This window comes from Bradyrhizobium sp. LMTR 3, from assembly GCF_001693485.1.
Classification (GTDB): domain Bacteria; phylum Pseudomonadota; class Alphaproteobacteria; order Rhizobiales; family Xanthobacteraceae; genus Bradyrhizobium.
In genome coordinates, this window is sequence record NZ_MAXC01000023.1 from 55,961 (window position 1) to 284,839 (window position 228,879).

A 228,879-nucleotide genomic window follows, 5' to 3' on the forward strand; every position below is an offset into this window, starting at 1 on the left:
CGGCCTCGGCAAGCGCGCGCTCGGCCGCGGGCGTCAGCTTCTTGCGTTCCGCAACCGGCGCGGGGGATGAAGAATTGTCGGTCATTGCAACTCTCCCATAGCACGGGATGAGCGCACAGATCACATCACAATCGGGAAATTGTCTGTGGCGATTCTTACATTTGGCATATTCGCATGCCAAATGAGCGTTTCATTTCATTGGCATGAGCCGAAACCTTTCCGCCTTCCGAGACATTCCTGCTTCATGCCCCCTTCACGATTCGCAGTACCTTCAGAAGTGCCCGGCCTTGCGGCGCGGCGGATTGCGGCTGATATTCTCGACGGCGTGCTCCACAAGCATCGCACCCTCGACGACCAGCTCGACGGCGCAGGCGCCCATCCCGGACTGAAGGCGCTCGCCGATCGCGATCGCGCGTTGATGCGGCGGCTGGTGGCGACGATCCTGCGGCGGCTCGGCACACTCGGCCATTTGCTGTCGCGCCTGCTCGATCGCGGCATTCCGACGGATGCGCCGCGGGCACAGAGCGCACTCCTGATCGGCGCTGCGCAGATTCTCTGGATGGACGTGCCTGATCACGCCGCCGTCGATCTTTCGGTGCGGCTGGTGCAATCGGACCGACGTGCCGCAAAGTATGCCGGCCTCGTCAACGCCGTGCTACGCCGTTGCGCTCGCGAGGGACAGCCGCTGATCGAGGAAGTCAAGTCGCAGACGCTTGATGTTCCGCCGTGGCTGTTGACGCGCTGGATCGGCGCCTATGGCGAGACCACCGCGCGCGAGATGGCGCGCGCCATCGGCCACGAGCCGTCCCTCGACATCACCGTGAAGACGGACGCGGCGCAATGGGCGAGCCGCCTGCATGGCGAAACCTTGCCGACCGGAACGGTGCGCACGCTGCTGCAGGGTTCGGTGACCATGCTGCCCGGTTTCTCCGAGGGACAGTGGTGGGTGCAGGACGCCGCCGCCGCGCTGCCGGCGCGGTTGTTCGGCGATGTCGCCGGCAAGAGTATCGTCGACCTCTGCGCCGCGCCCGGCGGCAAGACCGCGCAGCTCGCGCACGCCGGCGCGCGCGTCACCGCGGTCGATCGCTCGCCGGCGCGCATGGCGCGGCTGCGCGACAATTTAGCCCGGCTTTCGCTACAGGCCGATGACGTGGTGACCGATGCGGCCGAGTGGCAAGGCAACGGCAATGGCGGTTACGACGGCGTGCTGGTGGATGCGCCCTGCACCTCCACCGGCACCATCCGCCGTCACCCCGATGTCGCCTGGCTGCGTCAGGAAGCCGACATTGCGGCGCTGTCCGCGCTACAGAAACGGTTGCTGCAAAAGGCGGTCGCCCTGCTCAAGCCGGGCGGAATGCTGGTCTATTGCACCTGTTCGCTGGAGCCCGAGGAAGGCGAACAGGCGGTGGCGTCCCTGCTCGCTACCGAATCGGGCATGCGCCGTGTCCCGGTCGAGGTGGACGAGGTCGCGGGCCTCAGCGAAATCGTGACCGCAAACGGCGATTTGCGCACCCTTCCCTGCCATTTGCCCCATGACGACCCCCGGCTCGGCGGGCTGGATGGATTTTACGCGGCGCGGCTGGTTAAAACCTGATTTTAGACCTGAATCAGCCTGCCTTCGGGTGATTCGTCCGTTTTCAAGATGGTGTCTTACCGGCGTTTCCGGATTAAAAGGATTCGCCAGAATACCCCTCCCTCTCCTTAAGCCAAGGCACGGCGTGTCGGTCGCTCAACGCAGACGCATCTCGACGCTTATCATGAGCCGCTCGGCGCGCACCGTGATCGCACGCGCGACCGGCGCCTCCGTGGCGGTATCGCGGCTGTGGCCGGGCCGCGCCGACCGGCTGATCATCGCCCCGCACGATCTGCGCACCGCGGACGCCACCCGCGCCGCGGAAATCTATGCCGGCCGCTTCGTGTTCGCCGGCAAAATCGTCACCTGCCATGGCCGCTCGATCTTCGATCTCGAGCCGCCGTCGGAAGATTGGGAAGTAGCCCTGCTCGGCTTCGGCTGGCTGCGCCACCTGCGCGCCGCCGACACCGCGCTGACCCGCGCCAATGCCCGCTCGCTGGTCGACGACTGGATATCGAATCCGGCGCGCAAGCGGCCGCTCGAACGCCGCCCTGACGTGCTGGCCCGCCGCGTGATCTCGCTGTTGTCGCAGGCGCCGCTGGTGCTCGGCGACACCGACGGAAAATTCTATCGCAAATATCTGCGCGGGCTCACTCGAGAAATCCGCTATCTGCGCTACACGATGCTCGACATCGCCGATGGTGTGCCGCGGCTGCAGGTCCTGATCGCGCTGTGCTACGCCTCGCTGTGCCTGGCCAATCAGGCGCGACACATCCGCTCCGCCACGCGACGGCTTTCCGACGAATTGCAGCGCCAGATCCAGCCCGACGGCGGGCATATTTCGCGCAACCCCGGCGCGCTGGTCGAACTGCTCAGCGACCTCCTGCCCCTGCGTCAGACCTTTGCCGCCCGCAACATCGCGCCGCCGCCCGCGCTGTTGAATGCGATCGACCGCATGATGCCGATGTTGCGCTTCTTCCGTCATGGCGACGGCAGCTTCGCGCTGTTCAACGGCATGAGCAACGCACCCTCGGACCTGGTGGCGACGCTGCTCGCCTATGACGACACGCACGGCGTGCCGATGGCGAACATGCCGCATACCGGTTTCCAGCGCCTCGACGCCGGCACGACGACCGTCATCATCGACACCGGCCCGCCGCCGCCGCCGAATGTCAGCCAGGAAGCGCACGCCGGCTGTCTCTCGTTCGAACTGTCTTCGGGGCCGAGCCGGATCGTGGTCAATTGCGGGATGCCCTCGACCGGCCGGGACAATTGGCGCACCTTTGCACGCAGCACCGCGGCGCATTCGACCCTGACCTATCACGAGGCGTCCTCGTGCCAGTTCGTCGAATTGTCGGCGATGAAGCGCCTGCTGCAGGGCGCGCCGGTCGTCAGCGGTCCGGCCAACGTGGAAAGCTATCGCGAGGCGGTGGCCGACGGCGATCTCCTGACCACCTCGCATGACGGCTATCTCGCACGCTTCGGCGTCGTGCATCGCCGGGTGCTGATGATCTCCCATGACGGCGCAAGGCTCGACGGCGAGGACACGGTGTCGCCGGCGCCGGGGACGCGCATCAAGGGCGCGGAGACCGATTTTGCGCTACGGTTTCATCTTCATCCCGCGGTGAAGGCCAGCCGCCTCAGCGATGCGCGCGGCGTCATGCTGGTATTGCCCAACCGCGACGTCTGGACCTTCGAGGCGCTCGACGACAAGGTCGATCTCGAGGACAGCGTATTTCTGGCCGGCAATGACGGCCCGCGCCGCACCGCCCAGATCGTGATCCGCCAGGATTCCCGCCACGCCTCCTCGATCCGCTGGAGCTTTGTCCGCTCGAGCACGTCGGCGGGCGCCACCAACGCCCGGCGCACTGCGCGGCGCGAGCCGGAATTGCCGCTCTAAAGTCTTCTACAGAGATAGCAACCTGCCCCCATTGTGAACCCCGCCAAAAGCTGCTAACCAGCCCGCGCTCGCGCGACTGGCGACTTTGGATGGAGCACCATCGGGAAGCGCGAGAGTAATCGCCGCGCGCCTGGGCATAAGCATCCCCTAACAAAGGACCTTGCCCATGACCGATACGACCCGCCGCGTGACCCGCGCTCTATTGTCCGTTTCCGACAAGACCAGCCTGATCGAATTTGCCAAGGCGCTTGCTGACCATGGCGTCGAACTCGTCTCCACCGGCGGCACGGCGAAGGCAATCGCCGCCGCGGGGCTGAAGGTCAAGGACGTCTCCGAACTCACCGGCTTCCCCGAAATGATGGACGGCCGGGTCAAGACGCTGCATCCGAAGGTGCATGGCGGCCTGCTCGCGATCCGCGACAACAAGGAGCACGCCGACGCCATGAAGGCGCACGGCATCGCGCCGATCGATCTGCTCGTCGTCAACCTCTACCCGTTCGAGGCGACCGTCGACAAAGGCGCTGGCTATGAAGACTGCATCGAGAATATCGATATCGGCGGGCCCGCGATGATCCGGGCGGCCGCCAAGAACCACGACGATGTCGCCGTTGTCGTCGAGGCGCAGGACTATCAGGCCGTGCTCGACGAACTCGCCGCCAACAAGGGCGCCACGACGCTCGCGCTGCGCCGCCGCCTCGCCGCAAAAGCCTATGCGCGTACTGCCGCCTACGATGCCGCGATCTCGAACTGGTTTGCTACAGAGCTCAAGGACAACGCGCCGGATTTCCGCGCCTTCGGCGGCCGGCTGATCCAGTCCTTGCGCTATGGCGAGAACCCGCACCAGACCGCGGCGTTTTATGCGACGCCCGACAAGCGGCCCGGCGTCTCCACCGCGCGCCAGTTGCAGGGCAAGGAACTTTCTTACAACAACATCAACGATACCGATGCGGCTTACGAATGCGTCGGCGAGTTCGATCCGCAGCGCACCGCGGCCTGCGTTATCGTAAAACATGCAAACCCCTGCGGCGTTGCGGAGGGACCCGATCTCGTCACCGCCTATCGCCGCGCGCTCGCCTGCGACTCGACGTCGGCCTATGGCGGCATCATCGCAGTCAACCGCACGCTGGATGCGGAGGCGGCGCGCGCCATCATCGGCATTTTCACCGAAGTGATCATCGCCCCCGACGCCACCGAAGAGGCGATCTCGATCATCGGCAGCCGGCGCAATTTGCGCCTGTTGCTCGCGGGCGGCCTGCCCGACCCGCGCACGGTCGGCCTGACCGCCAAGACGGTCGCCGGCGGCTTGCTGGTGCAGAGCCGCGACAATGCGGTGGTCGAGGACATGGACATCAAGATTGCGACCAAGCGCGCCCCGACCGACGCCGAACTGCGCGATCTCAAATTCGCCTTCCGCGTCGCCAAGCACGTCAAGTCGAACACCATCATTTACGCCAAGGATCTCGCCACTGTCGGCATCGGTGCCGGCCAGATGAGCCGGGTCGATTCGGCGCGTATTGCCGCCCGCAAGGCACAGGATGCTGCGGCCGAAATGAAGCTGGCCGAACCGTTGACCAAAGGCTCTGTCGTCGCATCCGATGCGTTCTTCCCCTTCGCCGACGGCATGCTGGCCTGCATCGAAGCCGGCGCAACGGCCGTGATCCAGCCCGGCGGTTCGATGCGCGATGAAGAAGTAATCAAGGCCGCCGACGACCACGGCATCGCCATGGTGTTCACCGGCGTCAGGCATTTCAGGCACTGATGCGCGTCGTCCCTGCCTCCGTGCGCAATCGCGCACTCGGCGCAGGGACTCATAACCACAGGTTTGCGTTGTTGACGAAGGCCGTCTACCCGCGCGCGAAATAATTTGCGCCGCGGCGTATGGGTCCCGCTTGCCCAGGACGACGAGGTTCGTAGGGTGGGCAAAGGCGCGCATGCGCCGTGCCCACCATCTATCGGCGATCGCACTTCTCGATGGTGGGCACGCTATCGGTCGTCGTCGTCACCCGCGAAAGCGGGTGACCCAGTATTCCAGAGACGTCAGTGATTCAACCGAGAAGCCGCGGCGTACTGGATCCCCCGCATGCGCGGGGGATGACAAGGGGATGCGGTCCCTCACTCCCGCACGCGCGTCAGCAGCGCCAGGCCCGCGACGAAGAACACCACCAGCAGCGCCATGCCGGCTTTCTGGCTTGCGGTTACGGCCGTGATCGCGCCGATCAGGAGTGGGCCGATGAACGACGTCACCTTTCCGGTCAGCGCGAACAATCCAAAGTATTGCGCGATGCGATCCTTCGGCGCGAGACGGATCAGCAGCGTGCGCGACGCCGCCTGCAGCGGGCCGCCGGCCGCGCCGATCAGGCACCCGAGCACGAGATAGGCCCGCTCGGCGGCGCCGGAGAACAGCGCGCCGCCCGGCACCGGTGGCGCGACCTTCACGAACAGGATCGAATCCTTGTCGACCAGCAAGATCGCGACGAGCGCAAGCAGCAGGATCGTGAGGCTGCCGGCGATGACGCGCTTGGGTCCGAGCCTGTCGTCGAGCTTGCCGCCGAGCCAGGCGCCGAAGGTGCCCGCGATCGCCAGCAGAATTCCGAACGTCCCGATCTGGATCGTGTGCCAGCCGAAGGTGCCGGCGGCGTAGATGCCGCCGAAGGCAAACAGCGACACCAGCCCGTCGGTATAGATCATGTTGGCGAGCAGGAACGTCGCCATCGATTTCTGCTTCGGCAATTCGCCGAGTGTTCGCCTGAGTCCGCTCAATCCTTCGCGCACCGCCTCGCGGATCGGACGCCTGGCCGGATAATCCGGCGTGAGCAGGAACATCGGCGTCACGAAAATGACGAACCAGATGGCGGTCAAGGGACCAGTGATGCGATCGCCCTGGTGCGTAACCGGATCGAGACCAAACAACGGCGCGAGGCCGAACAGTGTACGCCCAGTCTCGGGACTGGCCGCCAGAAAACCGAGCACGAGGATGAGGCTGAGGATACCGCCGATATAGCCGGTCGCCCATCCGGTGCCGGACAACCGCCCGATTCTGTCCGGCGGCACCAGCGTCGGCATCATCGCATTGTTGAAGACGGTGGCGAATTCGACACCAATGCTCGCGATCGCATAGGCCAACAGCAGTGGCGGGATGACGCTGGGGTCGCCCGGCTTTCCGAACCACATCAGGCAGGAGCCGATCACCAAAAGCGACCCGAAGCCGGCGATCCACGGCTTGCGACGGCCGCTGGCGTCGGCGATGGCACCCAGCACCGGCGACAGCAGCGCGATCATCAGACCGGCGGCGGCGGTGGCGAATCCCCACAGCGCCTGCCCCCTCGCCGGATCCGGCGCGACGAAGCCCGCGAAATAGGGCGCGAAGACAAACGTGGTGATCAGCGTGAAATAAGGCTGCGCGGCCCAATCGAAGAAGATCCAACTCACGACGGCGGCGCGGCGTGGATATGCCCTTGGAATCTCGGCGCCAACTGCCTCGGAAGCGATCACCGCCATGCCGGATATTTCCTTCAAAAGTCTCGCGAAGCGTTTTGCGTGCCGAAACCGAACCCATATAGCATGCGTCACCAACGCTGGCGCTGTTGCCCACACGCCACACAGGCTCAAACTACGGCGGATTTTCGATGACAATCTTTCAAATCAGCCGGCGCAAGGCGATTGCCGCAATCGCGCTGATATTCGCCTGCGGCACGACTGCCTTCGCGCAGGATCGGCGAGGCTTCCATTCGTCCCTCGACCTCTCCGCCGTTCGCTCCATTCCAGCCGAACACGGCATGGTGGTCGCCCAGGAAAAGATCGCGGCGGAAGTCGGCGCCGATATCCTCCGGCAAGGCGGCAATGCGATTGATGCCGCGGTCGCCACCGGCTTTGCGCTTGCCGTCACCTATCCGCGCGCCGGAAACATCGGCGGCGGCGGCTTCATGGTGATCCATTCGGCGGAGCGCAATGAAGACGTCACCATCGACTATCGCGAGACCGCACCGGCCGCGACCACGCGCGATATCTTTCTGGGACCGGACGGCAAGCCCGATACCGACAAGTCGCGCAATTCCGCGCTTGGTATCGGCGTGCCCGGCACCGTGGCCGGATTGGCGCTGGCGCTGGAGAAATACGGCTCCGGCCGCTTCACGCTCGCGCAAGTCCTCAAGCCCGCCATCGAGCTCGCACGGGACGGTTTCGTGATCGCCGACGACACCGCCGACACGCTGCCGGACCTGTATCGCCGGATGGCGCGCTGGCCGAACCCGGCCAAGGCGTTCTCCCGTGACGACGGCACGGCGCTGCGAGAGGGCGACCGTCTGGCTCAGGCCGATCTCGCGGCAACGCTGTCGGCAATTGCCGAGCAGGGACCGCGCGGATTTTACCAGGGGCCGGTCGCCGAACGGCTGGCAAAAGCCGTCCGCGATGCCGGCGGCATCATGACAGCGGACGACCTCAAATCCTATGAGGCGGTGATCCGCAGTCCCGTGCGCGGCAGTTATCGCGGCTATGAGATCGTCTCGATGCCGCTGCCCTCGTCCGGCGGCACGGTGCTACTGGAAACGCTGAACATCCTCGAAGGGTTTGCGATGGCGGACATGAAGCAGGGCTCGGCGCCCTCGTTGCATGTCATGATCGAGGCGATGAAGCGCGCTTACGCCGACCGGGCGCGCTATCTCGGCGATCCCGCTTTCGTCAATGCGCCGGCGAATATCCTGATCGCAAAGGATTACGCGGCGAAGCAACGCGCCAGCATCGACCTTGCGCGCGCTACGCCCGCCGACGCGTTGTCGGCGAGCTTGCCGCGCGAGGGCAGCAATACCACGCATTATTCCGTCGTCGACGCCGGCGGCAATGCCGTCAGCAACACCTATACGCTGAATTTTTCCTATGGCGTCGGCCTGGTCGCCGATGGCACCGGCGTGCTGCTCAACAACGAACTCGACGACTTCACCGCAGCACCCGGCGCGGCGAACGCGTTCGGCCTGGTCGGCTTCGAAGCCAATTTGCCGGGCCCGGGCAAAAGGCCGCTGTCGTCGATGTCGCCGACCATCGTGCTGAAGGACGGCAAGCCGGCGCTGGTGACGGGCTCGCCGGGCGGCAGCCGCATCATTTCAGCCGTGCTGCAGGTCGTGGTCAACGCGCTCGATTACAAGATGGACGTCGCTACCGCCGTGGCCGCACCCCGGCTGCACCATCAATGGATGCCGGACGTGGTACGCGTCGAGCGCGGCTTCCCTCAGGAAACGCTGGATGCGCTAAAGGAGAAGGGCCATCAGGTGATCGAGCCGCTCGGCCAGACCTCGGCCAATTCGATCGCCGTCACGCCCAGCGGCCTGCGCGGCGCCCCCGATCCGCGGACGAGAGGGGCGGCGGCGGTGGGGCATTAAAGAACGGTGCGGCGGCAACCAATGTGCACTCGTCGGGGACGCAGGTTTGTAAGGGACGTACTAGCGGATGGGTTCCCTCCCCCCTTGCGGGGGAGGGTTAGGGAGAGGGGTGCCGCTTGCTCGACCGTTCGACGAACAACATGGACAGCGCTATCAACCTCATCGATTGTCTTGCGAGGATCACGTTACGGATCCGTCCGAGTCCGTGGCTTACCCCTCTCCCCGACCCTCCCCCGCAAGGGGGGAGGGAGCCGTTCGTTCGTGCGCCCATAACTGGAGGCTCTCGTCATGACATCCCTTAAAGGCAAGACGTTGTTCATCTCCGGCGCCAGTCGCGGCATTGGGCTGGCGATTGCGCTTCGCGCCGCGCGTGACGGCGCCAATGTCGCGATTGCGGCGAAGACCGCCGAACCGCATCCGAAACTCAAGGGCACGATCTACACCGCGGCGGAAGAAATTCGCGCCGCCGGTGGCAAGGCGTTGCCGGTGCTGTGCGACATCCGCGACGAGGCGCAGGTGATGGCGGCGATCGAGCAGACCGTCGCCGAATTCGGCGGCATCGATATCTGCGTCAACAACGCCAGCGCCATCAGCCTGACCAACTCGCAGGCAACCGACATGAAGCGGTTCGACCTGATGATGGGCATCAACACCCGCGGCACGTTCATGGTGTCGAAATACTGCATTCCGCATCTGAAGAAGGCGGAGAACCCGCACATCTTGATGCTGTCGCCGCCGCTCGACATGAAGACGAAATGGTTCGAGCATTCCACCGCCTATACGATGGCGAAGTTCGGCATGAGCATGTGCGTGCTGGGCTTGTCGGGTGAGTTGAAATCCGCCGGCGTCGCCGTCAACGCGCTATGGCCGCGTACCACCATCGCCACCGCCGCGGTCGGCAACCTGCTCGGCGGCGAGGCGATGATCCGCGCCAGCCGCACGCCCGAGATCATGGGAGACGCCGCGCACGCGATCCTGACCAGGCCGGCGCGGGAATTCACCGGACAGTTCTGCATCGACGACAAGGTGCTGTACGCCTCCGGCGTCAGGGATTTCGAGCACTACCGCGTCGATCGGTCCGTGCCGCTGATGTCGGATTTCTTCGTCCCCGACGACGACGTGCCGCCGCCCGGCGTCTCGGTGCAGGCGCTGCCCTCGGTCGGCACCGCGCAGACGTCGCGCTAGACGTGAACACCGACAGCAATGACGAAGGAGATGTCACCGCCCGACCACATACGGCCCGCCCCTCTCGAGCGCACGCGCATAGGCTGGCCGCGCGTGGATGCGTTCGAGAAACGCCATCGCTTTGGGATGGCCCTGCTCCAGCCCGCCGCGCGCCGCGGCGGCTTCCAGCGGAAAGCTCATCTGGATATCGGCGGCGGTGAATTCATTGCCGGCGAACCATTCGCTCTTGCCGAGCTCGCTCTCCCAGTAATCCATGTGCTGCTTGAGCTGCGGATTGACAAGGGTGGTCAGCGCCGTGTTGGAGACCTTGCGCACCAGAGGCCGCAGCAGCGCAGGCGCACGCTTCGGCATCAGCGTGAACAGCAGCTTCAGAAGCAGCGGCGACATCGCGGAGCCTTCCGCATAGTGCAGCCAATAGGTGTAGCGCAGCCGTTCCGGCGTGTTCGGCGGCGGGATCAGGCGGCCGTTGCCATAGGCGCCGACGATGTATTCGCAGACCGCGCCGGACTCGGCGATCGTGTTGCCGTTGTCGGTGATGACGGGCGATTTGCCGAGCGGGTGAATGGCGCGCAGTTCCTTCGGCGCACGCATGTCCGGCTGGCGCTGATAGCGGACGATCTCATAAGCGACGCCGAGCTCTTCGAGAAGCCAGAGCACGCGCTGGGAGCGTGAGTTGTTGAGATGATGAACCGTCAGCATGGCGTCCCCCTGGAGTTGGCGTGGCGTTGGTGCCAGCCGGGGGATGGAAAGTCGAGACGGCCTTGAGTCGGGTCATATTTTACCCGGGCAATATTGACATCGAAAATTTATCCGGATAAATATTGTGAACGAAAATCCAGAGTATCTCCAATGGCCGACACGTCTCGCCCCCTGTTCACAGCCTTCATCGGCCCGCAACGCCTGTCGGCCGGCCCGCTCGCCGAGGTCGCGCTGGCGGTCATGCAGGTTTCCCGCAGGCCTGCTGTGTTGCCGATCATCATATTCAACGACGCGACCGGCCAACCGATCGATCTCGACCTTCGCGGGGCCGAGAGCGACGTTATTGCCCGCCTGCCGCAACCGGCCTCGCCTCCGGAAGTCGACGCCGACGAGGCCGCGGCGACTGAGCCGCGCGGACGGGGGCGGCCCAAGCTCGGCGTGGTCGCGCGTGAGGTGACGCTGTTGCCGCGCCATTGGGAATGGCTCGGGGCGCAGCCCGGCGGAGCGTCGGTGGCGTTGCGCAAGCTCGTCGATGAGGCGCGCCGCGCCAATGGCGATGCGGATCGCGCCCGCGCGGCAAGGGACGCCGCCTATCGCTTCATGTCCGTGATGGCCGGCAATCTCGCCGGCTTCGAGGAAGCCTCGCGGGCGTTGTTCGCCGATGACCGGCGGCGCTTCGTCGCTCTCGTCGCCGGCTGGCCCGACGATATCCGCGACCACGTCGTCAAGCTCGCCTTCAGCGATCGCGCCGAGCCATAGGCGCGATCGGCCTCCAGCCGAATTCCGGCACCTCTCGCCCGCCACGCATTCCAGAATATTACGATCATCATAGTGCTGTGGACGCGCCGGCTGCCTTGCGCCACAATGCGCCAAAACATCCAAGGAGACTGCCGTGAGCTCAAATCCGCAATTCCTGTTCGATTTCGGCAGCCCTAACGCCTTCCTCAGCCATGAAGCGATTCCGGCGATCGAAAAACGCACCGGCGTAAAGTTCGAGTATGTTCCGATCCTCCTCGGCGGCATCTTCAAGGCCACCAACAACAAGTCGCCTGCCGAAACGCTCGCCGGCATCAAGAACAAGCGCGAATTCCACGCGCTGGAAACCGAACGCTTCGTAAAGCGCTTTGGGGTCAAGCCCTACGTCTGGAACCCGTTCTTCCCGGTCAACACGCTGAACCTGATGCGCGCGGCGGTGGCAGCCCAGCTCGAAGGCGTGTTCGAGAAGTATGTCGATGCTGCCTTCCACCACATGTGGGTCGAGCCAAAGAAGATGGATGATCCCGAAGTCGCAGCCAAGGCGCTGAGCTCGTCCGGCCTAGATGCGGCCAAGCTGCTGGCGCGATCGCAGGATGCGGATGTAAAGGCTAGGCTGATCGAGAATACGCAAAACGCCGTCGACCGTGGCGCGTTCGGCTCGCCGACATTCTTCGTCGGCAAGGAAATGTTCTTCGGCAAGGAGCAACTTCGCGAAGTCGAGGAAATGATTTCGGGGAGGTAGCTGCCCAGATCAGACCACATGGTAGGCAAGCGAATGGTGAGTAGCGAATAGCGAATGGTTGGGAGTAGATTGCAGCCGGCATCTTCCTACTCGCCATTCGCTACTCGCTATTCGCCCGTTCCAAAATCAACAATAAGGAAAGTTGATCCATGCGTATTCTCGTGGTCGGGGCCGGCGCCATCGGCGGCTATTTCGGCGGCAGGCTGCTTCAGGCAGGAAACGACGTGACGTTCCTGGTCCGGCCGAAGCGCGCTTCGGAACTCGCAAGCGCCGGTCTCGTCATCAAGAGCCCCGCCGGCGACGTGACGCTCGAGAACCCGCCGACCGTGCAGGCCGACAAGCTCACCGAGACGTTCGACGTCGTGCTGCTGAGCTGCAAGGCGTTCGACCTGGAGGATGCGATCAAATCTTTTGCTCCTGCAGTCGGGCCGCAAACCGCAATCATCCCGCTGCTCAACGGCATGCTGCACCTCAACGTGCTGGACGAGAAATTCGGGGCCGACCGCGTGCTCGGCGGTCTCTGCGCGATCGCGGTGACGCTCAACGAGGCCCGCGAGGTGGTCCAGCTCGCGCCGATGCAATCGCTAAATGTTGGCGAGCGCGACGGCTCGATGTCGGAGCGGGTGCGTGCGATTGCAAAAGTGTTCGACAGCGGCAAGTTCGGTGCCGTGGCCAGCGAACACGTCATGCGGGACATGTGGGAAAAGTGGGTTTTTCTTGCTTCGCTTGCGGCCTCCACCTGCCTGATGCGTACCTCTGTCGGCAACATCCTGGCGGTGGCCGGCGGAAAGGATTTTCTGCTCGGCATGCTCGATGAATGCAGCGCGATCGCAAAGGCCTCGGGCTACGAGCCGACGGGACCGTTCTTCCAGCGCACCAGCGGCTTGTTGACGACCGAGGGCTCGCCGATGACCGCCTCGATGTTCCGCGACATCAAGGCGGGCCTGCCGGTGGAAGCCGATCATGTGATCGGTGATCTCGTCGCACGCGCCGACGCGGCGAAGATTCCGGTGCCGAAGCTGCGCATCGCCTATACGCATCTGAAAGCGTATGAGAAGCAGCGGACCGCGTAATCATCCGCGGCCTGCGTAAATGGCACAGGAGATTACGTTGCTTCAACGGCTGAGTGCAGTGGTTATGGGTCCCTGCGTTCGCAGGGACGACGAGCCACTCAGAGATGCGCGAGATAATGCGCGAGTGCCTCGATCTCTTCCTCGCTGAGGGAATAGGCGACATCCGTCATCGCAGCCATCGCGCCGCCGGATCGCACTCCCGATTTGTACTCGCGCAGCGCCTTGACCAAATATTCCTCGCGTTGGCCGGCGACGCGGGCGACCCCCTTGGTGCCGGCGTAGCTATCGGTATGACATGACGCGCAACGCCGGCCAGCGGCCGCCTGCTCGCCCTTCTTCGACAAATCGGGATTGTCGTCAGGCTTTGACGCCTTCGGCGGTTCGAGCGAAGCGTAGTAGGCACCGAGGTTGCGAATATCCTCATTATTGAGCTGTTCGACGATCGGCTGCATCTGCTCGTTCTTGCGGGTGCCGGCACGAAAGAACACGAGCTGCCACTGGATGAATTGATCAGGCTGCGCCGCCAGCGAGGGAGTGTTCTCGATCTGCGAAATGCCGGCCTCGCCATGACAACCGACGCACAGCTCGGCTTTCGCCTTGCCGGCGGCGATGTCGGCGGCGCGGGCGAGCGGTACGCAAATAATGATCGCCAGCAGCGATCCCATCAATGCACTTCGCATTTCAACTACACTCCGCCCTGCGCATCAAACAACAAAGGCTGCGGCCACCCGTTCCCCCGGGCAACCCGCAGCCTCTGCCAATTCAAGTCCTACTTCTTGGTGTAGCTGATGCGATAGATCGCACCGGCCCAGTCGTCGGCCACGAGGATCGAGCCGTCCTTGTCCAGCAAGATATCGTTCGGACGGCCGAGATAGCCCTGGTCGCCTTCGAGCCAGCCGGAGGCAAAGATCTCCGATTTGGCGTTCTTGCCGTCGGCATCGACGATGACGCGCTTGATCCGGGCGCCCTGGTACTTATGCCGATTCCAGGAGCCGTGTTCGGCGATCAGAATGTTGTTCTTGTACTCGGCTGGGAATTGATCGCCGGTATAGAACTTCATGCCGAGCGGCGCGACGTGCGCGCCCAGATTGACGACGGGCGGCGTGAATTCCGAACACTTGTGGCCCATCGCGAATTTCGGGTCCGGCATATCGCCCTGGTGGCAATAGGGATAGCCGAAATGCTCGCCGATCCTGGAGATCATGTTCAGCTTGTCGCTCGGCATGTCGTCACTGACCCAGTCGCGGGCGTTCTCGGTAAACCAGTATCGCCCGCTGCGTGGATCGATATCGCCACCGACGCTGTTGCGGACGCCAAGCGCCCAGATTTCGGCGTTGCCGGTCTTGGGATCGACGCGGCGTATTTGCGAAACGCTGGTCGGCGGAATGCCGATGTTGAAGGGAGGCCCGAACGGCAGATAGAACCAGCCGTCCTTGTCGACGGTGATGTATTTCCAACCATGGGCGATGTAGGACGGCATGTCGTCATACACCACCTTGCCGGCGCCGAGGTTGTCGAGATTGGCCTCGGCGTTTTCGTATTTGATCAGCTTGTCGACCGCGATGACGTAGAGCGCGCCATCGAGAAAGGCGAGACCGGTCGGCATCTTGAGGCCCTTGAGAATGGTCTTGACCTCTTTCTTGCCGCCACTGTCCTTGACCGCATAGACATTGCCGAGGTCGAACGAGCCGACGAACAGCGTGCCCTTGTCGCCCCATGCCATCTGCCGCGCGGACAACACGCCAGACGCATAAACTTCGATCTTGAAGCCGTCGGGCAGCTTGATCTTCTTCATCAGCGCCGCCAGTTCTGCGTCCGAGGCGCCGGTCGGCGGCCCTGACGGCGGAGCGAGGCCCTTTTGTTGTTCGGTCTCATCGCCGAGGAACCAGTCCGGCGGCGGATTACTCCAGAAGTCCTTGGTGCCGGACTCGTATTTCTTCAGGGCCTTCTGTTGCGCGCTGGCCTGGCTGGCCCCGGCGACAACGAGAATGGCTGCGAGCGCAAGAATAGATCGATTGAAAGCCGCTTTCATCGCGTCACTCCCCTATGCAGCCTGGCGGCTGCGCCTGTTATTATTTTGGACTACGAGAGGCGAAGTTGGTCTGGTGAAGTGCAACAAACGCAAAAATGGTAGCACATCCGTTGCGGCAGAGAAGCGCGTGCCGCGCGGCTCGGCACGACCAAGACAAATTGTGAGACGGATTGCCAAACCGCACCTTCAAGCCGCACGCTCAAGCCGCTCTTGCGCCCGCTGCATCGCAATATCCGCGTCGAGCTAACGCGCGCAAAGCGCGCACGAGTGGGCGGCGTTCCACATCAAGTGGACCGCTAGCGCTGTCACCCAGTTGATAAACGAACAGAGCAATTGTGGTCCATTTCATACAGGAGCAGATCAAACCCTGAGAAAACCATTCGGCCTATCCTTCACTGTCAGTCTCCCCTCGCCCGGGTTTGAGCGAGCGTCCGTATGGCCAACAAGCGGATCATTCTGCTCTCGGACGGCACCGGCAATTCCGCCGGCAAGGTCTGGCGGACGAATGTCTGGCGTGTGTTTGAATCGCTGGATCTGACGAGTTCGCAACAGATTGCGTTCTACGACGACGGGGTCGGTACCTCGTCCTTCAAGCCGTTCGCGATCCTGGGCGGCGCCTTCGGCTTCGGCCTGAAGCGGAACGTGCTCGATATCTACAAGTTTGCCTGCCGCAACTATCGCTCGCATCTGGACTATCTGGCGCTCGAGGCTGCCGCTGCGAAGGCTGAGGGTCGCGAGGAGAGATACGGTCCCTGGCAGAGCGACGACATCTTTGCATTCGGGTTCAGCCGGGGGGCCTTCACCATCCGCGTGGTGAACGGTCTGATCTGCGAACAGGGCCTGGTGAAATACCAGACCGAAGAAGAACTCGATCGAAAGGTCGCGGCGGCCTACCGGGCGCACCGGGCAGAGACGTTCAAGTCGCAGTTTCAGGTCGAATGGGCATTTCGAAAGCTGCGCAACCTGTTCGTATCAGCCAAGCACGACAAGAACGAGCGCCCGGTCGATCACATCGCCTTCCTCGGCCTTTGGGATACCGTCGCCGCCTACGGCCTGCCCATCGACGAAATGACCCGTGGCGTCAGCCGCTATCTCTGGCCGCTCGAATTGCCGGACCGGCAGCTTCATCCACTGGTGCGCAAGGCCTGTCACGCGCTCTCGCTCGACGATGAGCGCACCACGTTTCATCCGCTGCTGTGGGACGAGAGTCCGGAGACCGTTGTCACCGGCATCCGGAAGACAAGTTCGGAGCGGATCACGCAGGTCTGGTTCGCCGGCGTGCATTCCAATGTCGGCGGCGGTTATCCGGACGACTCGCTCGCCCATGTGTCGCTGACCTGGATGCTGTCAGAGGCGCGCAGCCGCGGCCTTACCTTGAAGGCGGCGCCGGGAGCCGATCCCGACGCATTCACGCGGGTGCGGTCGACCCAGGACAAGGACGGCCGCATCTACGATTCCCGCAACGGGCTCGGAGGTTACTACCGCTATGGGCCACGGAGCGTGGCCGCGCTGTCGGATACGAAATTTTCCGACGACAAGCGCGATTGCGTGAAGATCGCAATGCCAAAGATCCACGAAAGCGTATTCGACCGGATCTCCGTCGATGCGCATCTCTATGCGCCGGTCGCACTGCCACCGGTCTATGAAGTATTGACCTACGACGAGAGGATCGTCACCCCGGACAAGCTGACCGTCCCGCCGGGCAGACCGAGATATGAGAGTCCGGCCTCCGCCCGTCAGCGCGAGCTCACCCAGGAGCACGTCGTCGGAAGTTCGATCTGGCGGCGACGCATCATCTATTTCCTGACCGTCATCGCGTCGATCTATTTGCTGACCTATCCGCTCACATCCACCGCGCCGGCGGCCGCCGAATTCACCACGCCGCTGCGGCCGCTTTCCGACCTCATTCGGATGGTCGGACTCGCTTTGCCGGGCGCGGCCTCACGCTGGATCAATGCCTATGCGAGGGAGCCGCTCTGGTTTGTGCTTTGCGCCAGTCTTGTCGCGCTGCTGCTATGGTTGAGCGCCAGCCTTAAGGACCGGATCACCGATCAGATGCGCCGCGCGTGGCGGGTGAGCCTTGCAAAGGTCGACGTGCACCGGGGCGAATCTAAATCCCGAATCGGCCTGAGCACCTCGCAAATGGTGGTGCTGGCTGGCCTGCTCTTTGTCGCGCTCTATCCGCTACCGGGCTGGGCCGGCTACAGCTTGCCAAAGCTGTCTGCCTCGCCGCAGACCTTCATCGACCGGATAACCCACCCCTATTTCCAGTTCTTCGCCTTTGCGATCCTGGTCACCATGTTGCTCCCCGACAGGACCATCGCGCGTTTCAGACTGAAGGACGTCTACCGGCGATTGCTCACCAACATCAAACTCAAGGTCGCGCCCGCGTTCTTTGCGGTTTTCTTCCTGGTCGGCGGCATCGCTTTCGCCAGCCACTATGTTTTCAACATTCGCGACAGCCTTGGCCACTTCTGCCAGCCAGCGGAAAAGCCAGTCACGCTGGAGGTGTGCGACCCCGATGACATGAAGCTGTGCAAGCGCGCGCCCGACGGCAGCTTCCCTGGCACCTGCACGTCGGCGGCGTGCCGAGGGGTCGACCTGGTCGCATTCAACACCGCCGACCTTTGCACACCCGTGGGCGTCACGCTCGAGAGGCGCGGACACTATCAGTTCGTTCTGGACAAGGCCGGCGACTGGTCGTTTCTAGGCGCGCCTTCCGGCCCGGGTGGGATGCCGCTCCGTGCGTTCCTGCCCAACTTGAAGAACGGTGTAGCCGATCCGACCGTTCCGCTGGGCCGATTCGCGTTGCTTGCGGCAGCTTACCCGCTCAAGCGAACGCTCGACCGGCCCTTTGGCCACGTGATCCTTCGCTATGGCGAGACCGGCAATGAGGAGAACTTCATCGATGGCGAGCCGACGAACGGCCGCCTTGACGAGAAATTCAGAGCGACCCGCGACGGGCAGTTGTTCGTCTATCTGAACCAGCCGGTCAGCGGCGTCTTTCCCGGTCTGTTTCGCAACGTGAATTCGGGAAAGGCGCGCATCTGGGTCTATCGCATTCCGAGATGAGCGACCCGTTAGGAGTAAGGATGCCGCCGCCGGAGGCGCACCCGTTGTCGGCTGTAAACGAAAGGCCGCCAAAATGGCGGCCCGTCGTTGGATCTAGTGAGAAAATCTGGAGCGGGCGAAGGGGCTCGAACCCTCGACCCCGACCTTGGCAAGGTCGTGCTCTACCACTGAGCTACACCCGCATCCGAGATGGCGGCGATCGCTCGCCGTCAACGGCAGACCTATGCCAAATGCGGGCTGCGAATGCAACAGTCCGCGCACGGTCCGAAGCTTTTCCGGATAATCCGATTTCTTTAGCCAAATAGGCTCGAATCGGCCCGAAACAACGGCAAAATGGAGTTTATCGGGCCTCGTGCCATCGCCAGGAACCCAGAATTAGCCGCTAGCGCGATAGCCCGATTCGCGAGCCGGCCCGGACCGATTGATTTTTGCGGCCAAGCCGCCATCTAGCGAACGAGAACTTGGTTCCGGACCGTGCTAGAAGCAGCGGACCCGCAGCCGATATTCTGCGTTCCTTCTCGAGACATCAGGCGAGGATACCGTGACGATAGTTGAGCAGGGCGGCGGCCCGGCACCGCAGGCAGTACCCGATCTGATCAAGGAGACGACCACCCAGACCTTCGTAAAGGATGTCATCGAGGAATCGAAGCGCCAGCCGGTGCTGATCGACTTCTGGGCGCCCTGGTGCGGTCCCTGCCGTCAGCTCACGCCGGTGCTGGAAAAGGCGGTTCGGGCCGCCAAGGGTAAGGTCAAGCTGGTCAAGATGAATATCGACGAGCATCCGGCCATTCCGGGCCAGATGGGCATTCAGTCGATCCCGGCGGTGATCGCGTTCGTGGGCGGCCAACCCGCCGACGGTTTCATGGGCGCGGTGCCGGAGAGCCAGGTCAACGCCTTCATCGACAAGCTCACCAAGGGCATGACGGCGCCGGGTGAGCCGAACATTGCGGAAATCCTGAAAGAGGCTGAGGCCGTGTTGGCGGAGGGCGATCCGGCCGCCGCAGCACAGATTTATGCCGAGATACTCGGTTTCGATGCCACCAATATCGCCGCACTGGCCGGACTGGCGAAGTGCTACGTGACGACGGGCGCCGTCGAACAAGCCAAGCAGACCCTGGCGATGGTGCCGGAATCGAAGCGCAACGATGCCGCCGTCAAGGCGGTGCAGGCCTCGATCGACCTTGCCGAGCAGGCCCAGTCGGTCGGCCCGGTGACCGAGCTCGAACAAAAGGTCGCCGCAAACCCGCTCGACCATCAGGCGCGATTCGACCTGGCGACGGCGCTCAATGCGCTCGGCAAGCGTAACGAGGCGACCAACCAGTTGCTGGAAATCGTCAAGCGCGATCGCAAGTGGAACGACGACGGCGCGCGCAAGCAGCTCGTGCAGTTTTTCGAGGCGTGGGGCGGGACCGACGAAGCAACCGTCGACGGACGCAAGCGGCTGTCGACGATCCTTTTCTCATAGAGCATGATCCGGAAAAGTGGATACCGGTTTTCCGACAAAATCATGCTCAATTGAAGAGTTGAGGCGTCGTCCGCGCGCGTGGGACATGGTTTTGTAAAGAGAACACCCGCCGAACCAACCAACTGACCGGGACTGCAGATGCCGATCAATGCCGAATACCGCGGACCCGGCGAGCTTCCCGAAATCATTCCGGTATTTCCGTTGCCGGGCGCGCTGTTGCTGCCGCGCGGCCAGATGCCGCTCAATATTTTCGAGCCGCGCTATCTGGCGATGGTGGACGACGCGCTGCGCGACGGCCACCGGCTGATCGGGATGATCCAGCCGGATATTTCCCACACCAGGGACGAGGCTAGGCCCGAGCTGTTCCGGGTCGGCTGCGTCGGGCGCATCACCCAGCTCGCCGAATCCGGTGACGGCCGCTACATCCTCGAATTGACCGGGGTCGCGCGCTTCAAGGTGGTCGAGGAAATCGCAGCACTGACTGCGTACCGGCAATGCAAGGTGGACTTCTTCCCCTATGCCGACGATTTCGTCGCGCGCAAAGGCGAGGAGGAAGTCGACCGCACGGCGTTGCTCGATGTGCTGAACGATTTTCTAACAGCCAACAATCTGAAGGTGGATTGGGAAGGTATCGAGAGCGCGCCGAACGAGGCGCTGGTCAACGCGCTCGCGATGATGTCGCCGTATGGTCCGGCGGAGAAGCAGGCGATGCTGGAGGCGCCGGACCTGAAAACCCGCGCCGAGATCCTGATTGCGGTGACCGAAATGGACCTCGCCAAGAAGCGCACCAGCGGCGACACCGGGCTGCAGTAAGCAGTAAACCTCTAATACCCCGCCACCGCGAGCACGACGACGGCACCGAGGGCTTTCCAGCCGAAGCCGCGGCCGCGCGACCACCACGCATTGGCGGCGGCGGCAAAGGCGTAGACCGCGACGATCGTTGCGACGGTCCAGTGCCGCGCGCTCTCCGATCCAAACGAGGGCGCGGCAATCAGCAGCACGCCGCCGCCGATCCAGGCCACCGTACCTGCCTGCCATACCAGGCGAATGAGGGTGCGCAGGCTTTCAGGCTGAATGGTCGCCTTGGCGAACACCTTTGTTTCCCCGAGCACGCCGTGGATCAGCGCCACCGCTATGCCGGCGACGCCGGCGCATTGCAAAATGAGATCGCGCATCGATACATCTCCCATACAGTACTGTATGGCTATGCGATGCATTCTGGCGCTTGTCAATACAGTAGTGTATGGTGGTGAGATCGCGGAACCCAGGATGAGCAATCAACTAGCCGCAAAGGACTGGCTCGATCAGGGCCTGAAGACGTTGGCGACCCGTGGCTTCACCGCACTGAAGGCGGAGCCTTTGGCCAAGACGATGGGCGTTTCGCGCGGCAGCTTCTATTGGCATTTCGCCGATATCGGCGCGTTCCATGCCGCCGTCCTCGCACGGTGGCACGAGGTCGCGGCCGAGCAGATCATCGCCAATGTCGAGGCGGCCTCGAAGGACGAGAACCCGCTCGCGCTGCTGCTGCGCCGCGTGTTCGGCGAACGGCTGATGCTGGAACGGGCGGTCCGCACCTGGGCGAGCGTCGACCCCGCCGCCCGTGCCGCCGTGCAGGCGATCGACCGGCGCCGACTCGGCTATGTCGAAGGTCTTTTGACGCAATCCGGATTGTCGACGGATGCGGCCCGCGCCCGGGCGCAAATCCTGTATTGGGCATTTCTCGGCTTTGCGCTATCGGACCAGCCGCTGTCGAAAGCACGCCAAGAGGCCGTGGTCGACGAACTGGTGCGGATGGCCGCGTCATGACACCTCGCGATTTGGTATGCTAAGGGGCTACGCCTATCTGGAGACAGTAAATGACAGCCCCGCCCGAACGCCTCGACGGCACCGTCGATCCAAAGTTGCTGGAGATCCTGGTCTGTCCGGTGACCAAGGGTCCGCTCGAATTCGATTCGAGCCGGCAGGAACTGATTTCGCGTTCCGCCAAGCTCGCCTATCCGATCCGCGACGGCATCCCGATCATGCTGCCGGAAGAGGCGAGGAAGATCGATTGACGAAGCCGGCGAATGGTGAGTGGCGAATAGCGAATGGTTCATTCGCCACTCCCTATTCGCCATTCGCTTTTACAGTGCCTCGCCCTTCAACAGTCGCGGCACCTCGCCCGACAATCCGGCCGCCTGGCGGATGAACAAGTTCTTCAGCGGCGGCGCGCGATCGACGAGGCCGAGGCCGATATCCCGCACGGTGCGCAGCAACGTCGATTCGTTCGAGAACAGAAAATTCAGCGAGTTGGTCGCAACGCCCATCGCCATGGTGTCGAACCGCCGCCAGCGCTGGTAGCGGTCGAGCACATCGGCCTGCCCGGGATCGATGCCGAGTCGGGCCGCATCGACCACGACTTCGGCCAACGCCGCGACGTCCTTCAGGCCCATATTGAGCCCCTGCCCTGCGATCGGATGAATCACATGCGCGGCGTCGCCGACCAGCACCAGCCGCTCGGCGATGAATGAGCGCGCAACGAAATAGCCGAGCGGAAATGCGCGCGGCTTGTCGAGCGCCTTGATCTCGCCGAGGTGCAGCCCGAAGCGCTTCTCGAGCTCATCGTGGAATTCGGTCTCGCCGAGCGCGGTGATGCGTGCGGCCTCGGTCCGGCTCTCGGTCCACACCAGCGACGAGCGCTTTCCACTCAGCGGCAGGATCGCGAACGGACCCGCCGGAAGAAAATGCTCTTCGGCGCGGCCGTGATGGTCCCGTTCATGGCCGACGGTGACGACGATGCCGGATTGATCGTAGTCCCAGCCATGGGTGACAATGCCGGCGCGCTCGCGCAGTCTTGAGCGCGCGCCGTCGGCGGCGACCAGCAGGCTTGCCTCGATGACACCGCCGTCGGCGAGCGTCACGGTGACGCCATCGGAACGTGAATCGTAGGTCGAAACCGCCGTGGCCCGGAGATCGATGCCTTCGGCTTCGGCGCGTTCCACCAGCGCGTCGATCAGGCGGCGATTCTCGACCATGTGGGCAAATGGCTCGCCGGGCTCGACATCTCCTGCAAACGTGAGGAATACCGGGCGTGTCGCGTCATCGAGCCTGGAATCGGTAACGACCATGTCGAGGATGGCTTGCGAATCCGATACCTGATCCCAGACGCCGAGCGTCTCGAAAAGCCGCCGGCAGGCGGCCACAATGGCGGTCGCGCGAGGGTCGCGGCTCGGCCGCACCCCGAGCGCGGGATCGGCGACGACTACGGGAATCTCCGCGCCAAGGCCCTGGCGGAGCGCCAGCGCTAACGCCAGCCCGGCGAAGGCGCCGCCGCAGATGACAATACTTCGCTGTGTCGCCATGCGATCCGTACCCGGTTATGCCCTCAGACCAGACTTGCTACCTGATAATAGCTGGGCGAAACAGGGCCGAGAAACAAGGTCCTTAACCAGACGTCATTCCGGGGCGCGCGCTCTGCGCGAACCCGGAATCCAGAGGTTTGGCACGAGATTCCGGGTTCGCCTCTTCGAGGCGCCCCGGAATGACGGCGCCTCCACGAATTGAAAGCACCACCATGTCCAAAGGCCTGATTGACCTGATTTCCATCCTCGATCTGGAGCCGCTCGAGGTGAACCTGTTCCGCGGCAACAGCCCGAAGACGAGCTGGCAGCGGGTGTTCGGCGGACAGGTGATCGGGCAGGCCATGGTCGCGGCATGCCGCACTGTCGAAGGCCGCCTGCCGCATTCGATCCATTGTTATTTCATCCTGCCGGGTGATCCGCAGATTCCGATCATCTACGAGGTCGAGCGGCTGCGTGACGGCAAGAGCTATTCGACCAGGCGCGTCACCGCGATCCAGCACGGCAATGCGATCTTCTCCATCATGGTCTCATTCCATGCCGAGGAGGAAGGCGCCTTCGACCATCAGGACAAGATGCCTGACGTGCCGCCCCCGGAGAAACTCACCGCCGAGGAAGTGGCAAAACAGCCGATGTTCCGCGAGATGCCGGAATTCATCCGCCGCTATTACGAATCCGACCGGCCGATCGAACTGCGCCCGGTCGAGCTCGGCCGCTATTTCGGCCAGAAGATCGACGACGGACGCATCCATGTCTGGATCCGCACCGCCGCCAAGCTGCCCGACGATCCGGCGCTGCACATGTGCGCACTGGCCTATGCGTCGGATTTCTCGCTGCTCGACGCGGTGATGGCGCGCTACGGCCGCACGCTGTTCGACAAGCGCATGATGCCGGCGAGCCTCGACCACGCGATGTGGTTTCACCGGCCGTTCCGCGCCGACGAATGGCTGCTCTACGCGCAGGATTCGCCGAGCGCGCAGGACGGCCGCGGATTGACCCGCGGCCTGATCTTCAAGCCTGACGGCACACTGGTGGCCTCGGTCGCCCAGGAAGGCTCGATCCGCCAACGCAAGTGAGGGATGAGCCAGCTTGCAGAGTGGGCAAAGCCACCGGGTCGCGCGAACGCGCGCCCGATGACAGGCTCCGCGTGCCCACCATTTCTTGCGATGGCTTGGATGGTGCGCACGGCGCAATTGCGCCTTTGCCCATCCTACTAACTCCGCGCTCAGCGGCAACGCGTCGCTTAAGCCTTCGCCAGCGTTCCGCGCTCGGCCAGCGCGAATTGCGACGCGTACCAGCGTGCGTACCAGGCCAGCATCCACGGGATCGGAATGATGAAGATGCAGGCGATCACGAACACGAAGGTTCGCCACAGCACTTCCAGTCCGGACGCGGTGAAGATGACCTCACGCTGCGTGCCGTCGATGTTGCGGCAGATCCAGCGCATCCAGGCCGTGACCACCCAGGCCCAGCCGACGATGGTAATGAAGGACACGTACAACAGCACATGCCAGCCGACATAACCCAACGCGCTGCCGTTGAAGGCGATCGGAAGCGGCTGGTCGTTGGAGCTCAGGTTGGAAGCGATCCAGCGAATGACCATCCAGGCCAGCACGGCCTGAATCGGGATCGAGAGGTATTGCAGGTAATAGAGGTCGGCCGAGCCCACATAGGTCAAAATGCCCATGGCGATGAAGACGTACCAGATGTCGAGGGGCTGGCCGGTGAAAGCAAGGTTCGGCCGGCCCGGCACGTAAAGCCGGGAAAAGATCCAGCGGTAGAACCAGGTCGCAACCCAGGGCGCCGGAATCACCAGCACCATGCCGATGATGAACACAAGGCTGCGCCCGAGGAGCTCCCAAATGCTAACGTCGATCGACAGCGCACCGCCGCCGTAACCTCCGGCTGCGGCCGTAGCTTGGCCACCGGGCTGCGTGAAGGCGGGCGGGCCTGATCCGCCGGGTATCATCCCCGGAATTTCTCCTGCCCGCTGCCAGCCCGACATTCCCTCGGTCCAGACCAGCGTATCCGCCCCGACCATGCCGCGGGTGATGAGGTCGCGAAGCTGGGCCTCCGGATAAGGGCCCTGTTGCTGGCCGTTGGCTGCATAAAACCACGATCGGTTCGACATTTTATTTCCTTGAGCCGTGGAAATGGAGGTAGCCGGCGGGCGGCTGGGGGTGAAACCGCATTTTGGCGGACGTTACAGGTGCCTGTACAGTGATCGATGTCACCAGCTCGAAATGTTTTCCCCTTCTACCTGCAACTTTTTTGTGCCATTTGCCCAGAAAGATGCCAGATTTGCGCCGGCGGTCCACCGTCGGGGCATCCAGCCTGTCGCGTGCTCAAAATACCCCCAGAGAAATGAAGGCCTGACCATGAAGCTCGTCGTCGCGATCATCAAACCCTTCAAGCTTGACGAGGTACGCCAGGCGCTGACAGCCATCGGCGTCCACGGCATGACGGTGACGGAGGTCAAGGGCTACGGCCGCCAGAAGGGCCACACCGAAATTTATCGGGGCGCCGAATATGTCGTGAACTTCCTGCCCAAGCTCCGAATCGAAATCGCGGTCGCCTCCGACGTTGCGGATAAAGCGGTCGAGGTCATTACCGCGAATGCGCGTACCGGGCAGATCGGCGACGGCAAGATCTTCGTCACGCCGATCGACCATGCGCTGAGAATCCGCACCGGCGAGACCGATAGCGACGCGCTCTGAGACATCACGGAATTCAAGGCGCGGCGGCAACGACGCTGAACGCGCGAAGCCAAGAAGCGGCAACGAAACGACAACCGGCCGGGGGAATTTTATGGGGGCACCATCGTATCGTGCAGCAGGCAATGCTGCGCTCATTACTCTTGCGGCGAGCTCTGCACTCATCACGCCGGCGCATGCCGAGACGTCCACCATCAGCGCCGCCGACACCGCCTGGATGATCGTCGCCACCGCGCTGGTGTTGATGATGACGATACCGGGCCTGGCGCTGTTCTATTCCGGCATGGTGCGCAAGAAGAACGTGCTGGCGACCATGGCGCAAAGCCTCGCCGCCGTCGCGATCATCTCAATTCTTTGGGTGGCCTTCGGCTATTCGCTGGCTTTTGTCGGCGATGGCGCCTGGATCGGCACGCTCGATCGCTGGTTTCTCATCGGCATGACGATGGAGAGCGTCAATCCGGCGGCGAAGACGATTCCGGAAGCGCTTTTCATGCTGTACCAGATGACGTTTGCGATCATCACGGTGGCGCTGGTGGCGGGCGCGGTCGCGGATCGGATGCGGTTTTCAGCCTATCTTATGTTCTCGATCGGCTGGTTCATGTTCGTCTATGTGCCGCTCGCGCACTGGGTCTGGGGTGGTGGCTTCCTCGCTACTATGGGCGTCCTTGATTTCGCCGGCGGTCTCGTTGTGCATCTTTCCGCCGGCGTCGGCGGACTGGTTGCCGCAATGGTAATAGGCCGGCGTCACGGCTACGGCAGCGAGAACCTCGCGCCATTCGATCTGTCACTTGCCGTGATCGGCACCGGATTGCTGTGGGTCGGCTGGTTCGGCTTCAATGGCGGATCGGCGCTGGCCGCGAATTCGCGCGCGGTCATGGCGATCACCGCGACGCATCTGGCCGCCTGCGCCGGCGCACTGACCTGGGCCGCGATCGAATGGGCAACGCGGCGCAAACCGTCGGTGCTCGGCATGATCTCGGGTGCCATTGCGGGCCTCGGCACGATCACGCCGGCCTCCGGATTCGTTGCGCCGTGGCACGGCGTCATTATTGGCTTCGGCGCGGGGACGCTCTGCTTCTGGGCCTGCACCTGGCTCAAGCAGCGTTTGAAATATGATGACTCGCTCGACGTCTTCGGCGTTCACGGCGTCGGGGGATTGACCGGCACATTGCTCGCCGGCGTCTTCGCGGTGAACGCGATCGGGGGTACTGCCGGCCTGATCGAGGGCAATGCGCAGCAAGTAATGACCCAGCTCTATGGCGTCGCGGTTACCCTCGTCTGGTCTGGCGGCATTACCTTTATCCTGCTCAAGCTGGTGGGCGTGTTCGCGCCGCTGCGGGTATCGCTGCAGCAGGAGCTGGAAGGCCTCGACATCTCGCAGCACGGCGAAGCCCTGCAATAGGCTCCCACCGTATTGCCGTTTTCGTGCCCTGCTGCTGAGCACGATTGCGCCGGCCCGCCAGGCCCTGCCCACGTTTTGGGCAGGCCTGACTACGCTTTGGGCGCGACGGAATGGCGCAGGAAGATGCAATTCTCGCAGAAGGCGAAAAGGTCCGGATTCATAGTCTGTTAGGGAACGATCCCGATCTGGCACGGCATTTGATTCTATGGGTCCCGGCTGTGCCCGCGTAGTGAACATCTCCGCGTGGTGAACCTCAGTCGAGAACGCCCGGTCCGCCTGACCCGGGCCCAAGCGGGGACCAAGACCCATGAAAATTGTTATGGCGATCATCAAGCCATTCAAACTCGAAGAAGTCCGGGACGCCCTGACCGCCATAGGCGTTCACGGTCTCACGGTGACGGAAGTCAAAGGCTATGGCCGCCAGAAGGGCCATACGGAAATCTATCGTGGCGCCGAATACGCCGTGAGCTTCTTGCCCAAGATCAAGATCGAGGTCGCAGTCGCGTCGGACCAGGTCGACAAGACCATCGACGCCATCACATCGGCTGCCAAGACCGGACAGATCGGCGACGGCAAGATCTTCGTCATCAACCTCGACCATGCGGTACGCATCCGCACCGGCGAGGCAGATGCCGCGGCCCTCTGATTTCGCGCACAAACCTTACACTCAGGAGTAAAATCAAATGACGTTTAAACGTCCCTATAGCGTGGGATTGGCGGCCCTTGCAGTCGGCCTGTTCGCCGCGACCGCTGCCTACGCCGAACCAACGGTCAACAAGGGAGACAACGCCTGGATGCTGACGTCGACAGTGCTGGTGCTGTTGATGACGATTCCGGGTCTGGCGCTGTTCTATGGCGGTCTCGTCCGCTCCAAGAACATGCTCTCGGTGCTGATGCAGGTGTTCTACACCGTCTGCATCGCCATCCTGCTCTGGGCGCTCTATGGCTACAGCCTCGCCTTCACCGGCGGTTCCGACTTCATCGGCGGCTTCTCCAAGGCCTTCCTGATGGGCGTAACCCCGGATTCGAAGGCAGTGACCTTCAGCGTCGACGCCAACATCACCGAGTTCATCTACATCTGCTTCCAGATGACCTTCGCGGCGATCACGCCTGCCCTCATCGTCGGCGCCTTCGCCGAACGCATGAAGTTCGCGGCGATCGCGCTGTTCGTTCCGCTCTGGATCACGCTGATCTACCTCCCGATCGCGCATATGGTCTGGTACTGGGCCGGCCCGGACGCGATCACGGATGCAGCCAAGGCGCTTGCCGCGGCGGCCGACGGCGCGGCGAAGACCGCGGCGCAGGCCAAGCTCGACGAGATCAACGCCGACGCCGGCTGGATCTTCAAGAAGGGTGCGATCGACTTCGCCGGCGGCACCGTGGTGCACATCAACGCCGGTATTGCCGGCCTCGTCGGAGCGCTCCTGATCGGCAAGCGCGTCGGCTACGGCAAGGAGCTGATGGCTCCGCACTCCCTCACCATGAGCATGATCGGCGCTTCGCTGCTCTGGGTCGGCTGGTTCGGCTTCAACGCCGGATCGAACCTGGAAGCCTCCGGCGGCGCCGCGCTCGCCATGACCAACTCCTTCGTTGCGACAGCAGCGGCGGCGATGGCCTGGATGTTCGCGGAATGGATCGTCAAGGGCCACCCCTCGGTGCTCGGCGCACTGTCGGGCGCGGTCGCGGGCCTCGTGGCCGTCACGCCCGCCGCCGGCTTTGCGGGTCCGATGGGTGCGATCGTGCTCGGCCTCGTGGTCGGCGTCGTGTGCCTGTTCTTCTGCACCGTGGTGAAGAACTCGCTCGGCTATGACGACTCGCTCGACGTGTTCGGCGTCCATTGCGTCGGCGGCATCGTCGGCGCGCTCGGCACCGGCATCCTGGTGAATCCCGCCCTCGGCGGCACTGGCGTCATGGACTACGTCGCCGGCAAGATCGCCGACTACGACTTCGTCGCCCAGATGACCTCGCAGCTCTGGGGCGTCTGCACCACGCTGGTGTGGTCCGGCATCGGCTCGGCGATCCTGTTCAAGGTCGTCGATGTGATCGTCGGGCTGCGTGTCAACGTCGAGACCGAGCGTGAAGGCCTCGACGTCACCGAGCACACCGAGCGCGCCTACAACATGTAAGTTCTCCCGGGGTGCGATCTCTTAGAGGGGATCGCATCCACAACTCCGGTTCGGGCACATACCCGGCAATGCCCTGACCGTTGAGGGGCTCCAGCGCAAGCTGGAGCCCCTTTCTTTTTATGCCCTCGCCTCGCCCGAAAAAGCATTTGCCGCTTCGAGCGGCCGCAGGTGCGGTAGGCATCCGGCTACGTGCCTGTCTCGCTGTTCGGTGCGATCAACGTCACGGTTGGAAAGTAGGTTCGGTAGCGGCGCGTATCACGCGTCAAAAGCGGAAGCTGTTCGACCGCCGCATGAGCGCCAATAAAGAAATCCGGAAGCACGCTGCCGCGGGCGCCGCCCGCGTTACGGTACTGAATGGAGGCCTTACCCGCGAGGAATAGCGCCATTCTCGGTATCGGCGCGACGGTGATGCCCGCCTGCGACAAGGCTGCTTCGAAATCTTCGATCACCGGAAAGCGGATGGACGTTTCAGCAAAAATCACGTCATTGATCAGCAGCGGGCCTTGGCGGGCGGTATCCTCCAGACGAGCAAGCGACCACTCCCACCAGCCCGGAGTCTGGATAAAGACATCCAGAAGAACGTTGGAATCGACCAGCGTCACGCGCTAATCCCCACGTGTAATCGCCATGATCTCATCCGTGGAAAGACCCGGGCCGACGATACCAACCAGTTTGGCAAAACGGCTGGGCTCGCTTGTATCGGCTTTTTCGATCACGATGGTGCCATCCGCAGCGCATCGGAACTCGACCTTGCTTCCCGGAACGATCCCCAGATGTTCACGAACAGGTTTGGGAATTGTCACCTGGCCCTTACTCGTAACTGTCGTCGCCATGGCGGACTCTCCGGAAGTAATACCAGTTCAAAATATGGTAATACCTGGCAAATTGTCCAGACCGGCCGATGGTTAATCGCGTCTTAACCTCGCCGTATCTATGGTGGTTTGATGGGTTTCCGGGGCTCGCTTAAGTCCTTTGACCGCTTTTGAAAGTGCTGGCGTTTCAGACATGGCAATGACCGCCTCTTCCGGCGTGGCGCAGGGCGCTGGCAGTGCAACCCCTGCCGGTCAGGCCGAACGCTCGCCGTTCTTGCGCACGACCGAGCTGCTGGCGCCCTACCAGCCGGCCAAGCCATTGATCACGCTGTCATTGGGCGAGCCACAGCACCCGGTACCCGACTTCGTCGGGCCGGTGCTGGCGAAACACATTGCTGAGTTCGGCCGCTATCCGCTCGCCAAAGGGATCGAGCCGTTCCGACGCGCCGCCGCCAACTGGCTTTCGACCCGATTCCAGCTTCCCCGCCCGATCGACCCCGAGCGCGAAATCCTGGTGCTGAACGGCAGTCGCGAAGGGCTGTTTTTCGCGGCGATCACCGCCGCCCGTTATGTTGGCCCGCGCAAGGGTAGACCCGCGATCCTGATGCCCAATCCATTCTATCCGGCCTATGGCGCGGGCGCCCGGGCCGCTGGTTGCGAACTGATCTACCTGCCGACCACGCTCGCCAACGGATTCCTGCCGGATCTCGATACGCTCGACGAGGCGACGCTGGCCCGAACCGTGGCGATGTTCATAGCCTCGCCCGCCAATCCGCAAGGCGCCGTCGCCTCGCGCGATTACTTCACGCGGCTGAAGGCCCTGGCCGACCGCTACGGCTTCATGATCCTGAGCGACGAGTGCTATTCGGAAATCTACACCAGGCAGGCGCCGGGCAGCGCCCTGGAATGCGCCGGGCCTGATTTCACCAACGTCGTTGCGTTCCAGTCGCTGTCGAAGCGCTCCAATCTACCCGGCATGCGCGTCGGCTTTGCCGCCGGGGATAACAAGTTCCTCGCTGCCTTTCACGAGTTGCGCAACGTCGCGGCGCCGCAGGTGCCGGTGCCGCTGCAACACGTCGCGGTCGCCGCCTATAGCGACGAGGCGCATGTCGAGGAGAACCGCAGGCTTTATCGCATCAAGTTCGATCTTGCCGATCAGATCTTGGGCAGCCGCTACGGCTATGTGCGGCCTGCCGGCGGCTTCTGCGTCTGGCTCGACGTATCCCAGCGCGGCGGCGACGAGGCGGCGGCGGTGAAGCTTTATCGGGATTCTGGCGTCCGTGTGATCCCCGGCAGCTATCTGTCGCGGCTGCAGCCCGACGGCTTCAATCCCGGCGCGGGCTACATCCGTCTCGCGCTGGTCTCAGACAGTGAATCAACGGCCGAGGCATTGCACCGGCTGGTCGAAATTCTGGATTAATCGCAGGGCCCCAATGAGCATGCCAGCGATCGAACGTGTCATTCCCCTGGTCGGTCATCTGCCGGTCTCGATCCGCGAGGCCCTGGCGCGGCGGCTGCGCGAGCTTGCCGGCCTCAGCCTCATCGCGCTGTCCGGCGTGGCGGCGGCGGCGCTGATGACGTGGTCGGTGCAGGACCCAAGCTTGAGCCACGCGACGTCGCGTCCGATCCGCAACGTTCTCGGCTACCCCGGCGCAATCGGCGCCGATCTGCTGATGCAGATTCTCGGCCTCGGCGCGATCATGCTGATCCTCCCCGTCGCAGTGTGGGGTTGGCGCATGCTGACCCATCGCGCCTTCGACCGCGAAGCGCTGCGCCTTGGTTGCTGGATTCTATCCACGGTGATCGCGGCTGGCTTTGCAAGCTGCTGGCCGCATGGCGGCGCGTGGGCACTGCCGACCGGGCTTGGCGGCGTCGTCGGCGACGCGCTGGTGCGTGCGCCCGCCGTCGTGCTCGGTCCGGCTGGTTTCACCTATCGTCTCGTGCTCGGCATCATCCTGTTTGCGGCGATGGCTGCGGCCTTTCTGTTTGCCAGCGGCTGGGGCTCGCGCCCGAAAGAGGAAGAGCTGACGCCGATCGAGGACGATGACGCGCCCTTCGTTGAAGAAGAGGATCGCAGTTCAGTGTCGCTCGGATGGGTGTACCACGCCCTGATGAGCGCAAAGGCTCGGCTCGGGTGGCTGATGGGCGTGGCCTACCGATCGCTGGTGTCGAGTTCGCCGCCGCCTCGCAAGTCCTCGTTCGAACGTCAGGAACCGAGCCTCGGCGGCCGCGCCGCACCGGCATTGGCCCCGCAGCAAGAGGAATTCGAGGACGAGGAAGAAGAGGAAGAGGAGGACGAGGAAGTCCCGGCCGCCCGCGCTCCGCGCAAGAAGCCTGCACCGCGCGCGGCGGCGAAGAAATCCGACAAGTTCGAACTCCCTTCAGTCTCGATGCTGACGGCGCCGAAGGCGTCGGACCGGCAGCCGCTCAGCAAGGCCGAACTGGAGGCCAATTCGCGCGCGCTGGAAGGCGTGCTCGGCGATTTCGGCGTCCGCGGCGAGATCGTCAAGGCCAATCCCGGCCCGGTCGTGACACTGTACGAACTCGAACCGGCGCCCGGCATCAAATCCTCGCGCGTCATCGGCCTTGCCGATGACATCGCCCGCTCGATGAGTGCGCTTTCGGCGCGCGTCGCCGTGGTTGCCGGCCGCAATGCCATCGGCATCGAGCTGCCGAATGCGCATCGCGAAAAAGTTTACCTGCGTGAATTGCTGACCACAAAGGACAGCAACGAGTCGACGGTGAAGTTGCCGCTCTGCCTTGGAAAAAATATCGGCGGCGAATCCATCATCATCGATCTGGCGCGCACGCCGCACATGCTGATCGCCGGCACCACCGGCTCCGGTAAATCAGTCGCCATCAACACCATGATCCTCAGCCTGGTCTATCGGCTGAGGCCGGATCAGTGCCGCCTGATCATGGTCGATCCCAAGATGCTCGAGCTCTCCGTCTATGACGGCATCCCGCATTTGCTGACGCCGGTCGTGACCGATCCGAAGAAGGCGGTGGTGGCGCTGAAATGGGCCGTGCGCGAGATGGAGGAGCGCTACAAGAAAATGGCCAAGCTCGGTGTGCGCAACATCGACGGCTATAACCAGCGCCTCGTCGAAGCCAAGGCCAAGGGCGAGGAGCTGACGCGCACGGTGCACACCGGCTTCGACAAGGAAACCGGGAAGGCGATCTATGAGGAAGAAAAGCTCGAGCTCGAGCCACTGCCCTATATCGTCATCATCGTCGACGAAATGGCCGACCTGATGATGGTGGCCGGCAAGGACATCGAAGGCGCGGTGCAGCGCCTGGCGCAGATGGCGCGCGCCGCCGGCCTGCACGTCATTCTCGCGACGCAGCGCCCGTCGGTCGACGTCATCACCGGCACCATCAAGGCTAACTTCCCGACCCGCATCGCATTCCAGGTCACGTCGAAAATCGACAGCCGCACCATTCTCGGCGAGATGGGCGCCGAGCAACTGCTCGGCCAGGGCGATATGCTTTATATGGCCGGCGGCGGTCGCATCAGCCGCGTGCATGGACCATTCGCTTCAGACGAGGAAGTCGAAAAAGTGGTGCGTCACCTCAAGACGCAAGGCGCACCCGAATATCTGGAAGCGGTCACTGCGGAGGAACCGAGCGAAGAAGACGGCGCGGTATTCGATTCCACCGGCATGGGCGGCGACGGTGGCGGCGATTTGTTCGCGCAGGCGGTTGCGATCGTCAAGCGCGACCGCAAGGCCTCGACGTCCTATATTCAGCGCCGGCTGCAAATCGGCTACAACCGCGCCGCTTCGCTGATGGAACGAATGGAACAGGAAGGCATCGTTGGGCAGGCGAATCACGCCGGCAAGCGCGAAATTCTGGTCGAGGAGGAAGAGGGCGGATTCTAAAGCGCCGAACGTGGATTCGGCGCAATTTTCACGGAAAAACGATATCTCCTTTGGTCGAAAGCGCGATAAACTGGCCGGCAGCGGGATGCCTCGTCGAATAGAGATCCGAAATATCTGATGACACAACACTCCACCCATCGCGGGCTGCGCTCCGGACTGGCCCTTTTGATCGCCACATCCATCGCCGGCTTCGCGACATCGGCTCTCTCGCAGACCGTGCCGGTTCCGAAGCCCGCGCCCAAGGCCCGCGACGGCAGCGTGCAGATGAGCGCGCAGGACAAGGTTCCGATGACCACCGGCGCCACCCAGGCGCCGCCGAATCCGGTGCTTCCGGACCCGCGCCGCAATGTTCCGGCCAATGTTTTTGCATCGTTCGATGCCAACCAGAAGGCGCAGGCCGCGCGGGTGAGTTCATATCTATCGTCGCTGCAGACGTTGGTCGGGAATTTCGTGCAAGTCGGCCCTGACGGCAGCAGGACCAAGGGCGATTTCTACATCCAGAAGCCGGGCAAGGTACGTTTCGAATATGACGACCCGAGTCCGATCGACATTATCGCCGACGGTTCATCGCTGGCCGTGCGCGATCGCAAGCTCGCGACCCAGGACATCTATCCGCTGTCGCAAACGCCGCTGCGTTTCCTGCTATCGGACCGGATCGATCTGTTGAAGGACACCAATGTCGTCAGCGTCACCGCCGATGACGTCTACATCAGCGTTACCATCGAGGAGAAGCAGGCCCTGATCGGCACCAGCCGGCTGATGCTGATGGTTGGCGTAAAGGACGGCCAGCTCAAGCAATGGACGGTGACCGACCCGCAGGGTTACGACACCACGGTTGCGGTCTACAATCTGGACTCGTCCAAGAAGGTCGATCCCGGTCTGTTCAAAATCGACTTCACCAACTACTTCACTCCGGCGAACTGAGCGACGCGCTTTCCTCCATTCTTTCTGTGGAGAGGAGGAAATGCGCGCCAGGAACCGTGGTAAGACACGGCTCCCATGCGTTTTTCCCTGACAACGTGGAATATCAATTCGGTGCGCCTGCGCATCGATATCGTCGCCAAATTCCTCAAATCGGCGCGACCGGATGTGTTGTGCCTGCAGGAAACCAAATGTATCGACGATGCTTTTCCGCTGAGGCGGTTCAAGCGTCTCGGCTATGAGCATGTCGCGCTGAACGGGCAGAAGGGCTATCATGGCGTCGCCATCGTCTCGAAACTGCCCTTCGACACCACCGATATCAGAACCTTCTGCGAAAAGATCGATTCGCGGCATATTTCGGTGGCTTTCGGCGAGAAGGCCCAGCTTGCAAAGCCACTGGTGCTGCACAATTTCTACGTTCCGGCCGGCGGCGACATTCCCGATCCCGCGCTCAATCCGAAGTTTGATCACAAGCTGAAATTTCTCGACGAGATGAAGGCCTGCGAACCGCTGCATCCGCGCGGTGATGACCGGCATATCCTGGTCGGCGACCTCAACGTTGCACCACATGAAAACGACGTGTGGTCGCACAAGCAGCTTCTGAAGGTCGTCTCGCACACGCCGATCGAATGCGAAAAGCTCCTGGCCGCGCAGACCCATGGCGAATGGTTCGACGTCGCGCGCGAGCGGATCCCGCTTTCGGAAAAAGTCTATACGTGGTGGAGCTACCGCGCCGCCGACTGGACGGTCGGCGACCGTGGTCGTCGGCTAGACCACATCTGGGTTTCCCGCGCACTGAAGGACGCTGTCAGCGATTTCAGGATCACCCGCGATGCGCGCGGCTGGGAGCGTCCATCGGACCACGTGCCTGTCACGGTGACGCTGGAGGTGTAAGGCCCGTCGCCCCTGCGACCCGTCTACGCCGAAGGCTTCGCCGGGGTGGGAGCGAGGGGCGCTGAAGCTTTAGCGAAGGCGGCACGCAGGGGCCTATAACCTCAAATGCCCAACTTGGCGCCCGCCATCAGGATATCGCTGGCGAGCTGGCTGGTGCGGGTGGCGAGTTCGTCGCGCAGGCGGCGCGCCGCGGCGGGGTCGCTTTCGAGCACGCGCTGAAACAAGCTGCGTGACACCCGGATGACGGAGGAATGATCTAGCGCGACCGCGCTGGACGGTCGCTTCATGGCCACGATCAGCGCCAATTCGCCGATCAGAGCCCCGGGGCCCGCAACGACTTCCGCGCCGCCGTCCTCGACGCGGAACGATCCGCGCTGAACGATGTAGCCTGCATCCGCGTCGTCGCCCGCATTGAACAGATAATCGCCGGGTGAGAAATCGCGCTGCTCCGAGCCGATCGCCAGCATGCGCAGCGCCGCCGTTCCCAACAGGCGTAATGTCGGGACCCGCTCAAGCAGGGCTACATCATCGTCGATCGACATGGACCGTTGACCGGGATGCGCGAAAATTACGAATCGTGGTTGCGAATCGTATCACGGCACCAGTTTGTAACCACCGGCTTCCGTCACCAGGATTTCCGGGTTGGCCGCATCTTTCTCGATCTTCTGCCTGAGACGGTAGATGTGGGTTTCCAGCGTGTGCGTGGTAACGCCCGAATTGTAGCCCCAGACTTCCTGCAGCAGAGTCTCGCGCGACACCGGCAATTGACCGGCGCGATACAGGAAGCGCAGGATCGCGGTTTCCTTCTCGGTCAGCCGCACCTTTCTGGCATTGGCGGCGGTCAGCATCTTGGAGCCGGGCCTGAAACTGTAGGGGCCGACGGAGAATACCGCGTCCTCGCTGGCCTCGTGCTGGCGGAGCTGCGCCCTGATTCGGGCGAGCAGGACGGCAAACCTGAACGGCTTGGCGACGTAGTCGTTGGCACCCGATTCGAGCCCCAAAATGGTGTCGGAGTCGGTGTCGTGTCCAGTCAGCATGATGATTGGCGCTTTGAAGCCGCCCTTGCGAAGGCTGCGCACGACCTCCCTTCCATCGGTATCGGGCAAGCCGACATCCATCAGCACCAGATCTGGGGAATTGGCTTTGGCGGCGCTGGCGCCTTTGGCGCCGGTATCGACTGCGGAGGCTTCGAATTCCTCATGCAGCGACAATTGCTCCACCAACGTATCGCGCAGATCGGTGTCGTCATCCACGATCAGGATCTTGCGGGCATTGGGCATAGGATACGATCCTCTTGAGGCAGGCGGCAGACACAAGCGAGAGCGTCTCAAAGCCGGGTCTTGGTCGATAAACAACCTGATTCGCGGGCAAACTTCACAAGCAAGCCGGGTTATCAGGCACTGATTCGCATTGAGGTAGGAGATTGTTACAGTTTCACAAGCCGAACCGCAGTCTATCCCAAATTTGAGGCACGTTTGGATGAATGTCCTGTAATGCCGCCAAATAGGGCAATTGAGGCAGGGCAAGCAACCTCAGGATTCGGGCATTCGCATGGAAAGTAACGCTATTTCAATCACTTATAAGACAGATGCGCGTGATCGGCCGTTGACTGCAATCCGGGTCCACAGGGCTGCCGGCGACCCCTGCCGGGGCTGGCTGACGGCGGACGGTTGGACCGTGCCGGTCGCACTTGGCCGCGGCGGCATCCTCGCCAACAAACGGGAGGGCGACGGCGGCACGCCGCGAGGCACCTATCATCCGCTGCAATTGTGGTGGCGCGCCGACCGCCATCCCAGGCCACGGACCTATCTGCCGGCCCGGCCGATCCGGCCCGAAGATGCCTGGTGCGAGGACCCGCAGGATCGCCGCTATAACCAGCCAATCCGTCTGGTCCAGGATCAGGCTGGTGACCGGCTGACGCGCGAGGATCACCTCTACGACTTCATCGTCGAAATCGATCACAACAGCGCGCCGCGAATTGCCGGCCGTGGCAGCGCCGTGTTCCTGCATCTGGCGCGGACCAATTTCTCGCCCACGGCGGGATGCGTCTCGATGACGAAATCCGCCATGCTGCGGCTGCTGCGGCGGATGGGACCGCAGACTAAAATCAAGATCGGCTGATGGAGAAGCAAAAACAATGCTCGACAGCAATGCAATAACGGCCGCGTCAAAGATCCTGCACGACCACTGGCGCGCCGGCACCAAATTTTCCGGCCTCGACAAATCGCTGCGGCCGCGCGACCGCATTGAAGCCTACGCGATCCAGGCAGGAATCGAAAAATGCTCGTCCGATGGCTTGTTCGGCTGGAAGATCGCGGCCACCAGCGAGGCCGGACAAAAGCACATCAACGTCGACGGCCCGATGGCTGGGCGCATTCTGGCCGAAACCGTCATCCCCGACGGCGGAATGGCTTCGATGGCAGGCAACAAAATGCGCGTCGCCGAACCCGAATTCGCCTTTCGCATGCGCGTGGATCTGCCGGCGCGCTCCACGCCCTATACAATGCAGCAGGTCCTCGATGCAGTCGACACGCTGCATCCGGCCATCGAAATTCCGGATTCGCGGTTTGAGAATTTCGTTACCGCCGGCGAAGCCCAACTCATCGCCGACAATGCATGTGCGCATCTGTTCGTGTTGGGGCCGGCGGCAACCGCCGACTGGCGTTCAATGGACCTCGTCGAGGAACGACCCATCATCACGATGCACGGCGAGAAATTCATTGGTCACGGCAAGAACGTGCTGGGCGATCCGCGCATTGCGCTCACCTGGCTCGCCAACGAACTGCGCCAGCTTGGCGTGACGCTGAAAGCCGGCCGCGTCGTCACCACCGGCACCTGTCACCCACCGCTGCCAATTCAGGCAGGCGATTTTTGCGCTGTCGATTTCGGCTTGCTCGGAAAAGTGTCGGTGGGGTTCGAATAACCGTTGCTCACAATCGATGTCGTCCTTGCGAACGCAGGGACCCATAACCACCATCGCTCATTGGTGCGAAAGGTAACTACTCCATCGCCTAACTGATAAGCCGCAGCGTATGGGTCCCTGCGTTCGCAGGGACGACGGCACAGACTTTTATCGCGCGCCAAAAATCGCCGAGCCGATGCGCACATGCGTCGCACCCATCTGGATCGCGACTGCAAAATCGGCGCTCATGCCCATCGACAGATTTTTCAGCCCGTTGCGCGCGGCGATCCTGGCCGTCAACGCGAAATGCGGTGCCGGCGCCTCGTTGACCGGCGGAATGCACATCAAGCCGGAAATGACCAGGCCGTATTTGTCGCGGCAGCTCGCGATAAAGACATCTGCCTCGCCGGGCGCGATGCCGGCCTTCTGCGGTTCCTCGCCGGTGTTGATCTGAACGAACAATTCCGGACGTTTGTTCTGCGAATTGATTTCCTTGGCGAGCGCTTCGCAGATGCTGGGACGGTCGACCGAGTGGATGGCATCGAACAGCGCGACGGCCTCCTTCGCCTTGTTGGATTGCAGCGGCCCAATCAGGTGCAACGCAGTTCCGGGATAGGCCGACACCAGCGCCGGCCATTTCGCTTTGGCCTCCTGCACGCGATTTTCGCCGAACACGCGCTGCCCGGCCTCGAGAACCGGCGAAATGGCTGCGGCGTCGAATGTCTTCGACACCGCGATCAGCGTCACCGATGCGCGCTCACGGCGCGCCTCCTTGCAGGCGCGCGCGATCTCTTGCTCCACCTGAGCAAGACCATTTGGTAAAGACTTGGTTAGCGGTGTCGGCATCTCTCTCGCGTCATGTCCTGAACATCATGTCCCGATCTCGGCCGAAAATTTTACGGCATTTCCTCTAATTTTACCAAGTTCGGGAAAGGCTTCTTGAACCCTTCACACTACCTTGCCGTGTGGGGGGCAGGATGTCTGGCGTTACTTTCAACCGCAAACGGGTCAAACTCAAGAAGCTTCTGGGAATCCGGGCGCGGCTTGCGCTGCTCGCCGTGATGCTGGTGGCGCCCTTGATGCTGGAACGGGTCCGTTCGCTCGAAGACGCGCGCGCCAAGCAGATCGCGATGGCTTCGGAGGAATACGCCAGCATTACGCTGCACACTGCGGAGACCCAGCGCGAGGTCGTCTCCTCGGTCGAAACCATGCTGAAATCGGCCGCTTATATCCGCGCCTCCAGCGGCATCGGGCGCAGTTGCGAAATCCTGCGCGCCAGTCTGCCGACCAACCTGCCCTGGATCCGCAGCATCATGATCGCCAGCAAGGAAGGCGTGGTGCAGTGCTCGACGCTGAACATGCTGGTGGGCCTCAACATCGGCGACCGTGACTATTTCCGAAAGGCACAACAGACCCGCGATTTCGTTTTCAGCGACTATCTGTTCGCCAGGGCAAGCAACCGGCCGATCCTGATGGCGGCCTATCCGGTAGCCGCAATCAATCCGGAAGAAGACGCCGTGGTGGTCGCCGGCATCAATCTGGACTGGATGTCGAAGATCATGGCCAAGCTCGGCGGACGGCCGGGCATTTCGGCGCTGCTGGTCGACGGCGCCGGCGTCGTGCTGGCCGCGCCGGCGGAGGAGGCCAGCATGATTGGCCAGCCGCTCAACAACGTGCCGCTGCTGACGGCCATCGCTCACAAGGCACTCGTTTCCGACACCCCGATGGGTTCGCTTTCCTTCACCGCAGCCGACGGGTCGCAACGCGCGATCAGCTTCGCGCGCATTCCCGGCACGCAGTCCCGCCTGATCGTGAGCATCGACGAGGCCAAAATCACGGCGGCGATCAACCGCGATATCCGCACCGCCTATCTGCAGCTCGGACTAGTCTGCCTGTTCGTGCTCCTCGGCGCGCTGGTCGGCGCGGAAAAGCTCATCATCAACCCGATCGAAGTCATGACCGGCATGGCCAGACGATTCGGCGAAGGCGACTGGTCGGCCCGCGTCTCGCACAGCCGCCTGCCGTCGGAGTTCATGCCGCTGGCCCGCGCCTTCAACGCGATGGCGGCGCAACTCGGCCAGCGTGAACGCGAGCTCGTTGCCACCAACGACCGGCTCACCGTGATGGCCTCGATCGACATGCTCTCCGGCCTCGCCAACCGGCGCGGCTTCCAGAGCCGGCTCGATTTCGAATGGATGAAGGCGCAACAATATCATAGCGAGCTGTCGCTGCTGATGATCGATGTAGATCACTTCAAGCTCTACAACGACACCTATGGCCACCCGGAAGGCGACGCCTGCCTCACCCGGATCGGCGAAGCGCTGGCCGGCATCGCCGCCGACAATCTGGGCTTTGCCGGGCGCTATGGCGGCGAGGAGTTCTGCCTGCTGCTGCCGAACACCAGCCCGCAGAAAGCACTCGAGATCGGCGAAACCGTGCGCGCCACTGTTCAAGGGCTCGGCCTGCCGCACATCACCTCCAGCCACCGCACCGTCACCGTCAGCGTCGGCGTTGCCGCGACGCTTCCGAACGACGGCCAAACCCCCGGCGAGCTGATCGAGGCGGCGGATGCCGCCCTCTACGCCGCCAAACACCGCGGGCGAAATACCGTTGTCGAGCACGGCTTTGCAAAGCTGGTGGACGAGGCGGGGATCGCGCTGGCCGGGTGAGCGGACGCTCCACGCCATCGGTTAAAGCGCCCCACCCCACCGCCCCAACCCGTTGACCCCGCAGCCGCTTTTGTGGCCTAGTCCGCCGTCCTCTGGACGGGACCCGAATCCACAAAAAGCCCTGCGATTCCATGACCTCCGAACGTTACAACGCCCGTGATTCCGAGCCGCGCTGGCAACGCCAGTGGGACGAAAAGGCGATCTTCGCCTCGAAAAACGACGATCCGCGGCCGAAATACTACGTGCTCGAGATGTTCCCCTACCCGTCCGGGCGCATCCATATCGGGCATGTCCGGAACTACACGCTGGGCGACGTGCTGGCCCGCTTCATGCGCGCCAAGGGTTTCAACGTGCTGCACCCGATGGGCTGGGACGCCTTCGGACTGCCGGCCGAGAATGCCGCGATCGAACGCAAGGTCGCGCCCAAGGCCTGGACCTACGACAATATCGCCGCGATGAAGAAGCAGTTGCGGTCGATCGGCCTGTCGCTTGACTGGTCACGCGAATTCGCGACCTGCGATCCCGCCTATTACAAGCATCAGCAGAAGATGTTTCTGGATTTCTTGCGCGCCGGTCTCGCCGAGCGCGAGAAGCGCAAGATCAACTGGGATCCGGTCGACATGACCGTGCTCGCCAACGAGCAGGTGATCGACGGCCGCGGCTGGCGCTCCGGCGCCGTCGTCGAGCAGCGCGAAATGAACCAGTGGGTCTTCAAGATCACGAAGTACTCGCAGGAACTCTTGGACGCGCTGGACGGGCTGGACCGCTGGCCCGACAAGGTGCGGCTGATGCAGCGCAACTGGATCGGCCGCTCAGAAGGTCTGCTGATCCGCTTCGCGCTCGATCCCGCGACGACGCCGGCCGGTGAGACAGAGCTGAAGATATTTACGACGCGGCCCGACACGCTGTTCGGCGCAAAATTCATGGCGATCTCGGCCGATCATCCGCTAGCCCAGGCGGCGGCAGCGAAGAATCCAAAGCTCGCCGAGTTCATTGCAGACGTGAAGCGAATCGGCACCGCGCAGGAGATCATCGACACCGCCGAGAAGCAGGGTTTTGATACCGGCATCAAGGCCGTCCACCCGTTCGATCCGAATTGGAAGCTGCCGGTCTATGTCGCGAACTTCGTGCTGATGGAGTACGGCACCGGCGCCATCTTCGGCTGCCCCGCGCACGACCAGCGCGACCTCGATTTCGTCAACAAGTACAATCTCGGAAATACGCCGGTCGTCTGCCCGGAAGGCCAGGACCCGAAAAGTTTCGTCATCACCGACACCGCCTATGACGGCGACGGCCGCATGATCAATTCCCGCTTCCTCGATGGCATGACCATCGAGCAGGCCAAGGAGGAGATTGCGAAACGGCTGGAAAATGAGACGCGCGGCAACGCGGCCGTCGGCGAGCGGCAAGTGAACTTCCGCCTGCGTGACTGGGGCATTTCACGCCAGCGCTATTGGGGCTGCCCGATCCCGGTGATCCATTGCCCGAAATGCGACGTGGTGCCGGTACCGGACGACCAATTGCCGGTGACGCTGCCGGAGGACGCGACCTTCGACAAACCCGGCAATGCGCTCGACCATCATCCGACCTGGAAGCACGTCATCTGCCCCAAATGCGGCGGCAAGGCGCAGCGTGAAACCGACACCATGGACACATTCGTGGATTCGTCCTGGTATTTTGCGCGCTTCACCGATCCCTGGAACGAGAGGTCGCCGACCACGCCCGATGTCGCCAACCGGATGATGCCGGTCGACCAGTATATCGGCGGCGTCGAGCACGCGATCCTGCATCTGCTCTATAGCCGCTTCTTCACCCGCGCGATGAAGGCAACCGGCCATATCGACATGAAGGAGCCGTTCGCCGGCATGTTCACGCAGGGCATGGTGGTGCACGAGACCTATCAGAAGGCTGACGGCACTTACGTGACGCCGGCCGAGGTGAAGGTCGAAATGGTCGGCAGCGAGCGCCGCGCCACCATGATCTATGGCGACGAGCCGGTGACGATCGGCCCGATCGAGAAGATGTCGAAGTCGAAAAAGAACACCGTCGATCCCGACGACATCATCGCGACCTACGGCGCCGACGTCGCGCGCTGGTTCATGCTGTCGGACTCGCCTCCGGATCGCGACGTGATTTGGAGCGACGAGCGCGTGCAGGGTGCGTCACGCTTCGTGCAGCGGCTGTGGCGGCTGGTGAACGAGTCAGCGGAGATCGCCAAGGTGGCCCCGGCCGCGCGGCCGGCTTCGTTCGGGGCGGGTGCGCTTGGCTTGCGCAAGGCAGCCCATGGCGCGCTGGACAAGGTGTCGTCCGGGATCGAGCGGCTGCATTTCAATGTCTGCCTTGCTCATATCCGTGAATTCACCAACGCGCTGGCCGAGGTGCTGGGCCGTGAGGGCAAGCCGACGCCGGATCTGGCCTGGTCCGTCCGGGAAGCCGCAATCATCTTGGCTCAATTGTTCGCGCCGATGATGCCGCATCTGGCCGAGGAGTGCTGGCAGGTTCTGGGGCAGTCCGGGCTGATTTCGGAGGCCAACTGGCCCCAAATCGAACGCGATCTGCTGGTTGAAGACACCGTGACACTGGTGGTCCAGGTCAATGGCAAGAAGCGGGGTGATGTTACCGTGCCACGGGTCGCCCAAAATCCGGAAATTGAGGCTGCCGTTTTGGCTCTCGATGCGGTAAAACTCGCCCTCGGCGGCAAGACCGTCCGCAAGGTAATCGTAGTTCCCATGAGGATCGTGAATGTCGTTGGCTAGGACCCGGATCGCCGTTCGGCTCATCGCCGTCGCCGCTCTGGCGGCGCTCACAGCGGGCTGTTTCCAGCCGATGTATGCCGAACGCTCCGACGGCAAGCCCGGCTTGCGCGAGAAGCTGATGGGCGTGGAAATCCCGCCGGTCGATAAGCCGAATGCTTCCCGCGAAGCGAGGATCCAGGTGGAGATCCGCAACGCGCTGGCGTTCAAGCTCTACGGCAACGCCACCGGCATGCCGCCGACCCACCGGCTGGTGCTACGATTTAACACCAGCCGCTCTTCGCTGATTCTCGATCCGGCCACCGCCCTGCCGTCGAGCGAAAACTACGGCATCGACGCACAGTACAATCTGATCGACCTCGCCACCAACAAGTCGGTCATGACGGGCACCACGTTCTCCCGCGTGTCCTACGACGTCCCCGGCCAGTTGCAGCGCTTCGCCCGCGCCCGCGCCTTCCGCGACGCCGAGGACCGCGCCGCCAACGAGATCGCGGAAAACATCCAGACTCGGCTCGCGTCCTACTTCTACGCCGGCACCTGACAACGATCGTCATTCCGGGGCGCGCGAAGCGCGAACCCGGAATCCCGTTCCGACAATCTCCAGATTCCGGGTCTGAGGCCTTTGCCCGCATCCCGGAATGACGAATGAAGGTCCGTCGTGGTCGCGCTCCGCGGAAAAGACATCGACGCCTTTCTCGCCCGGCCTGATGCCGGCCGCCCCATCATCCTGCTATACGGTCCCGACGCCGGTCTCGTGCGCGAACGCGCCGACGCGCTGATTGCATCGGCAGTCGACGATCCCAATGATCCGTTTTCGCTGGTGCGGCTCGACGGCGACGAGCTGGCCGCCGAGCCATCGCGGCTGGTCGACGAGGCCATGACGATCCCGATGTTCGGCGGCCGCCGCGCTATTCGCGTGCGCGCCGGCTCGCGCAGTTTTGCCAGCGGCGTCGATACGCTGGCCGATTCAGCCGTGAAGGATTGCCGCATCGTGATCGAGGCCGGCGAATTGCGGCCGGAATCGCCGCTGCGCAAGGCCTGCGAGCGCGCCAAGACCGCGGTCGCCATCGCCTGCTATCCCGACACCGAGCGTGACCTCGCCAGGCTGATCGACGAGGAGCTGCGGACGTCCAATTTGCGCATCGCCGCCGATGCCCGCGCGGTGCTGATGTCGCTGCTCGGCGGCGACCGCCAAGCCTCCCGCAACGAGCTTCGCAAGCTCGCGCTCTATTCGCACGGCAAGGGCGAGATAGCGCTCGACGACGTCATGACCGTCGTCTCCGACGCCTCCGAGCTGAAGCTCGATCCGATCGTGGACGGCGCCTTTGCCGGCAAGCCGGACGTCGTCGAAAGCGAGTTCGCCAAGGCGATGGTTGCCGGCACCTATCCCGGCGTGATCATCTCGGCCGCACAGCGCCAGGCGGCATGGTTGCACAAATCGGCGCTTGCGGTTGCTGACGGAACGCCCGTCTCCAGCCTGCTCGAGGGCGGCTATCCGCGCCTGCACTTCTCGCGAAAGGGCGCCGTCGAAATTGCGCTGCGAAATTTCAGCGCGGCGCGGCTGGCGGGGATCATCGATCAGCTCGGAACGGCCGCGCTCGATATGCGCAAGCAGGCCTCGCTGGCATCAGCGATCGCGCTGCGCACGCTGCTCTCGATCGCGGCGAATGCGAAGCGGCGGGGGTGAGTAGCTTTCGCGACAACTCTCAGCGTCGTCCCTGCGAAAGCAGGGACCCATAGCCACAGGATTGCGTAGTTTGGCTCGATGGAGCCCCAGCTTACCCAACCCGATTCATCGGTGATTATGGGTCCCGGGTCGCGCTTCGCTTGCCCGGGACGACGGCGACATTAGCTCCCCTTTTCCAGCCTTCGCATCACTTCGTCGAGCTGTTCGAGGTTGCGGTAGCTGATCTGGACGGAGCCGCCGGGATCGCGGTGGTTGACGGTGACGTTCAGGCCGAGCGCATCGGAAACGCGCTTCTCCAGCGCGATGGTGTCGGGATCCTTTGTCTTGCCGCCGCCGCTGCGCGCCTTCTGCGGCTTACGCTCCGGCACGCCCTCTTCATGGGCAAGCGCCTCGGTCTGACGCACGTTGAGGCCTTCGGCGACGATGCGCTTGGCGGCCGCCAGCGGATCGGGCACGCCGATCAGCGCGCGGGCGTGTCCCGCCGACAATTCGCCGCTCGCGATAAGGGCCTGCACCTCCGCCGGCAGCTTTGTCAGCCGCATCATGTTGGCGACATGGCTGCGGCTCTTGCCGACTTCCCTGGCGATGTCTTCCTGGCTCCGTTTGAATTCGTCGGCCAGCGCGTGATAACCTTGCGCCTCTTCCATCGCATTGAGGTCTTCGCGCTGCACGTTCTCGATGATCATGATCTCGAGTGCGTCGCTGTCGCTGACATCGATGGGAACGATCGGCACCTCGTGCAAGCTGGCGAGCTGCGCCGCCCGCCAGCGCCGTTCGCCAGCGATGATCTCATAGCGGTCCTGGGCGCCCTTCACCGGACGGACCACGATCGGCTGGATCACGCCGTGCTGCTTGACCGAGCTGGCGAGCTCGCCGAGTTCGGTGTCGGAAAAGGTCCGGCGCGGGTTGCGCGGATTCGGCTTCAAAAACTCGATCGGCACCTTGCGCTGATTGCGCGGCCGTTCGGTGTGCGCGGTCTCGCCACCGACATCCCCGATCAGACTTGCGAGGCCACGGCCCAGTCGCGAACCTGTTTTGTCGGCCATCGCCGCCAACTCCTTAGACTGCACTCAACTACTCCGGAACAGAATTTGGTTGATCTTGCCGTCATTCCGGGGCGCGTCGTCAGACGCGAACCCGGAATCTCGAGATGAGAGTCGCTTCGCCATCTCGAGATTCCGGATCAATCCGCTCGCGCGGATTGTCCGGAATGACACTGCCGAAACTAATGCGTCCGCAGATCGCGCTCGCGCTGGATCACTTCGGTCGCGAGCTTCAGGTAGGCTTCGCTGCCGACGCATTTGAGATCGTAGACCAGCACCGGCTTGCCGTAGGACGGCGCTTCGGAGATGCGCACGTTGCGCGGAATCATGGTGTCGTAGACCTTGCCGCCCATGAACTGCCGGACGTCGGCGACCACCTGGTTCGACAAATTGTTGCGGGAGTCGAACATGGTCAGCACGATGCCGTGGATCGACAGGTTCGGGTTGAGCGTCGAGCGCACCTGCTCCACCGTCTGCAGCAATTGCGACAGACCTTCGAGCGCGAAGAACTCACACTGCAGCGGCACCAGGATCGCATCCGATGCCGCCATCGCGTTGACCGTGAGAAGGTTGAGCGAGGGCGGGCAATCGATCAATACATAGGTGTAGTCGGTATCCGGCGCGGCGTTCTTGTTCAGCGCCGCGATCGCGTTGCGCAACCGGAACGCGCGGCCGGGCGTCGTGCCGAGTTCGAGTTCGAGGCCCGACAGGTCCATGGTGGAGGAGGCGATGTGCAGCCGTGGCACTGCGGTTGCCACCACAGCATCGCGCAGTGGCGCTTCGCCGATCAGCACGTCATAGATCGAGCAGCTGCGGTTGCGGCGATCAATGCCGAGACCGGTGGAGGCGTTGCCCTGCGGATCGAGATCGACGATCAGCACACGCTCGCCAATCGCCGCGAGCGCGGTGCCAAGGTTAATCGCTGTGGTTGTCTTTCCCACGCCGCCTTTCTGATTGGCCAGCGACAGGATGCGTGGATGGGGCGGTGGAGTTTCGTCCCTATCGGCTTGATATAACTCGTCTAATTCGCTCATGCCCGATCGCCATGTGTGATCGCGGAGGAGTTGCGCCGCTCGATCCGATCGAGTTCGACGATCCAGCCGCGCCCGCCCGTGCGGCTGGAATAGAGTCGCGGTTCAATATTCCAATATATAGCGGCCTCAGTCAATTCAGCCTCTACATCTTGGCCCTTGAGAAACAAAGCTTTAGCGCCATTGCTCACGAACGGCTCCGCGAAGCCGACAAGCTGATGTAATGGAGCCAGCGCCCGCGCAGTGACGCAATCGACGCGGCTACCGATTCTATCCACAATATCCCCGATTCCTGCCAAATGCACGGTTGCCGCTGCAGAAGTTATGCGCACGGCCTCGCGGAGAAACGCGGCTTTCTTGGCGTTACGCTCGACCAACTGGACATCGGCGTCCGGCGTCCCCGCTAGGGCGCAAGCCAGCACGACGCCCGGAAAGCCGCCGCCGCTGCCGAGGTCTACCCAGATCTTCGCCGATGGCGCGAGGTCCAGAAGCTGAAGTGAGTCGGCGATGTGCCGCGTCCAGAGGTGGGGAAGCGTGGAGGGCGCGACGAGATTGGTCTTGGCCTGCCACTCCAGAAGCAAGGCGACGTATCGATCGAGCCGCTCCACCGTCTGAGGTGAGACGGGCGTGAGTGCGAGCGCCTCCGCCTTGTCTGCGGCTAAGGGGAGATTTGCCGGTTGGATTTTGCTCATGGCTGAAGGTGCTCGCTGACGGTCGGCCATTGGACGAGCGGATCATCCGCCGCCCGGCCGAGACGATGCAATCGCCTGCCCGTTTCACGTGAAACAGATTCTTTACGCTGTCGCTCGCGAATTTTTCCGCCGCGCCTCGCGACGAAGATAGGCCGCCAAAATGCCCAGCGCCGCCGGCGTCAACCCATCGAGCCGACCCGCCTGCCCCACCGTTCGCGGCCGTGCCGCCTCGAGCTTGGCCCGCGCCTCGTTCGAGAGTCCCGGCACATCGGCGTAGACGATATCGGTCAGGGCCAGACCTTCGTCCCGCCGGAAGGCGTCGACGTCAGCCGTCTGGCGCTTGAGGTAGACGTTATACTTGGCGTCGATCTCAAGGTGGACGGCGATGGCCGGATCGATGCTCGACAACTCTGGCCAGATGCCGCGCAACGCCGACCACTCGATTTCCGGATAGGCCAGCAACTCAAAAGCCGAACGGCGATGACCATCCCGATTGAGCGCTAGGCCATGCTTGGCCGCTTCGTTGGGAGTTATCGTCAGCGACTTGGCAAGCGCCTTTGCCGAAGCCAGCGCAGCCATCTTCTCCTGATGCCGCTGCGTGCGCGCCGAACCGACGCAGCCCAGGGCGATCCCCTTATCGGTCAGCCGCTGATCCGCGTTGTCAGCCCGCAGGGTCAAACGGTATTCGGCCCGCGAAGTGAACATGCGGTACGGCTCGGCGATGCCGCGGGTCACGAGGTCATCGATCATCACGCCGAGATAGCCATCGGCCCGATCGAACACGACCGGATCGGCGCCGCTCGCCGCCAAGGCCGCGTTGAGGCCGGCCACGATCCCTTGCGCCGCCGCCTCTTCATATCCTGTCGTCCCGTTGATCTGTCCGGCGAGGAAGAGACCCGGCACCCGCCTGGTCTGCAGCGTCGGCTCGAGTTCGCGGGGATCGACATGGTCGTATTCGATGGCATAGCCCGGCCGGACCATCCTGACGCGCTCAAGCCCTGGAATGCTGGCGAGGATGGCGAGCTGAACCTCCTCCGGCAGCGAGGTGGAGATGCCGTTGGGATAGACCGTGGCGTCGTCGAGACCCTCCGGCTCCAGGAAGATCTGATGGCCTTCGCGGTCGCCGAACTTAACGATCTTGTCCTCGATCGAGGGGCAGTAGCGTGGACCGCTGCTTTTGATCTGACCGGAATACATCGGCGAGCGATGCACATTGGCCCGGATCACGTCGTGGGTCGCAGGCGTTGTCCGGGTGATCCCGCATTGAATCTGCGGCGTCGTGATCCGGTCGGTCATGACCGAGAACGGCTCCGGCGGATCGTCGCCGGGCTGCATTTCGACCGCGGACCAGTCGATGGTGGTGCCATCGAGTCGCGGCGGCGTGCCGGTCTTCAGACGTCCGAGCGTAAATCCGGCGCGCTCGAACGAGGCCGAAAGCCCCATCGCCGGCGCCTCCCCGACCCGGCCAGCCGGCCAGTTCTTTTCACCGAGATGGATCAGACCCCGGAGAAACGTTCCGGTGGTGATGACGACGGCACCGGCACTCAACCGCCGCCCATCGCCCAGACGAATGCCGATAACGCGACCGTTCGAAACGATCAGTTCGTCGGCCTCGCCTTCGACCACGCTGAGATTGGCGGTCTCCAGGATCGCAGTCTGCATGGCGGCGGCATAAAGCTTTCGGTCTGCCTGGGCGCGGGGACCGCGAACCGCTGGACCCTTCCGGCGGTTCAGCATCCGAAACTGAATGCCTCCGGCGTCGGCGACCCGGCCCATCAGGCCATCCAGCGCATCGACTTCGCGAACCAGATGACCCTTGCCGAGACCGCCAATGGCGGGATTGCAGGACATCGCTCCGACCGTCGCAAACCGGTGCGTCACCAGCGCCGTCTTCGCCCCCATCCGGGCAGCCGCACTCGCGGCCTCGCAGCCGGCGTGGCCGCCGCCGATAACAATGACGTCGAAGGAGTCTGCCTGGGAAATCATGGCGGCGTTCTATCCCCAAGTCGCAAAACCGGGAAGCAGAAGTTTGCTAAGCATTTGTTTCACGTGAAACGCCGGGTTCCGAACTCGACCTGTTTCACGTGAAACATGGGTAAGGAAACGTTACTTACCTACACAGAATTCCCGGAAGATCACGTCGAGGATGTCCTCAACATCGACCCGCCCAAGTAATCGTCCGAGCGAATAGGCCGCGGCCCGCAACTCCTCCGCGGCCAGCTCTTCGCCCTCTTCGATGACTAAGACGCAGCGACGCAACGCCTCCACCGTCTCCTGCAACAGCTTCCGCTGCCGGGTCCGGCCGATCAGGCCACCCTCGCCGCTCCCCAAATAGATCTGCGCAAACCCGACCACCGCCGCGATCAGCTCCGGCAGGCCATCGCCGCGGCTGGCCGAGATCCGGAAAACCCGGTCACCGGACGACTCGGCCACTGGCCGATCCTCCCCATCGAGATCGATCTTGTTGCGTATCAGCCAGACCGGTGCGGTGGTCTCGCCCTCCCCTTCACTCTCGGCGTCCGGCGAGTCCGCCAGCCACAGCACGAGGTCCGCATCGGCCGCCCGGGCACGGGCGCGGCGAACGCCCTCCTGCTCCACCGGATCATCGGTCGCGCGAATGCCCGCGGTGTCGATCACCGTCACCGGATAGCCATCGAGGTCGAGCTGCACCTCGATGACGTCGCGCGTCGTGCCGGCATGCGGCGACACGATCGCGACCTCGCGGCGCGCAAGCTGATTCATCAGCGTCGACTTGCCAACGTTCGGCGGTCCGGCAATCGCGACGACCAGGCCATCACGAAGGCGTTCGCTGCGCCCCTGCCCCGCAAGGGCTTCCTCGATCTCCGTCAGCAGCGCTTTGACCTTCGCCAGCGCCGGCGCGATCAATTCCGCCGGCACGTCACCCTCGTCAAAGAAATCGATCCCGGCTTCGATCAAGGCTGATGCCTCGATGATCCGCGCGCGCCAGTCGCGCGCCTTGTCGCCGAGCAATCCCTTCAACTGGCGCAGCGCCTGGCGACGCTGCCTGTCGGTGTCGGCGTGAATAAGATCGTCGAGACCTTCGGCTTCGGTGAGATCGAGCTTGCCGTTCTCGAACGCGCGCCGGGTGAATTCACCGGGCTCGGCCGGGCGAACATCGTCGAATCCGGACAGCGTCGCGAACAACGCCGCCAGCACCGCGCGTCCGCCATGGACATGAAATTCAGCGACGTCTTCCCCCGTCGCACTGGCCGGACCCGGAAACCACAGCACCACGGCATCGTCGATCGGCCGCTGGCCGAGATCTCGAAGCAGGACGTGGGTGGCTTTACGCGGCGACGGCAATTTGCCGGCCAGCGCCGTCACCACCTTCTCGGCCTGTGGGCCCGAGACGCGCACCATCGCAATCGCGCTTGGCGGTTGGCCCGACGATAAAGCAAAGATGGTCTGGTCCCGTGGATGCATGGCCTATTTGTCCGGGAGGTCCGGAAAAGGCAACGCGATTCCGCGGTGGGCGGCAAGGCGAGGTACTTTGCATGGGGTTGTTTTCGCGATTTTGTGTCCGGGCGTCCCGGAGGAAAACAAACCGGATAAAATTCAACGGCTTATATGGTTAACCAATCGATAACGCCGGACTTCTGACCTTGGCGGCATGAAAAAGGGCGCCCCGCGATGCGAGGCGCCCTCCCCTGACCTGGCCTCGTCGTGGCTCAGGTATTCATGGAGTCGAAGAACTCGGAATTGTTCTTGGTGTTGCGGAGCTTGTCGAGCAGGAAGTCGATCGCGTCCATGGTGCCCATCGGATTGAGGATCCGGCGCAGCACGTACATCTTCTTCAGGAGCTGCGGATCGGTGATCAGCTCTTCCTTGCGCGTGCCGGAGCGCGAGATGTCGATCGCCGGGAAGGTCCGCTTGTCCGACACCTTGCGGTCGAGGATCAGTTCGGAGTTACCGGTGCCCTTGAATTCTTCGAAGATGACTTCGTCCATGCGGCTGCCGGTATCGACCAGCGCGGTGGCGATGATCGTGAGCGAACCGCCCTCCTCGATGTTGCGCGCGGCGCCGAAGAATCGCTTCGGCCGCTGCAGCGCGTTGGCGTCGACGCCGCCGGTCAGCACCTTGCCCGATGACGGCACCACGGTGTTGTAGGCGCGGCCGAGACGCGTGATCGAGTCGAGCAGGATCACGACGTCCCGGCCGTGCTCGACCAGGCGCTTGGCCTTCTCTATCACCATTTCGGCGACCTGAACGTGGCGCACCGCCGGTTCGTCGAACGTCGACGACACCACCTCGCCCTTCACCGAGCGCTGCATGTCCGTGACTTCTTCCGGACGCTCGTCGATCAGAAGCACGATCAGATAGCACTCCGGATGATTGGCCGTGATGGAGTGCGCGATGTTCTGCATCAGCACGGTTTTGCCGGTGCGCGGCGGCGCCACGATCAGCGCGCGCTGGCCCTTGCCGATCGGGGCGACGATATCGATCACCCTTGCGGAAAGGTCTTTTCGCGTCGGGTCTTCGAGTTCGAGACGGAAGCGCTGATCCGGAAATAGCGGCGTCAAATTGTCGAAATTGACCTTGTGCTTGGACTTTTCCGGATCTTCGAAATTGAGCGTGTTGACTTTCAGCAGCGCGAAATAACGTTCGCCTTCTTTCGGGCTGCGGATGTGGCCTTCGATGGTGTCGCCGGTGCGGAGTCCGAAGCGGCGGATCTGCGATGGCGAGACGTAGATATCGTCGGGGCCGGGCAGGTAGTTGGCGTCGGGCGAGCGCAGAAAGCCGAAGCCGTCGGAGAGAACCTCGACGACGCCTTCGCCGATAATGTCGATTTCCTGGATCGCGAGCTGCTTGAGAATGGCGAACATCAGCTCCTGCTTGCGCATGGTGCTGGCGTTCTCGACCCCGCTCTCTTCGGCGAACGTAACGAGCTCGGCCGGCGTTTTCGATTTGAGGTCTTGGAGTTTCATTTCCCGCATTGGGGTGGTCCTGTGGAGTGTCTTTTAAGAAGGGTGCGAAGCTGGCTTTGGGGAAAGCCGGACACGAAAAATGGAAGGTCCGCAGGTCTAAGCAAGGAAAGCGCCGGTGAGGCTTCAAACCTGATGCGGCGGCCGGTCCAATGAAGGAGCCGGAACGCAGCCACATCCGCCTGCGTGGGGTGGGATTTCGATAATATAGAAAATCGGCCGCCGCTTCGCAAGCAGGCGAGAAACCGACCGACCCACGAAAAGGCGCCCTAGAACGGCTTCACGATCACCAGGATGACAATGAAGATCATCAGGATTGTCGGTACCTCATTGATAATGCGATAGAATTTCTTGTTTCTGGTGTTCCGGTCAGCGGCGAAATCCTTAACCCAGCGGGAAAAAAAGCCATGGACACCCGACAGGATGAGCACCAGCGTCAGTTTGGCGTGAAACCAGCCGGACATGTACCAATGTCCGCTCCAGGCCATATAGAGTCCGGCCAGCCAAGTGATGATCATCGCGGGGTTGATGATCACCTTCAGCAGCCGCCACTCCATCACTTTGAAGGTTTCGGACTGCTTCGATCCAACCTCGGCTTCGCAATGGTAGACGAACAGCCGCGGCAGATAGAGCATGCCGGCCATCCACGAGATGACGGCAATCACATGCAGCGCCTTGATCCACGGGTAGGCCGTGATCGTGATCCACTCGTACATTGCAGCCGCCCTGATCTCCGGAACGTTCCGATCTTCTCAAGCGTTGCGAAGAAGCTCCGCCAGCGTGGGACGCAAGACATATCCGCAAAGCACCGCTTCTCTAAACTAATAATTTTAGAATCTTAGGTTTGAGTCTTAGTGACGGTGATTTGGACTCATACAAAATCGTCCAGCCTCTTTGCGGGGCTTGTTCACATCCATCACCAATTCGGGCCAGACACCGGATCGTCCTGATAACACCACGTGCATCAATCGCTTGCGATGTTTTGTGGTCAGCTTATGAAGAGACAAATCCACAGCTTCTCACTATCATTGCCGCGAGGCGTTGGACTTGTCCTCGCGTGAGGCCCTGTGAAGAAACCAAGGGTTTTCCCGAAGGCGACGATCCAGGGCCGGACATCTCGGTTATGCTCCACAGGATTCACAGGAATACACAGGGGTTCTGGTGCCCACGACCGGCAACTATTTTCATCTTCATCTGGTTTCGGACTCGACCGGCGAGACGCTGATCACGGTGGCGCGCGCGGTCGCCGCGCAATACGCCAACGTGACGGCGGTCGAACATGTCTATCCGCTGGTGCGTAGCCAGAAGCAGCTCGACCGCGTGCTTGACGAGATCGAGGAAGCACCGGGCATCGTGCTCTTCACGTTGCTGGAAAAGGATCTGGTCGCCCGGCTGGAAGCCAAGTGCAGGAACATCAACATACCGAGCCTCTCCATCATTGGTCCGGTGATGCAGTTGTTCGAGGCCTATCTGGGCGCGGCGACGACGGGCAGGGTAGGCGCCCAGCACGTTCTGAACGCGGAATATTTCAAGCGCATCGACGCCCTGAACTATACCATGATGCATGATGACGGGCAGCACGTCGAAGGCCTGGAAGAGGCGGATGTCGTTCTCGTCGGCGTATCCCGCACCTCGAAGACGCCGACTTCGATCTATCTCGCCAACCGCGGCGTCCGCACCGCGAACGTGCCGCTGGTCCCGGGCATTCCGCTGCCGCACCAACTGGAGACACTGAAAAAGCCACTGGTCGTCAGCCTTCATGCGACGCCGGAGCGGTTGATCCAGGTCCGGCAAAATCGCCTGCTGAGCATGGGCGCCGACACCCCCAATGATGATTACATCGATCGTCAGGCAGTGGCCGATGAAGTAGCCTATGCCCGTAAACTGAGCGCCAGGTTCAGTTGGGCGCAGCTCGACGTGACACGGCGTTCGATCGAGGAAACCGCGGCGGCGGTGCTAAAATTGTTCACCGATCGCCAGCGGCAGCGGCTTCCTGAATGACGCAGCCAAGATGACCATTTGGCGTGGCCAACATCCGCTGATTCTCGCTTCGCAGAGCCGCGCGCGGCAAATGCTGCTTGCCAATGCCGGCATTTCCTTCGACGCCGTTCCTGCCGATATCGACGAACGATCCGTGCAGAAGAACTCAGGCCTTTCCGCGCCCGGTGAAATCGCGGGCCTCCTGGCGCGCGAGAAGGCGTGTTTCGTATCGTCGAAAAATCCCGGTCGTTATGTCGTCGGCGCCGATCAGACGCTGGCTTTGGCAAGCCGGCTATTCAGCAAGCCGGCTGGGCGCGCGCAGGCCGCAGAGCAATTGCGGCTGCTTGCCGGCCAGACGCACGAGCTGCACTCCGCCGTTGCGGTTGCCCATGACGGCAAGCTAGTGTTTTCCGACGTCAGCATTGCCAGAATGACGATGCGTCGTATGGCCAATATCGAGATCGAGGGCTATCTGGACTGGGTCGGAGAGGCGGTAACCACCAGCGTCGGTGCCTATCAACTCGAAGGGCTAGGCGTGCATCTGTTCGAACGGATCGAGGGCGACCATTTTACGATCCTCGGCCTGCCGCTATTGCCGCTATTGGCATTCCTGCGCGGCGAGGGCTTGCTCAATGTCTAGAATCATTACTCTGGCAATGGCGATCTGATGCGGATCCTGGGACTCACCGGCTCGATCGGGATGGGAAAATCCACCACCGCAAAACTGTTCACCGAGGCGGGCGTCCCGGTTTACGACGCCGACGCAGCCGTTCACAAAATCTATCAAGGCGAGGCGGCGCCCGCGATCGAAGCAGCGTTTCCCGGCACGACGGTGGACGGCAAGGTCGATCGTGCCAAATTGTCCGCCAAGATGGTGCATGACCCTGCAGCTATCAAGCAGCTCGAGCAGATCGTTCACCCAATGCTCGGCGCGTCCCGCCAGAAATTTCTCGATGAGGCCGAGCGGTCCGGCGCGTCGGTTGTCGTGATGGACATCCCGCTATTGTTCGAAACCGGCGGCGAGAAACGTGTCGATGCGGTGGTCGTGGTCACGACCGATCCGAAAACCCAGCGCGAGCGAATTTTGGCACGCGGCACCATGACATCAGAGGCGCTCGACGCCATTCTGGCGCGGCAACTGCCCGATGCCGAAAAGCGCAAGCGCGCGGATTTCGTGGTGGATACCTCGCATGGGCTGGACCCGGTGCGCGCGCGGATCCGCGACATTCTGGCCGAGGTTGTTAAGATGCCGCAGCGGCGGACCTGATTCGTCGAAACTTCGGTCTCTCACATCCATGCGCGAAATCGTCCTCGATACCGAAACCACGGGCCTCGATCCGCTGCGCGGCGATCGGCTGGTCGAAATCGGCTGTATCGAGATCTTCAACCGCATGCCGACGGGGCAGACGTTTCACCGCTACATCAATCCCGAGCGCGACATGCCGGCGGAAGCCTTTGCCGTGCACGGCCTGTCGACCGAGTTCCTCGCCAGCAAGCCGCTGTTCACCGAAGTGGTCGAGGAGTTCCTGGAATTCATCGGCGACGCACCGCTCGTCATCCACAACGCCTCGTTCGACATCAGCTTCATCAATGCCGAGCTCGACCGCATCAGGCGGCAGCCGATTCTGCGCGAACGGCTGGTGGATACGCTGCTACTGGCGCGCCGCAAGCATCCCGGCGTGTCGAATCGGCTGGACGATCTCTGCTCGCGCTATGCGATCGACAATTCCCGCCGCACCAAGCACGGCGCGCTGCTCGACGCCGAGCTCTTGGCCGAGGTCTATATCGATCTGATCGGCGCGCGGCAGTCGCAACTGATCCTGGCGTCGGAAACCCGCGTCACGGTTACCAGCGGGATTGGTGATACGCCACGCCGGCAGCGCGAAATACCGCTGGTGCCGCGAATCACCGAGGCCGATCGCGAGGCCCATCGCGCCTTCATCGCCACCTTGGGCGACAAGCCGATCTGGAACGATTTTCTTCCGGCAACAGCCTAGCGGCAAACAAGCCGCCGCTCGCCTTTTAGCTCGGCTTGGCGCCCGAAGCGGCCTGTGCCGCGGCCTGCCGTTCCATGTTTTGACGGTACAGGCCGACAAAATCGACGGGATCGAGCATCAAGGGCGGGAAGCCGCCGTCGCGCACCGCGGTCGCGATGATCTCGCGCGCGAACGGGAACAACAGCCGCGGGCATTCGATCATGACCAGCGGATGAAGCTGTTCCTGCGGCACGTTGACGATGCGGAACACGCCCGCATAGGCGAGTTCGAAGCTGAACATCACTTTGCCGGCATTTTCAGCCTTGCCCTCGATCGAGAGCGTCACTTCGAACTCGTTTTGCGCGAGATTGTTCGCCGAAACGTTGATCTGGATGTTGATCGCCGGCTGCTGTTGTTGCGGCGCCAGCGAGGAGGGCGCGTTCGGATTCTCGAACGACAGGTCCTTGATGTACTGGGCCAGCACGTTGAGCTGGGGAGGGGCCTGTTCGGGAGGCGCGCCGTTGCCGTTGGTCATAAAATTTCTCCTGAAGCGCTCGCGAGCGCGGCCCGGGTTCGTCTAAGAATGCGTTTTCCGGGCGAGTGGCTATCATAGGCCCGGCTCATTCCACAAGGACGACGGCTCGGCGGCAGACCAGCCCGGCCGTCATTTTGTGGCGGATATGCCCAATACTGCCCCGCCAACCGCGCAAAATGTACCGTAAATAATTGAATGTGCGTGATTTCCGGCCATGATCGGGTTTCCCCTCGTCGCCAAAACGCGCTACAATTAGACCGCGCCAAAACGCGCCATTGGCCGGGCGCAGTTTCATGCCTACATGCTGCAGTCTCGATCGATGATGTAATCTCTGCCGTTCTCAGGGAAATCTCGTAAGAGAGCTTCTCACCAGGGAACGCTCGACCGCCGGGCCCGTTGCCGGCGCTGGAACCAGAAAGCGAATACGACGTGGATATTTATACCATCATCTTCCTGGCGCTGGCGGTCTTTATCTTCCTGCGCCTGCGCAGCGTCCTCGGACAGCGCACCGGGAGCGAGCGTCCGCCCTATGATCGCGCCGCTCCCAACGTCGTGCAGCGTACGCAGGACAACAACGTCGTTCCCATGCCGGGTACCGTCATCGATCAGACGCCGCTGGCGCCGAATGCCGATATTGCGTCGGCCGATCGCTGGAAAGGCATTGCCGAGCCGGGCACGCCGCTCGCCGCGGGCCTCGACGCCATCACCGCCCAGGACTCCTCATTCGATCCGCGGCACTTTCTCTCCGGCGCCCGCAGCGCCTACGAGATGATCGTGCTGGCCTTCGCCAATGGCGACCGCCGGGCGCTGAAGGATCTCCTGTCGAGCGAGGTCTATGAGAGCTTCGAGGCCGTGATCAAGGATCGCGAGAAGCACGAGCAGAAAACCGAAACGCGGTTTGTTTCGATCGACAAGGCCGAGCTGGTGAGTGCGGAAGCCCGCGACCGCGCGGCCCAACTGACGGTTCGCTTCGTGTCGCAGATGATTTCGGTCACACGCGACAAGACCGGCGCCATTGTCGATGGCAACCCCGATAAGGTCGCCGATATCACCGATGTCTGGACTTTCGCCCGCGACACGAGCTCTCGCGATCCGAACTGGAAGCTGGTTGGCACCGGAAGCGCGGGCTAAGACGCAAAGCCTTGCGGGGCTTGCGCTGGGCGTGCTCGCTTTGGCGTGCTCGATCGCACCATCGGATGCCGCAGCAGTGCGCCATTCACGTGCGCAAAAGCCTTCGCATCCGCAGCCCGTCCGCCACCTGCCATACCCACCGCTCGAATTCCCGTTTCAGATTAGCGGCGGCCAGTATGCGCCGGTCGCCTGGTCCGAGATCGCAGGCTGGAGCGAGGACGATCATCTCGCCGCCTACAGGGCATTCCGCACGAGCTGCAGGCCGATAGCGGCGCAGCAAAAGCCGCCCGCCGATCCAAAGGCACTCGGCACGTCGCTGCGCGATCCCTGCCGTATCGCCAAGGGCCTCGAACTATCAGATGGCGTGAAGGCGAGGGCCTTCTTCGAGCAGCACTTTCTTCCCTTGCGCATTTCGCGGCTTGGTGAAGGCGAGGGTTTTGTTACCGGCTATTACGAACCGATCGTCGACGGCTCGCGGACGGAGAACGAGGTCTACAAGGTGCCGGTCTATCGCCGGCCCTCAAACCTGTTCGTCCGCGGCACCACGCAGAGCTCGGCCGGCTTGCCCAACAAGGGCCAGGTGTTCCGCAAGATCGGCCGCCGCAAGCTGGTGCCCTACTACGATCGCGCCGAGATCGAGGATGGCGCAATCGCCGGCCGCGGTCTCGAGATCTGTTTTCTGAAGGATCAGACCGACTTGCTGTTCTCGCAAATCCAGGGCTCGGCGCGGGTCAGCCTCGATGACGGCTCGACCGTTCGCATCAATTACGATGCGCATAATGGTTTTCCCTATACGCCGGTCGGCCGCATCCTGATCGAACGCAACATCATCCCCAAGGATCAGATGTCGATGCAGAAGATCCGGGAATGGATGGAACAGAATCCCAATGAGGCCGACGAGCTGCGGCGGCAGAACAAGTCCTACGTCTTCTTCCGCGAAGTGCAGCTTTCCGACAAGGACGAGGCGGTCGGCGCCCAGGGCGTGCCGTTGACGCCGGGCCGGTCGATCGCGGTCGACAAATCACTGCATGTCTACGGCACGCCGTTCTTCATCGAGGGCGAGCTTCCGATCGAATCGGAGCGATCGAAGACACCGTTTCGCCGCCTGATGATTGCGCAGGACACCGGCTCCGCCATCGTCGGCCCGGCGCGCGCGGACCTCTACTTCGGCGCCGGTCTCGATGCCGGCAAGGTGGCCGGCCGCCTCCGCCACAATGCCCGCTTCGCGATCCTGGTGCCGAAGAGCCTTGATCCGATGGCGCGTGGCCGCAAGATGCCGGTGCCCGACGAGCGGCCGTCGGAGACGATCGCAAAGCTGTTCCCGCAAACCGATCCGTCCAAGGATCCGAAGAATGCGGGAAAACCGTCCGATGTGACGACGGCGACCAACGCCAAGCCCGCGGTGCAGGCGGCGACAACGTCTGCAACCGGGCCCTCGCCGAGCCCGGCCATCCAAGCTGCCGTCGCAAAACCAGTACCGCTTCCAGAACCGCGGCCGAACGTTGAAGCGGTTTCGGCAAAGCCGCAGCCGCGTCACCTGCGCCGATATCGCCATCGTCGATGAAACGCCGGTCGTCGAGTTTGATTCCCGACTTGCCGGAGCCGCCGCGCCGCAAGCGCGGCTTGAGCGAAGAGGAGCGCGTGCTGTGGGAGAGCGTCGCCAAGCAGGTCAAGCCGCTGCGCAAGCGACACCGTGCCTCGAAGCCGTCGGCTGCTCCGGCCGAAGCCGAGCACAAGATCGCTCCGAAAGCCGCCGCTTCACCGAGGCACGTCGCGCCGGCGCGAATGGTTGCGCCTTCAAAGCCGGAACCGCCGCCGCTGGCGCCGATCGGCCGTCGCGAGCGATCGCATCTGTCGCGTGGTCGCAAGGAGATCGATGCAAGACTCGACCTGCATGGCATGACGCAGACGCGCGCGCATCGCGCGCTGTTCGGTTTCCTGCAGCGGGCCCATCATGACGGGCTGAGCTTCGTGCTCGTCATCACCGGCAAGGGCAAGGTGGGTGCTGAGTCCGAGCGCGGCGTGCTGCGCCGTCAGGTGCCGCAATGGCTCGGACTACCGGAATTCCGCGCGCTGGTGGTCGGCTTCGAGGAAGCCCATATCGGCCATGGCGGCGAGGGCGCCCTGTACGTGCGCGTGCGACGGGCGCGTCTCTAATCTCGCTTGGAGCGGCGGCATGTCTTTGTCGCGGGGACGACGGCGGTGGACGTGACGGCTACAAAATAAACCGGCTCAGATCCGAGTTCTTGGCGAGATCGCCGATGTGGTTCTGCACGTATTCGGCATCGACCTTGATGGTCTCGCCATGACGGTCCGGCGCGGCGAATGAAATCTCGTCGAGCACGCGCTCCATCACCGTCTGCAGCCGCCGCGCGCCGATGTTCTCGACCGTCGAATTGACTGCGACGGCGATATCAGCCAGCGCGTCGATGGCGCCGTCGGTGATATCGAGTGTCACGCCCTCTGTCTGCATCAGCGCGACATATTGCTTGATCAGCGACGCTTCCGGCTCGGTCAGGATGCGGCGCATGTCGTCGCGGGTCAACGCCTCCAACTCGACGCGGATCGGCAGGCGGCCCTGCAATTCCGGCAGCAGATCCGAGGGCTTGGCAATATGAAACGCGCCGGAGGCGATGAACAGGATGTGGTCGGTCTTGACCGCGCCGTGCTTGGTCGTGACGGTGGTGCCTTCGATCAGCGGCAGCAGGTCGCGCTGCACGCCCTCCCGCGAGACGTCGCCGCCGACGCGGTTTTCGCGCACGCAGATCTTGTCGATCTCGTCGAGGAACACGATGCCGTTGTTCTCGACCGCCGCGATCGCTTCCAGCACGACCTGGTCATTGTCGAGCAGCTTGTCGGATTCCTCGTTGACGAGAATCTCGTGCGAGCCTTCAACCGTGAGCCGGCGGGTCTTGGTTCGCCCTCCAAGTTTGCCAAAAATGTCGCCGATCGAGATCGCGCCCATTTGCGCGCCCGGCATCCCCGGAATCTCGAACATCGGCATGCCGCCGGAGGATTGCGTCTCGATCTCGATTTCCTTGTCGTTGAGCTCGCCGGCGCGCAGCTTCTTGCGGAAGGAATCGCGGGTAGCCGGGCTGGAGGCCGGTCCGACCAGCGCGTCCAGCACGCGCTCCTCGGCGGCAAGTTGCGCGCGGGCCTGCACATCCTTGCGCTTGCGCTCGCGCACCTGCACGATCGCGACCTCGACGAGATCGCGGATGATCTGCTCGACGTCGCGGCCGACATAGCCGACCTCGGTGAATTTCGTTGCTTCGACCTTGATGAACGGGGCGCCGGCGAGCTTTGCCAGCCGCCGCGCGATCTCGGTCTTGCCGACGCCGGTCGGCCCGATCATCAGGATGTTTTTCGGCAGCACCTCCTCGCGAAGCGAGCCGGTGAGCTTCAGCCGTCGCCAGCGATTGCGCAGCGCGATCGATACCGCGCGCTTGGCGTCGGCCTGGCCGACGATGAAGCGGTCGAGTTCGGAGACGATTTCACGGGGAGAAAAGTCAGTCATGGGTCCTAGGTAGGTGTCCAATGTTGCGAGAGCAAGCGGTTCACGAGGCCGCTAAATGATCGGCGGCCCGCTTTGCCACAGCTTGATCGCCTCGAAGGGGTGAATCAGCATAATAATATTGAGCGTCAGATTGTCGCGAATGTGGAGCGTCATCACCAGCTCGAACAACACCGCGAGAGCGACGGTGACTGCCACGGGAAGTTTCCTCGCCAGCAGGAAGCCACCGATCATGAAGAGCATATCGGAAATCGAATTGATGATGGTATCGCCGAAATAATCCAGCGAGATCGTGCCGGCGCGGTAGCGATTGATGATCCAGTCGGAATTCTCGACCAGTTCCCAGCCGCCCTCGACCAGGATGGCGAGTATCAGGCGGCCCTGCCAGGCCAGGCGCGGGAACGCGAGGAAGGCCGCGCCGTAGAACAGGAAGCCGTGCAGGATATGCGACAGCGAATACCAGTCGGCGATGTGTTGGGAGTTTTCCGAACTCTGCACGACGCCGTGCCAGAGCTTGACGTAGCCGCAGGCGCAGATCGGCAGGCGTCCCATCCCGTACAGGATCGCAGCTTGCGCTGCGAGGATGCCGGCTGCAATTAATATCCAGTGTCGGCCCGAAAGCGTGACTGGAGCTTTCTCGATACTGTTGGTGGAGGTCATGCGTTGCGGACCATCAATAGAGCGAGGCCATCAGGTGTATCGACCATACCGACTTTTTCAAAGCCCGCCTTCTCATAGGCACGCACGGCTCGGGTATTGGCTGGATCGGGATCGGTCACAATGCGCGGCGCGCCGCGCTTCAACCGGTTCTCGACGAAGGCCCGGATGAGAGCCGAACCATGGCCGCGCCCGATCATGTCCGGCTCGCCGATGAAGAGGTCGATGCCGCGGGTGCCGCGCGGATGGTCGCCAAAGCCTGAATTCCATGCGGTCAGGTCGTAGCATTGCAGATAGGCGAAGTCGCTGCCTCCTGCGGAGACGATGAACTGATCCATCGCCGGTTCATCGAGATCGCCGCTAACCAGTTCATATTGTTCAGAGGGATCGCCCCACCATTCGCGCACATGCGGCCGCGCGAGCCACTGCCGTATCAACGGCAGGTCGGCCACAGTCATCGGGCGGAAGACATATTCCGGCGCCATGACCGGCGGCTCCTCAGAGCATTTCGATCGTGACGCTGCGGTTGGTGTAGACGCAGATGTCGGCAGCGATATCGAGCGCTCGCCGCACGATGGTTTCGGCATCCTTGTCCGTATCGACAAGCGCGCGGGCGGCCGCCAGGGCATAATTGCCGCCGGAGCCGATCGCCATCACGCCCGCTTCCGGCTCCAGCACGTCGCCGGTGCCGGTCAGGACCAGCGAGACGTCCTTGTCGGCGACGATCATCATCGCCTCCAGCCGGCGCAGATAGCGGTCGGTTCGCCAGTCCTTGGCCAGTTCGACCGCCGCGCGGGTCAATTGCCCCGGATATTGCTCAAGCTTGCTCTCCAGCCGCTCGAACAGGGTGAAGGCATCCGCGGTGGCCCCGGCAAAACCGCCGATGACGTCGCCCTTGCCGATTTTCCGGACCTTTTTGGCGTTGGCCTTGATGACGGTTTGGCCGATCGAGACCTGGCCGTCGCCGCCGATCACCACCTTGCCGCCCTTGCGGACCGTCAAAATCGTGGTGCCGTGCCAGATCGGCAGGTTGTTTTCAGATGCTTGCATGGATCGCCCTCTTTCCAGTCAGATTTAGGGGTTGAGGGGAGGGGTTACAATCGCGCCGTTTCACCCCCGAATCCGGTCACCATGCGCCGAAGTTCAGCCCTTCAAACGTCATCCCGCAGTAGCGAAGGTGACATCCGCCTGTTAAAAGGGCCGCGTTTTCGGCCCCAAGCGGCCTAAGGGAAGCAGTTTTCATGCGCACAGCGTCCATCAAGCGCAAGACCAAGGAAACCGACATCGAGGTCGCGGTGAACCTCGATGGCACGGGCGTGTCCAAGGTTTCGACCGGGATCGGCTTTTTCGACCATATGCTTGATCTCTTGGCCCGGCATTCCCGCATCGACATCACGGTCAAGGCGGATGGCGACCTCCATGTCGACCACCACCACACCACCGAGGACGTCGGCATCGCGCTGGGCCAGGCCGTCAAGCAGGCGCTCGGCACCATGGCCGGCATCACCCGTTATGCCTCGATCCACATGCCGATGGACGAAACGCTGTCGCGCGTCGTGATCGACATTTCGGGCCGGCCGGTACTGGTGTTCAAAGTCGATTTTCCGCGCGACAAGGTCGGACAGTTCGACACCGAGCTGGTGCGCGAATGGTTCAACGCCTTCACCATCAACGCCGGCGTGACTTTGCACGTCGAGACCTTATATGGCGAGAACAGCCATCATATCGCCGAATCCTGTTTCAAGGGTCTGGCGAGGGCGCTTCGTGCCGCGGTCGCGATCGATCCGCGCGCGGCGGGCGAGGTGCCTTCCACCAAGGGTCAGCTCGGCGGCTGATTGTTTTGTTCCCGTTTTCGTTCGCGGCGGAGAGATTCGATGCCGGTCTACACAGTGCATGCTCCCGTAGCCAATGGCGCCGATCTTCCGGCGACCGACAAGTTCGTGTTTGTCCGTGACGGCTTCCATTTCTGGGCTGCGGTCGCGAGCGTGATCTGGCTGTTGTGGCATCGGCTGTGGCTGGCGCTGATCGGCTGGATTGTTCTGATGACAGCCGTGCAGTTCGGGATGTCGGCGCTGGGCGCCAACCGCGGCACGATCTTCGCTGTTGATGTCCTGCTCGCCATCCTGATGGGCCTCGAAGCGGCCAGCCTGCGGCGCTGGACGCTGTCGCGGCGCAAATGGCGCCAACTCGATATCGTGGTTGCCGACGACGAGGAAGCTGCCGAACACCGCTTCTTCGAACGCTGGACTGGCCGGCAGCGCGGGCTGATCAACGACCAACGGTCGGTCGATCGCGGCGCACCGCCGCCGACCCGCAACATTCCGGGCCAGTCGTTCTCCAAACCGCCGCCGCCCTTGCCGCAAGGCGGAATCATCGGCTTGTTTCCGGAGCCGGGAGGGCCACGATGACCGTTGCGATCGTCGATTACGGCTCGGGCAATCTTCACTCGGCGGCAAAGGCTTTCGAGCGCGCCTCGCGGAGCATGGAAGATCCGCAGAAGGTCATGGTGACGCGCGATCCGGACGCGGTGTACCGCGCCGATCGCATCGTGCTGCCGGGCGTCGGTGCCTTCGCCGATTGCCGCCGTGGTCTCGACGCCGTGGACGGCATGCTGGAAGCGATGACCGAAGCGGTGCGCGCCAAGGCCCGGCCGTTCTTCGGCATTTGCGTCGGCATGCAGTTGATGGCGACGCGCGGCAAGGAGCACGTCACGACCGACGGCTTCAACTGGATCGAGGGCGACGTCGAGAAGATTTCCCCGCGCGAGGAAAATCTGAAAATTCCGCATATGGGCTGGAACACGCTCGACCTGGTCCGCGAGCACCCGGTGCTGGAGCGGTTGCAGCTCGGGCCGAAGGGCCGCCATGCCTATTTCGTGCACTCCTATCACCTCAACGCCTCCAATGAAGCCGATGTGCTGGCGCGTGCCGACTATGGCGGGCCGGTGACCGCGATCGTAGGCCGAGACACCGCCATCGGCACGCAGTTTCACCCCGAGAAGAGCCAGCGTTTTGGTCTGGCCCTGATCTCGAACTTTTTGAAGTGGAAGCCGTGATCCTCTTTCCTGCCGTCGACCTGAAAAACGGCCAATGCGTGCGCCTCGAGCAGGGCGACATGGCGCGCGCGACCGTGTTCAACCTCGATCCGGCAGCGCAGGCCCGCGCTTTTGCCGAGCAAGGGTTTGAATATCTCCACGTCGTCGATCTCGACGGTGCCTTTGCCGGCAAGCCGATGAACGCGCTGGCGGTCGAGGCGATGCTCAACGCGGTCACCATGCCGGTGCAGCTTGGCGGCGGCATCCGCGATCTCAAGACCGTGGAAGCCTGGCTCGACAAGGGCATCGCGCGGGTCATCATCGGCACGGCGGCGGTGCGCGATCCGGAGCTGGTGAAGGGCGCGGCGAAAAAATTCCCCGGCCGCGTCGCGGTCGGACTCGACGCGCGCGACGGCAAGGTTGCGGTGGAAGGCTGGGCCGAGACCTCGCAGGTGACCGCGCTCGAAATCGCGCAACGCTTCGAGGATGCCGGTGTCGCTGCCATCATTTTCACCGACATCGCGCGCGACGGCCTGTTGAAGGGCCTCAACCTCGATGCCACGATTGCGCTCGCGGAACGCATTTCCATTCCCGTGATCGCATCCGGCGGCTTTGCTTCCATCGAGGACGTCAAGGCGCTGCTCGAGCCGCGCGCCAAGAAGCTCGCCGGCGCCATTGCCGGCCGCGCGCTCTATGATGGGCGGCTGGATCCCGCCGCCGCTTTGACGCTGATCCGCAACGCGCGCGCCGCGGCGTAGAGCCATGGTCAGGACCATGGCTCTACCTTCTTATTTTGATGCGTTTTCTTCACGCGAACCGGTGCCCACTTCGCTTGAAAACGCTTTGGGAGTTTTGTGATGTTCAAGGTCCGCGTCATCCCCTGTCTCGACGTCAAGGACGGTCGCGTGGTCAAGGGCGTCAATTTCGTCGACCTGCGCGACGCCGGCGATCCCGTCGAGGCGGCGATTGCATATGACGCGGCCGGTGCCGACGAATTGTGCTTCCTCGACATCACCGCCACCCACGAAAACCGCGGCACCATGCTGGATGTGGTCCGGCGCACGGCGGAAGCCTGTTTCATGCCGCTGACGGTCGGTGGCGGGGTGCGCACCATCGAGGATATCAAGACGCTGCTGCGCTTCGGCGCCGACAAGGTCTCGATCAATTCGGCCGCCGTCTCCAACCGTGAATTCGTCAAGCAGGCGGCGGAAAAATTCGGCGAGCAGTGCATCGTGGTCGCGATCGACGCCAAGCGGGTCAAGCGCGGCGGCGGCTCGGACCGCTGGGAGATTTTTACGCATGGCGGGCGCAACTCCACCGGGATCGACGCCATCGAATACGCGCAGGAAGTGGTCTCGCTCGGCGCCGGCGAGATCCTGTTGACCTCGATGGATCGCGACGGCACCCGCCAAGGCTTCGACCTGCCGCTGACGCAGGCCATCGCCGATAGTGTTCCCGTACCGGTCATCGCCTCCGGGGGGGTCGGTAACCTCGACCACCTCGTCGACGGCATCCGCCAGGGCCACGCCACCGCAGTGCTGGCGGCCTCGATATTCCACTTCGGCGAATTTACCATACGCCAAGCCAAGGAGCATATGGTGCGCGCCGGGCTGCCGATGCGGCTCGATCCCTGACGACTCCCTGTCACAAAAGTGCTAAGTCCTTGCCTGGGACGGCGACCCGGCCTTTGGCCGGGCGCGAGCGTTGAGTTCGATTGATGTCGCGTTTCACGATCCATGATCTGGCCGCTACCATCGATGCACGGGCCGCATCGGGAGGAGAGGCGTCCTACACCCGCAAATTGCTCGACAGGGGCGCGGAGCACTGCGCCAAGAAGCTGGGCGAGGAAGCGGTCGAGACCGTGATCGCGGCGGTCGAGAACGACCGCAGCCACCTGATTGCCGAAAGCGCTGACCTGCTGTTTCATCTGCTGGTGTTGTTGAAGTCGCGGGGCGTGAAGCTGGAGGAGGTCGAAGCCGCGCTGGCGCAGCGGACCTCGATGTCCGGGCTTGAGGAGAAGGCGTCGCGCAAGCGCGACTAGCCGAGAGGACAGCTCATGGATATCCGCACCCCGGAACAGCAATACAATCCCTACCGGATCTTCACGCGCGAGCAGTGGGCGCGGTTGCGCGACGACACGCCGATGACGCTGGAGCCGGGCGAATTCGAGCGGCTGCGCTCGATGCATGACCGCCTTGACCTGCAGGAGGTCGAGGACATCTACCTGCCGCTGTCGCGCCTGCTGTCGATCTATGTCGATGCGACCGACCGGCTCTTCCGGGCGCAGCGCCAATTTCTCGCCATCCGCGACCGCAAGGTGCCCTACATCATCGGCGTTGCCGGCTCGGTCGCCGCCGGCAAATCGACCACCGCGCGCGTGCTGCAGGCGCTCTTGGCGCGCTGGTCGCCGCGGCCCAAGGTCGACCTGGTGACGACCGACGGTTTCCTGTTTCCCAATGCCGTGCTCGAGCGGCAGGGGCTGATGCAGAAGAAGGGCTTTCCCGAGAGCTACGATCTCCCGATGCTGCTGGCGTTTCTCAGCGACATCAAAGCCGGGCGCCGGCCGGTGCGCGCGCCGGTCTACTCGCATCTGGTCTACGACATCGTGCCGAACGAGTGGATCGAGGTCGATCGCCCGGACATCCTGATCGTCGAGGGCGTCAACGTGCTGCAGACCGGCCGACTGCCGCGCGACGGCAAGGCGATACCGGTGGTGTCGGATTTCTTCGACTTCTCCGTCTATATCGACGCCGAGGAGCCGGTGCTGCGCGAATGGTATGTGCGGCGCTTCCTGGCGCTCAGGGACACCGCGTTCCACGATCCCAAATCGTACTTCCATCGCTACGCGGTGCTCTCCGACGAGGAGGCGACCGCGACCGCGATCGCGATCTGGGAGCGCACCAACCTCGCCAATCTCGAGGACAATATTTTGCCGACCCGTCCGCGCGCGACGCTGATCCTGAAAAAACGCGCCGATCATCTGGTCGAGACGGTCGCGCTGCGGCGGCTGTAGACTTCGAATTTCGTAGGGTGGGCAAAGGCGCCCTTGCGCCGTGCCCACCATCTTCCCCCGACATCTGAGTGGTGGGCACGCTTCGCTTTGCCCACCCTACGAATCCTGCGCTCGCGGTGACGACTTTTGCTCCCACTCACGCCGCAATGTGCTGTGACGCGATCAGCCCGGCGAGCGCCTCGGCAAGTTTTTCGCGGTCGAGCGGCTTGATCAGGAATCCGTCCATGCCGGCTTCGAAGCAGGCGTAGCGATCTTCCACCAGCGTGTTGGCGGTGAGCGCGAGGATCGGCGTCCGGCTACCCGGCTCGCCGGACTCGAGGGTGCGAATCCGCTTGGTGGTTTCGATGCCGTTGAGCTGCGGCATCTGGATGTCCATCAGGACGAGATCGTAGGGGCTGCCCGCGGATTTCGCCGAGAGCCAGGACTCCAGCGCCTCGGCGCCGTCGGTGGTGATGACGGCGTGATGGCCGAGCCGGCCGAGCAGCGATCGGATCAACAGCGCATTGATCTGGTTGTCCTCGGCGACCAGGATCGACAGGCCCTTGGCCGACGGCGCGGCCGTCGTCTCGCTCGCGTCGATGGCCGGATCCAGGCTCGGCGCGGCCACTTCCGGCGCGGCCGTCATGCGCGCCGCGAGCGAGGCTGCGCGCAGCGGTTTGACCAGATAGCCGGTGAGGGCGGACGTGGCGGATGGTTGCATTTCGTGCCGCGTCGCCGGCGTAAACATCACGATGCGCTGGGTGGCATGAAGGCGCGCGGCTTCGCCGAGCCGTTCGATTTCGGCGAGCCCCAGCGCGTGATCGATCAGAACGGCGTGCCAGGCGCGCTCGGGCAACAGAGCCTTTGCGACGCTGGCGTCTGATACCATGCAGGTCTGTCCGCCCCAGCGCTGCAGCCGCCGCGCGGTCAGCGAGGCCTCGATGCTCGCGGGCGACACCAGCATGATCGAGTGGCCGGAAAGATCCGGCACCGCAAAGGAGATTTGTTCGCCGCCCGCGGCGGCAAGGGGGAGCGACACTTCAAATGTCGAACCCGTGCCCGGCGTGCTCTCCAGCGCGATGCGGCCGCCCATGCGCTTGACGATACGGTCGGAGATGCTCAAGCCGAGACCGGTGCCGCCGTAGCTGCGGGCGATCTTGTCGTCGGCCTGCTCGAACTCGCGAAAGATCCGCTCGCGCGCTTCGGGGGCGATGCCGATGCCGGTATCGCGCACCAGGAAACTGATTTCATTGGGCCAGATGCCGGGCTCCACGATCAGGGCGACACCGCCGGTGGAGGTGAATTTTATCGCATTGCCGGCGAGATTGAGCAGCACCTGCCTCAAGCGAGCTGCGTCGCCGATCACGTGCGTCGGCAGCCGTTCGTCGACATAGGCGGCCACCTCGATCTTCTTGGCCTCCGCGCGCGGCGCGAGCAATTCGGTGATGTCCTCGATCAGGCCCGACAAGGCGAACGGACGATGTTCGAGGTCGATCTTGCCGGCCTCGATCTTGGAATAATCCAAGAGTTCCTCGATCAGCGAGAGCAGCGCGTCGCCGGAGGTCTTCACCGCCTTGACATAGGTCGCCTGTTCCGGCGTCAGCGGCGTATCCATCAGCAGGCCGCTCATGCCGATGATGCCGTTGAGCGGCGTGCGGATCTCGTGGCTCGCCATCGCGAGGAAACGCGACTTGGCGCGGCTTGCCGCGTCCGCCTGGTCGCGGGCCTCGGTCAGCGCGCGTTCGCTCTCGGTGCGATCGGTAACGTCGCGGCCGACGCTTTGCATTTCCGCTCGCTCTCCGGCGTCGTTGCGGACGAACCCTTCGCGCCATGCGATCCAGCGCGGGCCTAGCGGTCCCTCGATCCGCTGGTCGTGAACGCGGGTGCCGCTCGGTTCGAGCGCGGTGTCGCCCTGCTCGAGAACGGTAAGCGCGAAGCGGCTGCCGATCAGCGCGTCGCGCGGCATTTGCGCCAGCTCGCAATAGGCGTCGTTGGCGTAGGTGATGCGGCCCTCGCCGTCGCGCAGAACGATCAGGTCGCCCTGCGATTCGAACAGCCGCCGGGTACGCTGCTCGGCTTCCTGCAATTCCCAGTTCCGGTCGGCCAACGCTTCATTATGCAGCGCGACCTTGCGCATCTTCTTGCGCAGCAGGCGGAGCCGGACGCTGAGGGTGGCGAGCGCGACGCAGGCGATCGCAAACAGGAAGGCGACGCCGATCGCAAAAGAGTACGGATCATAGCCGGAATTTTCCGCCTTGGCTCCGGTGATGAAGCCAAAGGCTCCGCCGAACACGACCGAGAAGATCATGAAGGAGCGCAGCGCGAAGGTGAGCCAGGGATGACGGCGGCCGAAGCGGCGAAAGCGAAGCTTGATCCGGAAAGTCCGTCCCATCGCCAATGACCCTAAGCTTGCTGCTTGAATTGAACCGGCCTGCTTCGCCGCCCCTCGAGGAAGGACGATGCGTCGCCGATGTTGCAAAGTGCTTGAGGCTCCCAGCGCATGACGGCCGCGATGAGAACAGGGTGAATGAAAGGTTAACCGAGCATGGTCCGAAAAAGTGGGAACCGCTTTTCCGACAAGCATGCCCTCGGGCTCGACCCGGGGGACCATGCTCCAAACCTAGAGCGACGCCGCTTCGATGCGGAGGCGCTCGCCGCGAGCGCCGACGATCAGGGCGGCGGCGTCGAGCAGCGAAAAGCTCCTCGAGGACACGAAGATGCGGTGATCGGCCGGTCCATCCCTGGAAAGATAGATCACGGGATCGGAGCCTGCGGGATTGCGGGCGATCGCGACCAGAAGCGGTGGCGCGTTGCTCGCGCAGGCGCCGACTTCGGCCGTATCGATATCGTCGATCACGGTGAAGTCGGCCGCTTCCGCGTTGTCGGTAATCTGGACCCGCACCGTCGCGCGGCCTGGATCGCCTGTGAAGCCGACGTGCCGGTGCGCCTGCCAGGAGAGGGCGGCGATCTGGACGGAAGTGCCTGATATTTCGATGCAGGGCCGCGGACCGGCCAAAAATTCGCCGCGCGCGAACAGGGCGACAACTGCCAGCGGAATCACCGAGGCCAGAATCTTCAAACGCAACATGACACGCTACTCGCTCACCATAAGTCCGCGACACGGGACTTATGGTTGGCAGAGAGTAAAGGAAACTAGTTACCGCGACGTTGACGCGGGTTGTTTTTTGTCGCGGCAGCATCCTGGTCGCGAGTGAGGCGAAGGGACTTTGTGCGGCAGCGGTGACCGTGCGCCCATAGTCCGCCGCGTACAAAGCTGTCGTCCCCCGCGAAGGCGGGGCATCCAGTACGCCGCGGCATCTCGGTTTGGTCATTGACGTCTCTGGAATACTGGGTCACCCGCCTTCGCGGGTGACGACGACTGAGTATGAGGCGGCATTCTCGCGGCGCATTTCGCCCGAGGTTTGCATATCTTTTGCCCTCATCGAGATCAGAGGGCGCAGGGAAGACCGGGTGCTTGCTGCACCCGCGGTCTCGTGTGCAAGTGCGCAAAGCAAAAGCGCACACGAGCATACAGGTACAGCGGGAGCATCCCGGCCTTCCCTGCGCAATGGCTTTACGGCTTACTTCGTGCTCTCCCCGGTGAACGGCTCTTTTGCCACCGTCGCTCCTGAGAAGCTTTCGCTTCTCAAAGAACTTCATGCCAGCACCGCGACATCAGGACCACACGACTTCGCCGTACGCGTCGGGCACCTACGTCGATGCGCCTCTCGCGTCCACCGCATCTCACCGCACGTTCGTGACGATCGCGAGCGCCCCTCAACCGGGTGAGACGGGCGGAGTTATGCCGCTGATTTGCCCTGCACGTTAAGCGGAATATTTTTGATTGCCGGGCTTGACACGATTTCGGAAAATCAGAATTGATTTGCCCGTCGTGCCAATTGGTCACAGCCGCGCATTGAATTTTCGCTTGGGCGCGCGGCAAATCAGTCGACCGGCGCTGGCTCAGCGATGTCGAGATTATCACGCAGGGTGTGCTCGGCCGCGCGTTATTGCTCGGCTGCGGTGACGGCGAGGTACCGTGCAAGCTCATCCCGCGGATTGCCGCGAAAACTCTGACGGTCCCTCAACTCCGGTGGAGCTCGCCAGCCCGGCTCGATGCCCGTCATGTCGGGCAATTCATGCGCGATGCCTTTATGGCAATCGATGCAGGTCTTCTCGCCGGTGACGAGAAATTTGCCGTGGATGTCGGCAGCCCGCCGCGTCTGCTTGGTGAAATCCATCGCGACGGCGGAATGGCAGTTACGACATTCCAGGGAATCATTTGCCTTCAGTCTCGCCCATTCGTGCTTGGCGAGTTCGAGCCGGTGATCCAAAAACTTCTGCCTGGTGTCGATGGTGCCGAAGATCTTGCCCCAGACCTCCTTCGAAGCCTGCATCTTGCGGGCGATCTTGTCGGTCCAGTCGTGCGGGACGTGGCAGTCGGGACAACTGGCCCGGACGCCCGAGCGGTTCGAGAAGTGCGGGGTGTGCTGCAGCTCCTCAAAGACGTTGGCGCGCATTTCGTGGCAGGAGGTGCAGAATGTTTCGGTGTTGGTGATCTCGAGAGCGGTGTTGAAGGCGCCCCAGAACAGCACCCCGCAGATGAAGCCGCCCAAGGCAAGGAAACCCAGGCTCAAATGCGCGCTCGGCCGGCTGGCAATCTGCCAGAACCAGATCAGGAATGCCTTGATCCGCTGCATCGAAGCTTCTCACTTTTGCTCGGAGCCGACGAGAAGCATATCCTTGAACGTGCTCGGGACGAGCGGCGGGACGTCGGTTTGCTGAACATGGCAGGCGGTGCAGAAGTATCGGCGGGGCGTGACATCGGCGAGGACCTGTCCGTTGCGGTCCATGAAGTGGGTGACGCTGATCATCGGCGCGCCGGAGCCTTCGGTGAACTGACGTCGATGACAGTCGAGGCAGCGATTGGTCTTGAGCGTGAGCTGATAGTTTTCGATCGCGTGCGGAATGATCGGCGGCTGCTCCGGATAGTTGCGCATGACCCGCTTGTCATCGACGACCGGCCGCCCCAAGGGCGGCGCCGGCACGTCGCCCATCGGCGCGGTGGCTCCGGTGACGCGTGGCACGACGCGCGGCACCGTCTGGGCGTAGATCGCGCCGCAGGCGAACGCCAGCACGCCTCCGAGCAGGGCGCCCGCCAAGGGCTTGCGAAATCTCTTCAGACCGGGATGATCTTGACCGCGCATTTCTTGAAGTCCGTCTGCTTGGAAATGGGATCGGTCGCGTCCAGCGTCACCTTGTTGATGAGCTGGCTGGCGTCGAACCAGGGCACGAAGACGACGCCGCGCGGCATCCGGTTGCGCCCCTTGGTATCAACGCGGCTTCTGATTTCCCCGCGCCGGGAAACCACCCGAACCTCCGCGCCCTCATTGATCCTTCTGGCGCGCGCGTCCTCCGCATGCATGTAGACCCTGGCGCCGGGATACGCCTTGTAGAGTTCTGGCACCCGCATGGTCATGGATCCCGAGTGCCAGTGTTCGAGCACGCGGCCCGTGACCAGCCAGATATCGTATTCGTTGTCGGGAGATTCCGCCGGAGGCTCGAAAGGCACCGCAATGATTCGGGCGCGACCGTCCTTCTGGCCGTAGAAGTCGATGCCCTTGCCCGGCTTGACGTAGGGATCGAGACCTTCCCGATAGCGCCATTTGGTTTCCTTGCCGTCGACGACCGGCCACCGCAACCCCCGTACCTCGTGATAACTGTCGAAGGGCGCAAGATCGTGCCCATGGCCGCGGCCGAACGCGGCATATTCCTCGAAAAGGCCCTTCTGCACGTAGAACTCGAAAGTTTTCGACTCGCGGTTTTCGTATTCGGCGGGAATTTCCGATGCGGGATACTTGTCCACGTTGCCGTTTCGAAACAGCACCTCGAACAGCGTCTTGCCGCGGTAGTTCGGATTCTGGTCCAGGATCGACGCCGGCCACACCTCGTCGGTGGTGAACCGCTTTGAGAACTCCATGATCTGCCAGAGGTCGGAGCGCGCCTCGCCGGGCGCATTGACGAGTTGCCGCCACACATGGGTGCGGCGCTCGGCATTGCCGTAGGCGCCTTCCTTCTCCACCCACATCGCCGCGGGAAGAACAAGATCGGCCGCCATCGCCGTGACGGTCGGATAGGCGTCCGAAACCACGATAAAGTTGTCGGGATTTCGGTAACCCGGATAGGTCTCGCGGGAATTGTTCGGCGCGGCCTGCAGGTTGTTGTTCACCTGGATCCAGTAGAAGTTGAGCTTGCCGTCGCGAAGCATCCGGTCCTGCTGGACCGCGTGATAACCCGGCTGGTCCGGAATGATCCCGTGCGGGATGCGCCAGATTTCCTCCGCGTGTTTGCGGTGCTCCGGATTGGTGACGATCATGTCGGCGGGCAAACGGTGCGCGAATGTGCCGACCTCGCGCGCCGTGCCGCAGGCCGACGGCTGCCCCGTCAGCGAGAACGGCGAGTTGCCAGGTTCGGAGATCTTCCCCGTCAAAAGGTGCAGATTGTAGAGTAGCTGGTTGGCCCATACGCCGCGGACATGCTGGTTGAATCCCATCGTCCACAGCGACATCACCTTGCGCTTCGGATCGGCATAGAGTTCGGCGAGCTCCTGCAAAAAACCCCGTTCGACTCCGGCGAGCTCCGAAACCTTCTCGACCGTGTAGTCCTTTACAAAGGCCGCATAGGCACCAAAGTCGATCGGATGGGTGGCGCCCGCTGTGGCCGCGCCTTTTGCCTTGACCTCGAGCGGATGATCCGGGCGCAATCCGTATCCGATATCGACGGTGCCCTTTACAAATGTCGTGTGGTTCTTGACGAAGTCCTTGTTGACGCGACCGGTCGAGATGATGTGGTTGGCGATGTAGTTCAGGATGGCGAGATCGGTGCCCGGCTTGAACACGATCGGGATGTCGGCGAGGTCGGAGCTGCGGTTGGTGAAGGTCTGGAGCACCGCCACCTTCACATGCGGATGGCTCAAGCGCCGATCGGTCAGCCGCGTCCACAGGATCGGGTGCATCTCGGCCATGTTCGAGCCCCACAGCACGAAGGCATCGGCGGCTTCGAAGTCGTCGTAGCAGCCCATCGGCTCGTCCATGCCGAAGGTGCGCATGAACGCGACCGCCGCCGAAGCCATGCAATGGCGAGCATTGGGATCCAGATTGTTCGAACGGAAGCCGGCCCGCATCAGCTTGGTCGCGGCGTAGCCTTCGTATATCGTCCATTGTCCCGAGCCGAACATGCCGAGCGCGGTCGGGCCCTTCTCCTTCAGCACCGCCTTGGCGCGGGCGGCCATCACGTCGAAGGCCTCGTCCCAGGTCACCGGCGTCAGTTCGCCTTTCTTGTCGAATGCGCCGCCTTTCTTGCGCAGCAGCGGCGTGGTCAGGCGGTCGCCGCCATACATGATCTTGGAAAGGAAATATCCCTTGATACAGTTCAGCCCGCGGTTGACCTCGGCGAGCGTATCGCCGTGCGTCGCGACGACCTTGCCGCCCTTGACGCCGACCATGACCCCGCATCCGGTGCCGCAGAAGCGACACGGGGCTTTCGACCATTTGATCTCCAGCGATCCGATGCCGCCCGCCACCGGTTGCGCTGTCGCTGGAACGGTGATGCCGGCTGCCGCAGCGGCGACGGCGGCGGCCTGTGCCTTCAATAGTTCACGTCGCGAGAGTGACATGTGACTAGTCTCCGATCTCGACGAGGTCATCGATCTGCTCGAACACCATGTTTGCGGACAGCACGCCCTGCCAGCAGGCGATTTCGGCGAGGCGGCTTCCGAGGATTCCGCTGTCGGACGCTTCCATCACGATGACGATCTTCGAGGCGTCGCGTTGATGGACCTCGACGTCAGGCAGAGCAGCGAGCCCGCGCAACACCTCATCCCGGCGCTTCGGCAGTACGGAGACAACCGCGCTCGAGATGTGAATGGTGGCTTTCCCGGTCACGAGGCAGCCTCGTGACGCGCGGCGCCCAGCGTGACGGCGTCGCCCGGACAGGCGCCGACGCATTCACCGCAGCCGGTGCAGGCGGCTTCATTGACCATGGCCTGAGGCGGCCATCCAATTCGGGGCCGGAAACGAATGGCTGAAGCAGGACAGGCATCGCCGCAGGATCGGCAGACGATGCCGGCTTCGGCGAGGCAGCCATCGCCGATCACGGCGATTGGTTTGGAGAGAAGTTGACCGCGAAAGAGTGCCCGGCGTGAAGGTCCTTGGGTTTTCATGGCGATCTCATGCCCCCGGAGGGCCGGGCGGACCCAGGATGATCTGGGTCATCCAGACGAGAAATCCATATCCGCCGACCACGCCGACGGCGACCACCGGCCAGATGAAGGCGGCGATGACGGCGAAGACGAACAGCTCAGCACGACGACCGGTCTCAGGTGCCTTGCCGGGCTGCGCACCATGTCTAACGGGTGTGTCGACCATGCAAGGACCTGCCGCGCTCGAAATCGAACAATCAATTGAGCCGGCCGTGCGTTCCCGCCGGTGACCGCAATTTTGCCGTCCTCATCATAGCCGGACCAAACGGGGGCCGACCTGCTGCAGGATGCGCTCACCGCGCGTATGCCAGCCTGGCTGTGCCCGGGAACCCTTGATTGATTTAGATCAAACAAAGAAGGACAAACGCTTCGATCATTTAATGATCTTTGAGATGCCCGAGCCGAGCAGGGATGGTGCGATGCACTACGCCGCGCGCCGCAAATCCTCCGCCAGCGCACGATACGAAAGCGCCTCCGCCAGATGCAGCCGGCCGATCTTTTCCGCACGATCGAGGTCGGCGAGCGTGCGCGCGACGCGCAGCACGCGGTGATAGCCGCGCGCCGTCAGCTTCATGGTTTCGGCGGCGTCGCGTAAAAGTTTTTGTCCTTGTGCATCCGGCTGCGCGATCGTCTCCAGCAGCGAAGCCGGCGCTTCGGCATTGGTGCGGATGTGCGGCATGCCGGCAGCGGCGTAGCGCGCGAGCTGGATATTGCGGGCAGCGGCGACACGCGCGGCGACTTCGGCAGAGCCTTCGCTTGGCGGAGGAAGTATCAGATCGGCGGCGGTGACCGCCGGCACCTCGATACGCAGGTCGATGCGATCCATCAGCGGGCCGGAGATGCGCATCTGGTAATCCGCGGTGCAGCGGTCGACCGGTGCGCGCCTGCAGGAATAGCCGGGATCATAGGCCTGGCCGCAGCGGCAGGGATTCATCGCCGCGACCAGCATGAAGCGCGCCGGATAGGTAACGCGGTGGTTGGCGCGGGACACCGAGACCTCGCCGTTCTCCAGCGGCTGGCGCAGCGAATCGAGCACGCGCGGATCGAACTCGGGCAGTTCGTCGAGGAACAGCACGCCCTGATGCGCCAGCGAAATCTCGCCGGGTTTTGCGCGCAGGCCGCCGCCGGTCAGCGCGGCCATGCTGGCGGAATGATGGGGTGCGCGAAACGGCCGCCGCGCGGTCAAGGCGCCGTCGCGGATTTCGCCGGCGACGGAGGCGATCATCGACACTTCCAAGAGTTCGGATGGCGACAGCGGCGGCAGGATCGAAGGCAGCCGCGCCGCCAGCATCGACTTGCCCGCACCGGGCGAGCCGATCATCAGCAAATGATGTCCGCCGGCCGCCGCGATCTCCAGCGCACGCTTGGCGCTCTCCTGGCCCTTGATATCGCGCAAGTCCAGATGCGTCGCTTCCGGCTCGTGCACTTTCGGCTGCGGCCGCGACAGCACCTGCGTGCCTTTAAAATGGTTGGCGATCTGGATCAGCGATTTGGCCGCGATGATCTGGATGTCCGGGCTCGCCCAGGCCGCTTCGGAGCCGCACGCCGCGGGACAGATCAGCCCCTCCTCGCGGGCGTTCGCGCCGATTGCCGCCGGCAAGACGCCCGCGACGGGCGCGATCGAGCCGTCGAGCCCGAGTTCGCCGAGCACGGTAAAGCCGTTGAGCGCATCCGGCGGGATCGCGCCGATCGCCGCCATCAGGCCGAGCGCGATCGGCAGATCGTAATGGCTGCCCTCCTTCGGCAGATCGGCCGGCGCGAGATTGACGATGATCCGCCGCGCCGGCAGGGCCAGCCCCGAGGCGATCAGCGCCGAGCGCACCCGCTCGCGCGCCTCCGACACCGCCTTGTCGGGCAGCCCCACAATCGCAAACGCCGGCAGCCCCGGCGCGACCTGCACCTGCACGTCGACCGCACGGGCCTCGATCCCCTCAAAAGCTACGGTAGATACCCGCGCAACCATGCTGCCCCCCGAGACGCAATCGAAGGTAGCGGGGAACCGGAGAGCAAGTCAAGAACATTCAGAGAACATTATGCGCCTAGGCCTGTCAGCGCACATCCTGCATCGACATTCCGGTGCTCAACCGATCGTCGGCATTTCGAGCCGCGTCGCCGCTAGCGCTCCGTTCGCATGTACGGGCTGTGCTCAGAAATTAGCTTCAGCGCCGGATCGTCGGCGAGAACGCGCATCGCCTCTGTCTTTGCAGGGCTCTCATTCTCGGGGCTACCCCGGACGCTCCACACAGCGAGCCAGACGACGAGCATCCCGGCTCCGATAGCTACCATATCCTTGGTCATTTGCCGGGCCTCCAAACTGGCTGCCAAGCGCTGAGGAAAGACCAATTTCGGCGATGCGCGATGGTTCCCAAGATGGGGCCTTTCGATGAAGGCCCTCAGCATCTCAGCCGCACGCACGCAGGTGTGCGGCAGCACCTGGATGATCCGGGGCCGGCCACCGGCCGACCCCAAATCAAGCGTCCTTCTCAGAGCTGCATGTTCATCGGCTCGGGATAATACCTAAAACCGTCGCCATTCCTGGCGACGTGGCCGTAGCCGGGCCAGGCGAAGTGATAGGACATGACCGGGATCTTCTGGGCGGCGAGCATGTCCAGCATCTTCACCCGCGAGGCGGCCGCCTGCTTTGGGTCGCTGTCGTAGGAGAATTCCATCCGCGGCTTCTCCAACAGCAGCACCGCGTGATGCGAGAGGTCGCCGAGGAAGCAGAAGGATTTGCCCTTCGAACTGACCATGAAGATGGTGTGGCCGACGGTGTGGCCGGGCGCTGCGAGCGCGGTGACGCCGGGCAGGAATTCCTGGTTGTCCTTGATGAAGACGATGCGGTCGCGCACCGGCATCAGGTTCTTGCGGGCGTGGATGATAAAATCCTTCAACGGACTGCCGAGCTTGCCTTCATCGGTCCAGAAATCGAAATCGCTCTGGGCGATGTAGACCTGCGCGTTCGGGAATAGCGGCTTGTCGTCGGCGCCGACCAGGCCGCCGATGTGATCGATATGGGCGTGCGAGCACACCACGGCGTCGATGTCTCCAGGCTTGATGCCGGCCGCCATCATGTTCTTCTGCTGCTGGCCGGTGGTCGGGCCAAATGCTTTTGACGTGCCCATGCCGGTATCGAACAGGATCAGCTTGTCGCCGGTGTTCACGATCGGCGAGTTCTGTTCGAGCACGACGTTGTCCGGATTGAGGAAGTTGTCGGACAGCATCTTCTTCACTTCCTCCTTCGGCACGCCGGTAAACGTGCCGGAGGGATCGCCGAGCGGCAGCGGGCCGTCGGAGACGACGGTAACTTCGGCGTCGCCGAGCATGAAGCGGTGCCAGTAGGGCGTCTGCGTGCCGAGCTTTGGCGCCTTGGCCAGAGCGCTGCCGCCGAGCATCGTTGTCGCACCGAACCCGGCGCCGAGCGCAAGCAAAGACCGTCGCGAAAGATTCGTCGTCATGCGTCTTCCTCCACTAATTTTATTGATTGCAGTACGTGCCCGGACGAAATCATCCGTGCCTGCAGGCTGCTCCCGCTTCCCGAAATTGGCAAGTGGGAGGAGAAGGCACGACAGGGATGCGAAAATGACGATGACGCGCTGCATCGCGTCGAAGCGATGTTGCAGGACAGATTTCGAAAGATCAGCATCGGCAGCTACCAATCGTAGTCGTCGTACATCCACTCCCTTGGATATCGAGGCCGCGACCTCGCTTGCGGCTGCGACCGCTCTGGTTTGCGCAAGGTCGGAGCCGGCTGGGTCGGACGCGCTGACGTCTTGGGCGGGGTCTGCTCGGAGACCTTCGCGAGATCGCGTTTCATCTCTTCCTGGCTCGCCTTCAGCTCCCCAATGGCTTTTGCATTGTCGCCCGCCATTTGTTGCTGGTTCGCCTTGAGCTGTTCGACGTTTCGCTCCAGGTTCGCGAGGTCGCGCGCGATCGTCTGCAGCAACTGGGTCTGTTCGGGGGGCGCGGCGGTCGTTGGCGGCGAGGCGTCTTGCGGCGGTGCGGCCTGAGCCAAGGTCGGTGCTTGCGGTGGCGCTGTTTGCGGTGAGGACGCTTGCGGTGCCGCTGCCTCCGCGGCGACCACCTCAACGGTAGATGGCGCAGGCTGCGCGGGCGATGGCGGATCTTCCGGCGGCAATGATGGCGTTGAAACGGGCTGCGGCGCCCACCAGGCGACAACCTGCTTGGCTCCGCCGCTATAGGACGACTGCAAAACCAGCGCAGCGACAATGATACACGCTGCCAGGGGCAAGGCGGCCAGGGTGCGGAGCGCCGGCCTTTTTTCCGGTGATTGCGGGTCAGGTCGTGCCGAAGTCGGACGCGCAGTATCGCGCTCCATTTTTGCAACCTGTTCAGTCAACCGCGCGAGTTGCTCATCCGCGCGTTTGATCTGTTCGTGGGCCTGCGCGAGCCTCTCATCGGCGCGCACGCTCAGGGCATCGTGGGGTTCAGTTTCTTTCGGTGTGGAGTTCATTGGCGTTTCCTTTCCGTCCAATGTCATCCGAAGGTGGCCGGCCGAGCATCCGGCAGCGCTCCGTGCAGTCTTGCCCAAACAATGGCCGCATGATGATAGAATATGGGATCACATGGCGATAGCGTCCTGGAATCCAGCGGGCCACTCCCGGCGGCGTAGCAGAACGGTGCCGCGGCTCTCCTCTTCGGTTCCGATCGGCCGGCAGGAGGCGCACGCAATTCATCCGGCTTAAGTCCGGTCGCGTATGCGCGCGCTGCGAATGAGTTGGTCGCGCGAGGGGAAATTATTTCCCGGTGCGCTTCTTCTCGATGGTATCCCAGATTTTTGCCGCGACATCCGGGCCGTTGAGACGCTGGATCGCGCGGATGCCCGTGGGGCAGGTCACGTTGATCTCGGTGAGGTTGCCGTCGATCACGTCGATGCCGACGAACAGCAGGCCGCGTTCGCGCAAGTCCGGGCCCAGCGTGTCGCAAATCTCGCGCTCGCGCGGGGTAAGGTCGGTCGCCTGCGCTGCGCCGCCGCGCACCATGTTGGAGCGGAGGTCGTCGGGAGCGGGGACGCGGTTGACGGCACCGGCGAACTCGCCGTCGACCAGGATGATGCGCTTGTCGCCGTGCTTCACCTCGGGGAGGAAGCGCTGGATCACCCAGGGCTCCCTGAAGGTGACGGAAAACATGTCGAACAGCGAGCCGAAATTCATGTCCTGAGGCATGACGCGAAACACCGCCGCGCCGCCATGGCCGTGCAGCGGTTTCATGACGACCGCACCATGCTCATCGCGGAACGAATTGATTTCGTCGAGGTCGCGCGAGATCAGCGTCGGCGGCATTAGCTGAGGAAAGTTCAGCACGAACATCTTTTCCGGCGCGTTGCGCACGCTGGCGGGATCGTTGACGACCAGCGTCCTGGGATGGATTCGTTCCAGCAAATGCGTTGAGGTGATGTAGGCGATATCGAACGGCGGCTCCTGCCGCAACAGGATGACGTCGAAGGCCTCGAGCGGCTCGCGCTTCGGTTCTCCCAGCGTAAAGTGATCGCCGACCTCGTCGCGCACGGTGAGGTGCTGCACCGGCGCCACCAGCTCCTCGCCGCGCAGCGAGAGCGTGTCCGGCGTGAAATAGGAAAGGCTGTGCCCGCGCTTTTGCGCTTCCAGCATCAGGGCAAAGGTCGAATCGCCGCGGATGTTGATACGCGCGATGGGGTCCATCTGGACGGCGATATTCAGTTTCATGAGTGAGGTCCGGGTCTCTGGAGGGAATCTTAAACGCTGGCGTCGAATGCCGCTAACAGATGGCGTGGCAGACGCCTGGGCGCAATCAGGACAGCGTCAAAACGGAGCTCGAATTCGGCATGCTCGGGATGCACCATAAGCCAGGCTTGGGCGGCGTCGATGATGCGGGCCTGCTGGCGCGCCGTGACGGCGTAGGCGGCATCATCGAGGCTAGCTCTAGCCTTGACCTCGACGAAAGCCACAAGATTGCGCCGTTTCGCCACCAGGTCGATCTCGCCATAGGGGGTGCGAAAGCGCTTTGCGAGAATGCGGTAGCCCTTGGCCATCAGGTAGGCCGCGGCGCGGCTTTCGGCTGATAGCCCGGTGCGAAACGCCGCGACCCGCTCGGGCGCAGCGAGTTTCGTGGTCGCATCAGGCGGCGTGGCGCCGTCAGTCTTCGCCATCGTCGCCCCTGACTTCCTTTGCGAGCTCCAGCGCGCGGGCATAGACCTCACGGCGCGGGCGGCCCGAAAGCTCGACCGCGTGTGCGACGCTGTCCTTGACGCTTTCGCGCGCCAGCGACGATCGCAGCAGGTCGTCGAGGTCGTGCTGGGTCATGACGTCGGCGTCCTTGCGCGGCGGGCCGATCACGACCACGAACTCGCCGCGAGTCTCCAGCGTGTCGGCCGTCCTTGCCAGCTCGGCGATGGGGGCGCGCTTGATGTCCTCGTGCAGCTTTGTGAGTTCGCGGCAGATCGCGGCGTCGCGCCCGGCCATGATCGCGGCGAGGTCGGTGAGCGTTTCCTGCACGCGGTTGCCGGATTCGAACATCACCAGCGTGGCGTCGATCCTTGCCAGTTCGGCCAGCCGCGTTCGCCGCGAGACTTGCCTGGACGGCAAAAATCCCTCGAAGTAAAACCGGTCGGTCGGGAGTGCTGCGACCGAAAGCGCCGTCAGCACCGAGGACGCACCGGGCACCGCGATCACGGCATGGCCGGCGGCAGAGACCTCGCGCACCAGCTTGAAGCCGGGGTCGGAGATCAGGGGCGTGCCGGCGTCCGACACCAGCGCGATCGAAGCGCCCTGCGCCAGCCGCTCCAGGATTTTCGGCCGCGCCATCGCCGCGTTGTGCTCATGATACGGCTTGAGTTCCGCCGAGATCGCATAGCGCTCGATCAGGCGGCGGGTGATGCGGGTGTCCTCGCAGGCGATGATGTCGACGCCGGCCAGGGTCTCCAGCGCGCGCAAGGTGATGTCGCCGAGATTGCCGATCGGGGTTGCTACCAGGTAGAGGCCGGCAACCGGCTTCGGGGCATTCAGAGTGTGGCCGCCAATCAAAAATGTTCTGACGGCCGAACCCGGTTCGGTATCGGAGACGTAGCTGGGCTTTGCGCGCATGACGACAATCTAAAGGGGTCCTGGTGCAAGCGCTATATCTGGCGGTATGGGAAGCGCAACCGAAGTTCCAGGCGACCGGCAAGGTGCGACGAAAACTGTAATCCTTTTGTTTTAGTTAACTAATTCTCGACAATATGCAGAATCCCGCAAGTAGGGTTCAGTAGCGGTTCAGGTGCCGTGGCCCAGAAGGCCGGGATCCTGACCGACGGCGGTCGGTCAAGAGAAGAGACAGAATGGTAGGCCCGCTCAATCGCAAGCATGGATTCCCGGATCTCCGGCCCACAGGACCGACCCGGCGGACGGCGCTTGGTCTCATTCTCGGCGCGCCGCTGCTCGGCGCCTGCGCCGGCGGCCCGGTTTCCAACCCGTTCGGCCCGTCCGCGCCCGAGGGGCCGCCAGGCCCGCAGCAGCAGCCGCTCGCGGTCGGCACCGGGCAGGTCAAAGTCGGCCTGATCCTGCCGCTTTCGGCCGCCGGCAATGCCGGCGTCGCCGCGCAATCGATGAAGAACGCGGCCGAGATGGCGCTGGCGGAATTCCAGAATCCGAACATTCAGCTTCTGATCAAGGACGACGGCGGCAGTCCGCAGGGCGCCCAGCAGGTTACCCAGGAGGCGCTCGGCGAGGGCGTGGAAATCGTTCTGGGCCCGCTGTTTGCGGCCTCGGTGCCGGCGACCGCGCAACTGACGCGCGCGCGGAATATCCCAGTGATCGCGTTCTCGACCGATTCCAGCGTCGCCGGACGCGGGGTTTATCTGCTGAGCTTCCTGCCCGAATCAGACGTCAACCGGATCGTCGATTATTCGGCCAGCATCGGAAAGCGGTCGTTTGCGGCGCTGTTGCCCGACAATGCCTATGGCAATGTGGTGGAAGCGGCGTTCAAGCAGGCGGTCGGCCGCAAGGGGCGCATCGTCGCCTTCGAAAAATACACCGCCGATCGCGCCGGCGCGGCGCGGACGGTGGCGCAATCGCTCGGCTCGGCGGACGCGCTGTTCATCGCCGACGATGGCGAATCCGTCGTGGCAGCGGCGGATGCCTTGACCTCGGCGGGCGCCAATCTGCGCAACATCCAGTTGCTCGGCACCGGGCTCTGGGACAATCCGCGCGTCTATGCGAGCGCGACGCTGCAGGGCGGACTTTATGCTGCACCGGATCCGTCGGGCTTCCGCGCCTTCGCCGGCCGCTACCGTACCAAATATGGAGCGGACCCCGTGCGCACCGCAACGCTGGCTTATGATGCCGTCGCGCTGGTTGCTGCGCTATCGAAGCAGCAGGGCGGCCAACGCTTTGCGCCGGAGACGCTGACCAACCCGTCGGGCTTTGCCGGCATCGACGGGCTGTTTCGATTCCGCTCCGACGGCACCAACGAGCGCGGGCTTGCGGTGATGAAAGTCGCCAGCGGCGGCAGCACGCCGGTTGCGGGGTCGCCTAAGAGTTTTGGGGCGTGATCTTTCGTCGCCCCTGCGACCCGTCTACGCCGAAGGCTTCGCCGGGGTAGGAGCGAGGGGCGCCGAAGCTTTAGCGAAGGCGGCACGCAGGGGCCCATAGCCACCATTGTTGGTTTTGAGAGAAGCCGTCGCCGCTTGTGCCTCTTGCGCGGGCCGCGGCGTATGGGTTCCTGCGTTCGCAGGAACGACAGCATCTACGCGGCGAGATCGGCCACGACGGCGTCGAGCACGGGGAAGCCGTCCTTCGTCACGCGCAGTCTGCCGTCGGTGTCGACGGAGATCGCGCCTTCCGCGCGCAGGATGGCGATGCGGTTCGGATCGAGCGTGCGACCGGACAATGCCGCATAGCGGCGTGGGTCTATGCCCTCGGCGAGCCGCAGTCCCATCAGCAAGAATTCGTCGGCGCGCTCTTCGCTGTTGAGGTGGTCGTCGGTGACGACGCCGTGGCCGTTGGCCTCGACACGCATCAGCCAGGCCTCCGGGCGCTTCTCGGTCGCGGTGGCGTGTCGCGCGCCGTCGATGTCGAGGCGGCCATGCGCGCCGGGACCGATGCCGGCATATTCCTCGCCGCGCCAATAGACGAGATTGTGCTGACACTCCGCGCCTTCGCGGGCGTGATTGGAAATCTCGTAGGCCGGCAAGCCATGATGCGCGCAGACTTCCTGCGTCACGTCGTAGAGCGCACGCGCCACCGCCTCGTCCGGTGTCTTGAGTTTGCCTGCGGCGTGAAGGCCGAAGAACGGCGTGCCTTCCTCGATGGTGAGTTGGTAGAGCGAGAGGTGCTCGGCGGCTTCGGAGATCGCGAGCTTCAGTTCATCCGACCACATCCGCGGCGTCTGGTCGGGGCGGGCGTAGATCAGGTCGAATGAATAGCGATCGAACGCGGTGCGCGCGATCGCTACCGCATCGAGCGCCTCGCGCGCAGTATGCAGCCGTCCGAGCGCCTTCAGCGAGGCGTCGTCGAGCGCCTGCACGCCGAGCGAGACGCGGTTGACGCCGGCTGCGCGATAGCCGCGAAACCGCGTCGCTTCTACGCTGGTTGGATTGGCTTCGAGCGTGACCTCGACATTGCCGGCGACGCGCCAGTGCTTGCCGATCGCATCCAAAATCGCGCCGACAGTCTGCGGCTGCATCAAGGAAGGCGTGCCGCCGCCGAGAAAGATCGATGTGACGGTTCGCCCCGGTGCGCGCGCTGCCGTGGTTTCGATCTCACGCGCAAACGCGCGCACAAAGCGCTTCTCGTCGATCGGTGCGTGGCGAACGTGGCTGTTGAAATCGCAATAGGGGCATTTCGACAGGCAGAACGGCCAGTGCACGTAGACGCCGAAGGCATCTTTGGGGCGGGGTCGCTCGCGACTAGCCAAGGCAGATCTCCGCCAGTTTGACGAAGGCCCGCGCCCGGTGCGACAGGCCAAGCCCAAGGGGCGGCAGGCCGTGCTTTTCGATGGACGTCATCTCGCCAAAGGTCCGCGTGTGCCCGTCAGGCAGGAATGCCGGATCATAGCCGAAACCGGCAGTGCCGCGCGGCGGCCAGACCAGGGTTCCGTCGGCGCGGGACTCGACCTCTTCGAGATGGCCGTCGGGCCAGGCGACGCACAGGGCCGAGACGAAATGCGCACTTCGCTTGTCGGGCGTGGTCGCGCCGCGCTCCTGCAACAGGCGCTCGATCCTGGTCATCGCCGCCTTGAAATCCTTGCCATTGCCGGCCCAGCGCGCCGAATGGATTCCGGGCGCGCCGTCAAGGGCATCGACGACGAGGCCGGAATCATCGGCAAAGGCCGGCAGTTGCGCGGCTTTCGCCGCCGCGATCGCCTTGATCGCGGCATTGGCGCGAAACGTCTGGCCGGTTTCCTCGGGCTCACCGAGACCCAGCTCGCCGGCGGAAACCGCCTCGATGCCGTGCGGCGCGAGCAATTCCTTCATCTCGGCGAGCTTGCCGGGATTGTGGGTCGCGATCACGAGCCGGCCGGTGATTCGACGGTGCATGTGCGATCAGACTACGCGACGGCCAGTTTCTGCAAGTCCACCAGACGCGCGACACCCTTGCGCGCCAGTTCCATCAGCGCCAGGAACTCGTCTTGCGAAAACGGTGTCTTCTCGGCGGTGCCCTGCACCTCGATGATGCGGCCGTCGCCGGTCATGACGAAATTGGCGTCGGTCTCGGCCTCGGAATCCTCGGCATAATCGAGGTCGAGCACCGGCGTGCCCTGATAGATGCCGCAGGAGATCGCGGCGACATTGTCGCGCAGCACGTTGGCTTTCAGCATGTTGCGGTTCTTCATCCAACCGATGCAGTCGGCCAGCGCCACCCAGGCGCCGGTGATCGAGGCCGTGCGGGTGCCGCCATCGGCCTGGATCACGTCGCAATCGACCGTAATCTGGCGCTCGCCGAGCGCTTCGAGATCGACGGCTGCGCGCAGGGAGCGGCCGATCAGCCGCTGGATCTCGACGGTGCGGCCGCCCTGCTTGCCGGCAGCGGCCTCGCGGCGCGTACGCTCCAATGTGGCGCGCGGCAGCATGCCGTATTCGGCGGTGACCCAGCCGCGGCCCTGCCCCTTCAGCCAGGGCGGCAGCCGTTCTTCCAGGGTGGCCGTGACCAGCACATGGGTGTCGCCAAACTTCACCATGCAGGAACCTTCGGCATATTTAACCACGCCGCGTTCCAGCGACACGGGGCGCAATTGATCGGGCGCACGGCGGCTCGGCCGCATGGGGAATCCTTCCAAAATCGAGCGAAAATTCGTTCGCGGTGCTTGTAGGAGGGGGAGCGGGCAGCGGCAAGGGTTTTTGCCTTGTTTCGGGGTAGAGTTCGGTTCTGAATCAATTAGAACCGAACCTCTACCTTCTTGTTTTGACGCGTTTTCTTTGCGCGAACCGGCATCCACCCCCGGATCAAGCCCGAGGGCATGCTTCGCTCGAAAACGCTACGGCGAAAGCGGCGCTTGTCATCGGCCCGCCGGATCGACAAATTAGGGAGTATCAGGGAGTTAGCAGTGGCCCACCACGATCCGATAGGCCTGATCGCGCCGCATGCTGGGCTCGCCCAGCTCAACGAGCGCTCGCGCGACATTTTTCGTCAAATCGTCGAGAGCTATCTCGCGACCGGCGACCCTGTCGGCTCGCGCAACATCTCGCGCCTGATCGCGGTGCCGCTGTCGCCGGCGTCCGTCCGCAACGTGATGTCGGACCTCGAAGCGCTCGGCCTGATCTATGCGCCACATACCTCGGCCGGCCGCCTGCCCACCGAACTCGGTTTGCGCTTCTTCGTCGACGCCCTGATGCAGGTCGGCGACCTCACCGAGCCGGAACGGGAATCGATCCAGAACCAGCTTGCCTCCGTCGGCCGGGCGCAGTCGGTCGAGGCGGCGCTCGGCGAGGCGCTGACGCGGCTGTCCGGCCTGACCCGTGCGGCTGCGGTGGTGCTGACCGCCAAATCCAATTCGCGGCTGAAACACATCGAGTTCGTGCGGCTGGAGCCGGAGCGCGCGCTGGTGGTGCTGGTCGGCGAAGACGGCCAGGTCGAAAACCGTGTGCTGTCGCTGCCGCCCGGCGTGCCTTCCTCGGCACTGACCGAAGCGAGCAATTTTCTCAATGCGCGGATTCGCGGCCGTACGCTCGCCGAAGCGCGGTTAGAGCTCGAAACCGCGATGGCGCAGAGCCGCATCGAGCTCGACCAACTGACGCAGAAGGTGATCGAGGCTGGCATTGCGAGCTGGTCGGGCGGCGAAAACGACGACCGGCAATTGATCGTGCGCGGGCATGCCAACCTGCTGGAAGATTTGCACGCGCTGGAAGATCTCGAACGCGTCAAATCATTGTTCGACGATCTCGAGACCAAGCGCGGCGTGATCGACCTGCTGGGCCGGGCCGAGCGCGCCGAAGGGGTGCGGATCTTCATCGGATCGGAGAACAAGCTGTTCTCGCTGTCCGGTTCCTCGACCATCATCGCACCCTATGGCGACGCTTCGGGCCGTATCGTCGGTGTTCTCGGCGTGATCGGGCCGACACGGCTGAACTATGCACGGGTGATTCCGACGGTGGATTACGCCGCCCGCATTGTCAGCCGGATGCTGGGCGGCTGATCCGCCACGAATCGACCCCAATCCGGGCTTTGTCGTTTTGACGCTTTTTCTTCACGCGAACCGGTGCCCACTTCGCTCGAAAACGCTATGGAGCGCTTGATTTTCGGCCCCTAAAGCACGATATCCCGCTCAGCAAATCCCCATCCAACCAGATGCGTTTTTTGAGAAGGCAGTCTTATGACCGATCCCAACCGGCCGAGTGACGACGGGGCACAACCCGCCAACCAGACCGGCGAACCCGTGGTCTCAAAACCCTACATCATGCCCGACGATCCCGAGGAAGGATCGGTCGAGGCGTTGACGAAGGAAGCGGCGGAAGCACGCGACAAGATGCTGCGCACGCTGGCGGAGATGGAAAACCTGCGCAAGCGCACCGCCAAGGAAGTCGCCGACGCGCGCGCCTACGGCATCACCGGCTTCGCCCGCGACATTCTCGAAATCGCCGACAATCTGCAGCGCGCGCTCGATGCCATGCCGGCCGAGACGAAGGCCACCGCCGACCCGGCGCTGAAGGCTTTCATCGAAGGCGTCGAGCTGACCGAGCGCTCGCTGCTGAACACGCTGGAGAAGAACGGCGTCAAGAAGTTCGATCCATCGGGCGAGAAGTTCGATCCCAATTTTCAGCAGGCGATGTACGAAGTGCCCGATCCGTCCGTTCCGGCAGGGACGGTGGTTCAGGTCGTGCAGGCCGGCTTCATGATCGGCGAACGCATACTGCGTCCGGCGCTGGTCGGCGTATCGAAGGGCGGCGCCAAGGCAGCCCCGGCGAACAACGAGCCGAACAGCGCGGCATAGACGCTAGACCCTCATGGTGAGGAGGCGCGTCAGCGCCGTCTCGAACCATGAAGGCCCCGCTGCAGCATCTCGGCCTTCATCCTTCGAGACGCGCGCAGGCGCGCTCCTCAGGATGAGGGTCTGATGCCCGCTTGGACTTACAGCGGCTTCTCGTCCGCCTTCGGTCGGTAGGTGCCAAAACTCCAGAGATTGCCTTCCGGGTCGCGGCAGGCGAAATCGCGGCTGCCGTAGTCGGTGTCGCGCAGTTCCATTTCGATCTTGCCGCCGGCGGCCTTCACTTTGGCATACAGCGCGTCGGGATCGTCGACCGCGACATAGAGCGCGTCGGTGCGGCGGCCGCCTATATCACCGACGAGTTTGCCATATTCATCGTCGCGGCTCTGGCCGAGCATGAGGAGCGAGGGCCCGTAGGCAAGCTCGGCATGTTGAACCGCGCCACCGTTGCGGTAGGCGACACGTTCGGTGAAGCCAACGATCTCCTCGAGCCAGCGGATCATCGCTTCGGCATCCCGGCAGCGCATCGTCGGGTAAAGGCGCGGTGCTTCGCTTTTGCTTGGACTGATCACGGGCAACTCCTTGCATTGCGTTACCTCGCCAATACCGCGAGGTAGGTTGCGCCGGCTTGAAGATTTGTTACCTGACCGGCTACGCGTCCAGTGCGTCGAGCGGCCGCGTCAGGCGGCTGTCGATCAACGTCAGCCGCCGGGCCCAGGCCGTCGGTGTCTCGCCGGCAAGATCGGCGAATTCGCGGACGAGATGCGCCTGGTCGGAATAACCGCTTTCAGCCGCAATGAAGGCCCAGCCGCTTGCGGTTTCGGTCCGCGCCAGCCGGCAGGCTTCATGAAAGCGCATCATGCGGGCAACCGGCTTCGGCGCCAGACCAATTTCCGCTCGGAAGCGATCGACCAAATGCTTGCGGCTCCAGCCGATCTCTCTTGCAAGCGCAGTGATGCGCGCGCCGCCCGTGCTGCGTGCGAGCCGGCGATAGGCGAAAGCGATCTCGGGCGAAGGCCAATGGCTGGCACGGCCTGCAACAAAATCCTCGACCAGATCGAAACGATCCTGCCAGCGGGATATCGCACCGAGCCGATCGCGCAGCTCACGCCCTTCGCGGCCCAGCACGTCGGCAATGTCGACCATGCGCGCGGTGAGATCGACGATGGCGCCGCCAAAGAAGCGATAGGCGCCGAGCGGCGTGAAATCCACCTGCACGCATTCGGCGCCGCCATCGGATTCGATATGAACCGGGCCGGCATAAAGCCCGGCGGCGAAACTCGGCTGCCGGTCATCAGCGTCAGGATCGCGCCCGAGCGCGATCAGGAGCGGTGTGCCGAAGCTGATGATCAGCGGCACCACCAGGCCGGCGGCTTCGCGCTGGAAAAACCGGCCGGGCGCCGTTTCGCGATAACCCGTCATGCCAGTGATCAGGCCCGCCAGGCGCTGTGACGGCGCACGACGGATCATCTCGAACGCGAATGGAGCCGCTGGACCTGACATCCCAAACCCCTGAACCGGGCAAGACGAACGCACTAGGCCGCGATATCGCCCGACTGAATGCGCTTGACGCCGGCTTTGGTCATGTCAGCCCAGGCCTTGGCGAGCGAGCCCTGGGTGTCGATGCCGCGGCAGGCGTCCTCGATCACGTAAGTCTCAAAGCCCGCCTTGCGCGCATCCAGCGCGCTCCATGCCACGCAGAAGTCGGTGGCGAGGCCGGCGAGGAAAACCCGCTTCACCTTGCGCGCTTTCAGGTACGCGGCAAGCCCCGTCGTGGTCTTGCCGTCGGCCTCGGTGAAGGCCGAATAGCTGTCGACGTCCTTGTTAAAACCCTTGCGGATAACGAGACCGGCATGCGGGACCGCGAGGTCCTTTGACAGCGACGCGCCCTCGGTGCCCTGTACGCAGTGATCCGGCCACAGCACCTGCTTGCCGTAGGGGAGATTGATGGTTTCGAACGGCTTCTTGCCGGAATGGGTGGAGGCGAACGAGACGTGGCCCGCGGTGTGCCAGTCCTGCGTCATCACCACATTGGCAAAGCCCTTGGCGATGCGGTTGATGACGGGCACCACCTGATCGCCGTCTTTCACGGCGAGGCTGCCGCCCGGCAGGAAGCAGTTTTGCACGTCGATGACGAGGAGCGCGGAGGCGTTGTCGGGTTTCATCGGTGCAGCCCATGGCGTCGTTGGAACGAGGGCGAGGACGGATGCCGCGCCAAAGCCTGTCAGAACCAGCCTGCGAGAAACCATAGCACGTCTCCCCTCGTGAACCCGACAGGGAAGGCTAGTTCCAGTGGTGTACGAACGAAAGCCCGAAATTTCGCCGCGTCCTGAATATCAGGGCGCGCGCTTTTCTTGAACTCCGCGATCAGGCTCGCGGCCGGATTCCGTCGCGCACGGCGCGGAAGCGCGGAAATGCCTTGGTCCAATCATCGCGCGGCGAAGAGCCGATGATGCGCATCGAGGTCTGGGAGCCGAACCGCAGCCATTGCACGATCGTCACCGGCGTATTGTCCTTGCCGCTGATGGCGTCGATCCGAGTCTCGTAGCCGGGCTGGCCATCGATGCGGACAGGCTCCGACATCGTGATACGCCCGTCGCGTACGCCGGGAATGGTGGTCGCGATCTGCTGGGCAAAGCGGCCGCGATCGTCAGGCGACGCCGCCGTCGAGCCGATCAGGCCGATGATCATGAAGGGGGCGACCTCGAAGCCTTTCTTTTCGTCGCTGTCGGAGAGAATGAGGGCGGCGCCCGGTGCCAGCGTACGGACGTTCTTGAAGCTCGAGAGCTCGCCAATCTTGAACGGCATCATCCCGAGCTGTTCCTCGACAGGAACCTCAACGCGGATCACGGCCGATGCGAACATCTGGCGCACGGCATCGTCGGTATAGATCTTTGAGGCGTTCTCCGGCACCTGCACGGCGACGTAGCCGGAGAAGGTAGGACCGGGCAGGATCATGGAATAACGGCGCACGTTGGTGGCGCCGTCCTTGGCGTTTTCGACGGTGTAGTAGGCGAGCCCCGCTTTGGTCTCGATGCTCTCCGGCTTGATGCCGCCAGTGCCGCCGGGATTGGCCTTGAAGGCATTGGCGACCTCGCCATAAGCCTCGGCGGGCAGGTCGGCGACCAGGACCTTGACGCCCTGGTCTTCGGTCTCGAATCCCGTGAACGCTCTGGCCTTGTTGAGGCCGACCAGCGGCGTCATGCCGACCCTGGCGCCCGGCGGGAAAACCGGGTCCGCGGCGAACGCGGAGGAGGTGGCGGCAACGAGTAGGGCAACCGCAGCAAAGTATCGAAGTAGCTTCATGGAGGGTCTACCGGGTTTGCATGGAGGCCGTTCAATGATCGGACGGTGGAGCGGATGGAATCTGGGCCTCGGGGCGCGCGACTGGGTCGTTCCGTTCGGCCCGCTTTTAGCGGTTTTGGTGTCCCTGCAACAGGGCAGGGCAGGCGTCCGTTCCCCCGTCACGCTCCTATATGTTGGCCTTTCGCGGCATTCTGCCCAGTCTCCGAGCGTTTTTTTGGGCGCTTCCAGCGGCCAAATACCGCGTCCCCTCCACGTCGGCCGGTCCACGCCGTGAGGATGCCGCCGTATCGCTGTGCAACGTTTGGGGGCGTGAGCGATGAAGGGGATTGCCGATTCTTAACGCCGGTCGCGGCGCGGGGCCCGGCCCCCGGGCGGCACAATCTTTCAAACGCCAGCCTTTTCAGGCCCTAAGCTTGCGCTCGGTCCTTGCGGGCACAACCCCCCCTCCTATATGAGGCTCACCGTCGCAATATCGCGAGTATTTGAACGTTGGGGGTTCGGTTAGGTGCGCCGTCCAGGGCCCAGCCAACCTGCCGCAAAAAGAAGGATATGAGGACCATGGGAAAGGTCATTGGGATCGATCTCGGCACCACGAATTCGTGTGTCGCCGTAATGGATGGCAAGACTGCAAAAGTCATCGAGAACGCGGAGGGCATGCGCACCACGCCTTCGATCGTTGCCGTCACCGATGACGGCGAGCGCCTCGTCGGCCAGCCTGCCAAGCGCCAGGCGGTGACCAATCCCGAGCGGACGTTCTTCGCGGTGAAGCGCCTGATTGGCCGCCGCTATGACGACCCGATGGTCGAGAAGGACAAGAAGCTCGTTCCCTACAAGATCGTCAAGGCATCGAACGGCGACGCCTGGGTCGAGGCCGACGGCAAGACCTATTCGCCCTCGCAGGTCTCCGCCTTCATCCTGCAGAAGATGAAGGAGACCGCGGAAGCCCATCTCGGCCAGAAGGTCGACCAGGCCGTCATCACGGTTCCCGCCTACTTCAACGACGCGCAGCGTCAGGCCACCAAGGATGCCGGCAAGATCGCCGGTCTTGAAGTGCTGCGCATCATCAACGAGCCGACGGCGGCAGCGCTCGCCTACGGTCTCGACAAATCAAAATCCGGCACCATCGCGGTGTACGACCTCGGCGGCGGCACCTTCGACGTCTCGATTCTCGAAATCGGCGACGGCGTGTTCGAGGTGAAGTCGACCAACGGCGATACCTTCCTCGGCGGTGAAGATTTCGACATGCGCCTGGTCGGTTATCTCGCCGACGAATTCCAGAAGGAGCAGGGCATCAACCTGCGCAACGATAAGCTCGCCCTTCAGCGCCTGAAGGAGGCCGCCGAAAAGGCCAAGATCGAGCTGTCTTCGACGACGCAGACCGAAATCAACCTACCGTTCATCACGGCCGACCAGACCGGGCCGAAGCATCTGACGATGAAGCTGACGCGCGCCAAGTTCGAGGCGCTCGTCGACGATCTCGTTCAGAAGACCATCGAGCCCTGCCGCAAGGCGCTGAAGGACGCAGGTCTGACCGCCGCCGAAATCGGCGAAGTGGTGCTGGTCGGCGGCATGACCCGCATGCCGAAGGTCCAGGAGGTCGTGAAGCAGTTGTTCGGCAAGGAGCCGCACAAGGGCGTCAACCCGGACGAAGTCGTCGCCATCGGTGCGGCCATTCAAGCGGGCGTGCTGCAGGGCGACGTCAAGGACGTGCTGCTGCTCGACGTGACGCCGCTGTCGCTCGGCATCGAGACGCTGGGTGGCGTGTTCACCCGCATCATCGACCGCAACACCACGATCCCGACCAAGAAGAGCCAGGTGTTCTCGACCGCCGAGGACAACCAGAATGCCGTCACCATCCGCGTCTTCCAGGGCGAGCGTGAAATGGCGGCCGACAACAAGGTGCTCGGTCAGTTCGACCTGATGGGTATTCCGCCGGCGCCGCGCGGCATGCCGCAGATCGAGGTCACCTTCGACATCGACGCCAACGGCATCGTCAACGTCTCGGCCAGGGACAAGGCGACCGGCAAGGAGCAGCAGATCCGGATTCAGGCATCCGGCGGCCTCTCCGAAGCCGACATCCAGAAGATGGTCAAGGACGCCGAGGCCAACGCGGCCGAGGACAAGAAGCGACGCGAGGCGGTCGACGCCAAGAACCATGCCGACGCGCTGGTGCATTCCACCGAGAAGGCGCTGGCCGAGCACGGTTCGAAAGTGGAAGAATCAGAGCGCCGCGCCATCGAGGACGCCGTCAGCGATTTGAAGGAAGCGCTGAAGGGCGACGACGCCGAGGCCATCAAGGCCAAGACCAACACGCTGGCGCAGGCTTCGATGAAGCTCGGCGAGGCCATGTACAAGCAGCAGGCCGAGGCGGACGCCAAGCGGGATGCTGCCAAGGATGACGTGGTCGACGCGGAGTTCACCGAGGTCGACGACGACAAGAACAACAAGAAGTCGGCATAAGCGGGCTTTCGATCATGACCCTCATCCAAAAGAGCGCACGGCTCGCGTTCGATGGGTGGGGGTCATTTTTCTTTAAGCCGATCGCGGCATCTTCGATTGAAGGTGCTTTCGGCATGAAGACGAATTCGGGCGGGTCTGACTGATGTCCACCAAGCGCTGCTATTACGAAACCCTGGAAGTCGAGCGGAACGCGGACGAATCCAAGCTCAAGTCGGCCTTCCGCAAGCTCGCGATGAAATGGCATCCGGACAGGAATCCAGGTGATGCCACCAGCGAAATGAAATTCAAGGAAATCAACGAGGCCTATGAAGTCCTGAAAGACGGCGACAAGCGCGCCGCCTATGACCGCTATGGCCATGCCGCGTTCGAGCAGGGCATGGGCGGCGGCGGTCCCGGCTTCGGCGCCGGCTTCGCCTCGTCGTTTTCAGATATTTTCGAGGACCTGTTCGGCATGGCCGGGCAGCGCGGGCGTGGCGGCGGGCGCGAGCGCGGCGCCGATCTGCGCTACAACATGGAAATCACGCTGGAGGAAGCCTACCTCGGCAAGACCGCGCAGATCGAAATTCCGGTCTCGGTTACCTGCGAGCCCTGTTCGGGCACCGGCGCCAAGGCCGGCACCAAGCCGAAGACCTGCGCGATGTGCGGCGGCGCCGGCCGCGTCCGTCAGGCTCAGGGCTTCTTCACGCTGGAGCGGACCTGCCCGGGCTGTCAGGGCCGCGGTCAGATGATCGAGGACGCCTGCCCGAACTGCTCGGGCACGGGACGGGTGACGCGCGACCGGACGTTGTCGGTCAACATTCCGCAGGGTGTCGAGGACGGCACGCGTATCCGGCTGGCCGGCGAAGGCGAGGCCGGCGTCCGCGGCGGTCCGCCCGGCGACCTCTACATTTTCCTGTCGCTGGCCACCCACGAATTCTTCCAGCGCGACGGCGCCGATTTGCACTGCCGGGTTCCGATCTCGATGGTCGCGGCCGCGCTCGGCGGCGAATTCGAGGTGCCCACCATCGACAAGGGCAAGACCAAGGTGAAGGTGCCGGCGGGAACGCAGTCCGGCCGCCGTTTCCGCATTGCATCAAAGGGCATGCCGGTGCTCCGCTCGCGCCAGACCGGCGACATGTATGTCCAGGTCATGGTCGAAACGCCACAGAATCTGACCAAGAAGCAGCAGGAACTGCTCGCCGAGTTCGAAAAGCTGTCCTCCGGGGCAACCCAGCCGGAGGCGTTGGGCTTCTTCACCAAGGTCAAGGACTTCTTCGGCAGCCGCGCGGGCTCGTGAACCGCATCCACGTCGCGCGGGCGAGCGCCGTTCCTCGCCCGGCAGTCATGATTCATTCAGCTTGCACAGGGTGTTATCGCCGGATCGCGGGCGCTTTGGCGCCTCTCGCGCATTACCGTTTGGCTTGACCATATCCCCGTCGACCTATACGTGTTCATGACTGTTTTTTGACATTCCCGCCCGTCAGCGGGTCCCGCCTGGTAGCGACATGCCTTTGCAATCGTCCGTGCGTGCGTTGAAGAAGCCTCGTCTCGACGACGAGGTGCGCTTCCTTCGTTCATGGATTGAAAAGCCGCTGCACATGGGTGCGGTGATGCCGTCGAGCAAGGTGCTCGCCCGCACCATGGCGCAATATGTCGATGTCGATTCCGAAGGGCCGGTCGTCGAACTTGGGCCCGGGACCGGCGCGATCACCAACGCGCTGATCGAACACGGCGTAGATCAGAAGCGGCTCGTGCTGGTCGAATATAATCCGGGCTTCTGCGCTCTGCTGCGCGATCGCTATCCTCAGGCCAAGGTCGTACAGGGCGATGCCTACACGCTACGCGCTTCGCTCGGAGATGCGCTGGGTGCGCCGGCGTCTGCCGTGATCTCCGGCCTGCCGCTCGTGACAAAACCGATGCTGACCCGCCTGAAGCTGATCCGCGACGCCTTCCTGGCGCTGGCGCCGGGCGCGCCCTTCGTGCAGTTCACCTATTCGGTGGCGCCGCCGATTCCGAAATCGCTGCCGGGCGTGTCCACAGAGGCCTCCGAGCGGATCTGGATGAACCTTCCGCCCGCGCGGGTCTGGGTGTATCGCAAGGGCTAAGCCGTCCGCTCGCGCGGCCGGTCAGCCCTGAGTGCGATTTCTAAGAAATGTCCGCGCTGAAAATCCTCGTGATCCCAGGATCGCTCCGCACCGGCTCGCTCAATGCGAGGCTGGCGGCGGTGGCCGTGCACGAACTGGCGCAAGCCGGCGCCGAAGTCACCCGCATCTCGCTGGTTGATTTCCCGCTGCCGATCTATGACGGCGACCTGCAGGCCAAATCCGGCGTGCCGAAACATGCGGTCAACCTGAAGCGGATGATGGCGGCCCATCATGGCGTGCTGATCGTGACGCCGGAATACAATTCCTCGGTGCCGGCGCTGGTGAAAAACACCATCGACTGGGTCAGCCGGGTGCAGGACGCGCACGAGACCCGTGGTCAGGTGTTTCGCGATCGGGTGTTTGCGATTGCGTCGGCCTCCGGCAACCGGCTCGGTGGTGCCCGCGCGCTGGCCGCGCTGCGGCTGATCCTGTCGGCGTGTCATGCAACCGTGATACCGAACCAGTTCGCGCTGGCGTTCGCCGAGGATGCCTATGATGAGATGGACCGCCTGAAGAATGCCGCTGATGCCGAGGGGCTGAAAGCGCTGGTGCGGCAGTTGATCGACGTTTCCCAACGCATGATGTGAGGTGACATGCAGCCAGCCAGTATCGCGCCGAAGGATCGGCTGATCGTTGCGCTCGACCTGCCCGGAGTGACCGAGGCGGAAGCGTTGATCGCGCGGCTCGGCGACAGCGTGAGCTTCTACAAGGTCGGCTATCAGCTCGCCTATGCCGGCGGCCTGCCGCTGGCGCAGCAACTGGCGAAGTCAGGCAAGAAGGTATTTATCGATCTCAAGCTGCACGACATCGGCAATACGGTGGCGCGCGGCGTTGAGAGCGTCGCCAAGCTCGGCGCGACCTTCCTCACCGTGCACGCCTATCCGCAGACCATGAAGGCCGCGGTCGAGGCGCGCCAAGGCTCGGGTCTGAAAATTCTCGCCGTCACCGTGCTGACCTCTTATGACGATGGGGACCTGCATGCCGCCGGCTATCGTCTCAACGTCTCCGACCTGGTGGAAGCGCGCGCCCAGCAGGCGCAGGTGCTCGGCGTCGACGGCCTCGTCAGCTCGCCGGAAGAGGCGACCGCGTTGCGCAAGATCGTCGGCCACCAGATGCATCTGGTGACGCCGGGTATCCGCCCCGCAGGGACTGCGACCGGCGACCAGAAGCGCATCATGACGCCGGCGAGGGCGATTGCCGCGGGTGCAGACTATCTGGTGGTCGGACGTCCGATCACGGAAGCCGCCGATCCGAGGACGGCCGCCGATGCCATTCAGGCGGAAATCAAACAGGCGTTGGGCTAAATAAAAGGGAGAGTAAGAATGCCAAAAGGGTACTGGATCGGCCGGGTCGACGTTCACAACGAGGAAGGCTACAAGCCCTACATCGCGGCCAACCCGGTCATCTTCCAGAAATTCGGCGGGCGCTTCATCGTGCGCGGCGGCAAGTTCACCGCAGTCGAAGGCCAAAGCCGCTCGCGCAACGTCGTGATCGAGTTTCCCGATTACGAAACTGCGCTGGCCTGCTACAATTCGCCGGAATACCAGGCCAACATCAAGGTCCGTCAGCCGCACTCGATCGCGGACCTCATCGTCATCGAGGGCTATGACGGGCCGTAGCCCTGAGCGCCTATTATTTCGCAATCTACAGCTACGCCCTCAGGGCCAACGCAAGATGCGGGGGTTCCGGTAGAAGCCGCGATTTTCGCGGGCCCCCATCGCATCAAGAAATATGTGCGAATGTTTCCGATCGTGCTTGGCCGATCGGCTCCCGTCAAAAAAAGCAAATAGCTGATCGTCATTCCTGCAGCGAACGCGGGATCTGCGGGCCAAACGTTCGCTATCAGACATTTCTTTTGTCCCCATATGGGGATTGTGACGCCGCCCCGCCTTCATCAAGTTGCGCGCCATCGAACTTCACATCGATCGTGATGGAAATCGAGCCAAACCACAAAATCCAGTGCATGACGGGCCGCGTGCCGACCCGCATCGCGAACGCGCGGGCGCAAGGAGTAGAAACCATGGCAATTATCCCCGGAACACCAGGCGACGACACATTGGTTGGCACGCCAGATCCCGATGAGATCAACGGCTTGGCCGGCAACGATACGATTACCGGATTGGAAGGCGATGACCTCGTCAATGGCGGTGCGGGCGATGACGACATCGATGGCGGAGCCGGCAACGACACGTTGAACGGCAATGCCGGCAACGATACGATCGTCGGCGGTGAAGGCGATGACCTCGTCAGTGGCGGCGCAGGCGATGACAATATCGATGGCGGAGTCGGCAACGACACGTTGAACGGCAATGCCGGCATGGATACGATCATGGGCGGTGAAGGCGATGACACCGTCAATGGCGGCGCGGGCGACGACAATATCGATGGCGGAGCCGGTAACGACACGTTGAACGGCAATGCCGGCAACGATACGATCGCCGGCGGTGAAGGCAATGACATCATCAATGGCGGCGCCGGTGATGACGACCTGTCGGGCAACGCGGGCGATGACACGCTCAACGGCGGGGTCGGCGACGATACCCTGAACGGCAATGAGGGTATGGATACGCTGAATGGCGGTCTCGGGAACGACACGCTGAATGGCGGGGCCGATGACGACACGCTGAACGGCGGTGTCGGAAACGATACACTCAACGGTCAAGGCGGCAACGACACGATGAGCGGCGGCGACGACGCGGACGACATGTCCGGCGGTGCCGGCGACGATATCATGTCCGGCGACGACGGCGACGACACCATGACCGGTGGTGCTGACAACGACACGATGTCCGGCGGCGAAGGCGACGACGAACTCAGCGGCGGAGCTGGTGACGACACGTTGGACGGCGACGCCGGAGATGACATGCTCGTCGGCGGTGCCGATGTCGATGTGCTCAATGGCGGAGATGGAGACGATACGCTCTTAGGCAACGCCGGCGACGACACCCTCAACGGCGGCGCGGGGGCCGATGAGTTGAACGGCGGCAATGGCGCCGATGTCCTCGATGGCGGCGAGGGCGACGATATCCTGACAGGCGGTGCAGGCTCCGATGACCATAATTTCGGCGACGGCAACGGGGCCGACTTCGGCGACGATGAAGTCACCGACCTGAACTTTGGTGATGGCGACGAAGTTAATGTCGATGCGCTTGATCCGGCCACCGTCGTGGTCCTGGTCGATGACGACGGCGCCAACACGACGCTCGATTTCGGCTTCGGCACTATCACGCTCACCGGCGTCACAGGTGGCGCAGACCCATTCGAGTCGATCGACGACATCAACGATGCCGCGGGTTACGAGGCCATCGAGATCGTTTAACTCCACAACTTCAGCGGGGCGGCTGCCGGGCCGCCCCGCTCCTGCCTGCAGTACTCAAGTGATAGTGCCGGCTACTCATGTATTCGCGTACTCGTTCTGAAACCTCAGCGTCTAGTCAACGATCGCTGCTTGGATTGATTCCGGGACGATCCGCATTCGTGTGGGTCGTGGCCTTTAGCGTGTCTTTGAACATGCTTCTGCTTGTCGTCCCCTTCTACGCCATCGAAGTGTTCGATCGGGTCATCAGCAGCGGCAGCGTTGAAACCCTTGTTGGCCTCACCATCATCGCCGCAATTGCTCTTGTTTTCAGCGCCGCGTTCGACACTCTGCGCAGCCGGCTGCTCAGTCGCTTTGCGGTTAGATTTGAGCGCTACCTCGCTCCCATCGTGCTTGAAAGCATGATCGTTGATGCCACCAATCGGGGTGACAGCAGGGCGCAAGATCTTGCAAAGGTGCGCGAGCTGAGGACGTTCCTATCCAGCGCAACGATTGCATCGCTGCTCGATGCTCCCTTTCTTCCGGCGTTTATTTTCATCCTGTTCTTTCTGCACCCCTGGTACGGCCTGATTGCGCTGGTCGGAACGGCGGTCCTCCTCACCATGGGCGTCGTGAGCCGCTGGATCGCGCGCGCCGAAATCGCGCAGGCGTCCCAGGCCGCGCAGAAGACCCAGATTACACTTGACGGAATTGTCCGGCATTCCGCCCTGGTGCGTGCGATGGGCTGGACCAGAGGTGCCATCCGCGAATTCATGGACCTCAACGACCAGGCCTTGTCCCCCGTGGTTCGAGCCAGCGAGCGGGTTTATGCGATCGGCGCCGCGGCGCGCATGGTAAGAACGACTTTGCAGGTCGCCGCGATCGGCGCAGGCGCCTGGCTCGTGCTCCAGAGCGAGGTGCTGGCGGGCAGTCTGATTGCGAGTTCGATCCTGATCGCCCGTACGCTGCAGCCGATGGAAGGTTTGATCTCGGCGCGCCGCGCGCTTACTTCCGCGCACGAGGCCTGGAAGCAAGTTCAGACGGCCGCAGCGCCGGTTCTTGTTCGCGAGAAACGTACGCTGCTTCCGTCCCCGTCCGGCAGAATTGCAGTCGAGCGGGTGTCATATCGGATACCTACGACGCCGCGCCCGATACTCGCAGGCATAAATTTCGAATGCCCGCCTTCCGGGATCATCGTCGTGATCGGGCCGACCGGCGCCGGAAAATCGACCTTGCTGCGCCTGATGGCGGGGTTGGAACGACCGAGTGGCGGCACCATCCGGCTGGACGACGCAGCCCTGCATAACTGGGACCCCGACCAGCTTGGGCAGTTTGTCGGCTATCTTCCTCAGGAAGTGCAGCTTCTGGGCGGCACGGTGGCCGAAGCTATCGCCGGCTTTGACGAGCATGCGCGTGACGAGGACATCGTTGCCGCGGCCACGCTCGCGCAGGCGCATGAGATGATTCTGTCTTTGTCAGCCGGCTACCAGACCGAAATAGGACGCGACGGCAACAAGCTTTCCGGCGGTCAGCGCCAGCGTATCGGTCTTGCCCGTGCCTTCTTTGGCGATCGCAAATTGATCCTGCTGGATGAACCGAATGCCAATCTCGATCCGGAGGGTGAGCAGGCACTGTGCTCCGCCATCGAGCGGGCGAAAGCGCGCGGAGCGACACTGGTAATAGTCACCCATCGGCCCCGACTATTGACCATCGCAGACGCGGTGCTCTTTCTGAGGGACGGAGTGCAGCTCGCTTTCGGATCGCCTGCTGAAGTCCTTCGCCTGCCTGTCGCCCCCGTCGCGAAGCCGCATGTCGTCCGGCAAGGTACGGAATCTCAGAAATTGGCCGTGGGGAGGACCGTTCGATGACGGAAAGAGGTCGAGATCGTGCAGTCGCCGTTTCCCGCAAGGAACGACCACGATCCGATATGCGGCGGATTATCGGATGGGGATGCGTGCTACTGGTTCTGCAATTTTGCTGCTTCGGCGTGTGGGCGATGACAGTTCCGCTTCGTGGCGCGGTTGTGGCACAAGGTGTCATAAAGGTTCATTCGAAGCGCAAGGCAGTCCAGCATCTTGAGGGAGGAATAGTAAAGTCAGTTCACGTCAGGGAAAACGATCAGGTCAAGGCCGGCCAACTCATCGCCCGGCTCGATACCACCCAGATCGAAGCAGCCCTCGGCTCGCTAGAGACAAAATACTTTGCAGTTCTGGCGATGGAGGCGCGGCTGGCGGCGGAAGAGGCCCGCGCGAAATCGATCATCTTTCCCGACGAACTGAAGAACAGCGCGAGCCATGCGTCCGCGCGCATTGCCATGCAAACCCAGGAGGGCGAGTTTGCTGCGCGACTGGCCGCAATCGAGAATGAACGCAAAATGATCGATCAGCAGATGCTGCAGTTGACGGACTCCATCCGAGGCCTCGAAAGCAGCACCAAGGGTGTCGAGCAACAACTAGCGCTATTGCGAGAGGAGATAGCTGACACAAGCTACCTCCTTACAAAGGGCCTCGCCCGAAAGCCACGCCTGTTAGCCTTGAAACGAGCCGAGGCCGAGTCGAGCGGACAGATTGACCGCAACGCGGCGTCGGTTGCGGAGAAGCGAGGCAAAATGGCGGAACTTGAGGACAGGCGCCGACAGTTGGGCTTCAACCAGAATCAGGAAATCGCGAAGCAGCGTCATGCGGCGAGCGAGGAGATCGGTGATCTCCGACATCGAATTGCCGCTCTGCGCAATCAACTTGGCCGGTCTGAATTGCGTGCCCCCGAGAGCGGAAAGATCGTGGGCCTCAACAGCCGGGATCTCAAAGCCGTGCTTGCACCCCGCGAAACGTTCCTCGAAATTGTTCCGACGGAGGACCGGCTTGTCATCGAGGCAGCATTGAAACCAATGGATCGGGAAGAGGTCTATGCCGGGCAGATCGCGCGTGTGCGAGTTCACGCATTGAATATCCGCCGTCGGCCCATGCTCGACGGAAAGGTCGTCGCTGTAGCGGCAGACGCACTGACCGACGCCAAGAGTGGCGTCACGTCTTACATGGCGGAACTGGAACTTGACATCAACGCGCCGACCGCCTCGTATTTCTCTTCGTTATTGCCCGGAATGCCCGTTGAGATATTTATCGAGACGGGAGAAAGGACCTTTGCGGAATATTTATTGCAGCCAATGGAACTGCGTATCAACCGCGCGTTTAAGGAGCACTAAGCCGACGGCATGAGTTCGACGGCATCTTGTTGCGGGAGGCGCCCGTGCATGAGAATGGCAAAGCACTACCCTCCAGGCAGGGTGGATTTCGCTTCAGTGACACTGAGCGCGGCGAGTCTCTTCAGTACGCCGAAGATCCTCAGATAGGGGGGGCCGCGGAGCAAGGCCCAAACCAGCGTGCGATGGAATATTTCGGCAAGGCTGTTGCCGAGCTTTTCGATTGCAACAGTTGCTACGTCGCGGCCATGTCTCACACCGGTGGGTCGGAGCTTAAAGAGGTCCGGATCGGACACGCCGCAATCGATCGCTCATGCACCATGACCGTCGCCCGAATTGCCCGCAAGGGCGCCGGGGTAGATTGCACCTTTCTCGAACCTGTCAACGCCCGCACCACCTTTGTGCGGAAACTGATCGGCTCCGAGCCAGGAACAAGCGGTCATTCCGTCATCGGCAGATTTGCCTCTCGCGACAGGTCGACCGTAGTGTTTGTCGCGGGATGGCGGCAGGCTGCGCTCGCTCGGGCCGAAATTCCGTGTCTCGCGCGTGCGGTGCGTACGGTTTGGGGGACGGCTCATTCGCTCGTGCAGCGTTCCCCCAATCGACATCAGAACGCAGAAATCTGGCTGGAAAATCTGGCATTCCCTGCGTTCATCGTGGACGAAGGCCTGCACGTTCACGAAGTCAATCGCTGTGGTCGAGCGCTATCTGCAAAGGGCGAACTTCTCAGGGTGGATGGTGGCAGGCTCGCAGGATCCAGCGGACTGGTAACCGAGCGTTTGAGGGCGGCAGTCCGCGAGGCGTTGATTCCCAGGCTCGGTCAGGTTTGGCTGAACACGACTGTGCCTCTCTCTACGGAGCGTCAGCAGTTTGCCTTCGCCAAGATCGGGGCCGCGCCAACACATTGCGACGTCGGGAAAGCGTTGGTCATCGTGCCGCAATTCGATGAAGTGCTGGGGGCACACCGTATTGCATCCGCCTTCGGCTTGAACTGGGCCGAAGAGAGAATCATCGCCCGGATCCTTCAATTCCAGTGTCCACGTGATATCGGCGCCGACCTTCGGTTGACCGAGGCGACTGTAAGAACCTATACCAAGCGCATCATGCTCAAGCTGGGAATTAATCGGCAGGCCGAGTTCTTTTTGCTCTATCATCTCACGCAGTCCCCATTCGGGGCCGGCAGGCGCGAAAAGGCCGTCGCGCCGATGTCGGCGGATTGCCGGTTGCTCTGTGTGGCTGATAAGCGGCCCCCGAATTGATGCGCCAGCTATTGCCATGGTCCAGGACTTCATGCGCCGTGTGACTTCTTATCGAGCCTTTGCCATCGCGGCGGCACTGGGCATTTCTTCCAATGCGATCGCCGAGAGCATTCAATTGAGCATGCCGATCGCGTGCGAACCTGGCCGGACCTGCTACATCCAGAATTATACGGATGTCGATCCGTCGGGATCAGCGCGAGACTATAAATGCGGCACGCTGACGTATGACCGCCACAACGGGACGGACTTTCGCTTGCCGTCGCGGGCGTCGCAAAAGGCCGGCGTGGAAGTGCTCGCTTCCGCAAGTGGCCGCGTCCTTCGCACGCGAGACGGCGCGCCAGACGGCGCCGTTGGCAAGTCTGCGCCCGAAACTGTTCGCGACGTCGAATGTGGCAACGGCGTTGTGATCGAACACCCGGAAAATTGGGAAACCCAATATTGTCACATGGCTCGCGGCAGCCTCGTGGTAAAGCCCGGAGAGGCAGTCAAAGCTGGGCAGCCGCTTGGCCGGGTCGGTCTCTCGGGGCTGACCGAATATCCTCATCTGCATTTCACGGTCAGGCATAAGGGAGCGGTCGTAGATCCCTTCGCATATGGTGCCAGTTCCGGCTCCTGCGGGGGCGGCGAACTGCTGTGGCATCCGGCACTTCACGCGCAACTTGCTTATCAGGAGCGAACCATTCTGAACGCCGGCTTCGCGAACGGTCCGGTGACGATGGAGCTTGTCGAGGATGGAAGCGCGGGCATGGAAAAGCCGTCTGCCAGCGCGGCGGCAATTGTCGCTTTCGTTCGCGTCATTGGTCTGAAGGCGGGCGACGCGCAACGGCTCGTCATCGAGGATCCAACCGGAAAGGCCATCGCCGAAAATCGAGCCGCGCAACTCGAGAGCAACAAGGCGCAATTCATGCTGTTTACCGGCAGGAAGCGTCCGGCGACGGGCTGGGAACGTGGCACCTACAAGGCCACATATGTCGTGGAGCGCGACGGCCGGATGGTTCTGGAGAGGAAGCTGGAACTCACTCTCTAGAGCAACGGTCTTCGGGGTAATCTGATTTGAGTCGGCGGACACGACGCCGACCGATCCCAATCATGGCAGGATCGAGTAGGGCAGGATCGCCACCCTGATTGCCCTTTTGCCTCCGCCCGGCGGGGATCGCTTGGCCGCCGGCGGGAGCCGCAAAAGCGCCTGATTGGTTGCCGGAACGGCCTCATCCCGCTATAGGGCGTGCAGAGGTAAAAGCCATGGCCGATATGCGATTGATCGTAGCGGGGGCCGGCGGCCGGATGGGCCGTGCGCTGGTGCGCGTGATTTCGGAAACGCCGGGTGCGGCGCTGGCCGGCGCGCTGGAAGCGCCGGGCTCGGAACTTCTGGGCAAGGATGCCGGCGTGCTCGCCGGCCTGCCGGCCAATGGCGTCGAGTTGTCGGCGGACCTCTGGACATTGTCCTCCAATGCCGACGGCATTCTGGATTTCACCGTGCCCGCGGCCACCATCGCCAATGTCGCGATCGCCGCCGAACGCGGTCTGGTGCACATCGTCGGAACCACCGGCCTGTCGGTGTCCGACATGGCGGTCATCAAGAGCGTCACCTCGCGTGCGGTGGTGGTGCAGTCCGGCAATATGAGCCTCGGCGTCAATCTGCTCGCCGCACTGGTCAAGCGTGTCGCGCAATCGCTGGACGAAAGTTTTGACATCGAAATCGTCGAGATGCACCACAAGGCCAAGATCGACGCGCCCTCGGGCACGGCCTTCCTGCTCGGTGAAGCTGCGGCCGCCGGCCGCGGCGTCGACCTGCACGCCCGCTCCGCGCGCGGCCGCGACGGCCATACCGGCGCGCGCCGGCCCGGCGATATCGGTTTCGCTTCGCTTCGCGGCGGCACCGTCACCGGCGATCACTCCGTGATCTTCGCGGGTCCGATGGAGCGGATCGAACTGACCCACCGCGCCGAGGACCGAACCATGTTCGCGCAGGGCGCGATCAAGGCGGCGCTGTGGGCGCGGGGCAAGGCGCCCGGCTTCTACACGATGACCGACGTGCTGGGGCTCGCCGACTTCTAACCATCGAAAAACGGAATCTTGGAATGAGCGATCGTCTTCTCGTGCTCGTGCGGCACGGCCAGAGCGACTGGAATTTGAAGAACCTGTTCACCGGCTGGAAGGATCCCGACCTCTCCGAACTCGGTGTATCGGAAGCAAAAGAGGCCGGCCGCAAGCTGAAGGCGCAGGGATTGACGTTCGATGTCGCCTTTACCTCGGTGCTGAAGCGGGCGCAGCGCACGCTCGACCTGGCGCTGGCGGAGATCGGCCAGACCGGATTGCCGACCAAATGCGACCTGGCGCTCAACGAGCGCGACTACGGCGACCTTTCGGGACTCAACAAGGATGACGCCCGCAAGAAATGGGGTGAGGAGCAGGTCTTGATCTGGCGCCGCTCCTATGACGTGCCGCCGCCCGGCGGCGAAAGCCTCAAGGACACGCTGGCGCGCGCGCTGCCGTATTACGTGCAGGAGATTCTGCCTGGCGTGCTGCGCGGCGAGCGCACGCTGGTCGCCGCCCACGGCAACTCGCTGCGCGCGCTGATCATGGTGCTGGAGAAGCTGACGCCCGAGCAGATCTTGAAGCGCGAACTCGCGACCGGCGCGCCGGTGATCTACCGGCTCAACGCGGATTCGACGGTCGCGTCGAAGCTCGATCTGGCGGCGTAACGCTGGACTCGTAGGGTGGGCAAAGGAGCGCAAGCGACGTGCCCATCATCTGTCCGCGTCGTCGGACTGCAATGGTGGGCACGCTCCGCTTTGCCCACCCTACGGCGTCCACGTAATTCAATGCAATCCTACCTGCCCCGCTTCCCAGCCGAGCATCGCCTGCTTGCGCGTGACGCCCCAGTGATAGCCGGTTAGCGCGCCACCCTTGCCGAGGGCGCGATGGCAGGGCACCACGAACGACACCGGGTTGCGGCCGACTGCGGCGCCGACTGCGCGCGAGGCTTTCGGGCTTTTGATCTTGGTGGCGATGTCAGAATAACAGACCGCGCGGCCCATCGGGATCTTCAACAGCGTCTCCCACACCCGCACCTCGAAATCGGTGCCGATCAGCACCACGCGCAGCGGCTGGTCCGGCCGCCACAGCCGCGTATCGAAGATGCGTTGCGCGAGGCCGACGGTGCCGTCATGGTCCTCGACATAGGTCGCATTCGGCCAGCGCCGCTTCATGTCGGCGAACGCCGTCGGCTCGTCGCCGGGATCGGCGAAGGCGAGCCCCGCAAGGCCTCGCTCGCTCGCGATCACGATGGCCGTGCCGAACGGCGAAGCATGGAACCCGTAACTCAGCGTCATGCCGGCGCCGCCATTCTTCCATTCGCCCGGCGACATCGCTTCATGGGTGACGAAGAGATCATGCAGCCGGCCCGGGCCGGACAGCCCCGAGTCGAGCGCGGCATCGAGCACGCTCGCGGAATCGCGCAACAAGCCCTTGGCATGGTCCAGGGTAAGCGCCTGCATAAACGCCTTCGGCGTCAGCCCGGCCCAGCGGCGGAATAGATGGTGCAGTTCGTCCGGCGTCACGGCGGCGGCATCCGCCATCGCCTCGATGGTCGGCTGCGTGCGCCAGTGTTCCGAGATGAACGCGATGGCGCGGCGCACCGAATCGTAATCGCGCAGCGCAGCGCTCTGGTGGCCTGGTTTGGCCAGGCGCTGGTCGTGTATGGCTGATATCATCATGGGGTCTGATTTAGGGCTCATGCGGCCTCCAAACCACCCGATTTCCGACAAGCATCTCAAGCCACCGGATTATAGGTAGGCCCGCGCTTGGCGACCTGTAGTGCGGCCAATAAGGCTTTGGCAAAGCTAGCTTTTTCGTCGGGTCCCAGGACTTGGCCGATCGACACCCGGTGGCCGCGGGAGACTAGGTAAAGCCGCTCGATGCCGAATTCCGGGTCGCCGGTCTGCTCCAACTGCACCCAGAGCGGATTGCACGACCATTCCATCAGATGGCCAAGATGGCTGACCCGCCGGACGCGCAACTCCGTTGGCGTCACCATGATGTCCTCGGTGGCATCAGCGCTGCGAAAATTGACCCGGAACGCCCAGTAGATCACCAGCACATCAAGGCCGAAAAAGCCGACCACGGGCCAGGCGCCCATCAGCAAAAATGCGATGCCGGCGACAAAGCTCACGCCGCCGATGAAAATCATCAGCACCAAAAAGCCGGTGCGGTTCAGCGAGCGATGCGGCGTCACCCGCGCCGAAAACAGCGTCGGCTGATCAAGCTCCGGATCAAAGTCGTTGCTTGCGGTCATCGCGTGTCAGTATATCCCGATCATGGCCAAAATCATCCGCTCTCTCAGCGCCAAAAAAGCCGGTGTTCCATCGAAGCCGAATAGACCGGTGAAGAAGGCCGTCAAGGCGTTACCGGCGCGGACCAAAAGGGCACCGAAGCCGAAACCCTGGACGCCCGCCGAGATCCACGAGGCTTTCAGCCGATTTCGCAAGGCCAATCCGGAGCCGAAGGGCGAGCTCGAACATCTCAACCCCTACACGCTGCTGGTGGCCGTGGTGCTGTCGGCGCAGGCGACCGACGCTGGCGTCAACAAGGCGACGCGCGCGCTGTTTGCGGTGGCCGATACGCCGGAGGAGATGTTGGCGCTCGGCGAAGACAAGGTACGCGACTACATCAGGACCATCGGACTCTATCGCAACAAGGCGAAAAACGTCATCGCGCTATCGCAAAAGCTGATCGATGAATTCGGCGGCGAGGTGCCGCGCACCCGCGCTGAAATCGAATCGCTGCCCGGCGCCGGGCGCAAGACTGCCAACGTCGTGCTCAACATGGCCTATGGCGAACACACCATGGCGGTCGATACGCATGTGTTCCGCGTCGGCAACCGTACCGGTCTCGCGTCCGGCAACACGCCGCTCGCGGTGGAGCTGGGGCTGGAGAAGGTGATCCCGCCGGAATTCATGCTGCACGCCCATCATTGGCTGATCCTGCACGGGCGCTATACCTGCCTCGCCCGCAAGCCGCGCTGCGAGGTTTGCTTGATCAACGATCTGTGCCGGTGGCCCGAAAAGACGGTGTGAGGGTTTCTACCTCGTCCCCTTGCTCCACCTCATCCTGAGTAGCGGCCGTTAGGCCGCGTCTCGAAGGATGGGCCGCGGGCCTCATGGTTCTCCCGGCGATGCGAAGCATCGTCCGGAGACGCGCGAAGACGCGCTCCTCACCATGAGGGGCTAGATCACCGGCATGCCCGGCTTGCGCGCAGGCTCGATCAACTCCGGCCGCGGGCCCGACAGGCGCTTGTGCATGTGGACCATGAAGGCCATGCCGAACAGCGGCGTCGCCAGATTGACGATCGGGATCGAGACGAAGGCCGCGATGAACAGGCCTGCGGTGAAGATAGTGGCTGCATTGTCCCGGCGCATCGCCTTGGCTTCCGCCGGCGGGCGAAAGCGCATGGCGGCGAGTTCGAAATATTCGCGGCCCAAAAGCCACGCCGTGGCGATGAAGAAGATCAGGAAGCCCGCGCCCGCGAACAGCACGAAGGGCAGGGCGATCAGATAGACCAGAATGGTGAGCAGCGCCGTCTTGATGCCCTCGGGGATCGCAACGCCGAGCGGCAGCGCGGCGCCGGGACGCTCCGCCGGATAGTGCTCGCGCTCGACATGCTCGGCGACGTCATCGACGAACACGCTCGCAACCAGCGAGGTGACCGCCGGCATCAGGAAGATTCCGCCGAGCACGACGCCAAGACCGGCCGCGATCGAGATGATCCAGGAAAGGATATTGAGCGACGTGTGGAAGCCCGGGCCGAGCATCGCCTCGGCCCAGACTTCGCCGTACTCAGCGAACCAGCTCAATGCGCGCTGCAAGCCGACGGCCAGCACCGTAATCAGCACCAGCGCCAACCCGATCGAGCGCCACAGGATGGTGCGCATCGGCGGCGACAGGATCTGCGAAAGCGCCTTGACGGCGGCGTCCAACATGGCGGTTCTGCCTCTTGTGAAAAAGCCCTCGCGAGAGGTAGATAGCCGCAAGGGCTTCGGCAAGAGCCTGCCCCTCCCGGGAGGTGAGACTGCCGTCAAGAACAATGCCGCATGAGGCTGCCATGACCCGTGTCCAGGAAATCTATCCCGACAACAAGATCGTGCTGCGCGAGGTCGGCTTGCGCGACGGTCTGCAGCTCGTGAAGACATTTCCGTCCACGTCGGCCAAGCAGCGCTGGATTCGCGATGAGTATGCCGCGGGCGTGCGCCATTTCGAGGTTGGCTCGTTCCTGCCGCAAAAGACGTTTCCGCAATTCGCCGATGTGCGCGACATCATCGGGACCGTGGCGTCGCTGCCCGGCGCCTACGGCATCGCGCTGACGCTGAACGAGCGTGGCGCCAACGAGGCGCTGGCGTCTGGCGTGGCCGAAGTGGCAACCGTGGTCTCGGCAACCGAGGAACACAGCCAGGCCAACGCCAACCGGTCGCGGGTGTCCGCGATCGCCAACGTCAGGCGGCTCTGCGAATTGCGCGACGCCAGCGCGCACAGACCGGTGGTGAACGCCGCGATCTCGATGGCGCTGGGCTGTTCGATCGTAGGTCCCGTAGACCCTGCGGAAGTGCTGCGGCTGACGGAGAAATTGTTCGAGGCCGGCGTCGACATGGTCGCGATCGCCGACACGGTCGGCTATGCCGGGCCGAAGCAGGTCGGCGAACTCGTCGCAGGCGCAGTGAAGATCGCAGGTGGAAAGCCGATCTGCATTCACCTGCATGACACGCGCGGCATGGGGATCGCCAACGCTTCCGCCGCGCTCGATGCCGGCGCGCGCGTGCTCGATGGATCGCTCGGCGGCCTCGGCGGCTGCCCGTTCGCGCCGGGCGCGACCGGCAACGTGGTGTTCGAGGATCTGGTGTTCCTGTGCGAGAGCAAGGGGTTTGCCACAGGCATCGATATTGAAAAGCTGATCGCGGTGCGCGGCATTCTGAAATCGGAAATGCCTGAAGAGACGCTGTATGGCGGTCTGGCACGCGCCGGATTGCCGCGCGGGAAGGCTGCGTGATTGGCGTCGACTGAGTTGGTTCGCGAGGACGCTTCTACACGGGAGCTATGTTCCCTCCCCCCTTGCGGGGGAGGGTTAGGGAGAGGGGTGGCCGCATCGGCGGTGCTCGTTGTTCAAATGATGCCTGACTAAACTGTCGACAATTTGCTCGGTCCGTGCGCTTGGAGAGAACCCCTCTCCCCAGCCCTCCCCCGCAAGGGGGGAGGGAGCTCACCGTTCGTGCGGTGAGAGTGTCGCGCTTTGCCCTATCGTCGTCCGGAGCGGCTCCTACAGCCGCGTCAGCCGCAATCGCAGCGCGTTGCCGACGACGCTGACCGACGATAGCGCCATCGCGGCGGCGGCGATGATCGGTGACAGCAAGAGGCCGAACGCCGGATAGAGAATACCTGCAGCGATCGGGATGCCGGCGGCGTTGTAGATGAAGGCGAAGAACAGGTTCTGCCTGATATTGCGCATGGTCGCCTGCGACAGCCGGCGGGCGCGGACGATGCCGCCGAGATCGCCCTTCAGCAACGTGATGCCGGCGCTCTCCATCGCAACATCCGTTCCCGTGCCCATCGCAATGCCGACTTCGGCTGCGGCGAGCGCCGGCGCGTCGTTGACGCCGTCGCCGGCCATCGCAACGATCTTGCCGGCCTTCTGCAGTTTTGCGACCACCGCGCTCTTCTGATCGGGCAGCACTTCCGCCTCGACCTCGGCGATACCAAGGCCGCGTGCGACGGCGTTCGCTGTGGTTCTGTTATCGCCGGTCAGCATGATGACCTTGATGCCCTCGGCAGCCAGTGCCTTCAGGGCGTCGGGTGTCGATGCTTTCACGGGATCGGCGATCGCGAACAATCCCGCGAGCTTGCCGTCAACCGCCATGTTGATCACCGTCGCGCCGTCGCCGCGCAGACGTTCGCCCTGTTCGTTCAACGCGCTGGCATCGATGCCGAGGAACTGCAGGAAATTTGCGTTGCCGAGCACGATGGGCTTGCCGTCGACCTTGCCGGTGGCGCCCTTGCCGGTCGGCGAATCGAATGCCTCGACCTTGCCGAGATCGAGATTGCGCTCTTTGGCCGACCGCACGATGGCGTCGGCCAGCGGGTGTTCGCTGGCCCGCTCGACGCTCGCCGCCAGCCGCAGAATTTCTGCCTCTTCAAATCCCGCGGCCGTCACGATGGTGACCACCTTCGGCTTGCCCTCGGTCAGCGTGCCCGTTTTGTCGACCACCAGCGTGTCGATCCTCTCCATGCGCTCCAGCGCCTCGGCGTTCTTGATCAGAACGCCGGCCTGGGCGCCGTGGCCGACGCCGACCATGATCGACATCGGCGTGGCGAGGCCGAGCGCGCAGGGACAGGCGATGATGAGGACGCTGACGGCGGCGACCAGGCCAAATGCCATGCGCGGCTCCGGTCCGAACCAGGCCCAGGCGCCGAACGCCAGCAACGCCACGGCGATGACGACAGGCACGAACCAGCCGGAAACCTGATCGGCCAGGCGCTGGATCGGCGCACGGGAGCGCTGCGCATCCGCCACCATTTTCACGATCTGCGACAGCAGCGTGTCGCGGCCAACTTTGTCGGCGCGCATGATGAAGCCGCCGGACTGGTTGAGCGTGCCTGAAATGACCTTGCTGCCGGGCTCCTTGGTCACCGGCATGGATTCGCCCGTTACCAGCGACTCGTCGAGCGAGGAGCGGCCTTCGAGGATGACGCCGTCGACCGGCACCTTCTCGCCCGGCCGGACCCGCAGTTTGTCGCCCACCGCCAGCGCGTCGATCTCGACCTCATGATCCGTGCCATCGTCGCCGATGCGGCGGGCGGTCTTCGGCGCAAGCTGCAGCAGCGCCTTGATCGCGCCTGACGTCGCTTCGCGGGCACGGAGTTCGAGCACTTGGCCCAGCAGCACGAGCACGGTGATGACCGCCGCCGCTTCGAAATAGACCGCGACCGCTCCGCCATGGCCGCGGAAGGTGGCGGGGAAGATGCCGGGCGCAACGGTGCCGACCACGCTGTAGGCATAGGCCACGCCGGTGCCCATCGCGATCAGCGTGAACATGTTGAGATTGCGCGTCACCAGCGACTGCCGGCCACGCACGAAGAACGGCCAGCCGGCCCAGAGCACGACCGGGGTGGCGAACGCTAGCTGAATCCAGTTCGACAGCGTCTGGTCGACCCAGCCATGGCCGCCGACGAGGTGGCCGCCCATCTCCAGAACGACGGCCGGCAGCGAAAGCACGAGGCCGATCCAGAAGCGGCGCGTCATGTCCGCGAGTTCCGGATTGGGTGGCGCATCGAGGCTTGCCACCTCCGGCTCCAGCGCCATGCCGCAGATCGGGCAGCTTCCCGGACCGACCTGGCGGATCTCGGGGTGCATCGGGCAGGTGTAGATCGTGCCCTCCGGCACGGCGGCCTTCGGCCTCTTGTCCTTATCGAGATAGGCGACGGGATCGGCGGCGAATTTGGTGCGGCAGCCGGCCGAGCAGAAATGAAAGGTCTCGCCATGATGGTCGAAGCGGTGCTTGCTGGTCGCGGGATCGACGCTCATGCCGCAGACGGGATCGCGCACGGTCGCCGAACCGGCGGCTTGATGGCCGTGGTGGCTGTGACTGGCGTGGCCATGCCCGCCGCAGCAGGCGCCCTTCGAAGCGCCGTTTCGATCGGCGTTTTCATTGTTGTTCATCATCATCTCCGGCACTTGAAACCTATACCCTGTAGGGGTATATAGGCCGCATGCGAAAAGACATCAAGGCATCCTGTCAGAAACGTCTCAGCCGGATCGAGGGCCAGGTCCGCGGCCTGTCACGAATGGTTGATGAGGACCGTTACTGCATCGACATCGTTACCCAGATCTCCGCCGTCCGGGCCGCGCTGCGGCGCGTCGAGGAGGAGGTGTTGCGGGATCACGTGGCGCATTGCGTCGAGCACGCCATCACCAGCGGCAACAAGGCCGACCAGCGCGAAAAGATCGCTGAACTGATGGACGTGATCGGGCGCTCGGACCGGTAGCATCGCGGCAATGGTCTCGTGGGATGATTGGTAATTATCGCTTCCGAGCCAGTCGCGCGCCTTGATCCAGATCAGTGTCAGTCGTGCCTGCGCGTCCGCGGCTTCTTGCCCGAGGCCGTCGGGATCATCACCACGCGGCCATAGCGCACGCCGCGCTCGGCGATGATGTGGTCGGCCAGGTGCCGGACCTCGCCGCTCGCGCCCTTCAGCGCCGTCACCTCCATGCAAGAATCGTCGTCGAGATGCACATGCAGCGTCGCCAGCGACAGATCGTGGTGGCCGTGGAAGTTCTGCACCAGCCGTTTTGAGAGGTCGCGCGCGGCGTGATCGTAGACGTAGACCAGTGCGGCGACGCATTGGCCCGACGGCGTGGCGTTCTCGGCGCTTTGCTGCAGGCCAGCGCGCGCGAGATCGCGGATGATCTCGGAGCGGCTCTGATAGCCGCGGGCTTCCGCCGCCGCGTCGATCTCGGCGAGCAGTTCGTCTTCGATCGTGATCGTAATCCGTTGCATGGAAAATTCCGTGGGGAGCGTCCGGTATGATATTTCTATTGTAACATCATACCGCGCTTGCTAGCGTTGAGATGCTGGTTAAGTCGAACTGATGCGGTCGTGCGCCGATTGTAGCAGTTGTCGTGCGGGGCATGAGCGTTGCGGCGGGTTACTTGGGGAGCACTTTCGGCTGCCGCATCCCTATTGGCCCTGGGGTCTCCGGCCGACGCGCAGAGCGTCGCTGGGACATACCCAGGCCAGCTTCCCGCTGTGACCGTCAATCCTCCCGAAATGGGGCCGCGCAACCGGGCCAAGCCACCGCGCCGTGAGCAAACCGCGCAAAGCCCATCCGCGGTTCAACCAAGCACGCCCGCACCATCACCCGTCAGCAGCGGCGTGGCGTCCGGCTCCGCGACGGCGGGGCTCGCATACCTGCAACCGACCGCAGCCAGTGCCACGACGATCAGCGGCACGGAGCTGAACGCCCGGCCTTTCTCGCGCGTCGGCGAGGCGCTGGAGGCGGTGCCCGGGCTGATCGTTACCCAGCATTCCGGCGAGGGCAAAGCCAACCAGTATTTTCTGCGCGGCTTCAATCTCGATCACGGCACCGATCTCGCCATCAGCGTCGACGGCATGCCGGTCAACATGCCGAGCCATGGTCACGGCCAGGGCTATGCCGACATCAATTTTCTGATTCCGGAGCTGGTGCAGTCAGTCAGTGTCCGCAAGGGACCGTACTTCGCCGATCAGGGTGATTTCGCATCCGCGGGCGCTGTCGCCATCGACTATGTCAACCGGCTGCCGAAGAACGTCACCGAGCTGACGTTCGGCAGTTTTGGCTATCACCGCGCGCTGGCGGCGGGGTCGACGGCGGTCGGCGCAGGCACCTTGCTCAGCGCGTTCGAGGGCGTCGCATATAACGGTCCATGGGACGTGCCCGACAATGTGCGCAAGCTCAACGGCGTGCTGCGCTACAGCCAGGGCACTGCGACCGACGGCTTTACGCTGTCGGCGATGGCCTATTCGAACGGCTGGAATTCGACCGACCAGGTGGCGCAGCGCGCGATCGACCAGGGCGTGATCGACCGGTTCGGGACGCTCGATCCGACCGATGGCGGCGTCTCGAGCCGGTTCTCGCTGTCGAGCAACTGGGCGCAGTCGAGCGAATACGGGCAGAGCAAGGTCAACGCCTATGTGATCAACTCGTCGCTGCGGCTCTACAATAACTTCACCTATTTTCTCGACGATCCCGTCAATGGCGATCAGTTCAGTCAGATGGACCGGCGCACGGTCTATGGCCTTAACGCCAGCCACGCTTTCGATGTACGCGTGGGTGGGATCGAAACGCAGACCCGCATCGGACTGCAGACGCGGGGCGACGATATCCGCGTCGGCCTGTTCAAGACGTTGCAGCGCGAGACGCTTTCGACCGTTCGCGAAGACAGCGTGAAGGAAGGTAACGTTGGCCTTTGGGCCGACACGACGGCGCGCTGGACCGACTGGCTGCGCACCACGGTCGGCATCCGCGAGGATTATTTTGCGGGCAGGGTGCTCAGCGATACGCCGCAAAATTCCGGCAACGCGCGGGCGTCGATGGCGAGCCCCAAGGCCGGGTTTGTGCTGGGGCCATGGTATCGAACGGAGTTCTACGGCAATGCTGGCTACGGCCTGCACTCCAACGATATCAGAGGCGCAACCATCACGGTCGATCCGCTCGACAAAGTGACGCCGCAGGATCGCGTGCCGCTGCTGGTCCGATCGAAGGGCGGCGAGATCGGCATCCGCACCAAAGCGATTGAAGGCCTTACCAGCTCGCTTGCGGTGTTCGTGCTGGATTTCGATTCCGAGCTGCTGTTTGTCGGCGATGCCGGCACCACCGAACCGAGCCGGCCCAGCCGGCGCGTCGGTGTGGAATGGACCAACCAATATAAAATGCTGCCGTGGATGCGGCTCGATTTCGATGTCGCCTACACCCGCGCCCGCTTCACTGATGTCGATCCGGTCGGAAATTTCATCCCGGGCGCGCCGGCATGGCTCGCGAGCGGCGGTGTGACATTCGGTGGCGAGGCCGGCTGGTTCGGCGCGCTGCGGGGACGCTATTTCGGCCCGCGCCCGCTGATCGAGGACGACAGCGTCCGCTCGCAATCAGCGCTGATCTTCAACGCGCGCGCGGGCTACAAATTCGACAATGGCCTGCGGCTGCAGCTCGACGTGCTCAATCTCTTCAATGCGAAGACCAGCCAGATCGAGTACTACTACCTGTCGCGATTGCCGGGCGAGCCGATCGGCGGCGTGGCTGACCGGCATGTCCATCCGGCGGAGCCGCTCGCGGTACGACTGACGCTGGCGGGAAGATTCTAGATTGTAGGGTGGGCAAAGGCGCGTCAGCGCCGTGTCCACCATCCATCCGATATGTCGCCTCAAATGGTGGGCACGCTTCCGCCTTCGCTCGTTGAGCTACGGCGGACAAGTCGCTTTGCCCACCCTACGATTGGTCTCTACGCTACCACTTCCGGCCTGCGCGGCCTCGTGCGGCGCTCGGGCGAGCGGACCGGGACATATTCGACGGCGAGATAATGTTCCGACACGGTGACGCGCTCGATCATCGTGGTCTCGACGGTCACTTCATCAGCCGCAGCCGGAAGCGGCGTCTCTTCGTCAATCTCTTCAGGAACAAGCGGCGGCGACTTGACCTCTGGAAACACACCGAATTGGCCCGCTACCTCCGGGAGCGGCTTCTGTTTGTCGGCCCAGTGCAAGGCCGTGTAGTCGAAGCCGTGCACGATGGTGGGTTTGACGACTTCGAAATAGGGCGAGATGTCGAAATCGCGCGGCATGTAGAGCGACGAATCGCGGATATGCAGGATTTCGCGCCGGGCCTTTCGCGAGGCGGCGCGGGTAATCTTGGGCAGGATCGGATAGCGCACGGCGTCGAAGGCTTGCGCGATCAGCGCCGAGCAGATGATCTTGGTGGGATCGCCGGAGCCGAACGCGATCATGCGCCGCCGCCATCGCTGCGGTATCGGCAATGGAATCAGATAGCGCATCAAATCGACGATGTTCTTGGTGTCGTAGCCGAAGCCGATCCGGTTGATGGCGTAGCGGCACACCGTGGTACGGTCCTCGTAGGACAGGCCGACCGGGCGGCAAATGCGGGTGTGATAGGGAAAATACTTCGACAGCGGCGCCGAAGTGACGCCCTCGCCGATATTGGCCTCGATCAGCACATGCGGCTCGCCGTCGGGCTCGGTGGCGCCGTCAACCGGGCCGACATAGAGCGCGCCATGCGACCAGGTGGACTGCGTGAGGTATTTGATGATGCCGGAGATGCGGTTGTTGCCTTCGACCAGCAGCACATCGCCGGGCTCGATGACGCCGCGCAGATGTTCGGGGTCGCTGGGCGTGAACGGCTCATAGCCCGGGACTTCCTTCTGCAGGTAGCCCGCAATCAACTGGCCGATGGTGTCGAGCATTACGCCCATGAAACTCCCCCAGAGCGGCTTTTCTTCCGCTTTTTTTGTTTCCTTATCATGGTCGCAAGCCGTTTCAATTTAGTTCATGCGGGAGGCTGGTCAATCATGATTGATTTACCATGAGTGTTGCTGCGTCACGTGAGATGCTGCACAGTTCGCTAGCTGTTCTCTCGTCCTTCAGGTCCTGGAAACCATGACATGACATTGACCCGCCGCACCTTTCTGTCGGCGTCCGCAGGCCTGGCGGCGGTTCCGGTTTTGTCTGGTGCGCGTGCGGGGGCCGCGCCCTTGCCGCGGGATGCCGACATCGTGGTGATCGGCGCGGGTGCGGCCGGCATTGCTGCGGCGCGGCGGATCATGGCGGCGAACCGCAGGGTGATCGTGGTGGAAGCGGCGAGCCAGATCGGCGGCCGCTGCCAGACCGACGTTTCGACTTTCGACGTACCGTTCGACCGCGGCGCGCGCTGGATGCACAATCCCGAGACCAATCCGATGATCAAGCTTGCGCGGGCGGCCGGGCTCGAGCTCACGAGCGCGCCATCGGGCCAGAAGATCCGGATCGGTCGCCGCAGCGCCCGCGCCGGCGAGACCGAAGAGTTTCTGGCGGCGCTGGTACGCGCCAACCGCGCCATCGACGAGGCCGCGCGGCGGTTCGATGTTTCCTGTGCCTCCGTGCTGCCGAAGGATCTCGGCGTTTGGGCGGGCACGGCGGAATTTGTGCTGGGGGCCGGCTTCTCCGGCAAGGATCTGAACGACGTCTCGGTCGGCGACAAGTCGCGCGCGCAGGACCGCAACATCGCGATCGGCTGCCGCCAGGGACTGGGCACGCTGATCGCAAAACTCGGCGAGCAGGTGCCGGTAGCGCTGTCGACGCCCGCCAATCGCGTCGTCTGGAGCAACCGCGACGTCATGGTGGAAACACCTGCCGGAAAGATCGTCGCCCGCGCAGCCGTCGTCACAGTGTCGAGCAACGTGTTGGCGGCCGGCAATATCAAATTCGCGCCCGACATTCCGAAGCGCATGCTCGACGCGGCTTCGAAACTCAGCCTCGGCAGCTACGACCGGATCGCCCTGCAGATGGCGGGCAATCCGCTCGGCCTCGCCCGTGACGACGTCGTCATCGAGCAGAGCAGTTCGACCAAGACGGCGCTGATATCAGCCAATATCGGCGGCTCGTCGCTCTGCATCCTTGATGTCGGCGGCTCGTTCGGCCGCGATCTTTCCGCGCAGGGCGAGAAGGCGATGGTGGCGTTTGCAGTGGAATGGCTGACAAAACTGTACGGCAGCGAGGCGGCCGCCGCGGTGACGAAATCGAGCGCGACGCGCTGGAACGCCGCGCCGTTCGCGCTCGGTGCGATGTCCGCAGCCGGTCCTGGGGGGCAATCCTCGCGAAAGGTTCTGACCGAACCGATCGGCTGCATGTATATCGCCGGCGAAGCGACCCATGAAACGCTGTGGGGAACGATCGACGGCGCCTGGGAGAGCGGCGAGCGCGCGGCAGAGGCGGCACTGCGGCGGATCGGCGCGTTGAAGGATCCCGAGCCGGAGGCGCGGCCGGCGAAGCAGCGGCAGCGGCGGCGTGCACCGTCTCCGATCAACTGATGGCCCGTCCCAAAGCACTGATCTCCTGGTCGAGCGGCAAGGATTCAGCCTTTGCGCTTCATGAAGTGATGCGCGCGGGCGAATTCGAGGTGATCGGCGCGCTGACCACGGTGACCGAGACGTTCGGCCGCGTTTCGATCCATGGTGTGCGGCAGGAGATATTGCAGGCGCAATGCGAGGCTGCCGGCCTCTCGCAGCGGATCGTGCCTATACCCTATCCCTGTCCGAACGAGATCTACGAGGCGCGAATGGGTGAGGCGGTCGCGCAAGCGGCAGCCAGTGGCGTCACGCACATGATCTTCGGTGATCTGTTCCTGGCTGACATCCGCGCCTATCGCGAACAGAAGCTGGCGGGCACCGGAATCACGCCGGTGTTTCCGCTCTGGGAGCGGCCAACGCCGGAGCTCGCGCGAGCAATGATCGCAAGCGGGCTGGAAGCCCACATTGCGACCGTCGATCTGAAGAAGCTGCCGGCGGAATTTGCCGGTCGCAAATTCGACGCAACGCTGCTCGCCGATCTGCCGGAGGGCATCGACCCCTGCGGCGAGAATGGCGAGTTTCACACCTGCGTCGTGGCAGGGCCGATGTTTTCGCGGCGGGTGGCGGTGATGACCGGAGAGTGCGTCGCGCGCGACGGATATGCGTATTGCGATCTGGTGATCGGCTAGCGCCGGAATCGTGATGCCGTAGGGCGGGCAAAGGCGCACTTGCGCCGTGCCCACCACAACACACACCGCGCGCGGGATGGTGGGCACGCTTCGCTTTGCCCACCCTACGCAGCTCGCTCGTCACCGCAAAACACCATCCAGCGCCGGCAGGCCGAAGATCACCGCAGCCGCGATCAGCGCGTAGCAGATCGAGCGGAATACGGCTTCGCTGGCCTTGCCGAACAGCGACGCGCCGAACCAGACGCCGATGCCGTAGACGGGGCCGACCACCAGCGCGAACTTGATCGCATCCATCGTGATCAGCCCGGTCGCGGCGTAACTCACGGCGGAGAAGAAATCCGAAGCGCCGAAAAACAGCACGATATTGGCGCGGGCAACCACTGACGGAATCGGCCGGCCGAGCCAATAACCGACGATCGGTGGGCCGCCGGTCTGGGCGAGGCCACTGCAAAAGCCCGATAGTCCGCCGATGCCGATCGAAACCGCCGCGTGGTCCTTGCCGCGGTAACGCCAGCCCGAGAGCAGTAGCAGCAGCAATGCGAACACGAAGACGGAAATGATCCAGCGCGTCGTTACCGGTTCGAGGCGGCTCAGGAAATAGGTGCCGATCGGCACGCCGATCAGCGCGCCCAACACTATGACCGCAGTCGCCTTGCGGTCGGCCTTCTCCCACGCGTTCGGCAGCAACGGCGCGGCGGCAACGAAATCGATGATCAGCAGCAGCGCGGCCACCAGACGCGGATCGGCGATCGAGCTGGCCAGCGGCATGAAGATCAACGCCGAGCCGAAGCCGGAAAAACCTCGCGCCGTGCCCGAAACGAAGGCGACGACGCAAATCGCGATTGCAGCGTTGAGGCTGACGTCAGGGGGAATCAGGCCAAGCGAGTTCATTCTTTAGCGCCTGAGATTGGGTTGAGCTGCAACCGCATCAGAGGTGAGCTCCTTCTCCCGCTTGCGGGGGAAGGCTGGGATGGGGGTGTCGCAACAAATGAGACTGTTCGAGTGGAGAGAGAGCCCCCACCCGCATCGCATCGTTCGATGCGATGCGACCTCCCCCGCAAGCGGGAGAGGTTGCAGCTCGTCGTGCGGTTGTCCCGTCAGACCCGTCGGCTCATCCCCGCAGCGTGCCGCCGGTCTTCTTCGTCACCTCCGCCACGATCTTCGCCGCTACGGCGTCGATCTCCTGATCCGTCAGCGTCTTCTCGCGCGGCTGGATCGTCACGGCGATCGCGATCGACTTTTTGGCCGGATCGATGCCCTTGCCCTCATAGACGTCGAATACGGCTACGTCCGTAATCAGCTTCTTGTCCGCGCCTTGCGCCGCGCGCACGATGTCGCCGGCCTTCACAGTGCGATCGACGATGAACGCAAAGTCGCGCGATACCGGTTGGAACGCGGAGAGCTCGAGCAACGGCTTGGCGCGGGTCAGCTTCTTCTTGGCGTCGGGAATGCGGTCGAGGATCACCTCGAACGCGATCATCGGGCCATCGGCGCCGAGCGCCTCCAGCGTACGTGGGTGCAGCTCGCCGAAATAGCCCAGCACGTTCTGCGGTCCGATCTGGATGGTGCCGGAGCGACCCGGATGCAGCCAACTTGCGCCGCCTGGCACGATCTGCAGCGCCTGCATCGGCGCGCCGGCCGCCGCGAGCACCGCGAACGCATCGGCTTTGGCGTCGAGTGCATCGGCCTGGGCAGAGCCGGACCAATGCCGGCCCATGCCCTTCGACGACGCAAAGCCATGGCGCACGCCTGAGGCGGCAACGAACTGGTTCTCGGGCTTGTCGCCCTTAAATATCTGGCCGACCTCGAACAGCGCGACGTCGGAGCAACCGCGGTTGGCATTGGCCTGCGCCGCGGCGACGAGGCCCGGCAAAAGGCTCGGCCGCATGTCAGAGAGATCGGAAGCGATGGGGTTGGCCAGCGCGAGTTCTGCCTGACCGCCACCGAACGTCTCAGCCTGCGGCTGGGAGATGAACGACCACGTCACGGCTTCCACCATGCCGCGCGCGGCGAGTGCGCGCTTGGCGCGGCGGGTGCGGCTTTGGATAGTGGTCAGCACCGGCTTGCGCGCTTCGTCGCCGCGCTCGAACGGCGTCTCCGGCACCTTATCGACGCCGACGATGCGGACGATTTCCTCGACGATGTCGGCCTTGCCGTGAACGTCGGTGCGCCAGGAGGGAACGGCGACCTTCACGACCGGGCCGTTGCCGGCAACCATGAAGCCGAGATGGCCGAGGATGCGCCGCATCTCGACCAGCGGCACCTCGATTCCCGCGAGGCGCTTCACCTCGGCGAGCGGGAAATCGATGATGCGGTCGTCGCCGAACGCCTTGCCGACGACCACGGTCTCGGATGGCGTGCCACCGCAGAGCTCCATCACCATTTTGGTCGCAAGCTCGAGCCCCGGCACCATGAAGGCCGGATCGACGCCGCGCTCGAAGCGATAGCGCGCATCCGAATTGATGCCGAGCTTGCGCCCGGTCTGCGCGATGTTGATCTCGTTCCACAGCGCCGATTCGATCAGCACGTCTGACGTATTCTCGTCACAGCCGGAAGTCTCGCCGCCCATGATGCCGGCGAGCGATTCGACGCCGTGTTCATCCGCGATCACGCAGATCGAGGGATCGAGCGTGTAGGTGCGGCCGTCGAGCGCCAGCAGACTCTCGCCTTCCTTGGCGCGGCGCACGGTGAGATTGCCCGTCACCTTCCTGGCGTCGAACACATGCAGCGGCCGGGCGCGGTCGTAGGTCATGAAGTTGGTGATGTCGACCAGCGCATTGATCGGCCGCAAGCCGATCGCGGCAAGGCGCTTCTGCAGCCATTCCGGCGAGGGCCCGTTCTTGACGCCGCGCACCAGCCGCAGCGCAAAGCCCGGACACAGCGTCGCATCTTCGACGGCGACCTTCACCGGGCAGGGGAATTCGCCCCTGACCGGCCTGATGCCGGGATCGATCAGCTTGCCCATATCGGCAGCAGAGAGATCGCGCGCGATACCGTGCACCCCGGTGCAGTCCTGCCGGTTCGGCGTGAGGTTGATTTCGAGCACGGGATCGCCGAGGCCTGCCCATTCGGCATAACCCTTGCCGATCGGCGCATCAGCCGGCAGCTCCATGATGCCGTCATGGTCCTCGGAAAGCTGCAGCTCCGCCGCCGAGCACAGCATGCCGCGGCTTTCGACGCCTCGGATGGTGCCGACGCCGAGCGTGATGTTCTTGCCCGGGATGAACGTGCCGGGGGCTGAGAATACGCTGACGAGCCCCGCGCGCGCATTCGGCGCGCCGCAGACCACCTGCACCGGCGCAGCACCATCGCCGGTGTCGACCATGCAGACCCGCAGACGATCGGCATTGGGATGCTGCTCGGCCGAGATCACCCGCGCGATGGAGAATGGCGCGAGCGCCTTCGCCTTGTCCTCGATGCTTTCGACCTCGAGCCCGATCATGGTGAGCTTGTCGGCGAGCTTTTCCAAGGGCTCGTCGGTGTCGAGATGTTCCTTCAGCCAGGAGAGCGTGAATTTCATGACGATGGTTTCTCTTGTCCCTTCTCCCGCTCGCGGGGGAGGGTCAGGGTGGGGGCTCTCTCCGCGAATACGGTGGTGAGGGCGGGCACAAAGGCGCGCAAGCCCTGATATTTCACAGCGACTGCGCTCACGTGCTCAATCCCCCCGCGAGCGTCGGGACGTCGAGCGGCTTGAAGCCGTAATGCGAGAGCCAGCGCACGTCGTTCTCGAACAATTGCCGCAAGTCGGACATGCCGTATTTCAGCATCGCGATGCGGTCGATGCCCATGCCCCAGGCAAAGCCCTGATAGACATCAGGGTCGATGCTGCAGGCACGCAGCACGTTCGGATGCACCATGCCGCAGCCGAGAATCTCCAGCCAGTCTTCGCCTTCGCCGAAACGGATCTCGCCCTTGTCGCGCCGGCACTGGATGTCGACCTCGAGCGAGGGTTCGGTGAACGGGAAGAACGACGGGCGGAACCGCATGTTGATGTGGTCGACCTCGAAGAACGCCTTGCAGAACTCGTGCAGGATCCATTTGAGGTGGCCGAGATGCGAGCCCTTGTCGATGACGAGTCCTTCGACCTGGTGGAATTGCGGCGTGTGCGTCGCGTCCGAATCGATGCGATAGGTGCGGCCCGGGCAAACCACGCGGATCGGCGGCTTCTGCGACAACATCGTGCGCACCTGCACCGGCGAGGTGTGGGTACGCAGCAGCATGCGCGAACCATCTTCCTTCGGATTGAAGAAGAAGGTGTCATGCATCTCCCGCGCCGGATGGCCCTCGGGGAAGTTCAGCTTGGTGAAGTTGTAGTCGTCGGTCTCGATGTCGGGACCTTCGGCGATCGCAAATCCCATATCGGCGAAGATCGTGTTGACCTCCTCGAAGACCTGGCTCAGCGGATGGATGCGGCCCTGTTCGGCAGGCGTCTCGCGCAGCGGCAAGGTGACGTCGATGGTCTCGGAGGCAAGCCGGGCATCGAGTGCGGCCGACTTCAGGATGTCGCGGCGTGCTGTGAGCGCCTGTGTAACCTTGTCCTTGGCGAGGTTGATCGCGGCGCCTTGCGTCTTGCGCTCGTCCGGCGACATCTTGCCCAGGGTGGCGAGCAGCGCGGAGATCGAGCCCTTCTTGCCGAGCGCCGCGACACGCACGGCTTCAAGCGCCGCTTCGTCGCCGGCGGCGGCGATCTGGCTGAGAATTTGGGATTCGAGTTGAGCTAGGTCGGACATGGCGACGGTACCTTTGGGCAACGCGCGCTCGCAGTCCAAACGGGACCCTCACCATCCGCGACTTGTCCGCCGAAGCTCAACGAGCGAAGGCGGAAGGCGGATGATCCAGTAACCCCCGGAGTCAAAATGTCGGTCGGTGGTTACTGGATGCCCGCCCCAGTGCGCAATTGCGCACAAGGCGGGGCATGACACCGGAATTGCAAGAACGCCGCAGCGATTGCGAATTAGGCCGCCAGCGCGGCCTTGGCCTTCTCGGCAATCGCCTGGAACGCCGCCGGCTCGTTGATGGCGAGATCCGACAGCACTTTGCGATCCACCGTGATGCCCGACTTCGAGAGGCCGTTGATAAAGACGCTGTAGGTCATGCCGTACGGGCGCACGGCGGCATTGAGACGCTGGATCCAGAGCGCACGGAAGGTGCGCTTCTTGCGCTTGCGGTCGCGGAACGCGTATTGCCCGGCCTTCTCGACCGCGGCCTTGGCGGCGCGGATGGTGTTCTTGCGGCGGCCGTAAAAACCCTTGGCGGCCTTGTAGACTTTCTTATGCTTGGCGTGAGCGGTCACACCGCGTTTGACGCGAGACATGACTGGTATCCTTGATCAGAAATAAGATGACGGGATCGCCGCGCGGGCGCGGCTCGGCTGTAATGACGTGAACGCGATCAGGCGTTCGGCAAGAAGTACTTCTTGACGTTGTCGCCGTCGGTCTTGAACAGCACGCGGGTGCCGCGGAGCTGACGAATCTGCTTCTTCGTCCGCTTGATCATGCCGTGGCGCTTGCCGCGCTGGGCGTGCATCACTTTGCCGGTGGCAGTCACCTTGAAGCGCTTTTTAGCGCCTGACTTGGTCTTCAGCTTGGGCATTTGGCTCTCCTGTGGCCGCAGAAAAACGCGCCCGAGGGGCGCTTCTGCGGCTTAAAATGCTCGTTAGAGCGTTGAAAGTGCTCAGGTTTTTCCCAAAAAGCGAGGCAACCCGCACGGACATCGACACGGCAGCCCTTGATCAGCCGGGCGATGAAGGTCGGGCTTATGGCAGAGGAAACGCCAAATGGCAACGATGAACCGCGGGGGGCGGTGCCGTTACCAACGCCGTGATGTCGTCAATCACCTCGGTGCGGAGCAGGAAGAATGACCCGATTTCAGCGATCGATTGCCTGTTTTAACGCGTTTCCCGGCCTGCGCTCCCTGCGCTGGCTTCCCGTGTTCGCAGCACTTGCCGCGGTGGCCACGCCTGGTGGTGCCGATGCGGCCAACAAAAGGGCCGCGGGCGTCTATGACGGCACCTGGAACGTGATCTTCGCGACGACGCGAGGCAATTGCAGTTCCGGATACAGCGTCCCCTTCACTGTCGCCGGTAACCGCGTGTCGTCGGCCGGCGGTGGCCGGGTTTCCGGTTCGGTCAATCGCACCGGCGCGGTTGCGGTCAAGGTTTCCGTCGGCGCCTCCAAGGCCTCTGGCGGCGGCCGGCTCGCCGGCGTCAGCGGTGCGGGCGCGTGGAGCGGCATCATACCGGCGACCGTTGCAGCGGCACCTGGCAGGCCACGCGGACATGATTCTCTCTGTGGTCCCTGCGGAACGCAGGGACCACGAGCGTGAGTGCAGTTGCGCTCATCGTGGGGCCGCAGCCTCCCATCCGGGCAGGGTGGGAGACGGCTTTTGTTATCAATGAAGTGCGGTGGTTATGGGCCCCCGCTTTCGCGGGGGCGACAACGATAGGCGATAGCTAGCGCGGCGCCAGCACCATCACGACCTGGCGTCCCTCGAATCTGGCGTCCTGCTCGACCTTGGCGAATTCGGCGACGTCGGCCTTCACCTTGTCCAGAAGCTTGGTGCCGATTTCCTGGTGCGCCATTTCGCGGCCACGGTAGCGCAAGGTGATCTTGACCTTGTCGCCTTCCTCGAAGAACCGCTGCATGGCGCGCATTTTCACGTCGTAATCGTGATCGTCGATCATCGGCCGCAGCTTGATCTCCTTGATCTCGACGATCTTCTGCTTCTTGCGCGCCTCGGCGGCTTTCTTCTGTGCCGAATACTTGAACTTCCCGTAGTCCATGATCTTGCAGACGGGAGGATTGTTGTTCGGCGAAATCTCGACAAGATCCATGCCCGCCTCAAGGGCCATCTTGATGGCGACCACGGTCTCGACCGTTCCGTGGTTGGTGCCGTTCTGATCGATCAGCTGGATCTGCGCGTTGCGGATATCATCGTTGGTGCGCGGCCCGTCTTTGGTTGCAGCGGGCGGGGCTCTGTTGGGACGGCGAATGGGTAACTCTCCAAAGTTGTGAAAGAAGGGCCGTAGTTTGAAGCAATACGCTCAAGACAGCAAGCGAACTCACGATCTGCGCCCGAAAACCGTCAAATGCGAGGCATTTCGGTCACGTCCGGCAAATATAGCGCGGCGGCCTGATCCGCAAGCGCCGGGCGCTCTCATGCTTGACCGATAGAGCGCGCTCGCGGACAAAGCGGCAAGGCGAGAGTGACCGATCCAATGACTGATTCAACGACAAATTCAGCGCCAATCGACCAGGAACCGTCCTTTATCGAGGTCGGAGAGGGCGCCGCCGGCCGCCGGATCGCGGTGCGCGCCCGCGCCGGCAGCGGGCCCGGGCTATTCTGGCTCGGTGGCTTCAATTCCGACATGCGGGGCACCAAGGCGCTCGCGTTGGACGCCTGGGCCGCGGAACATGGCCGGGCCTGTATTAGATTCGATTATTCCGGCCATGGCGAATCGGGCGGCGCTTTCATCGATGGCACCATCGGACGCTGGCTGGAAGACAGCGTTGCGGTATTCGAGCAGTTCTGCCGGGGCCCGCAGGTCGTGATCGGTTCATCGATGGGCGGCTGGCTGGCGCTCCTGCTGGCGCGCGCCATTGCCGACCGTGATGCGGCGCCTGCGAAGCTTGCCGGGCTGGTGCTGATCGCACCGGCGCCTGATTTCACCGAGCAATTGATGTGGAACAATTTTTCCGACGAGGTCCGCGAGGAGATCCGGACCAAGGGCGTGTGGATGCGGCCGTCGGAGTATGGTGACGGCGCACCCTATCCGATCACGCGCGCGCTGATCGAGGAGGGCCGCAATCATCTCCTGCTCGGCAGCGCCATCGAGGTCGGATGCCCCGTGCGCATCCTGCAGGGTGCGCAGGATCCCGACGTGCCCTGGCAGCACGCCTTCGCGCTGGCGCACCGGTTGCCGGCCGAGGACGTGGTGTTGACCATGATCCAGGACGGCGACCACCGCCTGTCCCGCCTGCAAGACATCGCGCGGATCATCGCTGCGGTGGCAGAGATGGGGTGATCTTCTCTTCCTTCTCCCAGAAGGGGAGAGGCAGCGACCCGGAGACAACACCATGAACACATCCACCATGCTCCGCGCCTTCTGTGACGCGGTCGAGCAGCGCAACGGCAAGGCGTTCGCGGAACTGTTTACGGAGGACGGCGTCTATCACGACGTGTTCTATGGCGCGTTTGAAGGCCGGGCCAAAATCGCTGACATGATCGACGACTGGTTCTATCGCACGGCGACTGATTTTCGCTGGGACATGCATGATCCCGTCACTGACGGCCACACGCTCTATGCGCGTTACACGTTCAGCTATCGCTCGACGCTGCCGGAGGCTGAAGGTGCGCGGGCGATGTTCGAGGGCGTCGCGATCATGCGGCTGCGCGACGGCAGGATCATGGAATATCACGAGGTCGCCAACACCGCGCCGGCGTTCGTCGATCTCAAATTTGCGCCGGAGCGGATTGCCAAGATCGTTGCCAAGCAGGGCGTAGCGCTGAAGGCGCGGCCGGAGATGAAGCGGCATTTGGCGGAGTGAGCACCGTCATTCCGGGGCGCGCGAAGCGCGAACCCGGAATCTCGAGGTTCTCAGGTGCGCCGCCGGTGGCGTGCATTGCGACCCTCATGGTGAGGAGGCGCCCTTGCGCCGTCTCGAACCATGAGGCCGGCTAGTGGCCTCGTCCTTCGAGACGCGCTTCGCGCACCTCAGGATGAGGGTCTGGTAGCGGTGCTGGTGAGTCTCCACTCCTCGATCACTTCTTCATCCGTCTCAGCGCTTATCGCCCTCGCAGCCAGCGCGTCGAATCTCTCCCGCTCCATCAATTGCGACAGCGCCCATACCGCTGCGCCGCGCACGAGCGGGCTTGCATCGTCAAGCAATCGCTCTGCTTCAATCGCCAGCGCCGCATCCCCAGCATTGCCGATCGCGATCAGCACGTTGCGGACAAAACGGTCACGGCCGATGCGCTTGACAGGCGATTTCGTAAACAGCCCGCGAAATGCAGCGTCGTCGAGCCGCGCCAACACTGCCAGCGAAGGCGCGCGCAGTTCCGCGCGCGCGGCGAGTTTGGTTTCTTGGCCTTTTTGCGCGAATTTGTTCCACGGGCACACGGCGAGGCAATCGTCGCAGCCATAGATGCGGTTGCCGATGCTTTTGCGGAATTCACGCGGGATCGGCCCCTTGTTCTCGATCGTCAGATAGGAAATGCAGCGTCGCGCATCGAGCTTGTAAGGTGCGGGGAACGCAGCAGTCGGGCAGATCTCCTGGCAGGCATTGCAGGTTCCGCAATGGTCGGTGTCGGCGGTGTCGCGCGGCAGCTCGGCGGCGGTGAAGATCGCACCGAGAAACAGCCATGAGCCGAACTCGCGCGAGACGAGATTGGTGTGCTTGCCTTGCCAGCCGAGCCCCGCCGCCTGCGCCAGCGGCTTTTCCATCACCGCTGCCGTATCGATGAACACTTTCACTTCCTCGCCAGACGCCGCGACCAGCCACCGCGCCAGTGTCTTCAGGCGCTTCTTGATCACGTCGTGATAGTCATCGCCCTGGGCATAGGCAGAGATTGCGCCGCGCGTGCGCCTTTCGAGAAGCGCGAGCGGATTGTCATCGGGTCCGTAATTGAAGCCGAGCATGATGATCGACCGCACGCCCGGCCACAGCACGCGCGGATCCATCCGCCGCTCGGGCTGAGCGGCGAGCCAGTCCATGTCGCCATGCGCGCCGGCATCGAGGAACTCGCGGAAATACTTTCCGGTATTGCCGAGCGCGCCGGGATCGGTGACGCCGATGCAATCGAAACCGAGCGTCGCGGCTTCGCGCACGAGCGCGGACTTTAGATCGCTGGCGGCGAGCTTGACGGCCTTGTTCAGAAGTCGAGGTCCACGTAGGTGCGTGACGCCGGTACGCCCGCCAGCCACTCGCTCAAGAGCGGGCGGAACGACGGGCGGGATTTCACCCGCGCGTACCACGCCTTTGCCGCTTCGTCCTCGCTCCATGGCACATCGCCCAGATAATCGATCGCCGAAAGGTGCGCCGCGGCGGCGAGATCCGCGTAGCTCAGCCGGTCGCCGGCGAGGAAATTCCGCGTCTGCGCCAGCCAGCCGATATAGGCCAGATGATAGCGCACATTGACCTTGGCCGCGCGGATCACGTCCGCCGCCGGCGCGCCGCCGCCATTCTCCTCGCTCATGAAACGCTTATAGATGCGCTCGGTTACCAGCGGGTTCGATGCCTCCTCGAAGAATTTTTCGTTGAACCACGCCATCAGCCGGCGCACCTCGACGCGTTCCGCCATCGACGCCGGCAGCAGCCGCCGCTCGCCGGCCTCCAGGCCGTGCGTCTCGTCGAGATATTCGGCGATGACGCCAGCGCCGGGAATCGGCGGAAAGCCGTCAGCCATCAATACCGGCGTGGTGCACGCGGGATTGAGCGCGAGAAACCCTTCACGCCGTTCCCAGGGTCGCTCTTCCACCAGGCGCAGGTCGAGGCCGTGTTCGCCCAGCACCAGGCGAATGAAGCGCGAATGCGGGCAGAACGGATGATGATAGAGCGTGTACATGAAATCCTTGAACAATTCGCGGCGACGCTCAAGGAACCCGAGCGGTCAAGCCGCGTCATGCGAATCGCGATACCAGAGCCTATTCGGTTCTGCCTGAAATCAGAACCGAATAGGCTGTAGCCTTTGTTTTGACGCGTTTTGTTTGCGCGAACCGGGATTCAGTTCGCTCGAAAACGCTATAGCCAAGCCGGCGCAAGAGGCAACTGTCTTTGGCGTTTTTTTGCGATTGCGGCATCGGGATGAATAGGCGAGAAGGACGCGGTTTTTCCAGTCAAAACGGACCCCCATCATGATGTCGGATGTAGTGAAGGCGGTGATTCTCGGCATCATCGAGGGCGTCACGGAATTCCTTCCGGTTTCGTCGACCGGCCATATGCTGGTCGCGCAACGATTCTTCGGGCTTGGCGAGGGCGCGTTCTGGCAGAGCTTTGTCGTGCTGATTCAGCTCGGTGCGATCCTCGCCATCGTCATGCTCTATTTCGTCAAATTGTCGCGCGTCGCGCTAGGCATGTTCACCAACCCCGACGACCGTCGTTTCGTGATCGGCGTATTGCTGGCGTTTCTGCCGGCGGTGGTCATCGGCCTGGTTGCCGGCAAGTACATCAAGGAGTTTCTCTTCAATCCATGGGTGGTGTGCTTCACCCTGATCGTCGGCGGCGCAATTCTGTTGTGGGTCGATCAACTCTATCTCAAGCCGACACAGCATGACGCCACGCGCTATCCGCTGCTGATGTATCTGTGGATCGGCATCGCGCAATGCGTGGCGATGATTCCCGGCGTCTCGCGCTCCGGCGCCAGCATCGTGGCGGCGATGCTGCTCGGCGGTGACAAGCGATCGGCCGCGGAGTTTTCGTTCTTTCTCGCGATCCCGACCATGATCGGCGCGTTCGCCTATGATTTCTACAAGAACCGCGCCGAGATGACGACCGATCACATCGGCATCATCGCGGTCGGCTTCGTGGTCTCGTTCATCACCGCGGCGATCGTGGTGAAGACGTTCCTCACCTATGTCACCCGCCACGGATTCACGTTCTTTGCGTGGTGGCGCGTCGCCATCGGCACGCTCGGCCTGATCGCGCTGGCGCTGGGGAAGTAGGTCGAGAATGGTAGGGTGGGCAAAGGCGCTCTTGCGCCGTGCCCACCATCCAGCATTGCGCTCGCGATGGTGGGCACGCTTCGCTTTTGCCCACCCTACAAAAAAACTACGCGCTCTTCCTTTGAAACTGCCCGGCGGCGCGGAAGCGCCAGAGATATTGCGGGGCGATCGCTTCCATCGCTTCCGGCGTAATGCCGAGCCCCTGCAGTGTCAGATCAGCCGCCTTCGCTTCGTCAGAGACGACATTGTCGACTTGCAGCATCGCCACCTGGTCCGGCGTCAGCTTCAACGGAGCCGGCGCGAATTGCAGGAACTGCGCCTTTAGCCTCGCCAGTCCCCACGGCAACGAAACCAGCATGCGCTTGCGGTCGGTGATCTTGAGGATGATTTCCATGATCTCGCGCATGGTCAGCACATCTGGCCCGCCGAGCTCGTAGGTCGCGCCCGGCTTGGTCTTGCCCTCGGCGGCGTCGGCGACCGCGTCGGCGACGTCGGCGACATAGGCCGGCTGTATCCGCGTCTCGCCGCCGCCGATCAGCGGCAGGAACGGCGATATCCGGGCGAGCGACGCAAAGCGGTTGGTGAATTGATCCTCGGGCCCGAACAGCAGCGACGGCCGCAGGATCGTGGCCGATGGCGCTGCCGCCAGCACGGCCTTCTCGCCTAAAGCCTTGGAGCGGAAGTAGGCCGACGGCGAATTCTCGTCGGCGCCGATCGCCGATACATGCACCATCTGCGCGCCGATGGCGGCGGCGGCCTTGGCGATGGTTTCGGCGCCTTTGGTCTGCACCGCGTCGAAGGTCTGCGCGCCGCTCTCGGCCAGGGTGCCGATCAGGTTGACCACGGTTTCGGAACCGCGCATCACCGCCTCCACCGAAGCCGGGTAGCGCAGATTGGCCTGCACGGGGTGGATCTGGCCGACCCGGCCGAGCGGTTGCAGGTGCCCCGCCAGTTCGGGCCGCCGCACCGCCACCCGAATCCGATAGCCGCGCTTGGCCAGCGCCCGGACCACGTTTCGCCCCAGAAAGCCCGATCCGCCAAACACCGTGATGAGCGTTTCCAGGTTCGCTGCCGCGTGCAATGCCATCGGGGTCAATTCCTGCCGGTCAAATTCGAAGATATCGGTGGGATTTAGCGGATTCGCGATACGCCAACACGGCTCCGCTGTACAGCGTATTTCGGATGGCATTGAAGCGATTTGACAAGCGCGTGACTGATCCTTACTAACCCGCCCGGGCCCAGGTGGCGGAATTGGTAGACGCGCTGGCTTCAGGTGCCAGTGGCTTCACGGCCGTGAAGGTTCGAGTCCTTTCCTGGGCACCATTGCCCTTGCCCCAATGAGTTGAGACACCTGCGGCCTTGATGCTAGGCGGTCCGCTCCGCCTTGGGCGTCAATCGAAATCCGGAGCATCGGGCCGGCGCCGCCCCCGGATCCAAGCTCACGGATTTTCCGGCGGCTTCGGCCAGCCGCTCGCCGCGAACGCCGCCTCCGCTCAACGGCGCGCAAAACAGCCGAACGCTGGAAATGGGAATAAAATCGTCACGAAGCGGCCATTTCCTGCCCTATAAGCCGTGCCCAGCCGCTCGCCTCCGGCGGTTTCGGGCGCTAGTGTTTCCGTCGAATCGACTGAAGACACGAGGCTTCCCTTCATGACAATCCGCCTGCATCGTGGCGACCTGCCCGATCTGTCCCGCTACAAGGATTCGGTGGCGATCGATACCGAGACCATGGGGCTCAATCCGCATCGTGACCGGCTCTGCGTGGTGCAGATGTCGAACGGCGATGGCAGCGCTGATGTCATCCAGATCCCCAAGGGCCATACCGACGCGCCGAACCTGAAGGCGCTGCTCGCCAATCCGGCCATCACGAAGATCTTCCACTTCGCCCGCTTCGATGTCGCCGTGCTCTACAACACCTTCGGCGTGATGCCGCAGCCAGTCTATTGCACCAAGATCGCCTCGCGGCTGAGCCGCACCTATACCGACCGCCACGGCCTGAAGGACCTGGTGCGCGAGCTGCTCAACATCGATCTGTCGAAGCAGCAGCAGTCGAGCGACTGGGGATCAGCGAGTTTGAGCGAGGCGCAGCTCGCCTATGCCGCGTCTGACGTGCTGCATCTGCATGGCCTTCGCGAGCGGCTCGATGCCATGCTGGCGCGCGAGGGGCGCACGGCGATGGCACAGGCCTGTTTCGACTTCCTGCCGACCCGGGCAAAACTCGATCTCGGCGGCTGGGAGGCCGAGGACATCTTCGCGCATTCGTGATGCGTGCCCCGGACGCTGCGTTTACGCGCGTCTTCGAAGCGCTATGGTGATGCGCTGCTGATCCGGGGCCCATGTTTCCACACGTCGGGCGCTGGGTCCCGGCTCTGCGGAGCAGCGTGAAGAACGCTGCACCGCGTCCGGGACACGGTTAAATAGTCCGCTTCCGCCCCGTTTCGGTCACACTCATCGCGAGTGTCCGGGCTGCATAATCCCGCGATTGCGGGTAGGATGACGCTCCCTTGGGCGTCTTTGGAGCCGCGGTGAACTCGATACAGAACCCAGCCTTTGCCACCGGAATGGAGGCCCGTTTTGCCGCGGCCGCCCGCCACAGCCGGATGGTGCGGGTGCTGCGGGTCGCGGTCCCGGCGGCGGTGCTGCTGGCCATGGCCGGGATCGTCGCGATCTCGATCTTCAACCCGTTCCGCATCACGGGGCTCTCGAAGCTGCCGGTCGACATCGGCAATCTCGTGGTGTCAGGCACCAAGATCACCATGGAAACGCCGCACCTTGCCGGCTTCTCCACCGACCAGCGCCCATACGAATTGTGGGCCAAGGCGGCGATCCAGGATCTGGCCAACCCCGATCACGTCGAACTCCAGACGTTGCGGGCCAAGGTCATGATGGAGGACACGAGCACCGTGACGATGGATGCCCGCACGGGATTTTTCGACAGCAAGCAGCAGATGCTCGATCTGCGCAAGGACATCTTTCTGCAATCCTCCACCGGCTACGAGGCGAAACTGTCGCAGGCCTATGTCGATATCAACAAGGGAACGGTGATCTCGGACGAGCATGTCGACGTGAAATTGCTGAACGGTACGCTCACCGCCGACCGGCTCAGGATCATCAACAGCGGCGAGATCGTGCGCTTCGAAGGCAATGTTGTGATGAACTTGGTCATGGAAAGTCCTCCGGCACCTGCTCCCGAGCCTGAGCCGCAGCCGAAGACGCGGTCCATCAGCGGCAAGTCCGCCAACACGAAATGATATCTATGATGCAGTTGTTCTCGCGCAGGTTTGCGGCAGTAGCGCTTGTGCTTGCGCTGACTGCCTCCGATGGCGCCTTCGCGCAAGGCGCCATGTCGGGCGTGCCGAATGCGATGCAGGGCTTTTCGCAAAACCGCGATCAGCCGATTCAAATCGAGGCGGCGTCGCTCGAAATGCGCGACAAGAAAAAGGAGGCGACCTTCTCCGGAAACGTGAAGGTCGTGCAGGGCGATACCACCATGACCTCGAAGTCGCTGGTGGTGTTTTACGACTCCGGTCCGGCGTCGGACGCGCCGCCCGCCGCGGCCAAGGGGCCGAAATCCGCGTCGATGCAGTCCGCGAGCCCCGGGCCCGGCGGCAGCTCGTCGATCCGCCGGCTCGAAGCCAAGGGCTCCGTCGTGGTCACGCAGAAGGACCAGGTCGTGACCGGCGAGACCGCGATTTTCGACACGCGGGCCAACCTCATCACCATGGTGGGCGGGGTCGTGCTGACCCAGTGCAAGAACGTGCTCAAGGGCGACCGCCTCAAGGTCGACATGACGACCGGCGTGTCGCGCGTCGAATCCGACAGCGGCAAGGTGCAGGGCATGTTCATCCAGGGGGAGAATTGCGGGCCGGGATCGGGCGGGGCAAAGCCCGCTCCGGTCCAGATACCCTCGCTGATCCCCGGAAAAAAATAAGCCAGATCAGCGCCTTAAAGATTATTTGGGGCGGTCACGGTTGAAGCCGGTAGCGCGAGCCTGTATCTACTGGGCAGGGCGCACGGTGGGGTGTTTCGCTGGGCAGGGACATCCATTCATTCATGGTTCGCTAGCGAAGCGATTCGCCGGCGGGCGCGTCGCGGAATCACCGTGAAAGGCTAAAGCGAAGCGGGATGGTGGATTTATTCGGCATGTTCCGTCGACGCCCCGCGAAACGCGGCCCTGTGGGCTTTGCGCGTTCGCGCGAGGACATCACCGCGCTCGGCGATTCCTTCGGCGACATGCTGGCGAGCCCGGTGCGCGATGCGCCGCCAATGGCACGTTCGGCTTCGCTGCCCGGGCTGGAATTGCCGCAGCCCGACCCCCATGTCGAACCGCCGCGCCAGGACAGAGCGCGCCCCCGCACGCAGGCACCGCGTCCCAAGTCCAATGGCGGCGAAGCGCCGCGCCTGATCAAGCGACCCGGCTTTCTCGCAGTGCATAGCGTGGAAAAAAGTTTTGGCACGCGGCAAGTGGTGCGCGGCGTCAGCATCTATGTTCGCCGCGGCGAGGCTGTCGGCCTGCTCGGCCCGAACGGCGCCGGCAAGACCACCGTGTTCTACATGATCACCGGCCTGATCAAGGCGGATCGCGGCGCCATCGAACTCGACGGTCACGACGTGACGCAACTGCCGATGTATCAGCGCGCGCGGCTCGGCATCGGCTATCTGCCGCAGGAAGCCTCGATCTTTCGTGGCCTCACCGTCGAACAGAATATTCGCGCCGTGCTCGAAGTCGTCGAGCCCAACCGCAAGAAGCGGGAGGCCGAACTCAATTCGCTGCTCGATGAATTCAACATCACGCGCCTGCGCAAATCGCCATCGATCGCGCTCTCCGGCGGCGAGCGTCGCCGCGTCGAAATTGCGCGCGCGCTGGCGACGCGTCCGAACTACATGCTGCTGGACGAGCCCTTTGCCGGCATCGATCCGATCGCGGTCGGCGACATTCAGGATCTGGTCCGCCACCTGACCAACCGCGGCATCGGCGTCCTGATCACCGACCACAATGTGCGCGAAACGCTCGGCCTCACCGACCGCGCCTACATCGTCTATGCCGGGCAGATCCTGACCGAGGGCAGTCCGGAAGAGATCGTCAACGATCCGGATGTACGCCGTCTTTACCTTGGCGAGGAATTCCGACTATAGCGCACGACCGCCAAAATATCGGCGGTTCAGTCCTAAGGTATTACATTCAATCAGAATTTTCTGGCGCGCCCGGGAGCGGCTCGGCTTCCACAGTCGCGGATCGCGCCTTAGCCCAATTTTCGCGTTCGTCAAGGCGTGTACAAGGGCGCTGGACTAAGATAAGCAAGAATCGGACCAACTTTTAGTGGATCGGTTCTTGGCCTCATGGCGCTGACGCAGAGATTAGAGTTCCGGCAGTCGCAGTCGCTGGTGATGACGCCGCAACTGATGCAGGCGATCAAGCTCCTGCAACTGTCGAATCTCGACCTCTCGGCTTTCGTCGAGGAGGAGTTGGAGCGCAATCCGCTGCTGGACCGGGCCAGCGACGGCCCCGAACCGCCGGTTGCCGGCGAGCCGGCACCCGAACGCGCCGAATTCGCCGATTCCGGCAGCTATGGCGAGGATGGCGGCGGCGATGCCTCCGATATGAGCATTGGCCCAGGGAGCGAGACCTTCGAGCCCGGCCAGGAGGAGTGGCTGAACCGCGACCTCGGCAGCCGGACCGAGATCGAGCAGACGCTCGACACCCGGCTCGACAACGTCTTTTCCGAAGAGCCCGCCGAAGCCGCCGCGCGCGCCGCACAGGACGCGGCGCCGACCGCCTATACCGAATGGGGCGGGGGCGCCTCCAACGACGATGAATACAATCTGGAAGCCTTCGTCGCCGCCGAGGTGACGCTATCCGGCCACCTCGCCGAACAGCTCGCGGTCGCCTTCAGCGCGCCGGCGCAGCGCATGATCGGGCAGTACCTCATCGATCTGGTCGACGATGCCGGCTATCTGCCGCCGGATCTGGGGCAGGCTGCCGAGCGCCTGGGCGCCTCGCAGGCGGACGTCGATGCCGTGCTCGCGGTGCTGCAGACGTTCGATCCGCCCGGCGTCTGCGCGCGGAACCTGAGCGAATGCCTAGCGATCCAGCTCCGCGAACTCAACCGCTACGACCCGGCCATGCAGGCGCTGGTGGAAAATCTCGATCTGCTGGCGCGGCGCGACATTGCGTCGTTGCGCAAACTGTGTGGCGTCGACGACGAAGACATCACCGACATGATCGGCGAGATCCGGCGTCTCGATCCGAAGCCCGGCCTCAAGTTCGGCTCGGCGCGCACGCAGACCATGGTGCCCGACGTCTATGTGCGGCCCGGCCCGGACGGCGGATGGCATGTCGAACTCAACAGCGACACCTTGCCGCGCGTGCTGGTCAATCAGGTCTATTACACCGAGCTGTCGAAGACGATCCGCAAGGACGGCGACAAATCCTATTTCAGCGACTGCCTGCAGAACGCGACCTGGCTGGTGCGCGCGCTCGATCAGCGCGCCCGCACCATCCTGAAGGTCGCCACCGAAATCGTCCGCCAGCAGGACGGGTTCTTCACCCATGGCGTCGCGCATCTGCGACCGCTGAATTTGAAAGCGGTGGCGGACGCGATCCAGATGCATGAATCCACGGTGTCGCGAGTCACCGCCAACAAATACATGGCGACCAATCGCGGCAGTTTTGAGCTGAAATATTTCTTTACCGCCTCGATTGCTTCAGCCGACGGTGGCGAGGCGCATTCGGCGGAAGCGGTTCGCCACCACATCAAGCAATTGATCGACGCGGAAGCGCCGAGCGCGATCCTCTCCGACGACACCATCGTGGAACGATTGCGTGAATCGGGCATTGATATTGCCCGCCGCACGGTCGCGAAGTACCGCGAAGCCATGCGCATTCCTTCTTCGGTCCAGCGCCGCCGCGACAAACAGAGCATGCTCGGTAACGCCCTTTCCGCTCCCGCCACTTCCTCCGACCGGTCCCGCGATACGGCGCCGGCCTGATTGCGTTCGCGTCAGATCGCGATAGTCTCGGTTCCCGCCAGAGTATGATCCATGAAGGGGAGGCTACGGGTACATCGACAGGATTCACCCTCCAAAAACCAGAGCAGTCGAGGCATCAAGCGAGGCATCAAATGACCCTTCGAATCTCCGGGAAGAGCATCAGCATCGGCGAGGCGCTTCGTTCGCGCGTCAACGAGCGCACCGATGAGGTCCTGCGGAAATATTTCGATGGCAATTATTCCGGCCACATCACGCTGAGCAAGGACGGCTTCGGCTTCCGCACCGATTGCGCACTGCATCTGGACTCCGGGATTACGCTGGAGGCCGATTCCAATGCTCCCGATGCCTATGCCAGCGCCGACCAGGCGCTCTTGATGATCGAGAAGCGCCTGCGCCGCTACAAGAGCCGGCTGAAGGACCGCTCGGCCCGCAAGGCCTATGCGGCCTCCGCGGCGCTGGCCGAGATCGATAGCCCGGTGCTCGATGCGCCGAGCTATGTGATCGAGGCGCCGGCGGGAGGCGAGGAGGAGGTCACATCCTATAGCCCCGTCATCATCGCGGAGGCGACCACGTCGCTGAAACGGCTTTCGGTCAGCGAGGCGGTCATGGAACTCGATCTGACGGGAGCCGCCTGCATCGTGTTTCAGCACGGGTCCAGCGGCCGGGTGAACATCATTTATCGTCGGCCGGACGGCAATGTCGGCTGGATCGATCCTCCCTCGGTTACCCCCTGAGATCTATGCCCGATGGCATTGACGCCCCCATTGGCCCTCCCTATGGTCCGCCGCGCTTTAAGCATTGGGGTGCAGGAACTGGCCCCTCGGGAGTTGGCACCGCGCGCGCGTTGGAGTAGAAGCCGTGCAAATCGGGACCCGGGCTTAACCCCGCCTCCGTCTCATCTTCTTGACGCCCCGGTTCTAGAACCTATCCTCGCAACCTGACGGTTTAATTCACCTCGGAACGCCCCATGACGATTACCGATCTGGTCGCACCCGAGGCGATTCTCCCCGCTTTGAAGGTCATCAGCAAGAAGCAGGCGCTGCAGGAGCTGGCGGCGCGTGCTTCAGCCCTCACCGGCCAGAACGAACGCTCGGTGTTCGAGGTGCTGTTGCAGCGGGAGAAACTGGGCACCACCGCGGTGGGCTATGGCGTCGCCATTCCGCACGGCAAACTGCCGAAACTGGAAAAGCTGTTCGGGTTGTTCGCCCGTCTGGAACGCCCGATCGATTTCGAGGCGATGGACGGCCAGCCGGTCGACCTGATCTTCCTGCTGCTGGCCCCGGAAGGCGCCGGCGCCGATCATTTGAAGGCACTGGCGCGGATCGCGCGCCTGTTGCGCGATCAGGACGTCGCCAAGAAGCTCCGCGCCTCCCGCGACGCCCAGGCGATTTATTCGGTGCTGGCGCTGCCGCCGGCCAGCGCAGCCTAGATTCCCTTAGGAGCGGTGTTTCTCTTTTCGGTAGAGAACAGGTTAAACGCAATTTTAAGCTAAATAGCGGTTATTTCGGGTGCTGGGATTTTTTCCATTTTGCCCGGAGAACATTGCCATGACGCTGCGCCTGACGATTTCGCGCGCAATTTTGATTTTCGGACTGGTTACCGCCTTAGGCCTCGGTGCCGTGATTGCCACCAGCGTTTATGCGCTGTCGCAGCTCAAGGTCGGTGGCCCGCTCTATAGCCAGATCAAGCTCGGCAACGACCTCATCGCCGACATCCTGCCGCCGCCCGAATATGTCATCGAGGCCTATCTCGAGGCGACCCTCGTGCTGCACGATCCCGCGAAGCTTTCGGCTCATCGCGACAGGATTGCGCAGCTCAAGAAGGAATATGACGAGCGGCACGATTTCTGGACCAAATCCGATCTCGATCCGGTGCTGAAGACGAAGCTGGTCGAGAAATCCGACAGCGAGGTGCGCCGCTTCTGGACCGCAATCCAGGACGGCCTGTTGCCTGCGCTCGCCAAGGGCGACGGCACGGCTGCGGCGAAATCCTATGCCGAGATCACTGCACGCTATACCGCGCACCGCGCCATCATCGACGACATCGTCAAGCAGACCACCGAGCAGAACGCGGCGACGGAGGTCGCGGCGACGGGGCGCGTGAGCACGTTCACGTGGGTGCTGTGGGGCGTTTCGGCCGCGGTATTTCTGGTCATCGGCGCCGGCATTTTCGGTGTGGCATTCGGCGTCATACGCCCCATCGCCGCAATGACCGACGTGATGAAGGGTCTTGCCGGCGGCGATCTCTCTGTCTCGGTCCCGGCCCTCAGCCGCGACGACGAAGTCGGCGCCATGGCGCGCGCGGTTCAGGTGTTCAAGGAAAACGCGCTGCGCGTTCAGTCGATGGAACAGGAGCAGGCAAGTCTGAAGTCGAAGGCCGAAGGCGAACGCAAGGTCGCGATGCAGCAGATGGCCGATGGCTTCGATGCCGCGATTGGAAAGATCATCCAGACCGTATCGACTGCTTCATCCGAACTCGAATCATCGGCCGGACAGCTAACCAAGACCGCCGAAGTGACCCAGATGCTCTCGGCAACCGTTGCCTCCGCATCGGAGCAATCCTCGGCCAACGCGCAGTCCGCCGCGGCAGCCGCGGAAGAGATGGCCTCGTCGGTGTCTGAGATCGGCCGCCAGGTTCAGGATTCGCACAAGATATCCCGCGAGGCGGTCAGCCAGGTCGAGCAGACCAACGCGCGGATTGCCGATCTCGCCCAGTCCGCCAGCCGGATCGGCGAAGTGGTCAAGATGATCAGCGCGGTTGCCGAGCAGACCAACCTGCTGGCGCTGAACGCCACGATCGAAGCGGCGCGCGCCGGCGAGGCGGGACGCGGATTTGCCGTCGTCGCCTCCGAGGTCAAGGCGCTTGCCGCGCAGACCGCGAAAGCGACCGAGGAAATCAGCGAGCAGATCGGCCAGATGCAATCGGCGACCAATCAGTCGGTGTCGGCGATCCAGGAAATCGGCGGCACGATCGGCCGCATCGCGGAAATCTCGCAGGCAATCGCGGCGGCGGTGGAAGAGCAGGGCGCAACAACCCAGGAGATCTCGCGCAACGTGCAGCAGGCGGCGCAGGGCGCCACACAGGTCGCGGGCAGCATCACCGACGTCAACCGCGGCGCGACCGATACCGGCGCGGCATCGACGCATGTGCACGGTCTGGCCCGCTCGCTGCTGGGACAGAGCAATCATCTCAAGGGCGAAGTGGAGAAATTCCTCTCGACCGTGCGCGCGGCCTAGAGCCTTTTCGGTTCTGATTGAATCGGAACCGGGCTCTAGATTCTTGTTTTGACGCGTTTTCTTGACGCGAACCGGCGTCCACCCCGGATCAAGTCCGGGGCAGGCTTTCGCTGGAAAACGCTCTGGCCGGATTGGAATTTGCTATTAACGAAGATACGCGGGCGATGCCCGCGTATCCGAAACTCTCTTCTCGCATTCACGCGGCATCAGATCAGGCGATGCCGGCGAGGCTTCGTCAGTGACAGCAGCAATAGCTGCGTCAGCGACGAGAGCCGCGTCAGTGCACGCTGACCGCCTGAAGCTCGTTGCTCCACGCGTTGGCGATCGCAGCTTCCCGGCTGTCGGTCAGCATGATCGGGGTGCCGTCGGCGGCATGCAGCGCGAACAGTTTCAGCCCTGGCGCGATTTTCGGCGCTTGCGGAAACAGTCCCGGCACGTCCTCGGAACGAACTTGTTTCACGTAGGCGATATGGCCTTCACCAAGATGGGCCAGCGCCTCAACGGAAACCTTTTCGGATTCGAAGGTCACACTCATGTCACTCATGGTCTCGACTCCTCTGGAGACTAAGCGGTCGAGTCCGCTCCTTGTTCCACTATTATTCGTGCTCATTGATAGCGATTGTCTTAACGACCCTTTCAGGCTCCGGCCTGGCAAGGTCGATCGACAACAGCCCGTTTTTCAAATCCGCGCCCAGCACGTGCATCCCCTCCGCCAGCACGAAGGTGCGCTGGAAGTGGCGCGCGGCGATGCCGCGATGGATGTATTGCCGGGCCTTGTCGTCCTGCTGGCGGCCCCGGATCACGAGCTGGTTTTCCTCAATGGTCACATCGAGTTGGTCACGGGTAAAACCCGCTACCGCCAGTGTGATGCGCAACCGTTCAGGCTGGCCGTTGGCGCGGTCACACCGCTCGATGTTGTAGGGAGGATAGCCGTCGGCGCCTTTGACGACGCGATCGAGCGCACGCTCAATTTCGTCGAACCCAAGCAGGAACGGACTTGATAACGAAGGAACACGAGACATCACAAAGTCCTCTCGAAGCGACTTTGAGGGGCCCTTGCGGCGCCCCATTCAACCGGCCGGCCGACTTGCCGTCCGGTCAGGAGGGAATATGGGGGTGATTTGGGGAGGGTTCAAGCACCTCTGAACGCTGCGTAAATCGCCGGTGGTGGGGTTTTCCACCGTCATTCCGGGGCGAAGCGAAGCGCCGAACTATGGGGCGCCCCTTGCGCCCCGAGAATCTCGAGATTCCGGGTCTGGTCCTTGGGACCATCCCGGAATGACCTACTCACACCGCTTCCTTCCATCAGCGGTAAATAGATGCAGCTTGTCGGGCGCGGCGACCGCCCTGATTCGCTCGCCGATGGCGGGACCGACGGCACCGGGAATCCGCACGATGATTTCCCCCGGCGGCAGTTCGCCCGGCGTGGCGGCTACCCCCTGCATTTCCTGCTGCCTCGTCCCGTAGACGAAGGTCTCGGCGCCGACGCGCTCGATCGCTTCCACGGTGAGGCCGAGCGCCACGCCACCGGACACCGTTTGGTTCGAAATCACAAAGTCCTCAGGCCGGATGCCGATGATGCCGGCTTCGGCGGCGCGGGCATCGCCAGCCAGTTGCGATTTCAATTCGGAGCGCAGCGGCATCAGGTTCATCGGCGGCGCGCCGATGAAGGAGGCGACGAAGGTGGTGGCGGGCTTTTGGTAGATCTCCAACGGATTGCCGATCTGCTCGACCTGGCCGCCGTTCATCACCACGAGAATGTCGGCCAGCGTCATCGCCTCGAGCTGGTCGTGGGTGACGTAGATCGATGTCGTGGACAGCCGGCGCTGCAATTTGCGGATTTCGACGCGCATGGCGATGCGCAGTTTGGCATCGAGGTTCGACAGCGGCTCGTCGAACAGAAAAACCTTTGGCTGCCGCACGATGGCGCGGCCCATCGCCACGCGCTGGCGCTGGCCGCCGGACAATTGCCGCGGCTTGCGTTCGAGCATTGCGCCGAGCTCGAGAATGCGTGCGGCTTCCCCGACGCGCGTCTTGATCTCGCCCTCCGCCATGCCGCGGTTGCGCAGGCCGTAGGCCATGTTGTTGTAGACGCTCATGTGCGGATAGAGCGCGTAGTTCTGGAACACCATCGCGATGTCGCGGTCGGCCGGCTCGATCTGGTTGACGACGCGCCCGCCGATATCGATCTCGCCGCCGGTGATGGTCTCCAGCCCCGCGACCATCCGCAGCAGCGTGGATTTGCCGCAGCCGGACGGGCCGACCAGCACGCAGAACTGGCCGTCGCCGACCTCGAAGTCGATGCCCTTGATGGCCTCGAAGCCACCAAGGTAGGTTTTGCGGACATTGCGGAGGGTTACATTAGCCATCAAGTGTTCTCAGCGAATAGGGAGTAGCGAATAGAGAAGAGAGCGCGCCGACGAGGGGAACGAAAAATCCTATTCGCTACTCGCCATTCGCTATTCGCCATATTCACTTTTCCGTCTGGACCAGGCCGCGCACGAACAGCCGCTGCATGAATATGACCACCGCGACCGGCGGCAGCATGGCCAGGACCGCAGTTGCCATTGCGAGCTGCCATTCGGCCAATTCGTCGGTCGCCACCAGCATCTTCTTGATGCCGATCACGATGGTCTGCATCGAATCCTGCGTCGTGATCAAAAGCGGCCAGAGATATTGATTCCAGCCATAGATGAACTGGATGACGAACAGCGCCGCCATGGTCGTCACCGACAGCGGCAGGAGCGTATCCCAAAAGAAGCGGAAGGGGCCGGCGCCGTCGATGCGCGAGGCTTCCAGGAGTTCATCCGGCACGGTCATGAAGAACTGGCGGAACAGCAGCGTGCCGGTGGCGGATGCAATCAGCGGCAGGATCAGGCCGGCATAGGTGTCGAGCAGGCGCAAATCGGCGACCACCTTGTAGGTCGGGTAGATGCGCACTTCGACCGGCAGCATCAGCGTGATGAAGATGATCCAGAACGCGGTCTTGCGGAAGGGGAAGCGGAAATAGACCACCGCATAGGCCGACAGGATCGAGATGAAGATCTTGCCCACCGCAATGCCGATCGCCGAGACGAAGGAATTGATCAGCATGTTGGCCACCGGCTCGCGGCTGGTGCGCGAGCCGCCGACGAAGATGGCGCGGTAGTAATTTTCCAGCGTGCGGCTGCCGGGCACAGCCGGCATGTGGCCGCCGACCACGGTCGCCGCGTCATGGGTCGAGGCGACCAGCGCGAGATAAACCGGGAAAGCGACGATGAAGATGCCAAGCGTCAGGATGGCGTAGGCGATGAAATCGGTGAGCGGGCGATGCTCGACCATCAGTACTGCACCTTGCGTTCGACATAGCGGAACTGGATCGCGGTCAGCGCGATCACGATGACCATCAGCACGACCGACTGCGCCGCCGAGCCGCCGAGGTCGCCACCGAGACGGCCGTCGGCATAGACCTTGTAGACCATGGTGGTGGTGGCGCCGGCGGGTCCGCCGCCGGTGACGGCGTCGATGATGCCGAACGTGTCGAAGAAGACGTAGACGACGTTGACCACCAGCAGGAAGAACGTCGTCGGCGACAGCAGCGGGAAGATGATGGTCCAGAAGCGGCGCACCGGCCGCGCGCCGTCGATGGCGCTGGCCTCGATCACGCTTTTCGGGATCGATTGCAGGCCGGCCAGGAAGAACAGGAAATTGTAGGAGATCTGCTTCCAGACGGACGCCATCACCACCAGCATCATGGCGTGGTTCTCGTTAAGCAGCGGATTCCAGTCGAGACCCATGCCGCGCAGCGGGCGCGCCAGCATGCCGAGCGAAGGCTGGAACATGAAGAACCAGAGCACGCCGGCCACCGCGGGCGCCACCGCATAGGGCCAGATCATCAGCGTCTTGTAGGCGGGCGCGGCCTTCAGATTCTTGTCGGCCTGGGTCGCGAACAACAGCGCGATCGAGAGCGACAGCGCCGCAACCAGCGTCGAGAAGATCACCGTCGTCAGCATCGACCGGTAATATTCCGGCTGAGCGAACAGGGCCTGATAATTTTCCAGCCCGACGAATTCGGAGACCAGGCCGAACGCGTCCTCGCGCAGGAAGGACTGCCAGATCGCCTGGCTTGCCGGCCAATAGAAGAAGACAACCGTGATGACGAGCTGCGGCAGCAGCAGCAGATAAGGCAGCAGGCGGTTGTTGAAGACGGTGGACTTTTCCATTCAGGCGTCGCGGTCTTACCGGTGATGCAAGCGCTCCCTCCCGCAATTCGGGAGGGAGCGCCGGTAGTCTGGTTCAGCTTCGCCTACTTTGCAGTCTTCTCGAAGGTGCGCAACATGGCATTGCCGCGAGAGACGGCCGCATCGAGGGCTTCCTTCGCGGACTTCTTGCCGCCCAGCGCCGCCTCGATCTCCTCGGACCAGAGGTCGCGCATCTGCACCATGTTGCCGAAGCGCAGGCCGCGCGAGTTCTCGGTCGGCTCCTTGTTGGTGAGTTCCTTCAAGGGAGTCTGCAGGGTCGGGTTCTTCTCATAGAAGCCGTCCTTGATCGACTTCTCGTACGCCGCCTTGGTGATCGGCAGATAGCCGGACTCCTGATGCAGCTTGGCCTGGCGGTTGGTATCCGACAGGAAGGTGAAGAACTTTGCGACGCCCTTGTACTCCTCCGGCTTCTTGCCGCCCATCACCCAGAGCGACGCGCCGCCGATGATCGAGTTCTGCGGGGCGCCGGCGACATCAGGGTAATAGGGCATCGGCGCCGAGGTGAAGTCGAACTTGGCCGTGCCCTTGGCGGTGGCGTAATAGCCCGACGAGGTCAGGAAGATTGCGCATTCGCCGGAGCCGAAGCGGGCTTCGTTGGTGCTGGTGCGTCCGCCATAGTCGTAGGTCTTGTCCTTCTGCAGATCGACGAGGTTCTGCAGATGCTTCACGTGCAGCGGCGAGTTGAACTTCAGCTCGGTATCGAAACCGTCGAGGCCGTTGGCCTTGGTGCCGATCGGCACGTTGTGCCAGGCCGAGAACTGCTCGATATGCGCCCAGCTTGCCCAGGCGTTGGAGAAGCCGCAGGTCGCATGCCCCGCCGCCTTCAGCTTCTTGGCGGCGTCGAACACTTCCGGCCACGTCTTCGGGATTTCGGTGACGCCGGCCTTCTTCAATTCATCCTTGTTGATCCACATCACCATGGACGACGAGTTGAAGGGGAACGACAGCATCTCGCCCTTCGAAGTCGAGTAGTAGCCGGTGATGGTCGGCAGGTACGCCTTGGGGTCGAACGGCTCGCCGGCATCCTTCATGAGCTGGTGGACCGGCTTGATGGCGCCGGTGGCGCTCATCATGGTGGCGGTGCCGACTTCGAACACCTGCATGATGTGCGGCGCGTTGCCGGCTCGGAACGCCGCGATGCCGGCGTTCATGGTGTCGGGATAGCTGCCCTTGTAGGACGGCACGACCTTGTAGTCGGATTGGCTGGTGTTGAACTCTTCGGCGAGCTTGTTGACGATGTCGTTGTTGCCGCCGGTCATGGCGTGCCACCACTGGATCTCGGTCACAGCGTGGGCAGGTGTTGCGAACGCCAGCGCAGCAGTGATTGCCGCGGCTGGGCCGAATTGTCGAAATGCCATGTAATTCCTCCAGGTTGGGATCGTCATCTTCGTTTCGCGCGATAACAGCGTCGGATGACGTGCAAATGACCCTATAAGCGAAAGGATGCTAGTGGGAAAGCGTGCGGCTGGGGAAGCCGGAAAATAGGCGAAGGCGCCAATGATAGCCGTCGCCCCTGCGAACGCAGGGGCCCATAACCACAGCCGTTTGTGGTTGAAGCAGACGGGCTACCATAGCGCCCAAAGCGACGCCGCGGCGTATGGGCCCCTGCGTTCGCAGGGGTGACGGCGTTTAGCGCTTGCGTTCGGAGCCGCAGACTGCGCCCTTGGCGACCAGCGCCTCGATCTCGCTCTTCGAATAGCCGAACTCGCCCAGCACCTCCGATGTGTGCTGGCTGAATTTCGGCGGCGTGCGGCGCAGGCTGGGCTTGGTCCGCTCCAGCCGGATCGGGGAGGCGACGCCCTTGTACCAGTCCTTCTCGATGATATCGCCACGATGCACCGTATGCGGATTGGTCAGCGCCTGGTCGATCTTCTGCACCGGACCGGCCGGCAGGCCGGCCGCCAGCAGCCGATTGCAGAGCGGTTCGGCCTCGTGCTGGCTGAACACGGCGGCGAGCTCGGCGCGCAGCGCCTCGCGGTTGGCGATACGGTCCTTGTTGCGAGCAAAGCGCGGATCGGTGCCGAGTTCAGGCTTGCCGATTTCCCTGGCGAGCTTGCGGAAGGTGCCGTCATTGCCGACGCCGATGAAGATGTTGTCGGTCTTGGTCGGAAAGATCGCGTAAGGAACGAGGTTCGGGTGCTCGTTGCCGGTGAGCGACGGCGGCTTGCCATGCATGAAATAGTTCGCGGTGTGCGGGTGCATGATCGCAAGGCCGGTTTCATACAGCGTGGTTTCGAGAAACTGGCCAAGCCCCGAACACTGCCGCTCCGACAGCGCCATCAGGATACCGATCGCCGCGTAAAGCCCGGTGGTGATGTCGACCAGCGGTACGCCGATCCGCATCGGGCCGCTTTCGGGCGAGCCGGTCGCCGCGATCATGCCGGTCATGGCCTGGATGATCGCGTCATAGCCGGGATTGCCGCCGCGCGGACCGTCGGCGCCGAAGCCGGAGATCCGGCAGTGCACCAGCCTTGGAAACTTCGCGCGCAAGATGTCGTTGCCGATACCCCATTTGTCGAGCGTGCCCGGCTTGAAATTCTCGATCAGGACGTCGGCCGTCTCCAATAGCTTCATCAGCACCGCGCGCCCGTCTTCGGACGCGAGGTCGAGGCCGATCGAGCGCTTGTTGCGGTTGATGCCGACGAAATAGGCCGCATCCTCCTCGTGGAACGGAGGGCCCCAGTCGCGCACCTCGTCGCCGGCCGGCGGCTCGACCTTGATCACGTCGGCGCCGTGGTCGGCGAGGATTTGCGTGCAATAGGGGCCGCCAAGCACGCGCGTCAGATCGATCACGCGCAGGCCGGTCATTGCGCCGGGAGAACTCATGGAGAAGACCTTCGCTCAGGATGAGAAATGGAGGCTTTGAGCTAGCGGTCTTCAGGCGCGGCGGCAATGGCGTCCCGCGCACAGGCGCATGACGCGGCCGCCGTAGCACGAACTCGAAAATTCCGCGGGGCGAACGGCCCGCCGATATCAGCGGCGGGCCATCGTGCATCGTCGTCAGACGACGGTCAGGCGGACGTCGACATTGCCGCGGGTGGCGTTGGAATAGGGGCACACCTGGTGGGCCTTCGCGACCAGGGCTTCCGCATCCGCCTTGGGAACGCCGGGCAGCGAAACGGCGAGTTCGATATCGAGGCCGAAGCCGCCGGCCGAGCGCGGGCCGATGCCGACGGTGGAGGTCACCGAGGCGTCCGCCGGAACCTTCGGGCCGCCTTGCGAAGCGACGAATTTCATGGCGCCGATGAAGCAGGCGGCATAACCGGCCGCGAACAGTTGCTCGGGATTGTTGCCGGCACCACCGCCGCCGCCGAGTTCTTTCGGGGTGGCGAGCTTGACGTCGAGTGCGCCGTCGAGGGTGGCGGCGTGGCCATCGCGGCCGCCGGTGGCCTTGGCGCTGGTCTTGTAGAGCACGTTCACGGACATGTCGGTCTCCCCTTGATTTGCGGTTTCGATGGATCATCTATTGCACACAATCAGATTGTGCACAATTAAAATTATTGCGGAGGTCGCAATTTAATTGTATGCAATTGAAATCAAGCGCTTACGGTTCCGAATCGGGGCAGGGGCGCCGCCCGTTGACGAGGTTGTGATGGCCAGAAAACACGCGGCCGACCTGCCGCTGAGGCTCGATAATCAGCTCTGCTTTGCGGTGTACTCCACCGCGCACGCGTTCAACCGCGTCTACAAGCCGCTGCTCGACCGGCTCGGCCTGACCTACCCGCAATATCTGGTCATGCTGGTGCTGTGGGAGCGCGACGGCGTGCCGGTGAAAGACATCGGCGAGCGGCTATTCCTGGATTCAGGCACGCTCACGCCGCTGCTCAAGCGGCTGGAGGCGGCCGAACTGATCAAGCGGACACGCAGCACCGAGGACGAGCGGCAGGTGCTGATCGCGCTGACGGCAAAGGGCGAGTCGCTCAGGGAGAAAGCGAGAGCTGTGCCACAGGCGATCCTGGCGGCGTCGGCCTGTTCGGTCGGCGAGCTGGTGGCGATGAAGAACGAGATCGTCGCGCTGCGCGACCGGTTGAATGCGGTGCTGGGGGAGTAGGGGGAATCAGAGGCGTTTTGCCGTTAGGAAGAAGCGGATCGGGCAACCCAAGCCGCGGACAGCCATATGGATTTTTGTCGTCAGGCCGCCGCGCGAACGCCCGATGGCCTGATTTTGAGCCCCCCTTTTGCGCCGCTGGCGTGCTGGTGGGCGCGGACGATGGTGGAGTCAACGATCAGGTATTCAAAGTCCGGATCATCTGCGAGCGCTTCGAACATGCGCAGCCAGACCCCCTTGGCGCTCCATCGGCTGAAGCGTCGGAAGACGCTGTTCCATTCGCCAAACGCCTCGGGCAGATCACGCCACGGCGAACCGGTTCGCACGATCCATAACACCCCTTCGACAAACATCCGGTTGTCGCGGCCTGTCGAACCGCGCTGGTCCGGTCGACCGATGATCAGGCGGGAGATACGATCCCATTGTGCATCGCTCAGGACGAGGCGATCCATGACACCCAAGGCTTTCTCCTAAAAGAAAGCCTTGAATCACATTCCATCTGATTTGAGAATCCCAAGAGTCCACACGACCTAGCGCTTTGTACTTGTCCGGAAAGGCGCAGTACCAAATCAACTCCCAGGGCTTGAATTTTGCGGTGTGCGCGGATGCCGGCGTTGTGTTCGGGTATTCGCCGCTTCAAATCCGCGGTTGCACCGATGTATTCCTGTTCAGGGGAATCGAGGCTACGGATGATGTAGACGTACCACATCGTTCCTCACGCGCGGAAAGCGCGAACTGAAACCTCTACCAGCCCGTCTTCGCCCTTTGGGCTACGCCGGGCACCACGCTTCGCCCTTCGGCCATCACGTGGCTGCGCCACGCGAAGCCCGAAGGGCGAAGCGTGGTGGAGCCAGGCGGGATCGAACCGCCGACCTCTTGCATGCCATGCAAGCGCTCTCCCAGCTGAGCTATGGCCCCTTAAGAATCGCGCGCCTCAATTCGGCGTGCGGGCAACGACCCTGAACCACAGTTTAGGGCCGATCTCAAGTCTCTTCGTCACCTCCGACGTCGCCGATGATGTCGGTAACGTCCTCATCGCCCTCTTCCTCGTCCGGAATGAAGGTAGAATCGTCGTCGTCATCGTCCTCGATGGTCTCGTCGATCTCGATATCGTCTTCCGATTCGGGAACCACGGCCTTGACCTTGCCGGTGTTCTCCTCGGCATCGGCCTCCTCGAGCGAGACCAATTCTTCGGCCTCGGCGGCCTCCGGCATATCGGCGGCAGCGGTAGCCGACGCGGCGGCTGCAGCGCGCGCGGCATCGCCACGGGCGGCCCGCGGCGGCGCGATCGGGGCAATCGGCACGACCTCGCCGGTGTAGGGCGAAATCACCGGGCTCTTGTTCAGGTCATAGAACTTTTTACCCGTCGTCGGGCAAATACGCTTGGTTCCGAGATCGGATTTGGCCACGTGTAGATCCTGGGAAATTCTGAAAAACGGTGCTTCACTTGGCTAGTTGAGGGGCCGGTGTCAATAGCACTTTGAAGCTTTTGAGGGCCGCGTGACGCCGTGTGGTCCATGTGATACTGCCGCCCCCGCAGAGGACCACCATCTTGACCCATTCAACCACCCAGACGCCGCTGGAATCCCGCGCCAGCGGTCCCTTGGCCGGGAAAGTCCGCGTTCCCGGCGACAAGTCGATTTCGCACCGCGCACTCATTCTGGGGGCGCTTTCGGTCGGCGAAACCAGGATCTCCGGCCTGCTCGAGGGCGAGGACGTCCTCAATACCGCCAACTCGATGCAGGCGCTGGGCGCCCAGGTCGAGCGAACCGGGCCGTTTGCCTGGCAGGTCAGGGGCGTGGGCGTGGCCGGCTTCGCCCAGCCGGCCTCCCCGCTCGATTTCGGCAATTCCGGCACCGGGTGTCGGCTGGTGATGGGGGCTGTGGCCGGCTGCCCGATCACGGCCGTGTTCGACGGCGATGCCTCGCTGCGCTCCCGCCCGATGCGCCGGATCCTCGATCCCCTGGAACTGATGGGGGCCAAAGCCGGGGAAACCAAGGAAGGCGGTCGCCTGCCGCTGACGCTGCATGGCGCCCGCGATCCCGTGCCGATCCTGTATCGTACGCCGGTAGCCTCGGCACAGATCAAATCGGCGGTGCTGCTGGCGGGACTTGCCGCGCCTGGCGTCACTACCGTCATCGAGCAGGAAGCCAGCCGCGACCACACCGAGCTGATGCTGAAACATTTCGGCGCAGATATCGTCTCGGTCAAGGAAGGCAGCCACGGCCGCAAGATCGCGCTCACCGGCCAGCCCGAACTGCATGGCGCCGAGGTCGTGGTGCCTGCCGATCCATCTTCGGCGGCATTTCCGATCGTGGCGGCGCTGATCGTCGCGGGCTCCGACGTGACCTTCTCCGACGTCATGACCAACCCGTTGCGCACCGGCCTCTTCACGACGCTGCGCGAGATGGGCGCCGCCATCGAGGAAAGCGAGGTTCGCGGCGACGCCGGCGAGCCGATGGCCCGGCTGCGCGTGCGCGCCTCAAAACTGCGCGGCATCGAGGTGCCGCCGGAGCGCGCACCTTCGATGATCGACGAATATCTGGTGCTTGCGGTCGCAGCCTCCTTTGCCGAGGGCACCACCATCATGCGCGGCCTGCAGGAACTGCGCGTCAAGGAGTCCGACCGACTGGAGGCGACCGCCGACATGCTGCGCGTCAACGGCGTCAGGGTCGAGATCGCGGGCGATGATTTGATCGTCGAGGGCCGCGGCCACGTGCCCGGCGGCGGCCTGGTCGCCACTCACATGGACCACCGCATCGCCATGTCCGCGCTGGTGATGGGGCTTGCGGCCGACAAGCCGGTCAAGGTCGACGACACCGCCTTCATCGCCACCAGCTTTCCGGATTTCATTCCGATGATGCGCTCGCTGGGAGCTGAGTTTTCATGAGCAAGGAGCTGAAGGAGCAATCCGATGCGCCCGCAAACGCTCGCTGAGGCTGTCGACCGAGTTCAGAATGGCGAGCCGCAGGACATGATGATCGCGGAGTTCGTCGACACGTTTGACCTCGCGCCTACAAGCGAAGCGCGCTACATGGCGATCGAGCAGGAACCAGCGCTCACTGGCAATAGGAGGTTAGACGCTTTGGTCGGAGCGATAGCCGAATACCTTGCGAAACAGAACAAGTTGAGGCGGGTGCCGGCTTGGACCTCAGGGTCGGCTCGCTACCTCGATAGCCCATGGCATACTTGCCGCTTCGAAGACGATGCCATGCGCGAATACCTGACCTTCAGCAGCCCGGCCGAGTTTGCTTCGCGCAACATCTTCACCGAAGAACGGCGCTGCGACGAGCGCGCGGCCCTCATCCATCCAGGTCATAGGTAACATGATCATCGCCATCGACGGACCGGCGGCATCCGGCAAGGGGACGCTCGGCAAACGCCTCGCCCATCACTACGGCTATCGCCATCTCGACACCGGCGTGATCTATCGTGCGGTCGCGAAGGCGTTGCTGGACGACGGTTTCGATCTGACGGACGAGGCGCGGGCGGTCGCTGTCGCGATGGAGCTTGATCCCGAGAAGTTCGGACATCCCGAGCTCAAGACACAACGGATCGGCGATGCCGCCTCGGTGGTTTCGGCGATCCCCAGCGTGCGCGAGGCGCTGGTCAATTTTCAGCGCCAGTTCGCGGCCGATCCGCCGGGCGCCGTGCTCGACGGGCGCGACATTGGAACCGTGATCTGCCCGAACGCCGACGTGAAGATTTTCGTGGTCGCCGATCCGCAGGTGCGGGCCCGCCGCCGGACGCTCGAAGCCCGCGCGCGGGGCGAGGAGGCCGATGAGGCGCTGGTGCTGGCTGATATCCTCAAGCGCGACGAACGGGACCGCAATCGCGCTGCCGCCCCGCTCAAAGCGGCCGATGACGCCCACGTCCTGGATAATTCCAATCTCGACATCGAGGCCGGCGTTCGCGCCGCAATTGCCATCGTCGAGGCCGTCCGCGCCCAGCGGAAATAGCCAGGATTTGACCCGTCGCGGCGGCCTGAAACGGCCGCAAATCGGGCATTTCCGGCTTGCCGAAAATGGCCCGTGGGGCTATATCCACGGCCATCCGGGCCGCCATCGATGAGATCAGGGCTGTCCGAGCGGGCCGGCCGGAGGTTTGAACCTCCCGCCGTCATTGGAGGAAAGCCCGCTCCAGGTTCTTGAAGTCGATATGCTCGTTTCAGGCTCCGGATTTCTGACGCTACGCGCACTCTTCCGCTGAACCGGTACCCGCTTTTGCGGAATGCGCGACATCAAACGTATCGAACGTGCAGGCATGCTGCCGGCCCGCTTTTGCGCCCTCCGCAAATGCGGTCGTCAGGGTTTTGCGGACCCCTGACACTTCACGCACGATGCGCCCTTTAACCCGAACGGCCGGCAAGATCCCGCATTGGAGAACAAATGGCTTCGACTACTGCTGCTTCTTATAATCCGACCCGCGACGATTTCGCTGCGATGCTGGACGAGTCCTTTGCCGGCGGCAATCTGCAGGAAAGCTCCGTCATCAAGGGCAAGGTGGTTGCAATTGAAAAGGACATGGCCGTCATCGATGTCGGCCTGAAGACCGAGGGCCGCGTGGCGTTGCGCGAATTCGCCGGCCCCGGCCGCGAAAGTGATCTCAAGGTCGGCGACGAGGTCGAGGTGTTCCTCGACAGGATCGAGAATGCGCTCGGCGAAGCCGTGCTGTCGCGCGACAAGGCGCGCCGCGAGGAAAGCTGGGGCAAGCTCGAGAAGGCCTTCAACAACAACGAGAAGGTCCACGGCGTCATCTTCAACCAGGTCAAGGGCGGTTTCACCGTCGACCTCGACGGCGCTGTCGCCTTCCTGCCGCGCTCGCAGGTCGATATCCGCCCGATCCGCGACGTCGCTCCCTTGATGAACAACTCGCAGCCGTTCCAGATCCTCAAGATGGATCGTCGCCGCGGCAACATCGTGGTGTCGCGCCGCACGGTCCTGGAAGAGACCCGCGCCGAGCAGCGCCAGGAGCTGGTGCAGAACCTCGAAGAGGGTCAGGTGATCGACGGCGTGGTCAAGAACATCACCGATTACGGTGCGTTCGTTGATCTCGGCGGCATCGACGGCCTGCTCCACGTCACCGACATCGCCTGGCGCCGGGTCAATCACCCGACGGAAGTGCTGACCATCGGCCAGACCGTGAAGGTCAAGATCATCAAGATCAACCACGAGACCCACCGCATTTCGCTCGGCATGAAGCAGTTGCTGGACGATCCGTGGCAGGGCATCGAGGCGAAGTACCCGCTGAACGCGCGCTTCACCGGCCGCGTCACCAACATCACCGACTACGGCGCGTTCGTCGAACTGGAGCCGGGCATCGAAGGCCTGATCCACGTCTCGGAAATGTCGTGGACCAAGAAGAACATGCACCCCGGCAAGATCGTTTCGACCTCGCAGGAAGTCGAAGTGCAGGTGCTCGAAGTCGATTCCGTCAAGCGCCGCATCTCGCTCGGCCTCAAGCAGACCATGCGCAATCCCTGGGAAGTCTTCGTCGAGAAGTTCCCGGTCGGTTCGGTGGTCGAGGGCGAAGTCAAGAACAAGACCGAGTTCGGCTTGTTCCTCGGTCTCGACGGCGACGTCGACGGCATGGTCCATCTGTCCGACCTCGACTGGAAGCTGCCGGGCGAGCAGGTCATCGACAACTTCAAGAAGGGCGACATGGTCAAGGCCGTGGTGCTCGACGTCGATGTCGAGAAGGAACGCATCTCGCTCGGCGTCAAGCAGCTCGAAGGCGACCCCTTCGCAGAACCTGGCGACGTCAAGAAGGGCGCGGTCGTGACCTGCGAAGTGCTGGAAGTGAAGGAAGCCGGCATCGAGGTGAAGATCTCGGGCACCGACTTCACCACCTTCATCAAGCGCTCCGAGCTGGCCCGTGACCGCAACGATCAGCGCGCCGAACGCTTCGCTATCGGCGAGAAGGTCGATGCCCGCGTGATTCAGTTCGACAAGAAGGCCCGCAAGGTGCAGGTCTCGATCAAGGCGCTGGAAGTTGCCGAAGAAAAGGAAGCCATCGCGCAGTACGGCTCCTCCGATTCGGGCGCGACGCTCGGCGATATTCTCGGCACCGCGCTCAAGAACCGCGAGAAGTAAGCGTTCGCTTAATGCCTGCGACATCAGGCCCCGGTTTCGACCGGGGCCTTTTTGTTTTTCCTTCTCCCCTTGTGGGAGAAGGGGCCTTCGCGCAGCGAAGGCGGATGAGGGGTTCTATCCGCGAAGCCAGACCCCTTCCGGCGCCATAGCCGATGCGAAGCATCGGCGTTCTAAGAGACGGCGGCCATGGGCCGCCTATGCCACCTTCTCCCACAAGGGGGAAGGGAAGAAGACGGGCCTTGCTTTCTTCATATTGCATCGCAATTGGTGTAATCAGGTAACGCTTCGCTCACGCTGCGACTGCAAAACGGGCTGATGTTTTCAGGAGAATTTCGATGTCGCTCGATTCGGACGTGATCGTCGATCGCCGCAGGATCCGCCGGAAGCTGACATTCTGGCGTATCATGGCTGGCCTGGTGACCATCGCGGCGATCATCACAGCCGGTGCAATCGCGACAACGGGCGGGCCGGCTGCCCTGACGCCATCGGGATCGATCGCGCGCGTCAATATCGAAGGGCTGATCCGCAGCGATCAGAAGCGCGTCGAGGCGCTGGAGCGGCTGGAGAAATCGAGCCATGCCGCCGTTATCGTGCACATCAACTCGCCGGGCGGCACCACGGCCGGCTCCGAGCAACTCTACGACTCGCTGGTGCGCCTGAAGGCCAAGAAGCCGCTGGTTGTGGTGGTGGAGGGACTGGCCGCGTCAGGCGGTTACATCTCGGCGATGGCCGCCGATCATATCGTCGCCCGGCAGAGCTCGCTGGTCGGTTCGATCGGCGTGCTGTTTCAATATCCGAACTTCACCGAGCTGATGAAGACCGTGGGCGTCAAGGTCGAGGAGGTGAAATCCTCGCCGTTAAAGGCTGCGCCCAATGGTTTCGAGCCGACCAGTCCTGAAGCGCGTGCTGCGCTCGACGCGCTGGTGAAGGATTCCTATGCCTGGTTCCGCGGCCTGGTGAAGGAGCGGCGCGGCATGGATGAGGCGCTTCTGGAAAAAGTCGCGGACGGACGGGTCTTCACCGGCCGCCAGGCGGTCGAACTGAAACTGGTCGATCAGCTCGGCGATGAAAAGGCGGCCGTTGCATGGCTGGTCGCCGAGAAGAAGATCAAGAAAGATCTGCCGGTACGCGATTACAAGCTGAATCCGCAACTTGGCGACCTGACGTTTCTGCGAACGGCGGCTTCCATCGCGTTCGATGCGCTCGGTTTGAGTTCCATCGCGCGCCAGATCGAGCAGGCCGGCGTCGCCCAGGCGGTCGATCAGCTCTCGCTCGACGGCATGCTGGCATTGTGGCGCCCCGCCGCCTCCAACTGAACCGCAGCGGCTGCCCTTCGCAAGATTCTCCCGCATTGCGGGTATTGTCACAAACCCCTTCCAGGCGGTTTGTCACGCCATTTCGCGCTGCCCAAAAGTGAATTAGCGTCTTGACAGTGCAAGGCATTTTCACGGAAATGGAAGTCCGCACGATCCCGGACCCCAACTTCGATGATCAAATCCGAACTTGTTCAGCGCATCGCCGAGCACAACCCGCACCTCTATCAGCGGGATGTGGAGAACATTGTGAACGCGATCCTCGATGAGATCGTCGCTGCCTTGGCGCGCGGCGACCGTGTCGAGCTGCGCGGCTTCGGCGCCTTTTCGGTCAAGCATCGCCCGGCGCGGGCGGGGCGCAATCCGCGCACCGGCGCCCATGTGCCGGTCGACCAGAAGAGCGTCCCGTTCTTCAAGACGGGCAAGGAAATGCGCGAGCGGCTGAACCGCGACAACGGCTCGCACGAGGCCGGCGCGTAACCAATTTTTTCGATCGGTAGCCGTGTTGCGGGCCTCGTGCCCGCCTTTCTCCATCACTGCGAGAAATGGTCATGCGAAAGTTCTTCACGGCGCTGGTCGTCATTCCCTTAGGGCTGATCTTCGTCATTTTCGCCGTCGCCAACCGCCATTTCGTGACGGTATCGTTCGATCCCTTCAATTCGACCGACCCGGCGATCAAGGTGAGCTTGCCGCTGTTTGCCGTGATCATCACGGTGGCCATTCTGGGGGTGGCGGCGGGCGGCACGGCGACCTGGTTCCGCCAACGCCACTGGCGCCGTGCGGCGCGCCAGCATGAGGCGGATGCCCGCCGGGCAAGGGCGGAAGCGGCCGATTTACGGGCCGCGGCGGCGGTTTCGCGGGGCCATCAGCAGCGGCTTCCGGCGCCGTCCCAGTATGGCTTCTACGGGGCCACCGGGCGAGACAAGCAGGGCGCGACGTTGTAGAACCCGCCCCGTCAGCCCTGTTCCAGCCGGTTACGGGGCGAAATATGTGCCCGAGAGACCATGTCCCTGCTCGTCAAAATTTGCGGCCTGTCCACGCGCGAGACGCTCGAGGTAGCGCTCGATGCGGGTGCCGACATGGTGGGATTCGTGTTCTTCGCTCCGTCGCCACGTCATCTCAGCCTCCAGACGGCGCGCGAGCTCGGCCGGCAGGCCAAGGGCCGCGCGGCCAAGGTGGCGTTGACCGTAGATGCCGACGACGCGACGCTTGAAAATATCGCCGAGACGCTGCAGCCGGACCTGCTGCAACTGCACGGCAAGGAAACCATCGCGCGGGTGCGCGATATCAAACAAAAATTCGGATTGCCGGTCATGAAGGTGATCGCCGTTGAAACCTCGGCCGATCTCGCCGCGCTGCCGGGCTATGCGAGCGTTGCCGATCGCATCCTGTTCGATGCTCGCGCTCCCAAGGGCGCTACCCGTCCTGGCGGGTTGGGAACCGTGTTCGACTGGCACGTTCTGGAAAAGCTCGATCTCCAATTGCCCTTCATGGTCTCCGGCGGGCTCAGCGCCGACAATGTCGCGGACGCCATTCGCGTTACCCGTGCCGCCGGCGTCGATGTATCCTCGGGCGTGGAAAGTGCGCCCGGCGTCAAGGATCCCGAGCTGATCCGCCATTTCATTCGCGCCGCGCGCGCCACCGAAGAATTGATGGTCCGATGAATCAACGCCTGCCCAATTCATTCCGCACCGGTCCCGACGAGCGCGGGCATTTTGGCAATTTCGGCGGCCGCTTCGTCGCGGAAACGCTGATGCCGCTGATCCTCGATCTGGAAAAGGCCTATGCGGCAGCCAAGGCCGATCCGTCGTTCCAGGCCGAGATGAACGGCTATCTCAAGGATTACGTCGGCCGGCCATCACCGCTCTATTTCGCCGAGCGGCTCACCGAGCATCTCGGCGGCGCCAGGATTTACCTGAAGCGCGAAGAGCTGAACCATACCGGCTCGCACAAGGTGAACAACGTGCTCGGCCAGATCATGGTCGCGCGCCGCATGGGCAAGAAGCGCATCATCGCCGAGACCGGCGCCGGCCAGCACGGCGTCGCCACCGCGACGCTGTGCGCGCGCTTTGGTCTCGAATGCGTGGTCTATATGGGCGCGGTGGACGTCGCCCGTCAGGCGCCGAACGTGTTTCGCATGGAGATGCTGGGCGCCAAGGTCGTGCCGGTGCAGTCGGGCACGCGCACGCTGAAGGACGCGATGAACGAGGCGCTGCGCGACTGGGTCACCAACGTGCACGACACTTTCTATTGCATCGGCACGGTGGCGGGGCCGCATCCCTATCCGATGATGGTGCGCGACTTCCAGTCGGTGATCGGCGAGGAAACCCGCAAGCAGATGCAGGAGGCCGAAGGCCGGTTGCCGGATTCGCTGGTCGCCTGCATCGGCGGCGGCTCCAACGCCATGGGCTTGTTTCATCCGTTCCTCGACGATCCCTCCGTCGAAATTTTCGGCGTCGAAGCGGCCGGCCATGGGCTGACGCAACTGCATGCCGCCTCGATCGCTGGCGGCCGGCCCGGCGTGCTGCACGGCAACCGCACCTACCTCTTGATGGACGATGACGGTCAAATCCAGGATGCGCATTCGATCTCGGCGGGCCTCGATTATCCCGGCATCGGCCCGGAGCATTCCTGGCTGCACGAGACCGGCCGCGTCACTTACCTTTCCGCGACCGACGACGAAGCGCTCGACGCCTTCATGCTGCTGTCGCGACTGGAAGGCATTCCACCCGCGCTGGAATCTGCGCACGCGATCGCCAAGGTCACGGAACTCGCCCCGAAGCGGCCGAAGGACCATCTGATGGTGGTCAATCTTTCCGGCCGTGGCGACAAGGACATTCCGCAGATCACGGAGATCTTGAAAGGCAGGAAGCAGTGACCACCCGTATCGACGCACGCTTTGCCGAACTCGCAAAAGAAGGCCGCTCGGCATTTGTCACCTTCCTGATGGCCGGCGATCCCGATCCCTTAACTTCGCTCGACATCATCAAGGCGCTGCCCAAGGCGGGTGCCGACATTATCGAAATCGGCATGCCCTTTACCGATCCGATGGCGGACGGACCGTCGATCCAGGCGGCGGGTCTGCGTGCGCTCAAGGGCGGCATGACCCTGCGGAAGACGCTCGAGATGGTGCGCGGCTTCCGCAAGGAGGACGACACCACGCCCCTGGTGCTGATGGGCTATTACAATCCGATCTATATTTATGGGGTCGACAAGTTCCTCTCCGACGCCAAGACCGCCGGCGTCGATGGCCTCATCATCGTCGACCTGCCGCCGGAGGAGGACGATGAGCTCTGCATTCCCGCGCTGGAGGCGGGACTCAACTTCATCCGCCTGGCGACACCCACGACGGACGACAAACGCCTGCCCGCCGTGCTCGCGAACACTTCCGGTTTTGTCTATTACGTCTCGATCACCGGCATCACCGGCGCTGCGGCGGCCGATTCGAAGGTGGTCGGCGATGCGGTGGCCCGTATCAAACGCCACACCAAGCTTCCGGTGTGCGTCGGCTTCGGCATCCGCACCCCGCAGGCGGCGCGCGCGATTGCCGAGAAGGCCAATGGCGCCGTGGTCGGCACCGCCCTGGTCGATGCGTTGCGCGACAGCCTCGATGCCCAGGGGCAGGCGACCGCCAAGACGGTGGCCGCCGTGGCCGATGTCGTGGCGTCGCTGGCGCAGGGCGTCCGGGGCGCGAAGCAAGCTGCGGAATAAGCCACAATTGCGTGGAAATAGGCGTTAACAGCGGCTTGCCGGCCTTGGAGCCGGCCGCCATATATCCAGTCGATGCGTCTAACCGCATTCGGAGCGAACCATGAATTGGCTCACCAATGTCGTCCGGCCGAAAATCCGCAGCATCCTGCGCCGTGAGACGCCGGAGAACTTGTGGATCAAGTGCCCGGATTCCGGGCAGCTCGTGTTTTACAAGGACGTCGAGGCCAATCAGTTCGTCATTCCCGGCTCGAACTACCACATGCGCATGGGCGCGGTGGCGCGGCTGAAGTCGATCTTCGACAACGAGACCTGGTACGACATCGCGCTGCCCGAAGTGACGGCCGACCCGCTGAAGTTCCGCGATGAACGCAAATACGCCGACCGCATCAGGGACGCCCGCGCCAAGACCGGGCTGAACGACGCCATCAAGGTTGGCTACGGCAAGCTCGAGGGCGCAGGTGTCGTCATCGCGGTGCAGGATTTCGATTTCATGGGCGGCTCGCTCGGCATGGCCGCGGGCGAAGCGATCGTGCGCGGGCTCGAGCTTGCGGTGGAGAAGAAGTCGCCGTTCATCGTGTTCGCGGCTTCCGGCGGCGCGCGCATGCAGGAAGGCATCCTGTCGCTGATGCAGATGCCGCGCACCACCGTCGGCGTACAGATGCTGCGGGAAGCAAAGCTGCCCTACATCGTGGTGCTGACCAATCCGACCACCGGCGGCGTGACCGCATCCTACGCCATGCTGGGCGACGTGCAGATCGCCGAACCCGGCGCGCTGATCGGTTTTGCCGGTGCGCGCGTGATCGAGCAGACCATCCGTGAAAAACTGCCGGAAGGGTTCCAGCGCGCCGAATATCTGCTCGACCACGGCATGATCGACATGGTCGTGCATCGCCACGAGATGCGTTCGACGCTGGCGCGGCTGTGCCGGCTGCTGACCAAATCGCCGCCGCTTGACATCGCCTCAAAGCCCTTGCCGGAGGTCACAGACCCGGCCCAGATCGTCTCGGCCCCCGAAGCGGTGCCGGCTGCGCCCCACGCGTGAGCCTGCCTGCCGCCAGATCCCAGCCGCTCGGTGAATTGATCGCGCGGCTGTCTGCCTTGCATCCGAAGCGCATCGATCTCAGCCTTGACCGGATGCACCGCATGCTGGCGCGGCTCGATCATCCGGAGCGGCTGTTGCCGCCGGTGATCCATGTCGCCGGCACCAATGGCAAGGGCTCCACGATCGCTTATCTGCGCGCGATCCTGGAGGCTGCCGGTCTGCGCGTGCACGTCTACACCTCACCCTATCTGGTCAGGATCAACGAATGCTTTCGCCTGGGCGAGAAGGGCGGTGGACGGCTGGCTGATGATGCCGAGTTGCGCCGGGTGCTGGAGTATTGCGAGCAGGTCAACGCGGGCGATCCGATCACGATTTTCGAGATGGAGACCGCGGCGGCGTTCTGCCTGTTCGCGGAGCATGACGCCGATGTCGTGCTGCTGGAAACCGGGCTCGGCGGAAGACTCGACGCCACCAACGTCATCGACCGGCCGGTCGCGACCGTGATCACACCCGTCAGTATGGACCATACGGAATTTCTCGGTAACACGCTGACCGCGATCGCCGGTGAGAAGGCCGCCATCCTCAAGCGCGGTGCGCCGGTGATCTGCGCGGAGCAGGCGCCGGAGGCGATGGCGGTGATCGAGGCGCAGGCCAACCGCATGCGCGCGCCGTTATATGCTGCCGGGCAGCAATGGCATGTCGGTGTCGAGCGCGGGCGGCTGGTCTATCAGGACGAGCGCGGCCTGATGGATCTTGCGGCACCAAAGCTGTTCGGGCGGCATCAATTCGACAATGCCGGCCTTGCCATCGCCACGCTGCGTGCGATCGAGGCATTCAGGATCGGAATGGCGGCGTTCGAGGCCGGCATCGTTGGCGCAGAATGGCCGGCGCGGATGCAGCGGCTGGTCTCGGGCGCACTGGTCGATCAGGGGCCGAAGGGCTGCGAGATCTGGCTCGATGGCGGACACAATGCGGAAGGTGGCCGCGTCGCTGCGGCCGCGCTAGGCGATCTCGAAGAGCGGGTGTCGCGGCCCCTGGTGGTGATTGCGGGCATGATGGGGAACAAGGATGCCGGCGCGTTTCTCGCCAATTTCGCAGGACTGACGCGGCACATCGTGGCGGTGCCGATTCCCGGACGCGACAATGCGATGCCGACGGACCGGCTGGCGGATGCGGCGCGCACGCTTGGCATGCGCGTGGAAAATGCTGCAAGCGTCGAAGCCGCGCTGCACGCGCTCTCGTGTCTCGCCTACGAAGTGCCGCCGCGGATTCTGGTCACCGGCTCGCTCTATCTCGTCGGCCATGTGCTTGCCATCAACGGCACGCCGCCGGCATAGTATTCCCAAAATTAAATGACCGCTGGAATCGCTTCCAGCGGCCGCCCGGGAAAAAATATCGATTGCTTATGAAACTAGCCAGCCCCGGTCTTTGCAAAGACTAGCCAAGACGCCTGAGAGCTGCGAGTCGGAACCTTCGTTCCGCAATAAGAAGTAAGGATAATGTTGCAGGCTGGCTTCACCCAAATGAGGTAGATGGCGCAAGCATCGTTCTTGCAGGGCCGTACGACAATCATCAAAGCTGGAATCCCCATGCGTTTTGCCGCCATTGCCGACGTGCACGGAAATTATCTCGCGCTGGAAGCCGTGCTGGCCGACATCCGCGCGCTGGGCATCGGCGAAATCGTCAATCTCGGCGACATGGCGAGCGGACCGCTCGACGCGCGACGCACCATGGATGCGCTGATGGCGCTCGACGCCGTTCACGTACTCGGCAATCATGATCGCTATCTGATCGACCGGCCGCCGGAGAAGATGGGATCATGGGACCAGCCGGCGCACGCGCAGCTCGAAGAGCGCCATCTCGATTGGCTGCGCGCGGTGCCGAAGACGGCCGTGTTTCGCGATCGGGTCTTCCTCTGCCATGCATCGCCCGAGCATGACGAGGTCTACTGGCTGGAAACGGTGTTGCCCGACGGCACCGTGCGGATGTCATCGCTGGATGAAATCGAGGAGCGCGCGCGGGGCATCGCGCAGTCCCTGATCCTCTGCGCGCACACCCATCTCGCCCGCTCGGTCAGGCTTCGCGATGGCCGATTGATCGTCAACCCCGGCAGCGTCGGCTCGCCCGGCTATCGCGACGTGCATCCGTTTCCGCATGTCGTCGAAGCCGGCACGCCGGATGCGCGTTACGCTATCCTCGAACTTGCCGACGGCGCCTGGCGCGTCACGTTTCGGCATGTACCATATGATCACGAGGCGATGGCCGCGCTCGCGCAACGGAACGGTCAGGCCGAGCTCGCCAGCGCGCTAGCGACAGGATGGATCAGGTAGCTCCAAAACCGGCACCGGTGCAGCCGATGCATGACTACGATGCGGAATACCGCCGCCTGAAGATAACCGGTCACCGAGGCTGGGCCGGAAGCGCGCAGGAGCGGAATCTTGCGCGCATGACCGATGCGCTCGATCGGCTCGAGCGGGAATTCCTGCCATCGCCACCGGCGAGAATTCTCGAGCTCGGCTGCGGCAACGGCATGTCGTGGTCGCTGCTGATGGCCGGAAAGGGCTACGAGGTGCACGGCGTCGACATTTCGGAAACGGCGATCGTCTGGGCAAAAGAGCAATTCGCCGAACGCGTGCTTTGCGGTGCTTTCCGGGAAGGAGATGTTTGCGAGATGCCGTTCATTCCCGACGCGTCACTCGATATCGTGATGGACGGCAGTTGCCTGCATTGTCTGATCGAACGCGATCGAACCCGGTGTCTTCAGGAAGTTCATCGAATCCTTCGACCCGACGGCGTCTTCGTCGTCAGCACCATGTGCGGCTTGCCGAAATCCGACGACGCTAAGGCCCGCTTTGACCCGGTCGCCAGTCAATTATTGCAGGACGGCCGTCCGTACCGAACGCTGAAGCCGCTCGCGGATATTGCGCAGGAACTGAGGGGCACAGGATTCGAAGTGCAAGATAGCTGGCTCCGCACCAATCCTTGGTGGGATCATGCGACAATGATTTGCCGGATCATTGATGGCCAGAATTCGTCCGGATCCGGATAGGCGTTTGGCTCTGTCTCCTCAAAACAAAAGCGGCCGGCTAATCGCCGGCCGCTTTCATAACAACGATCGCTCGACGTCGATCAAACCGCTGCAGTGATCCACTGCTGCAGCTTCGCCTTCGGCGCGGCGCCGACCTGGCGGGAGGCCATCTCGCCGCCCTTGAAGATCATCAGGGTCGGGATCGACATCACGCCGTATTTGGAGGCCGTCTTCGGGCTCTCGTCGACGTTCAGCTTCACGATCTTGACCTTGTCGCCCATGGCGCCGGAAATCTCGTCGAGCGCGGGCGCGATCATGCGGCAGGGGCCGCACCATTCGGCCCAGAAATCGACGACCACCGGCCCGGTCGCCTTGAGCACTTCGGCTTCGAAATCGGCGTCAGAAACCTTGCCAACGGCCATGGGAATTACCTCGTTTGGTTAGAAATTAAGGGGCGCGGTCAAGAATCGCGCCCCGGGTATGATGTGGCAAACCTATGAACGCGATCCTGCCGGGTCAAGCGCGGTCACGCCGAGATGATGGATGCCAGCTCGGCCTCCAGCGCTGGAGCTGAAATCTCCATCAATTCAGAGGTTTCGGTCCAAAGCAGCGCCGCCCGCACCGGGCGCTGGGGATAAAGCTTGCCGAGCACCGCCCGGTACAGCGCGAGCTGGCGGACATAGCCCCTCGGCGCTTCCTCGGCCCGGCTCGGCGGGGCGTGGTTGGTCTTGAAATCGACGATCAGGACTTCGCGCTCGGTCACCACGAGGCGGTCGATCTGCCCGGATACCAGCGCCGGCCGGTCGCCCGGCCGCTCCAGCCGCCCGACGATCGAGACTTCGGCGCGGCTTCCGGGGGCGAAAGCGTGCGCAAACCGCGCATCGGCGATCAAGGCGAGCGTACTTTCGGCCAGCACCCGCTGCTCCTCACCGGTCCAGCCATCGGCATTGCGGGCCAGATAGGCCAGCGCGGCCTCGCGGCGGCGCCCGGCGGCGACATCGGGCAGCGACTGCAGAAGCCGGTGCACCAGCGTGCCGCGCTGCAAGGCGCGGGCACGCTGCACGAGGGATTCGGCCGTCCGCACCGGATGGCTGTCGCTGTCAGCGGGGTCCGAAGGCCGCAACAGACTTTCCGGGGAAATTTCAGGCTGTGCCGGCGTCAGCAGCCAGTTGGGCAGCACGATCGACGCCGCCGGGGGTGACGCAGCAGCCGGAGCGGCCGAGGGTGCGGACTCCTCGGGCCGCGTATAGCGCTTTACCCGGCCTATGGCGGTCTCGATCTCCTGAAGCTGCAAGGCGGAGCGGTCGAGCCCCTTGGTGATCAGATCGTACCAGGACAGCGGCCGGACACTCTTCATGTTGCCGGGCATGCAGCCGCCGACGATCAGGCGATCGGCTGCGCGCGTCATCGCGACATAGAGCAGGCGGCGGTATTCATCCTCGGTGTCGCCGATCATCGCCGCGCGGGCCGCGACGACCGCGGGCGGATCCTCGGCCTTGCGGCCGGCCCACACCACGACACCGGGCGCATGCGGATCGGCATTGCCCAGCGGCAGGTTGATGAGCTTCAGCCGCTGCGTGTCCGAGGGTGAGGTCGTGGTGTCCACCAGGAACACGACGGAAGCTTCCAGGCCCTTGGCGCCATGCACGGTCATGACGCGGACCTCGTCGCGCGAGATCTCCATGTCCCGCTTCACTTCGAGATCGGCGGTGCGCAACCAGGCCATGAAGCCCTGCAGCGAGGCCGGCGCCTTGCGTTCATAGCTCAGCGCCAGCTCCAGAAACTCATCCAGCGCGTCGTTCGCCTCGTGCCCAAGCCGCCGCAGGATTCGTGCGCGGCCGCCATCGCCGCCGAGCAGCCAGGCATAGAACGCAAACGGCGTTTCGCTGGCAAAGCGGCGTTCGCACTGCTCGAGCCGCCACAGCGCATCCCTCAGCCGGCCATCAGCCGCGGCGCGCGCGGTCAATGCGGCGCGCAACGATCCCTTGCGCTGCCAGGCGATCTTGAACAGGTCGTCATCGTCGAGCCCGAACAGCGGGCTCTTCAGCGCCACTGCCAGCGCCAGATCGTCCTGCGGCAGCAGCAGCGCGTCGGCCAGGTTCATCAGGTCGATGATCGCGATGTGCTCGGTCAGCTTGAGGCGGTCCGCGCCCGCGACCGGGATGCCGGCGTGCTTCAGCGCCTGGATCACGGCGTCAAACGTGTTGCCGCGCCGGCGCACCAAGACCAGCATGTCGCCATAGCGCAGCGGACGGCGGTCGTTCTTGCTTCCGGTCATCGCACCGCTGCCGACCAGCGCCTTGATCTCGGCCTGGATGCGCCGGGCCAGCTTCACTTCGGGGCTGGTCGCGGAGACGCCGTCGAACGGCGCGCGCCAGCCCTCGATATCCTGCCGGTCATCGGCTTCCGCCAGCTCCCAGAGATCGATCTGGCCGGGACCTGCATCGGCCAGCGCGTGATGGATCGGGTTGCCGATATCGACCGCGTGAATGCTGCGATAGATATCCTGCTCGCGGAACACCTGATCGACCGCGTGAAGAATCTCCGGTCCGGAGCGGAACGAATAGGTGAAGGATACCGGATCGAACTTCAGCCCGGCGCCCTCGAACTTCCGCTGCAAGGCGCGGCGGCGCAGGTCGAATTCGCGCGGGGCCGCGCCCTGGAACGAAAAGATCGACTGCTTCTCGTCGCCGACCGCGAACACCGTTCGCACCACGCCGTCGCGCGCGCCGGCACCCGAAGTGAATTCGGAGATGATGTGCGCGACGATATCCCATTGCCGCGGACTGGTGTCCTGCGCCTCGTCGATCAGCACATGGTCGACGCCGCGATCGAGCTTGTAATGCACCCAGCCCGAGGAGACGCGGTCGAGCATTTCCAGCGTCTTGTCGATCAGATCGTCATAGTCGAGCAGGCCGCGCTCCTGCTTCTCACGGCGGTAGTTCGCCGCTGCAGCGGTTGCGATATATAGCAGCGCCTCTGTACGGTCGCGTGCCACCAATGCGCGGCGCCGTTCGATCAGGGGAAGAATGCGGCGGGCTTCCGTTTCGAGCAGCCGGCCAATGGCCGGATTATTGTCACAAAACTTCTTCGTCACCACCGATTTGCGCGGCGTGCGCTCGGTGTCGGTGAGGAACAGGGTGAGATACTGGTCGACCTGCGCGGCGTCGCTGAACACCAGCGCATGGCGCAGCCGCGCCGCCTGGTCCTGATCGGACTTGTTGCCGGTTTCCAGCACCAGTGCGATCTCCGGCCATCGCGCGCGCGGCAGATTCGGCCCGTCGATGATGTCGCGCTCGACGTCTTCGATGCGATCATTGGGACCGACGCCGAGTGCGGCTGAAATCTGCGCGGCGGCCGCCTGCGCGCTTCCGGCGGCATCCGTCCAGGCCATGAAATGATCGCGGCTGAGACAGGCCTCGCGCACCACGTCCTTGAAGGTGACGTCGGCAGCGCTCGCCATCGCCGTCATCAGCGCGCGCCCGGTCGCGCTGTCAGGATTGCGCGACGCCTCGAGGAAAACCGCGAGATTGGCGCGCTCCATCATCTCGTTCTGGTCGCGCTCGTCGAGCACGGCAAACCGCGCCGGCACGTTGGCCTCGAACGGGAACTGCTGCAGCAGCCGCGTGCACAGCGCGTGGATGGTCTGTACCTTCAGCCCGCCCGGCGTTTCCAACGCGCAGGCGAACAGTTTGCGCGCCGATTTGCGCAGGCGTGCGCTGGGATGGGGAATGCCGGCCTCGCGGATCGCTGCATCCAGCGCGTCGTCGTCGAGCGTCACCCAATGGCCAAGCGTGGTGAACACGCGCTCCGCCATGTTGGCGGCGGCGGCCTTGGTGAAGGTGATGCAGAGGATTTTCTCCGGCGCCACGCTATCGAGCAAGAGCCGGATTACCCGCTGCACCAGCACATGCGTCTTGCCCGAACCCGCATTCGCCGAAACGAAGGCGGACGCGGCCGGATCGGACGCGCGCGCCTGCGTCGCACGAACGGCGTCGGGAATGATGCGGGCAGCCTTCACCATTCCTCGATCCCCAGCCCGCCGGCCGCCGACCATTCCTTGATCCGGGCGAGATCGTCATAGGCGCCGTAGCGGTTCGACCACATCGACAGGTTCAGGGAAGTATAGGCGGTCTCCACGTTCTCGAACTTGCGGATTAGTGCCTCGAGCTGCTCACGGGCGTAATCGGCCGCTTCGTCCGGGCGCTGCGGCGTGTCGTTGTTCCTAATTTTCAGTTCCAGCGAGCGCTGTTCGCCGGGCGGATTGTTGCCGCTGAGCCTGACATAGACGAGTTCGCCGACGGATGAACCGGCATGGATATTCTCAAACCCGCCCTCGCGCAGGATCGCGGCCTCCAGCGTCAGTTGCGGCGACAGGCCCATCCGCACCTGCTTGCCGGTCGGCGGCTGTCCGGTCTTGTAATCGAGGATCGCAAAGCTGCCGCCATGGTGCTGCTCGATCCGGTCGGCGCGCGCGGACAGCGTGAAGGTGCGCTCGTTGTCGAGCGGAATCTTGATCTCGCCCCGGATCTCGGCGGCAATCTTCTCGATGTCGTCGCGCCGCGCCTTTTCCCATTCCGCAAACCAGGCGGCGATGCGCTGAAACCGCGGCCACCACAGGGCGCGTGCCTCCGGCCGCTCCATCAGCGGGGCGAAATATTTCTCGCCGATGCCGCGCAGCGCCAGCGCGGGCTCTGGCGGAAGGGCGTCGGCGAATTCTTGCGTGAATTCGCCAAGCGCGTCATGGATCGCCGAGCCGCGGTCGGCCGCCGACAATGGCATGTCGACGGGATCGAGCGGATCGAGCCGCAAAATATACTTTGCGTAGATCGTATAGGGATCGCGCAACCAATCCTCGATCGCCGTGACCGACAGTTTTAGCGGCCGCGTCTCGACCGGCGGCTTCGGCGCGGGCTGCTCGATCGGCTTGACCTCGTCGGGCTGATCCAGTTCGGCGGCGAAGCGGACGTAATTTTCTCCGGCCCCTTTGGCTTCCTCCCAGCGCGCTCCGCCGGCCACCGCCTCCAGGCGGTGCAGGAAGCGCGAGGCAACCGCCGGCGCGCCGCCGACTTTGGCCGAATGGGTGAGAATCACACCCGGCGTGCCCAGCAATTGCGCGAAGTCGTGCGCGGATAGGCCGATGCGCCGCTCCGGCAGATCGAGGCCGAGTTCATGGCGCATCGGCCGGCTCAGCCACGGATCGACCCGCGGCGCCGGCGGCCACACGCCTTCGACCAGCCCGCCGAGAATAACGCGGTCGGATTCGGTCAGCCGCGCTTCGAGCTGGCCGTAGATCTGGAGCTGCGCGTTGGCGGATTCCGGACGCCGCACCATGCGGTCGGCATAGGCGGTCTGGAACACATCGGGGTAGTCGCCGAGCTGAACCATCAGGCCGCTCGGCTTTTGCTCGGCCAGCAGGTCGTCGAACGCCGCTGACAATGCCGAGCCCTGCGCCTCCTCGAAGACGACCGCAATTCCGTTTTGATCCGAAGACAGCGCGATCAGCGTTTCACGATGGCGCAGCGCCAGTCCGGCGAAATCGTACGGCTTCGATGAGCCCATGATTTCCAGCGGCGACAGCGCCTTCTGCAACGCCGCGATCAGCGCCTGGGCCTGGTCGAGTTCGTCATCCCTTAGTTTCGCGCGTGGCTCCGAGGCATGAAGCGAGGAGGTTTCCTTGCGCCGGAGTTTTCCGAGCTCGACGCGGAAACGATCGAAGTCGCGCGCCAGGCCGGCCGTTCCTGCCTGCGGCCGGGTGCCGCGCAGCAGCGCCAGTTCAAGGCTCTCGATGGCATGCTTGAATGCGCCGGATGCGCGGCCAAGCCGAAACAGCGGATGCTTCAGCAGCGCCAGCAACGTCGGCGGCTCCAGCCCCTGGGCGGCTGCTTCTGCGGCGAGGCGGGCAAAGACGCCGCGCGGCGTATCCATCAGCGCGTCGCCGCCGGAATCGTCGAATTCGAGATTCCAGCGCCTCAACGCCGCCATCACCCGCCGTGCCAGCGCGCGATCCGGCGTCACCAGCGCGGCTGATTTGCCGAGGTGCCGCGCCTCACGCATCGCCACCGCAATCGCCAGCGCTTCCATCTCCGAATTGGGGGCTTCGACAACGGCTAGATTCGCCATGCCGGCTGCGATCCTGGCAGACACCTCCGGCTGTGCCAGCCGGTCATGCCATTGCTCGGTCGCCGTCGACGGGCGCATCGTCTCCGATACCAGCACTTCTCGGCCCTGCTGTGCCGGCGTGCCGAGAATTTCGACGTCGCTTCGCTTGATGCCAAAGCGATCCAGCAATCCATGCATCGCGAATTGCGGGTGATTCGAGGAGGGCTGCGTGGTGAACTTGCCCTGCGCGTCCCTGACGCCGCCAATCGTCTGCCAGGCTTCCTCGTCGAGATCGGTGTCGAGCCCCGGCAGCACCACCGCCCCCTGCTTCAGATGGGCTACGGCAGTGAGGAATTTCGCGGTTGCCGGCATCGAACCGGTCGAACCTGCCGCGACCACCGGCCCCTCATGATGTGCGGTCAGGCGCGCGGCCTCCGCCTCAATCAGGCGGTCGCGCCGCTCCGCAGGTTCGATCCGGCCGATTTCCTTTAAGTGCTCCGGCCATGCCTTGCGCGCGATGCGCAGGAATTCCAGCGAGTGCTGCCAATATTTGTCGAACTGGTCGGGCACCAGCCTGTCGAGCGCTTCCCAGGCGACGCCGCGCGTCACCATGTCGTCCATCAGCCGCGCCAGGTCGCCGGCCAGGGCCAGCGTCGAGGCCGGGCCGCCGACCACGAGCGGCGCCGACACCGGGCTCTTCGCCCATGCCGCAACCAGATGCGCCAGCGTCAAGCGACGTTCCAGTTCACCAAGTTTAGGCGGAACGTCGAGCGGCGCGACGCCGCTGAATTGTTCGGAACCTTCAGCAAACGCCAGCTCGTCCTCGTCGATGTCGCCGAGGGCTACGATGCGCGGCAGGATCGCGGCATCGGTCTTCAGCTCATCAAGAAAAATTTCCCGCGCCAGCCGCCCGGCGCGCCGGGTCGGCAAATAGAGCGTTGCCGTTGCGAGATTCAGCGGATCCTTTCGCGCCTCGAATCCCTCGACCAGCCGGCCGTCGACCAGCGCCGCGATGACGGTGCGCAGGAACGGTGCGGAGACGGGAACGCTGAAAACGCGCATGGGCTTCCTGATTCGAGATCAGGGGCAATATAGGGAGGTACGAGGGGCAGGTCATGCGGGTGAGGGCGGCGTCCCCGCTACTCACTGCCAAAGCAGTCCGGGCCCATTCTACTTTGCATGGGGTTGTTTTTGAGATTTTTTGTCTGAGCCCTGCGAAGCTGTCATCACCCGCGAAGGCGGGTGATCCAGTATCCCAGAGACGTTCGTGATCGAATTGAGAGGCCGCAGCGTACGGGATGCCCCGCCCTCGCGGGGCATGACAGCCGTGGATGGAGCCTAAGCCACGCTTTCCAAAAACGCCTCTTCCGCGGCCTGTACCGCGTCCGGGGTTCCGACATGCATCCAGACGCCGTCGAGCCTGAGGCCAAACAATCGCTCCTGCTCGTTGGCGCGGTCGAACATTTTGGTCAGCGAAAACTCGCCTGCCGGCGCGTCGGCGAACAGCGAGGGCGACATGATTGCGGCCCCCGCATAGACGAACGGCACCACCTGGTGTTCGCGCCGCTTGCGCAGCGCGCCATCCGGCAGCATGGCGTAGTCGCCGCGGCCGGCATAGCCGATGCTGCTCGTGGTCGGCGCCATCAAGAGCAGGATGTCCATGCGATCCGGATCGAAGGTTTCGGCGAGCCGCGTCAGATTGGGCCGCACGCCGTCGATCCACATCGTGTCGGCGTTGACGTGGAAGAACGGCTCCTTGCCGAGCAGCGGCAGCGCCTTCACCACCGCGCCGCCGGTGCCGAGCACCTGGTCGCGTTCGTCGGAAATGATGATGCGGGGCAGGGTACGGTTCGCGGTGTGCCGGATGATCTGGTCGGGCAGGTAATGCACGTTGACCACGGCCTCGCCGACGCCGGCACCGGCGAGCTTGTCGAGCACGTGATCGAGCAACGGCTGGCCGGCCACACTCACCAGCGGCTTCGGCATATGGTCGGTCAGTGGGCGCATGCGCAAACCGAGACCGGCGGCAAGGACCATGGCTTTGGTAGGCGTAACGGACATTTTTGGAGTTTCTCGAACCATCAAATCGCGCCGCGGATCATACCACGGCGATTCGCTCGAACCCAGCAACCATGAGGCCTTAGTGGCCGCACATGACGGCCGTACGACGGCCACCGGCGTTTGCCAACTTCAGGCTTCGGCGTCCTCGGCCCCGCGCTTGGCCATTTTCTTCTTCTTGTCGCCCTGCTTCAGGAAATTGACGCCGATCTGATCGCCATTGACCCAGGCCAGCTCGCAGCGCCGATAGGCCAGTCCCGTCGACGACAACAGCAGGAAGAATTCCTTCAGATGCAGGCCCTCGACCGAGCCTTCGACCGTCAGCTTGGCGCCGGTCTCGGAGACGTCTTCCATCACGCAATCACGCCGCCAGGTGCCGTCGATTCCCATCATGTGCGCCGCAAAGCCGCGCTCGAATACGACTCGATCTCCCTTGCGCCGTTCCGCCGCCGCCATGGCCGTCCTTCCGTTTCAAAAAATGCTGGACCACGCCTGCGCAGCGTGCCGGTTCCAGATTAAATGCGGGGTGGCTAACAGGAGGTAAATTAGGGCAGCGGCGGCGGCACGTTGGCGGCATACCATTCGCGAAACGCCGCCAGCGCGGGGTGCGCCAGCGAGCGGTTCAGGTAGGTCCAGATCCGGGGCTGGTGGCGCAGATATTGCGGCTTGCCGTCGCGCCCGTTGAGCCGCGCGAAGGTACCGAGCAGGCGCGTATTACGCTGCGCCGACATGATGGCGTAGAGCTCGGCAAAGCTGGCCGGATCGAACTGGCCATCTGTCGCGCGGCGCGCCTTGATGTAGCGGGTCAAGAGCGACAGCTCGAGTGGTTCGGGGACGTCGATCCGCGCGTCCTGCAGCAGGGAAACCAGATCGTAGGCGGCCGGGCCCAACGCGGCGTCCTGGAAGTCGATGATGCCGACACGTAAAATCCCGGTGCGGTCGTCGAGCCAGATGATGTTGGGCGAATGAAAATCACGCAGCACCCAGGTTCGCGGTGCAGCCGCCGGCTTTTCCAACAGCGTTCTCCACATCGCGACGAATTCGTCGCGTTGTTGCGGACTGACTGCAGCGCCGCGAACCGGCAGATACCATTCGAGCATCAGCCCGATCTCGACCAGCCATGCATCGATATCGTAGACCGGAATATCGTAAGAGCCCTGCGGCCCGAGCGGCGCCGTTTCGGGCAGGGTTTCGCGGTGTAACGCCGCGAGCATGTCGGTTGCCGCCTCATAGCGCGCGGCGATCGGCCTCGGCGGGTCGCCTTCGACGATGCCGGCACTGCCGAAATCCTCTGTGATCAGAAAACCGGAATCGAGATCGGCGTGGCGGATCGCGGGCGCGGAGAAGCCGTGCGCGCGCAGGCCATTGTCGATGGCGACGAACGGCTTGACATCCTCGGCGAGATGAACGGCCGCGCTGTAGGATTTTCCGGCATAGATCGCCGGTCCATCCGGACGGCGCGGCGAATTCATCAGGATGGATGTACCGTCGTCGCCGATCAGGCGCGCATAGGAGCGCGTCGAGGCGTCGCCGGGCATGCGCTCGCGCGCTGCGTCCGGGAAGCCCGCCTCAGTGAGAAATTTGCGCAAGCTGCTTAGTCGCGCCACCTGCGCCGCTGCCTTGCCATGGCCGGTGATTTCGGCGGCCCGCGCGCTCGATCCGAGCGCGGGACGATGGCTGAAGGCGATGTCGATGCGATCTTCGGGCAGCGCGTCGGGTGCGCGCTCCGGCCACTCGATCAGCGCCAGCGTGCCCTCCGGCAGCGGCGACAAGCCGATTTCCTCCAGCTCGCTCGAATCGTTGATGCGGTAGAGATCGGCGTGGACAATCGGAAACGGCAGCTCGTAGCTCTGCGCCAGCGTGAAAGTCGGGCTCGGCACTTCGAGCGCGGGATCGTCGGCGAGATAGCGGATCATGGCGCGCGCCGCCGCGGTCTTTCCCGCGCCGAGATCGCCCGATAGCGTGATGACGTCGCCGGGGCTGACCAGCAGCGCGAGGTCGGCCATCAGATGCGCCGTTGCCGCCTCGTTCGCCAACGCCACTGTAAATGTCGCGGGCGCGGTCATTCGGCAGCGTTACGGTGGGCGTTCTGGTCGATCGGGAAATCGCAGGTGACGGTCGTGCCTCTGCCGACGATCGAGTCGACGCGGACCTTGCCGCCATGCAGTTCGACGAACGAGCGTACCAGCGACAGGCCGAGGCCGGCGCCGCGGTGGCGCGAGCCGTGGGAGTGGCTCTCGAACCAGTCGAATACCTTGTCTTTCACCTCGGCGGGAATGCCGGGGCCGGAATCGGAGACGGTGAAGATCACGCGATGCTCGGTTCGCCGCGCGCTGATCGTGACCGCGGCATCGTGCGGCGAGAACCCGACCGCGTTGGCAAGCAGGTTATAGAGCACTTGCACCACGCGCCGCTCGTCGCCGGTGAAGTTGCCGATCTCAGGATCGATATCGACCTTGAGCTCGATGCGGTCGGTCGCCAGCCGGTCCTGGATGCCTTCGGCGGCGGCCTGAATGGCTCCTTCGATATTGACCGGGCCGAGCTCGAGCTTCATGGCGCCGGCATCGATGGTGGCGAGATCGAGGATGTTGTTGGTGAGCGCGAGCAGCGCGTTGGTCGACTTGGTGACGTAGTCGAGATACTCGGCCTGCTTTGGCGTCAGCGGGCCGGTCGAGGGGTCGCTGAGGAAATGTGCGAAGCCTATGATGGTGGTCAGCGGCGCGCGCAGCTCGTAGGACACGTGGTGGACGAAATCCACCTTCATCTGGTCGGCGGCTTCCAGCGCCTCGTTGCGCTCGCGCAGCGCGCGCTCGACGTTTTCGGTGTCGGTGATGTCCTGGAATGTCAGAAGGGTCGCGCCGTCGGGCAGCGGCATGGTCATGCAATCCAGCACGCTGCCGTCCTTGCGCTCGAGTTTCAGCGCCACCTGCGCCCGGTTCTCGATCGCGGTGATCGCCTCGCGCAGCGCCCGCCAGGTCAACGCGTCGTCGAACAGCGGCTTGCACCACGCTTCCACGGTCTCGATATGGGGCTGTTCTTTGAGCGATTCCGCCGAGAGCTTCCACATTTTCAGGAAAGCGGGATTGAACAGTTCCACGCGTCCGTTGCTGCCGAACACCGCGACCGCTTCAGCCAGATTGTCGAGCGTTTCATGCTGGACCCGGGTCAGCCGGTCATAGCGGCGCGCGAGATCCAGGCTTTCGGTGACATTGTCGAACAGATAGGTGACGCCGCCTTCGAGGTTCGGCGTGGTGACGACGCTGACGGCGCGGCCGTCGGGCAGAAACCAGGTGTAGTTCTCCGGCTCGACGGCGCGGTAGGCTTCGTGGAGCTTGGCCTTCCAGGCGCGGAAATCCGGTTGCTCAGGCAGTTTGCGCGCCGCGCGCAGCCGGTCGAGCACGCTTGAATCGTCGGGGTTGGAATCGAGGAAAGCCTGATCGAGGCTCCACAGCCGCCGGTAGGATTCGTTGTAGAAGGCAAGCCGTCGCTGGCCATCGAATACGGCAACCCCCGACGACAACTGGTCGAGGGTGCGGCGATGGGCTTCCGCCATCCGCTCCATGGCGTCGCGCAACTGGGTGGCCTCGCTGGCGTCGATGGCGATGCCGGCGCTGCCGCCGCCGAGCTTGAGCGCCTGAACGTCATAGATGCGCCGCTCGCCGCCGACCACGATCGGCAGCCGCGCGGCGTAGGTGGAATTGTCGTTCAGCACCCGGCCCATCTCGGAGCGCTGGTCGTTCTCCAGCAGCTCGAGGTTGCGGTAGATCGTGTCCGCGACGCTTGCGCCTTCGGTGGCCCGCACATAGGCGGTGTTCGCGTAACGCAGATTGCCCTCGGCGCTCTTGGCCCAGATCGGCCAGGGCGCCGCGGCGGCGAAGTCGCGCAACAAATCGGTCTCCTCCAAAAGCGTCCTGTAGCGGAGATTGGATTCGGCGAGCTCCCGGCGCAAGCCGCCGAGTTCGCGAATCCGCACAATGGCTTGCCCCCCAATGGCGCGGCCCATCGCTTCGATGGCGCGGCCGTTCGAGGTGGAGAGGTTGAGCAGAAAACCTTCGCCGGCCTCGCGCAGCGCGTCGACCGCACGGTCCATCCGCAGCGCCGGTTCCGGCGGCAGCCAGGTTCCAAAGGCGAGAATGCGTTGCGTCGAATTCGACAGTGCGTCCTGCGAGATCAGAAGGGAAGTGTCGCCGCTGATCTGGGGCCGGTCGTCCCCCGCGGCCCAGGCGATCAGGATCTGGGGCTCGGCGAACAACAGCGCGCGCAGCCGGTCGGCTTGTACCTGCAGATCGGCGATGTCGGAGCGTAGGTCGAGTTCGATCCTGGTGGCCCGAATGCGCGTGCGCATCAGCAGGATTGCGGCCACCACGGTAAAGCCGAGCAGCGATAGCGCCGCCGTCAGCACCGCGAACTCCTGGTGATTGAGGTCGAGCAAGGCGGAAATCGCCTGCGTGATGGTCAATTCGTCGGCCAACGCGGGCTCAGGCAGCGCGGAGAGAGCGGTGGCGAGCGCAATCATGCCGTGGCGCGCCAGTGAGGTGCACGACAGCAGGGTTCGACGCATCGCAGCGACTACGCCCGACATTATTTGCCCCAAGAACGCATGACTGCAGGCACCACCCCCAGCGCATAATCCGCCAAAATGTGAGCGGTTTGCGTTGAGATTATGCGCCGACTAAGGATTGAGCGCGCCCGGACACAAAACCGGACCCCACTTTTGCTGGTCGCGCTCTACACGAATCGGGTCGAGAGTATCCCCTTCGGAAGCCGACCGGTAAGAGTCCAGACCGTGAACGCAAAACTGCCTGTGAAAAAATCAAGGCGGCATCGTTCCGAACCGTTCAAACCGAACGATTCAGCGGCCGGTCGAGCCAAAACCGCCGCTGCCACGGCCGGTTGCCGTCAGCGAAGTAACGGGAACCAGTTCCGCTTGCACCACAGGCGCGATCACCATCTGCGCGATGCGCTCCCCGCGCTTGATTGGGAAGGGCATATCGCCGTGGTTGATCAGGAGCACGTTGATCTCGCCGCGGTAATCGGCATCCACCGTGCCGGGCGAATTCAGCACCGTGACGCCGTGTTTGGCGGCAAGCCCGGAGCGCGGCCGCACCTGCGCCTCATATCCGGAAGGCAACGCGATCGTGAGCGCGGTCGGCACCATCGCGAATTTTCCGGGCGGGAGGATCAGCGGCGTATCCGCCGGCACCGCCGCGAGCAGGTCGAGCCCGGCGGCATCGGCGCTCTGATAGGCCGGCAGTGCGAGACCTTCGCCATGTGGCAGTTGGCAGACGTCGACCTTCACCATCACGCTCACGAATTCTTCTCCACGGTCTGCGCAATCTTCGCCACCAGTTCGGCTGCGACCTGTTCCTTGGTCATCACCGGCCAGGACTCCACCTTAATGCTGTTGACGTTGATCTCCTCGCCATCGCGTGTCAGCAGGTGAACGGTGTTGCGATCGCCGCCCATCACGCCGGTGGCAGGCGAAACGTCATTGGCGACGATCCAGTCGCAGCCCTTGCGCGCGATCTTGGCTTTTGCGTTGTCGATCAGATGTTCGGTCTCGGCGGCAAAGCCGATCACCAGCGGCGGACGATTCTCCTTCAACTTCGAGATCGTCGCCAGAATGTCGGGATTTTCCACCAGTTCGAGGTGCGGCATACCGACGGACGTCTTTTTCAGTTTCTGCTCGCCTTCATTGGCAACGCGCCAGTCGGCAACGGCGGCTGCGAAGATCGCGATGTCCGCCGGCAAGGCGGCTTCCACCCGATGCAGCATGTCACGCGCCGATTCGACCCGGATCACCGTGACGCCGGGGGGATCGCGCAAGTCGACCGGGCCGGACACCAGCGTGACGTCCGCGCCCGCGGCCTGTGCCGCGGCGGCGATGGCAAAACCCTGCTTGCCGGAGGAGCGGTTGGCGATATAGCGCACGGGATCGATCGCCTCGTGCGTCGGGCCTGCCGTAATCAGCACGCGCTTGCCCGCGAGCGGACGCGGTCGCGGCGGGCGCAGGATGTCGATGGCGGCGGCGGCAATCTCGACCGCCTCCGACATCCGCCCGATGCCGGCCTCATTGGACTCAGCCATTTCGCCGGCGTTGGGGCCGATCATGTGAATGCCGTCGCGGCGAAGCTGCATGACGTTGCGGCGGGTGGCTACGTTGTTCCACATCAGGGGGTTCATCGCAGGCGCCAGCAGGATCGGCCGGTTGGCCGCGAGCAGGATGGCGGTAGCGAGATCGTCGGCATGGCCGTGTGCCATCTTCGCCATCAGGTCGGCGGTGGCCGGCGCCACGATGATCAGATCGCATTCGCGCGCCAGCCGGATATGGCCGGCGTCGAATTCGCTCTCGGGGTTGAACAGGTCCGTATAGACGCGCTCATGCGACAGCGCGCTGGTCGAAAGCGGCGTGACGAATTGCTGGGCGGCCTTGGTCAGCACGCAGCGGACGTCGATGTGTCGTTCCTTCAGCCGCCGGATCAGTTCCAGCGACTTGAACGCGGCAATACCGCCGCCGATGATCAGGGTGACGTTCCGTTCGCTGGAAGCACTGACCGATCGCACTGCCTGTGCGGGGACGTCTGCGGAGCGCGGTGAAGTGGTGCCGCCTGATAGTTCGGGGCGCCCTTGGATTAGTTCTCCCAGGATGACCCGGACTTCCTCTTCGACGGAGCGGCCGTTTCCGGCCGACCGGAGCCGCAGATAGGCTTTGACGGCTTCATCGAGCTTTCGGATGGTCAGGCTGGCCATAGGGCGGCCTCCGGGAAAATTTTGCAGTCAATGCTAGCAGATCATGCTAGCATTGCAATCACAACTGCAGGATCGCAAACAGAATTCCGATGAAGGTCGCTGCAATGATCCAGAGCGCCACCGTGCGCCAGCGGCTCTTGCGGCCTTCGGCCCTACCCAGGGCCGCAACAGTCTCCGGCGACAGCGTCAGGCCCTCGCGGGTCATCTTTTCCAGGTTCTCGATCACGGCAACCGCCCGCGAAGCGATCGCCGGCAGGCCCGTCATCACCCGGCCGAGTTCGCCGGCGCCGGTCATGGCCCCCTGAACCCGCCCGAGCGGGCCGAGATTGCGCTCGATCCATTCGCGCACCACGGGATCGGCGACCTTCCAGATATCGAGCTTGGGGTCGAAGCCGCGCGCGACGCCTTCGACCACCACCATGGTCTTCTGCAGCAGGATCAGTTCGGGCCGGGTCTGCATGTCGAACAGGCCGGTGACCTCGAGCAGCAGGGTCAACAGCTTCGCCATCGAGATTTCTTCGGCGGTGCGGTTGTGGATCGGCTCGCCGATGGCGCGGATGGCCTGCGCGAAATTTTCCACCGAATGATGCCCCGGCACGTAGCCGGCCTCGAAATGGACTTCCGCAACGCGGCGGTAGTCGCGCGTGATGAAGCCCAAGAGAATTTCGGCGAGGAAGCGCCGCTCCTTCACGCCGAGCCGGCCCATGATGCCGAAATCGACCGCCACCAGCCGGCCGGTGTCGTCCAGAAACAGATTGCCGGGATGCATGTCGGCATGAAAGAAGCCGTCGCGCAGCGCGTGGCGCAGGAAACTCTGGATCACCTTGCGGCCGAGGTCGGGCAAATCGACCTGCGCTGCTTCGAGGCGCGCATGGTCGTTCAGTGCGATGCCGTCGATCCACTCCATCGTCAGCACATTATGAGTGGTGCGGTCCCAGTCGACCACCGGCACGCGGAAATCCGGATCGTCGCGGGTGTTCTCCGCCATCTCGGACAGAGCGGCAGCCTCAAGCCGCAGGTCCATCTCCATCGCGACCGAGCGCGACATCGTGTTGATGACCTCGATCAGCCGCAGCCGCCGCGCTTCGGCCGAATGCGCTTCCGCGTTGTGCGCGACAAAGAAGAAGTCGGAGAGGTCGCGGCGAAAGCGCGAGGCGACGTTGGGCCGGAGCACTTTTACGGCAACCGGCTGGCGCACGCCGCCGCGATCGATCTCAGCGCGATGCACCTGCGCGATGGACGCGGCGGCAACCGGCGGGCCGAGGCTGACAAAGGCCTTCGCCAGAGGGCGTTCCAGCGACTGTGCGATCACCGCTTCCGCTTCACTTTGCGAAAACGGCGGCAGCCGGTCCTGCAGGCTTTCCAGGTCGCGCGCCATCGCAACCCCGACCACGTCGGGGCGGGTCGCCAGAAACTGTCCGAGCTTGAGGTAGGCCGGTCCCAGCCGCGTCAGTGCGCGGGATAGTCGCGGGCCCGATTTGGCGCCGGGCCGTTCGATCAATCGCGCCAGTCGCAGCGCGAGCTGCCCGGGCGCCGGCACCAGGCTCGGATCGACGACGCCGAACACGCCCTCGCGCGCGAACACGTAAGCGGCGCGGACAAGCCGCGCGATGTGGGTCGCCGCAGAAATCACAAGCGCCAGCCCGAATGCAGCGCCACGATCCCGCCGGAAAGGCTTTCCCACTTCACCCGCGCAAAGCCGGCGCCGCGAATCATCTCGGCAAACACATTGGGCCGGGGGAACTTCCGGATCGATTCGACGAGGTACTGATAGGATTCGGCATCGCCGGTCACGGCGCGGCCGAGCGGCGGGATCACCCTGAACGAGAACTGGTCGTACAGCCAGTCCAGTCCGGGAACGTCGACGGTGGAGAATTCCAGACAGAGGAATCGGCTGCCCGGCCGCAGCACGCGATAGGCCTCGCGCAGCGCCGCATCGATCCGCGGCACGTTGCGAATGCCGAAGGCGATGGTGTAGGCGTCGAACGAACGATCCGGGAAAGCCAGCGTCTCGGCATTGCCTTCGACGAAAGACACCTGATGGTCGAGATGCTGCGCCAGCGCGCGGTTGTGGCCCACTTCGAGCATGTCCGTATTGATGTCGCAGACGGTGGCGCGGAAGCCAAAGCCTGCGGCCTTGGCCGCGCGGAAGGCGATGTCGCCGGTGCCGCCGGCGACATCGAGCAGCGCAAACGGCGCATCACTTTTCGGCGGGTTGAGCGCCGTGATCATGACGTCTTTCCAGACCCGGTGCAGGCCCGCCGACATCAGGTCGTTCATCAGGTCATAGCGCCTTGCCACGCTGTGAAACACGTCGTTCACCAGCGTCTGCTTGTCCCCTAAGGGCACGTCCCTGAAGCCAAAATGGGTGGTTTGATCCGGCCGATCCATTAGATGTACTCCACTACCGGACCATAGCGCGCCCGTCGCATTGGCGCTATCACGTCACCTCCATAAGGTGAATGCCTGCATGCCTGAATTGCCCGAAGTTGAGACCGTCCGCCGCGGCCTGCAACCCGCCATGGAGGGGGCGAAAATCCTCAAAGCGGAAGCCCGGCGCAAGGATTTGCGGTTTCCCTTTCAAAAAGACTTTATCGCGCGGCTGGAGGGCCAGACCGTGACCGGCCTTGGCCGCCGCGCCAAATACCTGATGGCGGATCTTACCTCCGGCGACGTGCTGCTGATGCATCTGGGCATGTCCGGCTCGTTCCGGGTGCTCGATGGCGGCGCTAACAATGCGCCCGGCCAATTCCACCATCCGCGTAGCGAGGACCGCGCGCATGATCACGTGGTGTTTCACATGTCGTCGGGCAGATCTGTCGTGTTCAACGATCCGCGCCGCTTCGGTTACATGAAGATTATTGCCCGCAACGTGCTGGAGGATGAACCGCTATTGAAGGGTCTCGGTCCGGAGCCGCTCGGCAACGAATTCGACGCCGCGATGTTGGCGCGGTCCTGCTTCAACAAGAAGACCAGCCTGAAGGCTGCGCTGCTCGACCAGCGCGTGGTTGCCGGCCTCGGCAATATCTACGTCTGTGAAGCGCTCTACCGCTCACGTCTCTCGCCGCGCCGGTTGGCGGCGACGCTGGCAACGAAGAAGGGCGAGCCGACCGACCATGCCGGGCGGCTGGTGAATGCAATTCACACAGTGCTCAATCAGGCCATCAAGGCCGGCGGCTCCTCGATCAGCGATCATCGGCTGACCTCGGGTGAGCTCGGCTATTTCCAGCACTCGTTCCAGGTCTATGACCGCGAGGGCGAAAAGTGCCAAACTAAAGGCTGCGGCGGTGTAGTGCGACGCTTCGTACAGAACGGCCGTTCAACCTTCTGGTGTCCGAAATGTCAGAAATGACCATCACGCCGACGATCGAAACGAAGCGACTGATCCTGCGGCCGCTCGCGCTGTCCGACGCGCCGGCGATCCAGCGCCATTTCAACAACTGGAATATCATCCAGCATCTCGCATCGATTGTCCCCTGGCCATATCCGGAGGATGGCGCGACGACTTTCATCACGAGAGAGTTGGAGAGGGTCGCCGCGGGGGAAGAGATCTATAATTGGATGCTGGTGCTGCGCGGCGGTGATGGTGAGGCGATCGGGAATATTCGCTTTCATCCGAGGTCGGACAGTACGAAGGGCAACCGGGGCTTCTGGCTCGCGGAGCGTTATTGGAATCAAGGCCTGATGAGCGAAGCCGTCGCGGAGGTGAACAATTTCGTCTTCGGCGTACTCGGCCTCGAGGTTTTCTACGTCTGTAACGCGGTAACCAATGAGGCGTCGCGCCGGGTCAAACAAAAGACCGGCGCCGAATTGGTCGGCTACACTGAGCTTGCCCATCACAACGGTCAGACGCTGGCGGAACGATGGCGTGTGACGCGGGAGCAATGGCTGCGTCGGAACAGGTAGGCCACCCGGTCGGCGCGAAGCGCCGCCGGATGACAGGCTCCGCGGAGCAATCCAGCGGGGCTGGTTGGCTGGATTGCTTCTGCCTTTGCTACTCAAGCTACGGCGGACAAGTCGCGCGCTCCCCGCGTCGCTGGCAGGGTTGTCAGTTTCGTGCCTGCACCCTCAGGAATAGCGCGGTGTCGTTCACGATGGAGGTGAGCGCAGCCACTGTCGGAAGTCTCGTGGGTCTTTCCCTTTCCACGAACTTCCCGATGATCGGTTCGTCGCCGGCGACCTCGACGTTGCCCAGCCGCGTTTCGATCCACTGCCAGAGATCTCGGATTTCCTCGGCAGATTTGCTGCCTGGCGCGTATTCGCAGACCGCAAGGCCGGCCGTCAGCGCGTCCTGGTGATCGTTCCGCATCATGATGATGGGGCGGGCAACTATATCGTCGATATCCAGCGCGGCCTCATCGCTCAGCAGGTTTTCCGCGCCGGCGAGGCGCGCCGCGCCCCGGATTGGGGCTTGGTTCAGGACATAGGCGAACGGCTTTTTCCACGCCCTGATACAGCTGAGCGTCGGGGCGGTTGCCTCGATGTCGGCAATGCTCGGACGGGTCGGAATCAGGCAGAAATCGGCATAGCGAATCGCTGAAGTGGTCGCGGCGGTGATACCGCCGGCGGTATCCACGATCGTCACCGTCACGCCCTCGCGGGCGAGTGATTGCAGGCGTTGTTCGACCTCCCTGGCGGCGTAGACCGGCTCGACGACCGGCGCGGCATAGGGGCGCCGGCGCCGCCAGTTCGAAAGGGTGCCCTGCGAGTCCGTCTCGATCAGGCGGACATTGTGCCCGGCCCGGATGGCGGCAAGCGCAAGGCTGATGGCGAGCGTGCTTTTGCCGGAGCCACCCTTCTGGGTGGCCAATACGATCGTCTGCATTTCAGATCCTTTGGATGGCTTTCGAGCATTTGGAATACGGCACACGAGCCGCGCCGCATTCTGCGGCGCCGAATTACGCGCTCGTTCAGACGTGCCCAGCCCGATCCAAAGGTCAGGGGATCGCGGTAGTCCGAATCAGTCAGTTTGCAATAATGCCCGATTATGGAAATGTGGTCATCCGGGCAAATACTGCCGGGCGTGCTGCAGCGGGCCGATTTGAGTTGAGGCCGCGTTCTGGCCGCACAAAAGGATGTCATCCCCGCGAAGGCGGGGAGCCAGTACGCCGCGGCCTATCGGCTCTACAACGGATGTCTCTGGAATACTGGGTCACCCGCTTTCGCGGGTGACGACGGCCCGTGGCTTACTTCCTGACGCAGATCACGCGGACCACCGACGCCTTGGCGTCCGTCGATCCGCCGGCTGCGTTGATGCCGTTGGTCTTGAGGAAACCGCGCACCGTTTCGGCGGTCACCAGCACCGCCTGCGCTGCGGGGGCGTCGTTTGGCGGTCCGGCGATTTGAACCGGCTTCGACAGCGCGATGCCGGCGAATTTGCCGTCGCCGTCCTGGGCGGGCGCACCGGAGAAGCCAAGCGCCGGCGCGGGCGTCAACGTGATATCGCTGCGGCCGCCAAGCTGGGCTACCGTGGCCTTGGTGCTGGTCACCGCCGCGCCGCCGCCCTGGTTCTGCGGATCGGCAATGCCGGTGAGGTCCAGCGCCGGTTTGGTGGCGGCAGCGGCGAGATTGAACGCCTTCAGCCCGCGCGCGCCATAGATGCGCAAGAGCGCCAGATCGTGCTCCTTGTCCTCGGCGACGCGATCGGCATTGCCGAACCCTGCGATCGCAACCGTGAGGCAGCCGTCGGTGATCTGGCGGTCGGCCAGAATCGCGCCATCGTCGCCGACGACGAGACCGGTGCCGTATTCCACGCTCTTGCGCGGGGGAGGCCCCGCCGTCTGCGCGACCGCCGGAAATGCGTTGAACGCGCTCGACATCGCGATCACCACGGGCTCGACGGTGTTCTCGGTTGCCTGGTCGTACACGACCGTGAGGATGCGAACCTCGTCGCCCTTGAAGGTGCCGCGCATATAAAACTTCTTCAGGCCCTGCAGGCCGGACAGCACGAAGAAATCCGGCTTGACCACGGTGTAATCGATGTTGCGGCCCGGCTCTTTCTTCTCGCGCTCGGCGAGTTTTGCCGTGGTCGGATTGGCTTCCTTGCGCCGCGAAAGCTGGATCTGGATCGTGCCGGTTGGTGACGTCCATTTGGCGCCGTTTGCGTCGCTGGCCTGCTGCGGCACCAGTTTGGTGGGGATGCCGAGCCGCACGCCGGTGCCGGGATCGATGACGATTTTCCAGCCGACGCTCTCCTGCTTTTTCCTGGCAGTATCGGCGAGGACGCCGCGCTCCTGCGGATTGAGCACACCGGTCGGCTTGGCCCCGCGCGATTTCTGGAATTCCTTGATCGCATTGACCATGCGTTCGCTGACGTCGCCGGTGATGGCGCCGTTATATTGCCCGACCCAGGCGAGGTCCGACTGCAGCGCCAGCCGCTCGGCCTGGCCCAAGGCCTTCGCCGTGTCTTCTGGCTTCTGCAGCGCGGGACGGATCGGCACCGTCGTGACTTGCTTCGGCTTGGCGCCCGCCGTGGAAGGGGGTGCCATTTGCGTCTGCGCGGTGGCCCCGGAGATCACAAAAGCCGAGGCTGCGATCATCAATGTTGCTGAAAGCACCAATCTCATGACAAATCCCGGCAGAATAACGAGAGTGCGATCATTGACGCCCGGCCAATTAAGCACATCTGCTTAGTCGGCAACAACCACGCCCCGGTTCAGCGAAGGAAGGACAGCACACGACCATGCTGAGCGCCGACGAACTCGAACGCTACGCCCGCCATATAGTGCTGCGCGAAGTCGGCGGTCCCGGGCAGGCCGCCCTGAAAGCGGCATCCGTGCTGGTGATCGGCGCCGGCGGCCTCGGCGCGCCCGTCCTGATGTATCTGGCAGCGGCCGGTGTCGGCAGGCTCGGCGCTGTCGATGACGACGTCGTCTCGCTGTCCAATCTGCAGCGGCAGATCATCCACACCACGCCGGACATCGGGCGCCGCAAGGTCGAGAGCGCCGCGGAGACCGTTCACGCGCTCAATCCCCATGTTCGTTTCGAGGCGCATGGGGTGCGTCTCGATGCGGGGAACGTGATGTCGCTGATCGACGAGTACGATCTCGTGCTCGACGGCTCCGACAATTTCGAGACCCGTTATCTGGTTTCCGATGCCTGCTTCTTTGCCGGCAAGCCGCTGATCACGGGGGCGCTGGGGATGTTCGACGGATCGCTGACCACGATCCGGGCGCATGAACGGGACGCCGACGGCCGCTTCAATCCGACCTATCGCTGTCTGTTTCCCGAACCGCCGCCGCCCGGCACCATACCGGCCTGCGCCGAGGCCGGCGTCATGGGCGCGCTGGCGGGCCTGCTGGGCTCTATGATGGCGCTGGAAGCGATCCGTGAGATCGTCGGCTTCGGCGAGAGCCTGGTTGGCCGACTGGTGATGGTCGATGCACGCGCGATGCGGTTTGAAACCTTGCGCTACGCGCGCGATCCGCAAAACCCGCTCAACGGCGATGCGCCCACGATCACTGATTTGAGCGGGCACGCGGCGTAGAGTCCCCGATCCTCACGCACCGATGCGCTTCTCGCTGTCCATATGCGCGAGCTGGGCTTCGGGATAGCGCGCCCCGGCCGCCACGCCGGGCGGAAACGCCTCGGCCAGTACGGCCAGATGAGCCCGCGTCAGTTTCACATCGAGCGCGCCGAGGGCCTCAGCGAGACGGTCACGGCGGCGGGCGCCGACCAGCGGCACGATGTCGTTGCCCTGCGCCGCGACCCATGCAATCGCGACCTGTGCGGGCGAGGCGCCGAGCTCGCTTGCAATTGCACGCAATGAATCCACCAGCGCAAGATTGGCGTCGAGATTACCACCCTGGAAACGCGGGCTCATGGCACGAAAATCCTTGGTCCCGCGATCGGCCGTCCAGTGTCCGCTGATCAGCCCGCGCGACAGCACGCCATAGGCCGTGATGCCGATGCCGAGTTCGCGGCAGGTCGGCAGGATGTCGTCCTCGATGCCGCGCGAGATCAGCGAGTATTCGATCTGCAGGTCGCTGATCGGATGTACCGCATGGGCGCGCCGGATCGTCTCCGCGCCGACTTCCGACAGGCCGATATGCCTGATCCAGCCGGCCTTCACCATGTCGGCCATCGCACCGACCGTCTCCTCGATCGGCACGTCCGGATCGAGCCGGGCCGGTCGATAGATGTCGATTGTATCGACGCGCAGCCGCTGCAGCGAATAGGCGAGGAAATTCTTGATCGCCGCCGGGCGGCTGTCATAGCCGGACCAGTTCTGTGCGGGATCGCGCAGCGCGCCGAACTTGACGCTGATCTGGACGTTATCGCGGCCGCGCGCAGCGAGCGCTTCGCCGATCAGCATTTCATTGTGACCCATGCCGTAGAAATCGCCGGTGTCGAGCAGGGTGATGCCAGCATCGAGCGCGGCGTGGATGGTGGCGATGCTCTCGCTGCGGTCGGCCGGGCCGTAGAAGTCTGACATGCCCATGCAGCCGAGGCCGATGGCGGAGACGGTTGGGCCGGTAGAGCCGAGTTTGCGTGTTTCCATAGCGGTTCTCCTCGTAATCGGCGCCGGATCTGCGCCGTGATGACGAGGCTGATATGGACCTTCTAGACTGAGCCGGTAAGCTGGACAATTCCAAATAGCTTGTTCACGATATCGAACAATGAAAGACTTTGATCTCCGCGATCTCGACGCCTTCGTTGCCGTAGCGCGCACGCGGAATTTCCGCCGTGCCGCGATCGAGCAGGGCGTCTCCGTCTCAAGCCTCAGCCAGCGGCTGCGCGACATGGAAGAGCGGCTCGGCGTGCGCCTGATGAATCGCACCACACGCAGCGTAGCCCTCACCGAAGCCGGCGAGTTGTTGTTGGGGCGCGTCGGCCCGGCGCTGTCGGATGTCGGCGTGGCGCTCGATCAGGTGCGCGGCCTGCGGGCCGTGCCGTCGGGGCGTCTGCGCATCAATGCGCCGCCGCCGGCAATCGACCTGGTGCTGGCGCCGATGGTCGCGCCATTTCTCGAGAAGCATCCCAAGATCGAGTTGGAGATCGTCGGCGAGAGTTCGTTTGTCGATATCGTCGCCGGCGGGTTCGACGCCGGCGTGCGCTATGGCGAACATCTGGCGCAGGACATGATCGCGGTCTCGCTCGGGGCGCCGCAGCGTTACGCAGTGGTGGCGTCGAAGGAATATGTTGCTGAGCATGGTCGACCGGAAGTGCCTAAGGATCTGCTCGACCATGCCTGTATCCGCACCCGCTTCAGCAGCGGCGCGATGCTGGATTGGGAGTTTGAGAAAGCGGGCCGTGTCGTAAAGGTTTCACCGCCGGCCAAGCTGGTCGCGGCCTATCTTGGGCTGGCGTTGCGCGCCGTCCATGACGGGGTGGGCTTCTGGCTGACGTTCGAAGGTTATGTACGCTATGGCATCAAGTCGGGCGCGCTGGTCAGCGTGCTCGACGACTGGTGCCCGCCGTTTCCAGGACCGTTTCTGTATTATCCGAGCCGTCGCCAGCCGCCGCCGGCGCTTGCCGCGTTCGTGACTTTCGTCGCGGACTGGCGGAAGCGAGAGAGGCGGAAGAACGAAAAGCCTGTCGTCGTCCCGGCCAAGCGAAGCGCGAGCCGAGACCCATAACCACCGATGCGTGGATTTTTAAAAGCTGGGGCCGCAGCTTATCTAACAACGTGAATCGGTGGTTATGGGTCCCCGCGCCCCGTGCGCAATTGCGCACTAGGCGGGGACGACGCCGTTGATATATCCGCCTCACAGCATGCTGGGCAGCACGCGATCCGGCGGCTTGTGGTTGTCGAGGAAGGTCCGGATGTTGATGATCACCTTCTCGCCCATCTCGACACGGCCTTCGATGGTGGCCGAGCCCATATGCGGCAACAGCGTCACCTTGCCGGCTTTCGCCAGCCGCACCAGCTTCGGATTGACCGCAGGCTCGTGTTCGTAGACGTCGAGCCCGGCGCCGCCGACGTCACCCGCTTCGAGCAGCTTGATCAGCGTGTCCTCGTCGATCACGCCGCCGCGCGCGGTGTTGACGATGTAGGCGTCCTTGCGGATCAGCTTCAGTCGCCGCGCCGACAAGAGGTGATAGGTCGCCGGCGTATGCGGACAGTTCACCGAGATAATGTCCATCCGCGCCAGCATCTGGTCGAGGCTTTCCCAGTAGGTCGCACCGAGTTCCTCGGCGATGACAGGCGCCACCGGGCGGCGGTTATGATAGTGGATCTGCAGGCCGAAGGCGCGCGCGCGGCGAGCCACCGCCTGGCCGATCCGGCCCATGCCGATGATGCCGAGGCGCTTGCCCCCGATGCGATGACCGAGCATCCAGGTCGGCGACCAGCCGGGCCAGTTCTTGCCGTCGGGGAGGATCGTTGCGCCTTCGATCAGTCGCCGCGGCACTGCGAGAATCAGCGCCATGGTCATGTCGGCGGTGTCTTCGGTCAGGACTTTCGGCGTGTTGGTCACCGTGATGCCGCGCGCATGCGCCGCCGCGACGTCGATATTGTCGACGCCGTTGCCGAAATTGGCGATCATGCGCAGCTTGCAGTCAGGGTGCTTGAGCATCTCCTCGCTGATCATGTCGGTGACGGTCGGCACCAGCACGTCGGCCGAGCGGCTGGCTTCGGCAATCTGCTGCGGCGTCATCGGCGTGTCGTCGAGATTCAACGTCGCGTCGAACAGCTCGCGCATCCGGGTCTCGATCGAGTCCGGCAGTTTACGAGTGACGACGACGAGAGGTTTTTTCTTGATCGACATGTCCTGCTCTCATGAGGGAGGTGCGCAGAGGCGCGCCGTTCAGACCTCATTAACCCGGTTGTTCGACACTGCGATGGCCACGCGGTCTCGGTATCCGGCTGTTTGCTGAGGTAAGTCCCTTGGGTTCCCCAATACTTGCCTCGGATTTTCGGCAGAAAATCCGGGCGTTCTGGTTCTAGGCGTTCCGTCCTCTCTATCAGAAGACCGGGCCAAGACAAGAACCCTCGGCCGTCGCAAGCCGGGCGCAACCAAAGCGGGGCACGGGGTCTGGGGTTTCGGGCGTTAGCGGGCGGTTTCAACTCGGAGAATTCGAGTTGGGCGTGGCTCGGCAGGAGACGGGTTGATGGCGTTGGGGCGTTTCTGTTCGGTAGCAGTGCTGGCGGCGTGCTGGCTTGTCGCTTCCGTCAGCATAGGGTTTTCGGCCAACACCACGAGCGGCCTGCCGGTGCCACGATATGTCAGCCTCAAATCCGATCATGTGAATGTGCGGGCCGGTCCTACCAAGGACAACGACGTCGCCTGGGTCTATACCCGCTCGGGCCTGCCGGTCGAAATCACCGCCGAGTTCGAGAACTGGCGGCGCGTGCGCGATTCCGAAGGCGCCGAGGGCTGGGTCTATCATTCGCTGCTGTCCGGCCGCCGCACTGCGGTCGTCACCATGAAGAGCAAGGACGAGTTGGCGTCGCTGTACGATAGTCCCGATCCGACCAGCGCGGTTGCCGCCCGCCTGCAGGCCGGCGTCGTCGCGCAAGTCAAGAAATGCGCCAATGGCTGGTGCCGCGTCGTCGGCAACGGCTTTGACGGCTGGATCGAGCAGCAGCGCCTATGGGGCGTGTATGCGGACGAGAGGGTGGAGTGAGGCCGCCAGCGCGTCGTGCGAAGAACTGTAGGGTGGGCAAAGCGAATCGTGCCCACCATTGCTTCAGCGGCGCTGGATAGACGGTGGGCACGGCGCAAACGCGCCTTTGCCCACCCTACGAATTTTCAAACTAGAACAGTCAGCGCTTCTTGCGCAGCCGCACGACCATGTCGACGCGGGCGATCTCGTAGCCCTCGGGCACGTCGGGCATCTTCGACAGCACCAGATGCGGATCGGGAATGTCGACCAGCTCGTGGTTGTTCTCGAGATAGAAGTGGTGATGCGCGGTGACGTTGGTGTCGAAATAGGTCTTGGTGCCGTCGACCGAGACCTGGCGCAACAGGCCGGCGTCGGTGAGCTGATTAAGCGTGTTGTAGACGGTGGCCAGCGACACCGGAACCTTGGCGAGCGTCGCCTCCTCGTAGAGCATTTCCGCGGTCAGATGGCGGGCCCCCTTGCCGAACAGCAGCCAGCCCAGCGCCATGCGCTGGCGGGTGGGCCGCAGACCCGCGGCCTGCAGCATTTCGTTGACGTCGTGCCAAGGACAGCCGGTCAACGCCGGCTGGTGTCCGGCGGCGCGGGCAGCCGGATCGACACCGTCGTCGTTCAGGGGCGAGGCTTGGTCGTTCATGTCCACTTCGGGTACCACACGCGCTAACTTGGGCAATATTCTTGCCCAATATAAAAGGAAATCAGGTAGATGCAAGTTTTTCGCAACTAGAACCGGCCCAAGGTTAAGAGGAACCAGCGTGACTATGGGGCGTTTTAGCCCGTTCCAGTGCTTTGCCGGGCCCTAATGCCTATGTTACAGAGCGCGCGGACCACATATGCGATTTCGGCAGAGACTAACGCCGATAGCACCCTAAGTAGCGCCAAATTGCGGGAAACAAGCGTTCTCCCGCGGGGAAACGGGTCCGGTTCGCTCAAAAGCGCTCCATCGGGACATCTAAGGTGAGGCTGAATACGATGCTGGATCGGCGCAGCGGTTATGAATACGAGGATTTGCTCGCCTGCGGCCGCGGCGAGATGTTCGGCCCCGGAAATGCGCAGCTACCGCTACCGCCGATGCTGATGTTCGACCGCATCACCGAGATCACCGACAAGGGCGGCGAGTTCGGCAAGGGTCTGATCCGCGCCGAACTCGATGTGAAGCCGGACCTGTGGTTTTTCGGCTGCCATTTCAAGAATGACCCGGTCATGCCGGGCTGCCTTGGTCTGGACGCGATGTGGCAGATGGTCGGATTTTACCTCGGCTGGATCGGCGGCGAGGGACGCGGCCGGGCGCTGGGGCTCGGGGAATTGAAGTTCTCCGGCCAGGTGCTGCCGAACGCCCGCAAGGTTGTGTACAACATCGACATGAAACGCGTGATGCGTTCAAAGCTGGTGCTCGGCGTCGGCGACGGCTGGCTTTCCATGGATGGCGAGATTATCTATCGCGCCAAGGATCTGAAGGTCGGGCTGTTCAAGCAGGGCTCCGCGCCGGGCGGCTGAGCAACGCGATCAAGCAGCAACACACCTTCACAGAACAACGTAAACGGCAAGGCGAGGCGATCATGAGGCGGGTTGTCATCACGGGGATGGGTATCGTCTCATCCATCGGAAACAACACCCAGGAAGTGCTTGCGAGCCTGCGCGAGGCAAAGTCCGGCATCACGCGTGCGGAAAAGCACGCCGAACTCGGTTTTCGCTCGCAGGTGCAGGGCGCGCCAACGCTCAATCCCGCTGACGTCATCGATCGTCGCGCCATGCGATTCCTTGCCGAAGGGGCGGCTTGGAATCACGTCGCGATGGAGCAGGCGATCCGCGATTCCGGCCTTGAAGCCAACGAAGTCTCCAATGAGCGCACCGGCATCATCATGGGGTCGGGCGGACCGTCGACGCGGACGCTGGTGGAAGCGGCCGACATCGCGCGCACCAAGGGTCCGAAGCGGGTCGGCCCGTTCGCGGTGCCGAAGGGCATGTCATCAACGGCCTCGGCGACGTTGGCGACCTGGTTCAAGATCAAGGGCGTGAATTATTCGATCTCGTCGGCCTGCGCGACCTCCAACCATTGCATCGGCAACGCCTATGAGACGATCCAGATCGGCAAGCAGGATGTGATCTTCGCCGGCGGTTGCGAGGAACTCGACTGGACCCTGTCGGTGCTGTTCGACGCCATGGGCGCAATGTCGTCCAAATACAACGACACGCCGGCGACGGCCTCGCGTCCTTACGACATCAGCCGCGATGGTTTTGTCATTGCCGGTGGCGCCGGCGTGGTGGTGCTGGAAGAGCTGGAACGTGCCAAGGCGCGCGGCGCGCGCATTTACGGCGAACTGGTCGGCTATGGCGCGACGTCGGACGGTTACGACATGGTGGCGCCGTCAGGCGAAGGCGCCGAGCGCTGCATGCGCATGGCGATTTCGACGGTGAAGACGCCGATCGACTACATCAACCCGCACGCCACCTCGACGCCGGCCGGCGATCCGCCGGAGATCGAGGCGATCCGAAAGGTGTTCGGCACCGGCGACAAGTGCCCGCCGATCTCGGCGACCAAGGCGTTGACCGGCCATTCGCTCGGCGCTACCGGCGTGCAGGAGGCGATCTATTCGCTCCTGATGCTGAACAACGGCTTCGTCTGCGAGAGCGCCCATATCACCGAACTCGATCCGGTGTTTGCCGACATGCCGATCGTGCGCAAGCGCATCGACAACGCCAAGCTCGGCACCGTGCTGTCGAACTCCTTCGGCTTCGGCGGCACCAACGCCACGCTGGTGTTCAAGCGGCTGGATGCGTAGTTTCTATTGCTTGTCATGTCCCGCGCAGGCGGGGCATCCAGTACGCCGCGGCTTCTCTATTTGATCACTGAACACCTCCGGAATACTGGATCACCCGCCCTCGCGGGTGATGACGTCGGACACAGAGATGGAGCAACAATGCAAGACCTGATGAAGGGAAAGCGCGGGCTGATTATGGGCGTCGCCAATGATCATTCGATCGCCTGGGGCATCGCCAAGACGCTTCACGCGCAGGGCGCCGAGCTCGCCTTCACCTATCAGGGCGAGGCGCTCGGCAAGCGCGTCAAGCCGCTGGCGCATTCGCTGAACGCCGACATCGTGTTGCCTTGCGATGTCGAAGATATCGCCAGCGTTGATGCGGTGTTCGAAACTCTGCGAGCCAAGTGGGGTCATCTGGATTTTCTTGTCCATGCCATCGGCTTCACCGACAAGGACGAACTTCGCGGCCGCTATGCCGACACGACCCGCGAAAATTTTTCCCGTTCGATGGTTATCTCGTGCTTTTCCTTCACCGAGACGGCTAAGCGTGCTGCTGATCTGATGCCTGAATCCGGGGGCTCGATCATTACCCTGACGTTCGGCGGCTCCACCCGCGTGATGCCGAACTACAATGTCATGGGAGTGATCAAGGCCGCGCTGGAAGCTTCGGTGCGCTATCTCGCGGCCGATTTCGGTGGGCGAAAAATTCGTGTTAACTCGATCTCGGCCGGTCCCGTGCGAACCCTTGCAGGAGCGGTCATCGGCGACTCCCGTGCGATGTTTGCGTTCATGCAGAAGCATTCGCCGCTCGGGCGTGGCGTAACGCTGGACGAACTCGGCAACTCGGCGCTCTATTTGTTGTCCGACCTTTCGACCGGTGTCACCGGCGAAATCCACTACGTCGATTCCGGCTACAACGTCATTTCGATGCCGCGGCCGGATGATCTGAAGGCGGAATAGGGACTTGTAGCCCGGATGCAGCGAAGCGAAATCCGGGATATCTCTCAAGCGGTACGACTTTCCCGGATTGCGCTGCGCTGCATCCGGGCTACGTCTCACCTGTCCGCGATCTTCTCCGCGCGCTGGAACGCCGGGCGAACGACGCAGCGGTCGATATAGGCGTCGAACGACGGCCGTGGCGGCACCATCTTGAACATCCGTACCGCAAAGTGCAGCCCGGTACCGATCATGATGTCGGCGGCCGAAAACTTCCCGCCGAGAATCCAGGGACCCTTCTGCAGGGCGGCATCGAGCACGTCGAACGTCTGGGTCGCACTGCCCCATGACGCTGTGCTCGACGGCACCTCCAGCTTCGTGAAGAGCTGGATCAGCGCCGGTTCGATGCAGCTCGGCGAGAAGAACAGCCACTGCAGGTATCTTGCGCGCAGTGGATCGCTGGCGGCCGGCGCAAGGTTTGCTTCGGGATAGCGGTCGGCGATATAGGCGCAGATCGCCGCCGCTTCTCCGAGCGCAGCGTCGCCGTCCTTCAGTCCCGGTACCTTGCCCATCGGATTGATGGCTAGATATTCCGGCGCCTTCTGCGCGCCCGTGGTGATGTCGGTGAGCACGCGCTCATAAGGCAGCCCGGCTTCTTCCAGCAGCCAGATCGCGGAGAAGGAGCGGGAGCGCGGCGACCAATAGAGTTGGATCATGGGATGAACCTTTCTTCGGCGTGGACCAACAGCGCTTGTTCATTGCGCGTCTACTGCGAATTGGCAACGCCCTACGCCTGGAACTAACGAGCCGTGCTCCAACGATATGTTGGTCAACTTTATTTCGCGAACCGGATCGGTTGGCGATTTCCAGAGACTCGAATCATGCAAGCCCCGTCCGCAAGCCGAGCGATGGCCTTCGCGCCGACTTTCGCCAGCGATAATATTTCATGAAGCGGCCGATTGCCGGTTCGACCTCTTCCTTCTCGAACACAAAGCCCTCGCGCTCGTACCAGCGCCAGGCCTTTTCGTTCTCTCGTACGCAGCGCAGCCAGATTTCGTCCGGCAGATGTTTGCGCGTAAAGGCGAGCAGTTGGCGTCCGACGCCGTTGCCCTGATACTCCGGCGCGACGAACAACTGGTCGAGATAGCGATCCGAAAGATGCAACGCGAGCATCGCCGCCAATTTCCCGTTATCGTTTGCGACGTAGAGGCTCCAGCCCTTATCCACCTCCATCGGCACGCGCGCACGCAATTTTGCCAGCAGGGCATCGCTGGCATCCTCCAATCCGGTCGAGACCCAGCTCTCCATCCAGATGCGGGCGACCTCGTCGTACTCGTCGGCGCGGGCGAGGCGGATGATCGGTTGTGACAAGGTCGCTATCTCCCAAGATGCCAGACTCGTCAGGCCCGCGCTTTCCGTGATGGCGATCCCGTCTTGCGCTGTTCGCGCAACGCATCGGCTGCGAGGCAGACCACTTCGGAGATTTGTTGGAGCTGTCCGGCGAGCGGGCTCGTCTTGCGCCAGACCATGCCGATGGTTCGCGACGGCTGCGGATTCCTGAAGCGGGCGACGGAGACCGGCGCCGAGCGGGTTTCCACCGCGACCGCCATTTCCGGGATCAGGGTGACGCCGATACCGGCGCCGACCATTTGCACGAGCGTCGACAGCGAGCTCGCGTCCAGGACTTCCCGCGGCGGCGAGGACTGCATGTTGCAGAACGACAGCGCCTGATCGCGGAAGCAGTGACCCTCCTCGAGCAGCAAGAGCCGCATTTCGCGCAGCGTGTCGTGGCTCGGCACCGGCGTGCCTTCATCCTCGCCCGGCCGCACCAGCAGGAAATTCTCGGAAAAACACGCGACCTCGGTCAGCGAAGGCTCCGACACCGGCAGCGCAACGATCGCGGTATCGAGCCGGCCCTCGACGACTTCCTTGATCAGCTTCGGCGTTAGCGTCTCACGCACGTGAATGTCGAGCTCCGGATGCAGGCGCGCGAGATTCTCGATCACCTTCGGCAAAAGATAGGGCGCAATCGTAGGAATCATGCCGATGCGTAAGCGCCCTGCGAGCCGATCACGCGAGGCACGGGCAAAATCTCCGAGTTCATCGACCGAGCGCAGGATGTCGCGGACACGCTGGACGATCTCTTCGCCGAATTTCGTCAGCGTCACCTGTCGTGCGCTTCGTTCCAGCAGCACGCCGCCCAGGACCTCTTCCATTTCCTTGATTTGCATCGACAGCGCCGGCTGCGAGATCGAACATGCCTCTGCTGCGCGTCCGAAATGGCCGTGACGTGCCAACGCATCGAAATAGCGAAGCTGTCTGAGTGTCATCTGGATCATCAGAATATCTTATCACATCGATCATTAAAATCAACTTCACCTGATGGAAGGCACTGCTTAGAGTGCTTCCAATCCGAACAGGAAGCGACCTCAGGAGACAATCATGGATGACAAAACCAAATGCCCGTTCTCGGGCGGCAATCGCGCGCGCACGAACCGCGACTGGTGGCCGGACGCGCTCGACGTTTCGGTCCTTCACCGCAATTCCACGCTCTCCGATCCGATGGGCGAGGCGTTCGACTACGCCAAGGAATTCAAGACGCTCGACCTCAATGCCGTGATCAAGGACCTGCACGCGTTGATGACGGACTCGCAGGAATGGTGGCCGGCCGACTTCGGTCACTATGGCGGCCTGATGATCCGCATGGCGTGGCACAGCGCGGGCACCTACCGAATCACGGATGGCCGCGGCGGCGCCGGCGCCGGTCAGCAGCGCTTCGCGCCGCTGAATAGCTGGCCTGACAACGCCAATCTCGACAAGGCGCGCCGGCTGTTGTGGCCGATCAAGCAGAAATACGGCCGGAAACTCTCGTGGGCCGACCTGATGATTCTCGCCGGCAACGTCGCGCTGGAATCGATGGGCTTCAAGACGTTCGGCTTCGCCGGCGGCCGCCGCGACGTCTGGGAGCCCGAGGAGCTGTTCTGGGGGCCCGAGGGCACCTGGCTCGGCGACGAACGCTATAGCGGCGAACGCCAGCTCGCCGAGCCGCTCGGCGCGGTGCAGATGGGCCTTATCTACGTCAATCCGGAAGGGCCGAACGGCAATCCGGACCCGATCGCGGCGGCCAAGGATATCCGCGAGACGTTCTTCCGCATGGCGATGAACGACGAGGAAACCGTCGCCCTGATTGCCGGCGGCCACTCGTTCGGCAAGACCCACGGCGCTGGCGATCCGTCGCTGGTCGGAGCGGACCCGGAAAGCGGTGCGCTCGAGGATCAGGGCCTCGGCTGGAAGAGCAAGCATGGCACGGGCGTCGGCGCCGACGCGATCACCGGCGGCCCTGAAGTCACCTGGACGCAGACGCCGACCAAGTGGAGCAATCTGTTCTTCAAGAACCTGTTCGAAAACGAATGGGAACTGACGCAGAGCCCGGCTGGCGCGAAGCAGTGGAAGGCTAAAGGGACCGAAGCCACGATCCCGGACGCCTACGACAAGTCGAAGAAGCATCTGCCGACCATGCTGACCACCGACCTGTCGCTGCGCCTCGACCCGGCCTACGAGAAGATCTCGCGGCGCTTCTACGAGCATCCGGATCAGTTCGCGGATGCGTTCGCGCGTGCCTGGTTCAAGCTCACGCACCGCGATATGGGCCCGATCGCGCGTTACCTCGGCCCGCTGGTGCCGAAGGAAACGCTGATCTGGCAGGACCCGATTCCGGCGGTCGATCATCCGCTGATCGGCGAGCAGGACATCGCCGCACTGAAGGCGAAGATTCTCGCCTCCGGCCTGTCGGTGTCCCAGCTCGTCTCGACCGCATGGGCGTCGGCCTCGACGTTCCGCGGCTCCGACAAGCGCGGTGGCGCGAACGGCGCGCGGATTCGCCTCAGCCCGCAGAAGGACTGGGAGGTCAACCAGCCGGCCGAGCTCAAGACCGTGCTGCAGAAGCTTGAAGCGATCCAGAAGGAGTTCGGCAAGAAGGTTTCGCTTGCCGACCTGATCGTTCTCGGCGGCTGCGCGGCGGTCGAAAAAGCCGCCAAGGACGCCGGACTAGACGTCAAGGTGCCGTTCACGCCGGGTCGCATGGACGCCTCGCAGGAGCAGACCGACGTCGAATCCTTCGCCCCGCTCGAACCGCGGGCCGACGGCTTCCGCAACTTCGTCAGTGCCAAGAAGCACCAGTTCATGAAGCCTGAGGAAGCATTGGTGGACCGGGCGCAGTTGCTGCGGCTGACGGGACCCGAGATGACGGCTCTCGTCGGCGGCCTGCGTGTCCTCGGCGCCAATTTTGGCGGGTCGAAGCACGGCGTGTTCACCCAAAAGCCCGGCACGCTGACGAACGATTTCTTCGTCAACCTGCTCGACATGGGCACGCAATGGCAGCCCGCCGGCTCCGACGGCGTATACGAGAGCCGAGACCGGAAGACGAATGCCGTCAAGTGGACCGGCACCCGCGTCGACCTGATCTTCGGTTCGCACTCGCAGCTCCGCGCCTTCGCGGAAGTCTATGCGTGCACCGACTCGAAGGGGAAGTTTGCGAAGGATTTCGCGGCGGCGTGGACCAAGGTGATGAACCTCGATCGATTCGACGTCGCCTGATCCTGACAAGAACCATCCGGAAAGCAAAAAGGGCGGCCGAGAGGCCGCCCTTTTCACATGGGAAGCGCTCAAACGCCGAGCGTGCCGGCCTTCGCCGCAGCATAACGCTCCGCGATCTTGGCCCAGTTCACCGTATTCCACCACGCTTTCAGATAATCCGCGCGGCGGTTCTGGTAGTTCAGGTAATAAGCGTGCTCCCAGACGTCGTTGCCCATCAGGGCGCGCTTGCCGTCCATCATCGGATTGTCCTGGTTCGGACGGGTCTCGATCGCAAGCTTGCCGTCCTTGCCCACTGTCACGAACACCCAGCCCGAGCCGAATTGGCGTCCGCCGGCGGCATTAAAGTCGTTCTGGAATTTTTCCATGCCGCCGAGATCGCGATCGATCGCCGCCAGCACCTCGCCCTCCGGCTTGCCGCCGTTCGGGCCCATGATCTCCCAGAACATGGTGTGGTTGGCATGGCCGCCGAGATTGTTGCGGACGGTGAATTTGATGCTGTCGTCGAGCGCATTCAGATTGCCGAGCACGTCTTCGATCTTCGCCGTCCCCAATTGCGAATTGGTCTTGGCGACGTTGTTGAGGTTGGCGACATAGGCTGCATGGTGCTTGCCATGGTGGATTTCCATCGTCTTGGCGTCGATGTGGGGTTCGAACGCGTTGGTCGGATAGGTCAGCGGCGGCAGCGTGAACGGCCCGGTTGGGGCGGCCGCCGGGGCTGGTGCGGCGGCCTGCGCGAAGACCAGACGTGGGGCTGCGGCCACGGCCGCGAGACTGGTTGCAGCAAACATCAGATGGCGCCGTGACATGGATGACATCGACTTCTCCTGTAAGTGAACTGAGTGAATATCTGTTGGACGGAACGCCGTAGGCCGCTGCACGCGGCAAGGTACGGATGATGGGCAGGATTGGGTCTCGTTTTCTGTCCTCGTGAGGCTGCGACGTAATCGCACAGGTGCTGCCGTCCCGACAATGTAACTCAGGCCGCCAACAAAAAAGGGCGGCCGTTCGGCCGCCCTTTTGTTCACATTTTAGCGATGCCTTACTCGCCGGCGGCTTCACGCGGCGCCTGGCCTTCCGCCTTCTGTTTGGCCTCGAGGTCCTCGCCGGTCTCCTGATCGACCACCTTCATCGACAGCCGGGTCTTGCCGCGGTCGTCGAAGCCAAGCAGCTTGACCTTGACCTTGTCGCCTTCCTTGACGACGTCGGAGGTCTTCTGCACGCGGGTGGCGGCGAGCTGGCTGATGTGGACCAGGCCGTCCTTGGCGCCGAAGAAGTTCACGAAGGCACCGAACTCCATCACCTTGACCACGGTGCCCTCATAGATCTGGCCGATCTCCGGATCGGAGGCGATCGACTTGATCCACTTGATCGCGGCCTTCATCGCCTCGCCGTCGTTGGAGGCGACCTTGACGGTGCCGTCGTCCTCGATGTTGACCTTGGCGCCGGTCTTTTCGACGATCTCGCGGATCACCTTGCCGCCGGTGCCGATCACTTCGCGGATCTTGTCGGTCGCGATCTTGAAGGTCTCGATGCGCGGCGCGTATTCGCCGAGCTCGGCGCGGGCGTTGGTGAGCGCCTTGGCCATTTCGCCGAGGATGTGGACACGCCCTTCCCTGGCCTGACCGAGCGCGACCTTCATGATCTCCTCGGTGATGCCTTCGATCTTGATGTCCATCTGCAGCGAGGTGATGCCCTGGTCGGTGCCGGCGACCTTGAAGTCCATGTCGCCGAGATGATCCTCGTCGCCGAGAATGTCGGACAGGACCGCAAAGCGGGAGCCTTCCAGGATCAGGCCCATCGCGATGCCCGCGGTCGGCCGCTTCAAGGGAACGCCCGCATCCATCAGCGCCAGCGAGGCGCCGCACACCGAGGCCATCGACGACGAGCCGTTGGATTCGGTGATCTCGGAGACCACGCGCACCGTGTAAGGGAATTCGTGGTGCGGCGGCAGCACCGGATGGATCGCTCGCCAGGCGAGCTTGCCGTGGCCGATCTCGCGGCGCTTGGTGCCGCCGAGGCGTCCGGTTTCACCGACCGAGTAGGGCGGGAAGTTGTAGTGCAGCAGGAACGTCTCTTTGTACGTTCCCGACAGCGCGTCGATGTACTGCTCGTCCTCGCCGGTGCCCAGCGTGGTCACGACCATCGCCTGGGTCTCGCCGCGGGTGAACAGCGCCGAACCATGGGCGCGCGGCAGGACGCCGACTTCGGCGATGATGTTGCGCACGGTCTTGCTGTCGCGGCCGTCGATGCGCTTGCCGGTATCGAGGATGTTCCAGCGAACGATCTTGGCTTCGAGTTCCTTGAACACGCCGGCGATGCGCAGCTTGTCGTATTTCGGCTCCTGGCCTTCCGGGAAATAGTGCGCGATCACCTTTTCCTTGGCCTTGCCGACCGCCGCATAGCGCTCCTGCTTGATCGGAATCGCGTAGGCCGAGCGCAGGTCCTGCTCGATCAGGCCGAGAATTTCCTTCTCGATCTCGCTGTTGTCGATGGTGGTGACTTCGCGCGGATCCTTGGCGGCCTTCTCGGCCAGCTCGATGATCGCCTTGATCACCGGCTGGAAATGGCGATGACCGAACATGACGGCGCCGAGCATGATCTCTTCCGAGAGCTCCTTGGCTTCGGATTCGACCATCAGCACCGCGTCCGACGTGCCGGCGACGACGAGGTCGAGCTGCGTGTCGGTCATTTCGTCGAGCGTCGGGTTGAGGATGTATTCGTCGTTGCTGAAGGCAACTCGCGCGGCGCCGATCGGTCCCTTGAACGGAGCGCCCGACAGCGTCAGCGCGGCCGAAGCGGCGACCATCGACAGAACGTCGGGATCGTTTTCCATGTCGTGCGAGAGCACGGTGACGATTACCTGGGTTTCATTGCGCCAGCCGTCGGCGAACAGCGGACGGATCGGGCGGTCGATCAGGCGGGAGACCAGCGTCTCCTTTTCGGTAGGACGTCCCTCGCGCTTGAAATAGCCGCCGGGAATGCGGCCCGCGGCGTAGGTCTTTTCCTGGTAGTCCACGGTCAGCGGCAGGAAGTCGACACCTTCGCGCGGCGCTTTGGCGGCAACGACGGTGGCAAGCACCACGGTCTCGCCGTAGGTCGCCATCACGGCGCCGTCGGCCTGACGGGCGATCTTGCCGGTTTCCAGCTTGAGGGGACGTCCACCCCAGTCGATCTCGACGGAATGCGTATTAAACATAGTGGTCTTCTTTCATGGGTTCACGAGAGAGCGGAGCCCAAAAACACAAAGACCATGCGCAAGATGGCGGGACGCTGATCGCAACATGAGATCAGCATCTGGCGATCCTGCCATGGTCTTTATCTTTCGGATGGCGTCCATCCTCCCGGCAGTCATGGGCACCTTGCCCTGTCCAGCGGCCGGATTGCTGCTGGACGTTTGTCGAGCACGATCCTTGTCGGATGATGCTCCTTGCGCATGATCGTCTCCAAAAACTGGAGTCCGCTTCTTCGGAAAATCATGCGAAAACGCGCGCAAACTGCGCGCGCGTACTCTCAAATCAACGGCGAATGTTATGCTTTTCGAGCAACGCCTTGTAACGCGCCTCGTCCTTCTTCTTGATGTAGTCGAGAAGCGAGCGGCGCGTCGACACGAGCTTCAGGAGGCCACGGCGTGAATGATTGTCCTTCACGTGGGTCTTGAAGTGGCCCGTGAGATTGTTGATGCGTTCCGACAGGATCGCAACCTGCACCTCGGGCGAGCCGGTGTCGCCGGCTTTGGTGGCATTCGTCTTGATGACTTCCGCTTTGCGTTCGGCGGTAATCGACATCGTCAAACTCTCTCATTGCTGCGACCGGGACTGGCAGTCAGTCCGGTCAGGTTGAACACGCGCTTGGGGATGAGTTCGCCATTGCCAATTTCAGCAAGCGCCAAAAGGCGGCCTGCCACCGTGACATAGACTGTGCCGCTACTATTGGGCGCATCCCGTCCGCGCAACAAAACGGCCTGGCCCCTGTGGAGCCTTGCCGCATCAGCCCGTGTGACGGCCAGTGCCGGGATGTCGTCCAGCGCGGTCTCAACGGGCAAAAGCGCGTCGGCGAGGCTTCCCTCGCCAGACGCGGCTCTATTGCATAAAGCCTCCAACTCTTCCAGCGGAATCATGTCCGTTTCGCGGAACGGGCCGACCAACGTCCGCCGCAACGCGCAGATATGGCCGAAACAGCCCAGAATCCGGCCGATATCGCGGGCCAGTGCCCGGACATAGGTGCCCTTGCCACACTCCGCCTCGAACACGGATTGACCGTTATCTCCATGTTCTACAAGGGTTAATTCGTGAATCTCGACCGGCCGGGGCTTCAACTCGACGGCTTCGCCGTCCCGGGCCAGGTCATAGGCGCGCTCGCCCTGGACCTTGATCGCTGAATATTGCGGCGGGATCTGCTCGATCAGCCCGGTGAACTGGGGCAGCAGGGCCCGGATCGCGTCCGCTGACGGGCGGAGTTCGCTGCTCCTGACCACCCGCCCCTCGGTATCGTCGGTGTCCCGCTCCTCGCCCCAGGCGACCGTGAAGCGGTAGCGCTTGCGGCCATCCATCACGAACGGAACCGTCTTGGTGGCCTCGCCGAGCGCGATCGGCAGGCCGCCGGACGCCAGCGGATCGAGCGTGCCGGCGTGGCCGGCCCGCTTGGCCTGGAACAGGCGCTTCAGAATGGCAACCGCGTGCGTCGAGGTCATGCCGATCGGCTTGTCCAGGATCACCCAGCCATGAACGTCGCGCTTGTCGCGTCGCGGCTGGTTGTTCTGGCGCGGCTGTTTGGTGTGGCGCGGATCGTTGTTGGTGCGGCGTTCGCCATCGTTGCGTGTATCGGAAAAATTATTTTTTTCAGCGTCGTGCGAATCGGCAGTTTGCTGCTCGATCGCGCGGTTGGCAGCGGTCGTAACCATCACTTGTCGTCCGAATCGGGTGCGAGGTCTCTTTGCACCGCAGGTGTTCGCAGTAATTTCTCGATCCGTTCCGCTTCGTCGAATCGTTCGTCGACGCGAAAGCGAAGGTCGGGAGCAAATTTTAAGTTAACGCGATGCGCGATCTCGCCGCGCAGGAACTTCTTGTTGCGTTCGAGCGCCGCAATCACGACGTCGGTGTCGCGTCCACCGAGCGGCATCACGTAAATCGTCGCGAGTTTCAGGTCCGGCGACATTCGCACCTCGGGAACGGTGATGATGTGGCCTTCGAGGTCGGGGTCGTGCACGTTACCGTGCGATAGAATGTCGGCGACCGCATGGCGCACCGTTTCGCCGACGCGCAATTGGCGTTGCGAGCCGCCGGGAGCGGAACCCTTGTTGTGGTGGCGGGGCATTGTCGAAATCCCAATTGTCGTCATCACCCGCGAAAGCGGGCGATCCAGTATTCCGTGCTCAAAGTTAATTGCGATGGCTACTGGATGCCCCATCCCAGTGCGCAGTTGCGCACAAGGCGGGGCATGACGGTTTAGTTCAAAAATTCCAAGCTCTTCGTAAGACTTGGACTTACAGAGAGCGCTGGATCGTCTCCACGCGATAACATTCGATGACGTCGCCGACACGCATGTCGCCGTAATTCTCGAACGCCATGCCGCATTCCTGGCCGGACTGCACTTCCTTCACTTCGTCCTTGAAGCGTTTCAGCGTCGAAAGCTTGCCTTCGTGCACGACGACGTTGTCGCGGATCAGGCGAACATTGGCGCCGCGCTCCACGGTGCCGTCGGTGACGCGGCAGCCGGCGACCTTGCCGACCTTGGAAATGTTGAACACTTCCAGGATCTGCGCATTGCCCAGCATGGTTTCGCGCAGCGTCGGCGCGAGCAGGCCGGACATCGCCTTTTTGATGTCGTCGACGAGATCGTAGATGATGTTGTAGTAGCGGATCTCGATGCCGTTGCGCTTGGCGGCAGCCGCGGCTTCCTTGTTGGCGCGCACCGAGAAGCCGATGATCGCGGCATTGAAGCCTTCCGCCAGGGTGACGTCGGATTCGGAGATGCCGCCGACGCCCGCGTGCAGGATGCGCGCGGCGACTTCGTCGGTGCCGAGCTTTTCCAGCGAACCCAAAATGGCTTCGAGCGAGCCCTGCACGTCGGCTTTGACGATCAGCGGGAATTCCTTGCGGCCCGCGGTCTTGAGCTGCGACATCATCTGCTCGAGCGAGCCGCGCATGCCGGAAATCGAGGCGGCGGCGTTCTCGCGCTTCTGGTGGGCGCGATAGCTCGTCACCTGGCGGGCGCGGGCTTCGTTCTCGACCACGGCGAGACGGTCGCCGGCTTCCGGCGGGCCGTTGAAGCCGAGCACCTCGACCGGTACCGAAGGTCCGGCCTCGTCGATGTTCTCGCCCTGGTCGGAGATCAGCGCGCGGACACGGCCCATTTCGGCGCCGGCCACGATGATGTCGCCAACCTTGAGCGTGCCGCGCTGGACCAGCACGGTCGCAACCGGGCCGCGGCCGCGATCGAGCTTGGCTTCGATCACGGTGCCTTCGGCAGGCCGTTCCGAATTGGTCTTGAGGTCGAGAAGCTCGGCCTGCAGCGCGATCATCTCGAGCAGCTTGTCGAGATTGGTCTTGTTCTTGGCGGAGACCTCGACGTCGACGACTTCACCGCCGAACGATTCGACCTGAACCTCGTGCTGCAACAGCTCGGTGCGCACACGTTCCGGCTTGGCATCGGGCTTGTCGATCTTGTTGATCGCCACGATCATCGGCACCTTCGCCGCCTTGGCGTGGTTGATCGCCTCCACCGTCTGCGGCATGACGCCGTCATCGGCCGCCACCACCAGGATCACGATATCGGTGACCTTGGCGCCGCGCGCACGCATCGCGGTGAACGCGGCGTGGCCGGGCGTATCAATGAAGGTGATCTTCTTGCCGCTTTCCGGCGAGGTCACCTGATAGGCGCCGATATGCTGGGTGATGCCGCCGGCTTCGCCCGACACCACGTTGGCGTGGCGCAGTGCGTCGAGCAGCGAGGTCTTGCCGTGATCGACATGGCCCATCACGGTGACGACCGGCGAGCGCGGCTCGGTATCGGTGGAATCGTCGACGACGTCGAACAGGCCTTCTTCAACGTCGGACGCGGCGACGCGCTTGACGGTGTGGCCCATTTCTTCGGCGATTAGCTGCGCGGTATCGGCATCGATCACGTCGGTGATCTTGTGCATCGCGCCCTGCTTCATCAGCAGGCGGATGACGTCGACCGCGCGCTCCGACATGCGGTTGGCAAGTTCCTGGATCGTGATCGCTTCGGGGATCGTGACCTCGCGGACCAGCTTTTCCTTCGGCTCGTTGGCGGCATGGCCCTTCAGGCGCTGGGTGCGGCGGCGGAACGAGGCGATCGAGCGCTCGCGCACGTCATCATTGAGCGCGGTGACCACGGTCAGGCGGCCGCGCTCCTTTTGCGGGCCGGGCTTGTGAGTGGTCTTGGGAGCGGCTACGGGGCGCATGGCGCCGCCGGGGCCGCGCCGAACCTGACGCGGACCTTCGTCCTCATCGGAACCGTCGGCGGCAACGCCTGGGGCACGCGCGGGCGGCACTGCCGTCGCTGGACGGGCGCCGGCCGGGCGGGCGGCGGCGGGTCGCGCTGCGGCGGGTGCCGGCGTCGCCGCGGGCTTGGCCTCGGTCTCGCCAAATCGCTTCTTGGCCTCGACTTCGGCCTTGCGCTTGGCTTCCTCTTCCAGGCGGTGCCGTTCTTCCTCGGCCTTGCGGCGGGCTTCGGCGGCCTCGCGTTCGGCCTGTTCGATGCCTTCACGGCTGGCGCGGCGCTTGGCCTCTTCCTCGGCCAGACGGCGCTCTTCGATTTCGCGCATCTTGGCGTCGGCCAGCGCGCTGGCGCGGGCGGAACGCTCGTCTTCCGTCAGCGTTCGCAGCACCACGCCCGAACCGCCGCGCGCGGCACCCGGCGTTGCTGCAGGGCGGGAGAGAGGGGCCTTTGCGGCGGGCGCCTTGGCGGCGGCCGGCTCGGGCGCATGCGTCTCAGTGGCGGGCGCGTCGCCGCCGACGCGGCGCTTGCCACGCTTTTCGACCACGACCTGCTTGGTCCGGCCATGGCTGAAGCTCTGGCGCACGGTGCCCGTCTCGACCCGCGGCTTCAGCGTCAAGGTCTTGGTCGGAACACTCAAAGTCTTGTCGCCAGGCGTTTTGGTATCAACCATTCAGCAGTCCTAATCTCGTTAGCGTTGTGCGTTTTCCGCACCATCATTGAAGCAGGTCTTCGGAACCAATCTTCGTCAGTCAGAATTTCTGGCCGCCGTCCCGGTCTTGTCGTCATCGTCCGTCCGGTATCGAACCAGGATCTGGCAGCGCGACAGGAACGTCTTGCTCGCCGGGCCCGCGAGCAGCGCAGCATGTATCACATTTGACCGGCCCAGTGCCAAATCCAATTGTGCCGAGGTTAAAGCAGTAACAATCGGCAAATCCCGCGATTCACCGATATTTCGGCCCGTTTGCCCGGCGATCGCGTCCAATTTGCGGATTCCGTCGGCCGCGCCGTCGGAAGCGTGGACCAGGACTGCGGCCCCGCCCTGCTCGAGCAGGCCCTCAACCTTGGCAAAACCGGAGATCACCTGACCGGCCTTGGCCGCCATGGCCAATGCCTCGGTGCAGCTTCGTTCCAGCAGGGCCTCGGTATCGGCGGGAAGGGTCACCGCGACCCGGACGTCGCGCTTGAACCCTCTGTTAAATTGGTGACGCCGCACCGCTTCCGCAACCGTCCGGCGCGAGGCCGACACCCAGAGGCCGCGGCCGGGCAGCTTGCGTTTCAAATCGGGGATCACCTCGCCCGAGGGGGCGACAACGAACCGGATCAGCTCGTCGACCGGACGCACCTCGCGACTGACCGCGCACATCCGCATGGTCGCGGACTTGTCGGTCCGCGGCCCATGGTCGAGATCGGGGTCAGCCAAAGCGAGCATGCCTGTTTGATGGCTCCAGTCATCTGCGCACGGTCTGCGCGCAGAAAAGAGTTTCGGTTTTGCGGAACACCCGCATTACGCCGTCTGGTCTTCGGTGGCTTCAGCCGCCTCGGATTGCTTGGCGAGTTCGGCCTCGGTGATCCAGCCGGCAATGACGCGAGCCTGCATGATCATGGCTTCCGCATCTTCGCGCGAGATCTCGTTGGCGTCGAGAATACCGGGATGCTTGGTCGGCTCGCCGCCTTCCTTGCGCTCGGTCCAGCCGACCAGATCGTCGGTGGCGCAGCCCGCCAGATCCTCGACCGTCTTGATGTCGTTTTCGCCGAACTTCACCAGCATCTTCGAGGTCACGCCGGGGACCTTCTTCATTGCATCTTCCACGCCGAGTTCCTTGCGCTTGTTTTCCAGCTCGGTTTCGAGCTGCTCCAGATATTCTCTCGCCCGGCTCTGCAGCTCGTTGGCGGTTTCCTCGTCGAAACCCTCGATGCCGGCCAATTCCTTGGCATCGACCAGCGCCAGTTCCTCGACCGAGGTGAAGCCTTCGGATGCCAGCAACTGACCCACCACTTCGTCGACGTTCAGCGCTTCCATGAAAACGCGAGTCGAGTTCTCGAAATCGGCCTGACGGCGCTCGGATTCTTCCTGCTCGGTGAGGATGTCGATATCCCAGCCGGTGAGCTGCGAAGCGAGGCGCACGTTCTGGCCGCGCCGGCCGATCGCCAGCGAGAGCTGGTTGTTGGTGTCGGGAACCACGACCTCGATCCGCTCGCGGTCCTCGTCGATCACGACCTTGGCCACTTCGGCGGGCGCCAGCGCGTTGACGACGAAGGTCGCGATGTCGGGCGACCACGGAATGATGTCGATCTTTTCGCCCTGCAGTTCGTTCACCACCGCCTGCACGCGCGAGCCGCGCATGCCGACGCAGGCGCCGACCGGATCCACCGAGGAATCCCTGGAAATCACGCCGATTTTCGCGCGCGAGCCGGGATCGCGGGCCACCGCTTTGATCTCGACGATGCCGTCATAGATTTCCGGCACTTCCTGCGCGAACAGTTTGGCCATGAACTGCGGATGGGTGCGGGAGAGGAAGATCTGCGGTCCGCGGGTTTCGCGGCGGACATCGAAGATATAGGCGCGGACGCGGTCGCCGTTGCGGAACACCTCGCGCGGCAGCATTTCGTCGCGGCGGATGATGGCTTCACCGCGGCCGAGATCGACGATCACGCTGCCATATTCGACGCGCTTGACGACGCCGTTGACGATGTCGCCGATGCGGTCCTTGAATTCCTGGTATTGCCGGTCGCGTTCGGCCTCGCGCACCTTCTGCACGATTACCTGCTTGGCGGATTGCGCGGCGATGCGGCCATATTCCAGCGGCGGCAGGGTGTCGGCGATGGTGTCGCCGACCTGGGCGCCCGGATTGGCGCGCTGCGCGTCCGCCAGCGAAATCTGGTTCGCCGAGTTCTCGACGTGATCGACCACCAGCATGTGGCGGGACAGCCGCAGTTCACCCTTCTTGGCGTCGATCTCGGCGTGAACGTCGGTCTCGCTGCCGTAACGTGCGCGAGCCGCCTTGGCGATGGCGTCTTCCATCGCGGCGATCACGATGCCGCGGTCGATCGACTTTTCGCGGGCGACCGCGTCTGCGATCTGCAGCAGCTCGAGTTTGTTGGCACTGACTGCCATGGCCTAGTCTCCTTCGGTAGGATCGATCTCGCCCCTGCGGAGTCTCTCTGCAGCGAGGCGGTGTTTCTTTGTATTCGTCGGCTCCGGCTTCTTGCCGGTCTTCGGTTTCTTGCCCTTCGCCGGGTCGCTCTTTTTTGCGTGCGGCGGAGGCGGCGGCACCAGCCCGAGATTCTGCTTCAGCTCGCGCTCGGCCTGCTTGCCGCGCCGCATCGATTCCGCAATCAACTCGTCGGTCAGAACCAGCCGGGCCTCGGAGATGTCTTCCATCACCAGGAGCACGTCGGCATCTTCGTCCGCGCGTGTGTCATCCCGATGTAGCCGCACGGCATTGCCTTCGACACCGGCCAGCGTACCACGGAAGCGCTTGCGGCCCTGATGGGCGACTGCCATTTCGATTTTCACGAGATGACCGGCGTAGCGTTCGAAATCGGAGCGGCGCACCAGCGGGCGGTCGATGCCGGGCGATGAAATCTCCAGACGGTAGGCGCGGTCGATCGGATCGGCGACGTCGAGCACGGGCGACAGCGCCCGCGAGATCGCCTCGCAATCCTCGATCTGCATCGAGCCGTCGGGCCGCTCCGCCATGATCTGGACGGTGCATCCGGCCTCGCCGGAAATCTTGATCCGAACCAGCCGGTAGCCCATTCCCTGCAAAACCGGCCCGGCAACGGCCGACACCCGCGCCGCCACGCCCGGCTCGACGACGAGACGGGGCTCGGCCAAGAGGTCGGCATCCTCGGGAACAGCAGTTGGATCGATCATGTCCAGGGTCAAAAGCGTCTTACTTGCATGGGTTTAGGCCGGGCCCAACCGGAGGTCCGGCCGGTTCCCCGAACCGCACTTGGGGCCCCGTTCTGGGCAAGGCAGGTTCAGGTAATAAAAAAGAGCGGGTCCCGGGGGGCCCACTCTCAATACGCGATCGTATGAGAACCATAAGTTGCCGCGGATATAGCGGTTTTTCCGCAATCCGACAAGGCCCGCAATCCCGTTAAGGCCGATTTTGCCAAGCTTTGAGAGCGGGGTAAAGTCTAACCCTTCATTCATGAACGCTGCCTAGATTTCCCGAAAACCAGCCAATTTTGGCCGGTTTAGGTGGGTTTATGATTGTTTCACCATCGCTGATCCCGGAACTCGACGACATTGTCAGTCGTGGCGACCCCAAGCGCCGCGCCGATGCCGCGCGTCGTATCAGCGAGCTTTTCATGCAGGGGGCGGCGAGCTTCCGCCCCGATCACGTCGATTTTTTCGACGGCGTTCTGACCAGCCTCGTTCCGCATGCCGAGATCGAGGCGCGCGCCGAACTGGCCGAGCGCTTGTCGACGCTGGCGAATGCGCCGCGTGGCCTGGTCGGCCAACTCGCCTATGAGGATGAAGTCGCCATTGCGGGCCCGTTGCTGCGCCACTCGCCGGTCATCGACGAAAAGATGCTGCTCGAAATCGCGTCCATGAAGGGCCAGGGTCATCTGCTGGCGATGGCGGAGCGGCCGACGCTTTCGGCCGATCTCACCGACGTCATGATCGCCCGCGGCGACCGCGCGGTAGTCAGGCGCGCGGCCGGCAATGCGGGCGCGGCCTTTTCATCGGAGGGCTATTCGACGCTGATCAAGCGCGCCGGTCAGGACGGCGTGCTGACGATCAGGCTCGGCCAGCGCGACGATCTGTCACCTACGCAATTGAAGGAGTTGCTCGCCGGCTCCATCGACGTCATCCGTCGCCGCCTGTTCCAGGTCGTCAAGCCCGAGCGGCAGGCCGATATCAAGCAGGCAATGACCGCTATCACGGGCCCGTCCGAACGCGAGGAGCGACGCGACTTCGTGCCGGCGCAGCGCACGGTGCTGAAACTTCATCGCGAAGGCGCACTCGGCGAAGGCGCATTGCTCAACTTTGCCAGGGCCTTCAAATACGAGGAATCGATCGCCGCGCTGTCGGCGATGACCGGCGTCAAGATCGAAACCCTCGACCGCCTGATCAGCGGCGATCGCTACGATCCGATCCTGATCGCCGGCAAAGCCATCGACCTCGAATGGGCGACGGTGCGCGCGCTGATCATCCTTCGGCTCGGTCCGAACCGGACGGCATCACCTGCCGACATCGAAAGCGCGCGCGTGAACTACGTGCGCCTGATGCCCATGACCGCCCAGCGCGTCGTCGAGTTCTGGAAGACGCGGTAACAGTCTCGCCGGCCGCCGGCGTCATTGCGCGTAGCGGCGGACTTCGTTCTAGCGGGGCTGGGCGTAGGGTGTGGCATTCATCAGCAGCACACCAAACAGAAGAACCAGATAGAGGATGGAAAACACAAACAGGCGACGAGCCGGCCGCCGTTGCTTGTCGTCGCTCCGATGTACTTGCCATGAAAGAAAAACCATGATCGCCCCAAGGATCGCCGCAGCCGCGCCGTAAATCGCTCCGGCGAATCCCAGCGCCCAAGGTAGCAGTGAGATCAGAACGAGAAAAACGCTGTAGAGAAGAATCTGGCGTCCCGTTTCCGCCCTGCCGGCTACGACCGGCAGCATCGGCACTCCGGCCCGGGTATATTCTCCGGCGAGATTGAGCGACAGTGCCCAGAAGTGGGGTGGCGTCCAAAGGAAGATGATCAGGAACAGGATGAGCGGCTCGATCCCGGCATTTCCGGCGGCAGCAACCCAGCCGATCACCGGAGGGAGTGCGCCAGCAGCACCGCCAATGACAATGTTCTGCGGCGTTCGGCGTTTGAGCCACATCGTGTAGACGACGACATAAAAGAAAATTGTGAAAGCAAGCAGCGCAGCCGCGGCCAGGTTCAGCAAAGCGCCGAGAGCCAGAACGGCGCACACGCCGAGCGTCAGTCCAAAAACCAATGCTTCCGAGCGAGATACACGGCCGCCAGGAATGGGACGCATGGCGGTACGCGCCATCACCGCGTCGATGTCGGCGTCGTACCACATATTGAGAGCGGCTGCGGCGCCAGCTCCGGCAGCTATGCAAAGAAGGGCAACGGCGCCGGCGAACGGATCGATATCGCCTGGCGCGACCATGATACCGACGAGTGCCGTAAAGACGACCAGCGACATGACGCGCGGTTTTGTCAGCGCGACATAATCTCCGACGCTGGCATACCTCCGGCGAAGGAGAATTGAACGATTGATTTGCATGAGACTGATGCCCCCTGTTGCAAGCGAACTGGCGACGCCTTGAAGCACCTCCGCGCGAAGCAAGAACGACTACGTCGGTGACGAGAAGAACAGGACCCGGATGAGGTGCGTGTAGTCGGATTCGAACACCATGATGGCTACAAATACCAACACCAGCACCGGCGGCAGCAGGATGGCATAGGCAAGCGCCAGCCGCTCCCAGGCCATGTGCATGAACACGGCGACGATCAAGCCGGCCTTCAACATCATGAACAGCAGGATCAGCGACCATCTGAGATAGCCGTGCAAGCCGAAGTAATCGACGAGATAGGAGCAGGCGCTGAGGACGAACAACCATCCCCAAACCACGAGATAAAGCTTGATCGGGTGCTGCTGCCCCTCTGCATGCGCGTGCGTGGCTCCGGCGGCGACGGCGATTGCGTCATGTTTGTGAGTGTGCAGCGAGGGTTGTTGTTGGGTTCCCAATTCTACCGCTACGTTTGTCATGCGCTGACCTCACCAAAGATAAAAGAAGGCAAAGATGAACACCCACACGAGATCGACGAAGTGCCAGTACAGGCCGGTGATTTCGACGATCTCGTAATTCCCCTTCCGGCTCGTGAAGAAGCCGCGCCGTTCGACGTCGAAGTCCCCCCGCCATACCTTTCGCGCGATCGCGATCAGGAAGATCACGCCGATCGTGACGTGAGTGCCGTGGAAGCCGGTGATCATGAAGAAGCTCGAGCCAAACTGCGCCGCGCCCCACGGGTTTTCCCAAGGCCGGACACCCTCCTGGATCAGCTTGGTCCACTCGAAAGCCTGCATCCCGACGAACGTTGCGCCGAGTGCTGCCGTAACCAGCATCAGGACTGCCGTTTTGACGCGATCGCGGCGGTAGCCGAAATTGACCGCCATCGCCATCGTTCCGCTGCTGCTGATCAAGACGAAGGTCATGATGGCGATCAGGATGAGCGGGATATGTTGCCCGCCAATCGTGAGCGCGAAGACTTCGCTCGGATTGGGCCACGGCACGGTCGTGGACATTCGCGCCGTCATGTACGAGAGCAGGAAGCAACTGAAGATGAAGGTGTCGCTCAGGAGGAAGATCCACATCATGGCCTTCCCCCAGGACACATTCTTGAAGGCGCGCTGATCCGAGGACCAGTCGGCGGCGACACCCTTCAAGCCGGCAGTCCGCACAGGCGATTGTCCAGGGGTTGTCAGCGCAGTCTCTGCCATCTGGGTCCTCCCTAGCTGAGCAACCGGCGACAGATGTCGACGAAATCGTCCGTCCAGCCCGTCAGCAAACCAAGCACGACGAGCCAGACCAACAGCAGGAAATGCCAGTAGATGACACAGAGCTCCACGCTCAGGCGTAGCTGGGGCATCTCAGCGCCACGCCACACCTTGGCGGTAGTTCTCCCCAGGGCTACCAGACCGCCCGTCAGATGGAGTCCGTGCGCCGCGGTGATCATATAGAAGAAGGAGTTGGCAGGATTGGATGCCACGAAATACCCCGCGGCGCTTAGCTGTCGCCACGCCAGCAACTGCCCGATCAGGAATATGATGGCGGATGCTCCCCCGGCGCAGATGCCGAAGATTACGCCGTCCATGTTGTTCCGTTGCGCGGATACGTATGCCCATTGCATCGCGACACTGCTCAGAACCAGGACGCCGGTGTTGAACCAGAGCAGTGCCGGCACAGGCAGAGCCCGCCAGTCCACCATGTCCATGCGCATGGAGTAGGCGCTGATGAAGAGCGCGAACAACGAGGTAGCGACAGCGAGAAACACTCCCAATCCGAGCTTCGCCGCCGGCACGGTCATCGCTCCGGTGCCCGGGAAGTCATCGATCGAACCTTCTTCCAGCCAGGGCTTGGCCGTCAGCCGTTGCTGCGACAGCCACCATCCGACGATGACCGCAATCACCGCCATGAACAGGACGATGGCACTCACGTCGCGGCTCCCTGGATGGCCCGTGTCGTCGGCGGCTGGTTCTGCGGAATGAAATCTTCCTTGGCGCCTGGCACGCTGTAGTCATACGCCCAGCGATAGACCACCGGCAGCTCCTTGCCCCAGTTGCCGTGTCCGGGCGGCGTCTCCGGCGTCTGCCATTCCAGTGTTGTTGCCCGCCACGGATTGCCGCCGGAAGGCCTGCCCTTGAAATAGCTCCAGACCAGATTGAACAGGAACACCATCTGGGCGAGGCCCACGATCAGCGCCACCACGCTCATGAAGGCATTCAGTGTATGCACGGATGGCGTGATGAACGCCGCTTCGCCGATGTCGTGATACCGGCGCGGCACCCCGAGCAGTCCAAGGTAGTGCATGGGAAAGAAGATCAGGTAGGCGCCGAGGAATGTGACCCAGAAATGAAACTTGCCCATCCAGTCATCCAGCATCCGGCCCGTTACCTTGGGGTACCAATGATAGATTGCTCCCAGCACGACCATGATGGGCGCCACGCCCATCACCATGTGGAAATGCGCGACAACGAACATGGTATCCGAAAGCGGGACATCCACGACGACGTTGCCGAGGAAGAGGCCGGTGAGCCCGCCGTTCACGAAGGTTATGATAAAGCCCAGCGCGAACAGCATCGGCACCGTGAGATGAATGTCGCCGCGCCACAGGGTTAGCACCCAGTTGTAGACCTTGATGGCGGTGGGGATGGCGATGATGAGCGTCGTCGTGGCGAAGAAGAACCCGAAGTGCGGGTGCATGCCGCTCACATACATGTGGTGCGCCCACACGATAAAGCTGAGTGCGCCGATCGCCACAATGGCCCAAACCATCATGCGATAGCCGAAGATGTTCTTTCGCGCATGCGTGCTGATCAGATCGGAAACGATGCCGAAGGCGGGCAGGGCGACGATATAGACTTCGGGATGACCGAAGAACCAGAACAGGTGCTGGAACAGGATTGGGCTGCCGCCGCCATACTTCATCTGCTGCCCCATCTCGACGAGTGCGGGCATGAAGAAGCTGGTTCCGAGGAGACGGTCGAACAGCATCATGACGGAGGCGACGAACAGCGCCGGGAAGGCCAATAGCGCCATGATGGTGGCCGTGAAGATGCCCCAGACTGTCAAGGGCAACCGCATCAGCGTCATGCCGCGGGTGCGCGCCTGCAGCACCGTCACCACGTAGTTCAACCCACCCATGGTGAAGCCGATGATGAACAGGATCAGCGAGGACAGCATGAGAATGATGCCCCAATCCTGCCCGGGGGTGCCGGACAGAATTGCCTGCGGTGGGTATAGCGTCCAGCCGGCGCCGGTGGGCCCGCCGGGTACGAAGAAGGTCGAAGCCAACACGATGACGGCGAGCAGGTAGACCCAGTAGCTCAGCATGTTCACATAGGGGAAGACCATGTCGCGGGCGCCGACCATCAGCGGGATCAGGTAGTTGCCAAAGCCTCCCAGGAACAAGGCCGTAAGCAGGTAGATCACCATGATCATGCCGTGCATGGTGATGAACTGGAGATACTGGCTTGCATCGATAAAGGAAAATGTGCCCGGAAATCCCAATTGCAGGCGCATCAGCCACGACAGCACCAGCGCCACCAGGCCGATTGCCGTCGCCGTCAGCGAGTATTGGATGGCGATGACTTTGGCGTCCTGCGAAAAGACGTACTGCGTCCACCAGCTTTTGGGATGATAGAGTTCAACCTCTGCCACTTCGGCAGGCGGAACGTCGACGGTTGCTTCATATGGAACATCGACCATAGAAATACCTCCTCGGTCGTTTCCGTCGGGGGTGAAGACTAGGGTCTCACGCGCCCGATCTATCTTCGTAGCGGCCTACTTGCCGCCTGATCTGTATGTCGCCTTCGTAACGGCGCTTCGGCCTGACAATTCCGCAAACGTCTTCTGTTGCTCTAGCCAGGCGTGATAGTCGCTTTCTTCCTCGACGATGACCTTGGCCCGCATCTGCGCGTGCGCTGCGCCGCACAACTCGGCGCACAGCACATCAAACGTCCCGGTTCGGATCGGAGTCATCCAGAAGTAGGTGACCATGCCGGGCACCATATCCATCTTGGCCCGGAATTCTGGCACATAGAAATCGTGCAGCACATCGACTGAGCGGAGCAAAACCTTGACCGGCTTTCCGACCGGGAGGTGCATCTCGCCACTTTCGATCACGACGTCGTCTTGCCCGTGCGGGTCGTCGCGATTCAGGCCCATCGGGTTCTCGGGACTGATGTGGCGGACATCGGTCGTGCCCATCCGGCCATCCTTCCCCGGCAGGCGGAAGGCCCATTGCCACTGCTGGCCCATGACCTCGATCTCGGTAGCGTTCGCCGGAACCGTGATGAACTGCTGCCAGACAAACAGCCCAGGCGCCAGCATGGCTCCGACGCCGATGGCCGTACCGATGCTGAGCCACCACTCGAGCTTCTTGTTCTCCGGATTGTAGTGGGCCTGTCTTCCTTCCTTGTGATGGAAACGGAAGACGCAATACGCCATGAAAGCGATCACCGCGAAGAAAACCGCCCCAGTGATCCAGAAGGTGATGTTGATCGTGTCGTCAATGTAGCGCCAGTTCGTGGCGATCGGCGTCCACCACCACGGGCTGTAGATGTGAAACAGCACCGAGCCGACTGCGACCAGAAGCAATATGATAGCAACAACCATCCCTCATCCCTCCTTGCCACTCAAGGCAACGGAGACGAATCAAAGGGCGGAGCACGCATCTGTCTTGATGGCTGACTTCACATGCGCCATCGCAGTGCGTCTTGCCTCGCCCACTTTGACCGGTCGCGACATCCAAACGTGGCACCGAGCACACGTTACGACCGATTACCGTCAAGTCTGGGGCGTCAGAAATGAGGATGGTACGCGTCGGGGCTGGCGTCAATAGATCACTTCAGCAGATCACTTCAGCGTCGGAGCGCTGCGCGTATGCAGCCAGCACAATCGTTTGACATGACGCAATGCACCAAATGACCATGAACGTGCACAGTTCACCGAACCGTGAGCGCTGTCGGAATTCCATAGCGCTAAGTTGTTAAGGAGGTCGCGACAAGTTGGTCCGGCTAAGCTCCTTTCGATGCATTTGGGTTTGCCGTACCGGGCTCGACCGCGACTCTCGCACATCAGGGGCGGAGACGCGCATGTTGCGGCGCGTCGTTACGACCGCCGCGACTTTGAGCACGGGAGGGTGCGTCCATGGCCACTGTGTATTCCGACAACATCTCAAGAGCTGCACGGCACGTGTTCGGCGACGCCGCCACATATCCCGTTCGCAAAATCAAGCTGTCCGACCTGGGCGAGGCGCTGCGCCTCGGCTGGGAAGACTTCAGTGCAATGCCAAGTCACGCGATCGTCCTGTGCGTGATTTATCCGGTTCTCGGAATTGCCGTGTTCAGGATGGTTCTTGGCTATTCGGTACTGCCGCTGCTGTTTCCGCTGGCAGCCGGGTTTGCCCTGATCGGACCCTTTGCCGCGATTGGTCTCTACGAGCTCAGCCGCCGCCGCGAGCGCGGCGAGGAAGTTGGCGCATGGGATGCGCTTTCCGTGCTGCGCGCTCCGGCTTTCGGCGCCATGATCGAACTCGGCGTGCTTCTGCTCGTTCTGTTCGGGGCCTGGATCGGCGTAGCGAACGCTATCTACGTCTCAATCTTCGGCCACGCACCGGCTGCCAGCATCCCCGATTTTGCAACGCGCGTCCTGACGACGCCGGACGGATGGTCGCTCATCATCGTCGGTTGCGGCGTTGGTTTTCTGTTCGCCGTTGTGGCGCTCTGCGTCAGTGTCGTGTCGTTTCCGTTGATGCTCGACCGGCATGCGACCGCGATCGACGCCATCCGCACGTCGTTGCGGGCTGTGTTGATGAATCCGGTTGCTATGGCCGGGTGGGGGCTGATCGTCGCGGCGCTGCTGGTGATCGGTTCGCTACCGCTCTTCGTCGGTCTGGCCGTCGTTCTGCCGGTGCTCGGTCACGCCACTTGGCACCTATACCGGAAAATGGTGGAGCCGAATCCCAACCCTCCACAGGAAGAACCGCATCTGCGGAAAGGACACCGTTACGCCGCGGATTTCCCGGCCAATCTCTTCCCGTGGAGCCGCGAGCGTTAGCGCGTAACGATGAAATGGAACCGGGGGATCGACCTGCCGAGTTCGTGTCTACGGCCAAATCGGTTTGACCGGCGTCGCTGCCTTGGCGCCGTTCATTGCTGCATGCGGCTCTGGTTACCGGGGGCTAAAAATTGGCCCCCGACACCAACAGAGCTCCACCGAGGGCCATAAGGAGAATGCCCGGCCAATTCTCGCCGAGCCCCAGGAATCGCACGCTACGCTGTGGCGGCTCCAAAGTCTGGCGAACCGGTCCGGCGGAATCCCGGCCGCTAAGCGGTCCCCGCCAAATAGTGGTGCGCGCCATATACAGGAGTCCGCCGATAACGAGGAGCGCGCCAAGTCCCATCAGGAACATTACCGCCTCTCAATTCGTCGCCCCGCAAGGGGTGGACTCAAGCATCCAGGCTCAAAAAGGTTCCCCCGCTAGTCGACCCGCCGAAACCGCAGATACGCCGCCACTCTTCCCTCGCGTTCGGCTTTGCGGCCGTAGCGCGTCATGGTGTAGCCGTCCCAGGGCTTTTGCCAGTCGGCGGCGCGCTCGGCGGTCCAGACAAAATCCGGCGAGCGCATCAGATGCGCCAGCGTCCAGGCACAGTAGTCGTCGATGTCGCTGACGAAACGGAATTCGCCGCCGCCTTTCAGGATGCGCGCCATCGCCTTCACCGTTGCGTCCTGCACGAAGCGCCGCTTCCAGTGCCGCCGCTTCGGCCAGGGGTCGGGATGGATCAGGTCGACCCGCGTCAGCGACCGCGGCGGCAGCCAGGCCAGCAATTCCGCGGCGTCGCCGGCATAGAGCCTGATATTGCCGATGTTGTGCGCCTCGATCTGCGTCAGGATCTTGGCCATGCCGTTGACATAAGGCTCGCAGCCGATGAATCCGATGTTCGGATAGGCCTGCGCTTCCGCGATCAGATGTTCGCCGCCGCCGAATCCGATCTCGAGCCTGACATCCGTAGATCGGCCATCGAACAGATCGGTAAGCCGCTCCGGCGCAGGCGTCGTAATGTCGAGCGCGAGATGCGGCAGCAGTTTGTCGATCAGGTCGGCCTGGTGGATGCGGAGCTTGTGGCCCTTGCGGCGGCCGAAGAACGAGCCACGCGCATGCGTAGCCGCGCCGTCATCGGGCGGGGTGCCGCAATCTTCCGTATCGTTCGGGGCGGTCATCATCGCAGCGTCTGATAGAGACGGTACAACAGCCGCGCCCTCGGCTCGATCGAGGAGATGTACATCTGCTCGTAATGGGTATGCGCGCCCTGGCCGTCGACGCCGAGGCCGTCGAGGGTCGCGGTATGCGGCGCGGTGAAATTGCCGTCGGAGCCGCCGCCGGTCGAGGTGTCGACCAGATCGAAGCCGATCTCCGCCGCAATCGTCCTGGCGTGCTCGTAGAGCGCCGCGCCGGCATTGCTTTTTTCGTATGGCGGTCGATTCAACTCGCCGATGACTCTGACGCTGACGCCCTCGGTGCGCGATTTCAGATTGAGGATTTTTGACGCGAGCTCGTCGGCATCCGACATCGTCGGTACGCGCAAATCGACCTCGGCATAGGCCTCTTCCGCGATCACGTTCGGCCTGGTGCCGCCGCGGACAACGCCGACATTGACGGTGATACCGCGCGCAAGATCGTTCATCGCCTCGAGCGTCTGGATGACATTGCCGAGTTCGCGGATGGCGCTGCGGCCGTCCTCCGGTCTGGTACCGGCATGCGAGGGCACGCCCCTGATGAAAACCTCGAACCGCCCGACGCCCTTGCGTCCGGTGACGATCTTGCCGCCGTCGCGCGCCGGTTCGGTGACCAGCACATATTTCGCCTTGCGTCCCTCGGCCTCGATCAGTGCGCGCGAGGTCGGGCTGCCGATCTCTTCATCGGAGACATAGAGCTGCGTGATGCCGAGCGGCGGCCGCGCACCATCGGCGCAGACTTGCCGAAACGCATGGTAGGCGAGATAGGCGCCGCCCTTCATGTCGTAGATGCCCGGGCCGAATGCGCTGTCGCCTTCAATCCGGAATGGCAGGCGCTCGATGAAGCCAAGTGGATGCACCGTATCGAGATGGCTCAGCACCAGGATGCCCGGTGCGTCCTGCCCCCATGACGAGCGCGCCACCAGGTGATCGCCGCAGCCAAAATGCCCGGCGATCCGCTCTACCGTCGCGGGCAGGCCGCGATAGCCTTCAGCGACGAGGTCGGCGAGCTTGTTGACGTGCTCGGGTGCTTCGGTGGGGCTCTCGATTTCGACCCAGCGGCGAATGCCCTCGAGGATCGGGGCGGAATCGAACGGATTGGTTGTCGTCATGTCGTATCCGATACGGGGTCATGCCCCGATGCGCAATTGCACATCGTGGACCCGCGCCAATGCGGGCGCGAAATGACGGCATATTCCGGAATACGAAATTCTCAAACCGGGTGTGGGATGAAAGTCAGCGCGGGTCCGGGCCGTCGCGCGACGCGATCTGCTCGACCAATTCGACGATGGAGCGGCGCATTTTGGAATCGGTGATGCGCGTGAACGCGCGCGTCAGCGCCAGACCCTCCGACGTCGCGAGGAAATCGGACACGTAGGCCGGAGAGGCACCGTCGCCAAACCCGTCCGTATTCGCTATGCCGCTCGGCCCGCCATCGAACAGAAACGACACCGGCACCTGCAAAATCTCGGAAATCTGCTGCAGGCGGCTGGCGCCGACCCGGTTGGTGCCTTTTTCGTATTTCTGAACCTGCTGGAACGTGAGGCCGAGCGCTTCGCCGAGCTTTTCCTGACTCATGCCCAGCATGATGCGGCGCATCCGGACGCGGCTGCCGACATATTTGTCGACCGGATTGGGCGCTTTGGTGGACATCTGCATCACTCCTAGGATTGCGCGCCGGGAATGAGGCAGTGGAAATTCGCAGTGGAAATTCTATGCCTCAGGCGCGCCGGTACCGTCATATCCTGCTCGGAGGATCGGGTAGAATTGCGGACGATCTGAGCAACGGAAGTGACTGGTTGTCGTTTTTAGCTTGCAAGCGCAGAAAGCGAATCGCAGGCTGTCTGTCAACTGGTGGAACCGCGCACGCAGCGTTTTTAGTAAACCAGTGACAACTCGGTATGTGTAAATCTCAGGCAGCGTGCTTCGCAACGCGGCGTCTGACGACGACCAACAAGGCTGCGGCCACAATCACGGTCGCCGGGATATCTCCAAGGCGAGCATAAACCGTCGGCGACAGCGCGAACGGCAGGCCGGCATCCAGCACGCCTTCGATGCCGAGGCCGAGCTGCGCCACAATTCGCCCCGAGGGATCGATCACCGCCGAGATGCCGGTGTTGGCGGCGCGCACCATCGGCAGACCTTCCTCGATCGCACGCAGCCGCGCCTGCTGCAGGTGCTGGTAGGGGCCCGTCGAATTTCCAAACCAGCCGTCATTGGTCAGGTTAACGATCCAGCCGGGGCGGTCGTCACGCGCTGCAACATTTCCGGGAAAAATCGCCTCATAACAGATCAACGGTAGCGCGCGCGGCACATTCGGTATTTCCATCGCGCGGCGCCGCGTGCCCGGAATGAAGCCGCCGTGGACTTTTGTAAGCTGCACGAAGCCGAGCTTCTCCATCCATTCCTGAAACGGCAGATACTCGCCGAACGGCACCAGATGCAGCTTGTCGTAGACCGACAGCACGCCGCCGTCATGGTCGATCACATAGATCGAGTTATAGGCACGGGAGACGCGCACGCCGGGCGGGGTGTCCGGAGCGCGCACCGAGCCGGTCATCAGCACCGTGCCCTTGGGCAGGAGCTCGGCGATCTGTGCCATCGCGTCGGCTTCGCGCGTCAGGAAAAACGGGAAAGCCGATTCCGGCCAAATCAGGATCTGCACGTCTCGCACGCCGGTGGACTGCGGGCCTGAAGCGCGGTCGGACAAAGCAAGGTATTTCTGCATCACCTCCGCTTTGGCGCCATAGTTGAATTTGACGTCCTGCTGCAGGTTCGGCTGCATGATACGTAGCTTGACCTTGGTCAGGGCCGTCGGCTGCAGCGACAGCCGCACGGCGCCGTATACTCCCATCGCCGCGAGCAGCAAGAGTGCCGCCACCGGCGCGATCCAGGGCCTGCGGCCGCGCGATGAACCGTCGATCAGCGCCGCCGGGCTGGCAAAGATCGCAACGCTGAGGAAGGTCATGCCCCACAGCCCGATCAGCGACGCCGCCTGCGCCAGCGCCAAGGGCTCCGACAGCGCGTAGCCGAAGGCATTCCAGGGAAATCCCGATAGCACATAGCCGCGCAGCCATTCGCTGACCGTGAGCCCGATCGCGAGCGCCAGAACCCGCGACGCATCCCGCGTCCAGATCAGCCGCGCCAGCGCGAAGCCGAGCGCCGGAAACAAGGCGAGATAGGCCGGCAGGCCGAGCACCGCGAACGGCATCAGCCAGGCAAAGGTCGGCGCGTCGACCAGGAAGGCGTTGCCGATCCAGTAGAGCCCGGGCACGAAATAGCCGAGCCCGAACCAGAAGCCTGCCATCGCCGCCGCCGGCACCCCGCGCCATTTTCCCGCCGCCGCGCCGTCGATCAGCCAGACCACGACCGGAAACGTCACAAACAGCACCGGCCAGGCGTTGAACGGCGCCATCGAAAGAGCCGACATGGCGCCGGCGACGAGCGCGATCGCTGCGCGCTTCCAGCCCCAGGCCAGGATGATCGAAAGTCCCGCGACGCGGAATTTGCTGGTTGAGATCACTGCGAGCCGGCTCCATCGCCGGAAGCCGGCGGCGTGTTGTCATTGGTCGGCGCCGTGCTGGTGTCGGGCGCGGCCTCGCGGCGGCTTCGCTCGCGCGTCGCGCGCGGCGCGGGGCGTTCTTTCCGGATCCCGATCCGCAGCCGCTTGACCCGCCGCGGATCGGCATCGAGCACCTCGATCTCGAAATTGCCCGGACCGGCAATGACCTCGCCGCGCACGGGCAGCCGGCCGACCTGGGACACCAGATAGCCGCCGAGGGTGGCGACTTCCTCGCTCGCCTCGCCAGTCACGAATTCCTCGCCGATCATCTTGCGCGCATCCTCGAGGCTGGCGCGGGCATCCGCGATGAAGGCGTTATCTCCCTGGCGGACGATCGATGGCGGCTCGTCGCTGTCGTGCTCGTCGTCGATTTCGCCGACGATCTGCTCGACGATGTCCTCGATCGAGACCAGCCCGTCGGTGCCGCCATATTCGTCCACCACCAGCGCCAGGTGGATGCGCGAGGCCTGCATCTGCGCCAGCAAATCGATCGCCCGCATCGACGGCGGCACGTAGAGGAGCTTGCGGATGATGTTGGCCTCCGCCAGCGGCATCGCGAGGTCGACCGCGCGCAGGTCGAGCCCCGCCGGGAACGGCTTCTTGCGCTTGGGCTTGGTGGTATCGCCGACGCGCGCCTTCGCGGTCATGAACGCCAGCAGGTCACGGATGTGAACGATGCCTTCGGGGTCATCGAGGGTTTCGTTGTAGACCACGAGCCGCGAATGCGCCGCGCTCTCGAACAGGCCCATTAATTCGCCGAGCGGAATATCTCGCTTGACAGCGACGATGTCAGCGCGATGCACCATCACGTCGGCAATGCGCCGCTCGTTGAGACCGAGGATGTTGCGCAGCATGGTGCGCTCGATGGCGGAGAAGCCGGCATCGTCAGGGGTGGAAGTATCGAGCACGACCTGAAGATCGGCGCGCACCGATCCCGCGCTCCAGCCGAACAGCGTGCGGATCGCCCGTATCAACCAACTCTCGGCGGTCGGACGCAGAACCTCGCCTTCCTGCACCACCACCGGCAGGTTGCGCGTGTTGCGCGGGTTGTCCTGTATCGGGTCGGAGTCCGGCATTTCAGTCCATCCGCTCCCGGCCTGCATAGGGGTCGGGAATGCCGAGCTGCGCGAGAATCTCCCGTTCGAGACCCTCCATGGCCTCGGCGTCGTCGTCCTTCTCGTGGTCGTA

At 63.3% G+C, this 228,879-nt stretch carries 211 protein-coding genes, 3 tRNA genes, 4 pseudogenes and 1 riboswitch (2 of these 219 only partly in view); of the genes and pseudogenes, 103 read left to right on the top strand and 115 right to left on the bottom strand.

The features are described from left to right. On the bottom strand, nt 1–85 hold the start of the coding sequence (locus tag LMTR3_RS17335; RefSeq protein WP_065746282.1) for a DUF1674 domain-containing protein. It extends 125 nt beyond the left edge of the window; 85 of the gene's 210 nt are visible here — the first part of the coding sequence; its start codon is at nt 83–85; the stop codon falls past the left edge of the window. A gap of 159 nt (nt 86–244) precedes the next feature. Here LMTR3_RS17335 and LMTR3_RS17340 point away from each other — a divergent pair, with 159 nt between their 5' ends. From LMTR3_RS17340 to purH, 3 genes are all read left to right on the top strand, one after another. Further along, nucleotides 245–1,594, top strand: coding sequence for an RsmB/NOP family class I SAM-dependent RNA methyltransferase (locus tag LMTR3_RS17340; protein WP_065746283.1), 1,350 nt, complete (start codon nt 245–247; stop codon nt 1,592–1,594). A 163-nt stretch (nt 1,595–1,757) separates the two neighbouring features. After that, complete coding sequence (locus LMTR3_RS17345; protein WP_065746284.1) at nt 1,758–3,473, top strand: heparinase II/III family protein; 1,716 nt, start codon at nt 1,758–1,760, stop codon at nt 3,471–3,473. Nucleotides 3,474–3,535: 62 nt separating this feature from the next. Then, nucleotides 3,536–3,616, top strand: a riboswitch (ZMP/ZTP riboswitch). Nucleotides 3,617–3,639: 23 nt separating this feature from the next. After that, a complete protein-coding gene (purH, locus tag LMTR3_RS17350) occupies nt 3,640–5,232 on the top strand; it encodes a bifunctional phosphoribosylaminoimidazolecarboxamide formyltransferase/IMP cyclohydrolase (protein WP_065746285.1) in 1,593 nt (530 codons plus the stop codon). A 353-nt stretch (nt 5,233–5,585) separates the two neighbouring features. On the opposite strand, the gene LMTR3_RS17355 is transcribed toward purH, so the two are convergent. After that, nucleotides 5,586–6,971, bottom strand: coding sequence for an MFS transporter (locus LMTR3_RS17355; RefSeq protein WP_065746286.1), 1,386 nt, complete (start codon nt 6,969–6,971; stop codon nt 5,586–5,588). A 128-nt stretch (nt 6,972–7,099) separates the two neighbouring features. Here LMTR3_RS17355 and ggt point away from each other — a divergent pair, with 128 nt between their 5' ends. Further along, nucleotides 7,100–8,845 carry a gamma-glutamyltransferase gene (gene ggt, locus LMTR3_RS17360; protein WP_065746287.1) on the top strand — a complete coding sequence of 582 codons (1,746 nt, stop codon included), beginning with the start codon at nt 7,100–7,102 and terminating at the stop codon, nt 8,843–8,845. Between the two features lie 288 nt (nt 8,846–9,133). Further along, nucleotides 9,134–10,030 carry an SDR family oxidoreductase gene (locus LMTR3_RS17365; RefSeq protein WP_065746288.1) on the top strand — a complete coding sequence of 299 codons (897 nt, stop codon included), beginning with the start codon at nt 9,134–9,136 and terminating at the stop codon, nt 10,028–10,030. Nucleotides 10,031–10,063: 33 nt separating this feature from the next. Here the strand turns inward: LMTR3_RS17365 and LMTR3_RS17370 are convergent, their stop codons facing one another. Continuing rightward, nucleotides 10,064–10,729: a glutathione S-transferase family protein gene (locus LMTR3_RS17370; protein WP_065746289.1), complete on the bottom strand. Its 666-nt coding sequence runs from the start codon at nt 10,727–10,729 to the stop codon at nt 10,064–10,066. Nucleotides 10,730–10,879: 150 nt separating this feature from the next. On the opposite strand from LMTR3_RS17370, the gene LMTR3_RS17375 reads away from it, so the two are divergent. The 3 genes from LMTR3_RS17375 to panE all read left to right on the top strand — a co-directional run bounded on the left by LMTR3_RS17375 (nt 10,880) and on the right by panE (nt 13,300). Beyond that, entirely contained in the window at nt 10,880–11,488 is a 609-nt protein-coding gene (locus LMTR3_RS17375) for a DUF2239 family protein (RefSeq protein ID WP_065746290.1), read from the top strand. A 133-nt stretch (nt 11,489–11,621) separates the two neighbouring features. Next, nucleotides 11,622–12,227 carry a 2-hydroxychromene-2-carboxylate isomerase gene (locus LMTR3_RS17380; protein WP_065746291.1) on the top strand — a complete coding sequence of 202 codons (606 nt, stop codon included), beginning with the start codon at nt 11,622–11,624 and terminating at the stop codon, nt 12,225–12,227. A gap of 149 nt (nt 12,228–12,376) precedes the next feature. Next, a complete protein-coding gene (panE, locus tag LMTR3_RS17385; RefSeq protein ID WP_065746292.1) occupies nt 12,377–13,300 on the top strand; it encodes a 2-dehydropantoate 2-reductase in 924 nt (307 codons plus the stop codon). Nucleotides 13,301–13,398: 98 nt separating this feature from the next. Here the strand turns inward: panE and LMTR3_RS17390 are convergent, their stop codons facing one another. Together LMTR3_RS17390 and LMTR3_RS17395 are read right to left on the bottom strand one after the other, a co-directional pair. Beyond that, nucleotides 13,399–13,980, bottom strand: a complete 582-nt coding sequence (locus LMTR3_RS17390) for a c-type cytochrome (RefSeq protein ID WP_065746293.1) — start codon at nt 13,978–13,980, stop codon at nt 13,399–13,401. An 89-nt stretch (nt 13,981–14,069) separates the two neighbouring features. Beyond that, on the bottom strand, nt 14,070–15,332 hold the full coding sequence (locus LMTR3_RS17395; protein WP_065746294.1) for a PQQ-dependent sugar dehydrogenase: 1,263 nt from the start codon (nt 15,330–15,332) through the stop codon (nt 14,070–14,072). 435 nt (nt 15,333–15,767) lie between these two features. On the opposite strand from LMTR3_RS17395, the gene LMTR3_RS17400 reads away from it, so the two are divergent. Further along, nucleotides 15,768–18,404 (top strand): T6SS phospholipase effector Tle1-like catalytic domain-containing protein, encoded by a 2,637-nt coding sequence (locus LMTR3_RS17400; protein WP_065746295.1) that lies wholly within the window; start codon nt 15,768–15,770, stop codon nt 18,402–18,404. Nucleotides 18,405–18,511: 107 nt separating this feature from the next. Here the strand turns inward: LMTR3_RS17400 and LMTR3_RS17405 are convergent. Next, a tRNA-Gly gene (locus tag LMTR3_RS17405) sits at nt 18,512–18,586 on the bottom strand. A gap of 359 nt (nt 18,587–18,945) precedes the next feature. Between LMTR3_RS17405 and trxA (LMTR3_RS17410) the strand changes: the two genes are divergently transcribed. Then, nucleotides 18,946–19,869 carry a thioredoxin gene (gene trxA / locus LMTR3_RS17410; protein WP_065746296.1) on the top strand — a complete coding sequence of 308 codons (924 nt, stop codon included), beginning with the start codon at nt 18,946–18,948 and terminating at the stop codon, nt 19,867–19,869. A 138-nt stretch (nt 19,870–20,007) separates the two neighbouring features. Then, nucleotides 20,008–20,682: an LON peptidase substrate-binding domain-containing protein gene (locus LMTR3_RS17415; protein WP_065746297.1), complete on the top strand. Its 675-nt coding sequence runs from the start codon at nt 20,008–20,010 to the stop codon at nt 20,680–20,682. 11 nt (nt 20,683–20,693) lie between these two features. Here the strand turns inward: LMTR3_RS17415 and LMTR3_RS17420 are convergent, their stop codons facing one another. Continuing rightward, complete coding sequence (locus LMTR3_RS17420; protein ID WP_065746298.1) at nt 20,694–21,044, bottom strand: hypothetical protein; 351 nt, start codon at nt 21,042–21,044, stop codon at nt 20,694–20,696. Nucleotides 21,045–21,138: 94 nt separating this feature from the next. Here LMTR3_RS17420 and LMTR3_RS17425 point away from each other — a divergent pair, with 94 nt between their 5' ends. Further along, complete coding sequence (locus tag LMTR3_RS17425) at nt 21,139–21,675, top strand: TetR/AcrR family transcriptional regulator (RefSeq protein WP_065746299.1); 537 nt, start codon at nt 21,139–21,141, stop codon at nt 21,673–21,675. A 50-nt stretch (nt 21,676–21,725) separates the two neighbouring features. Beyond that, nucleotides 21,726–21,923, top strand: coding sequence for a Trm112 family protein (locus LMTR3_RS17430; RefSeq protein WP_065746300.1), 198 nt, complete (start codon nt 21,726–21,728; stop codon nt 21,921–21,923). 69 nt (nt 21,924–21,992) lie between these two features. Here LMTR3_RS17430 and LMTR3_RS17435 read toward each other — a convergent pair whose 3' ends face one another. Beyond that, on the bottom strand, nt 21,993–23,210 hold the full coding sequence (locus tag LMTR3_RS17435) for a ubiquinone biosynthesis hydroxylase (protein ID WP_065746301.1): 1,218 nt from the start codon (nt 23,208–23,210) through the stop codon (nt 21,993–21,995). 212 nt (nt 23,211–23,422) lie between these two features. Between LMTR3_RS17435 and tesB the strand changes: the two genes are divergently transcribed. Next, the gene (gene tesB / locus LMTR3_RS17440; RefSeq protein ID WP_065746740.1) at nt 23,423–24,283 is read left to right on the top strand and encodes an acyl-CoA thioesterase II; all 861 of its coding nucleotides are present in this window, start codon (nt 23,423–23,425) and stop codon (nt 24,281–24,283) included. A gap of 167 nt (nt 24,284–24,450) precedes the next feature. On the opposite strand, the gene LMTR3_RS17445 is transcribed toward tesB, so the two are convergent. Then, a complete protein-coding gene (locus tag LMTR3_RS17445) occupies nt 24,451–25,338 on the bottom strand; it encodes a DUF4339 domain-containing protein (RefSeq protein WP_065746302.1) in 888 nt (295 codons plus the stop codon). Nucleotides 25,339–25,585: 247 nt separating this feature from the next. Here LMTR3_RS17445 and LMTR3_RS17450 point away from each other — a divergent pair, with 247 nt between their 5' ends. From LMTR3_RS17450 to LMTR3_RS17465, 4 genes are all read left to right on the top strand, one after another. Then, nucleotides 25,586–25,924, top strand: coding sequence for a P-II family nitrogen regulator (locus LMTR3_RS17450; protein WP_028348351.1), 339 nt, complete (start codon nt 25,586–25,588; stop codon nt 25,922–25,924). Nucleotides 25,925–26,015: 91 nt separating this feature from the next. Then, nucleotides 26,016–27,323, top strand: a complete 1,308-nt coding sequence (locus LMTR3_RS17455; protein ID WP_065746303.1) for an ammonium transporter — start codon at nt 26,016–26,018, stop codon at nt 27,321–27,323. 307 nt (nt 27,324–27,630) lie between these two features. Further along, nucleotides 27,631–27,969, top strand: a complete 339-nt coding sequence (locus LMTR3_RS17460; protein WP_008142813.1) for a P-II family nitrogen regulator — start codon at nt 27,631–27,633, stop codon at nt 27,967–27,969. Nucleotides 27,970–28,006: 37 nt separating this feature from the next. After that, a complete protein-coding gene (locus LMTR3_RS17465) occupies nt 28,007–29,449 on the top strand; it encodes an ammonium transporter (RefSeq protein WP_065746304.1) in 1,443 nt (480 codons plus the stop codon). Between the two features lie 185 nt (nt 29,450–29,634). Here the strand turns inward: LMTR3_RS17465 and LMTR3_RS17470 are convergent, their stop codons facing one another. Together LMTR3_RS17470 and LMTR3_RS17475 are read right to left on the bottom strand one after the other, a co-directional pair. After that, the gene (locus LMTR3_RS17470; RefSeq protein WP_065746305.1) at nt 29,635–30,051 is read right to left on the bottom strand and encodes a type II toxin-antitoxin system VapC family toxin; all 417 of its coding nucleotides are present in this window, start codon (nt 30,049–30,051) and stop codon (nt 29,635–29,637) included. Between the two features lie 3 nt (nt 30,052–30,054). Further along, nucleotides 30,055–30,282, bottom strand: coding sequence for an AbrB/MazE/SpoVT family DNA-binding domain-containing protein (locus tag LMTR3_RS17475; RefSeq protein WP_028348346.1), 228 nt, complete (start codon nt 30,280–30,282; stop codon nt 30,055–30,057). A 172-nt stretch (nt 30,283–30,454) separates the two neighbouring features. On the opposite strand from LMTR3_RS17475, the gene LMTR3_RS17480 reads away from it, so the two are divergent. From LMTR3_RS17480 to LMTR3_RS17495, 4 genes are all read left to right on the top strand, one after another. Next, entirely contained in the window at nt 30,455–31,681 is a 1,227-nt protein-coding gene (locus LMTR3_RS17480) for an aminotransferase class I/II-fold pyridoxal phosphate-dependent enzyme (protein WP_065746306.1), read from the top strand. Between the two features lie 13 nt (nt 31,682–31,694). Next, the gene (locus tag LMTR3_RS17485) at nt 31,695–34,142 is read left to right on the top strand and encodes a DNA translocase FtsK (RefSeq protein ID WP_065746307.1); all 2,448 of its coding nucleotides are present in this window, start codon (nt 31,695–31,697) and stop codon (nt 34,140–34,142) included. A 117-nt stretch (nt 34,143–34,259) separates the two neighbouring features. Continuing rightward, nucleotides 34,260–35,066 carry an outer membrane lipoprotein carrier protein LolA gene (locus tag LMTR3_RS17490; protein ID WP_141686663.1) on the top strand — a complete coding sequence of 269 codons (807 nt, stop codon included), beginning with the start codon at nt 34,260–34,262 and terminating at the stop codon, nt 35,064–35,066. 75 nt (nt 35,067–35,141) lie between these two features. Beyond that, nucleotides 35,142–35,957, top strand: coding sequence for an exodeoxyribonuclease III (locus tag LMTR3_RS17495; RefSeq protein WP_065746308.1), 816 nt, complete (start codon nt 35,142–35,144; stop codon nt 35,955–35,957). A gap of 101 nt (nt 35,958–36,058) precedes the next feature. Here LMTR3_RS17495 and LMTR3_RS17500 read toward each other — a convergent pair whose 3' ends face one another. Both LMTR3_RS17500 and LMTR3_RS17505 read right to left on the bottom strand, forming a co-directional pair. Further along, nucleotides 36,059–36,499, bottom strand: a complete 441-nt coding sequence (locus LMTR3_RS17500; protein ID WP_065746309.1) for a cyclic nucleotide-binding domain-containing protein — start codon at nt 36,497–36,499, stop codon at nt 36,059–36,061. A 51-nt stretch (nt 36,500–36,550) separates the two neighbouring features. After that, nucleotides 36,551–37,237 carry a response regulator transcription factor gene (locus tag LMTR3_RS17505; RefSeq protein WP_028348340.1) on the bottom strand — a complete coding sequence of 229 codons (687 nt, stop codon included), beginning with the start codon at nt 37,235–37,237 and terminating at the stop codon, nt 36,551–36,553. Between the two features lie 271 nt (nt 37,238–37,508). On the opposite strand from LMTR3_RS17505, the gene LMTR3_RS17510 reads away from it, so the two are divergent. Both LMTR3_RS17510 and LMTR3_RS17515 read left to right on the top strand, forming a co-directional pair. Then, nucleotides 37,509–38,078 carry a L,D-transpeptidase family protein gene (locus tag LMTR3_RS17510; protein ID WP_065746310.1) on the top strand — a complete coding sequence of 190 codons (570 nt, stop codon included), beginning with the start codon at nt 37,509–37,511 and terminating at the stop codon, nt 38,076–38,078. 16 nt (nt 38,079–38,094) lie between these two features. After that, nucleotides 38,095–38,880, top strand: coding sequence for a 2-keto-4-pentenoate hydratase (locus LMTR3_RS17515; RefSeq protein ID WP_065746311.1), 786 nt, complete (start codon nt 38,095–38,097; stop codon nt 38,878–38,880). 147 nt (nt 38,881–39,027) lie between these two features. Here the strand turns inward: LMTR3_RS17515 and LMTR3_RS17520 are convergent, their stop codons facing one another. Continuing rightward, nucleotides 39,028–39,705, bottom strand: a complete 678-nt coding sequence (locus tag LMTR3_RS17520) for a YggS family pyridoxal phosphate-dependent enzyme (RefSeq protein WP_065746312.1) — start codon at nt 39,703–39,705, stop codon at nt 39,028–39,030. 131 nt (nt 39,706–39,836) lie between these two features. On the opposite strand from LMTR3_RS17520, the gene LMTR3_RS17525 reads away from it, so the two are divergent. The 4 genes from LMTR3_RS17525 to holA all read left to right on the top strand — a co-directional run bounded on the left by LMTR3_RS17525 (nt 39,837) and on the right by holA (nt 45,968). Beyond that, entirely contained in the window at nt 39,837–41,528 is a 1,692-nt protein-coding gene (locus tag LMTR3_RS17525; protein ID WP_065746313.1) for a diguanylate cyclase domain-containing protein, read from the top strand. Between the two features lie 131 nt (nt 41,529–41,659). Next, complete coding sequence (gene leuS, locus LMTR3_RS17530; RefSeq protein WP_065746314.1) at nt 41,660–44,284, top strand: leucine--tRNA ligase; 2,625 nt, start codon at nt 41,660–41,662, stop codon at nt 44,282–44,284. Continuing rightward, a complete protein-coding gene (lptE, locus tag LMTR3_RS17535) occupies nt 44,271–44,822 on the top strand; it encodes an LPS assembly lipoprotein LptE (protein ID WP_065746315.1) in 552 nt (183 codons plus the stop codon). The genes leuS and lptE overlap by 14 nt, the downstream gene beginning before the upstream one ends. 117 nt (nt 44,823–44,939) lie before the next feature. After that, a complete protein-coding gene (gene holA, locus LMTR3_RS17540; protein ID WP_065746316.1) occupies nt 44,940–45,968 on the top strand; it encodes a DNA polymerase III subunit delta in 1,029 nt (342 codons plus the stop codon). A gap of 161 nt (nt 45,969–46,129) precedes the next feature. Here the strand turns inward: holA and LMTR3_RS17545 are convergent, their stop codons facing one another. The 7 genes from LMTR3_RS17545 to hemJ form a co-directional block, all read right to left on the bottom strand. Then, complete coding sequence (locus LMTR3_RS17545) at nt 46,130–47,014, bottom strand: ParB/RepB/Spo0J family partition protein (RefSeq protein WP_065746742.1); 885 nt, start codon at nt 47,012–47,014, stop codon at nt 46,130–46,132. Nucleotides 47,015–47,193: 179 nt separating this feature from the next. Further along, nucleotides 47,194–48,045, bottom strand: a complete 852-nt coding sequence (locus LMTR3_RS17550; RefSeq protein ID WP_065746317.1) for a ParA family protein — start codon at nt 48,043–48,045, stop codon at nt 47,194–47,196. Continuing rightward, nucleotides 48,042–48,734 carry a 16S rRNA (guanine(527)-N(7))-methyltransferase RsmG gene (gene rsmG / locus LMTR3_RS17555; protein ID WP_065746318.1) on the bottom strand — a complete coding sequence of 231 codons (693 nt, stop codon included), beginning with the start codon at nt 48,732–48,734 and terminating at the stop codon, nt 48,042–48,044. The genes LMTR3_RS17550 and rsmG overlap by 4 nt, the downstream gene beginning before the upstream one ends. Nucleotides 48,735–48,836: 102 nt before the next feature. Beyond that, nucleotides 48,837–50,720 carry a tRNA uridine-5-carboxymethylaminomethyl(34) synthesis enzyme MnmG gene (gene mnmG / locus LMTR3_RS17560; RefSeq protein ID WP_065746319.1) on the bottom strand — a complete coding sequence of 628 codons (1,884 nt, stop codon included), beginning with the start codon at nt 50,718–50,720 and terminating at the stop codon, nt 48,837–48,839. 120 nt (nt 50,721–50,840) lie between these two features. Then, on the bottom strand, nt 50,841–52,178 hold the full coding sequence (mnmE, locus tag LMTR3_RS17565) for a tRNA uridine-5-carboxymethylaminomethyl(34) synthesis GTPase MnmE (protein ID WP_065746320.1): 1,338 nt from the start codon (nt 52,176–52,178) through the stop codon (nt 50,841–50,843). 245 nt (nt 52,179–52,423) lie between these two features. Then, the gene (gene rho, locus LMTR3_RS17570; RefSeq protein WP_057834504.1) at nt 52,424–53,689 is read right to left on the bottom strand and encodes a transcription termination factor Rho; all 1,266 of its coding nucleotides are present in this window, start codon (nt 53,687–53,689) and stop codon (nt 52,424–52,426) included. 257 nt (nt 53,690–53,946) lie between these two features. Then, nucleotides 53,947–54,393, bottom strand: a complete 447-nt coding sequence (gene hemJ, locus LMTR3_RS17575; RefSeq protein ID WP_065746321.1) for a protoporphyrinogen oxidase HemJ — start codon at nt 54,391–54,393, stop codon at nt 53,947–53,949. A 445-nt stretch (nt 54,394–54,838) separates the two neighbouring features. Between hemJ and LMTR3_RS17580 the strand changes: the two genes are divergently transcribed. The 4 genes from LMTR3_RS17580 to dnaQ are packed head-to-tail and all read left to right on the top strand — an operon-like array spanning nt 54,839 to nt 57,654. After that, nucleotides 54,839–55,678, top strand: coding sequence for a pyruvate, water dikinase regulatory protein (locus LMTR3_RS17580; protein ID WP_065746322.1), 840 nt, complete (start codon nt 54,839–54,841; stop codon nt 55,676–55,678). Nucleotides 55,679–55,688: 10 nt separating this feature from the next. Beyond that, the gene (locus LMTR3_RS17585; RefSeq protein WP_065746323.1) at nt 55,689–56,297 is read left to right on the top strand and encodes a Maf family protein; all 609 of its coding nucleotides are present in this window, start codon (nt 55,689–55,691) and stop codon (nt 56,295–56,297) included. A gap of 27 nt (nt 56,298–56,324) precedes the next feature. Then, a complete protein-coding gene (gene coaE / locus LMTR3_RS17590) occupies nt 56,325–56,924 on the top strand; it encodes a dephospho-CoA kinase (RefSeq protein WP_065746324.1) in 600 nt (199 codons plus the stop codon). Then, nucleotides 56,848–57,654: a DNA polymerase III subunit epsilon gene (dnaQ, locus tag LMTR3_RS17595; RefSeq protein ID WP_283809304.1), complete on the top strand. Its 807-nt coding sequence runs from the start codon at nt 56,848–56,850 to the stop codon at nt 57,652–57,654. Before coaE ends, dnaQ begins: the two co-directional genes overlap by 77 nt. A 25-nt stretch (nt 57,655–57,679) precedes the next feature. Here dnaQ and secB read toward each other — a convergent pair whose 3' ends face one another. Then, a complete protein-coding gene (gene secB / locus LMTR3_RS17600; protein ID WP_057844928.1) occupies nt 57,680–58,168 on the bottom strand; it encodes a protein-export chaperone SecB in 489 nt (162 codons plus the stop codon). Nucleotides 58,169–58,597: 429 nt separating this feature from the next. Between secB and LMTR3_RS17605 the strand changes: the two genes are divergently transcribed. Genes LMTR3_RS17605 through LMTR3_RS17615 form a run of 3 tightly spaced genes read left to right on the top strand, consistent with a single transcriptional unit; the run spans nt 58,598 to nt 61,456 of the window. Further along, on the top strand, nt 58,598–59,299 hold the full coding sequence (locus LMTR3_RS17605) for a Tim44/TimA family putative adaptor protein (RefSeq protein WP_065746744.1): 702 nt from the start codon (nt 58,598–58,600) through the stop codon (nt 59,297–59,299). Next, nucleotides 59,277–60,863, top strand: coding sequence for a murein transglycosylase A (mltA, locus tag LMTR3_RS17610; protein WP_084029685.1), 1,587 nt, complete (start codon nt 59,277–59,279; stop codon nt 60,861–60,863). Before LMTR3_RS17605 ends, mltA begins: the two co-directional genes overlap by 23 nt. Next, a complete protein-coding gene (locus tag LMTR3_RS17615) occupies nt 60,860–61,456 on the top strand; it encodes a Smr/MutS family protein (RefSeq protein WP_065746326.1) in 597 nt (198 codons plus the stop codon). Before mltA ends, LMTR3_RS17615 begins: the two co-directional genes overlap by 4 nt. A 58-nt stretch (nt 61,457–61,514) precedes the next feature. Here the strand turns inward: LMTR3_RS17615 and hslU are convergent, their stop codons facing one another. The 4 genes from hslU to hslV are packed head-to-tail and all read right to left on the bottom strand — an operon-like array spanning nt 61,515 to nt 64,520. Next, entirely contained in the window at nt 61,515–62,816 is a 1,302-nt protein-coding gene (gene hslU / locus LMTR3_RS17620; RefSeq protein ID WP_065746327.1) for an ATP-dependent protease ATPase subunit HslU, read from the bottom strand. A gap of 51 nt (nt 62,817–62,867) precedes the next feature. Next, complete coding sequence (locus LMTR3_RS17625) at nt 62,868–63,473, bottom strand: DUF2585 domain-containing protein (protein ID WP_065746328.1); 606 nt, start codon at nt 63,471–63,473, stop codon at nt 62,868–62,870. Next, a complete protein-coding gene (locus LMTR3_RS17630) occupies nt 63,470–63,955 on the bottom strand; it encodes a GNAT family N-acetyltransferase (RefSeq protein WP_065746329.1) in 486 nt (161 codons plus the stop codon). The genes LMTR3_RS17625 and LMTR3_RS17630 overlap by 4 nt, the downstream gene beginning before the upstream one ends. 13 nt (nt 63,956–63,968) lie before the next feature. Continuing rightward, nucleotides 63,969–64,520 carry an ATP-dependent protease subunit HslV gene (gene hslV, locus LMTR3_RS17635; protein ID WP_065746330.1) on the bottom strand — a complete coding sequence of 184 codons (552 nt, stop codon included), beginning with the start codon at nt 64,518–64,520 and terminating at the stop codon, nt 63,969–63,971. A 191-nt stretch (nt 64,521–64,711) separates the two neighbouring features. On the opposite strand from hslV, the gene hisB reads away from it, so the two are divergent. The 7 genes from hisB to coaA all read left to right on the top strand — a co-directional run bounded on the left by hisB (nt 64,712) and on the right by coaA (nt 69,517). Then, nucleotides 64,712–65,305 (top strand): imidazoleglycerol-phosphate dehydratase HisB, encoded by a 594-nt coding sequence (gene hisB / locus LMTR3_RS17640; protein ID WP_028348312.1) that lies wholly within the window; start codon nt 64,712–64,714, stop codon nt 65,303–65,305. Between the two features lie 39 nt (nt 65,306–65,344). Next, entirely contained in the window at nt 65,345–65,878 is a 534-nt protein-coding gene (locus LMTR3_RS17645) for a DUF2628 domain-containing protein (protein ID WP_065746331.1), read from the top strand. Beyond that, nucleotides 65,875–66,525, top strand: a complete 651-nt coding sequence (gene hisH / locus LMTR3_RS17650) for an imidazole glycerol phosphate synthase subunit HisH (protein WP_065746332.1) — start codon at nt 65,875–65,877, stop codon at nt 66,523–66,525. The genes LMTR3_RS17645 and hisH overlap by 4 nt, the downstream gene beginning before the upstream one ends. Then, nucleotides 66,513–67,262: a 1-(5-phosphoribosyl)-5-[(5-phosphoribosylamino)methylideneamino]imidazole-4-carboxamide isomerase gene (gene hisA / locus LMTR3_RS17655; protein WP_176721930.1), complete on the top strand. Its 750-nt coding sequence runs from the start codon at nt 66,513–66,515 to the stop codon at nt 67,260–67,262. The genes hisH and hisA overlap by 13 nt, the downstream gene beginning before the upstream one ends. 99 nt (nt 67,263–67,361) lie before the next feature. Further along, entirely contained in the window at nt 67,362–68,138 is a 777-nt protein-coding gene (gene hisF / locus LMTR3_RS17660) for an imidazole glycerol phosphate synthase subunit HisF (RefSeq protein ID WP_065746333.1), read from the top strand. A gap of 83 nt (nt 68,139–68,221) precedes the next feature. Continuing rightward, nucleotides 68,222–68,545, top strand: coding sequence for a phosphoribosyl-ATP diphosphatase (locus LMTR3_RS17665; protein ID WP_057844937.1), 324 nt, complete (start codon nt 68,222–68,224; stop codon nt 68,543–68,545). Nucleotides 68,546–68,560: 15 nt separating this feature from the next. Continuing rightward, nucleotides 68,561–69,517 (top strand): type I pantothenate kinase, encoded by a 957-nt coding sequence (coaA, locus tag LMTR3_RS17670; protein ID WP_065746334.1) that lies wholly within the window; start codon nt 68,561–68,563, stop codon nt 69,515–69,517. Nucleotides 69,518–69,653: 136 nt separating this feature from the next. Here the strand turns inward: coaA and LMTR3_RS17675 are convergent, their stop codons facing one another. The 15 genes from LMTR3_RS17675 to rsmI form a co-directional block, all read right to left on the bottom strand. After that, entirely contained in the window at nt 69,654–71,888 is a 2,235-nt protein-coding gene (locus tag LMTR3_RS17675; protein WP_065746335.1) for a PAS domain-containing hybrid sensor histidine kinase/response regulator, read from the bottom strand. A 228-nt stretch (nt 71,889–72,116) separates the two neighbouring features. Continuing rightward, nucleotides 72,117–72,584, bottom strand: a complete 468-nt coding sequence (locus tag LMTR3_RS17680) for a hypothetical protein (RefSeq protein WP_065746336.1) — start codon at nt 72,582–72,584, stop codon at nt 72,117–72,119. 919 nt (nt 72,585–73,503) lie between these two features. Next, a complete protein-coding gene (locus tag LMTR3_RS17685) occupies nt 73,504–74,196 on the bottom strand; it encodes a cytochrome c3 family protein (RefSeq protein ID WP_065746337.1) in 693 nt (230 codons plus the stop codon). Nucleotides 74,197–74,205: 9 nt separating this feature from the next. Continuing rightward, nucleotides 74,206–74,703 carry a nitrate reductase cytochrome c-type subunit gene (locus LMTR3_RS17690; protein ID WP_065746338.1) on the bottom strand — a complete coding sequence of 166 codons (498 nt, stop codon included), beginning with the start codon at nt 74,701–74,703 and terminating at the stop codon, nt 74,206–74,208. After that, nucleotides 74,676–77,171: a periplasmic nitrate reductase subunit alpha gene (napA, locus tag LMTR3_RS17695; protein WP_065746339.1), complete on the bottom strand. Its 2,496-nt coding sequence runs from the start codon at nt 77,169–77,171 to the stop codon at nt 74,676–74,678. Before napA ends, LMTR3_RS17690 begins: the two co-directional genes overlap by 28 nt. Nucleotides 77,172–77,175: 4 nt before the next feature. Further along, complete coding sequence (locus tag LMTR3_RS17700) at nt 77,176–77,439, bottom strand: chaperone NapD (RefSeq protein WP_065746340.1); 264 nt, start codon at nt 77,437–77,439, stop codon at nt 77,176–77,178. Continuing rightward, nucleotides 77,436–77,717, bottom strand: a complete 282-nt coding sequence (locus tag LMTR3_RS17705) for a 4Fe-4S dicluster domain-containing protein (protein ID WP_065746341.1) — start codon at nt 77,715–77,717, stop codon at nt 77,436–77,438. Before LMTR3_RS17705 ends, LMTR3_RS17700 begins: the two co-directional genes overlap by 4 nt. A gap of 7 nt (nt 77,718–77,724) precedes the next feature. Beyond that, nucleotides 77,725–77,922 (bottom strand): nitrate reductase, encoded by a 198-nt coding sequence (locus LMTR3_RS17710; RefSeq protein WP_065746342.1) that lies wholly within the window; start codon nt 77,920–77,922, stop codon nt 77,725–77,727. A 258-nt stretch (nt 77,923–78,180) separates the two neighbouring features. Continuing rightward, on the bottom strand, nt 78,181–79,719 hold the full coding sequence (locus LMTR3_RS17715; RefSeq protein WP_065746343.1) for a YifB family Mg chelatase-like AAA ATPase: 1,539 nt from the start codon (nt 79,717–79,719) through the stop codon (nt 78,181–78,183). Nucleotides 79,720–79,871: 152 nt separating this feature from the next. After that, on the bottom strand, nt 79,872–80,054 hold the full coding sequence (locus LMTR3_RS37720; protein WP_141686668.1) for a hypothetical protein: 183 nt from the start codon (nt 80,052–80,054) through the stop codon (nt 79,872–79,874). Between the two features lie 185 nt (nt 80,055–80,239). Continuing rightward, on the bottom strand, nt 80,240–81,211 hold the full coding sequence (locus tag LMTR3_RS17725; RefSeq protein ID WP_065746345.1) for an MBL fold metallo-hydrolase: 972 nt from the start codon (nt 81,209–81,211) through the stop codon (nt 80,240–80,242). A 194-nt stretch (nt 81,212–81,405) separates the two neighbouring features. Further along, on the bottom strand, nt 81,406–82,248 hold the full coding sequence (locus tag LMTR3_RS17730) for a hypothetical protein (protein ID WP_141686669.1): 843 nt from the start codon (nt 82,246–82,248) through the stop codon (nt 81,406–81,408). A 262-nt stretch (nt 82,249–82,510) separates the two neighbouring features. Then, nucleotides 82,511–83,458, bottom strand: coding sequence for a glutathione synthase (gene gshB / locus LMTR3_RS17735; protein ID WP_065746347.1), 948 nt, complete (start codon nt 83,456–83,458; stop codon nt 82,511–82,513). 29 nt (nt 83,459–83,487) lie between these two features. Then, nucleotides 83,488–83,901: a YraN family protein gene (locus LMTR3_RS17740; RefSeq protein WP_065746348.1), complete on the bottom strand. Its 414-nt coding sequence runs from the start codon at nt 83,899–83,901 to the stop codon at nt 83,488–83,490. Beyond that, complete coding sequence (rsmI, locus tag LMTR3_RS17745; protein ID WP_065746349.1) at nt 83,888–84,835, bottom strand: 16S rRNA (cytidine(1402)-2'-O)-methyltransferase; 948 nt, start codon at nt 84,833–84,835, stop codon at nt 83,888–83,890. The genes LMTR3_RS17740 and rsmI overlap by 14 nt, the downstream gene beginning before the upstream one ends. A gap of 233 nt (nt 84,836–85,068) precedes the next feature. Here rsmI and LMTR3_RS17750 point away from each other — a divergent pair, with 233 nt between their 5' ends. Next, the gene (locus tag LMTR3_RS17750) at nt 85,069–86,280 is read left to right on the top strand and encodes a penicillin-binding protein activator (protein ID WP_065746350.1); all 1,212 of its coding nucleotides are present in this window, start codon (nt 85,069–85,071) and stop codon (nt 86,278–86,280) included. A 194-nt stretch (nt 86,281–86,474) separates the two neighbouring features. Here LMTR3_RS17750 and hemW read toward each other — a convergent pair whose 3' ends face one another. From hemW to rph, 3 genes are read right to left on the bottom strand one after another with little or no spacing between them, the layout of a single operon-like run. Then, nucleotides 86,475–87,644, bottom strand: coding sequence for a radical SAM family heme chaperone HemW (gene hemW / locus LMTR3_RS17755; protein ID WP_065746351.1), 1,170 nt, complete (start codon nt 87,642–87,644; stop codon nt 86,475–86,477). Further along, nucleotides 87,637–88,266, bottom strand: coding sequence for an RdgB/HAM1 family non-canonical purine NTP pyrophosphatase (gene rdgB / locus LMTR3_RS17760; protein WP_065746352.1), 630 nt, complete (start codon nt 88,264–88,266; stop codon nt 87,637–87,639). Before rdgB ends, hemW begins: the two co-directional genes overlap by 8 nt. An 11-nt stretch (nt 88,267–88,277) precedes the next feature. Further along, on the bottom strand, nt 88,278–88,991 hold the full coding sequence (gene rph, locus LMTR3_RS17765; protein ID WP_065726161.1) for a ribonuclease PH: 714 nt from the start codon (nt 88,989–88,991) through the stop codon (nt 88,278–88,280). Nucleotides 88,992–89,273: 282 nt separating this feature from the next. Between rph and hrcA the strand changes: the two genes are divergently transcribed. Beyond that, a complete protein-coding gene (gene hrcA, locus LMTR3_RS17770; protein WP_065746353.1) occupies nt 89,274–90,362 on the top strand; it encodes a heat-inducible transcriptional repressor HrcA in 1,089 nt (362 codons plus the stop codon). A gap of 177 nt (nt 90,363–90,539) precedes the next feature. Then, entirely contained in the window at nt 90,540–91,157 is a 618-nt protein-coding gene (gene grpE / locus LMTR3_RS17775; RefSeq protein WP_065746354.1) for a nucleotide exchange factor GrpE, read from the top strand. A gap of 137 nt (nt 91,158–91,294) precedes the next feature. On the opposite strand, the gene LMTR3_RS17780 is transcribed toward grpE, so the two are convergent. The 4 genes from LMTR3_RS17780 to LMTR3_RS17795 form a co-directional block, all read right to left on the bottom strand. After that, the gene (locus tag LMTR3_RS17780) at nt 91,295–91,678 is read right to left on the bottom strand and encodes a VOC family protein (RefSeq protein WP_176721940.1); all 384 of its coding nucleotides are present in this window, start codon (nt 91,676–91,678) and stop codon (nt 91,295–91,297) included. A gap of 124 nt (nt 91,679–91,802) precedes the next feature. Beyond that, nucleotides 91,803–92,654 carry a helix-turn-helix domain-containing protein gene (locus LMTR3_RS17785; RefSeq protein WP_065746355.1) on the bottom strand — a complete coding sequence of 284 codons (852 nt, stop codon included), beginning with the start codon at nt 92,652–92,654 and terminating at the stop codon, nt 91,803–91,805. A 32-nt stretch (nt 92,655–92,686) separates the two neighbouring features. Then, nucleotides 92,687–93,400, bottom strand: a complete 714-nt coding sequence (gene pncA / locus LMTR3_RS17790; protein ID WP_065746356.1) for a bifunctional nicotinamidase/pyrazinamidase — start codon at nt 93,398–93,400, stop codon at nt 92,687–92,689. A gap of 118 nt (nt 93,401–93,518) precedes the next feature. Further along, the gene (locus LMTR3_RS17795) at nt 93,519–94,457 is read right to left on the bottom strand and encodes a hypothetical protein (RefSeq protein ID WP_065746357.1); all 939 of its coding nucleotides are present in this window, start codon (nt 94,455–94,457) and stop codon (nt 93,519–93,521) included. Between the two features lie 558 nt (nt 94,458–95,015). Between LMTR3_RS17795 and dnaK the strand changes: the two genes are divergently transcribed. From dnaK to LMTR3_RS17860, 13 genes are all read left to right on the top strand, one after another. Beyond that, nucleotides 95,016–96,917, top strand: a complete 1,902-nt coding sequence (gene dnaK, locus LMTR3_RS17800) for a molecular chaperone DnaK (protein WP_065746358.1) — start codon at nt 95,016–95,018, stop codon at nt 96,915–96,917. A 142-nt stretch (nt 96,918–97,059) separates the two neighbouring features. Then, nucleotides 97,060–98,193: a molecular chaperone DnaJ gene (gene dnaJ, locus LMTR3_RS17805; protein WP_065746359.1), complete on the top strand. Its 1,134-nt coding sequence runs from the start codon at nt 97,060–97,062 to the stop codon at nt 98,191–98,193. 208 nt (nt 98,194–98,401) lie between these two features. Further along, nucleotides 98,402–99,001, top strand: coding sequence for a class I SAM-dependent methyltransferase (locus tag LMTR3_RS17810; RefSeq protein ID WP_065746360.1), 600 nt, complete (start codon nt 98,402–98,404; stop codon nt 98,999–99,001). Between the two features lie 47 nt (nt 99,002–99,048). Beyond that, nucleotides 99,049–99,627, top strand: coding sequence for an NADPH-dependent FMN reductase (locus LMTR3_RS17815; protein ID WP_065746361.1), 579 nt, complete (start codon nt 99,049–99,051; stop codon nt 99,625–99,627). Between the two features lie 6 nt (nt 99,628–99,633). Further along, a complete protein-coding gene (gene pyrF, locus LMTR3_RS17820) occupies nt 99,634–100,344 on the top strand; it encodes an orotidine-5'-phosphate decarboxylase (RefSeq protein WP_065746362.1) in 711 nt (236 codons plus the stop codon). An 18-nt stretch (nt 100,345–100,362) separates the two neighbouring features. Then, complete coding sequence (locus LMTR3_RS17825; protein WP_065746363.1) at nt 100,363–100,659, top strand: DUF1330 domain-containing protein; 297 nt, start codon at nt 100,363–100,365, stop codon at nt 100,657–100,659. Between the two features lie 311 nt (nt 100,660–100,970). Beyond that, entirely contained in the window at nt 100,971–102,359 is a 1,389-nt protein-coding gene (locus LMTR3_RS17830; protein ID WP_141686671.1) for a calcium-binding protein, read from the top strand. Nucleotides 102,360–102,436: 77 nt separating this feature from the next. Continuing rightward, nucleotides 102,437–104,203 (top strand): type I secretion system permease/ATPase, encoded by a 1,767-nt coding sequence (locus LMTR3_RS17835; RefSeq protein WP_084029687.1) that lies wholly within the window; start codon nt 102,437–102,439, stop codon nt 104,201–104,203. Nucleotides 104,204–104,289: 86 nt separating this feature from the next. Continuing rightward, on the top strand, nt 104,290–105,537 hold the full coding sequence (locus tag LMTR3_RS17840) for an HlyD family type I secretion periplasmic adaptor subunit (RefSeq protein WP_245319927.1): 1,248 nt from the start codon (nt 104,290–104,292) through the stop codon (nt 105,535–105,537). Nucleotides 105,538–105,719: 182 nt separating this feature from the next. Beyond that, a complete protein-coding gene (locus LMTR3_RS17845; protein ID WP_065746747.1) occupies nt 105,720–106,793 on the top strand; it encodes a helix-turn-helix transcriptional regulator in 1,074 nt (357 codons plus the stop codon). Between the two features lie 31 nt (nt 106,794–106,824). Next, a complete protein-coding gene (locus LMTR3_RS17850) occupies nt 106,825–107,820 on the top strand; it encodes a M23 family metallopeptidase (protein WP_065746748.1) in 996 nt (331 codons plus the stop codon). Between the two features lie 215 nt (nt 107,821–108,035). Next, complete coding sequence (gene dapB, locus LMTR3_RS17855; protein WP_065746366.1) at nt 108,036–108,851, top strand: 4-hydroxy-tetrahydrodipicolinate reductase; 816 nt, start codon at nt 108,036–108,038, stop codon at nt 108,849–108,851. Between the two features lie 23 nt (nt 108,852–108,874). Next, nucleotides 108,875–109,498, top strand: a complete 624-nt coding sequence (locus tag LMTR3_RS17860; protein WP_065746367.1) for a 2,3-bisphosphoglycerate-dependent phosphoglycerate mutase — start codon at nt 108,875–108,877, stop codon at nt 109,496–109,498. A gap of 117 nt (nt 109,499–109,615) precedes the next feature. On the opposite strand, the gene LMTR3_RS17865 is transcribed toward LMTR3_RS17860, so the two are convergent. After that, nucleotides 109,616–110,512: a methylated-DNA--[protein]-cysteine S-methyltransferase gene (locus tag LMTR3_RS17865; RefSeq protein ID WP_065746368.1), complete on the bottom strand. Its 897-nt coding sequence runs from the start codon at nt 110,510–110,512 to the stop codon at nt 109,616–109,618. 56 nt (nt 110,513–110,568) lie between these two features. Next, nucleotides 110,569–111,090, bottom strand: a complete 522-nt coding sequence (locus LMTR3_RS17870; protein ID WP_065746369.1) for a DUF2244 domain-containing protein — start codon at nt 111,088–111,090, stop codon at nt 110,569–110,571. A 22-nt stretch (nt 111,091–111,112) separates the two neighbouring features. Here LMTR3_RS17870 and nth point away from each other — a divergent pair, with 22 nt between their 5' ends. Further along, nucleotides 111,113–111,871, top strand: coding sequence for an endonuclease III (nth, locus tag LMTR3_RS17875; protein ID WP_065746749.1), 759 nt, complete (start codon nt 111,113–111,115; stop codon nt 111,869–111,871). Between the two features lie 150 nt (nt 111,872–112,021). Here the strand turns inward: nth and LMTR3_RS17880 are convergent, their stop codons facing one another. Then, nucleotides 112,022–112,774 (bottom strand): sulfate transporter family protein, encoded by a 753-nt coding sequence (locus LMTR3_RS17880; protein WP_065746370.1) that lies wholly within the window; start codon nt 112,772–112,774, stop codon nt 112,022–112,024. Between the two features lie 122 nt (nt 112,775–112,896). Between LMTR3_RS17880 and LMTR3_RS17885 the strand changes: the two genes are divergently transcribed. Beyond that, the gene (locus tag LMTR3_RS17885) at nt 112,897–113,835 is read left to right on the top strand and encodes a hydroxymethylglutaryl-CoA lyase-like TIM-barrel protein (protein WP_065746750.1); all 939 of its coding nucleotides are present in this window, start codon (nt 112,897–112,899) and stop codon (nt 113,833–113,835) included. 267 nt (nt 113,836–114,102) lie between these two features. On the opposite strand, the gene LMTR3_RS17890 is transcribed toward LMTR3_RS17885, so the two are convergent. Next, entirely contained in the window at nt 114,103–116,499 is a 2,397-nt protein-coding gene (locus LMTR3_RS17890) for a heavy metal translocating P-type ATPase (protein WP_084029708.1), read from the bottom strand. Between the two features lie 50 nt (nt 116,500–116,549). Between LMTR3_RS17890 and LMTR3_RS17895 the strand changes: the two genes are divergently transcribed. Continuing rightward, nucleotides 116,550–116,825: a metal-sensitive transcriptional regulator gene (locus tag LMTR3_RS17895; protein ID WP_057844804.1), complete on the top strand. Its 276-nt coding sequence runs from the start codon at nt 116,550–116,552 to the stop codon at nt 116,823–116,825. A 77-nt stretch (nt 116,826–116,902) separates the two neighbouring features. On the opposite strand, the gene nikR is transcribed toward LMTR3_RS17895, so the two are convergent. Further along, entirely contained in the window at nt 116,903–117,337 is a 435-nt protein-coding gene (gene nikR, locus LMTR3_RS17900; protein WP_065746372.1) for a nickel-responsive transcriptional regulator NikR, read from the bottom strand. A gap of 270 nt (nt 117,338–117,607) precedes the next feature. Here nikR and LMTR3_RS17905 point away from each other — a divergent pair, with 270 nt between their 5' ends. Next, nucleotides 117,608–119,677 (top strand): TonB-dependent receptor, encoded by a 2,070-nt coding sequence (locus LMTR3_RS17905; RefSeq protein ID WP_141686690.1) that lies wholly within the window; start codon nt 117,608–117,610, stop codon nt 119,675–119,677. 137 nt (nt 119,678–119,814) lie between these two features. Here the strand turns inward: LMTR3_RS17905 and LMTR3_RS17910 are convergent, their stop codons facing one another. Further along, the gene (locus LMTR3_RS17910) at nt 119,815–120,798 is read right to left on the bottom strand and encodes a YiiX/YebB-like N1pC/P60 family cysteine hydrolase (protein ID WP_065746374.1); all 984 of its coding nucleotides are present in this window, start codon (nt 120,796–120,798) and stop codon (nt 119,815–119,817) included. Nucleotides 120,799–120,987: 189 nt separating this feature from the next. Between LMTR3_RS17910 and LMTR3_RS17915 the strand changes: the two genes are divergently transcribed. Further along, on the top strand, nt 120,988–122,391 hold the full coding sequence (locus tag LMTR3_RS17915; protein WP_065746375.1) for a flavin monoamine oxidase family protein: 1,404 nt from the start codon (nt 120,988–120,990) through the stop codon (nt 122,389–122,391). Then, complete coding sequence (locus tag LMTR3_RS17920; protein ID WP_065746376.1) at nt 122,391–123,059, top strand: Dph6-related ATP pyrophosphatase; 669 nt, start codon at nt 122,391–122,393, stop codon at nt 123,057–123,059. Before LMTR3_RS17915 ends, LMTR3_RS17920 begins: the two co-directional genes overlap by 1 nt. 120 nt (nt 123,060–123,179) lie before the next feature. Here the strand turns inward: LMTR3_RS17920 and LMTR3_RS17925 are convergent, their stop codons facing one another. The 5 genes from LMTR3_RS17925 to rpmI form a co-directional block, all read right to left on the bottom strand. Beyond that, nucleotides 123,180–123,950 carry a sulfite exporter TauE/SafE family protein gene (locus LMTR3_RS17925; RefSeq protein ID WP_065746377.1) on the bottom strand — a complete coding sequence of 257 codons (771 nt, stop codon included), beginning with the start codon at nt 123,948–123,950 and terminating at the stop codon, nt 123,180–123,182. Nucleotides 123,951–124,170: 220 nt separating this feature from the next. Further along, the gene (gene pheT, locus LMTR3_RS17930) at nt 124,171–126,579 is read right to left on the bottom strand and encodes a phenylalanine--tRNA ligase subunit beta (protein WP_065746378.1); all 2,409 of its coding nucleotides are present in this window, start codon (nt 126,577–126,579) and stop codon (nt 124,171–124,173) included. Between the two features lie 127 nt (nt 126,580–126,706). Further along, nucleotides 126,707–127,789 carry a phenylalanine--tRNA ligase subunit alpha gene (pheS, locus tag LMTR3_RS17935; protein WP_065746751.1) on the bottom strand — a complete coding sequence of 361 codons (1,083 nt, stop codon included), beginning with the start codon at nt 127,787–127,789 and terminating at the stop codon, nt 126,707–126,709. 224 nt (nt 127,790–128,013) lie between these two features. Continuing rightward, entirely contained in the window at nt 128,014–128,373 is a 360-nt protein-coding gene (rplT, locus tag LMTR3_RS17940) for a 50S ribosomal protein L20 (protein WP_028347928.1), read from the bottom strand. Between the two features lie 77 nt (nt 128,374–128,450). Continuing rightward, nucleotides 128,451–128,651 carry a 50S ribosomal protein L35 gene (gene rpmI / locus LMTR3_RS17945; protein ID WP_008539890.1) on the bottom strand — a complete coding sequence of 67 codons (201 nt, stop codon included), beginning with the start codon at nt 128,649–128,651 and terminating at the stop codon, nt 128,451–128,453. Nucleotides 128,652–128,915: 264 nt separating this feature from the next. Here rpmI and LMTR3_RS17950 point away from each other — a divergent pair. Further along, nucleotides 128,916–129,340, top strand: a pseudogene (locus LMTR3_RS17950) (hypothetical protein). 170 nt (nt 129,341–129,510) lie between these two features. Here the strand turns inward: LMTR3_RS17950 and infC are convergent. Then, a complete protein-coding gene (infC, locus tag LMTR3_RS17955) occupies nt 129,511–130,050 on the bottom strand; it encodes a translation initiation factor IF-3 (protein ID WP_028347926.1) in 540 nt (179 codons plus the stop codon). Nucleotides 130,051–130,275: 225 nt separating this feature from the next. On the opposite strand from infC, the gene LMTR3_RS17960 reads away from it, so the two are divergent. Together LMTR3_RS17960 and LMTR3_RS17965 are read left to right on the top strand one after the other, a co-directional pair. After that, entirely contained in the window at nt 130,276–131,082 is an 807-nt protein-coding gene (locus tag LMTR3_RS17960; RefSeq protein ID WP_065746379.1) for an alpha/beta hydrolase, read from the top strand. 52 nt (nt 131,083–131,134) lie between these two features. Beyond that, complete coding sequence (locus LMTR3_RS17965) at nt 131,135–131,605, top strand: nuclear transport factor 2 family protein (RefSeq protein WP_065746380.1); 471 nt, start codon at nt 131,135–131,137, stop codon at nt 131,603–131,605. A 167-nt stretch (nt 131,606–131,772) separates the two neighbouring features. On the opposite strand, the gene queG is transcribed toward LMTR3_RS17965, so the two are convergent. Both queG and LMTR3_RS17975 read right to left on the bottom strand, forming a co-directional pair. Then, the gene (queG, locus tag LMTR3_RS17970) at nt 131,773–132,981 is read right to left on the bottom strand and encodes a tRNA epoxyqueuosine(34) reductase QueG (RefSeq protein ID WP_065746381.1); all 1,209 of its coding nucleotides are present in this window, start codon (nt 132,979–132,981) and stop codon (nt 131,773–131,775) included. Then, nucleotides 132,930–133,622 (bottom strand): glutathione S-transferase family protein, encoded by a 693-nt coding sequence (locus tag LMTR3_RS17975; RefSeq protein WP_065746752.1) that lies wholly within the window; start codon nt 133,620–133,622, stop codon nt 132,930–132,932. Before LMTR3_RS17975 ends, queG begins: the two co-directional genes overlap by 52 nt. A 289-nt stretch (nt 133,623–133,911) precedes the next feature. On the opposite strand from LMTR3_RS17975, the gene LMTR3_RS17980 reads away from it, so the two are divergent. Then, nucleotides 133,912–134,718: an undecaprenyl-diphosphate phosphatase gene (locus tag LMTR3_RS17980; protein WP_065746382.1), complete on the top strand. Its 807-nt coding sequence runs from the start codon at nt 133,912–133,914 to the stop codon at nt 134,716–134,718. Nucleotides 134,719–134,824: 106 nt separating this feature from the next. Here the strand turns inward: LMTR3_RS17980 and LMTR3_RS17985 are convergent, their stop codons facing one another. Beyond that, a complete protein-coding gene (locus LMTR3_RS17985) occupies nt 134,825–135,805 on the bottom strand; it encodes a complex I NDUFA9 subunit family protein (RefSeq protein ID WP_065746753.1) in 981 nt (326 codons plus the stop codon). A gap of 149 nt (nt 135,806–135,954) precedes the next feature. Between LMTR3_RS17985 and LMTR3_RS17990 the strand changes: the two genes are divergently transcribed. The 9 genes from LMTR3_RS17990 to LMTR3_RS18030 all read left to right on the top strand — a co-directional run bounded on the left by LMTR3_RS17990 (nt 135,955) and on the right by LMTR3_RS18030 (nt 144,944). Next, a tRNA-Leu gene (locus LMTR3_RS17990) sits at nt 135,955–136,041 on the top strand. Nucleotides 136,042–136,368: 327 nt separating this feature from the next. Next, entirely contained in the window at nt 136,369–136,983 is a 615-nt protein-coding gene (locus tag LMTR3_RS17995) for a ribonuclease H-like domain-containing protein (RefSeq protein WP_065746383.1), read from the top strand. Between the two features lie 260 nt (nt 136,984–137,243). Beyond that, entirely contained in the window at nt 137,244–137,969 is a 726-nt protein-coding gene (gene lptC / locus LMTR3_RS18000) for an LPS export ABC transporter periplasmic protein LptC (protein WP_065746754.1), read from the top strand. Beyond that, complete coding sequence (locus LMTR3_RS18005) at nt 137,966–138,649, top strand: LptA/OstA family protein (protein WP_065746384.1); 684 nt, start codon at nt 137,966–137,968, stop codon at nt 138,647–138,649. The genes lptC and LMTR3_RS18005 overlap by 4 nt, the downstream gene beginning before the upstream one ends. A 194-nt stretch (nt 138,650–138,843) precedes the next feature. After that, nucleotides 138,844–139,854 (top strand): LPS export ABC transporter ATP-binding protein, encoded by a 1,011-nt coding sequence (gene lptB / locus LMTR3_RS18010; RefSeq protein ID WP_065746385.1) that lies wholly within the window; start codon nt 138,844–138,846, stop codon nt 139,852–139,854. Nucleotides 139,855–140,058: 204 nt separating this feature from the next. After that, nucleotides 140,059–141,708 (top strand): RNA polymerase factor sigma-54, encoded by a 1,650-nt coding sequence (gene rpoN / locus LMTR3_RS18015; protein ID WP_065746386.1) that lies wholly within the window; start codon nt 140,059–140,061, stop codon nt 141,706–141,708. Between the two features lie 131 nt (nt 141,709–141,839). Beyond that, nucleotides 141,840–142,442 (top strand): ribosome hibernation-promoting factor, HPF/YfiA family, encoded by a 603-nt coding sequence (gene hpf / locus LMTR3_RS18020; RefSeq protein WP_065746387.1) that lies wholly within the window; start codon nt 141,840–141,842, stop codon nt 142,440–142,442. Between the two features lie 233 nt (nt 142,443–142,675). Further along, the gene (gene ptsN / locus LMTR3_RS18025; RefSeq protein ID WP_028347914.1) at nt 142,676–143,137 is read left to right on the top strand and encodes a PTS IIA-like nitrogen regulatory protein PtsN; all 462 of its coding nucleotides are present in this window, start codon (nt 142,676–142,678) and stop codon (nt 143,135–143,137) included. Between the two features lie 118 nt (nt 143,138–143,255). Next, on the top strand, nt 143,256–144,944 hold the full coding sequence (locus LMTR3_RS18030) for a methyl-accepting chemotaxis protein (RefSeq protein ID WP_065746388.1): 1,689 nt from the start codon (nt 143,256–143,258) through the stop codon (nt 144,942–144,944). Between the two features lie 277 nt (nt 144,945–145,221). Here the strand turns inward: LMTR3_RS18030 and LMTR3_RS18035 are convergent, their stop codons facing one another. From LMTR3_RS18035 to LMTR3_RS18070, 8 genes are all read right to left on the bottom strand, one after another. Next, a complete protein-coding gene (locus tag LMTR3_RS18035; RefSeq protein ID WP_065746389.1) occupies nt 145,222–145,488 on the bottom strand; it encodes a BQ00720 family protein in 267 nt (88 codons plus the stop codon). Between the two features lie 52 nt (nt 145,489–145,540). Then, nucleotides 145,541–145,966 carry an Hsp20 family protein gene (locus LMTR3_RS18040; protein WP_027538067.1) on the bottom strand — a complete coding sequence of 142 codons (426 nt, stop codon included), beginning with the start codon at nt 145,964–145,966 and terminating at the stop codon, nt 145,541–145,543. 261 nt (nt 145,967–146,227) lie between these two features. Then, on the bottom strand, nt 146,228–147,313 hold the full coding sequence (locus tag LMTR3_RS18045) for a sn-glycerol-3-phosphate import ATP-binding protein UgpC (RefSeq protein ID WP_065746390.1): 1,086 nt from the start codon (nt 147,311–147,313) through the stop codon (nt 146,228–146,230). Between the two features lie 103 nt (nt 147,314–147,416). Beyond that, nucleotides 147,417–148,265: a sn-glycerol-3-phosphate ABC transporter permease UgpE gene (ugpE, locus tag LMTR3_RS18050; protein ID WP_065746391.1), complete on the bottom strand. Its 849-nt coding sequence runs from the start codon at nt 148,263–148,265 to the stop codon at nt 147,417–147,419. Beyond that, nucleotides 148,265–149,146 carry a sn-glycerol-3-phosphate ABC transporter permease UgpA gene (gene ugpA, locus LMTR3_RS18055; RefSeq protein ID WP_065746392.1) on the bottom strand — a complete coding sequence of 294 codons (882 nt, stop codon included), beginning with the start codon at nt 149,144–149,146 and terminating at the stop codon, nt 148,265–148,267. The genes ugpE and ugpA overlap by 1 nt, the downstream gene beginning before the upstream one ends. 83 nt (nt 149,147–149,229) lie before the next feature. Then, nucleotides 149,230–150,543, bottom strand: coding sequence for a sn-glycerol-3-phosphate ABC transporter substrate-binding protein UgpB (gene ugpB / locus LMTR3_RS18060; protein ID WP_065746393.1), 1,314 nt, complete (start codon nt 150,541–150,543; stop codon nt 149,230–149,232). Between the two features lie 271 nt (nt 150,544–150,814). Then, complete coding sequence (locus tag LMTR3_RS18065) at nt 150,815–152,011, bottom strand: CaiB/BaiF CoA transferase family protein (protein ID WP_065746394.1); 1,197 nt, start codon at nt 152,009–152,011, stop codon at nt 150,815–150,817. Nucleotides 152,012–152,185: 174 nt separating this feature from the next. Beyond that, nucleotides 152,186–152,611 carry an organic hydroperoxide resistance protein gene (locus LMTR3_RS18070; protein ID WP_065746395.1) on the bottom strand — a complete coding sequence of 142 codons (426 nt, stop codon included), beginning with the start codon at nt 152,609–152,611 and terminating at the stop codon, nt 152,186–152,188. 166 nt (nt 152,612–152,777) lie between these two features. On the opposite strand from LMTR3_RS18070, the gene LMTR3_RS18075 reads away from it, so the two are divergent. Continuing rightward, the gene (locus LMTR3_RS18075; protein WP_065746755.1) at nt 152,778–153,236 is read left to right on the top strand and encodes a MarR family winged helix-turn-helix transcriptional regulator; all 459 of its coding nucleotides are present in this window, start codon (nt 152,778–152,780) and stop codon (nt 153,234–153,236) included. An 18-nt stretch (nt 153,237–153,254) separates the two neighbouring features. On the opposite strand, the pseudogene LMTR3_RS18080 reads toward LMTR3_RS18075, so the two are convergent. The 4 genes and pseudogenes from LMTR3_RS18080 to LMTR3_RS18090 all read right to left on the bottom strand — a co-directional run. Next, nucleotides 153,255–153,694 (bottom strand): annotated as a pseudogene (locus tag LMTR3_RS18080) (IS5 family transposase); the annotation flags it as partial. 70 nt (nt 153,695–153,764) lie between these two features. Further along, nucleotides 153,765–153,942, bottom strand: a pseudogene (locus LMTR3_RS36575) (GIY-YIG nuclease family protein); the annotation flags it as partial. Between the two features lie 133 nt (nt 153,943–154,075). Further along, nucleotides 154,076–154,151: transfer RNA gene (locus LMTR3_RS18085), tRNA-Ala, on the bottom strand. Nucleotides 154,152–154,216: 65 nt separating this feature from the next. Next, the gene (locus LMTR3_RS18090) at nt 154,217–154,642 is read right to left on the bottom strand and encodes a TIGR02300 family protein (protein WP_065726216.1); all 426 of its coding nucleotides are present in this window, start codon (nt 154,640–154,642) and stop codon (nt 154,217–154,219) included. A 143-nt stretch (nt 154,643–154,785) separates the two neighbouring features. Between LMTR3_RS18090 and aroA the strand changes: the two genes are divergently transcribed. The 14 genes from aroA to LMTR3_RS18160 all read left to right on the top strand — a co-directional run bounded on the left by aroA (nt 154,786) and on the right by LMTR3_RS18160 (nt 168,440). Then, on the top strand, nt 154,786–156,123 hold the full coding sequence (gene aroA / locus LMTR3_RS18095; RefSeq protein ID WP_065746756.1) for a 3-phosphoshikimate 1-carboxyvinyltransferase: 1,338 nt from the start codon (nt 154,786–154,788) through the stop codon (nt 156,121–156,123). A gap of 24 nt (nt 156,124–156,147) precedes the next feature. Further along, nucleotides 156,148–156,558, top strand: coding sequence for a hypothetical protein (locus tag LMTR3_RS18100; protein ID WP_065746396.1), 411 nt, complete (start codon nt 156,148–156,150; stop codon nt 156,556–156,558). Between the two features lies 1 nt (nt 156,559). Beyond that, complete coding sequence (gene cmk / locus LMTR3_RS18105; protein ID WP_065746397.1) at nt 156,560–157,192, top strand: (d)CMP kinase; 633 nt, start codon at nt 156,560–156,562, stop codon at nt 157,190–157,192. 429 nt (nt 157,193–157,621) lie between these two features. Then, nucleotides 157,622–159,325, top strand: coding sequence for a 30S ribosomal protein S1 (gene rpsA / locus LMTR3_RS18110; protein WP_065746398.1), 1,704 nt, complete (start codon nt 157,622–157,624; stop codon nt 159,323–159,325). A gap of 335 nt (nt 159,326–159,660) precedes the next feature. Continuing rightward, the gene (gene sppA, locus LMTR3_RS18115; protein ID WP_065746399.1) at nt 159,661–160,641 is read left to right on the top strand and encodes a signal peptide peptidase SppA; all 981 of its coding nucleotides are present in this window, start codon (nt 159,661–159,663) and stop codon (nt 160,639–160,641) included. A 171-nt stretch (nt 160,642–160,812) separates the two neighbouring features. Continuing rightward, on the top strand, nt 160,813–161,118 hold the full coding sequence (locus LMTR3_RS18120; protein ID WP_028347897.1) for an integration host factor subunit beta: 306 nt from the start codon (nt 160,813–160,815) through the stop codon (nt 161,116–161,118). Nucleotides 161,119–161,189: 71 nt separating this feature from the next. Continuing rightward, nucleotides 161,190–161,582 (top strand): LapA family protein, encoded by a 393-nt coding sequence (locus tag LMTR3_RS18125; protein WP_065746757.1) that lies wholly within the window; start codon nt 161,190–161,192, stop codon nt 161,580–161,582. Nucleotides 161,583–161,642: 60 nt separating this feature from the next. Next, nucleotides 161,643–162,302 (top strand): phosphoribosylanthranilate isomerase, encoded by a 660-nt coding sequence (locus tag LMTR3_RS18130; protein ID WP_065746400.1) that lies wholly within the window; start codon nt 161,643–161,645, stop codon nt 162,300–162,302. Continuing rightward, nucleotides 162,299–163,516, top strand: coding sequence for a tryptophan synthase subunit beta (trpB, locus tag LMTR3_RS18135; RefSeq protein ID WP_065746401.1), 1,218 nt, complete (start codon nt 162,299–162,301; stop codon nt 163,514–163,516). The genes LMTR3_RS18130 and trpB overlap by 4 nt, the downstream gene beginning before the upstream one ends. Next, nucleotides 163,513–164,349: a tryptophan synthase subunit alpha gene (gene trpA / locus LMTR3_RS18140; RefSeq protein ID WP_065746402.1), complete on the top strand. Its 837-nt coding sequence runs from the start codon at nt 163,513–163,515 to the stop codon at nt 164,347–164,349. Before trpB ends, trpA begins: the two co-directional genes overlap by 4 nt. Nucleotides 164,350–164,449: 100 nt before the next feature. Next, on the top strand, nt 164,450–165,391 hold the full coding sequence (gene accD / locus LMTR3_RS18145) for an acetyl-CoA carboxylase, carboxyltransferase subunit beta (protein ID WP_065746403.1): 942 nt from the start codon (nt 164,450–164,452) through the stop codon (nt 165,389–165,391). Next, complete coding sequence (locus LMTR3_RS18150; RefSeq protein WP_065746404.1) at nt 165,388–166,728, top strand: bifunctional folylpolyglutamate synthase/dihydrofolate synthase; 1,341 nt, start codon at nt 165,388–165,390, stop codon at nt 166,726–166,728. Before accD ends, LMTR3_RS18150 begins: the two co-directional genes overlap by 4 nt. Nucleotides 166,729–166,980: 252 nt before the next feature. Further along, nucleotides 166,981–167,721 carry a metallophosphoesterase family protein gene (locus LMTR3_RS18155; RefSeq protein WP_065746405.1) on the top strand — a complete coding sequence of 247 codons (741 nt, stop codon included), beginning with the start codon at nt 166,981–166,983 and terminating at the stop codon, nt 167,719–167,721. Between the two features lie 116 nt (nt 167,722–167,837). Next, entirely contained in the window at nt 167,838–168,440 is a 603-nt protein-coding gene (locus tag LMTR3_RS18160) for a class I SAM-dependent methyltransferase (protein WP_176721931.1), read from the top strand. An 80-nt stretch (nt 168,441–168,520) separates the two neighbouring features. Here the strand turns inward: LMTR3_RS18160 and trxA (LMTR3_RS18165) are convergent, their stop codons facing one another. The 11 genes and pseudogenes from trxA (LMTR3_RS18165) to ubiE form a co-directional block, all read right to left on the bottom strand. Beyond that, the gene (gene trxA, locus LMTR3_RS18165; protein WP_016847387.1) at nt 168,521–168,841 is read right to left on the bottom strand and encodes a thioredoxin; all 321 of its coding nucleotides are present in this window, start codon (nt 168,839–168,841) and stop codon (nt 168,521–168,523) included. Nucleotides 168,842–168,913: 72 nt separating this feature from the next. Next, nucleotides 168,914–172,443, bottom strand: a pseudogene (addA, locus tag LMTR3_RS18170) (double-strand break repair helicase AddA). After that, nucleotides 172,437–175,583 carry a double-strand break repair protein AddB gene (addB, locus tag LMTR3_RS18175; protein WP_065746408.1) on the bottom strand — a complete coding sequence of 1,049 codons (3,147 nt, stop codon included), beginning with the start codon at nt 175,581–175,583 and terminating at the stop codon, nt 172,437–172,439. Before addB ends, addA begins: the two are co-directional and overlap by 7 nt. A 276-nt stretch (nt 175,584–175,859) precedes the next feature. Beyond that, the gene (locus LMTR3_RS18180; protein ID WP_065746409.1) at nt 175,860–176,582 is read right to left on the bottom strand and encodes a nucleotidyltransferase family protein; all 723 of its coding nucleotides are present in this window, start codon (nt 176,580–176,582) and stop codon (nt 175,860–175,862) included. Between the two features lie 129 nt (nt 176,583–176,711). After that, nucleotides 176,712–177,035, bottom strand: coding sequence for a PilZ domain-containing protein (locus tag LMTR3_RS18185; protein ID WP_057844762.1), 324 nt, complete (start codon nt 177,033–177,035; stop codon nt 176,712–176,714). Nucleotides 177,036–177,124: 89 nt separating this feature from the next. Beyond that, a complete protein-coding gene (gene tsaE / locus LMTR3_RS18190; protein WP_065746410.1) occupies nt 177,125–178,645 on the bottom strand; it encodes a tRNA (adenosine(37)-N6)-threonylcarbamoyltransferase complex ATPase subunit type 1 TsaE in 1,521 nt (506 codons plus the stop codon). Further along, a complete protein-coding gene (locus LMTR3_RS18195; protein WP_065746411.1) occupies nt 178,642–181,161 on the bottom strand; it encodes a sensor histidine kinase in 2,520 nt (839 codons plus the stop codon). Before LMTR3_RS18195 ends, tsaE begins: the two co-directional genes overlap by 4 nt. Before the next feature lie 270 nt (nt 181,162–181,431). Then, nucleotides 181,432–181,881: a dUTP diphosphatase gene (gene dut / locus LMTR3_RS18200; protein WP_502686650.1), complete on the bottom strand. Its 450-nt coding sequence runs from the start codon at nt 181,879–181,881 to the stop codon at nt 181,432–181,434. Between the two features lie 5 nt (nt 181,882–181,886). Then, nucleotides 181,887–183,329 (bottom strand): bifunctional phosphopantothenoylcysteine decarboxylase/phosphopantothenate--cysteine ligase CoaBC, encoded by a 1,443-nt coding sequence (coaBC, locus tag LMTR3_RS18205; RefSeq protein WP_065746413.1) that lies wholly within the window; start codon nt 183,327–183,329, stop codon nt 181,887–181,889. A gap of 58 nt (nt 183,330–183,387) precedes the next feature. After that, on the bottom strand, nt 183,388–184,962 hold the full coding sequence (gene ubiB / locus LMTR3_RS18210; protein ID WP_065746414.1) for a 2-polyprenylphenol 6-hydroxylase: 1,575 nt from the start codon (nt 184,960–184,962) through the stop codon (nt 183,388–183,390). Further along, the gene (ubiE, locus tag LMTR3_RS18215; RefSeq protein WP_065746415.1) at nt 184,959–185,720 is read right to left on the bottom strand and encodes a bifunctional demethylmenaquinone methyltransferase/2-methoxy-6-polyprenyl-1,4-benzoquinol methylase UbiE; all 762 of its coding nucleotides are present in this window, start codon (nt 185,718–185,720) and stop codon (nt 184,959–184,961) included. The genes ubiB and ubiE overlap by 4 nt, the downstream gene beginning before the upstream one ends. A 79-nt stretch (nt 185,721–185,799) precedes the next feature. Here ubiE and mutM point away from each other — a divergent pair, with 79 nt between their 5' ends. After that, nucleotides 185,800–186,681 (top strand): bifunctional DNA-formamidopyrimidine glycosylase/DNA-(apurinic or apyrimidinic site) lyase, encoded by an 882-nt coding sequence (gene mutM / locus LMTR3_RS18220; protein ID WP_065746416.1) that lies wholly within the window; start codon nt 185,800–185,802, stop codon nt 186,679–186,681. Continuing rightward, entirely contained in the window at nt 186,678–187,235 is a 558-nt protein-coding gene (locus tag LMTR3_RS18225) for a GNAT family N-acetyltransferase (RefSeq protein ID WP_065746417.1), read from the top strand. Before mutM ends, LMTR3_RS18225 begins: the two co-directional genes overlap by 4 nt. A gap of 142 nt (nt 187,236–187,377) precedes the next feature. Here LMTR3_RS18225 and LMTR3_RS18230 read toward each other — a convergent pair whose 3' ends face one another. Continuing rightward, nucleotides 187,378–188,154 (bottom strand): nucleotide-binding protein, encoded by a 777-nt coding sequence (locus tag LMTR3_RS18230; RefSeq protein WP_065746418.1) that lies wholly within the window; start codon nt 188,152–188,154, stop codon nt 187,378–187,380. 361 nt (nt 188,155–188,515) lie between these two features. Next, on the bottom strand, nt 188,516–189,895 hold the full coding sequence (locus LMTR3_RS18235) for a serine protease (RefSeq protein WP_065746419.1): 1,380 nt from the start codon (nt 189,893–189,895) through the stop codon (nt 188,516–188,518). Nucleotides 189,896–190,011: 116 nt separating this feature from the next. Between LMTR3_RS18235 and LMTR3_RS18240 the strand changes: the two genes are divergently transcribed. Continuing rightward, a complete protein-coding gene (locus tag LMTR3_RS18240) occupies nt 190,012–190,815 on the top strand; it encodes a HesA/MoeB/ThiF family protein (protein WP_065746420.1) in 804 nt (267 codons plus the stop codon). 12 nt (nt 190,816–190,827) lie between these two features. Here the strand turns inward: LMTR3_RS18240 and LMTR3_RS18245 are convergent, their stop codons facing one another. Beyond that, nucleotides 190,828–191,829, bottom strand: coding sequence for an aldo/keto reductase (locus tag LMTR3_RS18245; RefSeq protein ID WP_065746421.1), 1,002 nt, complete (start codon nt 191,827–191,829; stop codon nt 190,828–190,830). A gap of 118 nt (nt 191,830–191,947) precedes the next feature. On the opposite strand from LMTR3_RS18245, the gene LMTR3_RS18250 reads away from it, so the two are divergent. Continuing rightward, nucleotides 191,948–192,907, top strand: coding sequence for a LysR family transcriptional regulator (locus tag LMTR3_RS18250; RefSeq protein ID WP_065746422.1), 960 nt, complete (start codon nt 191,948–191,950; stop codon nt 192,905–192,907). A 129-nt stretch (nt 192,908–193,036) separates the two neighbouring features. On the opposite strand, the gene LMTR3_RS18255 is transcribed toward LMTR3_RS18250, so the two are convergent. Then, the gene (locus LMTR3_RS18255; RefSeq protein WP_065746423.1) at nt 193,037–194,038 is read right to left on the bottom strand and encodes a 2-hydroxyacid dehydrogenase; all 1,002 of its coding nucleotides are present in this window, start codon (nt 194,036–194,038) and stop codon (nt 193,037–193,039) included. 343 nt (nt 194,039–194,381) lie between these two features. Between LMTR3_RS18255 and LMTR3_RS18260 the strand changes: the two genes are divergently transcribed. Next, on the top strand, nt 194,382–194,897 hold the full coding sequence (locus tag LMTR3_RS18260) for an SH3 domain-containing protein (protein WP_065746424.1): 516 nt from the start codon (nt 194,382–194,384) through the stop codon (nt 194,895–194,897). Between the two features lie 139 nt (nt 194,898–195,036). On the opposite strand, the gene irrA is transcribed toward LMTR3_RS18260, so the two are convergent. Next, nucleotides 195,037–195,528, bottom strand: coding sequence for an iron response transcriptional regulator IrrA (gene irrA, locus LMTR3_RS18265; protein ID WP_065746425.1), 492 nt, complete (start codon nt 195,526–195,528; stop codon nt 195,037–195,039). A gap of 335 nt (nt 195,529–195,863) precedes the next feature. On the opposite strand from irrA, the gene fabA reads away from it, so the two are divergent. The 3 genes from fabA (at nt 195,864) to fabI (ending at nt 198,613) form a co-directional block, all read left to right on the top strand. Then, nucleotides 195,864–196,388 carry a 3-hydroxyacyl-[acyl-carrier-protein] dehydratase FabA gene (gene fabA / locus LMTR3_RS18270; RefSeq protein WP_057844746.1) on the top strand — a complete coding sequence of 175 codons (525 nt, stop codon included), beginning with the start codon at nt 195,864–195,866 and terminating at the stop codon, nt 196,386–196,388. 62 nt (nt 196,389–196,450) lie between these two features. Then, on the top strand, nt 196,451–197,674 hold the full coding sequence (gene fabB, locus LMTR3_RS18275; protein WP_065746426.1) for a beta-ketoacyl-ACP synthase I: 1,224 nt from the start codon (nt 196,451–196,453) through the stop codon (nt 197,672–197,674). Between the two features lie 138 nt (nt 197,675–197,812). After that, entirely contained in the window at nt 197,813–198,613 is an 801-nt protein-coding gene (gene fabI, locus LMTR3_RS18280) for an enoyl-ACP reductase FabI (RefSeq protein ID WP_065746427.1), read from the top strand. A 95-nt stretch (nt 198,614–198,708) separates the two neighbouring features. On the opposite strand, the gene LMTR3_RS18285 is transcribed toward fabI, so the two are convergent. From LMTR3_RS18285 to LMTR3_RS18295, 3 genes are all read right to left on the bottom strand, one after another. Beyond that, on the bottom strand, nt 198,709–199,305 hold the full coding sequence (locus LMTR3_RS18285) for a glutathione S-transferase family protein (RefSeq protein WP_065746428.1): 597 nt from the start codon (nt 199,303–199,305) through the stop codon (nt 198,709–198,711). A gap of 163 nt (nt 199,306–199,468) precedes the next feature. Continuing rightward, nucleotides 199,469–199,960 carry a GNAT family N-acetyltransferase gene (locus LMTR3_RS18290; RefSeq protein WP_065746429.1) on the bottom strand — a complete coding sequence of 164 codons (492 nt, stop codon included), beginning with the start codon at nt 199,958–199,960 and terminating at the stop codon, nt 199,469–199,471. Nucleotides 199,961–199,989: 29 nt separating this feature from the next. Beyond that, a complete protein-coding gene (locus tag LMTR3_RS18295) occupies nt 199,990–200,928 on the bottom strand; it encodes a LysR substrate-binding domain-containing protein (protein WP_065746430.1) in 939 nt (312 codons plus the stop codon). A 103-nt stretch (nt 200,929–201,031) separates the two neighbouring features. Between LMTR3_RS18295 and katG the strand changes: the two genes are divergently transcribed. Further along, the gene (gene katG / locus LMTR3_RS18300) at nt 201,032–203,185 is read left to right on the top strand and encodes a catalase/peroxidase HPI (protein ID WP_065746431.1); all 2,154 of its coding nucleotides are present in this window, start codon (nt 201,032–201,034) and stop codon (nt 203,183–203,185) included. Nucleotides 203,186–203,253: 68 nt separating this feature from the next. On the opposite strand, the gene LMTR3_RS18305 is transcribed toward katG, so the two are convergent. From LMTR3_RS18305 to rimP, 9 genes are all read right to left on the bottom strand, one after another. After that, entirely contained in the window at nt 203,254–204,000 is a 747-nt protein-coding gene (locus LMTR3_RS18305) for a superoxide dismutase (protein WP_065746432.1), read from the bottom strand. Between the two features lie 224 nt (nt 204,001–204,224). Then, a complete protein-coding gene (gene pnp, locus LMTR3_RS18310; RefSeq protein WP_065746433.1) occupies nt 204,225–206,381 on the bottom strand; it encodes a polyribonucleotide nucleotidyltransferase in 2,157 nt (718 codons plus the stop codon). A 319-nt stretch (nt 206,382–206,700) separates the two neighbouring features. Continuing rightward, nucleotides 206,701–206,970: a 30S ribosomal protein S15 gene (rpsO, locus tag LMTR3_RS18315; protein ID WP_028347859.1), complete on the bottom strand. Its 270-nt coding sequence runs from the start codon at nt 206,968–206,970 to the stop codon at nt 206,701–206,703. Between the two features lie 2 nt (nt 206,971–206,972). After that, nucleotides 206,973–208,085, bottom strand: coding sequence for a tRNA pseudouridine(55) synthase TruB (gene truB / locus LMTR3_RS18320; protein ID WP_065746434.1), 1,113 nt, complete (start codon nt 208,083–208,085; stop codon nt 206,973–206,975). Continuing rightward, nucleotides 208,085–208,498, bottom strand: coding sequence for a 30S ribosome-binding factor RbfA (rbfA, locus tag LMTR3_RS18325; RefSeq protein WP_065746435.1), 414 nt, complete (start codon nt 208,496–208,498; stop codon nt 208,085–208,087). The genes truB and rbfA overlap by 1 nt, the downstream gene beginning before the upstream one ends. Before the next feature lie 169 nt (nt 208,499–208,667). Then, nucleotides 208,668–211,316, bottom strand: coding sequence for a translation initiation factor IF-2 (gene infB, locus LMTR3_RS18330; protein ID WP_065746436.1), 2,649 nt, complete (start codon nt 211,314–211,316; stop codon nt 208,668–208,670). 75 nt (nt 211,317–211,391) lie between these two features. Beyond that, complete coding sequence (locus tag LMTR3_RS18335) at nt 211,392–212,075, bottom strand: RNA-binding protein (protein ID WP_065746437.1); 684 nt, start codon at nt 212,073–212,075, stop codon at nt 211,392–211,394. A gap of 75 nt (nt 212,076–212,150) precedes the next feature. Continuing rightward, complete coding sequence (gene nusA / locus LMTR3_RS18340) at nt 212,151–213,761, bottom strand: transcription termination factor NusA (protein ID WP_065746438.1); 1,611 nt, start codon at nt 213,759–213,761, stop codon at nt 212,151–212,153. A 3-nt stretch (nt 213,762–213,764) separates the two neighbouring features. Continuing rightward, on the bottom strand, nt 213,765–214,523 hold the full coding sequence (rimP, locus tag LMTR3_RS18345; protein ID WP_065746439.1) for a ribosome maturation factor RimP: 759 nt from the start codon (nt 214,521–214,523) through the stop codon (nt 213,765–213,767). Between the two features lie 338 nt (nt 214,524–214,861). Here rimP and LMTR3_RS18350 point away from each other — a divergent pair, with 338 nt between their 5' ends. Continuing rightward, complete coding sequence (locus LMTR3_RS18350; RefSeq protein WP_065746440.1) at nt 214,862–215,932, top strand: DUF2336 domain-containing protein; 1,071 nt, start codon at nt 214,862–214,864, stop codon at nt 215,930–215,932. 48 nt (nt 215,933–215,980) lie between these two features. On the opposite strand, the gene LMTR3_RS18355 is transcribed toward LMTR3_RS18350, so the two are convergent. The 6 genes from LMTR3_RS18355 to LMTR3_RS18380 form a co-directional block, all read right to left on the bottom strand. Then, nucleotides 215,981–216,892: a heme o synthase gene (locus LMTR3_RS18355; RefSeq protein ID WP_065746441.1), complete on the bottom strand. Its 912-nt coding sequence runs from the start codon at nt 216,890–216,892 to the stop codon at nt 215,981–215,983. 69 nt (nt 216,893–216,961) lie between these two features. Further along, entirely contained in the window at nt 216,962–217,378 is a 417-nt protein-coding gene (locus tag LMTR3_RS18360) for a cytochrome C oxidase subunit IV family protein (protein WP_065746442.1), read from the bottom strand. A 9-nt stretch (nt 217,379–217,387) separates the two neighbouring features. Beyond that, nucleotides 217,388–218,110, bottom strand: a complete 723-nt coding sequence (locus tag LMTR3_RS18365) for a heme-copper oxidase subunit III family protein (protein WP_065746443.1) — start codon at nt 218,108–218,110, stop codon at nt 217,388–217,390. Between the two features lie 11 nt (nt 218,111–218,121). Beyond that, a complete protein-coding gene (locus LMTR3_RS18370) occupies nt 218,122–218,826 on the bottom strand; it encodes a cytochrome c oxidase subunit 3 (RefSeq protein ID WP_065746444.1) in 705 nt (234 codons plus the stop codon). Beyond that, a complete protein-coding gene (locus LMTR3_RS18375; RefSeq protein ID WP_065746445.1) occupies nt 218,823–220,598 on the bottom strand; it encodes a cbb3-type cytochrome c oxidase subunit I in 1,776 nt (591 codons plus the stop codon). The genes LMTR3_RS18370 and LMTR3_RS18375 overlap by 4 nt, the downstream gene beginning before the upstream one ends. Before the next feature lie 75 nt (nt 220,599–220,673). Next, nucleotides 220,674–221,507, bottom strand: coding sequence for a cytochrome c oxidase subunit II (locus tag LMTR3_RS18380; protein ID WP_065746446.1), 834 nt, complete (start codon nt 221,505–221,507; stop codon nt 220,674–220,676). A gap of 534 nt (nt 221,508–222,041) precedes the next feature. On the opposite strand from LMTR3_RS18380, the gene LMTR3_RS18385 reads away from it, so the two are divergent. Further along, on the top strand, nt 222,042–222,950 hold the full coding sequence (locus tag LMTR3_RS18385; RefSeq protein ID WP_065746447.1) for a DUF2189 domain-containing protein: 909 nt from the start codon (nt 222,042–222,044) through the stop codon (nt 222,948–222,950). Nucleotides 222,951–223,373: 423 nt separating this feature from the next. On the opposite strand, the gene trmB is transcribed toward LMTR3_RS18385, so the two are convergent. The 6 genes from trmB to ybeY form a co-directional block, all read right to left on the bottom strand. Continuing rightward, on the bottom strand, nt 223,374–224,117 hold the full coding sequence (trmB, locus tag LMTR3_RS18395) for a tRNA (guanosine(46)-N7)-methyltransferase TrmB (protein ID WP_065746449.1): 744 nt from the start codon (nt 224,115–224,117) through the stop codon (nt 223,374–223,376). Next, nucleotides 224,114–225,241, bottom strand: coding sequence for a M20 family metallopeptidase (locus LMTR3_RS18400; protein ID WP_065746450.1), 1,128 nt, complete (start codon nt 225,239–225,241; stop codon nt 224,114–224,116). Before LMTR3_RS18400 ends, trmB begins: the two co-directional genes overlap by 4 nt. 124 nt (nt 225,242–225,365) lie before the next feature. After that, entirely contained in the window at nt 225,366–225,782 is a 417-nt protein-coding gene (locus LMTR3_RS18405; RefSeq protein WP_065746758.1) for a helix-turn-helix domain-containing protein, read from the bottom strand. A 259-nt stretch (nt 225,783–226,041) separates the two neighbouring features. Then, on the bottom strand, nt 226,042–227,652 hold the full coding sequence (gene lnt, locus LMTR3_RS18410; protein WP_065746451.1) for an apolipoprotein N-acyltransferase: 1,611 nt from the start codon (nt 227,650–227,652) through the stop codon (nt 226,042–226,044). Further along, the gene (locus LMTR3_RS18415) at nt 227,649–228,767 is read right to left on the bottom strand and encodes a hemolysin family protein (protein ID WP_065746759.1); all 1,119 of its coding nucleotides are present in this window, start codon (nt 228,765–228,767) and stop codon (nt 227,649–227,651) included. Before LMTR3_RS18415 ends, lnt begins: the two co-directional genes overlap by 4 nt. 1 nt (nt 228,768) lies before the next feature. Continuing rightward, nucleotides 228,769–228,879, bottom strand: partial view of an rRNA maturation RNase YbeY gene (gene ybeY, locus LMTR3_RS18420; RefSeq protein WP_065746452.1) — the end only. Its footprint extends 414 nt past the window's final position; 111 of the gene's 525 nt are visible here — the last part of the coding sequence; its start codon lies beyond the right edge, outside the window; it ends in the stop codon at nt 228,769–228,771.

Coding starts and splice junctions, on each gene's coding strand:
- LMTR3_RS17340 (WP_065746283.1), top strand. CDS start 245: ATGCCCCCTTCACGATTCGCAGTACCTTCAGAAGTGCCCGGCCTTGCG.
- LMTR3_RS17345 (WP_065746284.1), top strand. CDS start 1,758: ATGAGCCGCTCGGCGCGCACCGTGATCGCACGCGCGACCGGCGCCTCC.
- purH (WP_065746285.1), top strand. CDS start 3,640: ATGACCGATACGACCCGCCGCGTGACCCGCGCTCTATTGTCCGTTTCC.
- LMTR3_RS17355 (WP_065746286.1), bottom strand. CDS start 6,971: ATGGCGGTGATCGCTTCCGAGGCAGTTGGCGCCGAGATTCCAAGGGCA.
- ggt (WP_065746287.1), top strand. CDS start 7,100: ATGACAATCTTTCAAATCAGCCGGCGCAAGGCGATTGCCGCAATCGCG.
- LMTR3_RS17365 (WP_065746288.1), top strand. CDS start 9,134: ATGACATCCCTTAAAGGCAAGACGTTGTTCATCTCCGGCGCCAGTCGC.
- LMTR3_RS17370 (WP_065746289.1), bottom strand. CDS start 10,729: ATGCTGACGGTTCATCATCTCAACAACTCACGCTCCCAGCGCGTGCTC.
- LMTR3_RS17375 (WP_065746290.1), top strand. CDS start 10,880: ATGGCCGACACGTCTCGCCCCCTGTTCACAGCCTTCATCGGCCCGCAA.
- panE (WP_065746292.1), top strand. CDS start 12,377: ATGCGTATTCTCGTGGTCGGGGCCGGCGCCATCGGCGGCTATTTCGGC.
- LMTR3_RS17390 (WP_065746293.1), bottom strand. CDS start 13,980: ATGCGAAGTGCATTGATGGGATCGCTGCTGGCGATCATTATTTGCGTA.
- LMTR3_RS17395 (WP_065746294.1), bottom strand. CDS start 15,332: ATGAAAGCGGCTTTCAATCGATCTATTCTTGCGCTCGCAGCCATTCTC.
- LMTR3_RS17400 (WP_065746295.1), top strand. CDS start 15,768: ATGGCCAACAAGCGGATCATTCTGCTCTCGGACGGCACCGGCAATTCC.
- LMTR3_RS17415 (WP_065746297.1), top strand. CDS start 20,008: ATGCCGATCAATGCCGAATACCGCGGACCCGGCGAGCTTCCCGAAATC.
- LMTR3_RS17420 (WP_065746298.1), bottom strand. CDS start 21,044: ATGCGCGATCTCATTTTGCAATGCGCCGGCGTCGCCGGCATAGCGGTG.
- LMTR3_RS17425 (WP_065746299.1), top strand. CDS start 21,139: ATGAGCAATCAACTAGCCGCAAAGGACTGGCTCGATCAGGGCCTGAAG.
- LMTR3_RS17430 (WP_065746300.1), top strand. CDS start 21,726: ATGACAGCCCCGCCCGAACGCCTCGACGGCACCGTCGATCCAAAGTTG.
- LMTR3_RS17435 (WP_065746301.1), bottom strand. CDS start 23,210: ATGGCGACACAGCGAAGTATTGTCATCTGCGGCGGCGCCTTCGCCGGG.
- tesB (WP_065746740.1), top strand. CDS start 23,423: ATGTCCAAAGGCCTGATTGACCTGATTTCCATCCTCGATCTGGAGCCG.
- LMTR3_RS17445 (WP_065746302.1), bottom strand. CDS start 25,338: ATGTCGAACCGATCGTGGTTTTATGCAGCCAACGGCCAGCAACAGGGC.
- LMTR3_RS17450 (WP_028348351.1), top strand. CDS start 25,586: ATGAAGCTCGTCGTCGCGATCATCAAACCCTTCAAGCTTGACGAGGTA.
- LMTR3_RS17455 (WP_065746303.1), top strand. CDS start 26,016: ATGGGGGCACCATCGTATCGTGCAGCAGGCAATGCTGCGCTCATTACT.
- LMTR3_RS17460 (WP_008142813.1), top strand. CDS start 27,631: ATGAAAATTGTTATGGCGATCATCAAGCCATTCAAACTCGAAGAAGTC.
- LMTR3_RS17465 (WP_065746304.1), top strand. CDS start 28,007: ATGACGTTTAAACGTCCCTATAGCGTGGGATTGGCGGCCCTTGCAGTC.
- LMTR3_RS17475 (WP_028348346.1), bottom strand. CDS start 30,282: ATGGCGACGACAGTTACGAGTAAGGGCCAGGTGACAATTCCCAAACCT.
- LMTR3_RS17480 (WP_065746306.1), top strand. CDS start 30,455: ATGGCAATGACCGCCTCTTCCGGCGTGGCGCAGGGCGCTGGCAGTGCA.
- LMTR3_RS17485 (WP_065746307.1), top strand. CDS start 31,695: ATGAGCATGCCAGCGATCGAACGTGTCATTCCCCTGGTCGGTCATCTG.
- LMTR3_RS17490 (WP_141686663.1), top strand. CDS start 34,260: ATGACACAACACTCCACCCATCGCGGGCTGCGCTCCGGACTGGCCCTT.
- LMTR3_RS17495 (WP_065746308.1), top strand. CDS start 35,142: ATGCGTTTTTCCCTGACAACGTGGAATATCAATTCGGTGCGCCTGCGC.
- LMTR3_RS17500 (WP_065746309.1), bottom strand. CDS start 36,499: ATGTCGATCGACGATGATGTAGCCCTGCTTGAGCGGGTCCCGACATTA.
- LMTR3_RS17505 (WP_028348340.1), bottom strand. CDS start 37,237: ATGCCCAATGCCCGCAAGATCCTGATCGTGGATGACGACACCGATCTG.
- LMTR3_RS17510 (WP_065746310.1), top strand. CDS start 37,509: ATGGAAAGTAACGCTATTTCAATCACTTATAAGACAGATGCGCGTGAT.
- LMTR3_RS17515 (WP_065746311.1), top strand. CDS start 38,095: ATGCTCGACAGCAATGCAATAACGGCCGCGTCAAAGATCCTGCACGAC.
- LMTR3_RS17520 (WP_065746312.1), bottom strand. CDS start 39,705: ATGCCGACACCGCTAACCAAGTCTTTACCAAATGGTCTTGCTCAGGTG.
- LMTR3_RS17525 (WP_065746313.1), top strand. CDS start 39,837: ATGTCTGGCGTTACTTTCAACCGCAAACGGGTCAAACTCAAGAAGCTT.
- leuS (WP_065746314.1), top strand. CDS start 41,660: ATGACCTCCGAACGTTACAACGCCCGTGATTCCGAGCCGCGCTGGCAA.
- lptE (WP_065746315.1), top strand. CDS start 44,271: ATGTCGTTGGCTAGGACCCGGATCGCCGTTCGGCTCATCGCCGTCGCC.
- LMTR3_RS17545 (WP_065746742.1), bottom strand. CDS start 47,014: ATGGCCGACAAAACAGGTTCGCGACTGGGCCGTGGCCTCGCAAGTCTG.
- LMTR3_RS17550 (WP_065746317.1), bottom strand. CDS start 48,045: ATGAGCGAATTAGACGAGTTATATCAAGCCGATAGGGACGAAACTCCA.
- rsmG (WP_065746318.1), bottom strand. CDS start 48,734: ATGAGCAAAATCCAACCGGCAAATCTCCCCTTAGCCGCAGACAAGGCG.
- mnmG (WP_065746319.1), bottom strand. CDS start 50,720: ATGATTTCCCAGGCAGACTCCTTCGACGTCATTGTTATCGGCGGCGGC.
- mnmE (WP_065746320.1), bottom strand. CDS start 52,178: ATGCATCCACGGGACCAGACCATCTTTGCTTTATCGTCGGGCCAACCG.
- rho (WP_057834504.1), bottom strand. CDS start 53,689: ATGCGGGAAATGAAACTCCAAGACCTCAAATCGAAAACGCCGGCCGAG.
- hemJ (WP_065746321.1), bottom strand. CDS start 54,393: ATGTACGAGTGGATCACGATCACGGCCTACCCGTGGATCAAGGCGCTG.
- LMTR3_RS17585 (WP_065746323.1), top strand. CDS start 55,689: ATGACCATTTGGCGTGGCCAACATCCGCTGATTCTCGCTTCGCAGAGC.
- coaE (WP_065746324.1), top strand. CDS start 56,325: ATGCGGATCCTGGGACTCACCGGCTCGATCGGGATGGGAAAATCCACC.
- dnaQ (WP_283809304.1), top strand. CDS start 56,848: ATGGGCTGGACCCGGTGCGCGCGCGGATCCGCGACATTCTGGCCGAGG.
- secB (WP_057844928.1), bottom strand. CDS start 58,168: ATGACCAACGGCAACGGCGCGCCTCCCGAACAGGCCCCTCCCCAGCTC.
- LMTR3_RS17615 (WP_065746326.1), top strand. CDS start 60,860: ATGAAACGCCGGTCGTCGAGTTTGATTCCCGACTTGCCGGAGCCGCCG.
- hslU (WP_065746327.1), bottom strand. CDS start 62,816: ATGACTGACTTTTCTCCCCGTGAAATCGTCTCCGAACTCGACCGCTTC.
- LMTR3_RS17625 (WP_065746328.1), bottom strand. CDS start 63,473: ATGACCTCCACCAACAGTATCGAGAAAGCTCCAGTCACGCTTTCGGGC.
- LMTR3_RS17630 (WP_065746329.1), bottom strand. CDS start 63,955: ATGGCGCCGGAATATGTCTTCCGCCCGATGACTGTGGCCGACCTGCCG.
- hslV (WP_065746330.1), bottom strand. CDS start 64,520: ATGCAAGCATCTGAAAACAACCTGCCGATCTGGCACGGCACCACGATT.
- hisB (WP_028348312.1), top strand. CDS start 64,712: ATGCGCACAGCGTCCATCAAGCGCAAGACCAAGGAAACCGACATCGAG.
- LMTR3_RS17645 (WP_065746331.1), top strand. CDS start 65,345: ATGCCGGTCTACACAGTGCATGCTCCCGTAGCCAATGGCGCCGATCTT.
- hisH (WP_065746332.1), top strand. CDS start 65,875: ATGACCGTTGCGATCGTCGATTACGGCTCGGGCAATCTTCACTCGGCG.
- hisF (WP_065746333.1), top strand. CDS start 67,362: ATGTTCAAGGTCCGCGTCATCCCCTGTCTCGACGTCAAGGACGGTCGC.
- LMTR3_RS17665 (WP_057844937.1), top strand. CDS start 68,222: ATGTCGCGTTTCACGATCCATGATCTGGCCGCTACCATCGATGCACGG.
- coaA (WP_065746334.1), top strand. CDS start 68,561: ATGGATATCCGCACCCCGGAACAGCAATACAATCCCTACCGGATCTTC.
- LMTR3_RS17675 (WP_065746335.1), bottom strand. CDS start 71,888: ATGGGACGGACTTTCCGGATCAAGCTTCGCTTTCGCCGCTTCGGCCGC.
- LMTR3_RS17680 (WP_065746336.1), bottom strand. CDS start 72,584: ATGTTGCGTTTGAAGATTCTGGCCTCGGTGATTCCGCTGGCAGTTGTC.
- LMTR3_RS17685 (WP_065746337.1), bottom strand. CDS start 74,196: ATGCAGCGGATCAAGGCATTCCTGATCTGGTTCTGGCAGATTGCCAGC.
- LMTR3_RS17690 (WP_065746338.1), bottom strand. CDS start 74,703: ATGCGCGGTCAAGATCATCCCGGTCTGAAGAGATTTCGCAAGCCCTTG.
- napA (WP_065746339.1), bottom strand. CDS start 77,171: ATGTCACTCTCGCGACGTGAACTATTGAAGGCACAGGCCGCCGCCGTC.
- LMTR3_RS17705 (WP_065746341.1), bottom strand. CDS start 77,717: ATGAAAACCCAAGGACCTTCACGCCGGGCACTCTTTCGCGGTCAACTT.
- LMTR3_RS17710 (WP_065746342.1), bottom strand. CDS start 77,922: ATGGTCGACACACCCGTTAGACATGGTGCGCAGCCCGGCAAGGCACCT.
- LMTR3_RS17715 (WP_065746343.1), bottom strand. CDS start 79,719: ATGGTTGCGCGGGTATCTACCGTAGCTTTTGAGGGGATCGAGGCCCGT.
- LMTR3_RS37720 (WP_141686668.1), bottom strand. CDS start 80,054: ATGACCAAGGATATGGTAGCTATCGGAGCCGGGATGCTCGTCGTCTGG.
- LMTR3_RS17725 (WP_065746345.1), bottom strand. CDS start 81,211: ATGACGACGAATCTTTCGCGACGGTCTTTGCTTGCGCTCGGCGCCGGG.
- gshB (WP_065746347.1), bottom strand. CDS start 83,458: ATGAAACTGAATATCGCCGTCCAGATGGACCCCATCGCGCGTATCAAC.
- LMTR3_RS17740 (WP_065746348.1), bottom strand. CDS start 83,901: ATGGCGAAGACTGACGGCGCCACGCCGCCTGATGCGACCACGAAACTC.
- rsmI (WP_065746349.1), bottom strand. CDS start 84,835: ATGCGCGCAAAGCCCAGCTACGTCTCCGATACCGAACCGGGTTCGGCC.
- LMTR3_RS17750 (WP_065746350.1), top strand. CDS start 85,069: ATGGTAGGCCCGCTCAATCGCAAGCATGGATTCCCGGATCTCCGGCCC.
- rdgB (WP_065746352.1), bottom strand. CDS start 88,266: ATGCACCGTCGAATCACCGGCCGGCTCGTGATCGCGACCCACAATCCC.
- rph (WP_065726161.1), bottom strand. CDS start 88,991: ATGCGGCCGAGCCGCCGTGCGCCCGATCAATTGCGCCCCGTGTCGCTG.
- grpE (WP_065746354.1), top strand. CDS start 90,540: ATGACCGATCCCAACCGGCCGAGTGACGACGGGGCACAACCCGCCAAC.
- LMTR3_RS17780 (WP_176721940.1), bottom strand. CDS start 91,678: ATGCGCTGCCGGGATGCCGAAGCGATGATCCGCTGGCTCGAGGAGATC.
- LMTR3_RS17785 (WP_065746355.1), bottom strand. CDS start 92,654: ATGTCAGGTCCAGCGGCTCCATTCGCGTTCGAGATGATCCGTCGTGCG.
- pncA (WP_065746356.1), bottom strand. CDS start 93,400: ATGGTTTCTCGCAGGCTGGTTCTGACAGGCTTTGGCGCGGCATCCGTC.
- LMTR3_RS17795 (WP_065746357.1), bottom strand. CDS start 94,457: ATGAAGCTACTTCGATACTTTGCTGCGGTTGCCCTACTCGTTGCCGCC.
- dnaK (WP_065746358.1), top strand. CDS start 95,016: ATGGGAAAGGTCATTGGGATCGATCTCGGCACCACGAATTCGTGTGTC.
- dnaJ (WP_065746359.1), top strand. CDS start 97,060: ATGTCCACCAAGCGCTGCTATTACGAAACCCTGGAAGTCGAGCGGAAC.
- LMTR3_RS17810 (WP_065746360.1), top strand. CDS start 98,402: ATGCCTTTGCAATCGTCCGTGCGTGCGTTGAAGAAGCCTCGTCTCGAC.
- LMTR3_RS17815 (WP_065746361.1), top strand. CDS start 99,049: ATGTCCGCGCTGAAAATCCTCGTGATCCCAGGATCGCTCCGCACCGGC.
- pyrF (WP_065746362.1), top strand. CDS start 99,634: ATGCAGCCAGCCAGTATCGCGCCGAAGGATCGGCTGATCGTTGCGCTC.
- LMTR3_RS17825 (WP_065746363.1), top strand. CDS start 100,363: ATGCCAAAAGGGTACTGGATCGGCCGGGTCGACGTTCACAACGAGGAA.
- LMTR3_RS17830 (WP_141686671.1), top strand. CDS start 100,971: ATGGAAATCGAGCCAAACCACAAAATCCAGTGCATGACGGGCCGCGTG.
- LMTR3_RS17835 (WP_084029687.1), top strand. CDS start 102,437: ATGTATTCGCGTACTCGTTCTGAAACCTCAGCGTCTAGTCAACGATCG.
- LMTR3_RS17845 (WP_065746747.1), top strand. CDS start 105,720: ATGGAATATTTCGGCAAGGCTGTTGCCGAGCTTTTCGATTGCAACAGT.
- LMTR3_RS17850 (WP_065746748.1), top strand. CDS start 106,825: ATGCGCCGTGTGACTTCTTATCGAGCCTTTGCCATCGCGGCGGCACTG.
- dapB (WP_065746366.1), top strand. CDS start 108,036: ATGGCCGATATGCGATTGATCGTAGCGGGGGCCGGCGGCCGGATGGGC.
- LMTR3_RS17860 (WP_065746367.1), top strand. CDS start 108,875: ATGAGCGATCGTCTTCTCGTGCTCGTGCGGCACGGCCAGAGCGACTGG.
- LMTR3_RS17865 (WP_065746368.1), bottom strand. CDS start 110,512: ATGATGATATCAGCCATACACGACCAGCGCCTGGCCAAACCAGGCCAC.
- LMTR3_RS17870 (WP_065746369.1), bottom strand. CDS start 111,090: ATGACCGCAAGCAACGACTTTGATCCGGAGCTTGATCAGCCGACGCTG.
- nth (WP_065746749.1), top strand. CDS start 111,113: ATGGCCAAAATCATCCGCTCTCTCAGCGCCAAAAAAGCCGGTGTTCCA.
- LMTR3_RS17880 (WP_065746370.1), bottom strand. CDS start 112,774: ATGTTGGACGCCGCCGTCAAGGCGCTTTCGCAGATCCTGTCGCCGCCG.
- LMTR3_RS17885 (WP_065746750.1), top strand. CDS start 112,897: ATGACCCGTGTCCAGGAAATCTATCCCGACAACAAGATCGTGCTGCGC.
- LMTR3_RS17890 (WP_084029708.1), bottom strand. CDS start 116,499: ATGAACAACAATGAAAACGCCGATCGAAACGGCGCTTCGAAGGGCGCC.
- LMTR3_RS17895 (WP_057844804.1), top strand. CDS start 116,550: ATGCGAAAAGACATCAAGGCATCCTGTCAGAAACGTCTCAGCCGGATC.
- nikR (WP_065746372.1), bottom strand. CDS start 117,337: ATGCAACGGATTACGATCACGATCGAAGACGAACTGCTCGCCGAGATC.
- LMTR3_RS17905 (WP_141686690.1), top strand. CDS start 117,608: ATGGGGCCGCGCAACCGGGCCAAGCCACCGCGCCGTGAGCAAACCGCG.
- LMTR3_RS17910 (WP_065746374.1), bottom strand. CDS start 120,798: ATGGGCGTAATGCTCGACACCATCGGCCAGTTGATTGCGGGCTACCTG.
- LMTR3_RS17915 (WP_065746375.1), top strand. CDS start 120,988: ATGACATTGACCCGCCGCACCTTTCTGTCGGCGTCCGCAGGCCTGGCG.
- LMTR3_RS17920 (WP_065746376.1), top strand. CDS start 122,391: ATGGCCCGTCCCAAAGCACTGATCTCCTGGTCGAGCGGCAAGGATTCA.
- LMTR3_RS17925 (WP_065746377.1), bottom strand. CDS start 123,950: ATGAACTCGCTTGGCCTGATTCCCCCTGACGTCAGCCTCAACGCTGCA.
- pheT (WP_065746378.1), bottom strand. CDS start 126,579: ATGAAATTCACGCTCTCCTGGCTGAAGGAACATCTCGACACCGACGAG.
- pheS (WP_065746751.1), bottom strand. CDS start 127,789: ATGTCCGACCTAGCTCAACTCGAATCCCAAATTCTCAGCCAGATCGCC.
- rplT (WP_028347928.1), bottom strand. CDS start 128,373: ATGTCTCGCGTCAAACGCGGTGTGACCGCTCACGCCAAGCATAAGAAA.
- rpmI (WP_008539890.1), bottom strand. CDS start 128,651: ATGCCCAAGCTGAAGACCAAGTCAGGCGCTAAAAAGCGCTTCAAGGTG.
- LMTR3_RS17960 (WP_065746379.1), top strand. CDS start 130,276: ATGACTGATTCAACGACAAATTCAGCGCCAATCGACCAGGAACCGTCC.
- LMTR3_RS17965 (WP_065746380.1), top strand. CDS start 131,135: ATGAACACATCCACCATGCTCCGCGCCTTCTGTGACGCGGTCGAGCAG.
- LMTR3_RS17975 (WP_065746752.1), bottom strand. CDS start 133,622: ATGTACACGCTCTATCATCATCCGTTCTGCCCGCATTCGCGCTTCATT.
- LMTR3_RS17980 (WP_065746382.1), top strand. CDS start 133,912: ATGATGTCGGATGTAGTGAAGGCGGTGATTCTCGGCATCATCGAGGGC.
- LMTR3_RS17985 (WP_065746753.1), bottom strand. CDS start 135,805: ATGGCATTGCACGCGGCAGCGAACCTGGAAACGCTCATCACGGTGTTT.
- LMTR3_RS17995 (WP_065746383.1), top strand. CDS start 136,369: ATGACAATCCGCCTGCATCGTGGCGACCTGCCCGATCTGTCCCGCTAC.
- LMTR3_RS18005 (WP_065746384.1), top strand. CDS start 137,966: ATGATATCTATGATGCAGTTGTTCTCGCGCAGGTTTGCGGCAGTAGCG.
- lptB (WP_065746385.1), top strand. CDS start 138,844: ATGGTGGATTTATTCGGCATGTTCCGTCGACGCCCCGCGAAACGCGGC.
- rpoN (WP_065746386.1), top strand. CDS start 140,059: ATGGCGCTGACGCAGAGATTAGAGTTCCGGCAGTCGCAGTCGCTGGTG.
- hpf (WP_065746387.1), top strand. CDS start 141,840: ATGACCCTTCGAATCTCCGGGAAGAGCATCAGCATCGGCGAGGCGCTT.
- ptsN (WP_028347914.1), top strand. CDS start 142,676: ATGACGATTACCGATCTGGTCGCACCCGAGGCGATTCTCCCCGCTTTG.
- LMTR3_RS18030 (WP_065746388.1), top strand. CDS start 143,256: ATGACGCTGCGCCTGACGATTTCGCGCGCAATTTTGATTTTCGGACTG.
- LMTR3_RS18035 (WP_065746389.1), bottom strand. CDS start 145,488: ATGAGTGACATGAGTGTGACCTTCGAATCCGAAAAGGTTTCCGTTGAG.
- LMTR3_RS18040 (WP_027538067.1), bottom strand. CDS start 145,966: ATGTCTCGTGTTCCTTCGTTATCAAGTCCGTTCCTGCTTGGGTTCGAC.
- LMTR3_RS18045 (WP_065746390.1), bottom strand. CDS start 147,313: ATGGCTAATGTAACCCTCCGCAATGTCCGCAAAACCTACCTTGGTGGC.
- ugpE (WP_065746391.1), bottom strand. CDS start 148,265: ATGGTCGAGCATCGCCCGCTCACCGATTTCATCGCCTACGCCATCCTG.
- ugpA (WP_065746392.1), bottom strand. CDS start 149,146: ATGGAAAAGTCCACCGTCTTCAACAACCGCCTGCTGCCTTATCTGCTG.
- ugpB (WP_065746393.1), bottom strand. CDS start 150,543: ATGGCATTTCGACAATTCGGCCCAGCCGCGGCAATCACTGCTGCGCTG.
- LMTR3_RS18065 (WP_065746394.1), bottom strand. CDS start 152,011: ATGAGTTCTCCCGGCGCAATGACCGGCCTGCGCGTGATCGATCTGACG.
- LMTR3_RS18070 (WP_065746395.1), bottom strand. CDS start 152,611: ATGTCCGTGAACGTGCTCTACAAGACCAGCGCCAAGGCCACCGGCGGC.
- LMTR3_RS18075 (WP_065746755.1), top strand. CDS start 152,778: ATGGCCAGAAAACACGCGGCCGACCTGCCGCTGAGGCTCGATAATCAG.
- LMTR3_RS18100 (WP_065746396.1), top strand. CDS start 156,148: ATGCGCCCGCAAACGCTCGCTGAGGCTGTCGACCGAGTTCAGAATGGC.
- cmk (WP_065746397.1), top strand. CDS start 156,560: ATGATCATCGCCATCGACGGACCGGCGGCATCCGGCAAGGGGACGCTC.
- rpsA (WP_065746398.1), top strand. CDS start 157,622: ATGGCTTCGACTACTGCTGCTTCTTATAATCCGACCCGCGACGATTTC.
- sppA (WP_065746399.1), top strand. CDS start 159,661: ATGTCGCTCGATTCGGACGTGATCGTCGATCGCCGCAGGATCCGCCGG.
- LMTR3_RS18120 (WP_028347897.1), top strand. CDS start 160,813: ATGATCAAATCCGAACTTGTTCAGCGCATCGCCGAGCACAACCCGCAC.
- LMTR3_RS18125 (WP_065746757.1), top strand. CDS start 161,190: ATGCGAAAGTTCTTCACGGCGCTGGTCGTCATTCCCTTAGGGCTGATC.
- LMTR3_RS18130 (WP_065746400.1), top strand. CDS start 161,643: ATGTCCCTGCTCGTCAAAATTTGCGGCCTGTCCACGCGCGAGACGCTC.
- trpB (WP_065746401.1), top strand. CDS start 162,299: ATGAATCAACGCCTGCCCAATTCATTCCGCACCGGTCCCGACGAGCGC.
- accD (WP_065746403.1), top strand. CDS start 164,450: ATGAATTGGCTCACCAATGTCGTCCGGCCGAAAATCCGCAGCATCCTG.
- LMTR3_RS18155 (WP_065746405.1), top strand. CDS start 166,981: ATGCGTTTTGCCGCCATTGCCGACGTGCACGGAAATTATCTCGCGCTG.
- LMTR3_RS18160 (WP_176721931.1), top strand. CDS start 167,838: ATGACCGATGCGCTCGATCGGCTCGAGCGGGAATTCCTGCCATCGCCA.
- trxA (WP_016847387.1), bottom strand. CDS start 168,841: ATGGCCGTTGGCAAGGTTTCTGACGCCGATTTCGAAGCCGAAGTGCTC.
- addB (WP_065746408.1), bottom strand. CDS start 175,583: ATGCGCGTTTTCAGCGTTCCCGTCTCCGCACCGTTCCTGCGCACCGTC.
- LMTR3_RS18180 (WP_065746409.1), bottom strand. CDS start 176,582: ATGTCCGTTACGCCTACCAAAGCCATGGTCCTTGCCGCCGGTCTCGGT.
- LMTR3_RS18185 (WP_057844762.1), bottom strand. CDS start 177,035: ATGGCGGCGGCGGAACGGCGCAAGGGAGATCGAGTCGTATTCGAGCGC.
- tsaE (WP_065746410.1), bottom strand. CDS start 178,645: ATGACCGCGCCCGCGACATTTACAGTGGCGTTGGCGAACGAGGCGGCA.
- LMTR3_RS18195 (WP_065746411.1), bottom strand. CDS start 181,161: ATGTCGGGCGTAGTCGCTGCGATGCGTCGAACCCTGCTGTCGTGCACC.
- dut (WP_502686650.1), bottom strand. CDS start 181,881: ATGGTGAAGGTCGACGTCTGCCAACTGCCACATGGCGAAGGTCTCGCA.
- coaBC (WP_065746413.1), bottom strand. CDS start 183,329: ATGGCCAGCCTGACCATCCGAAAGCTCGATGAAGCCGTCAAAGCCTAT.
- ubiE (WP_065746415.1), bottom strand. CDS start 185,720: ATGGATCGGCCGGATCAAACCACCCATTTTGGCTTCAGGGACGTGCCC.
- mutM (WP_065746416.1), top strand. CDS start 185,800: ATGCCTGAATTGCCCGAAGTTGAGACCGTCCGCCGCGGCCTGCAACCC.
- LMTR3_RS18225 (WP_065746417.1), top strand. CDS start 186,678: ATGACCATCACGCCGACGATCGAAACGAAGCGACTGATCCTGCGGCCG.
- LMTR3_RS18230 (WP_065746418.1), bottom strand. CDS start 188,154: ATGCAGACGATCGTATTGGCCACCCAGAAGGGTGGCTCCGGCAAAAGC.
- LMTR3_RS18235 (WP_065746419.1), bottom strand. CDS start 189,895: ATGAGATTGGTGCTTTCAGCAACATTGATGATCGCAGCCTCGGCTTTT.
- LMTR3_RS18240 (WP_065746420.1), top strand. CDS start 190,012: ATGCTGAGCGCCGACGAACTCGAACGCTACGCCCGCCATATAGTGCTG.
- LMTR3_RS18245 (WP_065746421.1), bottom strand. CDS start 191,829: ATGGAAACACGCAAACTCGGCTCTACCGGCCCAACCGTCTCCGCCATC.
- LMTR3_RS18250 (WP_065746422.1), top strand. CDS start 191,948: ATGAAAGACTTTGATCTCCGCGATCTCGACGCCTTCGTTGCCGTAGCG.
- LMTR3_RS18255 (WP_065746423.1), bottom strand. CDS start 194,038: ATGTCGATCAAGAAAAAACCTCTCGTCGTCGTCACTCGTAAACTGCCG.
- LMTR3_RS18260 (WP_065746424.1), top strand. CDS start 194,382: ATGGCGTTGGGGCGTTTCTGTTCGGTAGCAGTGCTGGCGGCGTGCTGG.
- irrA (WP_065746425.1), bottom strand. CDS start 195,528: ATGAACGACCAAGCCTCGCCCCTGAACGACGACGGTGTCGATCCGGCT.
- fabA (WP_057844746.1), top strand. CDS start 195,864: ATGCTGGATCGGCGCAGCGGTTATGAATACGAGGATTTGCTCGCCTGC.
- fabB (WP_065746426.1), top strand. CDS start 196,451: ATGAGGCGGGTTGTCATCACGGGGATGGGTATCGTCTCATCCATCGGA.
- fabI (WP_065746427.1), top strand. CDS start 197,813: ATGCAAGACCTGATGAAGGGAAAGCGCGGGCTGATTATGGGCGTCGCC.
- LMTR3_RS18285 (WP_065746428.1), bottom strand. CDS start 199,305: ATGATCCAACTCTATTGGTCGCCGCGCTCCCGCTCCTTCTCCGCGATC.
- LMTR3_RS18295 (WP_065746430.1), bottom strand. CDS start 200,928: ATGATCCAGATGACACTCAGACAGCTTCGCTATTTCGATGCGTTGGCA.
- katG (WP_065746431.1), top strand. CDS start 201,032: ATGGATGACAAAACCAAATGCCCGTTCTCGGGCGGCAATCGCGCGCGC.
- LMTR3_RS18305 (WP_065746432.1), bottom strand. CDS start 204,000: ATGTCATCCATGTCACGGCGCCATCTGATGTTTGCTGCAACCAGTCTC.
- pnp (WP_065746433.1), bottom strand. CDS start 206,381: ATGTTTAATACGCATTCCGTCGAGATCGACTGGGGTGGACGTCCCCTC.
- rpsO (WP_028347859.1), bottom strand. CDS start 206,970: ATGTCGATTACCGCCGAACGCAAAGCGGAAGTCATCAAGACGAATGCC.
- truB (WP_065746434.1), bottom strand. CDS start 208,085: ATGGTTACGACCGCTGCCAACCGCGCGATCGAGCAGCAAACTGCCGAT.
- rbfA (WP_065746435.1), bottom strand. CDS start 208,498: ATGCCCCGCCACCACAACAAGGGTTCCGCTCCCGGCGGCTCGCAACGC.
- infB (WP_065746436.1), bottom strand. CDS start 211,316: ATGGTTGATACCAAAACGCCTGGCGACAAGACTTTGAGTGTTCCGACC.
- LMTR3_RS18335 (WP_065746437.1), bottom strand. CDS start 212,075: ATGCTCGCTTTGGCTGACCCCGATCTCGACCATGGGCCGCGGACCGAC.
- nusA (WP_065746438.1), bottom strand. CDS start 213,761: ATGGCAGTCAGTGCCAACAAACTCGAGCTGCTGCAGATCGCAGACGCG.
- rimP (WP_065746439.1), bottom strand. CDS start 214,523: ATGATCGATCCAACTGCTGTTCCCGAGGATGCCGACCTCTTGGCCGAG.
- LMTR3_RS18350 (WP_065746440.1), top strand. CDS start 214,862: ATGATTGTTTCACCATCGCTGATCCCGGAACTCGACGACATTGTCAGT.
- LMTR3_RS18355 (WP_065746441.1), bottom strand. CDS start 216,892: ATGCAAATCAATCGTTCAATTCTCCTTCGCCGGAGGTATGCCAGCGTC.
- LMTR3_RS18360 (WP_065746442.1), bottom strand. CDS start 217,378: ATGACAAACGTAGCGGTAGAATTGGGAACCCAACAACAACCCTCGCTG.
- LMTR3_RS18365 (WP_065746443.1), bottom strand. CDS start 218,110: ATGGCAGAGACTGCGCTGACAACCCCTGGACAATCGCCTGTGCGGACT.
- LMTR3_RS18375 (WP_065746445.1), bottom strand. CDS start 220,598: ATGGTCGATGTTCCATATGAAGCAACCGTCGACGTTCCGCCTGCCGAA.
- LMTR3_RS18380 (WP_065746446.1), bottom strand. CDS start 221,507: ATGGTTGTTGCTATCATATTGCTTCTGGTCGCAGTCGGCTCGGTGCTG.
- LMTR3_RS18385 (WP_065746447.1), top strand. CDS start 222,042: ATGGCCACTGTGTATTCCGACAACATCTCAAGAGCTGCACGGCACGTG.
- trmB (WP_065746449.1), bottom strand. CDS start 224,117: ATGATGACCGCCCCGAACGATACGGAAGATTGCGGCACCCCGCCCGAT.
- LMTR3_RS18400 (WP_065746450.1), bottom strand. CDS start 225,241: ATGACGACAACCAATCCGTTCGATTCCGCCCCGATCCTCGAGGGCATT.
- LMTR3_RS18405 (WP_065746758.1), bottom strand. CDS start 225,782: ATGTCCACCAAAGCGCCCAATCCGGTCGACAAATATGTCGGCAGCCGC.
- LMTR3_RS18415 (WP_065746759.1), bottom strand. CDS start 228,767: ATGCCGGACTCCGACCCGATACAGGACAACCCGCGCAACACGCGCAAC.